Source organism: Paenibacillus sp. MT86 (assembly GCF_058792535.1).
The window spans coordinates 1,810,001-2,040,686 of record NZ_CM179499.1 but is presented as its reverse complement, the minus strand read 5'-3'; the positions used below and the strand labels follow the sequence as shown (position 1 = coordinate 2,040,686).

The window sequence follows — 230,686 nt, the reverse complement described above, 5'->3', positions numbered from 1 at the left end:
GGCATCATGCCGGTTGTCCACTGCCACAGATCCAGCTGGTGCGGAGATTGGTTAATCAGGACGCCTCCGCCTTCTCCCGCCCAAGTCGCGCGCCATCCGCCTGAATCGTAATAACTCTGTGAGCGGTACCAATTCGTGACGATCCAATTCATTCGCCGCACTTCGCCGAGCTCGCCGGCCGCGATGAGCTCTCTAAGCTTTTTATACAGCGGATTGCAGCGCTGATTGTACATGATCGAGAACACTTTGCCGCTGGCTTCGGCCGCGCGGTTCATTTCCCGCACCTGCTTCGTATACACGCCCGCCGGCTTCTCAATCAGGACGTGGAGTCCTTTGTTCAGACACGCGATGGCCACTTGAGGATGGGCATAATGGGGCGTTGCGATAATCACCGCATCGATCTCTCCCGAAGAGATCATAGCGTCCGTGTCACTCCAAATTTTCACGTCCGAAGGGAGCGTAGCCCTCGCTTCTTCCTGCTTGGCCGGGTTGAGGTCGCATATGGCGCTAAGCCGCGCCCCCGCAATCCGCCCCGCGGCAAGCGATTTGGCATGCGAAAAACCCATCCCCAGTCCGATAACCCCTACTCTTACCTGTTCCATATCTATCGCCTCCTTCATAAGTGTCCTATACGCTTTGTTTATGGTCTGCCCACATGTTCATCTGCTCGGCAAAACGAAGCAGCAACTCCCTGGATTCAAACGTCCCGCTAAAATCCTCGATTCCGTAGTAACCTTCATAGCCGACCGACTGCAAATCCTGTATGACCTGCTTCCATGGGACGGCCCCTTGGTCAAGCGAGACCCATTCTCCGGACCAGGATGCCGAGCTTCCATCCTTCGAAGGCGTTTTTCGATATCCCCCGTTCTTCACATGGACATGAGCCAGGTAGGGACCGAGAAGCTCCAAGCCCATCCGGTAGTTCTCGTAACCTTCATGGACCATGTTGCCCGGATCATACAGCACGCCGATATGCTGCGGATTGAAGTGGGATACGAGCCGGTGCGTCAGTCCGGCGCTCGGAGTGATCGTAAGATGATGGGTTTCCACCACGGCTTTAACCCCGTAAGCGGCAGCGAGATCCTGCACCTCATGGAGGTAACGGACCGCCTGGTCGTACAGCTCGTTGTAATTGCGCGTTCGGTCATATCCCGGAATCCCAACGCGAATGAAAGAGGCTCCGACCAGCTTGGCCGCTTGCATGACCTTCTCCGTCGCTTCCACGTCGCCGCAGGTCAGATAAGGAACGACCGCAAGACTGCGCCGGCCATGCTTGTCGGCTGCTTGCTTAAATCTGAGCCAATCTTCCTGCGTGCCGTTTGGATCGATGGAGCAGCGGTTATGCCGCCAGAAGGAAGGCTTCTCTCCGGCAGCCTCTTCCGGAATCTCCTTGAAGCGCCACTCGATCCCTTCGATACCGGCATCCGCCGCCGCTTGGGCCAATTCCTCCGGCAGTAAATCAGGGGTGGCGACCGTAAATACGGACAGTTTCATAATCATTCATCCTCTCTCGACCAAATTTATTAGCTTATGCATCATTTGACCAACGTTGAACTCATATGATGTCATTCAGTGCGTTCCGGATGGTTAAAAGCCTCCCGAAAGATAGCGCTCTCATATCTGATGATCCTATCTATCCCCCATCGTAGCACAGTACCGAAAGCAAACCCATATCCCTTCCCATGAACCTTAACCACAGTCAAATAAAGCCGAAAAGAAATGTCTTTGAATATAATGCAGCTCCCGTTGATACAAGCACAGTGTCCATCGACGTGTTTCCCTTGAGAAAGACCGCGATGAGCCGTCGCATCCATAGCGATTTTTGAAGAGGCCCGGACTCGAAGTTTAGGCACTCTTATATAACCAAAAAAGGCACCTCCTCCGTCCTGAATAGACGAAGAAGCGTGCCTTCTCATAGGGTATTCGTTTATTTTACGGCAACGTAGAACAGCCTGGATGCATCCTGACCCGCTTCCGTCCACTCAAAATCGGCATAGCATTTCACGTCCCGGAATCCGGCCTTAATCAGCTCAACCTTCATCCATTCCGGGTCGTATCCCCGCTGGACATGCGTTTCTTCAAAGCGGCGGTAGATCGTTCGGTCTTGGTCATCCCGTGCAAAAATGGAGAGATGGTGTTCAATCTCCATCCTGCGTTCGTCCAGGTCGCATGTCCATATATAGGACACTTCCCGTTCATCCAGAACAAATGGCTGCTCTTCGTCGTATCGCAGCAGCGTATTGGGGTGATGCACGTCAAACAGGAACGTGCCGCCTTCCTTGAGACCGTTGTAGGTCCTTGCAAAAGCGGAGCGGATGTCCTTCTCCTCCAGCAGGTAGTTCACACAATCACAAAATGAAATGACGGAATCCACCTGCTCGGGCAGCTCCCAGGAACGCATGTCCTGCTGCACCCAGCGGACGCTCCCTTCCCGGAACAAGCGATGTCCCTGAGGCGTGCCCTCCAGCTTGCGCCTGGCAACCGACAGCATATCCGCTGACAGGTCAATCCCCGTTACTTCAAAACCGGAGTTGACGAGCGGTATGGTGATGCTGCCTGTCCCGCATCCGAGCTCGACGACGCTTTTTGGCATTCCGTGCTTCTCCCAGGCGGTTCTCGCAAAGCGGATCCAGTCCGGGTACGGCATGTCTTCCATGAGTTGATCATATACGTAAGCAAACTTGCGGTAAGACAACATGATGACACCACTTTCTTAGAAGCTTCCCCTGCGTTGCCGGGTTATTCGTTTGAACCGGAGTTCTCCTCTTTTTTGACCATATAAGTCCAGCTATCCTTCTGCGTAACCAGGCCTTCCTTCATCAGCTTGCCAAGGGCGCGTTTAAAGGCGGATTTGCTGATGCCGAAACGCTGCTTGATGATGTCGGGCGGCGTTTCATCCGAATACGGCATCGCATGGCCGGGACGCTCCTTCAGAAAAGCCAGCAGCCGGTCTGCATCATCGGTCCGTCCGATCTCTTTTTGCGGAACCATGGACAGGTTGACCCTGCCATCCTCCCGGATATGGCTGACCCGAACCTTTACCTCTTCGCCAAGACGCAGCATCCGCGTCCGTTCCGAGGAATGGATCATGCCGATCGCGCCGAAGCCGACCACGCCGCCGTCGATGATGACAAACGTGCCCATCTGGAGCGGTTTATACACCAGGGCAGTAAACCATTGGCCTTTCCACGAATCCGGCGCATGGAACGCAAGCGGAGCTAGCTCTTGTTCCCCGGCGAGTTTCGCTCGCAGCCGGCCTTGCTTATCATGCTCCATGATCACAAACACGTGGTCTCCCACTTGCGGGTGAAGCTCCCGCATCTCCGGCAATTCCCGGATCGGAAGCAACAGCTGCCTGCCAAGTCCCATCTCAAGGAAACAGCCGAGGCGCGGATGGACGTCAGCCACTTCAAGCTTCGCCGTTTCGCCCAGCGTTAGGTACGGCTTCTTCATCGTTGCGGCCAGGCGGTCTTCCGTATCGAAGAATATAAAGACCTCTATCGTATCCCCCGGCTCGATTTTACCCGTAAGCTCCGAATAGTGAAGAAGCACATCCCGATCTCCGCCATCCAGAAAATAACCGTAAGGGGACACTTCCCTGGATACAACGAGTTTCGTTAATGTGCCGGCAATCAGACTCATACGTTCTCCACCACTTTGGCATCCGACCACAGACGCTCGATGTTGTAGTATTCCCGCTCATCGCGGTGAAAAATATGAACGATCACGTCGCCAAGGTCCATCAGCACCCAACGGGCAGCATCCATTCCTTCCAGTCCGCGCAATGCCACGCCCTCGTCGTGAGCCCGTTTGCGGACCTCGGTTGCGATCGCTTGAACCTGGGTATCCGAGTTACCGTGGCAAATGACAAAATAGTCGGCGATCAGGGAAATCCCTCTGAGATCCAGGACCACGATATCCATCGCTTTTTTATCTTCAGCGGCAGCTACTGCCACATTTAACAATTCATTCGGTTTCAACGTCATGAATTCGCCTCCAATTGCTTAATTAGATCGTTGCGGGCTAGCACCGTCAACGGAAAAATGATTTGTCTGCGCGAGAGCAGATATCCAATCGTCGAATCAAAACCGGCTGCAAGCGCCTCTTCAAGGCTATGGTTGGCCAGTTCGCGAATATTATTCACGCCGGGGAAATCCCGCCCCGGTTCCATATAATCCGCCAGGCAGACCACCTTGTCAAGGAGCGTCATGCCGATGCGCCCCGACGTATGGTACCGAATGGCGTCAAGCACTTCGCCATCCGTTACGCCATATTCGTGTTCCGCTACGAATGCCCCGACTTCAGCATGCCAAAGCTGTTTGTCATAATGGAGCAGCTCGTAGGAGAGCTTATGCTCCACCATCATCTGATGAAGCTTCTGCACGGGCCAGTATTTGGCCACATCATGCAGGATGGCGGCCAAGTCCGCCTTAACCGGGTCGGCTCCGAACCTGCCGGCAAGGATGACCGCGGTTTCCATGACGCCTTTGGTATGCTCCCAGCGCTTGGCCGGCATTTGGGAGGATACGGCTTCTATGAGCTCATCACGGCTGTAGTCCATAAATACCGCTCCTAACAATATAATCGTATACTCGGTCCGGCACCATATAACGGATGGACGAACCTGATGCCGCCCGGCTCCGAATGATGGTGGAGGAGATTTCGATCAGCGGCATCTCGGCCGTGACAACCGCCTTTTGCAGAAAATCAGGCAGATCATCCACCGATAGTTCGGTTCCGGGACGGTTAAGCCCGATAAAAGTCAGCATTTCCGCCAGTTCGCCGATCCGGTTCCACTTGGGAAGATACGCAACCATATCCGCACCGATAATGAAGTAGAAGTCATGCTCGGGGTACGCATCGCGCAGCTCTCTGACCGTATCTACCGTGTAGGAGACGCCGCCGCGTTTCACTTCCCAATCCAACGTGCGAAAAGACGGATGACCGGCTATGGCTTCAGCGGTCATCTCCAGCCTCATCAGGCCCGTTACGCCGGCATCTTCCTTATGCGGCGGGATGTGGCTTGGCATAAACCACACCTCTTCCAGATCGTAAGCGTCCCGCGCGCATTCGGCTGCGAGCATATGCCCGATATGAATGGGATCGAAGGTTCCTCCCATTATCCCCACCTTCATCCGGGTTCACCTCCCCTAATTAGAGAGTTATTAATATCCGCTAAGCTGGAGCCGTCCGGCCCCCCTACGGCAGTTCGATGGTTTTGTGGTCTTTCGATTCTTTATAAAGCACGATCGTCTTGCCGATCACCTGCACCAGCTCGGCTCCGGCTCCTTCAGCAAGCTCCTGGGCGATTTCGCGCGGGTCTTCAAGACAGTTGTTGAGCACGGATACCTTCATGAGTTCCCGCTTCTCGATCGCCTCGGAAATGTGACGGATCAGATGCTCGTTGCTGCCTCCCTTGCCTACCTGGAACAGCGGATCCAGATGATGGGCGAGCGAGCGTAAATGTCTTTTTTGCTTTCCTGTTAACATGCTTGGTCATTACTCCTTAAACATTCAATTATTAAAACCTGGCGCTTGTCGAAAGCTATATTGTAGCTTTTGCATAAGCATTAATCAATAAACAAAGATATTAAGACTCGGATTGGAAGCTGGTCAGAACGGCTTCCTTCATGGCCTGCACGGGTGCCGTCAGACCCGTCCAATATTCGAATGCATAGGCACCTTGATTAATGAACATTCCAAGCCCGCCGTGTATGGTGCATCGCCGAAGCTCCCCTTGCCGCAGCAGCTCGGTCTTCAACGGATTGTAGATCAAATCGCTGACAACGGTCCCTTCACGTATGGACTCCGACGGAATGGGAAGCTCCGAAACCCGGGGAAACATGCCCACCGAGGTCGTGTTAATGATTACATCGGCATCCGACAACGCCTCTCCGGCCTGTTCCTCTCCGTACCCTCTCAAGTCCGCAAGCGAGCTCCACTCCTCGGCAAGCGCTAATGCTTTGGCGGACGTCCGATTTACAATGGATATCTTCTCGGGCCCTTCGCCGATGAGGGCATAGATGATGCCTCTTGCGGCACCGCCCGCACCAATGACAACGATGCGCTTTCCCTTCAGGTCGGGACAGGCTTCATCCTTTAATGAACGAACATATCCGATGCCGTCCGTATTGTAACCCGTCAATTTGCCGTTGTCATTGACGATGGTGTTCACGGCACCGATGCGCTGCGCCCCTTCATCGACGACGTCCAAATACTTCATGACTTCCACCTTGTGCGGGATCGTTACGTTCACCCCTCGAAATCCCAGTGCTTTGACGGCCTGGATGGCGTCGCCCAGGCCCTGCGGACGAATATGAAGGGGGACGTACGCTCCTGACAAACCTAGGGCGTTAATCGCCGCATCATGCATGGCCGGCGATTTCGAGTGGCCGATCGGATCCCCCATTACGCCAAGGAGCAAATAATCACGCTCGTTCATTGGATTCACTTTCATTTCTCCTCTGCCTCTCCCATGATAGCCGGACGGTTACCATTGGGATATATCACTTATATCAGGGATGGACGCGACAAGACTTTGATACCTTTAGGTACATGAACCGCTACAAGCGCTCCCTGCTCACCGTTGATCTTGATCCAGCCGAGTCCCGAGATAAACACGTCTTGGCGCGCACCCTTAGGAATACGAATTTCGTGTCTCGTCCATTCCGGAAGCTCTTCAAGCCGTTCCTTGGTCGGCGGGGACAGCAGCTCCCCGGCATGCTCCGCAAATAGCGAATCCGCCCGTTCCAGCTTGGTCCGATGAATGCCGAGCCGGCCGCTGATGAAGCAAGTAAAGGATTGATGCTCCCCTTGCAGAAAATCAAAGCGGCCGAAACCTCCGAAGAAGAGGGTCTGCCCTTCGTTCAGCTGATATACCATCGGCTTCAGCGGATTCTCCGGCATGACCGTCCCCAGATCCTCACGGCTCACGAGCTCGCTGTAGCGCCATGGGTACACAATGCCGGGCGTATCAATAATATACCGGCCGTCATCCAGCGGAATATTGACCATATCGAGCGTCGTTCCGGGATAACGGGAAACGGTCAGCTCCTGGTCCAGATCGCTGTAGTCGCGGATCAGGCGATTGATCAAGCTGGATTTCCCCACGTTCGTGGCGCCGACTACATAGACATCCCGGTCGCCCCTGTAATGCGCAACCGTCTCCAGCAGCCGCTCAAAGCCTTGGTTCTTCTTCGCGCTGCAGAGCACGATGTCTTCCGTTCTCAGACCATGCTCCTTGCACTGCTTCTGCACCCAATTCAGAACCTTGTTCCAATTGGTCACCTTCGGCAGAAGATCGGTTTTGTTAACCGCCAGAATCACCGGATTGTTGCCGACAAACCGCTGCAGCCCTGAAATCAGGCTTCCTTCAAAATCGAAAAGATCCACGATGTGAATGACCAGCGCATTCTTGCCGCCGATCTGTCCAAGCAGCCGTAAAAATTCATCCTGGTCTACGGCGACCGAAGAAGCCTCGTTGTAATTCTTGATACGGAAACAGCGCTGGCAAATCACCGGATCGCGGTCCCAAGCCTTCTCCGGCAAATAGCCCGGCTTGTCCTGTGCAGCGCTCTGAAGCTGTATGCCGCAGCCGCTGCACTTCTTGATGTCATCTCCGCCTGTAGGCAACGTCATGATTTCGGTTCCTCCTCCATCCATAATCCTTTTTTGCGCAAACGGGTCAAGGCGATGCGTTCCACCCGACGATTGACGAGGCGGGTAAACCATCCTTCATCGTTGATGGCGATGGGCATAACCAGAACCGTATACAAGCCGAGCCGATTCCCGCCGTATACGTCGGTCAGCATCTGGTCGCCGACAACAACCGTTTTCTCCGGAGTGAGCTCCATCATGTTCATTGCTTTGCGAAACGGAGTATTGCTTGGCTTGCGGGCTTCATGCACATACTGGATGTCCAGCGGCGTCGCGAATTTAGATACGCGCTCGAGCTGATTATTCGATACGATGATGAGCTGGAAACCGATCTCCTTCACTCTTTTGAACCAAACGACCAATTCCGGCGTGGCAAGCGGCGCCTTGGCCCCAACAAGGGTATTGTCCAAATCGGTAATGATTCCACGATACCCCTGCTCATATAATTCCTCCAGGTTAATATCAAAAACCGTGTTGACACGGAGCTTTGGGATTAACATTTCAAACAAATTCGTCACCTCAATTTCATACGAAAAACTATACCATATTCCGGTTCCTTAGTAAAAATAATCACGGCCGGCGCCTTCCTTCTTTCCGGATTGCAATCTTTACCAGCAAAAGACCACCCGGCAGCCGTCGAAGCGGACCGGGCGGTCTTGAAATGACCGATATCAGAACGTATTCATATCAAGCTATCCTGATATCGCAAGAACAACCACTTGTGACGCGGTCTGTCTTCTTGGATTACGTTGATAGACGTTTGTCCGGCACAATGCGGACCTTCTTGATGGACTTCTTCAGCTTCTCGGCATCCTGTTGGACCGAGCGCCACTGCTCTTCCTTCACTTCCGCAGGGCTGTAACGGGCAGCCTCGAACTGCTGCAGCAGCGGTCTCAGCTCTGCTTCCAGTTCAGGATGCGCAAATGCCCAGCGGCGAACCGATTCACGGAGCGTTTCATGTTCTTGCCTTACCAACCCCTTGCGCTGCACGGAACGGATCCAGCGTTCCGTCTCGGCAATCACCTTATCCGCTGCCGTCAGCGGCTTGCCTGCCCGAATCCGTGCCCCGGCGAAGCGCAGGCTGATGCGCATTCTCCACATGATATACAGAATCCACAGCACGATGACAACCACCGCTGCCGTTACTATGACTTTAACCCATCCGGATGATGGATTATCAGAAGTCGGGGCAGGAGCTGCCTCGTCCTCGGCCTTCTCTTCCTCTTCGACTTCCTCCTCGATGACGGGCTCAGCCTCGGTGTCTGCCGTCAGAATCGGCATGCTGAATCCCGGAGTCGCTTCGATCGGAACCCAGCCGTACTCGCCGAAGTATACTTCAACCCAGGAATGGGCGTCAGCGTTCGTAACGGTATAGTTATCAGGCTCGATCGAGGTTTGACCGTCGACCGGAACGTATTCCGTAGCCGTCATCCTGCCGGGGGCGTAGCCCTTGACCCAGCGTGCAGGGATATCCAGCGACCGAGTCATCATCACCATGGACGTGGAGAAGTAATCGCAATACCCTTCCATGATTTCGAACAAAAAGGCATCTACGAAATCGTCGCTCTTTTTGAGCGAAAGGTCGGGGGTGTTGGTATAGGTATAGTTGCTCGTTAAATATTGTTGCAAAAGCATAACCTTCTCATACGGCGTGTCTCCGTCCGCCGTAATTTCTTCGGCCAGATCCGATACGCGGTCCGGGAAATTTCTCGGCATCTGGACGTAGGCTTCGTCGAACGAGCCGGAATACAGCTCATCATAAGTTCTGGCGCTCAGCTCATCGATCGGGATGACGGGAACTTCCGACGTTAAGGTATAACTCTTCGGATAGTCCGCATCGCGAACGTCGTCCAAATGCATCTCCGCGCCTTCGGTCACCCAGCTGAGCCGGTCCGGATCGATGTCCTCATCCAGGCTTTCCAGCTGACGAACGCTGTAGGCCCCGAACAAGACCGGATACACCGTGTCGCTCAGCATCGTTACCGATTGTTCCAGCTTTTTGGTAGGTACGGATGTGCCGGCTTCTCCCGGCAAGGAGTCGCCGATGTCGACTCCCGTCCCGGATCGACGGCTGCTGGCTCCGTCAGCCCAGCCCGTGCCCGAGTACACGGCTCTGGTTTCGCCGCGCCAATAGCTGCGTTCTTCCGAGGTGATCGACATCACCGGCGAATAATCAAAATTAAAACCGCCGCCAAGATCGTTATCCTCTCTTCCGTAACCGGACATGCTTTCGGACGCCGACTCGATAAGGGTTCCGGTCCCCGATGTGCCGACGCCGGATAACGGTACCCCGTTCCACTCTCTCCATGCCGTATAAGGATCGGTCAGTGTCGGCTTCACGTGGGGCATGTTCACGCCGGCCACGATAATCAATGAGAAAATGACCAGAATATTGGCGATAATCTTAAACGGATACTTCGACAGATTGACCCATCCTTGAGGAAAGCGTCTGCGGAACCGGTTGAAGTGGCTGGATACGAGCCAGCCCATTCCGGCCCCGACGACCCAAGCAATCTCGTCCCACAGCACGATTTTCGTGAAGGAATCCAAAATGGCAAAACTAATGACGTGGATCCCGACTACAAGAAGGACGCGTCCCTTGGTTTTGGCCCAGCGGGCAAGAAAGAGGAACATGGCCCAAGCAGCGATAGCAAACCATAAATAAGGAAAGAGATACAGGAGTTCTTCGGTCAGGAAACTTTCCGCTCCGAAGACAGGAACCGGATTGCCGGAGGTTTTCAGCAAACTGTATACGCAATACAGGATCAATAGAAACTGGAGAAACACTCGGTAACCCTGCTTGATCGGCAGCAGCGCTTCGGTAACCGCCGTAATCGTTAGAGCCGCGATAACGATGGCGGTCGTTTCCGACAGCCATATCGTTTCCGTGAAGGATACCCACTGCATCCCCATGATCCAGATCCACAGCATCGTTAACGTGCTGAAGAAGGTCGTCGATAGTTTGTCCAGCCATAACTTCATCATGCACCACCTCCAAGCGCAGCCGGAAGCTCATCGAGGGAAGCAACCGAATAACTTGAGATCCCCCGGGATTGCAGGAGCGAAATCGATTCATCGCGTTTTGTTGTTTCTTTGGAAGGAGCGATTTGCAAGAAGCACGGGTTCATCCCTCTGGTCTCCACCCAGCGCATGATCTCAGAAGCCTCTTTGCCGCTCATCGGGCTGATCAGCAGGAACAAGGCTCCTTTGGGAAAATGGCGGTAGGATTTCTCAAGGGACGCAATCAGCTTGCTCTTCCGGTTATAATCCACGTCAACCAAATGCTGAATCATGCGCATCCGTTCCCCGGCGTGATCGGCAGGAGCGAACATTTGGGTTTCCTGGGCAGCCGTGAACAGCCCCGTCCCCGCATGCTCCTTGGCCCCGTATTCGATCAGCGAAGCGGCTGCCGATACGGCAAGCTCGAATTGCTGGGCATTGTCGTATCCGTCGGCGGCGCAATCCAGAACGATCATCGTTCTGGGGAAGGACTCATGCTCAAATTCCTTCGATTTCCACGAGCCGGTCTTCGCCGTTGCATTCCAGTGAATCCGGGAGATCCGGTCTCCATATACATAATCGCGGACGCCGTTAATTTGCGTGGTTTCCCGTCTTGAAGCCGACACCGTGGTTTGCGTCCCGCCCAATCTGGAGTTCCGTATGTTCCGCTGCCACTTTGGAATATAAATGGTTCTCGGCAGAACGCGGAAATCCGTTTGAACCTCGATGCGTCCCTTATGCTCCATCAATCCGAAGATATCTTCGCTTATGCATTCCGTCTTGGAAAAAACATATCGCCCGCGTTCGAGCGGAGGAGTCTGGAATACAAGCTTGCCTGCCCCCCGGAGGTTCGGAATGACGCTGTCTTCAAAGGACCAGGAGTCTCCGTTATGTCTCTGCAGCACTTCGCGCACGATCATATAGGGCATCGGCAGCAGCCCCGGGACATGGACCTCGAGCTTAACGCGCACCTGCTCGCCGGCATGAAGCTGTTCTCCACTGCGCTCCGTTCCCCCAAGGACGACCCGGTGCGCTTTGACGCGATTGACCCCGCCAAAACCCGCGCCGATCAGATAGACCGTCAGAAGGCTGACCATGGAGAAGAGCATGAGCGAGGTTTTCCCTCCCTGGAATAAAACATACAAAAGACATAGGCACCATACCGCCAATACCGCTGCCAGTCTGGACGGCTGCATGCCATTCAAAAATAACGAAACCGCGCGGCGCATGCCTATCTCCCCATCTGAACAGGCACTTTAACCTGACGGAGTATAAACTCAAGCACCGACTCCGGACTCGCATTGTCGAGCCTGGCTTCCGGACGCAGCATGATCCGGTGCGAAAGTACGTAGGGAGCAAGCGTCTTCACGTCATCTGGCAGAACGTAATCCCGCTCTTGCAGAAAGGCATAGGCTTTAACCGCATTCATGAAGGACAGGGTGGCCCGTGGACTTGCGCCCAGCATAACGGAAGGGTGCTCACGGGTCGAACGGGTGATATTCAGCAGGTAATCGGCAACGGGCTCGCCGATGAATACCTCGCGAATCTCGCGCTGAATGGATGAAATCTTATCCATATGCGTCACAGGCTGAAGCTTGTCCGACAGCTGCCCGTCGCGCGAACGGTACATCAGCTGCTTCTCCGTGGCGGCATCAGGGTAACCCAGGCTCAGCTTCAGCATGAACCGGTCCAGCTGCGCTTCCGGAAGCATATAGGTGCCTTCAAAATCAATCGGGTTCTGGGTCGCGCACAGCATGAAAGGATGCGGGAGTTCGTGGGTAGCCCCGTCCACCGTTACGCTGCGCTCCTCCATCACTTCCAGCAGGGCCGACTGCGTTTTGGTTGTGGCCCGGTTGATTTCGTCCGCCAGCAAAATATTGGTCATGACCGGACCTGGTCGGAAGTAAAACATCTCGTCTCGAGGGTGGAAAACGGAAACGCCTGTTATATCACTCGGGAGGATATCCGGGTTGCATTGAATGCGGCGGTAATCCCCCTGCATGGATTTCGCTAGTGCTTTGATCAGTTGGGTCTTTCCCGTGCCGGGCACATCTTCGATCAGTACATGTCCGCCAGCGAGCAGCGCCGTAAGGAGCAATTGGATCTCAAATTCTTTGCCTAGCAGGCACGACTCCAGATTGGTTCGTACCGAGGTAATGATTTTCATGGATTCTTGGCTTACGGGCATGTATGACTAACCTCCTGTAAGGGAATAAATACTTAATTTAGTACTATTGTACATGATCGAAGTCCCGGAGTACATTCGTAGAGATATTTTGGTTGTTCTCCTTCTTACAGGCCCTTTAGGCAGAAAAAAAAGACCCCGGCATAAAGCCGAGATCTTTTGCTTCTGGATGTTCAAGGGTGTTATCCCTTCGGACGAACGAACAGCGCTGCCAGGAAGGAGAAAATGATCGCCGAGGATATCCCCGCGCTGGTTACTTCGAATATCCCCGTCACGACCCCGATCCAGCCGTCCCTCCCCAGCTCCGTCAACGCGCCGTGCACAAGCGAGTTGCCAAAACTCGTGATCGGCACGGAGGCTCCCGCTCCCGCGAATTTCACCAGCGGCTCGTACAATCCGAAGCCGTCCGCGATGGCCCCTGCAACCACCAGCGTACTCATCGTATGCGCCGGCGTCAGTTTAATAACGTCCATCATAATTTGCCCAATGACGCAAATCAATCCGCCAATAATAAACGCCCATAAAAACTGCATCTTGTTATCCTCCCATCTCTAAGGCTACGGCGTGAGCGATACACGGAATGCTCTCACCCTGCTGGTAAGAAAGGGGCGACAGCAAGGCACCGGTAGCAACGACCAGCACCTTTTTCAATTCGCCTTTGCGCATCCGTTTCAAAATATGGCCGTAGGTGACAACCGCCGAGCAGCCGCAGCCGCTGCCCCCTGCGTTGACGTATTTCTGTTTTTCCATGTCGTAGATCATTAAGCCGCAATCGGCAAATACCGTGCCGTCCATGATGACATCGTTCTGCTGCAGGAGGTCCTTGGCAATGGGAAGCCCAACCGAAGCAAGATCGCCCGTCACGATCAGATCATAATCCTTCGCCTGCCGGCCCGTGTCCTTAAAGTGCTTCGTGATCGTGTCGGCCGCCGCCGGAGCCATCGCCGCCCCCATGTTGAACGGATCTTTGATGCCCAGATCGACCACCTTGCCGATGGTGGCATACGTCACGGCAGGTCCGTCTCCCTTGTCCGAAACGACGGAGCAGCCTGCTCCCGTGATCGTATATTGCGCATAAGGCGGTTTCTGTGATCCGTATTCCGTCGGATACCGGAACTGCTTCTCGACGGTACAGTTATGGCTGGCCGTACCAGCCATGACATACTGGGCTCCGCCCGAATCGACAAGCATGGAGGCGACCGCAAGGCTCTCCATCGATGTGGAGCAAGCACCGAACACGCCGATATACGGCACGCCCATCTGTCTGGCGGCAAACGAACTGCTGATGATCTGGTTCATCAAGTCCCCGCCCACGAAAAACTGCAGCTGGTCTTCCTTGATGCCTGCCTTTTCGACGGCTTTTCTCGACGCGTCCTCCAGCAGCTTCCGTTCCGCCTTTTCCCATGTTTTTTCGTTGATCTCAATATTGTCGTAGACAAAGTCGAAATCGTTGGCCAGCGGACCTTCCCCTTCTTCAGGGCCAACGATCGTCCCCGTGCTGATAATGACGGGTTTGTTCTCGAACTGCCATGTTTGACCGATCACCTTCATAATCGCGTTACCTCCCCTCGATGCCGAAAATAGCGTAAATGATACCGATAATGAACGCAGCCACGGTACCAAATACGATCACGGAGCCCGCCAGCTTGAACATGCTGGCTCCGACCCCGAGAACCAATCCCTCTGCACGATGTTCAAGCGCAGCGGAACACATGGAGTTCGCAAACCCCGTGACCGGCACGGCGCTGCCCGCTCCGGCCCATTGCGCGATTTTGTCATATACGCCGAAGCTCGTCAGAATGACGGAGAGGATGATCAATACGGCGACCGTGGGATTGCTCGCTTCGGTGGTGCTCATATCGAATACGGACATAAAAAAACGCTGAATGCATTGGCCGATCAGACAGATGAGGCCTCCCACCAAAAAAGCGCGCAAGCAATTTTTAAGCACGGCGCGGGGAGGCTCATGCTTTTTGGCAATCGTCTGATATTCCGCCGAGCTCATCGTGGTGATATCAGACTTAGGCTTTTGGTTGGAGCCTGACATTTCAATACACCTCCGCAATTGGTTAAGTATGGAATCCTTTTGAACAAACGCTGAAAAGCCGCTATGGATATCACTCACATATCATTATGCTTTGAATGATCTCCCTTTATGTTTGGAAAATCATCCTTCTCGCCGACGCATCATGGCTTGTCCGGCCATAGTGACGCCAACGCGAAAATCAGCTTCCAGGAGCATCCTGAAAGCTGATTTTCAAACTCGCTGACTTGATTCGTTTGGAGCCGGCCGTTATATAAGAATGTATTTCAATAAAATGACGAGTAGGATGAACAAGACCATAATGAGCAGAAGTTCTCGGACTTCGGCATGATAGTCGTATCCATCAATCCCATGGCGGTTCATATTCTGCCCCTTCCCGCTGACAACAAACATCCACATGTTTTTCTATATCGTATTCCCGTCCAGGATAGGGGGTGCTTGTTCCACTTACATTTATATAACGCAGCCTGACGAAGCCGGCTTTGTAGACTTTTCGGATGTATAGGGGCATACTAGAAAAGGAAAAACTCTTACATACCTTTTCTAAAGGAGCGATTTCGTCATGAATGAATCAACACTGGAATTATTCCGTACATTAACGGAATTCCCTGCTGCACCGGGCTTTGAGAGGGAACTCCGTTCTTGGGTGAAGGATGCCCTCTCTCCATATACAGATGAGTTCGTGCAGGATCGGCTGGGCAGTTTGTTCGCGGTCCTTCGCGGCAACGATGAAGGTCCGAAAGTCATGGTGGCCGGACACATGGATGAAGTCGGCTTCATGGTAACCGGCATAACCGAAGCGGGCATGGTTCGTTTCCAGCCGCTCGGCGGCTGGTGGAGCCAAGCCGTGCTTGCCCAGCGCCTGCAGATCATCACGGACAACGGCCCGGTCGTCGGGGTTGTCGGCTCCATTCCTACGCATCTGCTGGATGAAGCGCAGCGCAGCAAACCGGTCGACATCAAAACGATGTATATCGATATCGGCGCCGACAACAAGGCCGAAGCGGAGTCGTTCGGTATTCGTCCAGGCCTGCAAGTCGTTCCGATCTGCGAATTCACGCCGCTGGCCAATCCGAAAAAAATCATGGCCAAGGCATGGGATAACCGCTACGGCGTAGGCCTTGCCATCGAGCTGGTCCAGGCGCTCCATGGCGAGAAGCTGCCCAACACGGTATACGCCGGTGCGACCGTGCAGGAAGAGCTGGGCCTTCGCGGAGCCCGCACTTCGGCAAACCTGATTCAGCCGGATATTTTCTTCGGTCTGGACGCCAGCGCAGCGAACGACATGATGGGCGACAAGAGCCAGTTCGGCCAATTGGGTCAAGGCGCGCTGCTTCGCATCTTCGATCCGACGATGCTGACCCATCGCGGCATGGTCGAGTACGTTCAGGATACGGCGGAGACAAACAAAATCAAATACCAATACTTTGTGTCGCCGGGCGGCACGGACGCTGGCCAAGTGCATTTAAGCGGCATCGGCGTTCCGTCCACCATCATCGGCATTTGCTCCCGGTATATCCACACCTCTTCGTCCATCATCCACACGGACGACTACGAGGCAGCCAAAGAGCTTCTGATCAAGCTCGTCAAGGGCTTGGACCGCACGACGCTCCAGACGATCCTGGACCGCGCGTAAGCCAAACGAAAATGGAAAAGGGTATCCTGCAGGTCTTGAACAGACTGCGGGATACCCTTTTTTTCTTTCTGCCTTTACGAAGATAACGTCTCCTTATGCCTGGCGAAGCGAAACGATATGAGCATCGTGATATAAACGATGGCAACCAGCGCCGTATTCAGCACAAATATCATCCGAAATCCGATAAGCCCCCCTGCCGCCTGACCCGGAAGCGCCAGCATGGCGCCTCCCGCCGCCGTGCCAAACATCATCCCCAGATTTCGCGACAGCGCCAAAATGCTGCTGATCAGTCCGAGGTCCGTTTTGGACGTCCTGCCCATCACCAGGGAATTGTTCGGCGGCGTGATCAAGCCCATGGAACCGCCGAGCAGGACGATAAGCAGAATCAGGAAGAAGATCGGATACGCAGGCGATACAAAGCCCAGCACGATTAGCGCCGCCGTCATGGCCAGCAAGCCGGCAGACAATAACGGGAATGTCCCCAGCTTGTCCGACAAGCTTCCGCTTAAGGGGGAGAATATGATCAACGACAACGGGTACCCCATCATGATCAGCCCTGCCGTCGCAGGTTCGATGCCCAGCTCGCTGAGCAAAAACACCGGCAGCACAAGCTGCGCGGAGAAAGCGGCCATATAGGTGATGATGGTAATGAGGATTCCGACGCTAACGCCTGCATCCCGAAACAGATCCAGCTTCATAAATGGAAGATGGCCCTTCCCTTTTCGCTCCCAGCGGGAAGACAGGCACCACCCGATGAATGCGGCGGCTCCTGCCCCGAACATCATGAACAGCAGCGTAACCTGCCAGGAACCCCATCCCCACTGAGCCCCCAAATTCACGGCCGTGACCAGTCCGGTCAAGGATATCGCAAAAAAGGCAGCCCCCGGCACGTCCAGCCGGCTCACGCCTTGATCCGGCTCGTCCTTCGGAATGAAACGCTGCGCGAATATCCATGCAACCAGCGAGATCGCCGTAAGCAGCCAAAAATTGCTCCGCCACGAAAACCATTGAATCAAGATTCCGCCAAGGCTCGGACCGATCATGGAGCCCGCAGCCACGAACGTGCTGATTAATCCCAGCGCTTTACCGCGCTGTTCCTTCGGAAACACGGAGATGATGAGCGCCATATTCGTGGCTTGATACATGGCCGCTCCGATGCCTTGAAGAATCCGGGAAGATATCAGACCGTTTAAGGAAGGAGACAATGCGCAGCATAGCGCACCGGCCATAAACACGAAATAGCCGATATTGTGGATCTTCCGCCTGCCCAGCATGTCCCCCAGCTTACCCATGACCGGGAGCAGGATGGAGATGACGAGCAAATATGCGGTCACGATCCACTGTGCCGCGGGGATACCGGAATCGAATGTTCTTGCGATATCTACAAGCGCGATGTTGAACATGCCGGCCGACAGATTGGACAGAAATGCCCCTAAACATATGGTGTATTGAACGATCATCCTTGATGTGCTGTTCATGCAGGACTCACCCGCTTTATTCATGAATTTCGGTGCCGCTCAGAGAAAAAGCCCCCCATGCGGAGAGCTCCACTCTGCTTGAACCTGCGTACCGTGCAAGCTAACCGATGGCCGGATGCGCCGCGGATTTCGGCCGCACTGGCTCCTCGGCTTTTTTATCCATCCAAATATCGATAAGCCGCGCCACCTCACTAACTTTCCCGAAATAACCCTCGATATTCTCGAGCGTCATGTCATGGGCCGTTTGCGAATACGACGCGCAGGCATCCGACGCAAGCACGATATGATAATCCAGCATGAAGCCGTCCCGGGCCGTCGATTCCACGCACACATTGGTGCTGACCCCCGTCATGATCAAGGTCTCGATCTTCAGCGTCTTTAATACCGAATCCAGCCTAGTATTCACAAATGCGCTGTACCGGTGTTTATTGACAATGATATCGTCCGCCTCGGGCGTGATCTCGTAAAATTCCGCTCCCCAGCTTCCCCTTCGGCACACATGAGCCGAGCGTCCGGAGGACCTGGTCGTCCAGGCCTCGGAATCCGTCGCTCTTTCATGCAGCGTTTGGATGAAGATAATCGGCACATTCAGCTCCCTGGCGGAATGAAGCAGCTTATGCAGCTGCGGCATCATCTCCGCCACCCCGCTAACATCGCAGCCCGCTCTAGGCAATGCCCCCTCCGGATGGCAATAATCGTTTTGCACATCCACCACGATCACCGCCGCTTTGCTTCCCAGCATCAGTTGATTCAAAGATTTCATCGTGACACTCTCCCATTCAGGCCCGTATATTTGAAATTTCACTTCTTGGATTGGTTCACAAACTGCATATCCACCAGGGCATCATAGGTATAATCCCCTTTAAAAATTCCGGTCTCTATCATGACATCCATATCATGCTTCAACGCTTCTTCCGAAATCATCCCGTCCAAGCTCCACAGATTGTCCGCATAGGCACGGTCCAGCGCAGCTTGTATCGCATCCTCGGATAATGTAGGGAATTCGGCTTTCAGATTCTTCTTGGCCAGTTCCTTATCCGACTGGACGACTTCAAGCGCTTCGATGATGGCATCGGTAAAGCTTTGAACGGCTTCCGGATCCTTCTCGATGGTAGACTTCTTCACACTGAGCACCGAATACGAGAAATCCCCGAGATCATGAAACTTGTAAAACGGCTCCTCCCACACGTTCTTCGAAATTCCGTCGCTGATTTGCGGTTCGGCTCCATTGGCGATATCGGCTGCGCCCTGTTGAACCATCGTCACCACCGTGGAGCCGTCGGCCGGCTCCAGCAGCTGCACATCCTTCTCCGGATCGAGCCCCAGCTGAATCAGCAGATAGCGGGTTAAGAGATTCGGTGTCCCTCCATGGCGGCCGGCGTTAATCTTTTTTCCTTGCAAAAATGCCTTCAGGTCCTCGGGGGAATCGCTCGCAGGCGCGGTGCCCTTCTTAGCCATTAAATACACGTTCGCCCGATTGACGACATTGACGACCGAGATGATCGGGTCGGAATTGTTGTTGTTGGCCAAGGCATTGGACTCCGTCCCGCCGATAACGCCCCAGGCATCACCGCTGACCACGGCGGTTACGTGCGCTCCCCCTGCCGCTTGGATAACCTCGACGTCCAGCCCTCTTTTCTCGAAGTAGCCTTCGCGCTGTGCGACGTACAGGGGAAGATAGCCCGTGGAGTGGAGCGGCTCGGCGATCACGATTTTCTTGAGCTTCCCGTCGCCGGAAGCGGAGACGGTGCTGCCGTCGCTTTTCTCGTTGCCGCAGGCGCCAAGCAGGGCGGTGACCATGACCAGTGCGAACAGCAGTGAACGTTTCCTCGTTTTTTTGTTCATATGAATTCCCCTTTTTAATAGAAATAGTTCGTTTTTGGTGGATGTGTCCAGTGCTATTGCTTGGTCAAGCCCTTGGATAACCACTTCTCCAGTACGACCACGCCCCAGTACATCACCATGGACAGCAACGACAGGACGACGACGCCCACCCACACGAGGTTGATATCCAGTATCGTTCCTGCATACATAATCATCCGGCCGACGCCCTGGCTTGAGGCAATGAACTCGCCCACGATGGCACCTGCCAGCGCAAGGGCAATATTGATCCGTAAACTGCTGATGATCCAGGGCATGGACCACGGTACAACGACCTTGGTAAAGACCTGATGCCGCTTGGCGCCCAGGGAGTACATCAGCTTTTCCATATCCGGGTCCACGCTCTTCACGCCGCTGTATGCCGACAGGGCCGACACGACAACCGTCATGGAGAAAGCCAGAGCCACCTTCGAGAAGAATCCGATTCCGAGCAGAATGACGAGTACGGGCGCTAAGGCGAGTTTTGGCATCGCATTCAGTATGATTAGGTACGGCTCGCTGATCCCTGCATACGATTTCGACCACCAGAATGATAGCCCGAGCAGTGCACCGAGGAAGGTGCCGAACACAAACCCGAGTATGGTTGAGCCGGACGTGTACGTAATATCCCTTAACAGGGTCCCCTCGGTGATTTGGGTCCAGGTTGTGCGAAGGATCGCGCTGGGGCTGCTCCAATAATAGGAGTCCAGCAGGCCGATTCGAGTGAACACTTCCCATACCAGAAAAACAAGCACGGCTACAGCGGCCCTTCCCCAAACGATCCGCCGGCTCCTGCGGCGCTCCAGTCCCTCTTCATCCAATATGTACGGCACGACCTCCGGCCGCTTGGACGAACCCGCGGCAGACTCCGCGGGTGTCACGGCATGTACGATAAAAGCCTCTTTGCGTGCAGTTTCCATCAGGCTCCCTCTCCTTTCGTTCTTCTCGCTTTACGATATTTGCTCTTCCTCATGCCCAGCCGACAGCAGGTCCATGAGATGATGCTTCAGCTCCATGAATGCCGGCGACGTCATGTCTTCCGTTTTGCGTGGACGCTCCATCGTCACGGTGATTTTGGACTTGATCCGCCCGGGCCTGGACGAGAATACGTAGATGTCATCCGACAGGTAAATCGCTTCATCGATGTCGTGGGTGACAAACAGCACCGTTTTGCCAAAGTCCTCCCAGATCTGCAGCAGCCAGTTCTGCATGGTCAACCGGGTCTGTGCATCAAGCGCACCGAACGGCTCGTCCAGCAAAATGATGTCCCTGTCGTAGAGCAGCGTCCGCAGCAGCGCGGCACGCTGTTTCATCCCCCCAGAGAGTTCCTTCGGATAATGCTTGTCAAAGCCCTTCAGACCGTATTTTTCCATCAAGGGCAGCGCCCTCTCCACGGCTTCCTTGTAGGGAACGCCCCGAACCTCCATGCCCAGAATGATGTTATCGAGAATGGTGCGCCATGGCAGAAGCATGTCCTTTTGCAGCATATAACCCACATAACCGGTCGTACCGACGATATCCTTTCCGTCGGCCATCACTTTGCCCGTGGAAGGAGGCATCAGGCCGGCGATAATGTTGAACAGGGTGGATTTGCCGCAACCGCTGGGACCGATTATGCTGACAAAACGCCCCTCCTCGATCGCCAGACTCGTCTCCCGCATGGCCGGAATCTCTTCCCCGTTTCTGCGAAACCATTTGCTGACGCCCGAAATTTCGATTTTGTGAGTCATGGCCCTTCCTCCTCTTCTTTGTTTTTCATGTTTTTTCAGTAACAACACACATTTATTTTCAAAAGCGGATGTAACAAAAAATCGCCAGTCCAGCCCCAAGCCGCACACCAACGTGTACCTTGGTACCAAACTGACGATCGGCCCGCTCTCTACCCGAGTTCCGGCATGTCGTTCAGATATGTTTCTATCTCCTTCTCCAAGAATACGATGGTACCGGAAAACTCGGTCTCTGCATCATAGTCTTTAAGAATGGAGATGATTTTAAACGGAAACTTCTCTTCCAGGCTGGTTTTAATCTCCTGCTTGAACACCTGGAATAAAAGGTGGTCCAACTGCCGGGTAGAGAGGGGGTAATTCTCATCCAGCAGTTTTAGGACGGGGACTCTACTATTCCTCGACACAATGATGATTTTGTTGCCAACGAAATCGACTTTTTGCTGCTTTACACCCACGTTAAATATTTTCTTATTTATCGCGTTGTAAACCCTCAAAAGATCCTGTTTGAGTTCGCCTGCTGTCATCATGGTTCAACATCCCTTTGTGTAAATTATTATTACATTGACCGGGGTAGGTATAGGGTGTTTATCGAGTTCGTTGTGTCCTTGGGTTTAATTATAGGCAAACACAGAGGATTGTCAATACATTAACGTCAAAAAAGTTAACAACATTTAGTTTTACGTTAATTTATATGACATATATATAACAAAGCGACTTGCGATATACCGTTCATGCGTGATCTCTTTTCACATTTTTACACATCCTTAGAACGGGACAAAGCCCTATTTTCCCGTTCCGTTCATTTGTCTATCTCCGATTAAATACCCGTTCCAGGAACAAAACGCCTTCCCGCTTCTGATACTCACTGACTTCATGGCCGGAGAACGGATAATCCCTGATTTCTTTTGCCGCCTCGATCCGGTTGTAAGCCGCATAGATGGTCTCGGGCATGCAAACCGTATCCTTCCATCCGACGGACACCATGATCGGCGCCTGGATTCGCGGTGCGAGATTCAGCATGTCAAAATGCGCGAGATGCGCCAAAATCTGATCCAGCTGCTCCGGGTACCGCTTTATGTATTGGGCGATTTCGTTCAACGAGCTGACCGAATACAAAATGCCGTAATCCATCCTGCACATGTTGGGAATGTCGGCTACGATGGCCGCAACCTTGGGGTTCAGCGCCCCTGCCAGCATCGACAGGCCGCCGCCCTGGCTCCCGCCCACCACGGCGATTTTTGCAGGGTCCACTCCCGGCTGCCGTGATGCCGCATCCACGGCTCTCACGGCATCCATGGCAATGGCCATGTAATAGGAGCGATGGATATCCGTAATCCCCTGCGACACCCAGCCTTTAACCACGCCGCTGTCCAGCGGCAGCAAATTCCCCGTCTCCCCGCCCTGACCCCTGACGTCGACGGCAAACACCGTATACCCCAGCATCAGCCAATGAGCATACCGTTCAGGAAATCCGCGGTCTCCGGTATAACCCGGGAAGGTTACGATACACGGCCTGGCCTCTGCTTTCGATGAATGATTAGCCGGCGCTATATGCCAAGCGTTGATAGGAGTATCATCATATCCATGATAGGTTACCCGAGATACCTCCATATGGGGATAAGGCGTAGCTTCCGGTCTACTAACCATGCGAAGCGGTCTGTCCCCATGCGACTTCAGCACTCCCTCCCAAAAAACATTCAAAACCTGCTCGTCGATCGTTGGTTCCGGACGCAAGTTGCCAAGCTCTTTCTTACGCTGCTCGATGGTATTCATTCTGTGTTAACTCCTTTTCGCGTGTTAAGTGAAAGTTCATATGACATGGTTATTTCGGCATAACGTCCTTTATCCCCTTCGAAACGATTGGAATTCATGCCGGTTTATTACAAAATCCTCTCAAAATAACGATGGTGGCCGCGGCCACCATCGTTATCTTTCTTCAAAAAATTAAAAAGCGATCATAGATTTATAGAGTTGAACATATCATAATAGAAACTATGAAATGCCAAACGGGTTGATATAAACAAGCACCCGCCTCTAGCAATACGACATCATATAGCGAATGGAGACGATGAATATGCTGCAAGGTTTAACAAGCGCAGGGCTCGGAAAACTTGAAAGCGATTTACAGTTTATCGAGCTTGCGGCCAAATATGAATTCCAAAGCGTCGATATCGATGCCAAAGGTCTTGTGGACCGGCTTGGCGCGGAAGCGGCTGCCGAAATGCTGCAATCCCGCCAACTGGAAATCGGGGCGATCGGTCTCCCGGTGGAATGGAGAGGGTCGAACGAGCAGTTCCTAAGCGGACTCGAGAAGCTGCCGGCCGCCGCGGCCGCCGCCAAGGCGCTTGGCAGCACCCGCTGCTGTACATACATTCTTCCTTCCACGGACGCGCCTGCAGCCCATTTCATGGCGCTGGCCACTTCCAGGCTGCGGGCCTGCGCCAGCATTCTGGGAGCATACGGAATCCGATTGGGCCTGGAGTTCGTCGGTCCGCACCATCTGCGCACCCAATGGAAGAACCCGTTCATATGGACGGTACAAGAGACGTTGGACTGGATCGATGCCATCGGGGAGCCGAATGTCGGGCTGCTGTATGATGCCTATCACTGGTACACCAACGAGATGACAACCGACGATATCCGGCAGCTGCGCGCAGACCAGATTGTTCATGTCCACATCAACGATGCCAAGGACATTCCAATTCGGGACGTACTCGATAATGACCGCCTTTACCCGGGTGAGGGCGTGATTGATTTGCCAGGCTTCCTTCAGGCGCTGAACGATATCGGCTATAAGGGCCCGGTAACGCAAGAAATATTGACGCCTTCCACACCGGCGGGTACTCCAGAGGAACTGGCTGCCAAATCGCGCCAAGCCTTCAACAACGTATTCGGCGCTGCAGGTCTGTAATATTTTGTTTGCACAGTCGGTGCCGCGCACATATTGGAATGATTCCTCTAATACAGGGCACACTGAAAGGGTACGTTAAGTACCTTTTCGGGAGGTCTTTAGCATGAACGGATTTGAGAAGGAAAAACGAGCGGAGTCCACGGATTTGTCTACCGTTGAGTCCCAACGGAACGATCTGGTGGCAGAGGAATTTCCCGAGGGACCCTACGGTTCCGATCTTCGCAGCGATTCCCTCGGCAAGAGCACGCCTTGGCGCAAGGATCAGCGGCCTCCGAATCGGTTCGATTATGAGGATCGCCGGCTGCATATGGGCATCGAGCGGGAGTATCCCGGCGAAGACGAGAGCATGCAAGCAGATCCGGGACAAGAGGAACCTGAGTAGGAGTTTATAACCAACCGTCGTTATTTGGACAAGACGGTTGGTTTTTGTCGTAACAGGGCTTGTATTCACCCGACACCGAATGCATAATGGCCTATAAAAATACATAAAATGGCATGTAAAAAACGCGCATCTAACACACGATCCCCAGGAAGAAACACCGTTGGCTGCAGTGTTAAAAGACATGAGGGAGCGGGGGAGTATACCATGCCCATTAAGAAAGAGAAGGAATTCGTGATTTATGTCGTTTCGTTATCCAACGTCAAGCGCTACATGTCCATCGAATTTATCGGCGGTTCTTGCGGTTACATCATCGCTCAAAGAGCGCTTCAATCCGATCTGCTCGGCATGATCGGCAGCATCATCGCCCCGATGGCGATCCGCCGCGTGCTGCAATGGCAGCAGCTCAAATCCGGGCGTCATGCGCGCCTGGATCTGCGCTCACTCTTCGAGCCGAGCGCGCCGAACCCTACATAACACCGTGCATCATGATGGTTTTGACTGAGCACGCCTAGTTTCCGAAACCTCTTGCCGAGCATCGTTTTTTCTAACCCGAAACAACTAAGATAAAGCCACTTCCATCATATGGAAGTGGCTTTATCTTTCTTTATATAGACAATCCTCTTCGATCCTTTTGATGTGAGAACAGCCGCTTCTTATCGTTTCTGCTTATAAAACTCATGATACAGCTTCATCAGCGCCCGCTTCTCAATGCGCGACACGTAGCTGCGCGAAATTCCCAGTTCCTTGGCGATTTCCCGCTGCGTCCGTTCTTCTCCCCCGGCTTCCAATCCAAACCGTCCTATGACAACTTCCTTCTCCCGGTCGTCCAATATGTCCAGATTTCGATAAATTTTGCTCTTTTCGATTTTCAGCTGCACTGCATCCACAATGTCATCCGCTTCCGTCCCGAGGATATCGATAAGAGTAATCTCATTCCCCTCTTTGTCCGTTCCGATCGGATCATGCAGAGATACGTCCTTGCGCGTTTTCTTAAGCGAACGCAAGTGCATCAATATTTCGTTTTCTATACAACGGGCAGCAAACGTCGCCAGCTTCGTCCCCTTGTTGGGCCGAAAGCTTTCAATGGCTTTGATCAGACCGATGGTGCCGATGGATATGAGATCTTCCAGATCCTCGCCGGTGTTATCGAACTTCTTGAGGTTGTGAACACGAACCGATGTCATCCTCATGCTGAATAAATTGTTGGCGTTTTAACTCATCTAGTGCTCCGACTGCAGTAATCTGTACTTCGTTCCCGTCGTAGCGAATAATAACTTCATCAACCAGGGTCTCCAGGATATGTCGCTTCTCCTCAAGGGTAAGCTCGTCGCCGGCGCTCTCGATAAAGTTTCGGACAGCCTTGGAGACCTCGGCAATCCGATTGGCCGATATTTCCTTCTCCGCTTGTTCTGACAACTGCTTTTCGTACCCGGCAAGCTCTTGCTCCAACGACTTTAGTCCGGCATTAATCTTTTGCATTTCGGTAAGCATCTCCTGCTCATCAATGACCTCCCGCTTGAACATGATTTTGATTTTTTCCTTTTCCTTCTCCTTCTGCTCCAGCTGACGTTTGATGTGGTCCGCGGCGGATTGAAGTTCCAGGTTAATCTCATTCGATTTGCTTTGCAGCCGCTCCATATAATCATCGGGATTAGACAATGTCTCCAAAATGAGCTGCCAGACGTAATGATCCAACATATCGGCGCGCAACGTTTGAGTTGGGCACTTCTCAACTCCTTCACCATACTTCTTTGGGAAGAGGTTTGGACATCTGTAGCAGGTGTAACGGATCTTTTCTCCCGTTTCTTTATTTACCCGGCCTGTATAAGTAGTTGCTTGCCACATTCTGCCGCAATGTCCACACCGGATCATGGATTTTAACAAATACTCATACTTTACATTTCCTGACCGTTTCATGTTTTTCTCTTTCTGCACCTGGGCTAATTCAAACAGTTGCGGGTCAATGATACTTGGCACGGTAACCTCGATCCAGTCCTTTTCCTCGCGAAAGGCATATGTTTTTTTCGGTGTGCCGTTCTTGGTTTTCTCCCCGCGAATCTTCCGGGTTTCTCTACGATTGTAATAGAACTTGCCGATGTACACCTCAGAAGTAAGAACCCTTCTAATGGAACTGGCGCTCCAGTTCCTGCTTTCCCCTCGTTTGGGTACCGCCCCCAACGCATAGAGTCGATCCCCGATTTCACGAAGCGTATAGTTCTCATGAACATACCAGTGGTATATCTTCTGGACAAATTCGGCTTCCTGCGCATTGATAATCAAGGTATTTTCATGAAGATCATATCCATAGGGAGCCACACGCATGGGCATGATCTTCTTATCTTTTTCCACCGCTTTGAGTCTTCCGCGTACCGTCCGCTTCTTGATTAAAGACAACTCGTATTGTGCTATGGAACTCATCAGGTTGAAAAAAAGCTGCCCTTCCGGCGTATTCCGGTATTCCGTGTCCACGAACACCAGCTCGATATTGCTCCGCTCCAGCTCACGGCAAAGGATTAATTTATCCGTCAAGTCCCTGGTCAACCGGTCGGGGTGGGTAACAATCAAGCGACGGACCAGCCCTTGCGCAACATCTTGTCTGAATTCATTCATGGCGGGCCGATCGATATCTTCACCTGTGAATCCTTCTTCGCGATAAACTTTGATCATGGATTCGGGAATTCCCAAGTCTTTCGCTTTCCGCATGCAAATCTCAATTTGTGCATCAAGGCTTGTGCCCTCTGATGCTTGCATGCCTGTAGAAACCCTTGGATATATGGCCGTATACATGGAGGTTCGCTCTTCTCCTTTCTTATCACTATCACTTTCCAGTATGGACAAAGAGAGAAACAAAAAAACCGGCTTATTCAGTCGGTTTCAAGATCAAACGCTTTAGGATGTAATCGATAACGGCATTTTTGGCCTCTGCAGCGGATAAGGTGTTTGAGACTTGAACTGAATCACTACATAAAGTATGAGGCACATATACGATTTTGATTGTCGGCATTCGCTCCATACTTTTCACCTCAATACACCTTATTCCGTCTGCGGTTTGTCCTATCACAAGCGCATGGTGTTTTGGATATACTTGAACTCTGCTTTGCTTCCATGATCCGGACAATAGCAGAATCATCTTCAGCACCTATGAATGTCCAGTACCGGTACCCAGGCACAACGGATTGGGTAATGAAGCCAGACCATTTGAAGGACGTCGACTTTAGCCCGGACATGAGTTGGTCCAAACTCAATAAGTCAGCTTGATAAAGATCAACGACGATCACATCCGCTCGTGATTCCAAACGGATATAACATTCTTGATCCGTGCTTCCCTGGATGGCATATCCATTCACATTTCTATTTCGGCATTCAGCCATTCTCAATAACGGGATTATGTCTTTCATATGAGTTAAAGCTATCCCACTAAAATCATAATTTTTGAAGTTCCATCGCTCTACAACAGACCCATCCTTATAAACCCAATCAAAAGGTACGCGGTGGATGATGCCAAATTGGGCTAGCAGCTCATTGGTAAATCTTCTTCTATATTTCACTGGATGATATAGGTCAGAAATCGTTGAAGAAGAATCCGAAAAATCCCCCAGCAAGAGTGTTCTTAGCTCCACTGTCCTTAAAGCAAAAGCCTGAATCAATGCTCTTCGACGATTAGGCAAGGAGAGCTTCCGCAGCAGAATTCCGAAAGTTAGTGTGTCAGTAGCTGCTAGTTGCTTAACCTCATACCAGTCTTGATCATGCCTGCTGATATAAGTGATTTCATCTATTTCATCCTTGATGAATTGGAAAGCCAGTTGAAGAAGATCTACCTTCAACCTAAGCTTTACCCTCCATCAGCTTAATCCCGTATCAAGGCATCCATCATCATCTCTCCATATATGGAGCAGATTCTTGTTTCTTTCGACCGAAATCCTCGCACAACCCGAAAATCCAACGTGTTTTTGCTCCAAATGTGGAGCAACCGGGACAGAAGTTAAAGCAAATGATACCTTTACATCAATGATGAGGGTCACCTGACCCCACCTCCTTTCTAAGCAAAAACTGCGGTCTGAACGGTCGAACTAACAGAATCTGAGGGAGAGATGTAGATGGATAACGATCAGGATATTAGAGATATGGATATATTCCGATCAGATCATTGGGAAGCAAAATGCGAAAACTATCTCGTCGAATGCTTCTTATGCGAAATCTACTTCGCTAGAATGTTTAGAAACCTCCCCAACTGGCAATCATGATATTAGAAGTCTAAGTTGGGAGAAGGTGCTGTCGTTCTTGAATAACTTGTATGCATTCCGATGGCCTGAAGAGGATACGTCAATAAGTTCTCTAGGCTCGCATGGCTTGAATGAATGGCTTTTTAAAACCCAAATCCAAGGTCGAATTTTTACACCTGTAGTACTCGATTTCCTGGAAAAGAAAAAGTCACTCAAATCAACCAGCTATTTTTCTTTGATTCAATACGCACTAGAGCTCATTAATTTTTTCAAAACCCGCACTGGGCTTGATGCTCGATCCATTCAAGACAAGGTATTGACCAATAAAGATGACCTTATTAATTTCACGGAACAATCATACCCGGACTTTATTCAACGAGACATGATTCTTGCGATATCTAGAAAATTATTCTCGTATGAATTCGATCTAAAGAAACCTTGTGAGAGTCAGTCTCCAGAAGAAGCAACTCAAGTTATCCATCACCCTGCGATAAATGCGCACATCATCTATTTAATCCGATCAGGGGTGAAAGTTAAATCTGTTGCCAAGTACAAGTTCAGTTACACCATGTTTATGAATTGGCTCCATACCAATTACATCCAATTCCAGAGTAACTCGATCAACGACCTTCCTTTATCGATGGTTACGGAAGAGCTACTCATCGAATTCAGGCAGTACTTATTACGGCTGGCATCGAAAGGTGTCTATAGCAAACACACGGTTAGTGACTGTTTCTACGATATCCGATACTTATTGTCTAACCTTTTCAAGTTAGGCTGGCTCTCTAAAGACATTACTTTGGATGTCTCCGGAATCCCGTATGAGAAGTACCTTTATCGCGATTTACCGACCGATGCTGAACTTCAAAACTTTTACCAAACGATCCTACGTCATTCAGACCAGCCAATACTGGAGCTCGCAGCATTTGGGTTGATGCTCTTACTTGGGTTGCGGATACATGAGGTAGCAAGTATTTGTTATGAGGACCTCAATATAGAGAATAAAACCATCTCTGTCTTCGGCAAAAACGAGAAATCGGTCTTGCTCCCGTTACCTGAACCATTACAAAAGTATTTTCAATCTCTGATGGCAAGCCGTTCTCGTAATGACTATGTGTTCGGCGACAATATCCAAGCAATTATTCGCGAATTACGGGCACGCTACAGGCTCTATTCCTTTGTCGCTGGTTGGAATTATCCGGGAGGTCCCCATTTACTCCGGCATGCTTTCATAAGCAGGCTGTCGGAACGTTCGGATTGCCCGCCACAGTTACTGATGTATCTAGCAAGACATGACCGGCCAGAAAATACTGCACGATATGTTCATCGAAGTCCACATCAATTAACAGATGCCGTGAATAAAATCAACTACTGATAGGAGTTGTTCACATGCCAAAAGTAATCCGAGATACTAAGTACTCTGAACTCAAGGAACAATTAAACCAGATGTTAAGTCATTATGGTCCAGAGAAAATGCGACAAGTTATGGAAACCTTGCCTGTCCAGACACAGACAAAACCTAATATGCCCCCGGCAGTGCGGAACGTTTCATTTCTCGAAGCCGTTGATGCTTTCTATCAAAGCAGCAAGTTTTCTGGACTTAGCCGGACCACGCAAACAACGTATCGGTCAGAGATGAAACTTTTCCAGCAACATGTGAAGGAAAAGTTTGGCGACGATCCGCAGTTTGAAAAGGTATCAAACGGCGAATTCTTGTCCGACTATATTAAGCTTAATGAGGATCCTAATACAAAAGCCAAGAAGTCTTCCTTTCTTCGAACCTTCATAAAGACCACATACAAAATATTCTTTGGTCATCAGGATCTCGGGGACTTGAAGACTATACTACGCGTTCGATGGTCAAACGATGACGCACCAAAAGCCTTTACTAAAGTGCAGATCGCGGAAATCTTGCAGATCGCTCAATCTCGTAACCACGATAGCCTTTACACTGCAATTATCTGGACTTTCCTTGGGAGTGGAATTCGCATAAACGAGCTCTGCCATCTAAGAATCGGTGATATCACTCCTGATACTCAAACAATCAAGGTAACACCCAAAGGGGCTGAGAATACCAAGAAAGTCCGAAAAATCAACGAGCTCGCCTTAATGATGCTCACAGATTTTATAGAGAAAAAATACAGTCGCGCTCGCGAGGTGATGCCAGATTCCGATTATCAAAGGCTCTATATCTTTTCAAGCACTGCCGGGGATAAACCCATCACATCTAGAGCCATTCAGCAATTTATAAAACGTATTATTCGCGAGTCTCAGTCGATAAAGGAGGAAGACAAAGATCGTTTAGGTCCTCACTCTTTTCGTCATTCTTTTGCCGTTCAAGGCCTTGAAGCAGGGATCGATATATACACCCTCTCGAAGCTTTTAGGACACGAATCGATCGACAGCACAATGAAATACTTGCGGCTATTCGATGATCAGCTTCGAGACGCCATTAACAAGCACCCATTTGCTCAAGAAGTCATGAAGCAAATTAAGGAAAGGCTGGAGAAAAAATGAGCCACTTATTATTGGACTCTCCCTACTATGCCAATTGGAAGAAACATACCCATCTTAAAGAATCGGCAAAATACACTTATAGCCGTCAATTCCTCAAATTTGAGCACTACCTTAGTCAGGATTACGATGGAGAACTGGATTTCGATAAATTTTACTACGACACGGAATCCGAGACCTATCGTCCTATTGATGCTAATTGCATCGATGGTTATATTGAGTTCTTGAAGCAAAGATATCAGGCCTCAAAGAATACCATTTTCAATAACATAGTTTATCTGAAGCACTTTTTCACATTACTCCATGGCCTTGGTATGGTTAAGCAAAACCCCATGAAAAATTTCCCAAACCCTTATTACGAAAGACGAATTATTGATCGTTCTCTTTCGCTCGAAGAGTGTCAGAAATTATTTCAAGTGGCTATTAAAGCCGACCCATTTGTCCGGAAGTACTTCACCCTATTTTTGCTAATGACTACGACCGCTCTTCGAAACAGGGAGATCATACAGTTAACGCTTGAACAGATTGATTTTGAGCGCAGGGTTATTATAGTGAATAAAGGACAGAAAACCATATCCGAAGTCGTTTACATGCCCGATTCCCTCGTTGAAGAGTTGGAACGTTATTTGAATCATCCTTCTATACAAGAATGGCTGAAATCCGGCCATCCAGAGGTTTTCTTCGAGAATAATCGTCCCTTAACCAAGGAAGCGTTAAACCGGATCATTAAGGCGTTTTGTCGGGAAGCCGGAATACTAAAGAAAGTCACAGCCCATAGTTTCCGGCATACAACGGCATACTTGATGCAAAAAAGTGGAATTGACATCATCGCCATTAAGCGCCAACTACGCCATAAGCAGCTGTCGACAACTTTGCGATATGTTCCTCCAGTTGACGCTGCCAAGCTGTTGAACGACGCGTGCTCAACTCTAATTGAATAACAACAAAAAGAACCCGAAGAAAGCAAAGAAAACATGCTTTCATTCGGGTTCATTTATTTGAACAATTATAGTACACAAAGACAGACTAGTCCTGTGGTGTAATTAATCTCCATAAAGGGAATTGGATACCGTTAAGCTCACGGCTCGTGGATAGGTATCAATCAGCTGTCCCGCGAGGACATGATTTGGGCCAGAGGATGGCAGCTCATTAGGCTTCCGTTGGGAACAGAAGCGATAGAAGGACTGATTACATTATAATTCGATTACAGACTGATTTCAATATTCTTAGGTTTCTGTAGTCAACAATTTGTCAGTGAATGTATGTTCCGCTCTTTTTCTGTGCTATCTAACTCAGCATCCCGACTATCAAACGGACCGCGGCGGTCGACTACGATGGCGAGCTCAGTTTTCCTCAGCGAAGCCGGCTCGATCCCACACGCAACCAACCTCCTCCTCCTGAGTTTGTCAATCGTGCCATCGAAGCCGACCCCAATCGATTTTCACTTTCCCTGCCCGAGGTGACCATCGTATCCAATATCAGCCTGATAAAATATGAACGAATAGATTCTGCTGGGTGGCAGCATATCTTGCTTGGTTACATTACCTTAAAACAACTCCAGCTGTTTCCCCTCTCCTCCGATCCTGTCCATCGATTCCGGCGCATGGTCACGGAAGTACGCTTGTTGAACCTGCTGCTGGGGATCGACGATTTGCTTGCCTCCTCCGCCAGCCGCTGCACGCAAGCGACAACTATAAACAACTGGAAAATAGTCCTGAAGGAACTTGCCCTCCACATGCGCAGTTAAAGCGATCATCTGGAAGCCCAGTTGCTCTGCGATATAGAATACAGGGCTGAGTACATGGTCACTCGATGCCTTGCCAAACGGGTTGTCTAGAATAACCGCACGATGACGCTTCATGTGACTATGAATGTGCTGGCGCTTCTCTGCCACATAATTCAGAATTCCAAGGAACAAGGTCATGTTCTTGCTCCACTTCTCTCCGCCTGACCAGCGATTGGATTCCTCCCAGGAATAAGTAGCCCCTGTTACTTGTTGATCGTTATTCACTTTACGGCAGCTGATGCGAATCGCCGCGCCCTGCTGGAATACCTTCAGCAGCAGCTGTTTGGTATCCAGCCACTTCTCAAGATCCTTACGGATGGCCCCCGGCTGCTCGGTTCCATCCACATCCCGGTACTTGGCGTGCTCCAGCTGCGAGATGATCCATTCGATATGATTGCGAATTCGCTCCTTGCCCTCCTGCTCGTCCCAATCCGGAACATGAAATACATAAATTTCCTTATTGCCGCTTTCGGTGCGAACCCGGGTCCTCTTGGGTAACTCACGAAGCTCTTGCGCAATCTGCCTTAGATGGGCTTGTATGTGCGTGATAAACTGCTGAAGCTTCTGATCCTCTGTCTGCATCCGCAGCTCGGCGATCTGATTGGCCTTCAGAATGCTTGCCCCCATCATCGCTTCGAACTCCTGCAACTCGGCATAATCATCCTTTGCTTCCACGCCTCGCTCGGCCATCTCCCGCAGCTTTACATCCTGAACCTGCCGCTGACAAAATTCCCGGAATCGCTGGCGGCTGGCGGTAACTTTGTCCCGCTCCTTCCCGATGCTTTCCCGCTGCTGTTCCAAGCGCCTGATCACATCCTGACTGCCGGCCTCCAGACGATAGACGATCTCCCGCATAGACTCCGCATCCGAATCTGACAACTCCAGATAAGGATCATCCAACTTATGCACCCGGACATAGCTGTTCCACAGCTGTAAGACCCGGCGCGTCTCGTTCAATCTTCGTTCCACTACATGAAGAAGCTGTTCCATTTCTCTACGGGCTTCATCCTGTTGCCTTCGTTCCTTTGCTTGCCTCTCGCGCACGCCGCTGAGCGGCTCCAAAAACAGAACTGGCTGCTCATTATCAAATTCCTTCGCATACTGCTCCTGTTGTATGCGAATCTTAACCTCCTGCTCACTCAAATCGCGTTTCTTCCGATCCCATAACTCGCGGACCTGCTGAACCTTCTTCTCCAGTGTACGAAGCTCTGTCAAAGCAGTCTTTAGCTTTGACTCGACATGCAGCGGAAGCTCCAGTTCCGTATCCAGGCCATCATGTGCAGCAGCCAGACGTTCCATCTGCCGAGAAGCCTCCGCCTGTCTGTCCCGTTGATATCCGAGTGCCTGCTCCAGCTCTGACCGCTCCTTCATGATGCGGTGCCGCTGCAGATTAAGGCCCTTGCGTTCTTCTCGCAGCAGTACAGACGATTCCTCCGTGAGAAACGGCAAACAATCCTGAACCTCTTGATACAGCTCATCCGCACGAAGCAGTTGCAGTTTTCCGTGAAAATCAGAACGTAAATCCTCTTGCAGCTTCTGCTGCTGTTCAAGTATCTCCAAACGCTGATTGCATCTGTTCAGAGATCGTTCGGCTTTGTTAAGAGCCTCCCGAACGAACTGCAGATCCTCCATGATCCTCGCCAGCTTCCCGGAAAGCTGCATGTAGAACTGCCCTTGCTCCAACTGATACTCCACATGCTGCTGGCGTTGAGCAAGCAATTGTTGGTCCTCCCCCAGCTTATCCTTCTTGTAATCCAGTTGCTGAAGATCCTGCTCGATATCCGTAAGCTTCTGCTCCAGACTCCTAAGTAACTCCAGGCGATCGGCATAGGTCTGTTCTTGCTCATGAACGATTGTCAAAGGATAGTCACGGAAGAATCCTTCCGCAAGCTTCTGTACATCCCGCCAAGCCTCAAGTTCTCTTTCCTTCTCCCGTCTGTTCTCCTCGGCAGCCTTCGCCTCCCGGACGATTTCCTGCTTCCATTCCTTGAACCGGTCTACATGGTGGAGGATTTTCCAATGAGCCGGCTCCACCCAAGCTCCCTCTCCCTCCACAAACGATCCGCCCATCGGACTGCCATTGACCAATGCCTTCGCTTCCTGCGTCGACAGGATGCGGATCGGAAACTGCAATTGATCCGATGTCTCGGCAAGCTTGCGCACAAGAAGCGGCTTCTCCTGCGAAGTCGTCACAAGCGTCACAGCCCATAACAGCTTGTCATCGGATGAATCCGGGACAGCTGAAGCATATCGTATCCCCGTCTCTAGAAGCGAGAATTGATTGCTCCATAGCTCGGCTAATCTAGCGACTTGGGGATCTGCGAAAAACTGCTCCTGCCCTTCGTAATCATCCACGTAGCGGAATGCAAGCCGTTCCTTGTGCAGCAGTTGCTGCTTCTGCTTCATTCTCAGCCCTAACCCGTCCGCCAACTTCTCACGAATCGAATCCATCTTGTCATGTACAGAAGCCATCCGCTCCCAGGAGGGATGCAAATTCGCCAAAGCCATCTTTACCTTTCGATGCTCCTGTTCGTAACGATCCCGCCAGGCTTGCAGCTCAGTCAGCTCCTGTTTGATTCTGAGTTGATCTGCGGACACCGCTTTTCCTTCTTGTTGCAGCTCACCTTTGTTACGATCCAGTTCCTTCAACGCCTTCGTTTGCTCCAACCGCTGCTGCTCAAGTTGCTGCTGTTCAGAGAGCCACACCGGTATCTGCTCCTCTACGGTTTGCGAGGACAGCTGGGACAAGATTCTTCGCGCAATCCCGCTATGCTGCTCTTCTGTCATCTGAATCTGCGTGTCCAAGTCTCGAATCCGAAGCAGCTGCACTTCTCGCTCCTTAACCGCGGCATCCCGCTCGCGAATACGATCCTGTTTCTGCTCCGCCAACGTATCGAGTCCTCTCTGCACCTCCTGCATAAGCTCTAACAACCGCTGTTCTTCCCGGTCAAAATAAGCTTTGAGTTTACGCCCGCTTAGCTCCCACGCCTGTTGCAGCTCCTCCTCATCCTGCGACTGGGTCCATTTAGCCAGCTCCTGCTGCAGGTAGGATATCCGCTTCTCAGCTTCTCGAAGCTTCTCCCGTTGCTCCGCATATTCCAGAGAGTGATAATAACGTGCCGCGGCAAATACTTGTTCCTCAAACTGCTCTTTTTCAACTCCAACTTCATGCAGCTCCGTCTCTAATGCCCCTTCTTTCAATCTCTCACTGGCGATTACAAGAGATGTCTCTCTTTTACGCCAATCCCTGAATTCTCGCTCCCATTCCTCCAAACGTACTTGAAGCCGGACCTGCTCCGCCTGCTGCTCCAGCTCGACATTCATCGCCACATCGAGATATAGCTTCGCTTCCTTCCGCAGTGCTTCATACTTAAGCCGCTCCCGATGCAGGATCTCGTAGCCGGCCACATACTTGTGCAACTCCGCAAGGATACGCCGATTCTCCTCGATTTTTTCCTTCAGCTCCTTATACTGCTTGAAGCCCTCCCGCTGTACCTGGAACAGATCTGCGAAGGTGCCCTGCTTAAAACCTTCCATCGATTCTTCTATCGTCGGTATAAGCAGCCTGTCTACCAATTGGGATAAAGTTTTACATTCATCGAAAAACGCCTCAACCCCACCCTCGTTGGAATTGACCTTTACAATCGCCTCCCATTCCGACTGGATGATATGGAAATGTTCTTCGATATATTTCTGAAATCCCGTAATGGTATCAAAGGTTTTGGCCAACAGCGGATACTTCGACTGCATCGATTGATAATACTCCTGAATCTCGCCCTTCTCCGTTACCCTCTGCTTCCCGCCACCCATCTCTTTTGTAAAAGGGAGATTTCCCAGCCGATGCTCGTCATTTTCGGAATACTCGTAAACATAACGCAGCGAGTCCAGCCCGGTCGCACTCATAAACAAACTCACGCAGGTAACGGCATATCTGCGCCGGGGTTTATCAGCCAATATCCACTCGATTGCCACATGGGCCGGGCCATTCTCAAGCGAGAGCGTATCCTTCATCTTCCGTCCAGCTACATCATTGTGAGGCAGCACGGCCTGAATCGCGGTTTGAATGAATACCGTCTTCCCGCCCCCATTCTCCAGAACAATCGCTCCGTTATGCCCGTCAAAATAAAAAGTAGAATCATTGTAGCGCTTGGCTCCACCCTCATAGACCACATTTGTAAATCGGATTTTTGAAATGACTGGCATTGGACTTAAGCCTCCTCCTTCCGTTTCGGCTCGAGGCCATATAGAAATTCCAGGATGCCGCGATTATATTCCCGCTCCATGAAATAACGCTGCACGATCATTTTCGTTTTTTCCGTCAAATCCAACTCATCGGGTCCAACCTGCTTGACAAGCTCCTGATCGAGCATGAATCTCCGGACCGTATCAAGAAAGCTTACCCGGCTGATGGTAGCACCGCTCTGACGCTTGGCCGTCTCCTTCACATCATCCATTGCATCCCACTTCTCAATAATATCTGTCCAATGATAGGAGTACTCTTGACTAAGCGCCTTCAATTCTTCTGCGGAATGCTCCTTCAGACCGTTGATCCGCTGCTGAACCAAATTCATCCAGTCTTCCATCTGAAGAAAATTCCGCGTCGCTTCCGCAGTCTGATAACTATCGTAAAATGCACCGATTAACACAATAATGGCCACATACATCAAGTACAAATCTGCATTCACCGCATTGCCGCGCAGATACATCCGCTTCAGTGATTCGTTCGTAATATGAAAAGGAGACAGCCTGACCAACGGAATCAGTATCAAGCGGTCACCCGCTCCCATCACGACACAGTCCACTTCAGAGGCAAATTGATCCAAAAGCCCGCGGACATGGTCATCCGCCTCCACCTGCAGCAGACTTTCCTTATCGGCAACCCCGCTTCTGGCCAACTGCGCATAGATGCGGAAAGCCTTCATGACCTCATCACCGGAGTAATTCATCCTGATCCCCTCCCAACCGTATGATAAGCTCTTGAATGGAATAACGCTCATTAACCCTAAGAATGCCCTCCGACTCCTGAACGATCAGCGTTCTCCCCTGGAGTGGAGACCGGATTGCTTCATAGAGACTTTGGTCCGATTCCCCGGCTTCCTCTTTATCCATAATCGGACGAATTGGGCTGCGTTGATGCAAAATCATCCAGCAATCGTAGAAATCTCGTTCCGTCTTGAGTTCAGCAGCTTCATCCTGATCCAAATACGCTATCAATTCACTCAACCGGACTTCATCACGATTGAGCTTCTCATAACAACGAAGAAGAGCTTCCACCACTTGGACAAAACGCTCCTTACGCTTCCGCATGTAAGAAGAATCCCCCTCTTCCTCATCCAGAGCAAGAAGACTTTCCTCCATAACAGACCCATCATCATGGCCCGAAAGCTGTTGTTTGGCAAATACCGTAAGAGGCGACCATGTCCTGACCTGTTCCAGCTGCAGGAGCGGGGCTACAACTCCCTTCATCGCCTCAATGGGCAAAGGAGCGCCGAATAGGAATGATGCAATATCCTGCTCAAAGTTAAACGCATTCATCCCCGTGTAATAGAGCGACTCCTTGGCTGCCCGAAGAGCGCTGCTCTCCAGTTCGATACTTTGCTGCAACAGCCGTGTATGCTCGTTGTGGACTTTTTCTAATTCGATACTGATACGTACGATGAGCTCATAAGGCCGCCTGCTTTTCATAAGCTCCCGCTCGGCGTAAATCCGATCCTTCGTTTCCTTCACAAAATCTCTGAGCTCGTTAAATTCTTCGTTTTCCCGTTTTAGCCTGAGGTAAATATCCTCTAACAGAGAACGGTACCGAGCAAATGTTTCTTCAGAGACAATGCTTCGCTTAATTTCATGCTCCAAGGCGACAATGCGCTCCTGCAGCGTTTCCACATCGATCATCATCTCATCAATTTGGCGTAATGCTCCCTGGAATTCCCCTTTTTCCAGCTGCTTGCGCAGCAACAGCTGATGGATCGACAGCTGAAACTCCAAGTAAAACTCCTTCGTTGCAAATACTAGCTCCAAACCATCCTCGTCCAGTGCGTAATACTGGGTGTTGGTTGCCGCATCATACGAATCGGTGCGCAGAATAGACGTATAGTGAATCCCTTCCTGCCCCGTTCCCACATGGAAAAAAGGAAACTCTCGCTTTCGTCCGGAGGAGGGACGAAACACTTGGATAATCCTTCGGCCGATATCTTCCAGCTCTTCCTGATCAAGATCATACTTGTCTTCCAGCACAGCGGCCAGAAAACCGACCAAATCCTTTACACTAGTCTTCCTGCTGCGCATCAGCTTTTTCTCAAAGAAAAACAGCAGCGTCAACAGCCCCAGCTCCATCATCGCTACTTGTTTCCCACTGCGGTCCGTTTTCCTTTGCCGGCTCAGCTCAAATAGCGGATCGAACAGTGCAAGCTTACCCATTCGCTCCTGGAAGCCGGACAGGATGTCATTCCATTCGATTGGCATCCCTTTTGACTCCATATGGCTTCCCTCCCAACTCGAATCAATTCCTCACTTTTCAACGTTTCTTGCGGGATATAGCATCCATCGCCCAGCATGGTGATGATCTGATTGGATTCCTCTTTGTTAAAGCACCTTGTAAAAGCCCGTAAAGCCTCTTCGTTTAATCGGTGATTGTGCTTCCCTCTAGCTGGAGGCTTTTCCAGGCATGCCTGGTAAAAGGGCAGCGCCAGCTCTACCCCAAATTTCACATGAAGGTCGTACCAGATCAGAATTCCTTCCAGATCGAGATCTCCAAAATAATAAAGTTTATGTTCCGCAGCTTGAACCGGGTACTGTAAAGGGAGCATCCCCAAATTCCCTACAATTTTGCGGCCATAGCCCAAAATCAATGTGGAGAAGGCCATCCCCGGAAGCTCCGGCACGAGTCCCTGGAATGTCGACTTGTTCTCCACGATGAGATGCAAGTGGTTCTTGCTGGCGAATCCGATGGAAGGATTGACCGCCAGCATCAAGGGATCGCTAACCGGTACAATCCGAAGCCGTTCCCAGATGCCCAGACGCTCCAGCAGGGCTTGTCCTCCGTGATCCGTGATCCACTTTTCATCTTGAACAAGCTCGTAGCTGCGCTCGGGAGCCGGCGCTTGCCGTTCCGGTAACGCTCCCCGCTTCAAGTATGCATCAATTTTCTCAATATAAGGAAGATCCGCGCTCCATATATCCGGGCTGAGACTATAATAAACATCCAGACTCATGTCTGGATGCAGCTTCGTACTCCATTGATGCAGCTCACGAGCATGCTCGCTTTGCAGCTGCCGCTTGTGTATGCGATAGTGATAGGCCAACGAAAGCAGCTTTCCGTTCCGGCCGTGTGACTTGACCGCTCCAAGACTTCCCTCATGTTCAAGTTCCAATACGATCTCGGCGAATGTTTCGTAGTCAATCTGCTCGCCTTGAAACGCTCGCTCCAGGTCTGAGAGGCCAATCGTTACTTTGGGAAATGTGGATAAGAAATCAATCAATCGTTGTTTATACTTCTTCATCTGCCAGCCACCGTTCCACACATGTCAAATTTCTTCAAGCATAGCCTTTATCATTCGTTGTTTCAACATCGTCTCCTTTAAGCTGCTCCTGCCGTTTGTATGGCCATAGCACCCTACCCGGATTTATTTCAGCTAATTTGTTCTCCAGCTCTTGATCAGTCCCGCCCGGCTTTAAGCAATAAGCTCCCATCCGATACCGCTTCCGATATGCATATCCGAATAGGTGCGAATTTTCCTCCCCAGGTGCCGGTGTGATGATATATACCTCTTCCACAACCCTACTGCCGTCCGCTTTACTCACGATCCCATCCCGATATTTATGCATCTCGCCGAGTGCCATCGGTAGGTTATAGTCAAGCCGGTATTTGGGGTCAAAAATATATAGCTTCCCCTCTGACTCGAGCACAATATCCGGCTTCATCCCATGCGTGTACGTGACAAAATCCTGGGTTGCGCTTGTAAACCACCGCTGGTACGCAAGTGTCGCTCCGCCCACAAGTTTAACTCGACTCTCTTTCTTCTCAGACAAATTCAATACCAGACCGTCCTGCTCCAGGGAAAACAGCTCGGAAGGATCCAGCAATGCTTCCTTTTCCCGGAGAATCTTAACCATCCGCATGAAAACCCAAATTTCATAAAGATGATACGTATCCTTCAGCGGAATCGAGTTTTTGAAGCCGATCGAATACTCCCTAAACTGATAAAGCTGATGAAACCAAGAAAACCAATTGCGATAGATCGGATGCTTGCGAAAAGCTTGGGAAACCACAATCGGACCGACATGCGGCTGTATTTGATGCAAAAAGGAAGACCGAAGCCAATAGTGGATACGGTCAAGATAATGCTCTGCTTTCAATCGTATGGCATCAACAGCTGCGGTTTGATATTCACGCAGAAGACGCTGTAATTCATGCAACTGTCGAAGCAGGACTTGATTCTCATATACGTTAAAGGTATCTTCCCGTACACCGGACCAAATGAGCTCCGGAACAGGAATCTCCGGACTCATGCCATAGCCTGAATGACGTTCCGACCAAGCGAGCAGAGCCGGCGTTACATGCTTCACATTTTCTCTGCGAATCCATTGATCCGTTGTTCTTAGCCTGCGAAGTGGTTCCGCTTGAATTTCTTTGAACGTTCGCTGCAAACGATAAAATGTCCGATCGATATAATCCCACTGGGCCATGGATATTTCCCGCACAAAACCGCTGTTATCAAACTTCGATTGTACACCACAATGCTGAAAACAAGCCGCGGCTTCTGTAAGAATATCCGAAATCATCTGCCCAAAATCGTCTTCGGTTAACTTCCGCTTATCCGAATACAAAAAGGTTTCTACGGTTACACGCTTTACCTGCTCGATGGTGAATTCCAGCATGCCAGACTGGAAAGGCGCCGCCCACTCGCCTTCCCAGCCGTAATCCGTAGAGACCATGGGCAATGGCATACCATTCAATAGGAATCGGAATGGAGCATGGCATGTCGTTCTCCATCGATACGTTTTGGCTTCTTCGAAACGCATTTTCCCGATGGGAGTCCATATCCCCGTATCCGGGCATAAAAACTCAAGACTATCTCCAGAACTGGGCTGCACCATATCGATCCAGTTCTCCCTTCATACGCAGCAGGTGATGAAGCGACTCCGAACCGTCACCGAACACTGCGCTAGTCCAATCTATTAAATCGCTTAGCAGGGAATCAATCCGTTCATCCCCGCGTATCTTAGGCAGCACCTTCTCAGCGATCACCCGATCTACTGCATCCTTCTGTTCCATCCGGATATCCGGATCAAGCTCCACATTGGCGTAAAGTTTACGGAGCATCTCATTCATCGTTCTATACCCGAAATGAAGGTCATAGCGTCTTAATTTACGATGGAGCTCCTGCAGCAGCTCCCATTCCTCCTGCAAGGCAGTCTTATACTTGGACTCTGCCTGAACCCAGAACTGATCCAGATCGACATCCGACAAGGTCATGACGAAGGCTCTATCCAACACTTTATCCGAGATGCTGTGTGTCGTCTCATCCACGTTGATCGTGCCTATCACATAGAGGTTGTGAGGGATTTGCAGCTCCTGCGGAACATCTGTAATATGGCTTTCCGTATGCAGACGAATCGGCTGTCTCGATTCAATGGCACTTAAGTAGTCACTCAAATAATATTCGACGCGGGCCAGATTCATCTCGTCCAGCACAATGAACATCGGTTTTCCTTCCTGGATGGCTTGAAGCACGGAGTTCAGGAATGGCGTCCTAACATATCTTTTTTCCAGAGCGCTGTAATAACCGAATAAAGACGTAGAATCGGTCCAATCCGGCCGAACCGGAATGACTTTCAAATACGGATTCATCGCGTCGTACGTTTTGCCGTATACCGCGTTTGCATAGAGTAAGCAAAGTCTTGTTTTCCCCGTACCGGATATCCCGTTCAGGATAACAAAATGTTTGTCTTCCAGGCTCGTCAGGTTCAAATGGAAATCCCGAATAATGGCGTCCGGGTAGGTGAAGGGACTCTCGCGTACATTGGACAAGATGGCGCTCAGGTTAAAATCGTGCTGAAATACCTCTTCATTCGGATCATCATTACTATTTTCAAGTCCAAAGTCTGGTTCAGGTAGAGATTCAATATTATCTTTCGGAAAATTAACTCTTCCACTACAATCTGCCAATAATGCTCCTGCGATAAACAATCGCTTCTTCACGTCAGCAATTGGCTCGACGAAATTTATGGAGTCATTGTCCCACGTTCCAACATAAAACGAAGATCCACTGACTTGAAACCCATGCTGAGTTAACACTTCCATTGCTTTTGACTGAAGTGCTTTGTTCATATCAGCTGAGTTCACTTTGCCGCGGGAATAAAAGCTTTTTGAAATCGACCACTCTACTTTTCCAGAACCATGTAAAGCTCGAAGATTCGAATAAATTTGACCTCGACCATCAATTTTTACGCCAATAACTTCGTTTGGTTCTCTTAAAAAGCTATACAAAGCAATTTTGGCTAGCAACTGTCCTTTATCAAATATACTGTACATTTGACGACGGTCATTTGCCTTAACTTCCTGTAACTCATCAAACTTAACCGTATAGTTTTTGCCATAAAGCGTAATCGAGAAATCATCCTGATGCTTATTAAATAACTCCAATATTTGCAGTGATAACGCATGACTGGATGCTTCCTTGCGTACAAAAACACGGATTGGCTCTAGTTTGATCCAAGTATTCCAAACTAAATCAACAAGTTCTTCTCTACCAGGAATTTGATCAAAATCTATAAATGCACCAAAGTATAACCATGGTTTTCTCTTCTCGTCGACACACTTGTGAAGGTAGGGAAGCAATTCAAATTTTGAAAGAAAAGGGGTGTCTTTATCGCTGACTTGAATCAGTACGTCGTCTGATATAGACTCTATGACCTCCGTTAATTCTTTGGTATTTCCCTGCGTCCTGATGGCCTCCCAGAATGGATAAAAGTTACTGGAGAGAACAATTTTCATCCTCTTTTCTATCCCGTTTATTTCCAGAGACAATACCCCATATTCAGTTTGAAAATATTTTTTGTCCATGAATTCAACAAATGCTTTTTTGCCAATATCAGAATTCTGTTTGCTTGCCGCATATTTCGGATTCCGGGCATCATGCATCGTTGTACGAAGCGTAGCTTCGTATGTGTGCACATGGTAATCGAGCAATTCCGGGGCGGCATTCGCATATTTGTTTTTGAACTCGTCCATAAGTTGACGAAGCACGGGTTGGACTTCATCCAGCACACGTTGACAACGCAGCGATGTTTCGGGAATATTCAAGGCTTCTTCAATTTGGGTAATGTTCATGGTTGCCTCCAGGTCTTTCTGCTTTTTTATTGCGAGCAGTTATTTCCAGTAAGTCCGGATGATTAATCTTGATCTCATGAAGCTCATTTAATTTTTCAAGGAAGAACTTTTGAATTTCGTTGATGTGATCCTCATGATGAAGAAAATCGACTAAACTACGATCGCAAGAAATCCCTTGCCATTCTGCGTCAGTGTTTAGATCGAAAGTTTCCCAGCCCGAATGTGAAGCAATAAAGTTTTGCATGGCTGCCACAACTTTAGGAACGTCTGAGCAGCGTCGTGGACAGAATTCGTAAACAACGGAAACAATGGGGTAATCGTCATCTGTTAAATAAAAACCTACAGCCACCTCTGTGGCTCGCCCCTCCTGCTCGCTAGCTTTAACGTACCGTCTCATATACTTCAACTGGGTATGACGGTTATTTTGCTGAAGCGCCTTTCCGAAATATTTTGCCATTATTCCGTCTACTACCCCATCCATGCACTCGTCCATCATGCGTTGTAGCCGATTCATGTTTTGAATAGCATATACGTCAACTGGTGTGAACTGCCGATTATCTTCCAATCCGATCTCCCCCATATAATCCAAAACTTTGGACGCATAGCTATTCTTCGAATCCAACTGCTTAATCCACTTGAAAATGTGAAACCACCGCAACTGCCTGAAAACTATGTTTTTGTGATTCGCTAATACGAGCGATGCATCCTTTTCATCAGAATATTGGGTTAAATTTTGTTCCTTGACTAGTGAGTACGCTGAGGTGATCCGCGTATCTAGAGAGCTGATCCGTTCCTTCCTGAGAGCCTAGCTTGCTTTCGATGAACAATACATATGGTTTCTGTCCTTCATAAAATCGTATCACCATATCCGGGCGGCAATCCATCTGATGATGAGGTAAAGCCGGAAACGTCACCTGAGTTTGAATGGATGAATGCTTCACTTCCTGCACCGGTATTTCTAATACATTCTCGAGAAAATCACTCATCATCTCCTGATCACAGAGAAGTTCGGCGAACACTTCAGTTAAGAAGTCCTCGTGAGGATGACTATTACTGTTATTCAACACCCGAAATAGTCGGGAAAATACGCTCTTCATCATACGCTCCTTCTATAAAATTCCACGATCCATGTTTCTCTTGAAATGCAGATACACTTCGGACGGATACATATTGAGCAACTGCTTTAGAGCAGTACTGAAACCAATCAGAATCATGGGACCCTCGCTGTTCGATTGGAATTCGATACCACGCATCTGCAGATATGCTGCCATTGTAGAAAAATCCTCACTGTTGATCAGTTCAACAGAGTAAGCTTTCGTATGGATTGTGTCCATCAGATCCGATGCACCAAGACGCTTGAATTGGAGTTCACGATCCTTGATCGACTCCTGGTCCCCGTAGGCCGTTTCGAACGCGAGATCTATGAATTCACGATTCCTTCTCAGCTTCTTCCATTCTGCGTTTAACAATGTCGGACCAAATACTTCTTCGACTGCGTCTTGAAGGTCGTCTAACAATGCAAAACGAGAAGCGTAACCTAGGCTATCGATTATCCCTCTATAATACACTCCTGACTCTCCCGTCCGCGTTTAAACCTTTTCCAAGCCTCCTCCCCGTGTACCTTCAAATCCCTCTGGTTGAACGTATATTATGCAGCTTATCTGCGCAAGACACCTGCCGAATCGGTAATGAAGCATGTTTAAGTTCATCGAGCGTATGCTGCTTTCTCTCTTCCCAAGACGCCCCCTTGTCCGGTTCCGAGCAGCCTTTGACAATTTCAAACACAACCGGCCCGAACCTCTCAAGCAAGTCTCCTTCCGTCGTATCGGTATCTTCAAGTGTGTCGTGTAAAATCCCAGCAGCGACGACCTCCTATGCACACCCTGCCTTCTGCAAAATCATTCCTACAGCATAAGGATGACTGATATACGGGATTTCGGTGCCTTTACGCTTCTGACCCTTGTGGGCCAAAGCGGCATACTCGATCGCTTGGTCGACAAGGGATGGCAACTGTGCTCCATTTTCCTTTACATGATCTCTGATAGCATCGATTAACTTTTTTATGAATGCTTTGTCCTTAGGGGCCAGATCCCATTCTCCGGAATGACGCCACATTCTATGCAACGCAAACAAACAGCCCGTAACTCTGAAAGATTGAGTAACCATCGAATGTGAGAGCAAATTCTGCCCATCTTTGCCATACTTCCTTGGTCCGAGTTGAAGGGATATTCCATAATCTTAAGTTTGCATTACGATACGCCATCAGCTCCTTGTCGCTAACACCGAATAGTGGTCCGCGCAATACACTCAGCATCGCTACTTGATCGAACGGATCGGCCAGGTAGAGGACCAATTGTCCCAGCGTATGAAGTTCGGGATATAGAGCGGAGCTTCCGACGGTTTCCGCGGCAACGCCCCTTTTCTCCAGCTCTTCCGCGTATAGATGCAAATAATGTCTCGTTCTTGTCAATATAAGAAAATCGCTGGGCTGCGCCTCTCTGAGCACCCAAGATGAACCGTTGCGCTCCTGAACCTGCAAATTTCCGTCGCGGCAAGCCCACGCGATGTATGCGGCAATACGCTGTGCGTCAACCGCCGCTACTTCCTCCTTGCCTCCGGAAATTTTCGGGTAAGTGAGTGCATAAACCCCGTGATCCGCGCGCTTATTCCCCTTGGGATTCGGTATATTCGTTTCCATCCCGACATACGCCGCTTGAACATCGGTCTCCCGAACGGGAAGCTTGCCGACAAATTGCCCGTTCACAAAAGCGCCGATCGCATCGACGGACCGGAAATTGCTGGTCAAGTGAAGCACATCTCCACATGCTTGAATCCGCGATTTCACCTCGTTATAGATGGAAATATCCGCGCGACGGAAACGATAGATGGACTGTTTCGGGTCGCCCACGACGAACAAGGAGCCAGGCTTTGGCGTAAGCTTCCGCCAATTCCGTTCATTCGGATCATCGCCGGCTCCCGTTAAGAGAAACATCATTTCCGCTTGGACCGGGTCGGTGTCCTGAAATTCGTCGACCATAAGCCGTTGGTAGCGCCCGGCGAAAAACGCGCGAACCTCCGGGTAATCACGCAGAAGACGGCAGGCATACATCAGCAGATCCTGAAAGTTCAGCTTCCCTGCCTGCAATCGCCGTTCTCTGCAATACTCCAATGCAGGCAAGACAAATTGAATGACCTTCGGATACAGATATTCCCGCCACGATTGAAGAAAGGGGAACAGGACCGTAATCTGCCAATCGTGAAATCGTTCGGATATGGCTTTGGCTTGCTTCTTATCCGTCCATTTGTACTGCTTCACATCCAGCTTGAAGTCAAACATCTTCGCAAGTGTTAGCATCAGCATATCGTCCTGCTCATCCGACAACCGCAACATACGATTAGCAGCACGCAGTTTTGCCTGAAGATCATCCCACCCTTTTTCCGGTTCAACTGTCGGTAGAAACCTGTTGGCTTCTTCGATCATAGGAAGCAGGGAGAGCCGGATGAGGTTGAAATCAGGACGATGAACCGGTTCGCAAGGGATTTGGAGATCCGTAAAAAGGGATACCCGATCATAGACATTCTTCAGGATGCTGACGTCGATTCCCACCTCGGCAAAGGAGGCAAGTGCTTCACTATCTTCCTCCTGCAGCTGAATCAGATATTCATCCCAGCATTGATCGTGGAACGCGCGATTCATTTCATCATCCATTTCTTCGAAAGAAGGGTCCAATCCGGCCTCAATCGGTCGCTCGCGAAGCATGGAGGAACAGAACGCATGGATCGTTCCAATGAAGATTTGGTCCAGATTGGCCAAAGCTTCTTCCATTCGTTCTCTAGTTTCGCCTTCAACATCAGCCGTTTTCTGCTCCAAAGCAATGCGGAAACGCTCCTTCATCTCATCCGCCGCTTTATTCGTAAAGGTGATCGCCGCAATATGCTCCATCTTCGCCGTTCCGGACTCGATGAGTGCCAGCAATCTGCCGACCAAGCTGGTTGTCTTTCCCGAGCCTGCACCGGCTTCTACCAGAAAGGTCGTGTTCAGCTCCTCCAATATCCTCTTTCTAGCTTGTTGATCGGATGGTTCATTCAATGTTCTCCACCTCCAGCAGCGTGTGCAACAGCTCCGAATTTGCTTCATCCTTTCGCTTATGGGCCATCATCTCTGCGTGCTCTCCGCATACAGCCGCATAGTCGCAATATCGGCAGACCGCAGGATTTGAAGCGGGAATAAACAATCCCTGTTCCATCGACGAAAGGATTCCTCGGATCACCGCGGTGACTCGATTCCGTTCAGTTTGCGAACGTGCAATCACTTGCCCGTGCCCCCGTTCGCTTGGAAAGACGTAAGACGCTTCAAGCACTTTTGCATCAGAATCCACACCCGTTTGCCGAATCCAAAGCTCCGTCCCCATTGCGTAAAGCGCATGTTGCAGCTGCGTGCCGCCTGCGAACATGCCATTTTCCTTGTAAGGCCGAGGACTGCCGGTCTTATAGTCGATAATTCGATATTGATGCGGCGCAACTTGATCGATCCGGTCGACGATTCCGCGCAGCGTAATCGCCATGTCCTCGCCAAGCTCAAGGTGCAACGGCTGGCCGTCCACGATGAGCTCTTGTTCGAAAAACCGGGGAGCCGTCTTAGCCTGCAATTCCATGCGATAGAACACGTCCACATCCCGGAGCATCGCTTGCCGTTCCCTCTCAAACACATGAGGGCTCGGTGCCGGAATCCGCTCGGCATACAAGAGAATCGTCTCCTCCGTAATACGAAGCAAACGGGCATAATCGTGTGTAATAGGCATGACTTTACTTGCGTTGACTTCCGTCATATAACGACGATAAACCTCGTGCAGCAGCGAGCCTCTTTCATTCGGCTTCAGCCAGGAGGTACGGTCAAAAGTCACCTGATCTTTCACGCGAATCCTGAGCACATATTGGAAAAAGTACCGCATCGGACATTCCGCGTACTTCTCCAATTGACTTGCGCTAAGCGTCCGTTCGTCCCGGTCTTTCCAATAATCAGTCCATTCATCCCCCGCTATATATCCGTCATGCTCCGTCACTTGCGAGCTGCCGCGTGCCTCGAGTGCAAGTCTGCCTTGACGAAGCGACGGATAGACCGATTCGATGAAGGATTGCCGGTCCCTCATAAGGTTTACATTCGCATGGATTTGTCGGAAGACATAATGAGAGCCGTCCAATGGCAGTCCATTTAGCTCAGTAGAGGATGGCTGTTCTACATCCAAATACCCGACAGGTTCGCCTAAGCTTCGGTGCAGCATCTCATAGTCCGCATTCGTTTCTCCGGATACTTTTCGGAATACCTGTAGAAGTTGAAAAGCCGGGCTTGCTGTCGCTCCTTCTGCCAAGTCATACGACGAGAAGCTAAATGTGATATTGCCGCTTATCATCCCAAACCGACCATCACGAAGGCGTTGCCGATCTCTTTGTCTCTGCACGGCTGTTTGAAGCCCGGCACCGATCCGTCTGCACTCTTCATCGAGAAGCATGGGATTTTGCCTGATATTCCCGGACCACGACTGTTCATCCATCCCGAGAAGAAACGTATGTTTTCTCCCGCTGATCCCCCCGTTCGACAAACTCGATATGTACAGGAATCCGGGCTTGGGTAACCGTTGCACCCCGACTCGAAGTTCCTGCAGCATGTCTCGGGCATACAAGAACATTTGCTGAAACGGCATCGAGTCCGGAACAGGACATTCCTGCAGTTCTTTAGCGATACCTTTCATTTCTTGCAGGACGATCGCATCCTCTTCCGTTCCGCATACACCAAATCGATCCAAGATATTAACGAGCCATCCCCAGATTCCCTTAGGAGAGGAGAGCGCCGCTTCGTCAGGAAACAATTCTCCTAGGAGGTTTGTCAGATGCTTCTTGATCTCGTCATCCCGCTGTTGTTGTTCCGTCCGCTCCCGTTCTTCGGGTTTTTCATCTGAATCCCCTTGGGACCGAACATGCCCTGCCACCAGCAACTTGATATACCGTTCTTTCCCCCAGCCGATTCCACTTTTCTCCAGAGCTCGAATACAATCCGCATTCGTTATTCCTTGCTCACGTTCGGATAACGTAATCAATTGCTGCTGCAGCATCGATACGAGCGGCCGCACCTGATAACCGGACTCCAGCCAGTTCAGCAGGAAATGGGCGGCTCTTCCCATTCCGGATGTAATCGCAGGCAGCCCGTCTGCGAAGGAACAAGCAAGACCCAGAGAAGCACACATGGTCGAAATGGCCAGCGTATATTCTTCATCCGGGACGATCATCTCCACTTCATCCAATGGCATCCGGCCCTGAATAATTCGTCTCAATGCTTCGCGAACCTCCGCCATCCTTCCGGTCGCATGATAGAACTGAACCTCTCCGAACAGCAATGTGGATTGGACGTCAGTGAAGGAAGAATCCGCTACAATCCTTGTCATCCGTTCGTTTGACAACCGCTCCATCATCCGGGCGGAAACCGGTGGAAGCGGCATAGGGTCTGGCAGAAAAAGCTCCATGTTTTCCGGCAATTGGGTTGATATATACGACAAAAGGCCGGGGAAATCGGTCCAGCGCCGCTGATTCAGAAAGCGCTCATACGCTGACAGCACCTTTTTGACATAGATGCCTTTTTGCTGGCTCATAAAGTGGTCGTCTCGAAGCTCCCCCGCTCTCACTCCGGCACGGCGAAGATCCATAATGGCTTGGTGAACATGCATCACAATACCAGGCTTTACTTGATCCATGGAGATGTAGGAACCCGGCTCGGAAGCCATTTGTTCCATGACATGATGGATAATCCAAAAGGACCGCTGTTCCCCGATGAAAGTCAGCCCTTGTTGATACAGGGAGAACTCAACCTCGCTTCTAACAAAGGATTGAACCGTATGGACCTCCGTGTTCATTACCGGTCCTAATTCCCGACATATTCGTATCAACCAAGACTGTCCTTCCATGTAGGAAGGAGCGATCACAATCTTGCGGCGAAAAGGCTCTTTACGGATTGCATCATATAAACGTTCTAGAAATGTGCCTTCTACTTTCACAAGGGACACCTTCCTTTCGGTTAAACGCACATTTGCACTTACTGCCCATACAACTGTCCCCAACGCTGCAGCTGTTCCTTAAACTTTTCCCGCACAGATGCAGGTTCTAGGATCTCCGCCGAAGGTCCGTACTGAACCACCCAGTTCATAAATTCGCGCTCGTGGTTGACGGTTACTTCGAATAATAAGCTGCCGTCTGGCAGATCGGTCATCTTCGGTCTCACGAACAATTCTTCTTCCTTTACATAGCGGGCGACATCCGGATGGAATTTAATCTTGAAGGTGATTAAAGAATCCCCGCGTTCAATAGACCAGGTGTGCTTCATGTACTGCGCGATGCTGAAATCGCCCTTGTCAAAATGATTTCCTGTCAGCTCTACATGCCGGAAACGGCTCATGCGAAATGTACGAATCTCCCGCTTGGCACGACAATAACCGATCAAATAAAACCGCTGATCCCTTGGAACCAGGTAGTACGGATCAATTTCGCGCTCCGTCAATTCATTCCGGCTCTGGGTATGGTAAACAGCCCTGATCGTCTTGCAGGCGATAATCGCTTCCATGATGGGCAGCAAAAAGTTGGCATTGTTCTCCCGATAAGCCGGGGTGCCCATTTGGATCATGTCCGCGACATTTTCCAATGTATCGTACCGCTTCCTAGTTTCTTTCACATGAGTAGCCATCACCTTGTCGTAGGCGGATTCAAAGCCTGGAGGCAGTTTGCTGGTGTCCAACACGGAAGGCAGGACAGAAACTACCAACGCTTCCTGCTCCGTGAAATTCAGCGGATAGATGGCGAAATTACCGACAAAACGGTACCCTTTCCCATACCCCTCGTTCGTGATCGGTGCGATTAAATCCAATATCCTCAAGTCTCTGTAAATCGTTCGATCCGTTGTCTCGCATTTATCTGCCAGCTCTTTGGCTGAAATCCCCGGATTAGTCTGAATGGCAAGAAGCATTTTAAAGAGTCGTATTACTTTATCCGTCATGCAATATCTCCCATCTTGGCATATGTAATGTAAATTCTTATTATATTTGGGATTCTACGTTTTACCTAGTCCTTCCTGCCTAGACAAGGAGAAAACACAACGTCCTCTGTCGTTTTGATGATGTACATTTCCTCTATGCCCGGTGTAAGTTCAACAATGGCTGTATCCTTCACGACAAATCGCACCATACCGCAAACATGTTGTTCAAATCGATCATAAATCCGGCCGGCACTCCGGCATCCTTTCGGTACGGTATGCGGACTGTTGGCGACATAACCGATTTTGCCCAATGGGATCATATCCACCTTTATTGCTTCATGGTCATGCGGATTATCCGGGTCTTTGATCAAGTGAACAACCTGACCCGGCTTTAGTAAATCAGCTCCGTAATAGTGCTGCGTGCCCGTAACGGCGACATAGATCTTTTGGTCCACTGTACTCACTCCCGTATGTCTTTCCTCCATTATGACGAATCAAAGAGACAAGAGATTGTCAGCGAATGTACGTTCTGCCAATTAAAAAAGCACCGCGAAATCTCATCTTGAGATCGCGGTGCTGCATTCATTTCAGAAAATGAGCAAACTTATCCGGGGCACTCCGAATGTCTTGAGCCAGCTTCTCGTATTCCGCGGATAATTTTACAGAACGAACTCTTTTGGCGTCTTGATCGCGCGGCTCAATGAATCCTTCTTCTCTCCAATGGCTCACTTTTTCCCTTATTGAACGATCCGACAAGCGCAGCAGGTCCCTCATTTCACTTGTCGTCAAGGTGTCTTGTTTGAAGGTTAGTTGAGCGAACACCATTCTTTGCTGGGGATCCAACTTGCGAATCAGATCCGGTTCGATTTTGGTCAATTGGGCGGATTTCTCGGTAACAATGGCAGCAGCTTCTTGAAAAACCTCCGCCAATCCATCAATAAAGAATTCCAGCCAAGGCGTCAAATCAGCATCATTCCGCCCAAAATAATAATTATGATGGAGACCCAACTGGAGTCGACGATAATACTCAGCTAAGTTGCGGTCGTAGAAATTCTCTAATACGAATAAACCCTTCAGTCCATGACCACCGCGACGCAAAAGATAGGTAGTAATCATCCGGGCTGTTCGGCCATTCCCGTCCAAATACGGATGAATCGTTAGAAACTGCCACATGAATATCCCGGCCTTGATCGGAACCGGAACCGAATAGGTTTCCGGCGAGTTCACCCAGGCAACCAAATCCTCCATTAATACCGGAACATCTTGCCATTCCGGCGGCAAATAAAAACCGGAAGCATTGCGGCTGCCAACTTGATTTTGTTCTTCGCGATACTCGCTAACTCGCGGTCTTCGTCCGTGCGATATTCGGATAATGGCATGCAGCTTTTTAATCAATTCCTCTGTAACCGGGAGCTGCCTTTTTTCGGCTTCATCCAGGTATTCCAAAGCTTTCATTAAGTTATAAACTTCCTGCTCTTCATTGTCATTGCTGGTTTGGTACAAGACTTTTCGCTTTGTCGCCTCATCAAGTGTGTTTCCTTCAATTTTCGTAGAAAGAATGACCGTCTTTTCCATCGATTCTTTCTTAAGCAAGTCCAGAATAGATGCGGGCAATGGAAGCAAATCCACCACAACACTGGCGCGTTGTATATCCATTAGTCTGCGGGCAATGGAGTCCGTTATTGAATATTTGGGTGTAAACATAACATCACCATCCTCAATAACATTATACCATTGCCGCTATTTTGCCGCAAAGTATTTTTAATTCATTGCATTTTCTACGTATATTTCAATTTCTAAGTGTCATCTTATACAACGCTTTATTCTCCAGCCCTCGGATGGGCTGTGTCCACAACTCCTTGTCAGAAGTGGCACTTAGTGCATCCTCTGCCATCTGCAGCTTAGCATCCAGTGCGTCGATATGATGTAGCGCTACTGCTTCCGCCGTTTGCGGCTGTACCGGGCTTCCCCATTCCCCGAGGTTATGGTGTGAGAGAATAAGGTGCTGCAATCCGATCACCTGTTGCGAATCGAGTGGAAGCTCCAGCCGCAAAGCCGCTTCAGTGATCCAACTAGCCGCCATGGCAATATGACCGATCAACTTACCCTGGGTGCTGTAATCTGTCACGACCCCAAGCTGAGCGATCATTTCCTCTGGCTTTGCGATATCATGCAGGATAATTCCCGCTTTGATCATGTCCGCATTTAGAAATGGCCTCTGCTTGCAAAGGAACTCTCCAATCTCCAGCATACGAACGACATGATAGGACAAGCCTGCGAAGTATGCATGATGGTGCATTTTGGCCGCCGGATAATGAGCTAGTTTCTCTCTCACCTTATCGACGCAAAAGCTTACAATATCGCGAATCACCGGATCCGAAATACTCTCAATGACTCTGTCTATGACTTCTAATAATTCCGTAGATCCAATTGGAGCCGCTCGAATAAAATCGGTTAGAGACACACCGTCTTCTTCCCTTATATTGCGAATCCTGATGATCTTAAGCTGCGGTTTTTCCCGATATAACTGAACGATTCCTTGAACCTTGACCAGCGTCATCGGAGAAAAGTTGTCTCTTTCCGTTTCTTTCACATCCCAATACTTGGCAGGCAACTGTCCACTGGAATCACACAGCACCAAATCAAAGTAGTCCTTTGCCGGCGATGTGTTGGTTTGCTTCAGTTCCAGCTCCTTCAATAAATAGAAGCCGACAAATTCATCATTTGTACTCAGGTCTTTAATCAACGTCATGCTTTAACCCCCATCTACAACTCCAAAAACTCTGCCTCTGCCTCAGAAAACCCATATTCCTTGAATTGCAAATATTTCTTTAACGTCCCCGTCATTTTCAGAGGATAAGGCTGTGCCGTAGTCGATTCAAAGGTAATGCATACCTCACGCAAGCGATGCACCGTCCAAGCTAGACGCTCTCGGTCTTGCCTATCCATCGGACCTAATGGCATATATTCGACAACTCGAGGTTGTTGAAAAGCCGTTCCCAAGTTATCATACTTGGTCATGGCCTTGGCAATGTTCATCTGGGTCTTAGGTTTGTTCCCCACACCATAATACAATCCAGACTCGTGATCCGAATAAACGCCAATAGAGAATGACATGGGGATAAAACCGTAGGCTGGAACATCATCGTTGGAATTAACACGAATAACAGTCATTCCGCGTTCGTTTTGAATCCATCCAGGTAATTCTGGGTCCTTCCCACGGACAATTTTGTTGTTTCGAATCCCATCCAGTCCTTTATATCGAAGCTCCGCTTCAACTAAAACGATCGGCTCCTTGCCATTCATTCGTTCCATTCTTAACTGCTCTCCGAACCAGCGTGCTATTTCTTTCTTTTGTGCATCCGGGGCTTTGGGAAGCGGATCAAATTGATCTGTTTGTAACACAGCTTCCGACAAAGGCACCCATTCCTCAAGGCCTCGGCTCTTTACCATTAGTACACCGTTTTCGAATTTCGTCAAAATCGCATAGGTTCCTTTATCACCCGAAACCAGATCATAGGCTATGATGGGACGTTGTTCATTGACATCCAGATATGCCTTGTAATCGATAACTCCCGCATCCCCCAATAAATCCAAGATACAGTTGAAGACTTTGTGAATATAGTTTGACTCTGGTTTATCCTTCTTTCGTTTAGACTTCTTGGCCCCGCTTTCGGGATAGACAAATTGAGTCATCCTCCCCGTTAATTGAAACCCTTTACGAACCGCTTGCTTGGGGTCGGTTCCTTCGCCAAGCTTTTTCCATTCATCTTTAGGTAATATTTCAATCAAGGAGCATGTGATGGACTGACTCCCTTTAACATGTTCGATACTTCGGTCGATTTTGTTAATTCGATGTTCATCCGCCATGTCCTTAAGTGCTCTGCGATCCAAGCCATCCACATAGTCTCTCCTGTCACGCTTGACCACAACAATACGGTTCCGAGAGGAGGAGTTTAACCTAAAGACATCACCATCGACTTGTTCAGCTAGCAAATTCCCTTTATATTTCTTAGCTTTCAGTGCTTCAATGACACATTGGTATAGAGAGTCCGATCCCCACACTTCAAGTACAAAATCTTTATCATGCCCGCAGTAAACGGGTGGGATTAGGTCTTTCCCTCGCCTCCTTGTCCCTTCTCGCTTCGGTTTCGGCACAAATGGCAGCGGCGTAAGCGGTCTCCAGTCGGATATGTTTCTCTGTACCATCTCATAGAATCCCATTTTTTCCTGGATACTGATACCCGCTTCAATATAAGGGGACTGGTTAAAGACTCTATTATTATGAACGATCCATATCTTAGGAGAGTTTCCTGAGTGATACTTAACTGGATTTGTTAAGATATCCTCAGTCGATAACGGATTGCCCCATAAAATATCACTGAACAATTCGTCTAGCCCTTCGGACCAACGGGTATAAGGCTCAGTTCCACCTTCTCTGCGAAAAGATAAACTCGCATACGAACGTAATCCCATTCCCTGATCTTTTATCAGAGGATTGTCCATGGAAACTAATAACGTGCTATTGATACCGCCCTTCAAATATTTGGTCTCCTGAGAGTTTGTAATAAACCGCCTTATTCCAGCCGAAACCATCAATAATAGTCGTTCCGGCTCACCGGCCCTATATTGTAACCGAAATCGGACGACATAAGAAAAAGTACCAGATCTAGTGGTTATGGGCTCAGACATGCACTCTGCCTTTTGCGTGGCATATACCTGCGAGAACATAAGCTCAACAGGCTCATCCCGGTTATCAAGCAGTAGTTGTTTCGGACTCAAGCAAAATTGATGTGCAACTAGAGCAGGAAGCAATTCATATTTCAACCTTGAATCACGATGCAAAATGGAATCTACCGCCTCGCTTCGCCAGTCCATTGTACTCGTATCCAAATCATCCGGTGCAGCTACGCCTTGCCTCGTTGCTATTTGGTTCATCCATCCCTTAGCCAGTAATAGGGTCATTCCAACCGGGACTGGCTGCGTTGCAATGAGCCACGGACGGTTTTCATCCAGATAAAATTGGTTATTGACCGAGACAATCTGTGGAAATATACTTTGCAGTTTTTTACCTAATGGCTTAATCGCAAAGGGCAGCTTAACTCCATTATAAAATCGACGAATAAATTCTCTCCAAACCGTTGGTATATCCAGTAGATAGATCTGCTTATTATTCCAAGCATTTTGGTCGCTCTCGAAAGCATACAGCTGCAGCAATTTACCAGTCCGACTCATGGGCCTCATTCCTTTCCATCATGACTTTCATACTGTCTATAAATGGTCCATATAAACTGCGAAATGCTGGATTTGATTCATGATCCACCATGATCTTCAGCCAGTAATCCAACATCGATTCCCCAACCTCCGTGCGCATGGGCTGAGCTGGAAATTTACCATCACAGTAGAACACTCTCGCCGGTGTGCCTTTGCGAAGAAGCCTTCCAATCGTTTGCCAGACTGGGATAAACGTATACCAGGCTATGGTCTTTCTCTCCGCAGGATTTAATACGGACCAATAGTCTGGTTTACGGTACATCCGGTGGAGCAAGCTATTACTTTCGCTGCGAATGAGGTCCAGTGCCTGCCTATAAAGCTTGCCTTCAAAATCGGCACGTTCAATGAAGTCAGGCAGTTTGGCATGCAAAAGTTGGATGAGATAGGTCATGTCCTGCGGTATCGGATATGGCCGTATCATAAAAAACACAGATCCGAATAATGAACCTTTCGTATCATCCAGAATGTTATAACCGCGACTTATCGCAAGTAACGGGGCGATCAGCACATCAGCGTTTTCGTTAGCAAACCGCTCTAATTCTGCTCTTGAAAACTCGGCTTCATGAAAAGGATCCGGGTCCCTCGTTAACTGGCGGTATCTATTTTTCCAAGAAGAATGTGATGCAAATACGGCTCCGACATCAGCAACGTCCTCATAAGAGTTGACAATCAACAGCACTTTACGATTTGCACCCGAGTAACGCCACTCCAGCAATTCTTGTTCAATCTTGGACATTAACTTGGCGGTTAGCGCACGTAGATTTCGTTCTCTCCTATCCTCAATCTCACCGGATATTTGGATAGGGGTTTCCTTCCCGTGCTCATAGCTCGGATAATATTCCTGGTGAATGACTGGAACACCCAGATTGGATTCCAACAGCCATCCAGGCAACGATGCAATATGATAATGGGCTGATCCTGGAGCCAGACTTGTACCTGAAAGCAGAACAACCGCAGGACCTTCATATCCATCTATTCCAGCGTAGATCGATTGCCAGTCTTCAAGGAGAAGTCGACCGACACCTGAATACTGAACGGCTTTGAATGTACCTGTGTCATTCCCAGGTTTTACTTCATACAGATACCCGGTCATACGTCCTGTCATCGCATCTTTCATAATTGCTGAAAACTCACGTTGAATCGTGTAAAGTCCCTCGAATTCAGATAATTTTCCTAATTTGGCTTGAACTAGCGGATAAAGATCCATGAACACTTGTATATCATGATCGATAAGTGCCAGACATAAATATAATTCCAACGAATGAACCGGGAATTTCAATCTTCCAACAGGGTTTGTCTCACCGCCCAACTTATGGAGAATGGTAGTTAGAGCTTGTTCCCGCTCCTTCTTCGTTCGAGCTTGCAGCATTTTCGTTACATCTGCATAGATAGGGTGGTCCAGCGGATGATCCGCATAGTTGCGTAATTCCTGTTCAATTCTCTCCCGATTCTGTTCGTCCTTGGCGAAAGCGCCACTGATGCGATAAGCTTCGGTAGAGATCCGTAATAGCTTCCGGTACAAAAACTGAGCGAATTCAGGCGATAAATTCAATGTACGATATACACCGCGGCGGATGGTGCTTTCAAGGCGATTCAGAACATCCATCCAGTCTTGTACAACCTCGTCATGTGCATACTTACCATAATAACCTATCGTTTTTCGAAATGATTCTAACAGGGTCTTCTCAAAGAGATGCTGAGAGTTACCAAACAATGCAATCTCGGAGACGAAGGAATCGTCGAATTGCTTCTGAACCGCATCGGCTTCATCAACGAAAATGATGTCTAACAAGTCATACATCGCTTCATAGACTGTTCTCTCATAAGGGTCCAGCATAACAGGTAGTTTTGTTTTCAATATGCTTGCTGAGGTTGTAACCCATACTTCCGCATGGATCAGGGCTGCGAAATCGCGATAGATTCCGCAACTGGCTGCATAGGGGCATACGCACTTTTTCTCCTGCTGTATTAACTGACGACATGGATAATCTGTCGTATTTTCATGGTCATTGGCAAGGGCATGGATGATGCAAAAATCGGATACATGTCGGAGTTCCAGATAAGAATCCTGCCCCCAATCCGTTACATCCCGAATCTGATGGCGACGGGCGGATATATAGTCCTTCTGATGTTTACGGCGGCCCGATTTTCCAATTACAGGAACAGCGTTAATACCTAATAAACGAAGTTCCTTAACCCGATTTAGTACTTGGGGAACACTACTCTCAATAAATCCGATACGAGCCCCCTCTCGGACTAATCGATCCGTCTCCAACACCATAAATGTGGATTTTCCCGATCCCAGTCCCCCCACGATATGCTGTAAGCCCTTATACTCAAACTGTCGAATACTGGGGTTTGTCAGTGATTTTAGTTTAAGTCCAATTCCGGCCCGTTCCTTCCATTCCAAGGCTGCCGAAGCTTCTCGCATCCCCTCTGTCTGATAGGTATGCTCGTCTCCAAGATGAAGTGTAAATCTCCCCTTCGGTCTATATCTCGGAAATGTTGACGTACTAACCAACGGCGGTGGAATTTCTCCGCCGTAAAGAATGGACTCTTGTTCCTGATTATATTTGTTGTAGTGGAACTTGCCCGCTGTAGCAAAGCGTATGTCCTTTGACTGATGCGCAACAGGCTGTTCTAATAATTGCTCGTACCATTTCCCGCGATCGGCGAACAAGGCAGGGGTCCGTAGTCTCCAATGACTACCGTCGTTTTCATATAATCTAAATTCAACCGAAACTTCTTCATATCGTTCGAATAAGTTGTCCCATGTCATCCTTGAGCGCAAAGCACTATATAAAACTCTTAAACGGTGTGCAATCTCCTTCCGAGCAGGCTTGGGAAGAATAGGTGAGTCGTAACCTGATAAAATCGTATAACCTTCGCTGATATCCATAGAAGAATCAACCATCAAACATCCTGTAACGAACAATTCCACATTATAAATGGTTTCAATGTTTTGCCGCGGCAATCCAGATGGCAAGAGACGCGGAAGGAACTGCTCAAAATAGGTCCAATACGATACTCTCATCTCTCCGTTGCCTCCCCAGCCAGATGCTTCTGCACATCCCGCTCATTTATGACTTTCAGATGACTCGCATGAGTCATAAGTGCTTGTTTAACAAGCTTCGAGTAACCGGGGTATATTTTCGTTCGGTATTGCGGAATGACAATATATACATGTGGGTCTCGATATTTCTCTAGTTGGTGGGGTTGCATTTTATTGAAGAAGTTAGCCAGGTGTAGGGGGTGCTTAAAATCCTTCATATCCAGATAGACGATATGCGTATCCAATTCGACGGCTAAATCAAACCGGTCTACTTGCGGAAAGAGTTCAACTTTGTAACCTTTCTTCGTTAGCCAATCTTTAGCTGTAAGTTCAGCCAACCCTGGCAACATCGTGTACCGATAAATTCCATAACGCAATCGATGCATGGGCTCATGGATTTCCCATTTCTTAAGCTCTCCGCGACTGGCCAGTTTCCCACAAAGATCTTCTGCCCCGCATTGCCAGTGATCGTTACGAAATTCCAGCGTCCATCCGCATCGTGGACATTTGCGATATCGTTCTACATCGTCCGAAATTTCTTCATAACAGCGACTAAGCTTTTTCATCAGTTCTGTATCCTTAAGCTCCAGCCCAAACTCCATTAAACGGTAAGCAGATACAACCGGATTGGTAATAAGAAACTCTCGAAGTTTTCGGTACTTCTCCTCTAGCATCGGCATTGTCCCTCGGCAGTAGCGCAATATCTCTACTATTTCTTGTGTCTGAGCTTCTTCAGGCGAATCGTACATGATTTTAAATTCACGTGCGTCTGGTGACAAGCCCAGATCCGGGATCAAGAGCGGCGCTTCCTCCGGATAGATACCGGCTACTACAATTCCCCATTCTTCTGCCGGTTTTTGCAACAATTGAATAAGTGAATGCAAATCAATTGGAGCTTTTTTTCCCTCCAACATCAGGAGTCGAACAAACTGCATATGTCCTTGACGCAATAGAGCCGGCGGCTCGCTGAAGTCTTCTCCCCACTGTGACAAACCTGCGATTAAGTTTAACAAACAATCCCTCACATCATTCTTATCAATTTGCATTTCAACACCACCGGTAATGGATTAAGAATCACCTAGTATATTTTTATTTGAGTATTTTGCAGTAATCTAAGCCCTTGCTACGCAAGGATTTTCAGGCATAAAAAAGGGACTTTACCCCAACTTGCAGAAGTTTTCAAGAGACCAATCCAGAAAACTCAAGAAGGGGTAAAGTCTCTTGTATATTCTCCAAGAAAGTCTGTTTTCCTTTGAGGAACTGCTAAAAATCGAGTCAAAAGATCGTTTGCCGATCTTTTTCAGTGTGCTGGACCTCCGTCCTTACGCGAAAGAACTGAGAAGTCGTTCACCCCGAGGAGCCGACGGGCATTGCAGAGAAGGCATTTTGCGCGCCCTTCTTGCTGCTCCTCTAGAACGTATCCAGACATTTACTGGTTTACATCATCGACTGAGTACCGATCTTAGGTTTCGCTATCAATGCGGACTTCCACTCGACCGCGAGGCTCCATCCATCGCTACATTAAGCAGAGTCTTTGCCGAGCTGACGAAGAAAGAGCTGGCCAAACAGTTGTTCGAAGACTTGGTCAATCGCTGCAAGCAAGACGGCATCATCGACGGAAATCATGTTGCGATCGACAGTGCCTCGATTCACGCTTACGAAAAGAAGCAGCCTAAGCGAAAAAGCGAGCAAACGGGCAATGCGAACTGGGGAGCGAAGTTCGACTCCTTCGGTAATAAAGTGACTTGGTTCGGCTATAAGCTCCACTTGGCGGTGGATACGAAAAGCGAACTTCCACTTGCGCTCGAAGTCACGCCAGCGCATGTGAATGATGGAGAAATGGCGCCGAGCCTGATTGAGAAGGTTGCTGTCGATAAACGCACGAGATTCTTCATGCTTGATGCGGGCTATGACCAAATGAAAGTGTACGAAGCGGCTCGAAAGGTGAACGCTCAAGCCATTATTCCTCTCAATCCTCGGGGAGAAAAAGAACCGCCCGCTGGCATGACGACAAACGGAACACCCTGCTGTACGATGGGGTTCGCGATGACTTACTGGGGCGCCGACGGCGATTACTTGAAGTTTCGTTGTCCGCATGCCACAGGCAAAGTAGATTGCCCGTTAGGCATGGCCACTTGCTCAGCGTCCAACTATGGCATGGTCGTCAAAGTCGATACGAAGGACGATCTAAGGCGATATAGTAATCCGCATCGCGATACCAAGCGCTGGAAAGAGCTTTACAATGAACGAACCAGCGTGGAACGGTGCAATTCTCGAATGAAAACGTATTTGTCCGCGGATAGCCTGCATGTCTGGGGCGTTCAAAAAGTCACTACGCAGCAGTATTTGAACGCCATCGTCCTACTCGTATCTGCGCTCTCAACTGCTTCGAGAAGAAAGCAAGCCGCCGCTTAAAAAGTTCAAACTTCAAAAATTCTGGAGGTCTGTCCTTTTTCAGAAAACGCGTGATTTAGAGACGAGACAATGTCTGTTCTTCCTATGATTTATCCAAATTCGGAATTATGCAAAATGCTCATTTTATAGTTAAGTCATGACAACACTTTGTCAGCGAATATATGTTCTGCACAAAAAAACGACCAGATCTAATCCGGTCGCGTAGAATTCCTTATTCACATTGGGAGAAATGTAAAATTCAAGATTTAATCATCTTCGGTTAGTAGTAATTCCCTTTTACAAACATCACACTGGACCTTGATAACCAATCCTAGACTTGTTGGTATAAATATGTACGCAAACTTTGCTCCCGTTACATCTTTGGGTTCACATTTATCCCAATTATTAATTTTGTTTTCCATAGATTTGCTAATTTCAAACTTCATATGATTCTCCATAATCAATGTAACTGATCCTTGATCTTATGCACCCATTTTGGAAGAGATTCGGCCTGATATTTTAAAATACTATGTTCATCTTGCATAACGATTTTACCGGAAACTTCGCTATTATCAATCACAATCAAATGATCAATGAGATGGATATGAGTTAGCTGTTCGCCTTGGCTTCCCGTATCAGTCGTATCGCATTACCGCCGGCCGGATACTTTGCGGCGATCCGGATGGTCAGAATCAATGCTCCGAGCTAAAGCGTCGGGATCTATATTGACACTGATACCAAGCCTGTCCACTATCAAATTGCGAATGGTGCTTTTGCCGCTGCCGTTATTGCCGGCGAATACAACCATCACTGTGGAGTACTCATTCATGATGAACCCCAGGATTGTCGATTGGCTCGATCACACCGTTTGCATATTCTTTGACAATCTGGCCTTTTTCCGTTTGATAGACAATATAAGTTCCGTTCGCTTTTGCATCCAGTTTCGCGCGATCGCCCGTAAGTTTGATCAGTTTTTGCAAATCTTGAATACGATCCATCATAGATCACCATCCAACCCGACTTAATCTTGCCATTATTATAACATACTCGTTTCAGATCAAAATTACAGGCCTCGCATACCAGTTTGTCCACCCACTCACAAAAATCAAGCTATGCTCAAACCGCGTTACTTCTTATTCCCATAAAGTTCAAAAACGAATCTTCCCCAGCTCCTCCCGGAAAGCCGGTCTTCGCGGAAATTTGGTTAACAATTCTTGTGTGACGGTGAACGCTTCTTTCCGTCCGCCAACCTGTTGAAGCATTCGAATGATCCGGCAAACATCGGCGTAATCTCGCCTGTCTCTGGATTGATCCGCCCGGAATTCGATATATGCCACGAAAAGCGCCTTCACCTCCTCCGGGTAATGCGGAAGCAATTGCTCATAGAACGATTCAATTCGGTAAGGTGCCTTGCGGACATGTTCCAAAAGCCGTGCGTACATCTCCTCTTCCACCAGAATTTGGGTATACGTATGCTCTCCCCTCGGGCTCTGCTCTAATTGATCTAACATATCTTGCAAATACAAAGTCCATTCTCCCTCATCGGAAAATGTATCCTTCACAGAGCGATAATACGCATACTCTCCGTTCACAATCAGCTCCATCCCGAGTCTCCGCTGCTGTTCGACTTGTCCTGTGCGATGGTATGCCTCATACCGATATTTCTTCCAGCGATAGACGAGCCCCGGCAGCCCCTGATCTTGGGCTTCCCCGGCCTCCGCCAATCGGATCGCTTCCTCGGCATCGCCTTGCTCAAGCGCCGCTCGAATCGCAATCTCCCGAATTTCCGGGAAATGCAGATGTTTATACAAATAAGCTTTCGCCTGTTCTTCACCTGAACGTTCCAAAATTTGACCATATCGGAGCACAGTTACCCGCTCGTCTGTGTACTCCCGCGACCAATTGCTTCCGGACGTATGACCCAGGAGCGAATCCGCCGCATCATCCCATTGATGTTGCATCTGTTCCGACTCGATCAGCGCGCCCGCCGCCTCGAGGAGCGCGAGCTGCCAATCCGACCACCCGTCGTAATAAGGCTGGTGTGTCTCCTCCAACAACCGGCGGAAAATCTTCAAGCGTTCTTCCGCCGGAATATGATGGTGATCCTGAACCAGCTTGAAGATCGATTCCAGACAGCTTTCGATCACGATCCCGACTCCACCGTCCGAATCGTCGGCGGACTGCAATAATTCAATCATCTCTTCGATGATGCAAAACAGAATCGCCAGCCCGTGCAACCATTCCTCTTCATCGAAGGCGGAGAGAGCCTTTTCAGCGACGATCTCCGCACCTTCCACCTCGCGGCTTACGTTCCGCCAAGACACAAAACCATGATCATCCGAATATGTGTCAATGTAGGATCGAATCAACCGTCGGCAGGCGTCCAACTCCTGATCCGCGCCCCTTTTCGACAAGTGGAGTCTGATGCGCTCTTCCGCGGTATATGAATCCGATGCAATCGAGAGCAGCAATTCGATTAATTTCTCCTTGCACTCTGCTTCCAACAGTTGCCGGAGAGACGGTTCCGGTGAAGATACCCCGTCTGCTTCTCTATTCTTAAGCTCGAGGAATACAGCGACTTGATGCTTGCATACCGGTCCAAAATCGTACGGACAATCGCATTCCGATTCCATTATGTTGTTCTCGTTGTCTAGCCTTACATAAACCTCATAATCCTCGTACCCGCGCACAACCGCAGTGTACTTTTCATCGGCAATGGACTTCAAGGAAATTACCCGTCCTTCGAACGCGTATTCCTTCCCTCTGTGTACAACTGCAGGATCTATGTATCTGGAAAAATCGGATAAATTCAAGAGGACCACCCCCTTTGGATGCTTCTTTCCATTTTGGAATTCCAATAGTCGATGAACACCTGATAAGATCGCACCGTGGTAAAGAAGGGAATATGTTGGTCTGCCGCAGCGTCGACATATTCATCTTTTAGAAATGGTGACAGCGACACAGGTCGTATATCGGTTGCCATTTGGAAAATAATCCTGCTCATTTGTTGCTTTTATGCTTAAGGATGTATGTTTTAGCCAAGTGGTTTAGATGGCCAACAGCAATTGAATTGGGATAACTCGGGTCATGCTTCTTCTGCATGGCACGTTCAAATTCATCCATCATCTTTGCAAAATCGCATACATTCTGCTCAAGACCAAATAAGCGTTTCATGTCTCGATAGTGTCGAAAAAAGACTGCGTTAGCTTGATCATTGGGATAACCAAATTGTTGAAGTTCCGAAATGACCGCTTGAGCATACAGCTTAATCATCGTCTGTCTTGAAGAACGTTTCACCGGTATCCCTTGCCCAAACATTTCTTTATTACTCGAGAATCAACTTCACTTCAATGGATTCCAACCAATCCGAAACACGTTTGCGATTCTGCTCTTCAACAAACTGGTAATACCGCTCTAACTGCTCGCTGTCGGAAGATAACGCATCCTTGAATCTTCGGAATATTCTCTTGCCGCCGCTCAATATGTGCATCAAAGTGGACTGCAGCTTTTTATCTTCAACCGTTTCCGCAAAATCAACCATGTCGGTAAATCCTTCATCCGATTCCCGCTCTGGTATCCGAAAGTAAATTTCATTAAAGCCTTCTTCAATGACCTCGCTTAATTCTTCGTCCTCTTCATCCCGGTCAAACGTTCGTAACGTGACAACATCTCCAGTTTCGATATTCAGGAAGGACTCTATTCCTTCTAAGTACATGTCGTATGCATCCACAATCTCCTGAAACTGCTGCCTGGTCAATTTCAATTCTTTCATAGGTTCTCCCTCAGCTACTATCGCTTTGATCAACTCGCCGCGTTGTTCCGCCTCATATTCCTCCCACGTGATTCCATACGGGAAGCCGCCATCCGTATATCCGGCGATAAAATAGAAATTCTCGTCTTGTTCCAACAGCCCCGTGAATTCCGCTTTCTGACCGGTCCGCTTATTTTTCTTCCTGCCGCGCATTAAGTTCCCCACCTAAATCCATCTTATTTGAGCGTGCAGATTAGCCAAATGGTCATGAAAACCCCAGCCGATCCCTTCTGTTTTCGAAACCACGGCTTCGAGGCGCTCCTCGAATTCGTCGAACAACTCGGTTGTTTCATCTTCATTTACTTGATCAATGATATCGGCATACATGGACGCCATACTGTAGTAAAATCGTTCATCGATATCCCCGTAGCTTAGGGTGAAATCGACTCCATTCTCGACGTAGACCAGCTTCAATTCCAGGGCGTACCTGGCATTTCCAGTCAATCTCTCGAATTCCGAAATCGCATGTTTCGCTTCCTGGAGTCTCAGCTTGCCAAATCCCCGCTCAGGGAAAAACTCTTGCTCCACCTTCTTGCGATATTCTTGAAAGATAGATTCTACCGCTTCATCGCCTAGAATTCTTACAGCAAGAAATTTCTCCATATCTTTGCTGGCTCCATAACAAGCCTTGACCAAATCGATAAGCTGGTCGCTATTTAACTGCTTCAGATGTTTATTCAATACCGACTTGGTCAATTTTACAGGCTTGTTCCCTGCCGACCGCTTAACCAGTGATTTGGGGGTCAGCTTGTCCTTCTGCCGCCCAAGCTCCTGATTCACTTCTTCGCAGGAGAAATATTCAGGATCATAACCTTCACGAACCCAGCCCATAAAATGCTCCCGCTCCGGATGATTGGGAGTAAGCAAGACCTCCATCAGATGCTGATGGCCCCAAACGCCTCCTACATCTTCCTGAGGACAGCTGCGTGCTCCATCCAGACACAATGGAGTTGGATCGGATGTCGTTGAGTCGATTTTGATCAACGTAACCGTGTGCTGCCAATCGTCGCCAAAATCATAGACATACGTAAAATCAGTACGTTCTTCTTGAAGATGCTTCTTAACGGTTTCCCTCCGTGCGTTTATGACCTCTCGGCCTCCCATATCCGCGAATGTCGAATCTGGCAGCCCGATCACTTGTCCATTGACATGAAATTCGTATAAATGGCGATTTTCCCATCCCATGACTACTTGAACAATCTTGTGAAGCTGATGAAACGTCACGTCCGGATGAAATTGAAACTCCCGCCAAAGCTTCGGTGCGATCTCATTCAGTTCGATTCTGCATCTATAAACCATGATCGTCTGTTCTCCTTTTGAGTATTTCGAGTATATAAACATACCTGTCCGATTTATATTCCTATCCGCTCTGTTCAATCAGGAATTTGTTGTTTTGTTGCATTCAAGCAGTGTTACACCAGTATAGCATACACCGCACTGAACCCAGAAGAAGCAGAAAGCCGGCCCTGACAGACCGGCTGGTTTAAGCTCCATTCTTCTTTGCTATATACGGATAGTGCCTCAACATACACAACGGAACATATTTCTTCAACTGCATAATTCGGCGTATATTGGATATTATAAATTTCGTAAAAATAAATATGGAGGTGCTTTTCCGTATGTCGTTGATTCCATACGAACCCTTTCGCCATCTTGAAAGCATGAGAAAAGAATTAGACCGTTTCTTTTCCAATGAATTCCCTTCGTTGAGAACGGGATTTGGCCAAAACCTCGGTACACTAAACATTGATGTTCACGAAACCGAAAAAGATGTTGTTGCAACATGCGATATTCCCGGTTTGGAAAAGAAGGAAGATGTAGATATCCACGTGGATAGTAACATCCTTACCATTAGCGGTTCGATAAACAGAGTTCATGAGGTCAAAGAAGAACAGATGCACAGACAGGAACGTTTTTACGGCCGCTTCCAACGTTCTGTTCCATTGCCAAGTCCTGTTCAAACGGAAGGAGTTAAAGCAACCTATAAAAACGGTGTTTTGGAAATTCATATGCCCAAAACGCAAGATGACAACAAGAAAAAAATTGACATCCAATTCCATTAAACGTGAATCGTTTACTTGCGGTTATGAAGGAGTTCGGCAGAAACTATTGGGATGAAATTGCTGAGGAGCAGCCCGATTTTGTTGACTTGCTGATTCTTAGCTGCCATTTGCCTGTGCAAGAGAAACAACTTGTTTTTACATCGCTAACAAACGACATTAAGAAAACGTATGAGTTCATAAAATGATTGCTCGAGCATGGAATGACACGATCATTCCATGCTCTTTTTCCACCTTCACTCCTACATTTCAGTTCTGGCTTCGCTTCAGCATCGGCTTGAACGAATGGTTGCTCCTCCGTATCTCATCATATTATGGGGAAGCCCATATGGCTCGTCCACCCTCACCTCACAAACCGCCCGCTGCACACAAACCTCGCAGGTTCCTGACATCGGTTCGTGTTCACAACGTATTGACGATGTGCGCGACCAGCCGAAGATTATGCTCAATCAGTTTATTCCGCGACTGAGGATCGCCTTCGGCCATTCGCTGCAGATGTTTAGCTTCCTCCTCCTCGGTCAGAGGCTGGGGAAACGCGTTGTTTTTCACATACGAAACGAGCAGGGTCAACTCTTTAATGAACAAAGCAATTGCGGTAAACAATCCAGGCACTTTAGGACACCTCCTGCGAAGTTACAATGCAACCGGCCCTTATCGCGCTCGGTTTCTCGGTCTTCTCATTGTATGTAGGCAGCGGCCCAGAAGTGCCTGTACGGGGGAAACTGATGCGCAAAAACGTTAAATGCGCTATCGCTTTCCCGTAAATTCCAAACGCCATTCGCTCTCTTGGGCCAATGGAGTTTCTGCGGATCTAATGGATCCTGCTGCCAAACATATACGATCCGAAACATCGAAAATCCAGAGGTACGCCCCATATCAATATAACATGATATAAATCAAATAATCAGCAGAATCCACATCTTGAAAACAAAGAGATCTCACTTCAAACCAAAGTAAACGCTCCAAAGAACCACCGTTAACTCGCGCAGAACAACAAAATAATATAACAGCATAAAATTTATTAAATATAATATATTGACATTAAATTGGTATGTAATTATATTGAATGTAAGCGTTTTATATATAGGCATGACAGCAACGATCGACACCCGGAACTATGGAAGGGAGAAGAGCTAATGTTTACGTTGGACTATTTTGCTGTTTTGCACGATTTGCACCGCACGATATCCGAAGGCACCCCGGATGATCCAAAACTTGGGCATATGTTCAGGAGCATGCTGGACAACACGCTGGGATCGACCATCCGAAGACAGCCAGACGGCACCACCTTTGTCATTACCGGCGATATTCCGGCCATGTGGCTGAGGGATTCGGCGGCGCAAATCCGGCCGTTCCTCGTTCCGGCAGGCCAAGACCCCAGACTGGCCGATCTGATCGAAGGGCTCGTACGGAGGCAGTCGGCATTCATCCTGCTGGATCCTTACGCCAACGCGTTTAACGATTCGCCTTCCGGTCAAGGCCATCAGAACGATCGCACCGCCATGAACCCCTGGCTTTGGGAGCGCAAATATGAGGTCGATTCATTGTGTTACCCCCTCCAACTTGCTTACCTGTTGTGGAAAGAAACCGGCAGAACCTCTCACCTCGATCACACATTCCATTCAGCTGCCAAGGCGATTCTGGCCCTTTGGCGAACCGAACAGCATCATGAATCGAAATCGCCGTATTATTTCGAACGCTTTGATTGTCCTCCAAGCGACACGCTGCCCCGCGGCGGCAAAGGCACGGAAGTGGCTTATACGGGAATGACCTGGTCCGGCTTCCGTCCGAGCGACGACGCCTGCGCCTATGGATACCTGATTCCGTCGAATATGTTCGCCGTCGTCGTGCTCGGTTATCTGGCGGAAATTTGCCGAGACGTCCTTCGCGATCCCCAGATGGCGGCGGAAGCGGCGAAACTGGCGGATGAAATCCGGCATGGCATCGAGATGTACGGCGTACTCGACCATCCCGAATACGGCAGAATTTACGCCTATGAGACGGACGGAATGGGAAACCACCTGCTTATGGATGACGCCAACGTCCCCAGCCTGCTGTCCATCCCCTATTTGGGTTATGCAAGCGCCGATGACCCGGTCTATCAAAATACCCGCCGGTTCGTGCTGAGCCAGGCCAATCCGTATTATTACCAAGGCACTGCCGCCTCCGGCATCGGGAGCCCCCATACGCCGACTCGTTATATATGGCCGATCGGGCTGGCCATTCAGGGCTTGACGACCACCGATCAAGAGGAGAAGCTTCGGCTGCTTCGGTTAATGGCGGATACCGATGCTGGCACCGGCATGATGCATGAGGGATTTCTGGTCGACGACCCTGCCCGTTATACCCGCCCATGGTTTTCTTGGGCAAATATGATGTTCTGCGAGCTGATCATGGACTATAACGGCATTCGGGTCAAAGCGAATGAACGCCTAGGAGGTCATCGGGATCATCATGGGAACCAATAGAAAGCTACGCGGCTGGGTCATCGGCTATCTGTTCATTTTGCCGTCCATTATCGGCTTTAGTGTTTTTGTCGGATATCCCCTGCTTTCGTCCATGTATTATGCCTTGACGGAATGGAGCGGGTACGACACCCCCCGTTTTATCGGCTTCGAGAACTTTAGATACCTGTTCACGGAGGATCCGGCTTTCTGGCCATCGATCCGCGCGACGTTTTATTTCGTGATCCTGAGTGTTCCGTTATCACTGATCCTAGGTTTGTCGTTGGCGATGATGCTGAACAAAAACCTGACCGGCATCAAATGGTTCCGTACCATCTTTTATCTTCCGGTGGTCGTTCCCTCCATCGCTACGCTCACGTTGTGGCAGTTCATATATGAGCCGCAATACGGGCTGGCGAATTCGCTGCTAAGGGAGTTCGGGCTGCCGCCGGGCACATGGCTGACGAGCGAAACGACAGCGCTTCCATCCATCGTGTTGATCGGTTTATGGCAGGTCGGTTCCAGCGTCATCATCTTTCTGAGCGGGCTGCAGTCGGTTCCGCAGGACATGTATGAAGCCGCCGAAGTCGACGGCGCCTCCAGATGGCGAATGTCGATCAACATTACGCTTCCGATGATCACGCCCATCCTGTTTCTGCAGCTTATACTCGGCATCATCGGCGCATTCCAGGCGTTTAACCAGGTTCAGGTGCTGACCGGAGGCGGGCCGAATTTTTCCACTTCCCTGCTGAATTACAAGATCTATACCGATGCCTTCAACGGAAGAATGTTTGGATATGCCATCGCGGAGGTATGGGTTCTGTTCGTTATCATCATGATTTTTACCGTTATTTCATACCGGTACTCCAACCGGTTCGTTTATTACGAAAGCGACAAATAAGGGGGTAAGAAGCGATGCAAGCGGAAGTACGGCCGGAACTAAGAGGAAACCTGAATCCAGCGGACATTCGCGTGAAGCGGCGAGCAAGGTTCAATTGGATTGACGCCTTTCGATTTATGGTCTTGGCCATCGGCGCCATAGCGATGCTGTTCCCTCTCTTCTGGATGGTCACCATTGCGCTGAAGAGCAACAATGACGTGTTCAAAATTCCGCCCGAATGGTTTCCGCGGGAATTTCATTGGTCCAATTTCGTGACCGGAACGAAGGAAATCAACTTTTGGCAAACATTCGGAAACTCCCTGTTCATTGCCATCACCTGCACGATCGGGCAGATTATCAGCTCGGTGCTGGTCGGGTACGGGCTCGCACGGCTGAAGTTCCCGGGGCGGAAGCTGTGGTTCTCGCTATTTATAGGAAGCCTCATGCTTCCCGGATTCGTAGGCATGATTCCCATGTTTAATCTGTACACCAGCATCGGATGGTACGATTCGTGGCTGCCTATCATCGTGCCCGCTTTTTTTGGAAACGCCACGTTCTCGTTCCTGTTCGTCCAGTATTTAAGAACGATATCCGTTTCGTTTGACGAGGCGGCCAAAATCGACGGGGCTTCGGACCTGTATGTGCTGCTTAAGGTATTGGTGCCCATGTCGATGCCGGTGATCATGACCATGGTGATCTTTGCGTTCCAAGGCGCATGGAATCAATATTTGGAACCCCTGCTCTATATTATCGACCCGAGCAAATGGACGCTGTCTCTGGCAATGGCTACCTATACGGGCACCTATGCGACAGCCTGGAATTTGTTCATGGCCGCGGATCTGATTTATATCCTGCCGATGCTGCTGCTCTTTTTCTTTGGCCAGAAATTTTTTATGCAGGGGCTCGGCTCCATGAATTCCGCAGGCTTGAAGTAAGTCGTCCTCACGGATGGGAGGTGATGCAGACCGGGTTGGCTGAAGCGAAAACAAGGTGATGTTCAGTTCATTAAATTTACCTTTGGGGAGGTCTTTCAATGAGACAGGGTGCAAAAGGGTGGGCCAGCGCTATCATCGCTTTATTGTTCTTCTCAAGTCTGCTGGCCGCTTGCGGCGGGAACGGCGGCGGAGGCTCCGGTTCGGCGGACTCCGGGAACGCGCCGTCCGGACAAGATAACGCGGGATCCGGCAAACCCGTCGAAGTCACGATGATTACTTGGGAGTCGGCGGCCATGAACGAAAAAATCATGGCATCCATGAAAAAATTCGAAGAGGAAAACCCCGACATCAAAGTAAAACTCATCCCTACGCCATTGGATAATTACGGCGTCAAGATCAACGGGATGATCACGGCCAAGAAAGCGCCGGACATCTTCATGACCGGCAACGACATGCTGCTCGATAATGCCGGCAAGGGACTACTCTACGACTGGACGGAGCTTGCCACCCAGGACAAAGCGTTCATGGAGGGCTTTTACGAAGGCGTGGTGGACAGCTGGTACTATGATGGCAAGCTCGTTGGCTTACCGGGTCTCTTGAACACGTACGGCATTTTTTACAATAAAAAGTCCTTCCAGGAGGCAGGCCTTCCGGAACCGAAAATCGGCTGGACCTATGACGAATTCTTTGCGGCGATGGAGAAGCTTTCGAGCAATCAAGGCGGCGTGCAGCAATTCGGTTATTATGCCCCCCTTGATCCCTTCCACGTCTCACTCTATTCGGTTTCCGCGGGCGGTGCTCCCTTCGCCGACGCCATCATCAACCCGACGAAGGTGGAAATCAGCGACCAATTCCGGGAAGGCGTCGAAAAGTACAAGTCCGCGATTGCAAACGGCTACATGAATCCCCCTACCTTTGATTTAACGAATGCCATGAGCTCGTTCAAACAAGGCAAAGTTCCGATGACCCTGCAAGGACAGTGGGTAGCGGACGATCTGATCCGCACGGCTCCCAAGGAATTGGAATGGGGCTACGCGCCGATGCCGGTGGTGAACAGCCAGACCGAGATTTACGACGCCGTAGGCTGGTCCAGCCCGGCAACGCTCAAAAATCCCGAGGCGGTATGGAAAGTGCTCAAGTACCTGGATTCCAAAATGTATGAAGAGGTCCTCCCATCGACCCCGGTCGCTCCTGCAGCCTACCAGGCTTCTTCCGCAGCTTATTACGATGCGCTGAAAGCGGCGGGCCATCCCGAAGTAGGCGAAGGCCTCGATCATATTCTGAAATCCCCGAATACGCAGCCGGTTCGTTTCCTGTCGACGTGGGCGGGCAAAGCGTACCCGTTCATCGAAGCATCATGGAAAAACATACTGATGGGCAAAGCCCCGATCACCGAACTGGATGTGATGGCTGAAAAAATCAATAACGTGATCACTACCGGCAAATAACCGGAAGCATCAAGCGCTCATGAAGCCGATCGCGAATCTGCCCGGATCGGCTTCCAATTGAAAATGAAGGAGGAATATTCATGTCACGAAGATCAGGCAAATGGTTCAGGTTTTTGACGGTGCCTTTGACCCTCGCATTCTTGCTTGGCTCCATGCCGGGGATCGGCTCTTCCAAAGCCTATGCCTATACCGCATCGGACGGGGATACGGCGATGAACGCTTATAACGAGACATTCTGGGATCCGAACGCCAAGATGTTCTGGAAGGACACCAAACGCGACAAGCATCAGGACTTCTGGGTGGAGGCCGAGCTGTGGGAATTGGTCATGGATGCGTATCAGCACACCTCCGATCCTGCTTTGAAGGCTGAGCTCAGAACACAGATCGACGATGTTTATGACGGCACCGTAGCCAAGTACGGCGAAGATTGGACGAATAATCCGTTCAATGACGATATCATGTGGTGGGCGATGGGCAGCGCCAGAGCCTATCAAATCACCGGGAACCCAAGATACTTGGAGGCAGCGAGGCATCATTTCGATTTCGTGTACGACACGCAGTGGGACGAAGAATTCGCGAGCGGCGGCATTTGGTGGCTGAACAGCGACCATAACACCAAGAACGCGTGCATCAATTTCCCGGCCGCACAAGCGGCATTGTATCTTTACGATATTACGAAGGATGAGCATTATCTAAACGCGGCAACCCAAATATTCAGATGGGGCAAAACGATGCTGACGGACGGAAACGGAAAAGTATTCGACCGGATCGAGCTCGAACGCGGCGCGGTTCCGGACGCCACTCACTACAACCAGGGTACATACATCGGAGCGGCCGTCGGATTGTATAAAGCGACCGGGAATGCGGTTTACCTCGACGACGCGGTCAAAGCCGCGAAGTTTACCAAGAGCCGTCTGGTGGATGCAAACGGCATGTTGAACTATGAAGGTCCCAACGGGGATCTGAAGGGCGGCAAAACGATCCTGATGCGCAATTTGGCCCACCTGCAAAAAACACTGGATGAGACCGGGCAGCACCCGGAGTTCAGCGCTGAATTCGACGAATGGCTTGCCTTCAATACCGAAATGGCCTGGAGCCACCGCAATCCGAATCAGATCGTGGATGGAAACTGGGCAGGACAGCTGCTGTCCGGAACCTATGAGTCCTGGTCCTCGGCTGCTGCCGTTCAAGCTCTGAACGTCATCAAGCCGATGGAAGCCGACCTTCATTATGGCGTTAAGAATCCCTTCGATAAAATCGAGGCGGAACGCTATAATATCGGTTCCGGATTCGTGCTCGAGGGTGCGTTTGAAGGTTCGCTCCAACTGGGCGGAATTCAGCACGGCTCTTATGCCGCATATAAAAATGTGGATTTCGGATCAGAAGGGGCGATCGGCTTCATCGCAAGGGCGTCCAGCGGAACGGGCGGAGGCCATATCGAAATCCGGCTCGACTCCAAAGACGGCCCTAAGGTCGGGACCTTGAACGTTGAGGGAACGGGCGGCTGGAATAATTATATCGATGCCGTCACCCTCCTTAAGGACGACCAGGGATCGCCAAGCTCCATTACCGGCGTCCATGATGTGTATCTTGTCTTCACCAAAACGAATGACGATTATTTGTTCAATTTGAACTGGATTAAATTCACGACGACCGATCCCACCGAAACCGATGCCTATGCCAAGCTTAAAGCGGGAAATTACGACAGCAGCGAAGGTCTCAGCAAACATGCCGAGCTTGGGTACTTAGACGGTATTCATCACAATGCTTATGCGGCTTATGAAGGAATCGACTTTGGATCGGGCGCGGCAGGCGTGACCGTCCATGTGGCGAGCGGCAATCAGGGCGGCACGATCGAAGTCAGGTTGGACGGCCTGGATGGACCTACCGCAGGCGTAATCCCAATTCCGGCGCTTGGAAGCTGGGATCGTTGGGTCGATATTATGGCGAATATCGATGACACCATGGCCGTAGGGGTGCACGATGTTTACCTGGTTTTCAAGGGAGCGAACGGCAGCGATTATCCCCTTAATCTGGAGTGGTTCACCTTTACCACCATGAAAGGAAAAGCCAGGGATGCTTACGGCAAGCTGGAGGCCGAAAACTATACGAACGGAGTAGGCTTCGGCAATGAAACCGGGGGCGGGGAAACCTACCTGGCCGGCATGTTCGGACCGAATAATCCTTATGCCATGTACAATTATATCGATTTCGGCAGCGAAAGCCCAACCCAGTTCCATGTCAATGCGGCCAGCGACACTAGCGGCGGGACAATTGAAGTCCGATTGGATAGCCTTAACGGGCCTGTTATTGCTATCGGAACCGTCTCTGGAACCGGGGGCTGGCAAAATTTCAAGGTTTTCTCGGCGGACGTAACGACTCCCGTAACGGGAAAACACATTGTATTCATGTCTTTTAAAGGCGGAGACTGGTTATACAACTTCGATAAATTCACCTTTGGCGATCCGGCCGTATTCACGGAGCCTGCCCCTCCTACCATACCCGAAGAAGACGACGTTGCTCCGGGCGAAGTAGAGAACGTGCAGGTGAAGCGCGGAGAGGGCAGTATGACGCTGTATTGGGACGGTCCTTACGATATCGATGCTCAAAAAGTGCAAATTACGCTGCGGAGCGATGGGCAGCAGGTCGGAGACGTCATCGAGGTCAATCGCGGAATTCAAACAGCGGTGGTACAAGGAATCGAAGCGGGCAAGGATTATTCGCTTTTCATCCGGTCCAAGGATCTATCCGGCAATGTTTCGCAGGGGATCACCCTCGAGGTAACCGACTCGCCTGCCTTCTCTCTGACTGTGAATGGCAAGAGCTTGCAAGACGGCGATTCCATGGAGGATTTTACGCCCCTCCGTTTTAATATCCTGGACTCTTCCATTCGTTTTGCCGAAATCACCATCGACGGAAAGGCTTACACCCTCGATCCGATGACCATGGATCCTATCGACATTGATTTGGCCGGCAACTTGGGCGATAAAACCGCCACGATTACGACCGAGGACCGCTCAGGAAACAAGCTTCGGAAAAACCTCCGGTTCCGGGTCATCACCAGCGTGAATTCCATGAAACAATTAGTCGAGCGATTCACGGATTCAGGCGATGTACGCGGTGCACTCATTCCCCAGCTGAGCAATGCCCTTAACCAGGTCCAGCATCATCTGGATAAGGGAAGACGCGATCAGGCCGTGAAACATATGCAGAATTTCACCAAGCACCTGAATAAAGAGGCTATGGGACGCAATATCAACGATCAAGCCAAAGCAGTATTGAATACGGATGCCAACTTTCTGATCCATGATTGGCAGGATGACTTGGAGTAAACCGGAGGCGCTTTAGCCCCCCTTGGATGACATGTAAAAAAGATGACTCCCGGTCACTCGGGAGTCATCTTTTTCAAATTTAATCTCCTGTGCGTGCGCCACTCTTCCAAGTTCAGACCTTAATCAATGCGAGATCGGGCTCTATTTCTGTGCTGATCAGCGGCCAGCAGGGAAAATCTTCAATTCTCCGGGCTGCTTAACCGTTCGAACAACCAATCGTACGAATGACGGCCGCTAATTTCGTGCGCTCCAGGAAACAGGTCGGCTTGAAGCCTATCCTCCGCGCCGGCACGCCGATAGGTTTCCCTGAGCTGTTCAACCGCCGAGTTAAAACCCGCAGCCGGAAATATCCGATCATCGGCTCCCGACTCCAGATACAAGGATCTCGGAGCGATCAGCCCTATCCATTCCGGCAGCTCGGCATGGTTCAGGATACCCGGAATGTAATTGCATATACAGTGCTGCATCGCCATAATGCTGTCCTTGAAGGTGTTGGGATAACCGGCAAGCACCGCAGCCCGGATCCGTTCATCCAGCGCCGCGCACAGGAACGAGATCAGGCCGCCTCCCGAAAAACCCATGATGCCGATTCCGCCAGGCTGGACTTCGGGGCGCTCGGCCAGATAGTCCACTGCCCTTAGCGTCTCGGCTACGCGGAGACCGGCGAGCGTCTTGCCATGCATCAGCAGCTGGGCGGCCAGCCGGTGGCAGGAGTTCGCGGCTTCCGGGTTCCGTGCAAGATCGGCGGCTAGGCGACGCTCTCCGAAACCGGCCACATCCGGAGCGATCACCACCATGCCCCGCCGCGCCAACTGAACCGCGAAATGCCGATGGATGCCTGGCGGATCCGAATCGTTGGATCCGTCCTGCCTCAGCCCTACGATCTCCCGGCTTCCATAGCCATGGCCATGAACGGCGACGGCTGCGGGCATCGGCTTCCGCTGATCTTCCGGGATTAGGATATACGCGGCAAAGGATACGCCCGGTACGGCTGATAATTCTATCCTTTCGCGAATATAACCGTCGCATGATACCTGTTCGAGCAGGACAGGCTTGTGATTTTCGTTGGTTTCGAACTCGCCGATCAATCGCCGAAGCGCTTGCTTCAAATACCGATTGCGCTCTTCGGCGCTCATGGCAGCCTGACTGTCTTTCGTTTTTTTCTCAGCCTCGTTATACATGGATTCCAGAAAAGCATCTGCACGCCACATCCGAAAACTCACCCCCTTCGATAAAGTCACTATTGTAGACCAGGTGCTCCCTTGGATCATCGCATATCCCTGCACCTAAACCTCAAGCCATCAAGGCCCCATATTCACCAGGACGGCTTCGGGCCCGGTCGGACTCCGGCTCCCCCCTTTGGGTTCCATGCTGACCACGATCCGCTTCGCGTTCTCCGCGCCGAACCCGTAATAATAACTCTTTCCCTGCGGACCCTGAACCAGCATAAAGCCGGCGCTCGACAGCCGCTCCTCATCCTGCAGCCATACCTGATAGTCTGTTTCCTGCAAGGAATGCAGGCCGTTCACAACGATCAGCATTTCTCCAGAGCCGCGTTTGAGCCATACCGATCCGCTGCCGTAAAACGGCTCTACGGGCTGTATGACGTACCGCTCGGTATCGTCGCTCTGCATATCGGCAATCCGCTGGCTCACGGTATGTTCGAAGGCCGCCTGGGTCTGGACGTCGTTCCCTTTCAAGGAGAATAAACCGGCTATCAACAGGATGAGCAGCGCTCCGGATATCGCCTGCAAGGCAGCATGCTTCCTGATTCGGACCTTGCTTCGGAAGGACCGGATATAAGCCTCTCGCATGAGCCTGTGGCGCAGCCGATCGGGAGGCATGGGTCCATCATTCGGAGCTTGATCCTGCACGGCCCCCCGTATGGCCGGCTCCGTACCTGCCGGCTGAGTCGATCCGAGCTGTTCGCCGTCTATCTCACGGCTTCGAAACAGCTCCTGCCCGAAGACATCGGATTCATGGAATGGCATTGAGAGATTTTCTGCTCCCATAAGGCCGGCCCATTCCGCCGCCGTGCCGGAGCACGCCTCGCATTCCTTGAGATGGAGCTCCAGATTCCTGCTCTCCGCGTACGGCAAACGCTTCATGACGTAATCGACAAGCTTCTCCTCGGGATAGGCCGTGCAGCCGATGTCACCTTGGACAAGGTGTTCAAGGTTATGCTTTGAAAGTTTCATGCTGTGCGCTTCCCCCTTCCTTCCCGTTCATCGCATCCAGCCGCCGCCTGACATTGAGGATGCCGTACCGGATTAAGGATTTGACGGTGCCGACCGGCCGGTTTAACAATTCCGCCATTTCCCGGTGGGACCGCTGCTCGACGTAGCTTCCGTAAACCGCCATCCGCTGAAGGGGCGGAATGCCTTGCAGCGCCTCCTTTACCTGCTCCAGCTCCACCCGTCGCAAGGCGGCCAGCTCAACCGACTCCTGCTCTTCGCTCCATACCGTCTCCGGCAGCGCCTCCCCGTTCCATTCGGCCGCAGCGATGCGCTGCCGCTTGCGCAGGCGATCCATCGCCCTGCACCTTGTTCTCACCGCCAGCCAAGCCTCGACGCTTCCGCGGGCGGGATCGTACTGATCCGCCTTATGCAGCACCTCCATGAAGATATCCTGGCATACATCCTCCGCCTCGGCCGGGTCCTTCGTCATCTGTAAAGCCAACCGGTACACTAGACGGGCATAGGCATCATAGAAGCGTCTGAATGCTGCGGCGGAGCCCTCGGCAATCTCCTCCAACCATAACGCGGAATGATCGTTCATCCCCATAACTCCCCCCTAACCTGTTCTCCTCTCCAATAATTAAGGATGGCTCGCCTGCATACGGCCATTTTCGATTCAATATTTTAGCAAACCGTCCTTGGCTTTTGAATAAACCGGGACGCTTTTCAGGTTCCTTTAATGAATTTTTTAGGTAATTTTAATCTTTCCGATAAATCCAATCCCGGTCGTTCCAACGTACTCTTTGTGACAAAAAAATTTAGGAGGGGTAGTGTCATGAAATCATGTAAACAACGAGCCAAGCAGCTGAGCCTGATGCTCTTGTTCATCCTGGGTGCTTGCTTGTACGGCGGGGGGAACACCGTATTAGCGGCCGGAGAAATCACGTTATACACGCCATATACGTCGATTTCCGTTCCTCCTGGAGAAGTCATCAATTACCCGCTAGAGGTCAAAAACAATACGAATAGCGTCATTACGGTTCCACTGCAAATCAACAGCCTCCCGAGCGGCTGGAGCACCAAGCTAAACGGTGGAGGCTGGCAGCTGAAGGAGGTATCGGTGAAGCCCGGCGAATCCGAATCGGTGACCCTGGAGGTAACCGTGCCGCTTAAGGTAGATAAAGGCTCCTACCGGTTTCAATTAACCGCGGGCTCGATGGCCAGTCTGCAGTTAACCGTGGATATCACGGAAAAAGGAACCTATCAAACCGAGCTCACAACCGATCAGGCCAATCTGGAGGGCCACGCCGATTCCACGTTCACCTACACGGTGAATCTGCAAAACCGAACGGCCAATAAGCAAAACTATGCCCTGAGCGCCGATGCCCAGGCGGGTTGGGACGTTACGTTCACGTCAGGCGGCAAGCAGGTATCCTCCGTCGAAATCGAAGCAGGCGCAAGCCAATCCATTACCGTCGATGTCAAGCCGCCTGCGGAGGTGACGGAAGGCTCCTTCTCCATTCCGATCCGCGCCTCCAATTCATCGACGTCCTCCGAGCTTGCGCTGGAAGCCGTCATTACAGGGTCTTACGGGCTGGAGCTTACAACGCCAAGCGGCTTGCTCAGCACGAATGTCAATGCGGGCGGAAGCAAAACCATAGAGCTGCTGGTGAAGAATACGGGCACCGCACCACTCTCGGACATTAATCTCAGCGCCGATACGCCGGTGGACTGGGAGGTCAGCTTTAATCCGAAAACGATCGAGAATCTGCCTGCAGGCAAATCCACAACGGTAGAAGCCAAGCTGACTTCAAGCGACAAAGCCATCGCCGGCGATTATGTTACGAGCCTGAAAGCCGCTGCGGCCGAAGCAAGCTCCGACGCCCAATTCCGCGTAGCCGTCAAAGGTTCCATGCTATGGGGCTGGATCGGCGTGCTTGTCATATTAGCCATTCTGGGAGGCATCTATGTCCTCATTCGCAAATACGGAAGGAGATGACCCTGATGGATACGGTCATTGACATTCAGGAACTGACGAAGAGTTACCACGACACGAGAGCGGTGGACCGTTTATCCCTTCAAATCAGGCGGGGCGAGATCTTCGGCCTGCTCGGTCCGAACGGTGCGGGCAAATCCACCACGATCCTGATGCTGCTGGGGCTGAGCGAACCGGATTCGGGATCGATAAGCGTGCTTGGCATCAATCCGACAAGAGAGCCGATTCCGGTGAAGCGGCGGGTCGGGTACCTTCCGGATGACGTCGGCTTTTACGAAGACCGTACCGGCATGGAAAACCTGATGCTAACCGCGCGGTTGAATCGAATTCCGGATAACCAAGCCCGCGAAAGGGCATTGGAGCTGCTGGAGCAGGTAGGTCTCACGCATGCTGCCCACAAGAAGACGGGGGCTTATTCCCGCGGGATGCGGCAGCGGCTCGGACTTGCCGACGTCTTAATGAAATCCCCCGAAATCATCATTCTTGACGAACCGACCCTGGGCATCGATCCGACAGGTATGGAAGAGCTGCTGCGGTTGATTCGGAAGCTCAGCCGCGAGCAAGGATTGACCGTGCTGTTATCGTCCCATCAGCTCCACCAGGTTCAGCAGATTTGCGACCGCGTCGGCTTGTTCGTTCGGGGACGGCTCCTCGCCGAAGGCGATGTCGGGAGTCTGTCCCGAACTCTGTTTGCGGATGATCCCATTATGATCACGGCGGAGCTGGATGAGCTTGTGCCCGAACTGCGGGATGCCATCGGCAGCATCCCAGGGGTTCACCAGATCGAAGTTCCGCCTGCCGAGAGCGGTCCGGCTGAATCAAACGACACGCTGACCAGAGACCTGCCAATTAAAGTTCTGATTCGGGCCGATAGGGATTGCAGCCCGGAGATTGCCCGAACGGTCGTAAACGCAGGCGTTCGGCTGTTCTCGCTGAATCGCCAGCAGCACGGCCTGGACGAAATCTACCACCGTTATTTTGCAGGAGGTGAGGAGCATGGCAGAACGAACGACGCCAAGCATACCGGCTAAGCTGACCGGCATGGGCCGCCGGCTGCAAGCCTTATTCGAAAGCAGGAAAAAGGGATCTGCCAAGCCCGCCCGGGCCCCCGGAGAAACGGCAGCCGAAAAATCCGCCCAACCCTCCATGCCCTCGGCATTCGGCGTGCTTGTCCGCAAAGAAATAGCGGACCATATCCGCAGCTGGCGCTTCATCCTGCTGCTAGGCATCATTGCCCTAACCTGCGTAGCCTCGCTGTATACCGCCATGAACAGCATCCGGGAAGCCCTCGGATCGGAGAACGGGGTCCATGATTTTGTCATTCTGAAGCTGTTCACCATCTCGGACGGCACCCTTCCGACCTTCATCGGGTTTGTCGGTTTCCTGGGTCCTTTGCTCGGAATCGGCATGGGTTTTGATGCCATCAACAGTGAACGGAACAAAGGCACGCTCAGCCGAATCATGGCCCAGCCGATTCATCGCGACGATCTGCTCAATGCAAAATTCGCTGCTTCCCTGATCGTCATCAGCATCATGTTTATCACGCTCGGGCTGTTGACCATGGCACTGGGCACCCTGATTATCGGCATTCCGCCTACCTTTGAGGAATTTTTACGGATCATCAGTTTTCTGGTCGTGACGATCTGTTACGTCGGCTTCTGGCTGAATCTGTCCATTACGTTCTCCGTAAGGTTCCGACAGCCGGCCACCTCCGCCTTGTCGAGCATCGCCGTCTGGCTGTTCTTCAGCTTCTTCTTTGACATGATCCTGCAGCTGCTGTCGCGGGGACTGGCTCCCAGTACTGCCTCGGCGACGGTCCAAGATGTCATGACCTATCAGAATCTGATGCTGTGGCTAGGCCGGCTGTCGCCGTATACCCTGTTCAATGAAGCGACGACCACCCTGCTGATGCCATCCATCCGCAATCTCGGTCCGCTCACGCAGGAGCAGGTGTATGGAGCCATTGCCAGTCCGCTGCCGTTCGGCCAAAGCCTGCTGCTCGTCTGGCCGCAAATTATCGGGCTGGCCGCAGCCACGCTGATCTGCTTTGCCATCTCCTACGTCCTGTTCCTCCGCCAGGAGATTCGAGGCCGGTCCTGATCTTCAGGCTATACGAACAAGCTCATCTGAAGGATTCTTCAGATGAGCTTGTTTTTTTATCGAGCGTTCAAGCGTTCTCAAGTTATATGATTTGTTCTACCTTCCTTGCACGACGGCTTGCGACAGGAACCCAATCTTCTGCAGCCAACCCTCGCACAGGCGCGTCCATTGCGAAACACTGGCATCTTCTTCCGCAAGGCCAAGGCCATGCCGGCCTTCCGGGAAAACATGCAGTTCGAACGGAATTTGCTGCTTGCTCAGCGATCCGGCATACATCAGGCTGTTCTCGACCGGGACCGCGCCGTCATCCGCGGTATGCCACAGAAAGGAAGGCGGGGTATCCGGTTTTACCGCCCATTCGAGGGACATCGCATTCCTTAAGTCTTCCGCCGGATTCTCCCCCAACAAATTGATCATGGAGCCCTCATGGTAGTAGTCCTTAAATGAAATGACCGGGTAACAGAGAATGGATGCGTTCGGACGGGAGCCCTGCCTCTCAACGCGATCTTCGGCCTCCGGATTTCCTTCATCGAAATAGGTGCTTGCACTGGCCGCGAGATGTCCGCCGGCAGAGAATCCGAGAATTCCGATGCGTTCCGGATCGATGTTCCATTCCTTGGCATGATGCCTTACGAGCCGAATCGCCCGCTGGGCATCATACAGCGGATAAGGATGCCGGTACGGGGCAACCCGATAATGAACGACGAATGCCGATAAGCCGATCGAATTCAGCCACAGGGCAACCGGATCGCCCTCATGATCTGCCCGCCGTCCATATCCGCCGCCCGGCAGAACGATCACGGCTCCGTGTGGTGTTTCTTTTTGTAGAAGATAAGGTGTCATATAAGGCGTGAACGACTCTTCCACCGACGCATATCCTGGTGTATCCTGTTCCCAAAGCTTCATTCTATCCATTCCTTTCCGACTTCATATGTTGTCGTTGTCCTTCGAATCGATTTCTTTCAGCCGCAACTCTCTTCGGGTCCAAGCAAATCAAGCCTCAACGGTGTAAACGCATCCAAAAGAGCGGATGGCTCGAGTGCTTTCACGCCATGCTCCGCTCCGCCGGGAATGACGATGGTGTCTCCCTGACGCACAAGGGTCGTCTCGCCGTTGATATAGAATTCAATGGCTCCCTTCAGGCAATAACTCATCTGCTCATGGGGATGACTGTGGAGTGCCCCTTCCGCTCCTGCTTCAAAGTGAACCTCCATCATCATCAGACCGGTCCCAGGTTTAAATATCTTCCTCGTCACACCGGGCTCCGCTTGCTCCCAAACCCCGATCTCCGCCATCCTCTTTCTCCTCTCCTGTGCCAAGCGCCTTATTTTCGCGCCATCGATTCTTCCGTAAACGAGCTTTCTACTTCTTCGGCGAAGGGCATGGATTTTCCTATGGCCATCACCAAAAAAATCGAAATGTCCGCACGAAGATGGATCTTTCTTAATGAGAAGGTCCTTGCCTTCAAACCCGCAACTATGTATCTGCAGCTGCCCGAAGATTGGAGAATGCGGAATCGGCGGCATCCAGCTTTCGCCCCTGCAGCCCGCCCAGCTCCCGCAGCGAATAGCGGATCAGAATCGCCTGGGTTCCCGCATTCATATCCCCCTCTACCTCTCCATTGCCCAGCGGAACCGCCTCCGGCATGTCGGGATAATACTCTCCCGGCTTTACCTGGGCCACATTCGGCGCCGGCGGGGAATGATCGATTTCCCGTGAAAATCCGCCGTCCGCGCGTTTGAGACGCGCCATATTCTGCAAGGTGATTTCCGCGATGATCCGAACATCCTGCTCCGGGATGCGCAGCTTCATCGATGTGAGGAGACTGATCGGGTTCCGGACATAACACATATCAACAGCCTTCTCGCTTTGCAGCGCACGCATCAACGAATGGTATATTTCCGATATCCGCGGCAAGGGAGCTTGAAACCGATTATAGAACGTCAGCAGCTTGAAGGTTCCCGATATTCGGACATAAGGCGTGCCTTCGCCCCACAGCCCCGTCGCCGGATCTTGTATGCTCGCAAAATACGACAGCGCCTTACGCAAAAACGGCTCCCTCTCTTCCTGCGGCATTTGGGATAAATAAGGGGCTGAATTACACAGACGATCGCAGCCGCGCCAGCTGTTCACCAGACTGATCGAGCGCAGCCACTCCGCATATTCCTCGGGAGAGCGGCAGTATGCCGGAGCCATATGCCGATTGCCCGGCAGCGGGTGCAAGGGGGCTGCACCCAACTTGCGGAGTGCTCCCACGCTGTACCCAAGCGCTCGTCCCACCATCACATCGTCTGTTCTCATATTGGGATCGGCATCATAAAAATAACCCGTCGCGGGGTCTTGTTTGGACTGAAAAAACCGCACGAGCCCCGCCTTGATGCCATCGGACAGTCTTTGCAGAAGCCCGCATCGCTCGATAATGCCCAATGCCTGCGCGGTCGACTCGATGTCCGGAACGAACGCCTCGGAATCCCGTGAACTGCGGGCATAATAGAAACCGCCGGAAGCCGCGTCGTATTGCCCCTCGAGCCATTCGAAGAAGCCTTCAAACAGCCTGTCGCCGCCTGCCAGAATATCCTCTAATCCCTGTGCCATTTCTACCCCTTCTTTCAGCTGCTTATGACGTTATATGAAAAGTTCCGGAAAATCACCCTGCCTTTGCCGATGGCATCCAATCCGACGCGGAGACTCTGAAATCCGCCAAACGTGTTATGATGGAACCCTGAAACATCCGCGACCTTGTCGTACCGGATCCACTGCGTCCCCTCGAAGCTGTAATAGAACGAAACGATATGCGCATCGTTAACCAACCGCAGAAATGCCCTGCGAGTATGGTTCGGCATCGTGCCGTATCCCTTGAATGACCGGAAATGCCGGACTCCGCGCTCGTTGACTCCCATGCCGAGATATGCCGCATCGTTGTAATAGAGCAGCAGTCGGCCCTCCGCCGGACCCTCCACGATAATCTCGACCTCTGCTGAGTAACGCTTATGGCCCGCCATGTAGAGCAGCGGAGAAGCTTTGGCTTCCTCGGGTGCTGCTTCGGCTGCCAACTGATGATTCCCCGGACGGAACCGGGTGGAAGGCTCCACGCCTTCGCACTGCCAATGAAGGCCCAGTTCAGATCCGGCAAAGGTATCCCTGAATGAAACGCTTTGATTCACCGCATCGATTTCTTCTTCGTCGTGCGACCCAACATGCCGGGCAAGCCTCTCATGGCCTTCCGCAGCATGAAACCACCCGTCCGAGGTCCATTCGATCGGTTCGAGCAACGTCTGCCGACCGAGCGAATGGAATCCGCCCGCATATGCATGGTAGACCATCCACCACTGGCCGTCAGGACTGTCGATCAGCGAGGCATGTCCCTTGGACCACCAGGGCTCCTCCTTGGATTCCGTATGAACGACCGGGTTATAAGGCGAATGCTCCCACGGCCCCCATGGCGTTCGGGATCTTGACGATACAGCCATATGGCTTGTAGGCGGTCCTGCCGTCCCCCCGACAGCTACCGTCAAATAATAATATCCGTCGCGAACGGTCATCTTCGGCCCTTCCAGGCTGTATGCCTCTACGACCCACACCTCCGGATACCGCCAGCCGTTATACACATGCCTCACTTCGCCCGAGACCGCGAGCCCGTCTGCCGTAAGCTCTACAAAATCACCGCCCGACATATGCAAATAACGCTTTCCGTCCGGTCCTGCCGTATGCCCCGGATCAATTCCCTTGATCCCCAGATTGATCGGCTTGCTCCACGGTCCCGCCGGACTGAATGCCGTAACGACCCAATTCGTCCGCCCTGCCGGATAATAGATGTAATACCTCCCGTTATGCGCGACGAAATCCGGCGCCCACACATCTCCCTCGTAATGGGGCAGTGCGGCCCCGACCCGGCTCCAATTCAGCAAATCACGCGAATGCCAGATGACGAGCCCGGGCGTCAGCTTGTAGGATGAATGCGTCATGTAATAATCCTCGCCGACCCGGATGATCGACGGGTCCGCATAATTGCCGGCCATGATCGGTGCATGCCGTTTCTTTTCCAACACGCTCCTTCGCTCCTCTCTATCCCTTGATGGATCCTAGCAGCGCGCCCTTCGCAAAATGCTTCTGCAGGAACGGATATACGCACAGTATCGGCAGCGTGGCAATGACGATGACCGCCATTTTCACCGTCTGCTCCGGCGGCCGGACGAATTCGTCCATGCCGGAGGTATCGGCCGTCAAGCCGCTGGCAAGAATGACGATCTGCCGCAGGATGACCTGCACTGGCCACTTGGCCGCGTCATTCAGGTACAGAATCGCCGACATATACGTATTCCAGTAAGTAACCGCATAAAAGAGCGATATGGTTGCAATGGCTGGCATCGACAGCGGAATCACGATTCGGAACAGGATGCCCCAATCGCCGGCTCCGTCGATTTTTGCGGATTCCTCCAGACCTTCGGGCAGGTTCTGAAAAAAGTTTCGCATGATGATGAGGTTGAAGGCATTGATCGCCGTCGGGACAATCAAGGCCGCATACGTATCGATGAGCCCCATCTCCTTTACCACGAGAAAGGTCGGTATCATCCCCCCGCTGAACAGCATCGTGAACAAGACCATGAACATGATGAAATTTCGGCCATCCAGATCCCTGCGCGACAGCCCGTAGGCCATCAGGCAGGTTAACAGCATGCTGAACAAAGTGCCCAGGAAGGTGACGCCAACGGAAACGCCAAGCGAACGAAAAACCGTATTGGTCGAAAACACGTATTTGTAAGCGTCAAGGGACCATACGGTCGGAAACAGGACAAACTGCTTCTGCGCCAGCTCCGTCACCGTCGTGAACGATCCGGCGATGACGTGAAGGAAAGGCAGAATGGTAACGAGGCCGATGATCGACAGCAGCGTGTAGTTCACGATATCGAAGATTCGGCTCGATATCGTTTTATCTTGTACCATAGCGGTCCACCTTTCTCATAATTAATAGATGCCTTCTTCTCCGGCCTTTTTGGCCAGCCAATTGGCCAGCATCACCAGAATGAGACCGATCAGCGATTTAAAGAACCCGACCGCCGTGCTGAAGCTGAACTGTCCTTGCTTCAGACCCGCGGTGTACACATACGTATCGAAAATCTCCGCAACATCCCGGTTCATCGAGTTTAAGAGGAGATAGATATGTTCGAACCCAAGTTCCAGCACGTCGCCGATTTTCAAAATCAATAAAACGACGATCACGCTTCGAATCGAAGGGAGCGTGATATGCCACATTTGCCGAAAGCGGCTGGCTCCGTCAATTCGGGACGCTTCGTATAAACCCGGATCAATCGCGGCCATGGCGGCCAAATAAATGATGGTCCCCCAGCCGGCCTCACGCCAGATGATCTGCAGGACATACATCGGCCTGAACCACTCGCTGCTCATCAGGAAATTGATTTTTTCGAATCCGGCCATAACCAGCAGCTCATTGATAATGCCGCGATCCATCGAGAGCATGACAAACGAAATGGATACGATGATGACCCACGACATGAAATGGGGAATGTACACCAGCGTCTGGATAAAACGTTTAAACGCTTCGCGCCGGACCTCGTTGAGCATTAAGGCAAGAATGATCGGCACGGGGAAATAAAATGCCAGGTTCAAGAAAAACAGCAGCAGCGTGTTGCCTAATATCGTGAAGAACATCGGCTCGGTAAACAGCCGCTCAAAGTGCTTGAGCCCCACCCAGGGGCTGCCCGTTACGCCCAGATAAGCCTGATAATCCTGGAAGGCTATGATCAATCCCGACATCGGGATGTATTTAAAGATCAGGAAGTATAAAAATCCCGGAAGTATCATGAGATAGATCGCCCGGTTTTTAACGATTCTTCTCATTCGACCGGACTCCGGTATTGTGGGGGCGTCCTTGCGCATCCCGGTCTTCACTGCGGTTTCGCTCATGATCTCAGACTTCCTTTCTGCCCCGAAGCCTGCCGGAGACTGCAGCATTGCAGTCTCCGGCCGTTCGGGATGCTGGCATGTTCGTTATTTGGAAGATTCGTAGGAAACGTTGAACTCATCGATGATTTGCTGACCGCCGCTCTTTAGCCAGTTGTCCACGACGGCTTGGAATCCGGCCTCGTCCAGATCTCCGAGCATGAACCGATACGTGCCGTCCTTGATCATCTCCTGCAGCTGCACGCCCTTTTCGTTAAACGTCTTGGAGTCCAGGGAAGCTGAAGGATCCTCTATGAGATAATCATTGTTCTCCACGATCATTTCCTCCGCCTTCGCTTTAACAGGAAGCATATGCTTCGGCTCATAGAATCCTTCGATCGTTAGCGGCCCGCCCACCTGCATCGCTTGATAAGGCTTCACTTCACGATCGGTTAGCTTGGTGTCCTCCGAAGGAACGACCTTGCCTTCCTCCAGCTGGTGGTGCTGTCCTTCCACTCCCCAATAGATCAGGTTGCCGAGTTCAGGGCTCATCAGCTGATCCATGAAGGCAAGCACTCCTTTCAGTTCTTCCTCCGATTTGATGGCTGTTTTCGGAAAGAGTATCACCGAGCCGTAGCCGGGAACCGACCAGATTCCGAAGCCGTTCGGTCCCCCCTCGATTTTATTCTGAACATCGAGCTCCGCATCCGGATTCACTTCGACGACCTTGGGATGCAGGCTGGATACGTCCCCCATCGCTCCGATATAAACGCCCGATTTGCCGGTAATGAACAAATTTTGCTGATCGGTTTTGCTGGTAACCGGGAAATCCTGATTGATCAACCCTTCCTGATGAAGTTTCTTGAAGAATTTCATCGTCTCCATATATTCGGGGAACATGAACTCGGGAGCCAGCTTGCCGTCCTTCTCGCCCCAGTTATTCGGTGTCCCGAGCCATGAGCTTATCGTTTTGAATGCCCCATAGATCAGATCGTTCCGGTCCGTCAACGGAATCGTGTCGTCTTGGCCGTTGCCGTCAGGATCCTTTTCCTTGAACTGCTTCAGCATATTATAGAACTCGTCAATATTGGTCGGAGCGCTGAGCCCAAGCTTGTCGGCCCAATCCTTGCGATAAATGATGCCTTGGCGCGACAAAGGCACTTCACGGTATAACGCATAGATTTTGCCGTCCACCGCCGTGTTTTTTAACACATCGGGTTTCAGCTTGCTGAGGTTCGGGTATTGATCCAGCAGCGGCCCGATTTCCCAGAATTGCCCGTTGCGGATCGCGTCCCGCATATTGACTAGCGAAGCGGCATTCTTCAGATACGTCACCTGCGGCAGCGTTCCGGTTGCGAAGGATGCATTGACCTTTTCGTCGTAAGTGCCGTCCGGCACCCACTGAATGTCAAGCTTGGTGCCCGTTTTCTCTTCCAGCAGCTTCTCAATCATGTCGGAAGGAACTTCAGGGGTGTGAAGGTTGGCCATGATCGAGATGGCAACCGGTTCGCTTGGTTTCTCGCCTTGCGCCTGACCTCCATTTGTGCTGCTGCCGGTTGCTGCAGGGGCGGAGCCGCCGCCACAGCCCGCCAACACGGATAAAGCGGTTACAATTGCCAGGATGGTACTGGCTTTTTTCTTCTTCATCATCTGACCTCCGTTATAATTGGGTTAAGGACTGACAAGAAACAGCTTAGATGACGGAAGCTCGGTGCGTATATAATCCTTCGATTGGATATGGGGAGTTCGGCCGCACCCGGCATAGGGAGCCGGGGGAATCAAATCTAATGATTACATAGGCAATGGGATCGCCGATGATGGCGCGACAACAAAAAAACCGCCGGGGAAATCAATCCCCTAGCGGTATTTCTCATGCAGATACGGTCCCACCGTGCTTCGATACGAAGCATCATATTCCTCGATAATCTGGCTCCCCCCTTCTTCAAGCCAACGGTCGATCTCCGCCTCGAACCCCTTCTCATCGATCATTCCCAGCATGAATTGATAGGTGGCGTCCCGCATGCGTTCATTCAATCGGACGCCGATCTCGTTATACAGCGGAGATTCGAGCGGTGCGGTAGGATCATAGATGAGGAAGCTTTCATTATCATAAATCAGCCGCTCGGCTTTATCCTTGACCTTATTCGTGTTAACCGGCTCCAGCATGCCCGGGATGGTGCTGAAGCTTCCGGCCATCAAAGCCTGGTAAGGCTTCACGTCCTTCTCCCTCAGCTCAAAAGCATCCACCGCCACCGCTTTGCCATCCTGTACGGTATAGTGGGTGCCCTCGATTCCCCAATACATCAGGTTCGCAAGCTCTGGACTCATTAGCGTATCGTAGAAGGAGAGCACATTCTTCAATTCCTCTTCCGTGGCGATCGCGGACTTCGGAAACAAGATGACCGTTCCGTATCCCTGCGATGCCCATATCCCGAACCCTTCCGGCCCGCGAACCCGATTCTGAACATCGAGTACGGCCTCAGGGTCATTCGCCAGCAGCCTTGACTGCAGAGACAGGACGTCCCCCATCGCGCCGATATAGACCCCGGCTTTCCCCGTAATGAACAGCTCCTGCTGGTCCGTCTTGCTGGTAATCGGAAAATCTTCATTCACCAGTCCTTCGCTATGCAGCTTCTTAAAGAATTTCATCGTTTCCATATACTGCGGAAAGACGAATTCCGGCTGCAACGAATCGTTGTACCATCCCCAACGATTCGGCGTTCCGTAGTAGGAGCTGATCGTCTTGAAAGCCCCGTAAATCAAGTCGTTGCGGTCCGTTAAGCCGATGGTATCATCGATGCCGTTGTTGTCCGGATCGTTATATGTAAACCCTTTCAGCATTTCGTACAAATCGTCGAGCGTTTCCGGCGCCGGAAGCCCCAGCCGATCCGCCCAATCCTTTCGGTAAATGATGCCCGATCGGGCCAAGGCACGCTCCTGATACAGGCTGTACAGCTTCCCGTCAATAGCGGTATTCCTTAAAACCTCGGGCTTCAATCGCTTTAAATTCGGATAGCCGTCAAGGTACGGGCCGATTTCCCAGAACAGCCCGCTTCGTATTTCATCCCTGAAGTAGGACAAGGATGCGGCATTCTTGAGATAGAGGACTTGCGGCAAGGTCCCTGTCGCAAGCGCTGCAAACACTTTTTCATCATAACTGCCGTCCGGCACCCACTGGATGTCCAGCTGAACGCCCGTTTTTTCCTCGATCTCTTTCTCGATCCGATCGGATGGAATCTCGGTGGTGTGCAGGTTGGCCATCATCGAAATGCGGGTACTGCGTTCAAAAGACGCATTTCCGCCATCCGCCCCCGATGAGCGGGCCATGGTGATGCAAGCAGCCGATACCAACAGGATAGCGAGCGTAAGCATAACATAGTTTGACAGACGGGTCATCAATCCGTTCTACCTCCGTTCCCCCATGTTTCTTGCGGATCCCAGGTGACTGAGACGATCATATCATATGTACATCTTTTTTCATGACAAACCAGGATGATCAAATCCAGTGATTATTCATTTTGAAATGATTATTGAATGTAACGGGGGTTGCCCATACAATGATTATACACTTTGTTAAACAGGAAGGTGTACCTATTGCATCCAAAAAGTAGCTTTTATTCTAAAATGGTCCTGTTCGGCTGCTTCATCAGCATCATTCCTCTTGTGGCCCTCGGCTTCTTCTCGTTCATGAAATCATCCACCTCCGTGCAAAACCATGTCAACAGCAGCAACATCCAGATCATGAATCAAACGAACAGCAATCTTGAACAGGTGCTGAGGACCGTAGACTATACACTGAATTACGTCATCAATTCCAACATGCTGCAAAGCGCCTTATATCGTCCCCTGTCCTATTATGACTTCCAGCTGTATAACAAGCTGAGAGAAGAGATGAGTCTGCTGCAGTCTCCCGAAACCAAAGTAACGGACGTCATTCTTGCAAATGCGACAAGCAACTGGCTGATCAATAACCGGGGCATGTACGAATTTAATGAATACGCTTCCAAAGAGACGCTCCTGAAGCTTCTCGAGCTGCAAGGAAACTCCAATTGGATGATGCTGGAGACCGAATCCCTCGGCTCCAGCGATACGCTCAGTTATGCCTGCCCCTATACGATCGCCCTTGTGAAGAAAATGCCGCTCTCCTCCTCCAGCGCCCGGGGCGTTGCCCTTGCCACCATTCCCAGCTGCAGTCTTGCCGCCATGATGGACAGCCCTTCCGAATCCCGGGAGGTCATGGTGCTGGACCACAATTACCGGATCGTTGTGCATCCGGAGCAAGGGAAACTGGGACTATATCTGACCGATACCGGGTATGCGGAGGCGGAGCTGGACCATTTTGACAGCAAATCGGGGCAGTTCGAGACGAAGATCGACAACAGGCAAGTGTCGGTTACGTACGTGCGTTCCGATTTTAACGGCTGGCTGTATGCCTCCTTCACCGAAATGTCCGCCATCACGAAGGAGTCCCGTTCCATCGGCTGGTTCACGCTGTATATCTGCCTGCTGATGATCGGTTTCAGCGTCCTGATTGTATGGCTTGGAACGCGGAAGATGTATACGCCGATCCGTCACATTTTCGAAAATATCGTGGAGCGTCTCCCGGAAATCCAAGCGAACAAAAAGAACGAGCTGCAAGTCATCGACGAACATATCCGGGATATGTTCAATTCGAATACCAAGCTCCGCAGCGAGCTTCGGCAGACGAGCCAGCAGGTGCGCACCTTTTTCCTCCATAAACTGTTCCTGGGCAAAATCAATCCGCCCGAAGCGATGGAACAAATCGAGATGTTCGGCTTCAAGGAGCAAGTATCCGCATGGGAACAGCTGGCGGTCTTCACCCTCCAGATCGACATGCTGGACGAAACCCGCTATGAACGCAAAGACCGGGATTTGCTGCTGTTTGCCGTCAACAATATCATCGAGGAGATGATCCCCTCCTCCCACCGGCTCCCCTCCGTCATTATCGACCTTACGCAGGTTACGCTCATCGGACGAGGCGGCATCACGCCTGAGGCATTCAACGATTATGTGTATACCCTATCGGAGGAGATCCAGAAGACGACGCGAAGTTTCCTGGACCTGGAGGTCAGCATCGGCATCAGCCTGCCTTACGACAACCTGTCCAAAACGTCGCGCGCCTACCAGGAAGGGCTTGAAGCCCTGAAACACCGCATCAAGCTGGGAACCGGCGTCATCGTCCCTTATTTCAGCCTGAACTCCGGCAAGCATACCCGGGTCTACTTCTACCCGATGCAGGTGGAGAACGAGCTGATCGATGCCATCAAGCTGGCTGACGAGGAACGGGCCGTGGAGCTTCTGAGGCAGTGGCTGGACGAGGTGTTTCGCAAGGACCGGACGCCGCATGAGTATCAAATCTCGCTCATCCGGCTGTTGAATGACCTGATGATCGTGATGCAGGAGAACGGGATCATGCTGGAGCAGCTCGACATCCGGGACAGCTCCCTCGTGGAGGAGCTTCTTCGGCTCTACACCAATCCCGATATCGAGAGCTGGTTTAAATCCCGGATCATCCGGCCGATGGTAAGTGTTTTCCGGGATCGCCAGGACTCTCAATACCAGAATCTCTCCGAGCAGATGATCGAGATGATCCGCAAGGAATTCGACCGCAACATTACGCTTGAGGAATGTGCTTCGCGCCTCCATTACAACAATTTTTATCTAAGCAGCGTATTCAAGAAAGAAACCAACATGTCCTTCAGCGAATACCTGTCCCAATACCGCTTCAAGATGTCCAAGAAATGGCTTGTCGAAACCGATATGCCCATTAAGGATATTGCGGAGAAGCTGAGTTACAACAATTCGCAGAATTTTATCCGGTCCTTCCGCAAGCTGGAGGGGATGACGCCCGGGCAATATCGCAGCAAATACAAAACCTGATCATAAGCCTTGTAAAACCGCATCAGATTACCAAAAAAGGTCACCTGTGTCCCGTACTTTTCCTAAGGATGAGCATCTACAATTAGAATAGTCACTTTTTGTGCTGATTGTTGATCATTTACGAAACCATCCCAAAAGGAGAATCTGTGCCATGATACGAGAAATGCAGGCCGATATCGTCATTCTCGGCGGCGGGACGGGAGGAACAGCCGCTGCGCTTGCCGCCGCCAAATCAGGAAAAACCGTCATCATGACCGAGGAAACGACTTGGATCGGGGGACAGCTGACCAGCCAGGCGGTTCCGCCCGACGAGCATCCGTGGATTGAATCCTTTGGCTGCACGCGCAGCTACCGGCTGTTCCGCGAAGGCGTCCGCCAGTACTATCGCGATTATTTTCCCATGACGCCCGAGGCCAGATCCAACGTGCAGTTGAATCCCGGCAGCGGCATCGTCAGCCGGCTGTGCCATGAGCCCCGCACGGCGCTCGCCGTTCTGCACCAAATGCTGGCCCCGTACATTCACAGCGGGCGGCTGACGATCCTGTATCAATATGCGGCGGAGTCTGCCGACGTTTCAGGGGATCGCGTGGACAGCGTAACCGTGCGTCATCTTGAAACCAAGGATCAACTCGTCCTCCGCGCCCCGTTCTTCGTGGATGCCACCGAGCTCGGGGATCTGCTTCCGCTGGCAGGCATCGAATATGTCACCGGTGCGGAGTCCAAATCCCAGACAGGAGAGCCGCACGCCGTCGACGGCGATCCGCTGCCGCAGGACATGCAGGGCTTTACGTATTGTTTTGCCGTCGACTATCTGGAGGGTGAAGACCATACGATTGAGAAGCCCGCGCTTTATGATTTTTGGCGGGAGTATAAACCCGATTTCTGGCCGGATAAGCTGTTAAGCCTGACCGCCGTCAAGCCGTCGACGAATGAGCCGATCGAGTATGAGATTTTCCCCGGACACGGCAAGTTCCCGCTTTATCAATACCGTCAAATCCTGGACCCGAAGCATTTTGCCGAAGGTACGTTCGACAGTTCGGTGTCGCTTGTGAACTGGCCGCAGAACGACTACTGGCTGGGTTCCATTATCGATGTGCCGAAGGAAGAGGCCGACCATCATATTGATCAAGCCAAACAGCTCAGCTTGTCCCTGCTGTACTGGCTTCAAACCGAGGTGCCCCGGGCCGATGGCGGACAGGGTTATCCCGGACTGCGTCTGCGTCCCGATGTGGTTGGAACGGAAGACGGCATGGCCATGTACCCTTACATCCGTGAGTCCAGAAGAATTCAGGCCGAGTTCACGGTCCTGGAACAGCATGTGGCAACCGAATCGCGCCCTGACGGCGTTGCCGAAACGTTCCACGATTCCGTCGGTATCGGCTGTTACCGGATCGATTTGCACCCGAGCACGGGTGAGCGTCCTTACATTGATATCTCTTCCCTGCCATTCCAAATTCCGCTGGGCAGCTTAATACCGAAGCGGATGAAGAATGTGCTGGCAGCCAGCAAAAACATCGGGGTCACCCACATTACAAACGGCTGCTACCGGCTGCATCCTGTAGAATGGAACATCGGCGAGGCCGCCGGATACTGCATCAGCCATTGCCTGGATCATGACATTCTGCCGACGGATGTTCGGAACGACGAAGAAAGACTGGCCAGCTTCCAGCAAAAGCTCGTAAGCGAAGGCATCGAGCTGGCATGGCCGGCACTCCGGCCCGTCTGATCCGCCGCCGCTATAGAACCGCTGCAAAAACCAGCTCAAGGACAACGCCCTGAGCTGGTTTTGGTGTTTTTCCATTTTATAACTCATCCGCCGTTACGTATTGAATCTGATCGGGGAAATGGCGATCCATGCTGCACACCGACAGCTTGTACCCTTCTTCCAGCGCATATTGCTTAAAATAGTAGGTTCCACCGTTCTCGCCAACCACGGGTGCCCACTCCCATTCACAGCCTTGCCGCTCCATTACAAAAGAATCCAACGGCAAATGCAGGCCTTTGCCCTCGGCCTTGATGTAGCTTTCTTTTAACGTCCATAAATCAAAGAAGCGGAAAAGCCGTTCGGATGGAGGGCAGTTTAGCAGCGCGTTAAACTCGGTTTTATGGAAATAACGTTTGGCGATATCCATATCGATGCTCTCCATTTTCTCGACGTCGATCCCGACCGGCTCATAACCGACGGCGCACACGACCCAATGCCCGGAATGGGAGACGTTAAAATGCAGGTTATCATGATCCTTCAAGAATGGTTTGCCGTAAGGATTTCTGATGATTTCCATATTCGTAAGTTCCCGTCCCAGCTTATCCCGAAGCATGCGATGGGCCAAGGCATCGCCAAGCACCGAACGCTGGTAATCGCTCGCCCTTCTGAACTTGGACACATACTCCTGGCGATCAGGGGACAGCGTCTGGAATAAGGCCCGAAACGTTTCGTCGCGGATATGATCCGAATTCCGGATCGCGTAGACCTCCACAGCGCTAGGCTGATTCTCATTAAAAGTGCCCATAACTCCGCCCTTTCTCTAAACATAGTCCCGTGTTCACTTCGATATGTACGTTCCGTTCCCCTGCTTCTTTCCGCCATCCTGCTGCCTTTTCCTCCTATACGGGGGAAGGAATGATCATTGACAACGGAAAGACCACCTTACCATAATGGATAAAAAGAACGTTTAAATGAAGGTGGGGGTTCGATTGGACACGCAATCGGTTTTGGATCAAGCGGTGGACTTATTTACGGAGGAGCTTGGCAGCCATTTGGTCGGCGTTTACTTGCATGGTTCCTTGGCTATGGGCTGTTTCAACCCGGAAGCAAGCGACGTGGACCTGCTGGTCGTGGCAGCAAGGCAGCCGTCCCGGGATCAATTGAGGCGGCTTGCCAACAAACTCATAGCCCTCCACGATGGAATGGCCAATCAGCAGGGATTGGAACTGAGCCTGGTCCTGGAGTCCAGTCTCCGGGAGCTCGTTTATCCGCCACCATTCGAATTCCACTACTCCGCCTTCCATCGCGAGAGGTATCTGGCCGATGACGATTACCTATGCGGCGGATTCCAAGACGCGGACCTGGCCGCCCATTATACCGTGATCTATCATCGGGGCATTGCACTGTACGGCAAACCCGTTCGCGAGGTCTTCCCGCCCGTGGACCGATCCTATTACGTTCAAGCTGTCCTCGAGGATGTAGAGAGTGCGGTACAGGATATTACCGCCTCTCCTGTGTATTACACGCTGAACCTTTGCCGGGTGCTGTACTATCTGAGGGAAGGCGTGGTGTCCTCCAAAAAAGAAGGAGGCGAATGGGGGCTTCGCGCACTTCCCTCGCAGTATCATCCGATGATCGAGCATGCCCTGCATCAATATACCGGCGGAGCCGGGAAACCCGCGGAATCCGCACCGGATGGACTCGTCGCGTTTGCCGGCGGCATGCTGGAGCGAATCCGAAAGGCATTATGATTGACAAAGATGCTCATCATGATTTAAATCCAAAAGGTGCTTAATACAATAACCAACAGAATAAACAATACCAGAACAATGCCTACCGAAGTTCCGTATCCGCCGCCGTAGCAGCATTTATCGTAGCTCATCGATATAAACCTCCTTGTGTGATGGTATGGTACAGTTTATGTAAACGGATGCCCTTAGACAGGGCATTTCGGCAATGATGATCAGAATGTGCATGAGTCTAATTTCCATGGCATGCCATGCCAAGCCTCCTGCATGCACGAAGCAGGGTTCGGTACATCCGCCTCCTATTTATTGGAACTTTGAATAGATTCCTGCGTAATATTTACTTTAAGAAGCTGATCTCATTCTGAAGCGAGGTGCTTAATATGAAAAAATTCAGGTTTGGAAGATCCCGTATAGAAAACTGGGCAAACATCGTTACCCTCATATCTGATACCGTGTTATATATCCCGCGACTGATGATGAAGCTATTCAACTGATGGCTGGGTCGATAGCCGCCGCGATGCACTAATATTTTAATTTAGAAGGGCTATTCCTTTCTCACGATCAAACAGGGGGTAATCGGATGAAGATGATACTCAAACTGTATTCGGAATATTTAATTATCCCGCGTCCTTTTCGTTTATTGGTTCTGTGGGGTTGGATCATATTATTTATGGCTGTTGGAATTAGATTGAATTGGTTCTTCTAGGAGAGTTTCTCTTATGGATAAATTAACGATCATAATGGTTAAGTTTCTGACCGTTGTTATTTTCATCCTTCTATTTATCGGGGTTTTCTTGCTCGGGAGATTCGTCGGTAACGCAACTCCTTGGTACGTAACAACCTCCTTACTGATACTGTTGATTGTTAGATGGGTTTACTTAAGAATAAAGAATAAAAAATAATCACTATTATACGGATCGATAATAATCTATCCGTATTTAATAGATCGTTACTTATATGCAACGCCCTGGTACATAACAAAGACCCGTTCGATAGAATCGAACGGGTCTTTGGCTTTAACGGTTAATAAATTCAGCCATTTGCAGCATTCTGGTTAATACGACCGCTCCTTCAGCACGGGTAGAATGTGCCTTTGGAACGAACTTGTCAGAAGAACGTCCCTCCATCAGACCTGAATGGACGATGGCCGACACGGCCTCTTCGGACCAGGATGCGATGCGGTCACGATCCTTGAACCCTTCCAATATGGAGCCGGAGTCTCCTGTCTCCAGATCCTTGCCGGCAAGCTTCAGCGCCCGGAGCAGTAAGACACTCATCTGCTCACGGGTAATCTCCTCGTCCGGACGGAATGTGCCATTGCTGAAGCCTTCGATCAGCCCATTCTCCACAGCCGTAGCGACAGCGGACGCAAACCAATCGTTTGCCTTCACGTCCTGGAAGCCCGTGTCGGCTCCCTGATCCTTCAACCCGAGCGCACGGACGAGCATGGCCGTGAACTGCGCTCTCGTGATCGGCTCGTTCGGACCAAAACGCGTATCGCTCAGTCCTTCAATCAATTTTTTCGAGGCCAGCAGCGATACGTCCTCGCGGGCCCAATGACTGCTTAAATCCTCAAATGTCTTCGCATGGGAGACAACGGAATAAACCCCGCTCTCCCTCCATTTGAACTCCGCTTGGGAGGTACCGTTCGATGTGCGAATGAGCGCCGGTACGAAGACCAGCTTGCCGGATGCCGGATCCATCCGCAGCACCGTCGTTTGGGATGGACTGGCGACACGGGATAGAACCTTCGTAAACTTAGCGTACGGTCCTTTCAGTGCCGGGACTGTCGATAACTTGTCACCCTGCTTCCATGCCAAGGTTATGGCAAGCGATGCATCCAGCATGGAGGCTCCCTCCTCCAGTGCTGCCTTCATCCGGTCCTCTTCTGTTTTCGAAGCAAACCCGACGCGGATCTGCAAGCTTTCCGCCGTCCCTCGCTGCTGCATAGCTTCCGTCAGCGACTGAAGCGGTATTTCCAATCGGCCTTGGGAGGATTCCAACACGATGGAGCCCCCCGGCAGGTCTTTCACGGCAGCGCTTAGTCCTTGAACCGGCAAGTGAAGAACGAAGGAATCCGAAGCGTCGGTCACCGAATACGTAAGCAAGCGTGAAGCCGCCGGCAGCTTGCTAAGCCGTGCCACATCATCGAGCAAAGACTTCTCGTTTGCATCCGCTATGATGACCGTCCTGCCGTCCGGTGCCGTCTCTTTTTTGATGTTCAAGCGCTCGGGTTCGGTCGGTTTTGGAGGTGGCGGTGTCGTTCCTCCACCCGGTGAACCGGATCCTCCGCCCGGAGTTCCCGGATCGGATCCGCCGTCTCCCGTAGAAGTCCGGATGACCTCAAACGTCTTACTGTTTGTTTTGAAGTTGTCAACGAATACGTCCACGGTGATCGAATTGGCGCCCGTTTGCAGCGGCACGTTCGCTGTAAATTCACCTTTCGCCGACAGGGTCGCATCGGCACCGTTCACCTTCACGGCCGCTTGGCCGGGTCCGAGAACTTCGACCAGCCCTGTCAACGCAAGCTGGCTAGCGCGCGTTTCCTTGCCTTCGTCGTCCATCAGCCCACTTAATACGGCCGAACGAACCTGGTTGCCCGTATTGTAAGCATTGGCCACGAGCTGGCGGAGCGTTCTTGTGCCTGACGGATCCAGAGCGGAAATAACAAAACCTCCCGCAGGTATGACGCTGTTGTTCTCTTCCGGGGCTCCCCAGCTCCAGTTGATCGCTTGGTTCCGGTTGACTACGCGCGTCACGTGACCCGTGTTATCCACAACCACTTCAACCCCGAAGCGGTTCGTGCCCGTGGAGTATCCGAAGGCTTCAGTCATCACGTTAACGTTGCCCTCGATCCGGTTGATGTTATAGAAATTGCCTTCAAGGAACGAATCAGGGCTTCCCGGCAAGCTCATGCCGAGCTGGTAGTCCTTCACCCACTCCTTATCTTGGAGAGCGGCAGCCGCGATCGGCCAGTTGACCTGGGATGCGTCAAACAGCATCAGGCCGTTCGTAGACTTCAGCCCCGCCTGGAATACTTCGCGCTGGACGGCCGGCGCCTGCACGTTGTTCATGGCAATGCCTGCATACAGCGGAATTTCCCCGTTCGTTACGATATTGCCAAGCGTAATGTATTTCTGGATTTCCTGACTGGTCGTTTGATAAGCCCCGATCATCAGAAAATCCAAATACTCGATGTATCCGGTTTGGTAATATTCCTCCGTATACACCGACTCGTCCGGCATGCCGAGTGCGGGATTGAACCGGAAGTTTTTGCTGCCCCAGTTGACGCCGTTTAGATAATACGTTTCATACCAGGATCCTACATAAGAGGATACCTCGATCTTTCTGCCTTCTGAGACTTCATAGGAATCCACCAGCGCCTTCACTTCACCGAAGAAGCTCTGAATCGTGCCCGAGCGGAATTCCCACCAGTCCTGAATCAGCGGGCCGTATACCCTTACATTGTTGTCATAGGAGAAGATATCGTTTGGCCAATCGACAAGCTGCTTGCCCCGGGCCTGCAAAAACTGCTCGAACTTCACGCGGGTTTCGTCGCTGAAATCGGCCCCTTCGTTGTCATACCGGCTTCGGTCATGGACAACCCCGTCCACGTCGTAGTTCTTGATGATTTCCTCAAACGTTCTGAGCTGATAATCCCGAACCTCGTCATTGGACGGGTTGACGAAGGCTACCAGGCCCTGCTTTTTGCTTTCGCGCAGACGCTTGATCTCGCCGTTGTTTTCAGGGAAATACACGCGTTCTTCCCAATCGAGATGGTCGTTCAGAACCGCATACTCGTTATGGGCGATCGATCCTTCGGCAAACACGTTGATCGCCGCATGAATCTCTAATCCCAGGGCATGACCATGGTCAATGAACTCCTGCAGCAGGTCCAGATCCGGACTTGCCCCCGCCTTTTCGGGTGCCTTGATCTCGCTGACGTAAGGTCTGCCCGTCAAATCGTTCTTTTTGTACGAAACATAGCCTTCAACGCCCTTCACGTCAAACGCGACCGACGTCACGCCCGTTTCCTTGGCTTTTTGCAGAAATGCCAAAACATCCTCGCTGGTTTTGAACTTTCTCGCATTGGATGCCTGGTCCACCCAGAGAATGACTTCTTTTTCCGAAGAAAAACCAGGTCTGGCAAACACGGCCAAATGACGCACATCCTGCTCGATGTCATTCTTCATCACTTTGACTTCGATATAGTTGGTGCCGTTCGTTAACGTATAATTGTGAGTGAAGGTGCCATCCGCTTCAAACGGAATTTCGTTCCCGTTCACCAGGAGCTTGATCGCCGCAACATCGTCCATGTTGTCGATGCGCCCCGTGATGGCGGTGCTGCCTTCCGTTACGGTATACATCGTCTGGTTATCCAGCGTGAGACGTGCAATGAGGCCGTTGCCGCTCATGATGTCGCGTACCTGAACCACTTCCCCGTTCTTGCGCAGCTTGATCATGTCGCCGACCTTAAAGTTCTCGGCCAAATACCGCTTGATGTTGTTGCCTGCATAGCTGTTGTCCTGTGCCATCAGCACATAACCGCCTTCGGGTATTTCAAGATCGGTCGGTCCGGTCCACACCGGAGGCTTGCCGTTGATCGAAGGATTGACCACTCGCAATACGCGGTTGTTGGCATCCACCTGCACGGCCACATTGGTCTGGGGAATCGTGATGGAGCTGCCGTAATCTCTCGTAAATACCACCACGATGTTCGGCACGCCCGTGACATCCTTATCGACGTAATCCAGCTTCTTGCGCGGACCTTCGATGTCGATCGTAATATCCTTCGGTGCCGCCTCGACTTCAATATAATCCTGGTTCTCGATCGGTTCGTACACGATGTTCAGCGTTTGGGAGGCCAATTCGCCGTCTCCCTTAAACAGCTTTACCTCAGCCGCGTTCGGGCCCGGTTCCAAATACACATTCGTGCGGAACACGCCATCCGCCGTAAGCGCCGTTTCATCGCCATTGACGGTTACGCTTAAATCCAGGTCCGCGGCATAGTTCGCCACAAAACCCGCAATCTCAATGACCGGGATATCCACCGTCGCATCGTTTGGCGTAAGCAGATGCAGCTCCGGCGGCAGCGGATCCGGCCCAGGCCCCGGCTGATCCGGCAGGAAATCGGATGCTTTCACTTCGACGCCCGCGCGCATCAGCTTCACCGAATCTCCCGTTTGGTTTTGATTAAAGAGAGGCTTTTGAAAAGCGGATTGCTCCCACGGAAGCGTGCCGCCTGCCACGACGACATAACCGCCGGCCGGAATCGGCAGCAGCGTGCCCGGATCCCAGGCAGTCGGAGGATCGGCGTCCGGTCCGAGAATGTCCAGGACTTGACCGCCGGCATCCACCGAAACCGCGACATGAAGCGTAGGCACCCATACCTCATTGGTATACACGGAGCCCGTAACCGAAGCGCCGCTCGTGTACAGCGCCAAGTAGTCATTCTTACTCTCCAGCGCGTCGCCTGCCACGTTGATATCCGTGAATTCCAGACTGTTTCCGCCTTGGGAGACCAGCGTAACCGGTTCGGGAACCGCGCTTTGAGCCGGGGCAATTTCGTTATCCGCGAACGCGGAAGAACCAATCGGCACGATGAGCGATACGATCAGCGATAAACTGAGGAGCAGCGCGATCCGCCTGCGAAATAAACGATACATCAAGGAATACCACCCTTCTTTTATTCAGAATGAACGATCACGTGAATATAAATTCAACAGTCACCCCCTTTACTAATTTTGAAAAAGCAGCTGCTTGCGCAGACTGCTTTTTCGTTTAGGTCATTTACTTCGTGGATTGAAACCATTCATTGGCTGCGGTCACCATATCAGCTCCACCTTCGGCTCTCCATTGAGCCAGGAATTGATCGTAAGCATCAATCGGCTTCGCTCCGGAAATGAATTGCAGCACATTGTCATCGAGCATGGTCGTCAATTTCAGCAGGTTTTTGGATACGGCTTCAATCGGCGGTGCCGTTGACATCGGATCCACAACGATGATGCCTTCGGCATTCTTCTGGAAGGCTTCGAAATGCGCTTGCAGAATCGGATCTTTACGTACGCGTGCCTGCCAGTAGATCGGGTATTTCTCTTCGTCTACCCCTGTCAGGAAGCTGCTTGCATTACTCAATTCATCATTGAAAATCGGCAGAATCGGATAGTATTTTTCGTCTTTCACTTCATAGTGGACGCCTTCTTTACCCAGTGCGATGCCTTTGAAGGTCTCCGGCTCCATCTTCGCGTTCAGGAACTCCATGGCGGCTTCCTTGTTCTTCGAGGATTTCAGGATGGCTACATACCAAGTGGTGTTCGCTTTCGCTCCGACCACGGCTTTGCCGTCCTTGCCTTTCAGATAAGGAATGATGGACGTTTTGGCATCCGGGAAGTTTTTCTCCAGTGCGGCAATCGTCGTGCCTGCGTTCCACCATGCCAGCTTATACATCGCCGCATTGCCGCCCGAGAATTTCTCGATGGACTTTTGCGCGGTATTGATCGGCGTTTCGGTGTCCAGCAGACCCTCTTTGTACAGTTTGTTCATAAAGGTGATGTATTCTTTCATTTCCGGCTGCTCGGCACGATGCACCAGCTTGCCGTCAACCTCTTTCCAATCGGTCAAAATGCCGAATGTCGTTGCGATGTCGCCATACAGGGAGTCCTTGCTCATGGTGAGCGGAATGACTTTTTTCTTCTCTTTGATCGTTTTGAGCACATTGTACAGCTCATCGGCGGTCGTAGGCGTGGCCAGCCCTAACTCATCCATCCAATCCTGTCTGACCACAAGCTCCTCCCCGATGCTTACGCCGGCTCCGGTTTCAGGAATGCCGAAAATCTTGCCGTCGATCGTTGCACTGCCGAAGGATTCCTGTTTAATGGACTGCTTAATATAGTTGCCGTGGGATTCCAACAGCTCATCGATCGGCTCGAGCGCACCCGCTGAGGCCAGATTGTAGAACTGGGCCGCATTCAATTTCACCAGATCATAGTTATCTTTGCTGGACACGAGCAGGTTCAGCTTCTCGTCCGCGTTCTCGGCCGGCAGCAGCTCGTATTCCACGTTGAACCCGGTTCTTTCTTGGATGTACTTGGCCACGTATTCGGTCTTCGGATCAAACAATCCATATTGCATGATCATGCGCAGCCCTGGTTTTTCAGCCGTTGTATCTTTGTTCCCGTCGTCTTTCGGGGTGCTTGCCGGTGTGTCCGATGGCTGAGCCGCCGGCGTGTTCGTCGTGCCGCCTCCCCCGCCGCCGCAGCCGGACAGCGCCAGCGTGAATCCGAGAATCCCGGCTAGTACCGCGGATTTTTTAATCTTGATCATGGATAACCCTCCTTGTGATTGAGAAATTCAATGAATTCTGCCAGCTGAGCAATACGAAGCGCATCACCACCTTTAAGATCCCCCCACAAAGTGGGGCCTTGCTCCGAAGTCCATTCAGGTTCTTTGCGGGGACCCCGGAAATTATAACTTCTATAATGTTAAGAAAAACGTCTATCGACGTACTCTCAAAGAAGACAGACCGCGTTTAGCGGTGGTTTTTCTTGCGATACCAGGCTGCAGATCCTCCAAAGTTTATACTTTCTGATATCTTCAGAAAATCTGATGACCCTAACCTTTAACCGAACCCACCAGCACGCCTTTGACAAAATACTTTTGCAGGAACGGATACACCAGCAAAATCGGGATCGTTGCCAGCAGGATCGACGAAGCTTGTATGGACTGCGGCGTTGCGTTGATCGCGGCGTCGACATTGTCCTTCAGGAAATCCCCGCTGGACGAAACCAGCAGTTCCTTCAGGTACAGCTGCATCGGTTTGATCGCCGGATCGGTAATGTAGATCATCGCTGCAAAATAGTCGTTCCAGAAAGCAACCGCAAAGAACAATCCGATCGTTGCCATGACGGGGAGCGAGAGCGGCACGATGACCGAAACCAAAATGCGGATGTTCCCCGCGCCGTCCAGCTTGGCGGATTCCTCCAGCTCATCCGGAAGACCCTCGAAATAGTTTTTGATGATCAGCATGTTGTACACGTTCACCATCGCCGGCAGGAATAACACCGGGAAGGAGTTCACCAGATTCAAATTCTGCATGAGCAGGTAAGTCGGAATCAGTCCGCCGCTGAAGAGCATCGTGAATACGAAGATCAACAGAAGGCCTTTCCGTCCGCGCAGCCGGTATTTGGACAACGGATAAGCCGTCAGCGTGGTCAAAAACAAGCTGCAAGCCGTTCCGATGATCGTCAGTAAGATGGACACCTTGAGCGAATTCAAGAACATGGAATCCTGCAGCACGTACTTGTACGTTTCGAATTGAACCCCGACCGGGAGAAGCCCAACCTGACCCGATATGACGGCTCCCTCGCTGCTCAGGGATTTCGCGATCAGGTTCATGAAAGGCAGCAGGGTCGTTAAACCCATCACGATGAAGAACGTATAATTAAATACCGAGAAGCATTTTTCCGAGAACGACGTTTTGATGACACCTCGGGTGGTGTTTGTTCCTTCCAAAGCTTTTTTGTGATCCATTTGTGCCACCCTTTCTTTACCAGATCCCGCGCTGTAAGTATTTTCTGCTCATGGCATTGCCGAGAATGACCAACGTGAACGATATCACCGCTTCGAACAAGCCGACCGCGGTCGAGAAGCTGTAGTCCTGGTTCCCTAAGCCTTGCCTGTAAACATAGGTGCCAATGACATCCGACACCTGGTACACCACCGGGTTGTACATGACCAGAATCTGCTCGGTCCCCGCTTCCAGCACATTCCCCAGCCGCAGGATAAACATCAGGACAATGATTGGAGCAATCCCCGGCAGCGTGATATGCCACAACTGCTTCCAGCGTCCGGCGCCGTCAATCTTCGCCGCTTCATACAGCATCGGATCGATCATTGTAAACGCTGCCAAATATACGATGGTGCTCCAGCCCGTTTCCTTCCAGCCCGCCGACGTGATCAGCACGCTCCGGAACACGCTGTTATCCAGGAAGAACGCAATCTGCTCCATGCCCAGAGACACCAGCAATTTGTTGACGATTCCTCCATTCGTCGAGAGCAAATCGATAAACAATCCGCCAACGATGACCCAGGACAGGAAATGCGGAAGATAGATGACGGTTTGCACCGTGCGTTTAAATACCATATGCCTCAGCTCATTGAGCATCAGTGCGATAATGATAGGGAGCGGAAACAAGATCACGATTTTCAGGAAGCTGATGATGACCGTATTTTTGAATACCTGAGCAAAATCCGGCGACGTGAACAGCTTCTCGAAATGCTTCCATCCTACCCACGGGCTGTCGGCAAATCCGGTGAAGATGTTGAAATCCTTAAATGCGATCGTGATCCCGTACATCGGCGTGTACTTGAACAGTAAAATGAACAAAATGCCCGGCACGAGCAGCAGATAAAGATCCCACTCTTTCCATATATCGGACCCTAAACGGCCCCAATACCCTCGTTTTGGCTTCATCTCTCTATGCGGTGCGGGCGATGGTTCTAGCGTGGGTTTCATCGACTCGTCTCCCCCTTTCTATTGATTCAATCTCCTTGGTTACTACAAATTGTAATTCCCTGCGCAGGGACTGAGTAGGCGAGGATCATTACTATTTATGGTAATATGATGTTGTGTTGGGGCACGGACGTCAGTAATTATGCCATGGGGCTGCGGTGGGTGTTTCATGGGATGTTAACTTGTGACGATCGGCGAACCGTTGCCAACGAAAATTCATAACTGGAGTTCAAGCATTTGCTATTTGAACCCCTACGAGCCTTTAAACCCACATCAAAAAAAGAGGATTGTTCATCACTCCGCATGCGGATTGTTCTTCCGATCCCTGTTACCCCCGGATTTCTTCCGAATGGATAGATAATGTTGAAATCCGGTGATAAAGGGGACCGCTGCCGCTTCTCCAGAACAATTCCGCCTGCTCCGTTGAAGCCGTTTCAATCATGGCGTTGGCATTCGAAATACGGCAATGCCGTGCTTCGTCGCCAAGCGAGGCCTCCTCTGCTCTGCGCCGAGCTTGGCCTCCCTAGCCTCAACCATTCTGCGCGGGTGATTACTTCCGCCCTGCCGATGGTTGGGGCTGGGGGTAAACGCAAACGAGCCGTTCGGGATGTATGCCCCGAACGGCTCGTTTGCTTGGTTTATGTAACTGCGCACGCTCTGCTGCGCTGCGTTTTGCCCCCTCCCCCATCCTAATAGGGGGAGGATGGGAGGACCCTCGCGGACCAGCGGAGAGGGCGAATCGATTCCGGAAAAGCGTTAGCGCTCGCCCGAAAGTTTTCCAACGGAAAACTCGCATCGAAAGCATTGACTGGAGCCGAATTTCTTCCTCTGCAACATTCATTCAGGAAATTTGGCGACAACAGCGATTGGAGGAACGATACGACCGCGCAGCGGGCTTCCACTTCCCTCCCTTCACCCAAACTCAAGGGGGAAGACGTTCTTGCGATAGACCTCACGTGAACCAGCGGAGCGGACGAATCGATTCCGGAAAAGCGGAGCGGTCGCCTTTGGAGCCGAATTTCTTCCTCTGTCATCATCATTCCAGGAAATTTGGCGACAACAGCGATTGGAGGAACGATACGACCGCGCAGCGGGCTTCCACATCTCTCCCTTCCCCGACCAATTGGGAGAGGATATGGAGGGGGTTGCCCCACATGAACCAGCGGAGTGGACGAATCGATTCCGAAAAGCGAAGCGGGCGCCCGAAAGTTTTCCAACGGAAAACTCGCATCGAAAGCATTGACTGGAGCCGAATTTCTTCCTCTGCAACATTCATTCCAGGAAATTTGGCGACAACAGCGTTTGGAGGAACGATACGGCCGCGCAGCGGGCTTCCACTTCCCTCCCTTCACCCAAACTCAAGGGGGAAGACGTTCTTGCGATAGACCTCACGTGAACCAGCGGAGCGGACGAATCGATTCCGGAAAAGCGGAGCGGTCGCCTTTGGAGCCGAATTTCTTCCTCTGTCATCATCATTCCAGGAAATTTGGCGACAACAGCGATTGGAGGAACGATACTGCCGCGCAGCGGGCTTCCACTTCCCTCCCTTCACCCAAACTCAAGGGGGAAGACGTTCTTGCGATAGACCTTACATGAACCAGCGGAGTGGACCAATCGATTCCGAAAAGCGAAGCGGGCGCCTTTGGAGCCGAATTTCTTCCGCTGTCTTCATCATTCCAGGAAATTCGGCGACAACAGCGATTGGAGGAACGATACGGCCGCGCAGCGGGCTTTCAGATGTGTGCAGCAGTGCCGTACGGCCTCTCCCATATCCTTATCCCTTGAACTCCCCCGGGTTCACGCCCCAATACTTCCGAAACACCTTGGTGAAATAACTGACATCGCGGTACCCGACCAGCCGGGCTGCGTCGTATACCTTGAGACCGTCCTGCAGCAGCGACTTGGCCCGCTCCATTTTGCGTTCCAGCACATATGCGGAGAAGACGACCCCCATTTCCTGCTTGAACAGCCGGCTGAGGTAGGAAGAATTCACGTAAAGCCGGTCCGCTACCGTGTGCAGCGTAATTTCCTGGTCCATCTCCTCCTCGAGCAGGTTCAGAATGTCCTTTACCACCTGATTGCTTGTCGTTTTCCGCTGTTCGCCCATAAACGTGATGATATGCTTCACCGTTCGCTCCAGGAGCGACCAGGTTTGCATTTTGGTGCTCAGCAGCTTGACGTTGTGGAAATATTCGATATCGTCGCCGACGACTCTTTTAACCGTCCAGCCCTGCTTCTGGATCATGCGGGTAAAGAAGCTGTTCATGTAAAGCACCGCCTCCTGGAATTCGTCCGAGGATTCGGACCTCGAGAAGGCTTCCTCCCATAATCCCTTCAGCGCCTCCAGCGCCTTCGTTTCATCCGCCGTTTCCAGCGCGATCTCCAGCGTCTTCTCCAGGTTCTGCTGCACGATCACGCCCTGAATATCCCGCTGAAGCTGCTCCCGGTAAGGAATCGCGAGGTCGTGTCCATACACGACGCGCTCCTGAAGCGCCCGGCAAGCCTGCGCATACAAGAGGCTCATCTCCTCGATCGTCCCGATGGATGCACAAATGCCGGCGCTGGCCGTTATCTTCAGCACCTCCCTCGTTTGGGAGAGGAGCTTGGATACGTCCGCATTCAGCCGCAGCATGGCTTCCTTGGCATCCTGGCTTTCCTCCAGGATCAGGACCATCAGGAGCATATTGCCTGAATCCGACGTGATCCAGAGCGATGGATGGGACAGCAGCTCCTTGGCCAGGCACTGCATCGTAAACTGCAGCAGCTCGACATCCCCCCGCTGAAAGCGGGTCTCGCTCTCCGGCAAGGGGTCCAGATCCACCACGGCGACGGCGAAACGGTCGTTCTCCTTCAATGAAATATATAATTCCCTGCCCTTGGTAAGGACGTCCTGTTTCGTATATTTGCCGCTGACCCATTGGATAAAAAAGAGATTTTGCAAATGCGGCAGATTGTCCTTCCATTTCTGCTCCAAAGCCGCCTTGCGCTGCCACTGCTCCAAGTCCTCCCGCAGCTGCTGCCTCGCTTCAAGCACCGCTTCGAGAATGTCTTCCTCGCCGGCGGGCTTCAATAAATATTTGGACACCCCGTATTCCAGCGCCAGCTGCGCAAATTCGAAGTTGTCATGTCCGCTCAGGATGATCATTTTCGTCAATCGGCTGATGTCCTGCCGGCTTCGCAGCTCGCCGAGGAGCGTCAGCCCGTCCATTTCAGGCATCTGCACATCGATCAGCATAATATCGGGTTTTTTTCGGCCAACCAGCTCAAGGGCCTCGATGCCGTTGGACGCCATGCCTACAACTTCAATCCCATGCTTGTCCCATGGGATATTGTAAGCCAGTGCGTTGCGCAGCCGGGGTTCATCTTCCACGATCATGAGATTCATTCGGTTTGTTCCCCTTTCGAGCATCTCTATATAAGTGTCTGCTTCAGGTTAAATTCCTTGCAGCGATCCAGCGGGATGGAAATCGTGACGGTGGTGCCTTCCCCTGCCACGCTGTGTACCGTCAGATCCGCTTCTCTGCCATAATACAGCTTCATTCGGCCAAGCACGTTCCGAAGACCGAACAGATCCTTCACATGCTCTTCATCCTGGGAAGACGCGGGCACGCTGCGCGAACCCATCATCTCCAGCTCATGCTGGATGTAGCGCAGCCGTTCTTCGCTGATCCCGGGCCCGTTATCCTGTACGCTGATAACCATCGTATGCCCTTTTTCAATCCGGCTGGAGATGACCAGGTTCCCTCCGGAGGATTTGCCCTCCATGCCGTGAATGATGGCATTTTCCACCAAAGGCTGAAGCAGGAGCTTGAGAATCGGAACCCCCTTGCTCTCTTCCGAAATTTGATAATCCACGGTGAAATTGTCCATGAAACGAAGCTGCTGGATTCGTAGATAGTAGTGCAGGTGGGTAATGCTCTCCTCAATCGTAAACACCTGCCTGCCCTTGTTCAGGCTCAACCGGAAAAACTTCGACAGGTTCATCACCATCTCGCTGATCTCATCCGCATCGTAGTTTTTGGCCGTCCAATAAATCGAATCGAGGGTGTTATACAGAAAATGCGGATTGATCTGGGATTGCAGGAACTTCAGCTCCGTTGTCGTCAATCGCAGCTGCTGCTCGTAATGATCCTCGATCAGATGCTTCTGCACGACGGCCATTTTGTTAAACGACTGGATGAGAAAACCGAATTCGTCCTTCCGCTTGGTGTCGACATGAATGTTCAGCTCTCCGCTGCTGAGCCGCTTCATCCCGCGCGACAATTTCAAAACAGGCGAGGCAATCCCGCTGTACACCACCCATGAAATGATAATGGCCAGCAGGATGCTCAGCCCGATGATCGCAACCGTGAACAGGCGCAGCTGATCGGTCTCTTCGTACAGCTCGCTTTTCGGCTGAACCAACGCGAGGCGCCATGCGGAGTAATCCGAGTCAATCGCTACGGTCATATCCTTGTCGGAAATGTTATCCTCGTACATTCTGCCGGTCTCCACCACCACTTCTCCCTTTTCGTTCAATAGGGCGATACGGCTATTTTCAGAGGGTAGCAGCGTCTTGATGATATTTAACAGCTTGCTCTTGTTAAAGGACACCACAAGGAGATTCGACTGCCGCTCGCTGTTGTACAGGTCCATGGCCCGAATTAAGGAGACGCTGTCCGTATTCGTCATCTTGCCAAACGTAATGCCCTCCGCCACTGGGGATTCCGACATGACGTAGGAAATCCCCGTCCCGTTCCTCCGGGCAGCTTCGACCAGCCATTCTTGCTGCGTCTCGCCCGTCAGCTCTTTGACGCCGTAATTGGTAGAGATAATCCTATTGGACGCCTGATGATACACCGAAATTTGGGATACGAACCGGTTCACCGAAACGGAATTCAATAATTGTTCCAATATATCGGAGAAATCCACGATCGATTGAGGGGAGAAGTTCGTGCTGTTTTTGTTCAGCAGCTCATTCATTCCAGGGTCGCTTGCAATCAGGGTCGATATCTCCTCCACGTTTTGCAGCGCCAGATCAAAATGGTTCATCGCCGACGAAAGCGCCATCTCTGTCCGCTCGACCGCCTGTTCGTAGAGAATATCCCGGGACCGTTCAACTGCGAAGAGGCTGATAATGACCAACGGCAGCAGGATCAGCAGAAAATAACCGGTCAAACGGGCTTGAATGTTCTGCGAAAACCGATCCCGGATCCAGCGAAACAAGTCGATCACTCGGTCCCCCGCGCTCTTGGCTGCCAGCATTATTGTTTGGAGTACCATTCATTCACTTCCTTCGTGATTTCATCTCCCCCTTCTTCCTTCCAGGTCTTCACATAGTCGTCGAATGCGTCCAGCGGCTCAAGCCCCATGATGATTTTCGTGAACACATCCTCCAGATTTTTAAGCTTCGTGTTGTATTTCGTCATCCCGGGGGTAGGAACTCCGTAGAATGCATTCGGAATAATATGCTGATTGATCAGCTGCAGATTGTTGTACAGATTGAAGTCCCCGAGCGAATCAAGCCGTTCCTTGAACAGCAATTGATCCGGCACGTCGACAAGGGACTGGTAAATGCCGCGGTATAAATGCTTGTCGTGCAGCGCGAAGTCCGTAACGATCGCCCCGTCCTCCCAGCGCCAGATTTCGTTCTCGAAGCCGAGTTTAAGCGTCTTGTAGTCGCTGGCAACGAAGTCCAGAAACCGGATCACTTCGGCAGCCTTCTCCGATTCGGCCGGTATGACGTTATAACCTCGTATGATGTCCTTCCCTTCAACGCCTTTAAATCCGTCCGGTCCCGTCGGATACGGAAGCGGCATCCATTCGGCCTCGGGGTCCTTGCTCATATTGGCCGCAATCGGTCCGCGCGTATCGTACCAAGCCGCGGAGAACAGGCCGACCGTGCCGTTTTCTATTTTTTCGAACAGATTGTTTTGCAGGTTTAAAGGAAATTCCCGATCGAGCAGATTCTCCTGATACAGCTTGTTAAAAAAGGCGAGGGCTTCCTTCGTTTCCGGCAGAATGCTTCCGTTCACCAGCTGCCCGTCCCGTTCAAACCACGTATTTCGCTGCGTGCCGAAAGCGCCGAAAAACGGCGAGGACCTTCCCAGGCTCGAGGTCAAGGTTAAACCGATCGTATCCTGGACGCCATTGCCGTCAGGATCATCCAGGGTGAAGGCACGAATGACTTCGTAATATTCCTCCAGCGTTTCGGGCGGCTGTAAGCCGAGCCGATCGAGCCAGTCCTTCCGGACATACATCAATTCGGCTCCAGTCACCTCATTCAAGCTCGGAACCGCATAGATTTTACCGCCGTATCGGACCCGATCCCAGACCTCCGGCGGAATTTTTTCTTTCAGGTGGGGGCCGTACTCGTCGATTAATTCATCCAGCGGCATAAATGCCTTCTGCTTGACGTAATTGTCGAACCACACCGGCTCGTACGTATGGAGCATATCCGGCAAATTGCCTGAGGACATAATGACGTCGAGCTTCTCGTTGTATACCTCGGGCGGAGGAAGATTGACTCCGATCTCGAGCCCCGTACGCTCTTCGATGTAATTCAGGTACGGATTGTCATTCTCGTCCATTCCTGCAGGGAACGTCATCCCCAGACTGGAAATGACGATGTTGATGGATGCGCCCTTGGGGAGGTTCTCCGGCGGATTCTCCTCCTCCGAAGACCCCGGGCCGTTGCACCCGGCAGCAAAGAGCATCAAAATTACGCATACGGGAAGCAATAGAACGTTACCTTTAAGCAGCCTTGACACCCCTCGATCCCCATGTTGACTAAATTCATCATTACAGGCCTTGTTCTTCGGCATATGTCCTCACTCCCTCCAGCTAGTAAGCTAATATTACTATATAACGATGATGTCGTGAGTAAGATCACCTTAATAATCATTCTCCTAATCAAGCGCTGCTTCCTTCACCCCGGACAAAAAGAAAAAGCCGACCCTGGTCATTCCCGAACCAGGGTACGGCTATTCATGAAGCAAACAGCTTCTATTTCGGCTCCTCTTGGTCGCCGCCATCCTCCAGCAGCGGAACCTCTTTGCGCTGCTCTTCCGTTTGAACTTGAATCACTTCGAACGTACGGCCGCAGTGGGCGCAAAATTTGGCATTCACGGCTGAACTGTTCCCGCACCCCCGGCATATTTTTTCATCCGTAAGGTTGGCAATCTGGAGCAGATTTTGCTCGATTTCGAAATTCAATTGATGAATCTTGGCCACGTAGCTTTGGATGCTCTCCTGATCAGGCGGCCACTTCCCTGCTTCGGTTGAAGCGAATACAACCTTGCCGATTTCCAGGAGCTGTTCGTCGATATCGCTTTTTTTGCCGTTGTTCTGCAGCTTTAAGCGATTGATCTCCACCAGCGTTTTCGCTTTGTTTCCGGCGTCCGATACACCGGCTTTAAATTTATCAAAAAAACTCAAAGCAAACTCTTCCCCTCTCTGTTCGCAAAATGGAACCCGTGTTTATTTTATTCCTTAAACGATATTCTCAGAATTTTATCATGCTCGGTATAGTTCACGCCAGCGCCCAGCCCCCGTGCGAACACCTGAATGGGAACATACGTCACGCCGTCCATCACTTTGGGAGCGACCGCAACGGTTTCCGATTTGCCATTATAGAAAACGGTTTTGCTTCCGATCGTGAGCGTGATTTTATGATTGCCTCTCTGCACGCCGATGCTGGCCGCATCGCGATTCCAGTTGACCTTAGCCCCCATGCCCTCGGCAATTTCCCTCAGCGGCACCAGATTGATGTTGTTATACACCAATGGCTCGCTATCAAATTTTACCACGCTGCCGTTGACGTAAACTTTAAGGCCGGACTTAGCATAAGCAGGAGCCGCGGGCTTCGGCGCTGCAGGCTTAGCCGTGCTCTTTTGCGATGATTTCGACTTAGGCGCGGATGGGGACGACTTGCTTCCGGAAGAGCTCCCGCCGCCGTTATGATAATGATACTCGCCATATGACAGACCCCAGCGTTCGCAATTGGTTCGGCAGGTATGCCCTCCGTTGGCATCCGTTCGTCCCGGATGCGCAGATACGATAGAGCCGGATACAAGCAATAAAGCAAGGGTGCAGCCTATCCATTTTTTCTTCATGCCTAAATAACCCCCTGGTATAATATTCCTCTACTATTCTAGCATATTCTTATATAGCTGATTGATATATAGGGTTACATTATATAGAAGGTGAATTGTTATGAATTGTTACCAGGCCGACGTTCCTGCATTGTTTCACTTTCATCTCCCGCGTTTATTCGTTACATATAAAAGATCCTTTTGTGCCACAATATTGCCAGAAAGGAATGAGAGCCCAATGAGCAAACAGAAACCTGAATTTGACGATCAATTTCCCGGCGTGGACCCGATTCCCGAGCCCGACCGGCCGGATCAGGCCGCAACCGATAAACTCGACGATCTTGTCCTCGGCGTTTTGGAAGACAAGGATCAAGCGAAAGCCGATATCGGGCCCGATACGGAAAACTATGATAAGCTTCGCAAAAAATAGAAGAAGCATCGCTTCTATATAATGTAAAAAATTGAATCGATCTGTAAAAGTGTTCGAAAATAATTTATCGTTCTCATTTTGAGAACGATTATTTTTATGTTATGATTAACATAGAAGCTTGGGACGAAGGGGGGAGTAACCGTGAACTGTTTCTTAAAAACGGCAAGAATTGCATGGATGCTGGTGCTTGTTCTGGTTACGGCATTTGCCCTATACATTCCCGTCCAGGAGTATTACAGCAACGAAACCCAAGATGAGCGGTATGTTTACAAGCATGACCATCATCTGAAAGCGGCTGTTCTGAAACACTCTCAAATTCTCTCCAAACTTAAGGCAGCCGGCAATACCATAGCGCTGTTCTTATTGATGTCGGCCATTGTGATGCAGCAGGCTCCCAAAACACGTCTGCCCTATCGGCCGATTATTCCGCTTCGACTCCGGCTTTTAGTATTATTCCCCATTAAATACACATCGAAGTTCGTATAGTCCTCCACACTTTTTCGCATTCCAACTGACTGCGGTTTCTTAAATTTTCCAATTTTTCTTTTCCCATGCAACAACATAAACAGCCTGTGCGGATTGACCTGTGCATTAGGGTTTATTAAAGACTGTGCAATTTCATCGTGAATGGATTGTTTTATTTGGCTGCGTGTATTTTTGATATCCGTGTGATCGGTGTGCAAAACAACTAAAAAGTGTATTTTCTTAGGAGGACTCTAATCTATGCATGTTCGCGAAACAGATTTGCCTGGAATCGGTAAGAAATTCGTAATTGATACCCGCGGTGGCGATAAACTGGTCATCATCATTCATGACGACGGCCGCCGTGAAATGTATCATTATGAATACGACGATCCGGACGAAAGCATCTCCATGATTTCCCTGGACGATGACGAGGCCCGTCAAATTGCGGCCATCGTCGGCGGTCTCACGTATAAACCGAAGGCGCTCGAAACGATCGACATGGCGCTGGATGAATTGATCATCGAGTGGTACCGCATCGAGCCCCACTATTACGGGGCAGGTAAATCGATTGGCGATCTGGGCGTACGCCAAGCCTCAGGCGCAACCATCATTGCAAGAGTTGACAAAAACAGCAAACAAATCAATCCCGGGCCTGACGTTATCATTACACCGGATTCGACGCTCGTCGTCGTAGGTGAACGTCAACAACAGCGGCTATTTAAACAAATCTTGATGAACGGACGTGGTTGATGAATGGATCATTTGGTTTTAGAAGTAGGATTGGCGATTGCCTTGATCGCCCTGGCGGGGTTGCTATCAGCTAAACTCCGGTTTTCCGTCGTCCCTTTCTATATTCTGGTGGGGATGGCGGTTGGGCCTCATGCTTTTCATTTTGGATCTTTCGATTTTCGTTTTATAGAAAGTGCTCCGCTCATCGACTTTATGGGGCGGATCGGCGTACTCTTCCTTCTGTTCTATCTCGGACTCGAGTTCTCGGTCGGACGATTGATCAAATCGGGCAAGTCCATCGTTGTAGGTGGCAGCATCTACATTGCCATTAACTTTACGCTTGGACTGATGATCGGGATCTTTGCCGGATTTCCCTTGGCGGAGACGCTCATTGTCGCAGGCATAACGACCATCTCCTCGAGCGCTATCGTAGCCAAGGTGCTGGTCGACTTGAGAAGAACGGCGAATCCGGAGACCGAGATGATCCTCGGGATCATCATGTTTGAGGACGTATTCCTCGCTGTATATATCTCGATTCTTTCCGGGCTCGTATTGAGCGGCTCCTCGTCGCTGGGCGGCGTCCTGATATCTGCCGTGATCGCTCTTGGATTTATGCTGCTAGTCATTATTATCGGGCGTAAAGCCGTACCGCTTCTGAATAAAGCATTGAATATACGGTCTAACGAATTGTTTGCCTTGGTCGTATTCGGCGCGTTGTTCCTGCTCGCAGGATTCGCTGAAACGATTCATGTTGCCGAGGCCATCGGCGCGCTGCTCGTCGGGCTTGTTCTGGCCGAGACCGAGCATCGTGAACGCATTGAGCATTTGATATTACCATTCCGCGATTTCTTTGGAGCCATATTCTTCTTTAGCTTCGGTTTAACGATAGTACCGTCCGAGCTTGGCGGAGCTGTGTGGTTATCGCTGATCGCCGTGATCATCACGCTTCTTGGCAACTTCATTGCAGGCATGCTTGCCGGCCGCAGCGCCGGATTGTCTTCGAAAGCATCCTCCAATATCGGTCTGACGATTGTATCCCGCGGGGAGTTTTCCATCATTCTCGCCAATATGGGGAAAGCCGGCGGGCTTGCAACCTTCATTCAACCGTTCGCGGCCCTGTATGTACTGATACTCGCCATACTCGGACCGCTGCTGACCAAGGAGTCCAAGCACGTCTATAACTTCTTGAACAAAATATTTAAATTTAAAGATCATAAGGAGAAGAAACCGGTTAAACCGAAGCTAAAGGATGAAAGTGCCAGCGGATAAAGGAGGGTACATTGCCTATGGTTCAAGCCCCGGTTCGGACAACGAACGGTGCACAAGAGGCCGCAAGCAAGGCAAGTACACGAAGAAGACTGAGCATGGCTGCCATCGGAGGCCTGATCGCAGCGTTCGGTTTGGATTTATTTCTTGTTCCTAGCGGAATCATCGCGGGCGGCGTAACGGGAATCTCTGCGCTCGCTTCGCATCTGACGGGACTTCATACGGGCATGTTTTTGTTTGCATTAAATCTGCCCTTGCTTCTGTTGGCTTATCGCCGGTCGAACCGGGAAAAAGCCGTCATCGCAACCGTCGGGCTGCTTACGTTTTCCGTATGCTCGATCCTGTTCTTTCCGATCCCCGCTCTCATCGACAGCAAGATCGGGAGCGCAGGCATCGGCGGCATTTTCCTCGGTCTCGGCATCGGCATCGGCCTTCGTTACGGCGTCGTCCTGGATACGCTCCAGATGCCGAAGATCCCCCAGCAGCTATCGCAGCTGCTGACCCGGCTGAAGCTGCCCTACGTCCATATCATGATCAATCTGTTGGTACTGACTTTGGCGGGGCTCCTCCTCGGCTGGGAACGGGCGATGTATTCCGCCATCGCGTGCCTGATGGCACTGGAGACGGGGCGCGTTACGACTTCAAGCCTTCCTCTTAAACGGGAGGTACGGATTCTAAGCATCAGCGAAGCGGAAATCCGGCACACCATGAAAGCCATCATGGGATATGATCCCCTATCGGCACATGCCAAGGGTGAAGGCGCGAACCACGGTGACGCCGCTCATTCGCAGCAGCTGGTCTACCGGGTTCACATTCTGGAAATGCCCAGGTTCAAATCCATCGTGTTTAGCCTGGATCCGAATGCCGAAATCACCATCATCCAAAAATAAAACGGCTGTTCCACGTAAACAGGCCGGTTAAGGGTTTCCCCTAACCGGCCTGTTTTTTTAGATATCAGAAAGTATAAACTCCGAAGCTTAGGCCTTCCTGATATCGCAAGAAAAACATCCCCTAACCGCGGTCTGTCTTCTGAGAAAGTACGTCGATGACGTTTTTCTTATGAAATCCCGACTACTTGCGAAACTGCTGGATCAGAAACAGAATCAACGAACCCACCACGCTGATGACGAGGCAGGTTACGATCGGAAAATAAATTTTGACATTGGGCTTATCCACGACGATGTCGCCCGGCAGCCGGCCGACGAATCGGCCGATGACGGGCCACAACAGCCCGATCACGATCAGAGCGCCGCCAATCCATAGTAGAGCCTTTGTTACAGGATGCACGATATGTCACCTCATTCATCAGAATACGCAGGTTTCCTTGTATCATAATGGATTTGAGGTGCCGACAGCAAGGGCAGGACCGGTCATACCGACAGAACGATCAGCCTTTCACCGCCCCCGCCGTCATCCCGTCAATGAAATATTTCTGGAAGGCCATGAACAAGATGAAAATCGGGATGATCGAGAAAAAGGAGCCGACAATCAATAAATCATAGTTGTTCCCGTAAGGAGTCAACAGCGTCTTCAACCCGATCGGAAGCGTGTACTTGCGATCATCGCTGAGCACCATGAACGGCCATAGGAAATTGTTCCAGCTGTTCATGCCGTTCAGAATCGCCATGGCTGCAAAGGACGGCTTCATCACGGGCAGGATCAACCGAACATAGATCCCGTATTCGCTGGCCCCGTCGACCCGACCTGCCGCAATCATTTCTTTTGGAACCCCTCTTAAATACTGCCTGAAGAAGAAAATCGTGGCCGCGCTTGCGATCCCCGGCAGCACAATCGCCGAGTACGTATTCATGAGGCCCAGATTGTACGTCAGGGAGTATAACGGAAGAAGAAGAATTTCAAAAGGAACCATCATAATCAAAAGCACGCAGATAAACAAGAAGTTCTTGCCGATGAAATCATAGGCTGCAAACCCATAGGCAACGGTTGCGCTGACCAGCAGGGTTAATGTAACCTGCACCACCGTGAGGAGCAAGGAGTTAAAAAACCACATGAAGTAGGAGTGATCGCCCGTAAACAGGTAGGCGAAATTGTCCAGGCTCATCACCGACAGATCAAATTTCAAATTCAGGCCATACCGGATCAAATCCTCGCCGGGTTTGAAGGAAGCGATGGTGACGGCATAAAAAGGCACCAGGATCAGAAAGCACAGTATGGAGAACAAGATCAAGAGGATTATTTTGACCAGCGCTTCTCTTCTCATCCTCAATCCTCCTTCTTGAACATGCCGGAGAGCTTCAGCTGCGTCAGGTTAATGATCATGGTGATTGCCAGCAGCACGATCCCTACAGCGGCGGCATAACCCAAATTGTTCTTCTCGATGCCTTGACGGTACAGGTAACCGACGATCGTGAGGCCGATATTCTTCGGAGAGTTGTTGCCGTTCCAGAGCATCATGCTTTCGATAAACATGGCAAGCCCCGCATAAATGCTGATCGTTAACACATAAATCGTGGTCGGCTTCAACAAAGGCATCGTGATTTTGGTAAACTTCTGGAAGGCCGAGGCACCGTCGATGGATGCCGCCTCGTAATATTCACCCGGAATGTTCTTGAGTCCCGATAAAAAATATAGCATATTGACCCCCGTCCACCGCCAAGTGGCGAGAGCCACCAGCGCGATAAAGCCGGTGACCTGTCCCTTCAGAAACTTCACCGGATCGATCCCGAACCACCCCAGGATGCTGTTGATCAGGGATCCTTCCATCTCGCCGAACATGAGCCGGAAGATGGTGCCTGCCACAACGACCGACGTCAGTGCAGGGAAGAAAAAAGACGACTTGAAGAACTCCCTTCCCCACATGAACTTGTTGTTGATCAGCACCGCGAACAGCATCGGAAACGGAATCAGGATTAGGAGCGTCAACACCATGTAAATCGCGCTGTTCGTGACTGCCTTCAAAAAGACGCCGTCCCCCATCAGCTTCCCGTAATTAGCCAAGCCGACCCAATCCGCTTCCTGCCCCAGCTGCGTTTTCTGAAAGCTCATGCTGAATGAGCTGCCGAGCGGAAACACCCAGAATACGAGGAATACCAGAATAAACGGCAGGACAAACACGTAAGGAGCAACCTTTTGAGAGTACAGAAATTTTTTAATCATGATTCGACTCCTTTGAATGAGAGCCGCTCACCGACGATCCATGAGCAGCTCTTCGTTTTTGTACCGTATAAGCGAACGTTATTTCAATTCCTGTTCGATTTGCTTCTGGGCGTCATTCAGGGCTTCGGTAATGTCCTTGCCGTCCTCAAAAATCTCGTTGAAGGTGGTTGTGCACAGGACGTTGTTGATGGTGGGCGATGCGGAGGTCGATTTGATTAAACGGATTTCATCCCGGATCTCATTCAGGACATCGAACGGGTTATTGACGAAATATTTCACGAACTGATTCTCGGCATTGTGCGTAACATCCTTCATATCCCAGACGTCCATATTGACCGGATCGAATCCAAGCGTGTTCCAAATTTCTTTATTGGCATCCAGGGACAGTTTGGCGAAGGCCAGAAAATCTTTTGCCAGCTGCACGTCTTTTGCCGTCTTGGTCACGACCGTGCCGGTTCCGCCGCCGCCAACCGACCGGGGCATTCCTTCTTCGATGACCGGAATCGGCGCGATGGCTATTTTTCCCGACAAATCGGACATGTAATTGGTATATCTGGACATTTGCCATAACGGCATGAAAGCCGTGGCATAATTTCCTGCATTAAACTCGCCGTAGGCCTCTTCGGTGTCAGGCTGACCGCCGGCGATGGTCGCGATGACATTGCTGTCCTGCAGATCCTTGAGCAGCGTCATGGCCTTCACCATCGGCTCCGAATTCACGATCGGATTGCCGGAATCGTCCGTCAGATCCGCGCCTTGCTGAGCGAGCAGCATGGAAGCTTGCCAAGCCGCGCTTGTATCGGCCGTCCCCATATACTTGCCGGTTTTTTCATACACCTGGATACCGGCCTGCTTGAAATCCTCCCAAGTCACGATATCCTGATAATTGACCCCGGCCTCCTCCAAAATCTCGGTATTATAGAAAGCGACGGAAGCTCCGACATGGGTCGGGATGCCGTAATTCACATCCTCCTTGCTGTAAAGGTCGATACGGGATTTCACGATGGTATCCCGGTATGGATCAATGACGTCGTTGAGCGGTTCAAGCTGCGGCGTGCCGGCAAGGAAATCCGGAAATTTCCCAAGCTCGATATCCGCAATGTCGGGGGCACCCGTCCCCGATTGAACCGCGATGGATAATTTGTTATGCATGTCGTCATAAGGCATGACCGTTACGTTCAGCTTGATCTGGCGATCGGGGTTCTCCGTGTTCCATTTGCCCAGCATTTTCTCGAAGTGCTGGCCGTGCAGCTCAACAAACGTCCAATACGACAGCTCCGTAGCGCTTTCTCCCGCCCCCCCGTCCAGGACCGAGGTTTCGCCGCCGGCATTGTTCGATTTGCCGCATCCCCACAGGAAGAGCGCCATACATAACACCATGAATACAATCATCCATCTTTTCATCATCTTACTGGACCTCCCTTAATTTTCGTTCATACAAACCTACACTTCGAACATCGGTACTTCTGCTATTCCTCAGAAATAAAGCGCTTTCATATTGTGTGTAATTTGATATGAGTGTTTGGGAGACGGGGCAGCCCACATCGAGGACCGCCCCCTTGCTGTTATTAGGCTTTTTTCAAGCGGATGACGTTCCATGATGCCTTGGCAAGCCTTGCGTTAACCATACCGTTATCGAGTTTCGCGCCCCCCTGATGATGAGGCTTTACTTTTTCCTCGGATGCGGTGTTCACCGCTTTCAGATCCTCATGCTCCAGCACGATATGTTCCAGCAGCCGGTAACCTTCAAAACTGCGAACATCGCACTCGAGCTCCAAGGCTTCCTCCAGATGGCGGTTCACGGCAAAAATCGTAATTTCTTCATCCTCTTCGTTATGAACGACCGCGCTGTCCAGATAAGGAACGTCGGTAAAGTCCTTGGAATCGTATTTCGGCGAGTCGACGATCGGCAGCAGGGATACGCCCCGGCCAAATTTGGAAGCATGAAGATACGGATAAAAGATCGTCTGTTTCCAAGAACGTCCCCCGTTCTCGGTCATGATCGGAGCGATCACGTTCACGAGCTGTGCCAGGCAAGCCATCTTGACCCGGTCCGCATGGCGCAGGAACGTGATCAGCATGCTGCCCACAAGAATCGCATCCTCGAAGTTGTACACATCCTCCAGCTGAGGGGGGGCGATGCTCCATGGATCAATCTGCCTGTCGGCGTCATTGGAATGATACCAGACATTCCACTCATCGAAGCTCAGATACATCGTCTTTTTGCTGCGTTTCTTGGCCTTGATATAATCGCAGGTGGATTTCACTGTATGAATAAAGTGATCCATATCGAGCGTAAGCGCCAGGTAATTGGCCGTATCGTTATTACGGTTGCCGTAATATTGATGCAGGGATATGTAATCGGCCGCCTCATACGTATGATCCAGCGTTACGGCTTCCCATTCAGGGAATGTCGGCATGCCCGTGCTCGAGCTTCCGCAGGAAACCAGCTCGATGGTCGGGTCGACGAGCCGCATGGCTTTTGCCGTCTCGAGCGCGAGCCGGCCGTACTCTTCGGACGTTTTGTGTCCGATCTGCCAAGGTCCGTCCATCTCGTTGCCGAGGCACCAGGTCTTGATCTTGTGCGGCTGTTCATAACCATGGCGGCGGCGTAGATCGCTCCAATACGTGCCTCCCGGATGGTTGGTGTATTCCAGCAAGTTTCTGGCGGCATCGATCCCCCGCGTCCCCAGGTTCACGGCCATCATGACATCCGAGCCCACTTCCTTGGCCCAGGATATAAACTCATTCGTGCCGACATCGTTCGGCTCCAGCGTTCTCCAAGCCAGCTCCAGCCGTTTTGGCCGTTCGGCAACAGGCCCCACGCCATCTTCCCAGTTATACCCCGAAACGAAATTCCCGCCGGGATACCTGATAATCGGGACGTCCAGCTCCTTGATCAATTCCTTTACGTCATTCCGAAAACCGTCCGCATCCGCGGTTTCATGGCCTGGCTCGTAAATCCCGCCATATACTGCGCGGCCTAGGTGTTCAATGAATGAACCATAAATGCGGTTATCAACTTGCGCGATCCGAAACGACTTATCCACGATCATTCGTGCTTTCATGTTCTCAGCTGCCAAGTTCTTCACCTTCCGTTTGATATAATTGTAAAACAATTCAAATAAAATTAAATGAATTCGTTTTCAGATCTAAAATATCATATGGTGGGGTCTCTGTAAATATACAAATATAAAATGATTTATATAAATAAAAAATAAACTTTCATGATGATAAAAACCAGCGCAATTTCTGTCGAGAATAGCCGAAATCACTTGTTTTTCGCAATCCTAATTTAATATAATCCTCAAATAAAAGCGTTTTCCGCATCGATTTTATTGTTTCACGCACAAGTTTTCTGAAGATTTTGAACGCATCTTTATTTCACGCTCATATTGATTTATAATTATTTGAAATAAACGTTTGCAAACATCCCATCCTTATAAATCCCTTAATCGGAAGAAGGTTTGAAATAAGATGATCTACATTAAAGATTTAATGAGCGGACTGGATATCTTCAAAGCGCTCAGCTCCGAGATCCGCATTCAAATTTTGGAGCTGCTGGCCAAGAATCAAAGCCTGAACCTGAATGATCTCGCAAACAGGCTGAACCTCAGCAATGGCGCCATTACCATGCATATCAAGAAGCTGGAGGAAAGCGGCTTGATCGAAATCCATACCACGGGCGGGAAGCATGGCATCCAGAAGATCTGCTATCTGAATAAAGACACCTTGATGGTCGATTTGCGAAGCAAGGATATTAATAATCTGTACGAGGTGGAAATTCGGGTCGGCCATTACAGCGACTACCAAGCCATCCCGACCTGCGGACTTGCGACCAAGGACAGCATCATCGGAGATTTCGACGATCCGCGCTATTTCGCCGATCCGGAGCGCATCAATTCGGAGATTATTTGGCTGACCGAAGGTTTCCTGGAATATCGGATCCCGAATTATTTGAAATCCAACCAATCGTTCCGCGAGATCCAATTCTCCTTGGAGCTGGGGTCTGAAGCACCGGGACATTGCGATAATTACCCGTCGGATATTTTCTTTTACGTCAATGGGATCGAAATCGGCAGCTGGACAAGTCCGGGGGATTTCGGGGACAAACGCGGTACCTTCAACCCTGAATGGTGGCCTCCCCACTTGAACCAATACGGCATGCTGAAGCTCATCCGAATTAATAAAGAAGGCAGCTTTATCGACGGGTGCCGCATTTCGGATGTCGGTTTGGACCAAATACAGCTCGATTACAAGAGCGAGCTTACCTTCAGGATTGCCGTTAACGAGCAGTCGGTGAATAAACGCGGCTTAACCATTTACGGCAAGCATTTCGGCAACTACAGTCAAGATCTGTTGGCCCGCGTGCTGTATGATGTGAAGGAAGGATAAGGGAACGACGCAAAAAAGGCCTCTCTATGATCATTCGATCATGAAGAGGCCTTTTTTAGCAAAACGGAATACCTTCTATAACCTTATCAGCAAGCCCATTCTTTAAGGCGGCGGACGGACATGGCCCGCTCTCTGCTTTGCTATCTGTATGAAGTCACAGGTTGTCCTGCCCCGTCAGCCTCGTTCAGTGCCCTCAGGATGGTATGACGGTCGCGCAGCTTATGCGCCTCCCGCAGGCTCTCCCCGAACAGCTCCTCATCAATGCCAAGCTCCTCCAGGCTGGAAGGACCTCCCGCTTGCCGCAGCAGCCCGGCGATCTCCTCCTTCGAAGGAACCTTCCGAAGCCACTCCCGAACCTGCTCTCTATACGTCTCCCAAAGCTTGGGCTCGGCATAAGGATACACTCGTTGATCAGCCGCAGCATGGTAAAGGCTCGATATCTCGCTGCAGGCTACCCCTACCTTGGCGCCATGAAGCAGCGCCCGGTTGCCGCGGCGCAAGTACTCCATCTCCCAGTAATGCGACAAATGATGCTCTGCCCCTGAGGCAGGATGGGACTGCCCGAACAGCAGCATCGCGATCCCGGATTCAATCAAAGCCGTCATCAGAATGCGGATGCCTTCCTCCGTGCGCTGGCCGATGGCCTCCACGTGCTGGATGCAAGATTCCAGTGCCCGCTCCGTGATTTCTGCCACTTGGCCATCATAGGGCTCGCCGGCCGTGGTCGAGGAGAATCTCCAATCCAGCAGCGACGTATATTTGCCGAGCATATCGCCAAACCCCGCCGCTATAAGCGGCTGCGGGGCTTTCGCAAGGATATCCGGGTCGGCGAATATGGCGATGGGAGCCGTTGCAGCATAGGTCTGCTTGATCCCCCGAACCACGATCGGCGCGCCGGCCGAAGTAAAGCCGTCTACCGAAGGTGCCGTAGGTACAGAGACGAACGGCTTCCCGCACCGATGAGCGACAAAGCGGGTAATGTCATGAAGGGTACCGGATCCGGCAGCGATGAGGCATCCTGTCCGCTCTGGCTCCACCTCGATAAAAAGCTGCATCAGTGAGCGTTCATCCGCCACCACGTCGCCTAACTCATCAGGCTCGATCAAGCACAGCCGGGGTTCCAGACCTTCCGCTTCCAGCCGCTCCATCAGCGTTTGACCCGCAGCTTCATACGTATTCGCATCGGCCACCACGATCGGTGAATTGAGGCCCTGCCGTTTAAGGTACGCGGGCACAGCTGAAATAGCGCCGGGCTCCAGCTCCATCGTTTCAAGTCCGCGGAACGCCGGCCGGACTTCCCTCATTCGGCTCATTAAACCTTTTGCTTCGTTCAAATAATCCGTCATGCAGCTCCTCCCCTTTCATCCCATCCCATGTTGACGATCCAAGCATCTGGTCTATATTTGTCTCGAAGGACGTCCCGCCCTCTATATGCAGGGCGGGACGATCCTCTTCTGGTCTTGCGCTGCTCCGCCAGCCTATTCTGCCGTCTGCTTAATCCGCTTCAGCCTTTTCATGACGTCGTTTTCCCCGCGGCCGAAATAATCATGCAGCTTGCTGTATTCCTGATACAGCTGCTCATACACTTCCACATGCTCCGGTATCGGCTTGAAGGTCTCTTCCTTCACCCGTGCCATCTTTTCGGCCGCATCGATAATGGAATCATATCCGCCTTTCGCCTGACCCGCCGCCACTGCGGCGAACATCGCGGCACCAAGCGCCGGCGTCTGTTTGGAATCAGCCACATAGATTTCGCGATTGGTAACGTCCGCATAAATCTGCATCAGGAGACGATTCTTTTGCGGCAGTCCGCCGCATGCATAGAGAGCATCCACAGCCACGCCGTTCTCATGAAAGGCGTCCACGATTTTGCGCGTGCCGAAAGCCGTCGCCTCCAGCAGGGCGCGATAGATTTCCTGCGGCTTCGTCAACAGCGTCATCCCTAACATCAACCCGGTCAGATCCGTATCCACCAGCACCGAGCGGTTGCCGTTCCACCAATCCAGCGCTAGCAGACCACTCTGGCCCGGTTTGTATGCAGCCGCTTCCCGTTCCAGCCATTGATGCACGCCGATTCCTTCCTCGGTCGCAGCCTCCTTAACGTACGCGGGAAGCGCTTCCTCAACGTACCATTCAAAAATATCGCCCACCGCCGATTGCCCGGCTTCATAACCGTATAATCCCGGAATGATGCCGTCTTCGACGACGCCGCACATCCCTTCGACCTGCTTCTCTTCCGTGCCGAGCAGCATATGGCAGATCGAGGTCCCCATGGCCATGACCAGCTTGCCCGGTGTTACGACGCCGACCGCCGGTACCGCGGCATGCGCGTCAACGTTGCCGACGGCCACGGCTATGCCAGGCGTTAAGCCCATCATTTCCGCCATCTTCTCGGTCAAGCCGCCGGCGCTGCTCCCAAGGGGACGGACCTCTCCGCGCAGCTTCGTATCGGCCAGATCCTCCAATCTGGGATCCAGCGCTTTAAAGTAATCCTTGCTTGGATATCCGTCTTGCTTATGCCATATCGCCTTGTAACCAGCCGTACAGCTGTTGCGGACAATATGGCCGGTCATTTGGGAGATGACCCAATCCGTGGCCTCCAGGAACCGATCCGCGCGTTCATAGATGGCCGGCGCCTCGTCAAGAATCTGCCAGACTTTGGCTATCATCCATTCGGATGAGATCTTCCCGCCATAACGGGGCAAGAATGCTTCTCCGCGCTCAGCGGCGATCGCGTTGATCTTGTCTGCTTCCGGCTGGGCCGCGTGATGCTTCCACAGCTTAACCCAGCTGTGCGGCTGATCGGCCAGCTCCGGATGGAAGCAGAGCGGCTCGCCAAGCTCGTCAACCGGCAGCATGGTGCAAGCCGTAAAATCGATGCCGATGCCGATCACATCCGCCGGATCAATGCCGGATTGTTGGATGACGGCAGGCACCGATACCTGCAGAACCTCCAGATAATCCCCCGGATGCTGAAGCGCCCAGTCATGCTCCAGCCGCTTTCCGGAACCCGGCAGAAACTCATCAATAACATGGTGCCGATAAGGCGTTACATGATCCGCCACTTCCTGCCCGTTCGCCAGATTAACCAATACCGCACGTCCGGACTGCGTTCCGTAATCGACACCAATGGTGTATTTATTCCCCATCTCATTTCCTCCTACCGATGAAATCATGAATGATGAATATATGCGTTACTTTTGACCGTAATAAGCATTAACTCCATGCTTCCGCAAAAAATGGCGATCCAGCAGCGTCTGATCCATCGGTTCGGTTTCGGGATTGATCTGCTGCATCCGGGCTGCAATCTTGGCGCACTCCTCCAGCACCACCGCATTATGCACGGCATTATGGGCATCCTTGCCCCACACGAACGGCGCATGGGAATGCACAAGCACCCCGGGCACCATGTTCGGATCCAGATCCGCGAATCGTTCAACGATGACATTGCCCGTCTCCAGCTCGTAGGCCCCTTCGATTTCTTCCCGGGTCATGGGCCGCGTAACCGGAATCTCCCCGTAAAAATAGTCGGCATGCGTCGTTCCGTAAGCAGGCAGCGCCCGACCCGCCTGAGCCCAGCTCGTTCCCCATGGCGAGTGGGTGTGCACAATCCCGCCGATCTCCTTAAAGTTCTGATACAGCACCAGATGAGTCGGGGTGTCGGAGGAAGGGCGCAAATCCCCTTCAACGACATTCCCCTTCAAATCCAGCACGACCATGTCGTCCGCTTTTAAATCCTCGTACGGCACGCCGCTCGGCTTAATGACAAACAGTCCGCGTTCACGGTCGATGCCGCTGACGTTTCCCCATGTAAAGGTAACGAGCCCGTACTTCGGAAGCTCCAGATTCGCCTCAAGCACCTGCTGCTTCAAATCCTCCAACATGAACAACCGCTCCTCTCCAGCCTTGAAAATATAGTTGTACGTACAAGTCGGCAAGCAAGGGTCCGAAATATCGGACCTTAAACTCCCTATTCTCTATCGTTTGTCCACCGATTCTCTCTCCACAAGCTCCGGTTGATAAACCGTATCCTCAAATACGGTATGATGCTCGATCATGCTGATCAACTGCCTGGCCGCCATGATCCCCATCTCCGTCTTCGGGTGGGTCATCGTCGTCAGCTTCACGCCGGAAGCAACGGCTAGGGTGGAATCATCGAAACCGACCATGGACACGTCCTGCGGAATGTGCAGCCCGCATTCCCCTGCCGCCTCCGCCAAAGACACGGCCAGCTCGTCGTTATAACATACGAATCCCGTCGGCCGCTGCCCGATCGGCTGCTTCAGCAATTGGACGGCCTGTTCATAAGGGAAACGGCCCTTCTGTTCCGTTGTATACGTAACCACCCGCTCCGGCAAAACGGGAATGCCCGCCTCCCGATGCGCCCGCAAGAAGCCCTTCAGCCGGTTTACGCCCTGAAGGTCGTCCCGCTTGAAGAATCCGGCAATCGCCGAATGGCCGTTCTCGATCAAATGCCGCGTAGCCTTGTAACCGCCAAGCTCATCGTCCAGCTTAAGGCAAGGGCATTCCAGTTCCCGATACTTCTCGTTGATCATCAGAAACGGAATCCCCTTTTCCTGCAGGGACAGGAAATATGTCAGATTCGGATTGCCCTCCGCGCTCTTGGTCGGCTCGATAATCAGCCCGCTCAGCGGCTGGCTGGTCATGAGCTGAAGGCTCTCCATCTCCTTCTCCTTGTTGTTGTCGGTGCTGGAGAGCAGCAGGCGGTATCCCTTGCTGCGCAGCTCCGCCTCCGCTCCCCTGACGATATGCGGGAAAATATAATCCGAGATGTACGTCGTCATGATGCCGATCGTCTTGACCTGCTCGCTTTCCCGCCGCGCCGGATTGCGGGCAAAGGTTCCTTTGCCTTGAATCCGTTCGAGCCAGCCTTCCTTCTCCAGCTCGCCGAAGGTTTGGCGGACCGTCTGGCGGCTTACGCCGAACTGGTCCGCGATTTCATGCTCCGAAGGAACCTGTTTGCCTGCTTGAAGCCGGCCGGATTCAAACCACGAGAGCAGTTCGTTTTTTAATACAATATATTTGGGTATCCGTCTATTATTCATCATTCACCTCTAGCCTCACGCACTCATTATATTAGGATCCCCTGCAATCCTAAGCTATCTCGCTATTGTAACACAGGCCAGGCGAATGCCGACAGAACCAGTTACCGCAGACGGTATGCGGCTTCGCTCCAGCGGAGCTCGTTCTTGATGCGCGGTATCGTTGTATCCTTGTCGATAATGACCGCTTCAATGCCGGCCATCTCCGCCCAATCGCTTAAGTGTTCGGCCGTCATGGCATAAGAGAGAACGGTATGATGCGCGCCGCCGGCCAAAATCCACGCTTCCGCAGATTCGCGAAGGGATGGCTGCGGCTTCCACAGCACGCGGGCTACCGGCAGCTTCGGCATCGGCTGCTCCACCTTGACGCCGTCCACCACATTCACCAGCAGTCTGAAGCGGTGCCCGAGATCAATCAGGGAAGCATTGACGGCAGGGCCGTCTTGACCGTTAAACACGAGTCGTGCCGGATCCCCCTTGCCTCCAATCCCGAGCGGATGAACCTCAAGCGTGGGTTTATCCAGCGCGATGGTCGGGCATACCTCCAGCATGTGCGATCCGAGAATCATATGATTTCCCGGCTCGAAATGATAGGTGTAGTCCTCCATGAAGGAAGTGCTTTTATTGTCTGCAAGCACCTTCAACACGCGTGTCAGGGCCGCTGTTTTCCAATCGCCTTCCCCGCCGAAACCGTAACCGGACTCCATCAAGCGCTGAACGGCGAGCCCCGGGAGCTGTTTCATTCCGTGCAGATCCTCGAAGGTCGTCGTGAATGCGCCGAAGCCGCCTTCCTCGAGGAAACGGCGAAGCGCAATCTCGATCCGGGCTTGGTACGCGATCGAATCGCGCACGGGACCGACGCTAAGCCCTTCCTTGGTAATCGAATACGACTCCGCGTATTCGTTCAGGAGCGCCTTGACCTCTTCATCGCCGACTTCGTTCATGGACTGCGCAAGGTCGCCGATGCCGTAACCGTTCACGGACCAGCCAAGCTTGATTTGCGCCTCCACTTTGTCCCCTTCGGTTACCGCTACCTGACGCATATTGTCGCCGAAGCGGGCTACCTTCAGCCTGCGGCTTTCGGCATAGGCCGCGGCAGTCCGCATCCAGCCGGCGATGCTGCCGCGAACCTCCCCGTCTTCCCAGTGGCCCACGACGACCTTGCGTGCAATGCCCAGACGGGCACCGATATGGCCATACTCGCGGTCGCCGTGAGCGGACTGGTTCAGGTTCATAAAGTCCATATCAATCGTTTCCCAAGGAATGTCCCGGTTGAATTGGGTATGGAAATGAAGAAGCGGCTTCTGCAACTGGGACAGGCCCGCGATCCACATTTTGGCCGGGGAGAACGTGTGCATCCACGTCATGATGCCTGCGCAGGACTCATCGTTGTTAGCCTCAAGAATCAGGTTGTATATTTCATCGGGTGTCGTTACGATCGGCTTGAATACAATGGGGTACGTAAATACAGGATCTTTGTCAAACTCCGTTGCCACGATGCGGGAGTGCTCGGCGACCTGCTCCAGCGTTTCGGGACCATACAAGTGCTGGCTTCCGGTGACAAACCAAAAAGAATGCGGTTTCAAATTCATGATTATAACGCCTCCTGTACGAATGATTACTCACTAACTTGTACATACCTTTACATATAAATGAATGTTAATCAAATGAATGTACGTACAAGTTGAATTACTCACATTCTACCCCCGCATCTCCAAAATAGCAAGATCAAAATAAAAAAAAGAGCTGCCCTATAGGTAACAACGAACCCATAGAGACAACCTCTATCATTCAAATCTCATTGACGGTCTACCTTCAAATGCGAACCAGCTTTCATGAAAACTCTTTAGACCGTCAAATAATGCTCGAACTGCTCTATATCGATGGCATCCTGCACCCCTTCGGCTACGATCGTACCTTTATCCATGACATAGATATAATCGGCCACGCTTCGGACGAATTCGATGCTCTGCTCCACCAGAATGACCGACGTTTCTCCTTTGGCTTTGATCCCGCGGATGACGTCTTGAATTTCCTCCACGATGGAAGGCTGGATGCCTTCGGTCGGCTCGTCGAGCAGCAGCACCTTGGGCCGGGAGGCAAGCGCCCTCGCGAAAGCAAGCTGCTGCTGCTGTCCTCCGCTTAGATCACCGCCTTGGCGGTGATACATTTGCGGCAGTACCGGAAACAAGGCTAACACATCCTCCGGGAATGCCTTCGTACGAGGCACGCATGGCTCAAGGCCGAGCAGGAGATTCTCTTTTACAGTGAGTTGAGGGAAAATCTCGCGCCCTTGCGGGACATACCCGATCCCGCCTCTTGCTCTCTTTACGGAATCCCAGCCGGTAACCTCCTGCTCGCCAAGGCTCATCCGCCCCTGCCGGATTTTCAATTGCCCGGTTATCGTTCGCATCAGCGTGGTTTTCCCGACTCCGTTACGCCCAACCAGGCATACAATCTTTGCGGGGTCCACGACCATGGACACGCCGCGCAGGACGGCACTCTCCCCATAACCCGATTCAATGCCCTGCAGCTTGAGCATTCGCCTCCCTCCTTTTTCCAAGATAAACCTCGGCCACCAGCGGATCGCGCTGAATCTCCTGCATGGACCCTTCCTTCAGCAGTTTCCCTTCATGCATGACGGTAACCTTGGCGGCAAAAGAACGTACAAACTCCATATCGTGCTCGACCACAACGACAGAGCATTCCTTAGCGATGCCTTGAAGGAGCTCGCCGGTCTTCATCGTTTCCTCGTCCGTCATTCCCGCTACCGGTTCATCCAGCAGCAGAAGCCGTGGCTTCTGAAGCAGCAGCATGCCGATCTCCAGCCACTGCTTCTCTCCATGCGACAGGGAACCTGCCCGAACATGAAGCCGATCGGGAAGTCCGATCAATTCCAGCACCTTCTTCATCTCGAACGTAGTGCATCGATTTCTCCTGACCTTCAGCGCCCGGAGCACGCTTCGGTCCGAATCGACGGTCAGCTCCAGGTTTTCCTTGACGCTCAGGTTGGGGAATATCGACGGTGCCTGGAATTTCCGGCCCACGCCGAGACCCGCGATTTCATAGTCCCGCTTCCTCGTAATCTCAAGACCGTCGCCGAGCAGCACCCGCCCCGCCCCAGGCTTAGTCTTTCCGCAGATCACATCCAGCATCGTGGTCTTCCCTGCCCCGTTCGGGCCGATCAGAAAATGCAGCTCATGCTGGCGAAGCGCCAGATTCATGCCGTTCACCGCTACAAACCCGCCAAAGGCCACCGTTATATTTTCCGCGGACAGCACGGTGGGCGACATGCCGATGCCCCTGACCTCCCCATGTGCGGCTACCGAAACATCAGCTCTCTTTGCGTACGGCTGCATGGACAGTCCCTCCTCTTTTGGATAATGACGAAGCCGCCTTGCTCCACAACCCGGTCAATCCTTTCGGCATCAAGACCACAACAATGACAAACAAAGCGCCCAATACCAGCAGCCACCCTTCGGGATAAGCTTCGCTGATCCCGGTCTTGGCCGCGTTCAGCAGCACGGCGCCGATTATGGCTCCGATCAGCGTTCCTCTGCCGCCAAGCGCGACCCAGAGCACCATTTCAATAGACGGGACGATGCCCATCATGGACGGCGAAATAATGCCGACCTGAAGGACAAACAGCATGCCTGCTAGCCCGGCCAGCCCCCCCGATACGGCAAACGCAAAGGTTTTGTAGCGGGAAGGATCAAATCCCAGAAACCGTACCCGGTTCTCCCCATCCCTCGACGCTTCCAGCACCTGGCCCACGCGGCTGTTCACAATTCTTCTGCATAGAATATAGGCCCCTGCCAAAGCGGCCAGCGTAATAAAATACAATCCTATTTTCGTGGAGGGCGCGTTCAGGTTAAATCCCAAAATGGAGCTGTAGCCCGTAAGCCCGTTCGTGCCCCCCGTCCACTCCTGCTTGCCGACAAACAGCGTAACCACGATCATGACCAGGGCCTGCGTCAGAATCGTAAAATACACGCCGACGATCCGGTTGCGGAACGTAAAGAATCCGAGTATCAACGCCAGCAGGGCCGGCAGCAGCATCCCGAGTATCAAGGCCGCCGGGAACCATCGGAAAGGCTCCCAGAACCAGGGCAGGGACGCCACACCGCTCCATCCCATAAAATCAGGCAGGGCCGAGCCGCTGGCGTCCAGCTTCAGATACATGGCCATGGCATAAGCGCCCAGCCCGAAGAACACGCCATGTCCAAGACTCAGAATGCCGCCGTATCCCCAGATCAGGTCAAGCCCGACCGCAAGGATCGCCAAAGCCAAAAATTTCGTTAGCAATCCGAGGCGAAAAGGGGTCGTGAACAAGGGGGCCAAACACATCAGGAGCAGCACCGCGCTCCATAGAATCCGTTTCGATCGGCCGCCGGGGTTTCCTGTCAACCATTTCAGCACCATGCATTCCCCTCCTCTCTAATCCAAACTGCGCGTTCGCAGCGCGACGAGCCCGCTAGGCTTCCACTGCAGGAAAGCCACGATGCAGGCGAACACCAGCACTTTACCGATGGAAGCCGAAGTATAGGTCTCAAACAGCGTGTTGAACACGCCGATGCCCAGCGCTCCGGCAACCGTGCCAACCAGCTTTCCGACGCCCCCCAGCACCACCACCATGAAAGCATCGACGATATAGTAGGTTCCGATCGATGGTCCGATCGGGCCGAGCAGCGTCAATGCGCAGCCGGCAATACCGGCGATGCCGGAGCCGATCGCAAACGTCAGTCCGTCCACGCGCCGGGTCGAAATGCCGAGACAACCGGCCATGCTTCGGTTCTGCATCACCGCCCGCATTCTACGGCCTTGAACCGTTCTGTAAATATAGAGATACATCGCCGTCAGCACGATGGCCACGAGCAATACAATGAACAGCCTCTTGTAAGGAAGGATGATGCTTGAGGTGATCGCAAGCCCGCCGTTCAGCCAGGAAGGGCTGGTTACGGCCACGTTCGGTGCGCCGAAGATGAACCTTGCGATTTGCTGCAGCATCATTCCGACGCCCCATGTGGCGAGCAGACTATCCAGCGGCCTGCCGTACAGATGGCGGATGAGCACCATTTCAAGCAGCCAGCCGACCGCGGCGGCAACCATGAAGGATACTAACAATGCGGCGATGAAATAGGTATCGAACCAGGATTTCGGCATATAGGCGGAGAACAAGCCTTGGGTAACGTACGTGGAATAAGCGCCGATCATGATCAGCTCGCCATGGGCCATATTAATGACATTCATTAAGCCGAACGTTACCGCCAAGCCGAGCGCGATCAATAATAATATCGAGCTGACGCTCAGTCCGTTAAACACCTGCAGGATCGTCATATCCATCCGGGGTGACCCTCCTTTCAAGAAAGGCCCGCAGGCCTTTCATGCATGAGATGAAGTTTTATTCGCCGCTCAAACCTTTTGCCCAATCGTATGTTTTCAGATAGGGGTCCGGTTTGACGGGTTCGCCCGAGTTCCAGAGCTCCTTGAATTGTCCGTCAGCCTGCACTTCGCCGATGCGCACCGTTTTATGAATATGCTGATTGTCGCCATCGATGGTCACTTTGCCTTCGGGGGCGGCGAACTCAATGCCTTTGGCCGCTTCCTTCACCTTATCCACGTCCGTGGTTCCCGCCTTCTCTACCGCAGCCTTCCACAAATACACCGCGGTATAACCTGCCTCGATCGGGTCGGCCGTGACCCGGTCAGCGCCGTATTTCGCTTTGTATTTATCAACAAAAGCTTTGTTTTCAGGAGTATCCGTGGACTGATAGTAGTTCCAGGCTGCCAGATGGCCCTCCAGGATATCGGCGCCGATGCCGCGGATTTCCTCCTCCGCTACGCTTACGGACAGCGTGGTCATATCCTTGGAGGTAATGCCCGCATCCTTCAGCTGCTTGAAGAAGGCCACATTACTATCGCCGTTCAGCGTGTTATAGACGATATCGGGTTTCGCATCTTTGATCTTGGCTATAATCGTGCTGAAATCGGTGTGGCCCAGCGGCGTGTATTCCTCTCCCGCCAGCTCGCCGCCTTCGGCCGTCAGCTGGGCCTTAATGATCTTGTTGGCCGTTCTTGGGAACACATAATCGGAGCCGAGCAGAAACATTTTTTTGCCGCGGTTCTCGAACAGCCAGGACACCGAAGGCACGATTTGCTGATTGGTTGTTGCGCCCGTATAGAAAATGTTAGGTGAGGATTCCAGCCCTTCATATTGAACCGGATAAAACAAAAGACCGTGGTTTTGTTCGAAAACAGGGAGCATGGCTTTCCGGCTGGCGGAGGTCCAGCCTCCGAACACGGCGGCAACCTTATCCTGCTGCAGCAATTTGCCCGCCTTCTCCGCGAAGGTCGGCCAATCCGAGGCGCCGTCCTCGATCACGGGTTCGATTGGCTTGCCGAGCACGCCGCCCGCCGCATTGATCTCTTCGATCGCAAGCATCTCGGCATCCTTAACGGACACCTCGCTGATCGCCATCGTTCCGCTAAGCGAGTGAAGAATGCCGACCTTGATCGAATCGCCTGCAGCTTCTACCGGCGGGCTCCCGTTACCCGCTCCGGCGGTTGGAGCGGTTTCCTTTTCCGTCACGCAGCCTGACATTAAAATGGCGCATAATACAAACGAGGCCCATCCTTTAACGATTACGCTTTGTTTTTTCATTGGCTCCCCACTCCCTTTTTCCGTTTCCGAACATTCCGTCTATAACCTCTCTACTCTGTTCGTTATTCCACATTATAGTTGCCTTATATTTCATGTGTCAATAATTCTTACATAATTTTATTCCATTTTTTCAATTTTAGTAAAATTGTCGTGTGAATCCCTTATTTTGTGTTATATAAAATAACATTTAGTTTGTGATTATATAATGATAGAATGAATTTTCTTTATCGTGTGTTATTTTTATTGACGTAAAGTAAAAAACAGCCCTTGATTTCTCAAGAGACTGCCGTCGTTCATTATTCATCTGGTCATGTTCCTGTTCGAAATCGTAATCGGCACCCGGTCCGGATAATCCGTAATGATACCGTCAACGTTAATTTGAAGCACATAAGGTATTTGCAGCATATCCCGAATGGTCCACACCATCGTTTTCATCCCCGATTGATGGATCTTTTGGACCAGACCCTTGGAGACGAGCCTCATCGATATACTCACGTAGTCCGCGTACGCCTTCATATTATCCAGCCGCTGCCTGGATAAGTCGCCCGCACTGGTGATAACTACGCCAAGCGGGATATCGGGCATCAGCTGGCGGAACCGAACCAGCGAGTCCGTATCGGCAGACTGTACGATAATCAGGTCCTTGTACATTTGTCCTTCAGTCTGGGCGGCATATCTTCTCAGATCGCCAGCAACCTTTTGCTCGATGCCCGGGTACCGGGAGGGCGATTTCAATTCGATCAGCAATCCGATCCGGCCACCGAAGTGCTCAAGCACCTCCGCCAATGTCGGAATGATTTCTCCTTTGAACGACGAATCGTACCAAGAACCCGCATCCAGCCGCCTCAGCTCCTCCAAGGTTAGGCCGCCCACTTCGCCTTGCCCGTCGGTGGTTCGCTCAACCGTGGAATCATGGATCACCACGACCTCTCCATCCTTGCTCAGCTGAACATCCAGCTCCAGCATATCCGCTCCCATGTCAAACGCTTTGACAAACGAAGCCATCGTATTCTCAGGCGCATAACCCGACGCCCCCCGATGGGCGATATTGACCCAGGACTCGTCGCGTTCATCCCCGGACCTGATCCAGGCCTCTCGTTCCCTGGCATGATGAAATGGATAATGAGGCACGTCGGCTGCCGTTTGGGAACCGGTTACTGCCAGCAGAGCAGCAAAGATAACCATCATTCTTTTCATAGGGCTTCCCATCTCCTAGTCCTGCTTTGTTCGCTTTATGACTTCCTAAGTCCGCTCATCCTTTGTCATATCTTCTCAAGCTAATTCTTCCCTTTCCTCCCCCTTTTCAGTCGGTAAAAATGGAGGAAAACGGCTTTTCAAGACTCAACAATTCGTTCATTTTGAATTTTGGCTATTGTAATATGAACGTAAATGGAGTAATTTGTACTTATATGAACATTATGAATGGATTATAAAATGACTCTTAAGGAGATGACATGCAATGGAAAGACGTTATGCCTCACATCCGAATGAAGTGAAACAATTTGACACGGAACGGCTTCGCAAGGAATTCCATATTCCCGTCCTGTTTACGCCCGACAAGCTGGAGCTGGTCCTGACGCATGAAGACCGTTTGATTATCGGGGGTGCCGCACCCGTACGGGAGCAGGTCAAGCTGGATACCGACCTTAAAGAGCTGGGCGTTTCTTCTTTCCTTGAGCGCCGTGAGCTTGGCATCATCAATATCGGCGGACACGGTACCGTCCTGGTTGACGGGACGGAGCATGAGCTGAACAACAAAGAATGCCTGTACGTTGGCATGGGGACCGAAGAGGTCATTTTCCAAAGCACCGATCCGGCCAATCCTGCCAAATTCTATTTGAATTCGGCCCCGGCCCACCAATCGTTCCCGACGGCCAAAGCCACCCTTGAAGAAGCCGATTCCAGCGCTTTGGGCGACATCAAAAATTCCAATGATCGCGTGATCTATCGCTTCATTCATCAAAAAGGCATTCAGAGTGCCCAGCTTGTCATGGGCATGACCCTGCTGAAGGAAGGGAACATGTGGAACACGATGCCTGCCCATACGCATCCAAGACGCATGGAGGCGTATCTGTATTTTGACTTGCCGGAGGATGCGGTCGCCATCCATCTGATGGGTGAACCGAGCGAAACGCGCCACATCGTCATGCGCAACGAACAGGCCGTGATTTCGCCGAGCTGGTCGATCCACAGCGGAGTAGGCACAAGCAACTATACCTTTATCTGGGGCATGGCCGGGGACAACAAACGTTATGATGATATGGACCCCGTGTCCATGAAGGATTTAAAATAGAGGGGAATATCCATTAACCCACGGAAGAGTTGAGAACCATATGAACCCGTTACGACGTTATGAAAAAATAATGGAGTACCTTCTAACCCATAAAGAAGTGACCGTCGCCGATTTGAGCCAGCAGCTTCAGGTAACCGGAAAAACCATACGCGAGGATTTGACCAAGCTCGAGGAGCAGGGTCTGATCGTCCGCGTGCACGGCGGAGCCGTGCTGGCGCACAGCGACCAATTCGGCATCCTGCCCTCAAAAGAACCGCTGGCCAAGCACCCGGATGAGAAGACCGAAATCGCGCAGAAGGCACTGAAGCATATCAACACGAACGACATCATTGCCCTTGACGGCGGCAGCACCACGCTGGAGATCGCCCGCAGGCTGGAGGATATGCCGTTAACGGTCATTACGAACGATGTCTATATCATCAGCGAGCTGGCGACCAAGAATCATATCCGGCTGGTCGTTCCGGGTGGCTACCGGGTGCGGAACATGCTCGCAGGCCCGGAAGGCGTAGCGTACGTAACGCAGCTGAACATTCAAAAAGCCTTCGTATCTGCCACGGGCGTCCATCTTGACCATGGGTTGTCCATCTATACCGGGGATTTGATTCCGTTCAAACGGGCCTTAATCGAAACCTCGGCGGAGGTTTATGCCGTCGTCGATCATCATAAATTCGGTCAGACGGCCTTGCGGACTTTTTCATCCTTGCAGGAGATCAGCGGCATCATGACCGATGCGGGACTGTCTCCCGAGACGGTAAAGCAATACGAGGGAGCCGGCGTTACCCTGCTGTAACCGCCCGCATGAGACTCTTACCTCTATAACGAACGGCCTAGTTTCGTACTGCATCCATTTAGCGAACATATGAGAGGGGATTAACGGAGCATGAACAGGTTTGATTTATCAGGCAAAACGGCGATCGTCACCGGCTCGGCCCGCGGACTGGGGCAAGGCATCGCCATAGCGCTGGCCGAGGCCGGCGCGGATATCGTTGCCGTGTCCATGAATACAAGCGCCGAAACGATTGAAGCCATCAAGGGATTCGGCAGAAAAGCCTCCGAGATTCGGGTCGATTTAAGCGACCAAAGCAAACTTCAGCAGACCTTTGATCAAGCGCTGGAGCTGACCGGGCATGTGGACATTCTGGTAAACAATGCCGGCATTATCCGCCGGACCCCGGCTAAGGATCACGGCGTGCAGGATTGGCTTGACGTGATCGACTTGAATTTGAACACCGTCTTTTTGCTGTCCCAACTGGCCGGGAGACATATGATCGAACGCGGCAGCGGCAAGATCATTAACATTTGCTCCATGCTGTCCTACCAAGGCGGAATCAATGTGCCCGGTTACACGGCGAGCAAGCATGGCGTTGCCGGCTTAACCAAGGCTTTGGCCAACGAATGGGCAGCCAGCGGCATCCAGGTGAACGGCATTGCTCCCGGTTACATCGAAACCGATAACACGGCAGCCATCCGTCAGGACGAGGATCGCCGCACGTCCATTACGGACCGCATTCCGGCCGGACGCTGGGGCAAGCCCGAGGATATCGGAGGCCCTGCCGTGTTCCTCGCTTCCGCCGCTTCGGATTACATGAACGGGCATGTGTTATGCGTGGACGGCGGATGGATGGCCCGTTAACCAAGAAACGGCGTTATCTTTAAGCCTTGCCGTAGTGAGCTCCAACCGATTCTAGCGATAAGAGGCCTTGCGCTTTCTGCTGCTGCCGCAGCCGGAGGAGGCAAGGCCTCTTTTGGTTCGTTTACTCTTACGTTGAATTAGTACACGTTATTATGGCCGGGCACTGACATTTCGCGAATATACGAACCATCCTTTGGGACATGCTAACTTTACGAAATGGGCCTCGAGGGACCGTGAATAAAGAAAGGATGGTTTTTGGAGTCATGCGCGGAACAAAATCGATACGTTATGTCAGTCTTGCCTGCTTGCTTTCTCTTTTCGGTTCCATTGTGCTTAGCGGCTGTACGGTGAACAGCAACGACCGGGTCCCGTCCCCGAACATGGGCGTTAATCCATACCGGGTGAACACCGGCTTCCTGCTTCGGAATGCCGTGGAACGCGGAACCCTGCGAATCGCCACGGAACGGGATTACCCCCCTTTCAGTTACCATGGTACAGGCGGAATACTTACGGGATTCGATGTGGAAATCGCTGAAGAGGTTGCCCGTCATATGGAGCTAAAGGCCGAATTCGTTGAGACCGGGTGGGAGAATCTGCTGCCTGGGCTGACGGAAGGCAAATACGACGCCGTCTTCAACCAGATCGAAGACCGGCCGGACCGGCGGGCGCTCTATGATTTTTCCGTCGCTTATTTATCCTCTACCCCCGTCCTCCTGGTTCATTCCTCGGGCGAAGCTCAGATCCGTACCTTTTCGGATATCAAGGGCAAGCGCGTAGGCCTGAACCCAACCGGAATCTATAAGGATATGGCCAAGCGGTACGGAGCGGAAGCGGTCCCGATTAAATATATATCCGACGCCGCTAACAAGCTCGCAAATGGAGACCTGGATGCCGTCATTTCGGACCAGCTATCCGTCACCAACCTAAAGCAGCAGTTCCCGGATATACCGGTCGTTGCCGCCGAATCCGCCGATCAAGTATCCGAGATTTCCGCAGCCTTCGTCAAAGGGAATCCGGATCTCGTGGCGGCCGTGGATAATGCCCTGGCTACCATGCAGCAGGACGGAACGTATTTGACCATATGGAACAAATACTTCGGGGACGCTCCGATCAGTTACAAAGGCATTCATGACCGCAAGGTTAAATAAAGCCATTCCTGCCTTGCGCCAAAAAAGGCGCTTGCCCTGCTGGATACCAGCAAAGCAAGCGCCTTTTTATCATGCTTATTATGATTCTTCGGTTGTGGCCTCTTCCGCATTCGCTTCCTCAGCGTCCGCTTCACTCTCGGTCTCCGCCGCCTCCACCGCGCGAGGCACGATGACCGTGGCGAGAATTTCCTCTTCCGAGGCGTGTAATGTGATACCCTCCGGCACCTTAAGATCAGCTACCGTGAGCTTGTCCCCAATCTCCAGGGCGGATACGTCCGCTTCCAGGGTAGTAGGCAGATCGCCCGGCAAACCCTCCACTTCGATTTCCGTGACCTGGGTTTGCAGGATGCCCCCGGACTTCGTTCCGGCAGCAGTGCCCTGATAATCCACCGGGATGCTGACACGCACCGGCTTGTTCATGGAGATGCGCAGGAAGTCCACATGGGATACGTTGCCGCGTCTCTTCTGAATATCCTTAATCAACACAGGCACTTTGCCAGAGCCCGGAATATCTAGCTGAAACACCTCGGAACGCCCGGTGTGGAACAGCTTCGCCGTATCCTTGAAATCAACAGCTACGGGGATGCTTTCCTCGCCCGCACCGTATACAACACCGGGAAGTCCGCCGCTTTCGCGAAGCTCTCGGCGAGATGCCCGGGTAAATTCATCACGCACATTGGCTTTCAGTTGAACTGTGTTTCCTTTTGACATGAGTGACATCCTCCTTTATCGAAAACAAAGTCTATCTCATTATTACCCTATTTACCTGCTAACTAATCATGGAATTTCGATGTTTTAAATGACAATGCAGCGGGTAATAAAGAGTACCCCTTTTGAAAATATGTAAATAGGAGCCCTTTCCATGGAAAGGGCTCCTTGTTATTTCATCCTATTCTAACTGGCGATATCCCGCTGCTCTTTAGAGTCGCTGTCTTCGCTTTGTCCGCTTCGCAGCGTTATCCGAACCTCTGCTTCATCCGGCGGAATATCGATAAACCAATCGTTCTCGCCTTCCCGGTCCTCCCATTCATTCAGCCTGACGATACAGCCGATCCGATCGGTTCCGGAAGCCGCGTAGAAGACCGCCCGTGCCCTGCCGCTGTCCGTGCGGGAGAATGGAATGCTGCCATCCTGCACGCCCGTTCCCCATACCCATACGTTCCATCCCTCGTATGCTTGGTCGCGTCTTTCATATTCGATCTCAACGGCCGTCAGCCCCTGTTTCATATGGGCCAGATCCTCATAAAACACCATCAGCGACAGACCTGGAATGACTGCCTTCCCTTGATCCAGCGTCTGGATCGTATCTATCCCCGCCTGACGATCATTCACCACGATGTTCCAGCGGTAAGGGGTAGGCGGCAGATCCACCGGCATTTCATGTTCATTGCCGTTAACGATGACGACGATTTGTCCCCAGCTGCCTTGTTCGGCTGGCTTCGTAAGGCGGAAAGCAATAATCCGATCGCTGCTTCGCAGCACTTCCATATGGCCTTCGATCTCTTCTCTTGATGCCATCCGGAACGCCGGATGGGCTTTTCGCAGGGCGATAAGACCTCTGTAATAATCGAACACCGGTTTGAAGCGTCGCTTATTGGACCAGCGAATGGCATTGATGGCGTCCCCGCTGCGGTAGCTGTTATGATCGCCGTATTTCGTCCGTAGCAGCTCATCGCCCGCATGCAGCAACGGAATCCCCTGGGAGAGCAGCACGATGCCGTTAGCCAGCAAGCTCCGGCGCACGGCCGCAGCCGACATCACATCTTCATCAGGTATGCCGGCATAGGGTGTGGACGCAGCGGTTGCCTGCCATACATCTCCTTCGTTAACCAGCTTCCCATCCGTCAAACGGAGAAGCCCTGCCTGCTCTTCCATGCCTTGCGCCACTAAAATTTTGTCCCACAGATTCAAATTGTCGTGCACGGTGACATAATTCACCGTTTCCTCCGGGTGGAGCGCAAAATCATGGATCGAGCCCATCATTCCTTCAACGACGGCCCCTTCGTACCATGGCTCGCCCGTAGCAAACCCTCGGCCGCGCCCGTCATTGTCCCCCTTGATGGCATGCCGGAAATGATCATTAAATACGGCGAAGCCTTGGCCCTTCTGGCTTCCCTTGACGGTTTGCTCCGTTAACGGGCTCATTCCTCCCGTCCATGGCTCACCATAGAACAAAAGAGAACGGTCGACCTCTCGGAGCAGCTCGCTTACGATCTCTTTCATCGTCGTTGTATCGATCAGAGCCATCAGATCGAACCGAAATCCGTCGATATGATATTCCTGGGCCCAGTATTTTAACGAATCCTTGATGTATTTGCGCACCATCGGCTTCTCCGTGGCCAGCTCGTTCCCTACGCCCGAACCGTTCGATAGATTCCCGTATCCGTCCTTGCGATAGAAGTACCCCGGCGCCAATCGTTCGAACGGGCCGTCGTCCACCGTATACGTATGGTTATAAACCACATCCATGACGACGCGGATTCCCCTTGCATGAAGGGCCATAACCATCTCCTTCAGCTCCCGGATGCGCACGATCGGATCCATGGGATCTGTTGCATACGAACCTTCAGGCACATTGTAATTCTGCGGATCGTAGCCCCAATTATACTCGCGGCTTAAACGCCCGCTTGCATATCCGTCCAGCTCATTGACCGTCCGGAAATCAAATACCGGCAGCAGATGCACATGGGTCACGCCCAATTCCTCAAGATGATCCAGACCAAGGGCGTTTCCTTCGGAGTCTCGCAGACCGCCCTCCGTAAATGCCTTGTATTTTCCTCTATATTTCATTCCCGAATCCGTGTGGATCGAGAAATCGCGTACATGCAGCTCATAGAGCACCGAATCCGTAGGCTTTAGCAGGTTCGGTCTAACATCCTGCTCCCACCCCGGCGGATTGCTCTTCGCCAGGTCGACCACTGCGCCGCGGCAGCCATTCGCGGACACAGCGGTTGCATAAGGGTCAACGGCATAACAGACGCTCCCCTGTGCAGACTCGATTCGGTACATATAATAAGTTCCATGGAGATCACGGTTTACCTGAGCCGACCATACGCCTTCCTCATTCCGGACCATCGCATACAGCGTACCGCCCTCGTGATCCGTCACAAGACCCTGCTCGTTATACTCTCCCGGACCCTCATATAAAGCCAGCTTTACATTAACCGCATCCGGAGCCCATACCTGAAAGGCCGTTCCCTCTCTTCGGTAGGTCGCTCCCAGCTTAACGCTTGTGCAGCTCTTGATCATGTCCATACTCATCGTCACCGTCACTTATAGTAGATTTACTTCCTAGTATGGGCGCCTGAATCATAAGACAGACCTCTAGCACATGAATTTAGAACGCTTTCATATATCATGGTATGCCAAAAGCCCTGAATTGGTTTGGGTTCCAAGCCAATTCACTATATATTTAGGCTATTATACTAGCAAATATGCCCGGTGTCTTTCTTTTGACAAAAAAACATCTGTCCGCTATGGACAGATGTTGTCAATGTGATGCTATCGTGGAAAAAGATTGGTAGAGTCCCCAGAAACAAACGTAATACGACTGCAGGGATCGATCAAGTTGTACGTTGTCTTCCTTCTTACTCGGCTGCAGCCTCAATGGATTCCACCAGAGCCACTACTTCCTCTGCGGTACCCATTTCAAGCGCTTTGGCTGCAAGTGCCTGCATATCGCTGCGGGACAGCTTCCCGATCTGGCTGCGAGCCGGCAGAATGGAGGTCGCGCTCATGCTGAACTCATCCAGCCCCAGACCGAGCAGAATCGGAATAGCAGTCGCGTCGCCGGCCATTTCGCCGCACATGCCTACCCAGCGGCCTTCGCGATGGGCGGCATCGATGACCATTTTAACCAGTCGCAGAATCGCCGGATTGTATGGCTGGTACAGATACGCCACCCGTTCATTCATGCGGTCGGCGGCCATCGTGTATTGAATCAGGTCATTGGTTCCGATGCTGAAGAAATCCACCTCTTTGGCAAATTGATCGGCAAGCACGGCGGTAGATGGAATCTCCACCATGATGCCCAGCTGGATTTCTTCGGAAACCGAAATGCCTTCGCTTATAAGCTTAGCCTTTTCTTCCTCCAGAAGCGCTTTGGCTTCGCGGAACTCGCCCAGTGTCGCTATCATGGGAAACATGATACGCAGGTTGCCGTGGACGCTTGCACGCAGCAGCGCCCGAAGCTGTGTTCTGAAAATATCCTGGCGGTCCAGGCACAATCTGACGGCACGGAATCCGAGGAACGGATTCATTTCCTTGGGAAGATCCAGATACGGCAGCTCCTTATCCCCGCCGATATCAAGCGTGCGAACAACAACCGGCTTGCCTTCCATTTTCTCCAGAACCGATTTGTAAGCGACATACTGGATCTCTTCGGAAGGAAGTTTGTCTCTGCCCATGTACAGGAATTCCGTACGGTACAATCCTACGGCTTCTCCGCCGTTCTCCAGCACGCCGGCCACATCATTCGGCGTCCCGATGTTGGCAGCCAGCTCCACATGGATTCCGTCCTTGGAAACCGTCGGTTCGGAGCGCAGCTTCTTCCACTCCTCCACCTGCTTGGCATAGGCGTCTTGCTTCGCACGGTATTGTTCTACGATGGCTTCCGTAGGATTAACGATGACATCCCCTTCCAATCCGTCAACGATGATCATATCCCCGTTTTTGACCGCAGAGAGCACGTTCTTCGTCCCGACGACAGCCGGAATTTCAAGGGAACGGGCCATGATGGCGGAGTGCGAGGTACGTCCGCCGATATTCGTCGTGAAGCCCTTAACGTAGTTCCGGTTCAACTGCGCCGTATCCGACGGAGTCAAATCCTCTGCAACCACGATCACTTCTTCGCTGATCTCCGAAGGGCTGACATAATTCAAGCCGAGCAGATGCTTCAGGATGCGTTTGGTGACGTCGCGCATATCCGCTGCTCGCTCCTGTAAGTAGGCGCTCTTCATGTTCTCGAACATTTGAATGAACTGGGTTGCCGTTTCGTTCAGCGCATATTCCGCGTTAACCGATTCAGAAGCGATTTTCGCCTTGACCGGTTCAATCAATTCGGGATCATTCAGGATGAGAAGGTGAGATTCGAAAATCTCAGCCTTCTTCTCCCCGAGTTCCTGAAGCGTGCGGGCTTTGATCGCTTCCAGCTCAGCCTGTGACTGGGCCAGCGCCGCATCCAGCTTCGCGAGCTCCGCATCCGTGTCCGTCACTTGCTTCTCCGTGACGGAATAATCGGGATGCTCCAGCGTAAAAGCACGTGCTATCGCAATACCTGCGGAAGCCGCAATACCTTTCAAATTATTCATGAAGCTCGCCTAGCCCTTCGTTCACCATCACTTCTTGCAATGCTGTCAGCGCCTCGCTTTCATTGCCGCCTTCCGTGATCAGTGTCAATGTGTCGCCTTGCTCCAATCCGAGGGACAGAACGCCGAGAATCGACTTCAGCGTTACTTTTTTGCCGTTAGCTTCGGCAAAAGAGTTGGTATCCTGGAATTTGTTAGCCGTATTCACCAATGCGGTTGCCGGGCGTGCGTGAATTCCATCTTCGTCAATAATTCTGAATGTTTGTTGCATGTTCATCATCCTACTTTCGTATATTTTAATTTTTAGAATCCTGGAAACCATCGCGAGGTTAAGGTTTCAATAGGGTAATGATCCCTTCCTCGCCGCTTTTCACTTCACCGGTCTTGTTCAGCTTCACGGAAGCTCCCTCCGGCAGATTCGAGAAGATAATAGGAGAAATGATCGATTTGGCATTCTCCTTCACATAATCCAGATCCACTTGCATGATCGGTTGACCGGTGGAGACCAGGTCCCCCTCTTGCACCAGGACTTCAAATCCTTGCCCTTTCAGCTTAACGGTATTGACGCCGATATGGACAAGCACTTCCTTGCCGCCATCCGACATAATGCCGACGGCATGCTTGCTGGGGAACACATTGAACACGGTGCCGTTAACGGGAGACACAATCGTTCCGTTATGAGGCACGATCGCAAATCCGTCCCCTGTCATCCGTTCGGCAAACACGGGGTCAGGCACATGGGAAATATCCATAAGCTCTCCATCGGCCGGGGATACGATTTCCTCCTTAACGAGCGTTTCCCCGTTCCGTCCGGCCTGCTGTTCCTCTTGAGCCGTCGGCATCGTCTCCAAGGCCTCTGCTTGAGGCGCAGTGGTCGGCGTGATTCCCGACATGATGTCTTGAATCTGCGATTTGATCGTATCGGAACGGGTTCCGAATATCGCCTGGATATTATTCCCCACCTCCAGCACGCCTGACGCACCCAGCTGCTTCAGCCTTGCCTTATCGACATGGCCCTTGTCTTTTACCTCTACGCGAAGACGAGTGATGCATGCATCCAGATGCGCGATGTTAGGCTGGCCGCCCAGTGCAGTCAGGATATTAGACGGCAGATCATTTTTACTGCCAGCGACCGCTGCTCCAGAGCCTGATTCCGGCTCTGTCGTCGAAGCTTCCTCGCGCCCCGGCGTCCTCAGATTGAATTTCCGAATGACAAACCGGAAGCCGAAGTAATAGATTACAGCCATAATAGCACCCACGATGAGAACATTCCACCATGGCGTCCGGTTCGGAATGACACCGAAGATCATGTAGTCGATCAGGCCGCCGGAGAAGGTCATGCCGATTTTGGTGCCCAAAATATGCATGGTCATGAAGGACAGGCCGGCAAACAGCGCATGCACGGCGAACAGGATCGGTGCGACGAACAGGAACGAGAACTCAAGCGGTTCCGTGATCCCGGTCAAGAAGGAAGTCAGCGCCGCAGACCCCATGATGCCGGCCACGAACTTTTTGTTCTCCGGTCTTGCCTCATGATAGATGGCAAGCGCTGCCGCAGGGAGACCGAACATCATGAACGGATACTTACCCGTCATGAATGTGCCTGCCGTAAACTCGACGCCGTCCCGAAGCTGGGCCATGAATATGTTCTGGTCCCCTCGAACCAATTGTCCTGCCTGGTTCAGGTATTCCCCGAATTCAAACCAGAACGGGGAATAGAAAATGTGGTGCAGTCCGAACGGAATCAATCCGCGTTCCACGACGCCGAACACAAAAGCGGACAGCGTCAGGTTTTGTTCCAGCATGAAATGCGACGCCGTGTTAAGCGCCGACTGGATCGGCGGCCATATAAACACCATCAACAGACCAAGCAAAACGGACGTTGCGGCCGTCATAATCGGAACAAAACGTTTTCCTGCAAAAAAGCCCAGATAGGACGGAAGCTCGATTTTGAAAAACCGTCGGTACATGCTGGCTGCCAATATACCGACGATGATTCCGCCGAATACCCCGGTAGCCAACGTCGGAATGCCAAGCACGCTGGCATATTCGTAATTCGTGCCGACCATGGCCGGCGTCACGCCGATCACGCTGCCCATGGTGACGTTCATGACAAGGTAACCGATGATCGCGGCCAGTCCCGCAACGCCCTCGCCTCCGGCCAAACCGACCGCAACCCCCACTGCAAACAGCAAGGATAGGTTCGTGAATACGATTTGTCCCGCATTCATCATGACCGTGGCAGCCGCTTGAACCCAGGCCGCATCCAGCCAAGGTGCGTATTGCAGGAAATCGGGGTTGACCAGCATATTTCCAAGACCGAGCAATAGTCCGGCCGCCGGCAATATGGCCACTGGCAGCATCAGAGCTTTACCGACCCTTTGCAGTACGCCAAAAAGCCGCTTAAACATGAAAATTCTCACCCTCTGTCTCTAGTTGTTATCACAAGCTGTAGGTAGATCATCATAAAGCCATCAAATCAAAAAAGGCATGAGCAACCACAGGTAAATGGATGACTAATCTCATGGATTAGATTACCCAAAAATGGGTAATAACAACCAAATTCCTGCAATACTCATGCCTGATCGAATCAGTTACACGTTGGATTTGAAGTTTTATGGTTCATAACTGTTCGTATTGTAACACCGTTCATTTATCGTTGCAACCACATGGTAAGGGACTTAATAAAATCTTCACATTTGCCCGCCCTGCTCTTTACGCTGGACCAACCGTTCCAGATGTATGGTCAAATAACCGGCCTCAGCGGGATAGACGGGTTTCTTCAGCCGCTGCTCCATCATTTTGGTCAGCTTCCATGCCAGGGAATAGGTCTCGGGATATTCACGCTTCAAAAGGCCGTCAAGCGAACTCGTCTCGTTCACCGCTTCTCCCCGCCGAACCCGTTCCAAGGCAAACCGGAGGTGCGTCAGCAATCGGGAATAATCCAGCGTATCCTTCGGGATGGCGTACTCCAGCTGCTGCTCGACGGTATGTACCAAGTCCGCGATCAGCTCCGAATGCTTGCGGACCTCGGAGATATGCTGGTTCGTAAGGGCACCGTGAAAATGAAGGGCAATGAATCCGATTTCTTCTTGGCCCAAGTCAACCCCGAGCTTCTCCCGAATGGTACGGACGGCATATTCGGCCATCTCGTACTCTTCAGGGTACATCTCTTTGGTTTCGTATAAAAAAGGATTGTGGATATAAAGACCTTGGGCATGGCGTTTAATGGCAAATGCGATATGATCCGTCAAGGCAATGTGGATATGCTCATTCAGAGGAGCGTCGCTGGACTTGGCGGCATTCAGAATAATATCATTCATTGCCTCAATCAGCTTCTCATCGATGTGAGGCACCAGCTGCTTATACTGCTCCTGCTCCTCCGGTTTGGTCAAAATGAACATCTTCTCGGCAGCGGCGGCAGGGATACGGTCTTTATTCTTCCGGTTAAAGCCGATGCCCTTGCCGATAACAACAACCTCGCCATGTTGAGGATGCTTCGCTATGATTACATTATTGTTCAACACTTTAGCCACTTGTAAGCTGCTCACGTTCGCACCTCTTTTTGATTCATACGCGTATACTCGGATATCTTATCAGAAATATAAGAGCGCGGCAAAATCATTTGTGGTTGCCAAAGTCTTCAAGGTGCCGTACCGCTGCCTGCCACCATGTATTCCGGCCCCTGCTTGCGGCTTGATCTACTCTTCCTTAGCGGCACTTGTCTCTACAGGGACCGGTACAAGTTCCTGCTCGATGGACACCGGCTTTTGAGCCGTGGCGGATTTTTTCGTTGTTAATCCCTTAATGAGATCCTCCACGTCAATCCCGGACACACTCTTCAGCATCTCAGGCGCCGTGGACATCAGCTCGGTTACATAATTGCTCACGCGAGCCGCTCCTTCGCCTTTTCCCGTATCGACAACCGTCAGCTTGTCGATGGACGAGATCGGCTGAGCAATCTTGCCGGCAAGCTCAGGCAGCATTTTCACGATGATATCGAGCACAGCAGCCTCGCCGAACTTCTGGAACGCTTCCGCCAGCTTCTCTTTGGCATCGGCTTCGGCAATACCGCGCAGGCGGATGACTTCGGCTTCGGCCGTACCTTTCGCGCGCTCGGCATCCGCAACCGCCATACCGTCTAGGCGCTTCTGCTCGGCAGACGCTTTGGCCTGCGTTTCGATGGAGTATTGCACAGCATCCGCTTCGCGCATCTTCCGGGCCTTATCCGCTTCGGCAGCCTGCTCAACGGCATAGCGATCCGCTTCGGCTTTTTTCTTCACGTCCGCGTCATACTGCTTCTCGCGAACCATGATTTCTTTCTCCTGCAGGTCGATTTCGCGTTCCTTGCGAACGAGCTCAACCTTCATCTGCTCCTCAACCACCGTTTGTCTGGCTCGGGCTTCCTGAATATGATAAGCTTGGTCCGCTTCGGCCTTCGCCGTATCCTGCTCCTTCTTAAAGGACGCGACCTTCAGCTCCCGTTCCTTCTCGGCTTCCGCGATATTGGTATCGCGTACGACCTCGGCCTTCTGTCCTTCTTCTTCGGCGCGCGCCTTCTGAATCCGCGCATCCCGCATCGCTTCGGCTTCGGCAATCTCCGCATCCCGCTTGACCGTAGCGATCCGCGGTTTACCAAGCGCTTCCAGATATCCGTGTTTATCGCGAACGTCCTTAATGGTAAAGGAAACGATCTGCAGACCCATCTTCTTCAGGTCTCTTGCTGCGACCCCCTGAACTTCCTGCGCGAACTTGTCGCGGTTACGATATACTTCCTCTACTGTCATGGAACCGAGAATGGCACGAAGATGGCCTTCCAGCACCTCCTGGGCTTCACCCTTCAGCGCTTCAATGGGCTTGCCCATGAATTGCTCGGCTGCGGTCGCCACATCTTCGATCGAGCTTCCCACTTTAATGATGGCCACCCCGTCCGCCATAACCGGCACGCCTTGCTCCGTGTACACTTCAGGCGTCATGACATCCAGTTTATGAGATAAGAGCGATACGAATTCGGAGCGCTGAAACACGGGGAGTATAAAAGCGCCGCCGCCGCGAACGATTTTGATTTTGCGGCCGGATTCGTCCTCCGACAAATTTTTGCTTCCCAAAAAAGAACCGGTGACAATCATCGCTTCATCCGGGCTCACCGTTTTGTAGCGGGCCCAGAACGCAAGTCCTAACACGACAATGACGCCTACAACAATCGACGGAATTACTAAGTACTCTGGCATTGAATCAATCCTCTCCTTTTCGTTCTTCCAGTTCGGACACCCTCAGGACGCCATCAACAATGTCGACAACCACCACGCGGACACCTGCCGGAAGCGTTTGACGATCAAAGCTTGAGGCAATGTGCATCGTGTTGCCTGCCCCGACCTTGACCATCACTTCCCCGAATCCTTCAGCAGGTAGCGGCACCGTGACAACGCCGATCCTGCCCGCAAGCTCCTTGATGGAAAAGCCCGTCGAGTTCTCGCTGTTCTCCATCGGTTTCACGTACCCGAAGTAGACGAGAATCGAAATGACGATGGCCGCCAAGACAGATAGCGTTACATGGGCACCTGCCGCCAATTCCGTGTATTTCGTCAGCATGATTCCGGTCCCGCCGAATACGGTGATTCCCCCGGCGATCACAACCGGATTGAAAAAATCCACTGACAAAAAGTCCAACAATCCGTCAAGCGCCGAGCTAAGTATGTCGCCTAGCACCACGGTTACGATGGCGAAGATCACGCCCCCGATCAGACAGCCCCAATATAACGCTTCCATGTTGATTGCCCCCTCTGGAATTCCTTACTGTGTATAACAAGTAATACGGCAAAATGTTTGCTAAAGTTTCAATTATTTGCCTCAAACGTATGAAAATCTCTTCATATCTATATTCGACGCCCCAGCAAAAAAGCCTGCACGGCTTGAACCGGCAGGCTTTAAAACCATTTTTATTCCTTGTCAGCTAACGACAGGACAACCCCTATAACGACATCCGATAGATTTCAACGACGTCCTCGCGCTGCAGCTTGCGGAAGTTGCCAAAAGGACCGAAGCGCATCGCTTTATCGGCCATGGACCCGATCTCGCGGTCGTCGATATCGTAATCTCCCAGCGTGCTCGGCGCACCGATGGAAGTCCAGAAGCGGCGGAGCGCCTCGATTCCTTCCAGTCCGGCCGCTTCATCGCTTTTCCCGGCAGCATCAACACCGAATACATTCACGGCAAGCGACTTGAAGCGCTGAGGATCCGCGTTCAGATTATATTTCATCCAGTTCGGGAACAGGATTGCCAGGCCGCCGCCGTGCGGAATGTCGTATACGGCAGACACCGCGTGCTCGATGTTATGGGTTCCCCAGTCGCCGGCCATTCCCATGTTGATCATGCCGTTCAGCGCCATCGTACCGCAGTACATGATCGTCTCGCGGTGCTCATAGTTCTCCAGGTCCTCAACCAGCTTCGGCGCCGTATCGATAACGGTTCGAAGAATCGTTTCGCAGAAACCGTCCTGCACCGGCGTATTGGTATCCTGATGGAAGTAGTGCTCCAGTACGTGGGACATGATATCCACGATGCCGTACACCGTTTGATCCCGGGGAAGGGAGAAGGTATGCACAGGGTCCAGGATCGAAAAGGCGGGATAAGCATGCGGGCTGCCCCAGCCCATCTTCTCTTGGGTCACTTCATTGGTGATGACGGAGCCGCCGTTCATCTCCGATCCCGTTGCGGCCATCGTAAGCACCGTTCCAAGCGGCAGACCCGCTTGCGGTACGGCTTTGCGCTCTACGAAATCCCACATATCTCCGTCATACTTGGCCCCTACGGCAATCGCTTTGGAGCAGTCGAGGACGCTTCCGCCGCCAACGGCCAAAATAAGGTCGATGTGATGCTCCCGGCACAACTCCACTCCTTTATGTACCGTTGACAGGCGCGGGTTCGGTTCCACCCCGGCAAGCTCCGTCACCACCGCATTCGCTTCTTTCAGCAAGGCGATGACCTGATCGTAAAGGCCGCTGCGCTTGATGCTGCCGCCGCCGTACACCAGCAAAACGTTCCGGCCGTATTTGGCCACTTCACCGCTTAAAGCACTCAGCTTGCCCTTGCCAAAAATCAACTGAGTCGGATTATGAAAAACAAAAGGTCTCATGTCACATTACCTCCATCGCATCTGGTTTGCATCTAATTCATTCATGCGTGCTTTTTCATTCTATACCATTCCCATTAAGCAAAACAAACAGCCGTCCTTCTTTCGGAAGATCGGCTGTTTGAATGATGATCCTAGTTATCGTTAGCTTCAACACATCATATTTCCATCCAAGAATATTTATCTGCTGTCAGGGACGTACCCCATATGGCTCAGGAATCGCTGAAATGCCTGCTGCCCTTCCGCCGTCTGTTTGTATACCCCGGCATGCTCCAAAATCGTCGTGAATTTGCTGCCGACCTCCCGGCGTACCAGCTGGGTGGCCCCGGCTTTATCGGATGCGGCTATGCCCCGGCCCCGCAGCTCCTCGATCCAGTCGCCGTGGACGGCGAGCGGATGGTCAGCGGCCTGGCTGTCCGCATACAGTGCCTCGTTCCCCGCCAGAATCTCGGCGATCTGATCCAGCTCTTCCTTGAGCCTGCCCGGCAGGATCGCCAGCCCCATCACTTCGATCAAGCCGATGTTTTCCTTCTTGATGTGGAACATCTCCCGATGAGGATGAAAGATCCCTTCCGGATGCTGCTCGTTGGTGCGATTGTTCCGCAGAACCAGATCCATCTCATAGATGCCCTCGTCATTACGGCGGGCAATCGGAGTCACCGTATTATGGCGGACCCGTTCGCCGTCCGCTTCGCTGAAGGCCTCGATGTCTGCCGAAGGGTCGCTGTAGGTTTTCCAGCCCTCGTAAATGCCGTTCGCGCATTCAAGCAGCGAATCCCGATCGCTTGAGGATAGGCGGATCACCGACATCGGCCATTTCACGATGGCAACGGATACCCCCGGATAATCCCCGTGCGTAAACCCGGCCACCTTCGGCGCTTTCTGGATCGGGAAGGTATGCCGCCCCCCCTGGAAATGATCATGTGTGAGAATGGAGCCCCCGACAATCGGAAGATCCGCGTTCGATCCGAGAAAATAATGCGGATAAGCATCAACAAAACTCAAGAGGCGGGCAAGCGTCTCCTTGGTCAGCTTCATCGGCACGTGATCGTGGTGGAACACGATGCAGTGCTCGTTATAGTAAACATACGGCGAGTATTGGAAGAACCATGGTTCACCGTTCAACTCCAGCGGGATAATCCGCAGGTTTTGCCGTGCCGGGTGATTGACCCTGCCTGCATAACCCACGTTCTCCCGGCAGAGCTGGCATTTCGGATAAATCGGCGGAGGCAGCAGTTTGGCCATGGCGATTTCCTTCGGACTTTTCTCCGGCTTGGATAGATTGATGGTAATCTCAATATCGCCGTACGCGCTGGCATGCCGCCAGTATTCGTTTTTGGCTACGCGATCCATCCGAATGTAGTTGGAGTCGATGCACAGGCTGTAAAATTGCCGGGTAGCCTCGATGATCCCCTGCTCCTGCTCTACCGCCCGGAACCGAGCGGTTACTTCCGAAGGTCTTGCCATGAGGCGGCCCATGATTTTGGCGTCCAGCAAATCCCGGTACGTATCGGTATTCTCCGGGATCATGCCATGCGCCGCACCGTAATCGATCAGGATGTCGAGCATAGCCTGGGGCCCATCCGGCATCGGGTCGTTCACTTCGTCGCCGTACGGCTCGCTGAACCCGAAATCCTCCAGCAGCAGGTTGCGGCTGTAATCCGCATCCGCTGCCTGGATCAGGCCTTTATGAAGCGCGAAGCGCACCAGCATTTCAATGGCATGCAGAACCTGCTTGGATTCGGGAGTACTTGATGTTGCAGCATTCATGTTCATCGTCCCCCTTGGATTAATTGTCGCCGTAACCGTCCGGACGACTGCTGTGCCACTTCCATGCGCTCTCGATAATTTCCTCCAGCGTCGTTCTGGACGGCGTCCATCCGAGAACCGTGCGCGCTTTGTCCGAAGACGCCACCAATACCGCAGGGTCACCCGCACGGCGGGCTTCCATGACAACCGGAATGTCGGCACCCGTCACCCGCTTCGATGTCTCGATCACTTCCTTGACCGAGAACCCGAGTCCGTTGCCGAGATTGAACACATTGCTGGACTCGCCGCGACGAAGGTATTCAACCGCGCGCAGATGCGCATTCGCCAGATCGCTGACGTGAATGTAATCGCGGACGCACGTGCCATCGGGAGTTGCGTAATCGTCGCCAAACACCGAGATGCTGGCGCGCTGCTTCAAAGCGGTTTGCAGAACGAGCGGAATCAAGTGGCTCTCCGGCCGGTGATCCTCGCCGATCTTGCCGCTGGCATGCGAGCCGGCCGCGTTGAAATAACGAAGGGAGACATACTTCACCCCGAGCACGGTATCGAACCAGGACATCATCCGTTCCATCATCAGCTTGGTTTCCCCGTACACGTTCGTCGGCTGGGTCCGGTCCGTTTCCTCGATCGGCACCTTCTCGGGCTCACCGTAGGTCGCGGCCGTTGAAGAGAAGACGATCTTTCGAACGCCAGCCTCATTCATGGCTTCCAGCAGGCACAGCGTGCCGTACACGTTGTTATCGTAATATTTCACCGGATCCTTCATGCTCTCGCCGACCAGAGAATTCGCGGCAAAATGGATAACGGCATCAATATCGTTGTCCGAGAACAGCTGCTTCAGCAGCGCCTTGTCGCGCAGATCGCCGACATACAGCTTTCCGCCCAGCAGCGCTTCGCGATGACCCGTCTCCAGGCTGTCGATGACTACAACGTCTTCCCCTTGCTCCAGCAGCTCCGCCACGGTATGTGAACCGATATAACCTGCTCCGCCGGTCACTAAAATAGCCATATTATTCGCCCTCCTTTACTTCATGCACGCCTTGACCTACGCCGCATACGTAGAAATCCGCCTTCAGTCCCGTTCTGGCCTCATATTGCTGTCCCACTTCCGTGATGAAACGTTCCACCGCGTCCTCGTGCACGAGGGATACCGTGCAGCCGCCAAAGCCGGCTCCCGTCATTCTGGAACCGAGCGTACCCGGAATCCGCTGGGCTTCTTCCACCAGAGCATCCAACTCGTCGCCCGTGACTTCGTACAGATAACGCAAAGAGTCATGGGACTGATTCATGTACTGTCCGAAAACTTCCAGATTCCCCTCTTTCAGAGCCTTCACGGAATCAAGCACGCGCTGGTTCTCCTCGACGACATGCTGGGCGCGTCTTCTGACGGTCTCATCCTGGATGCTGTCCCGCAAGGTCGCGAATTGATCCGGATTCAGCTGGGCGAGATACGATAACGCCGGGAGCTCCTTTTGCAAAATTTCCAAAGCGCGGTCGCATTCGCTGCGGCGTTCATTATATTTGGAATCGACGAGTCCGCGCCGTTTGTTGGTATTCGAAATCACGATTTTGTATGCTCCGGTCCGGAAAGGCACCAGCTCATACTCCAGCGTATCGCACATTAACAGAATGGCATGATCCTGCTTGCCGTTGGCTACGGCGAATTGATCCATGATGCCGGAGTTGACGCCGACGAACAGGTTTTCCACCCGCTGCGAAAGCTTTGCGATCTCCACCGTATCCGTCTCCTTGCCCTCCATCTTCAAGAAGGCGTAAGCCGTGACCACTTCGATGGACGCTGAGGACGAGAGGCCTGCCCCGTTCGGGATATCCCCGTGGTACAGCAGGTCATAGCCGCTGCTGAGCCCGCAGCCGATTTTATTCAGCTCGGTAATGACGCCGACCGGGTAATCCGTCCATTGATCGATTTTGCAGCCATAATCCTCGTCCAGACTGATCGTTAATTCATAGGGGATATTGGTGGATGAAAAGCTCACCTTGTTATCGTCACGCGGCCGGATGATCAAGGTTGTGCCAAACTCCAGGGCTGCCGGAAGCACATAGCCCCCGTTGTAATCCAGATGCTCCCCGATCAGGTTCACGCGCCCCGGCGCATTAAATATGCGAACCTTATGCTGGCTCTCACCGTGCTTGTCCATAAATCTTTCCATAAGCTGTTGCGTCGTCACTGCCTATCACTCCATCCTGTACATATGGTAGTTTTACTGTCTTCAGTATAATGGAAATCTCGTTTACCGATAATGAAATCTTGTGTGATACATATGGATTTATGTGACTTATGGAGGTACAATAAATTCATGATCACGAAATCCCTATAGTTCCTCTTTTTCCCAAACTCATTGTAAAGGAAAATGAATGATGAAACCAACCTATTCTGTTGCTTCCAACCCAGCACAGCAAGGCGGCGGCTGGCTCCACGTGCGATTCGCCGGCGAGAGCCAGACCCTTCCGGAGCATGCGTTGGGGCCCAAAATATTCGATCATTACCTCTTGCACATCATCGAATCGGGCCATGGCGTATTTCGGACCGAAACCGACAGATACCAGCTCGGGCCCGGCGATTGCTTCCTGATTCATCCCGGCCAGATTGTCAGCTATGTATCCGATGCGAGCCAGCCGTGGCGTTACCGCTGGGTCGCCTTTGACGGAGAACACGCCGATGATGAGATATCCCGTTTGGGGCTCACGCCCGAAAAGCCTGTCCTCCACCTTGTGGAGAACAACCCCATTCCCGGCTATGTATCCCTCATCCAGGGCCATTTTCAATCAAGGGAAGAAAGCTCTCACATGGCCGCCATCGGTTACCTGCATTTAATCTGGGCCGAGATCATGAATCAGAGCGACCGGCCGTCCCGATTGACGCTGTCAGAACCCCAGGTTCAGCGCACGGTGAAGCAGATGATCAGTTACATGGCTTCCCAATACGCCCATCCCGTCTCGATCGAACAGATGTGTACGAGCCTAGGCTACAACCGCGCATACCTGTCACGGATCTTCAAGCAGGAAACGGGCATGACTCCGATCACGTATCTGCTTAAATTAAGAATCGACCAATCCAAACGGCTGCTGCGCGAACGTCCCGATTTGTCCATTGAGCAGGTTTCCGCATCGGTCGGACTGACAGATCCGCTCTATTTCTCGCGCCAATTCAAGCGGCTCGTCGGCAGATCCCCGTCGCGGTACCGCAAGGACATCATCTCTTCATCCGCGCTTACTTAAAGAGTGCGCCCAAGCCATCCCTTAGCAAAAAAAAGGAGCGCCCTTCAGGTCGGTTATCATCCTAAAGGCGCTCCTTGTCATGTATCTATTTCAATGCCACCGTGTTTTCGCCAGCATCTATCCTTCCGAAGAAGATGCATTCTCCGTTTTGAGAATCGCTTCGATCCGATCCAGCTCTTCCTTCGAGAACTCCAGATTGTTCAAGGCAGCCACGTTGTCTTCAATCTGGCTTACTTTGCTAGCTCCGATCAGGGCAGACGTCACCCGGCCGCCGCGCAGAACCCAGGCGAGCGCGAATTGAGCCAGACTCTGGTTCCGGGCTTGGGCGATTTGGTTCAAGGCTCTGATCTTGCGCAGCACCTCAGGCGTGATATTGCTTTCGTTCAGGAACACGGATGCGCTTGCGGCACGGGAATCGACAGGCACGCCGTTTAAATATTTGTTCGTCAAGAGCCCTTGGGCAAGCGGCGTGAATGCGATGCTTCCGATCCCGTTCTCTTCCAGGACGTCAAGCAATCCGTTCTCCACCCAACGGTCCAGCATGGAGTAACTCGGTTGATGGATGAGCAGCGGGGTACCCAGGTTTTTCAGGATCGATATCGCTTCCCGGGTCTTCTCCGGCGAATAGTTGGAGACTCCGACATACAGCGCCTTGCCGGAACGAACGAGATGATCCAGCGCTGTCATGGTTTCCTCGAGCGGCGTTTCCGGATCCATCCGATGATGATAGAAAATATCCACATAGTCCAGGCCCATTCGCTTCAAGCTCTGGTCGAGGCTTGATACCAGATATTTACGCGATCCGAAATCGCCGTAAGGACCGGGCCACATATAATAGCCGGCTTTGGACGAAACGACGATTTCGTCACGATATGCCTTAAGGTCTCTGGAAAGCACTTTACCGAAAGTCTCCTCGGCAGAGCCTGCAGGAGGTCCGTAATTGTTCGCCAGATCGAAGTGGGTGATGCCCAGATCGAAGGAGCGCGTAATCATGTTCCGCCCGTTCTCGTACGTGTCGACGCCACCGAAATTATGCCATAATCCAAGGGAGATCGCGGGAAGTTTAAGCCCGGACCGCCCCACGCGGTTATACTTCATTCCTTCATAGCGGTCTTCGCTAGCCACATAGGTCACTTGCAATCCCTGCCTCTCTAAGTGAATAGGTCCATTGCTAAATTCCATCTTATCGCGTTTGGTCTTCCTTTGACAAGAAAACGATTACAGGGATAGGTACGGCAATACGCCGCCTTTTGTCCCCTCACGTGCTGATCAGTTTATCCACCTGCGTCATGACTTGACCGATCCGATCCGCAATCAGGAGGCCTGCCCGATGATCGTATGGGGTTGGATCTGCATTCAGCAAAGCTACCTTGCTTCCATGAAAATAGGAGATCAAACTAGCGGCGGGGTGTACCGTCAGGGAAGTCCCCCCAATAATCAACAAGTCGGCCGTCGATATTTCCTGGATCGAGCGCATGATGACGTTCTGGTCCAATTCCTCTTCATACAGCACGACGTCCGGCCGAACCAGCCCCCCGCAATCCTTGCAGCGCGGGACGATTTCCTTAATGTCCAGAATCTCCTGAAGGCTGTAGAATCGGGAGCAATCCATGCAATAATTGCGGTGCACGGAACCGTGAAGCTCCAGCACCTCGGAACATCCCGCCGACTGATGCAGGCCATCGATATTCTGCGTGATGACCGCCTTTAGCTTCCCGTCATGCTCGAGTCTCGACAATAGGCGGTGACAGCCGTTCGGCTGCGCAAGCGGGTGCAGCATCTTGCTCCGGTAAAAGTCGTAAAACACTTCCGGATGCTGCATAAAAAAAGTATGGCTGAGCATGACCTCCGGCGGATACGGAGACTGGTGCTCGCTCTGGTACAGTCCGGCTGCCGAACGGAAGTCTGGTATTCCGCTCTCGGTGGAGGTACCCGCTCCTCCGAAAAAAACAATGTAGTCGCTCGCTTCGATCCATGTTGCCAACTGCTCGATCTTTTCCCTGTTCTCCACTCTTATACACCTCCGTACAGCCCTTAAAATAACACGTCTACCTGTGCACGTCTAATTCATTATAATCGGATATGACAACATCGGCATCTGTCAGATGCGCCGGCTCCCCTTCATCCGTCATTAAACCTACGGCCAGCGCAGCGCCTGCTTGCTTCGCCATCTGCATATCCGCGTTGCTGTCGCCGATGACGACCGCTTCCTCCGGTTTGATCCCGAGCCGGCGGCAGGCAGCCTCGGTCATTTCGGGGTGCGGCTTGCCATTTCGAACCTGATCTCTTCCCATAATGACCGTAAAGTACGAGCGAAGCCCCATCCATTCCAACTGCTCCACGGCACCTGAGGTTTGATCCGAAGTCACCACTGCCATCTTCACGGAGGCCAAGCTGCATTTTTCCAGAAAATGTTCCAGTCCGGGCATCGGGAATGCCGGCTTTCGCTGACGGACTTCGTACATGGCATTTTTCGTAATCTGATGGACCTGCACAATCGCCTCGTTCCATGGCATCCCGGCTGCGTACAATTGCCAGGCCAGAAGCCCGTTCGTCTCCTCCACGGTGCCCATGGCGAGCGGACCCCGCAGATCATACCCCGATACGCGTCCGCCGGCATCGTGCTTGGTCCCAAGCACCTTCTCTTTCGGCAGCGTAAAGCCGGATCCCATCAGCTCCAGCCGTTCCTCCATGAACTCGAGCACATAATCGGCCCATCCTCCCCACAGCGCCATGAAATGAAGCAGCGTACCGTCTTTATCAAACAAGATCCCTTGGCAGGGAACGGTTCGTTCTTTCAGTTGAACAAACGGCAATGGTTCAAAACCTCCCTATCCTATTCTTGATCATACTCTTATTAAACCATGAAATAAACTCTGATTTAAGCGTTATTGGCGCATGGGATCAAGAAATCGCTCCGACTTGAAAATTTACCAATCTTTAGTCGAATGTTTTGATTCATGACAAATGGACCGTGGTAAGTAACATATACGCATAGCAAATACGACGGTAAAGGAGTGATTTGTTCATGGCCACCAGCAGCAATCGAAAGATGACCCGCGAAGAAGCCGGACGTCTTGGCGGCGAAGCCACCGCCAAAAAACACAGCCGCGAATTCTATCAGGAAATCGGCAAAAAAGGCGGCAAAGCGACGTCCAAAAACCATAGCCGCGAGTTTTACCAGGAAATCGGTCAAAAGGGCGGCGAAGCCACCTCGCGGAATCATAATCGCGAATTCTATCAGGAAATTGGCCGCAAAGGCGGCAAGAAATAGCATATCTTTTCAGTAGGAAGCCTGTTCCCGACCAAGGGGGACAGGCTTTTTCTTGGCCTTCACGACAGGCTTCCTTCCATCGCTTCCTATTAATATCATGTAGAAAAACCTACCTTTTTGTGATAGACTCATTTAAAACCTATTCGCTGTTTACAGGTACCCGGCTGCTTTGCCGGAAGACCGCGCTAAAGCGTAACAATTTTAAAATAGATCTGGGGGGAAATCGACATCATGACAACCAAAAAAATGCGTTCAGACATGATCAAGAAAGGCTTTGACCGCGCGCCGCACCGCAGCTTGCTGCGTGCAGCAGGCGTTAAGGAAGAGGATTTCGGCAAACCGTTCATCGCCGTGTGCAACTCTTACATCGATATCGTTCCGGGTCACGTGCATCTTCAGGAATTCGGCAAGATCGTGAAGGATGCGATCCGTGAAGCCGGCGGCGTTCCGTTCGAGTTCAACACCATCGGCGTGGATGACGGAATTGCCATGGGACATATCGGCATGCGCTACTCGCTGCCAAGCCGCGAGATCATTGCGGATTCCCTGGAAACCGTTGTATCCGCCCACTGGTTCGACGGCATGGTGTGTATCCCGAACTGCGACAAAATTACGCCCGGCATGCTGATGGGCGCCCTGCGCGTTAACATCCCGACGGTGTTTGTCAGCGGCGGACCGATGAAGGCCGGCGTGGACAGCAAAGGCCGCAAATTGTCCCTGACTTCCGTATTCGAAGGCGTCGGCGCTCACCAGGTCGGCAAAATCAATGACGATGAGCTCCTGGAATTGGAACAATACGGATGTCCAACCTGCGGATCCTGTTCCGGCATGTTCACCGCCAACTCCATGAACTGCCTCGCCGAAGCGCTGGGTCTGGCTCTGCCGGGCAACGGCACCATTCTTGCCATCGCCGAAGAGCGCAGAGAGTTTGTTAAACAATCGGCCAAACAATTGATGGAACTTGTCAAAATGGACCTGAAGCCGCGTGACATCGTAACCCTGGAAGCTATCGACAATGCGTTTGCGCTCGATATGGCGATGGGCGGCTCCACCAACACGGTGCTTCATACATTGGCGCTTGCCCAAGAAGCCGGCCTTGATTACCCGCTGGAGCGGATCAACGAAGTCGCTGACCGCGTTCCTCACATCTCCAAGCTGGCTCCGGCTTCGGATTACTTCATCGAGGATGTGCATTTGGCAGGCGGAGTAAGCGCGGTTCTGCACGAGCTTCTGAAGAAGCCCGGCGCACTGCACGGGGATTGCATTACCGTAACCGGCAAAACGCTGGCCGAGAACGTAGAGGGCTGCGAAATCCAGGATGAGAACGTCATCCATCCGATCGATTCCCCGTATTCCGAGCGCGGCGGACTCGCGGTACTGTACGGCAATCTGGCTCCTGAAGGATCCATCATCAAAGTCGGTGCCGTCGATCCGTCGGTTGGCGGATACCATAAAGGACCTGCCATCTGCTTTGACTCCCAGGACGAGGCGCTAAGCGGCATTGCCAACGGCAAGGTCAAGGAAGGCCATGTGGTTGTCATTCGATATGAAGGGCCGAAGGGCGGACCGGGCATGCCGGAAATGCTGGCGCCGACCTCGCAGATTGCAGGCATGGGGCTTGGAGCCAAAGTCGGTCTGATCACGGACGGACGCTTCTCCGGCGCTTCCCGCGGCATCAGCATCGGACACATCTCGCCGGAAGCGGCTGAAGGCGGACCTATCGCTTTCGTTGAAGACGGGGATATCATCGAGCTGGACCTGAATAAACGGACGATTCAATTGCTGGACGTTTCCGAAGAGGAAATGGCTGTACGCCGCAGCAAATGGGTTGAGTTCGAACCGAAAGTGAAAACCGGTTACCTTGCCCGCTACTCGAAGCTTGTGACCAACGCCAGCTCTGGCGGCGTATTGAAAATCTAATCCTTAATAAAGCAAAGGGGTTATCCCGCGCAGGCATTTGCAGCAGCCTGCGGGGATAACCCCTTTTTTATAACCAAAACCATCTAAGAGATAATCCATGCATAATAGCGGAAACCATCGATTCGATGAACTACATGCCTTGCGAGACACTGGCAACCGCCAGATCACCCGCATGCTCCTGTTGAACTTCCTGCTGTTCCTCCGATGGAGGCAAAACCTGCGTTTTCTTCTCCGCATAACGTCCGATCAGAACATCCACCGGCATGACGAGCATTTTCGGCTCCATCATCTGGGTGCCCTCCTTCAGGCGGGCCTGCCCTTTCGGGTGAATGACGCTGAGCAGCAGTTTCAGATACAGTCTGGACGAGCTTGCGAACAGCCCCCGAGGCAAATCCATCACATGGAATCCGAATTGCTCGGGGCCACGCGAAATCATGGTTACGGCATACAACCCTTTGATATCCTTAAACTCGGGCCGGTCCAGCACCATGTTCGCCAGAGAAGGCAAATCCTTCTGCACGGCACGAATCATTTTGATGGCAAGCTGCACTTCCGAGCGGGAGCGGCTGCCGATCTCGAACAATTTTTTGTTGTCAAAGTGGAGCTCGAGCACCTGGTCTCCCTTCTCAAGCCGGCTGCCGTCTTCCATCACGACCGTTTTGCCGGTGAAAGCACGCTTTCGGAAATGCAGCATCGGATCCTCCGGATTAACCGTTTCAAGCGCGAACACCGCATGAAATGCTTTTTCCCACAAGAGCCACAACGAGACGATCAACCGCTTGAGAGGAGACAGCTTCTTCGCTTTCGCTTTGCTTTCCTTAGCCATCATGTCGTCGATTCGGATGCTTCTCATTCCCTTCTGCTCTGCGACTTTCAGTACGCGTTCCAAGGCAATCAGCATTTGCTCCGGCGCATCGGGGTTCGCTCCCATCGTCGTACCGCAGTCATGGAGGAGCATAACCTCGCCGCCGTTCAGCTTGGCCAGCATACGCTGAGTCAGCTTGTCAGCGCCGATCTTGCTTCGCCAATCATTAAACATCGAGGACCATAAGATGATGCGGCAGCCGGTATTCTTGGCAAAATCGAATAGATTCACGATTCCCCAAGGCGGTCTGTAATATCTCGAGCGCTCGCCGGTTATGGCGTAGATGATATCGTCCGTGCGTTTGACTTGCTTGCGGACGGTCACGGGTCGCATTAACCAATTGCTCTTGTGAACATAGTTGTGAATCCCGATCAGATGACCCTCGCTATGAATGCGTTTGACGACCTCCGGATGCTTCTCGGCATGGGAACCGACCAGAAAAAAAGTCGCTTTCATATTATACCGCTTCAATAGATCCAGCAGTCTTGGTGTATAGAACGGATCAGGACCATCATCAAAGGTTAAGGCGAAGTCTTCCAAGCCTGTTCCCCTGCGAAATACTCGAAATCCGAATATCCGGGTCAGGATGCCGGGAATGAATGCATAAAAAGATGAAAGGTAAAACAACCATAGCAGTAACGTTTGCATGCTAACTCCCCGCTTTTTATTTCTTTTTCTAATGAAAGACACTATTATTATTTTATCATAGCACTTAAAGAAATAGGCTTTTTTTTCGCAAATCGTGTACAATGATATCTATCAATAAAGTATAAAGGAGCCGATATCCCACTATGCTTCCCTTGTATAAAAAATATTGGAGAACCGCCTTCGATATAGGTTTAATCGTGCTTACGGTTTACTTGATCATGCTCATATTCAGCAAGCTTTACCAGATTGCGGCTCCGGTGTTTTTATCTTTCCTCGTTTTCCTGATAATTGAGCCTTTCTCCAAATTCCTGCACCGCAGGGGGCTTCCGAAGCCCTTCGCCGCCGCGATATCCGTTCTGCTCTTCCTGCTCGTCATCCTTGGCATCCTGTTTGGAGCCGGAGCGCTCATCGTATCGCAATTCATGAACCTGCAGGACAATTTGCCGGCTTACACCCAAACGATCCAGAAACATTTCTCGGAAACCCTGATGTTCCTGCAGACGAAGCTCGACGCGCTGCCGCCGGATCTGACGGACCGCCTGAACGGTTACTTCCAAGACATTACCACCTTTGCCCAGGGCGCTGCCGAGTCGTTCTTCCGTTACATCGTTGGATTCATGGGGTCGTTCTCCTCGTTCATCGCGAATTTCGGGGTTGCGATTATCCTCGCTTTCTTCCTGAGCACGGAAATCGGCAGCTGGCGGAGAATCGCCAAGGACAAGACGCCGAAGACGCTTAAGACGGCTTTCGTTTTCCTGAAGGACAATGTATTCAAGGCAATCGGCTCTTATATTAAAGCCCAGATGAAGCTGGTCAGCATCACCTTTGTCATTGTATACATAGGACTCTTGATATTAGGTACGGGCAATTCCCTGTCCGTCGCGCTTATCTGCGCCGTATTCGATGTATTGCCACTGCTTGGGGTTCCCGTTATTCTTATTCCGTGGATCACCTATTTGTTCATTGTAGGCAACACCGGGCTTGCAATCGGCTTGATCGTTCTGCTTGCCGTTGTGGTCATTTCCAGACAGCTGCTTGAGCCTAAAATTACGGGAAACTCGATCGGCGTATCCTCCGCCTTTCTGATGCTGTCCTTTATGATGATCTCCCTGTCGATATTTGGGGTTGCCGGTTTGATTCTGGCTCCCATCCTGCTGATTCTCATCAAGGAATTGCTTGCGCAGGGATATCTGAAGCAGTGGATCCATCTGCCGAGCGAAGAATTCGATGTGTCCCCTTGGGATATGTCCCGCTCTTACGCGGAGCCGGAGCCCGCTTCAACCGAGGCCAAGAAATCGGAGACCTGACCGAATATTTCGGTTGCCTGATTGCTGCTGTTCGTGCTCCGATTCTCCACCAATACTGCCACCGCATAAAGTGGCTTCTCTACCGGGCCGTACCCGACAAACCACTGGTTGTTTCGGGCGCGGCCCTTTACTTTGACCTGAGCGGTTCCCGATTTGCCTGCAAGGGTCCATTTGCGATGATTCAAAGCGCTTCCTGTTCCCTCTTGAACGACATCCTCCATCCATTCGAGCAGGATCGAAGAGGTTTCCCGGGAAATACCGTTTCCTGCCGGGCGTTCGTACAGCGGATTCGTATCCTGAAGCAACTGGCCGTTCGCGTACCGAATCTGCTTCACAATACGCGGCTTGGTCTTCACCCCGCCATGAAGCAGCGTCACCATCGCATTGGCGGCTTGGAGCGGAGATACGGCAGCGTCTCTTTGGCCTATGCCTGTCTGCACTCTTACGCCTGCATCGGAGGCATCCGCGGAGCCGGAAAAGACCGTCCCCTTCTCTTCATGATCCAACGGTGCAAATGAGCGAAGCCCTAAAAACTGCTGTGATTGCCAGCCTACGCTTTGACCAAAGCCCAGCGCGGATGCCGCTGAGATTATTTGCTGTGGGGTTAATCTTTCCGCAAGCGTGGCAAATACGACGTTGCAGGATTCCGCAAAGCCCTCGCGCAGATCAATCGTTCCATGCCCGCCCTTTTTCCAGCAGGACAATCCGAACTTGCCGTATTCCCCATCGCAATGAAAATGTTCGTTTGGCGAGCTGAGACCATTCTCCAAAATAGCCGCTGCCGTGACAAGCTTGAACACGGAGCCTGGCGTGGCCGCTTTCAATCCGCGATTCTCCCACTGACCGTCTTTCGGATGTATCTGCTCCGGATTGTAAAACGGTTTGGATACCATCGCCAAGATATCGGCATTGCGTGCATCCAGCACGACAACCGCCCCTTCTTTCATGCCCGCTTTTTCCGTGATGGCCTCGATCCCCCGCTGAATGTCGATATCGATCGTTGTGGATACCCGTAACGGATAGTACCGATTGTCCGGCGCCTTCACCATCGGCTTCATATCCTGAATCACTTCATTCGTGCTGTTTACCGGAAAATAGACGACCGTAGGTCCTTCACCCCGGATCAGCGAATCCATCGTCTTCTCCAGGCCGCTGGTTCCCGAAATCTCCGGATAATCCTGAAAGAACAGGCTTTCCTTACGCTGGCCGGATACAAAACCAAGCCACTGCATGCCCGATTGGCGGTTACCGTACCGCTGCTCATAAGGAAGAACCTTGAGTTTGGGGAGCTCAAGCTCGCGAATCTGCTCGATCTGCTCCTTGGACAAGGAACGCGGAATGCGGGAATCCGCTCCATGCCACAGCTGCGGCTCCTTTAGCTTGCCCCAGATTTGCAGCAACTGATTCGTGTCCGTTCCCAGGATGCGGGCCAGCTTGGCAACCTGATGATGGGCGTTCCTCAGTTCCTTCTCGCCGGCCGGAAACAATACGGCTGTCCAGATCAAATTGCCTGTGAGCGGTTTTCCGTTGCGATCCGTAAAATGTCCGCGGCCCGAATCCAGCACGATGCCCCGTTCCCGCTGGATAAGCGATGCCTCCACCATTGTATGCCGGCTTCCGGGGACCCGTTGATGCTTCATCACGAGCTGCACCCAGGCAAGGCGCATCGTCAAAATAGCAATCAGTACCGTCAAAATCAGCCATCCGTATGTAATTCGTTTATTGCGGATTAGCCTCATGGTTCCGTCCTCCAATTGAGTCTTTGTTTCCTCATTATTTCCATATGGAACCTGACTCAATCATGTTCGCTTCACTCTGCACCATCATCCGGTTTCTCCGGCTGCTTCCAGGGCGGATCCCCGTATTTGTGCAGATACCGGTTCGTTTGGAATAAGGTCAACGGTACGATGATGAGCAGCAGTATACCAATCACGACAAGCGGATTTAACAAAATATCGTAGCGAAGATCCATGAATTCCATCAACCTGCCTTCCTTTCTTATTCCGTCCCGGTAATGGTTCCAATGGTTCGGACTCTTGCGTCTGCGTGCACATGGATCTTGCATTGCGAAAAAATGTTTTGACCTCGGTCCCAGTCGTCCTTGTAACGGTTCCAAGTTTCGTACTCCTGCTCTTGGCATTTCTTCCAGAAGCCCAAAAAGTCCGATTTATAATCGTTCTGGGCTTTTTGAATGACATCCATTGCGATTTCCTTGATCCGTTCCTCCGCCTTGCGTTTGATCTCCCCGTTTAGTTCGCGAACGATTTCGCTCTCATCCAGCTCAGCTTCCCCAATATTGCCTCTGACCGAAATTTCAACGTCAAACTCGGGAAGTCCGCGATCGTCCAGATGGACTCGAATGATCCGGTTGAATTCCCTGACTTCATAAACGAGCTGTTTGCCGTGAACGACCAGTTCCAGGGATGCGGTTTTTACCGTTCCCTGCATCATGTTCCGGCCCGTGGTTTCATCGTTGTCCAGGAATCCCATGAACCTGTAGTTCTCGCCGTTAAACACAGCCGCGCCGCTGGTGGATACTCTGTCGTCTTGCGTGATCGATACCCGGGGCAGCGCATAACTCGACTTGGACAACAGGAAATGATGCAGTTCCCCCATATTCGTTGGAGGCGTGATGGATTCGCTTTTGTCCTTATTTTCTTGCGTCGAACGAATGTACTGCACGGGCAAGGTTTCAATCTTTGAATGGATTTCCAGGATTTTGCTTGCCTCTCCCTCAGCGACCATAATATTGGAAGCTCGCCGGTTCTCCGGATCCCGGACAAACAAATCCAGTACATCGCCTATGTGCTCCGTTCCGGCCAGCGCTTCAGAGATAATGATCACTTGATTATGAGCCAGGTAAGGAGAGCGGCTGATCTCATTCGACATCTTCCTCGCGGCTTTGAATACGCTGCTCGCGGTCGAGGACAGATTGATAAAAGGGCTCCCTCCCTCACTCTTTTGGCCGCTGGAGCCTTTCATCTGCGTAGGCACGACAATTTGAAACGTAAGCTTAATTTGTCCTTCCTCTGCCGCGTCAAGAGCCGTGCCGACTACAAATCCGCGCTCCTCGATTTCGATGCGGTCCCAGCAGCCGGCTGTCGGCCATAACAGCATGAGCGCCAGGAACATCCGGAGTTTTCTAGCCATCCCCCTTCACCCCCCGAACTTTAGCGATCAAGAGCAGCAGTGCCGGAAGCACCCATGCGAATCCGACCCCCATATAACTGATCCATTCGGCAAATACGTTGAGTTCTCGGAGCGAGCTCGGCAATAAACCGAGGATGAACAGTACCGGTCCAAGAACAAGGATCATCGTAAATCTTCGATGTTTAGGGAATACGGATTCCAGCGCCAATAAAGCCACGTCAAACGCCATCGCATTCGTGCTGAACAACGTCATCAACCAGATGACAAAAAGAAAAATTCAAACCGTTCGAATATTCCTCCCGGAACTTCAACCTCTTTGGCCAATTCGGCTAACGGATACAGCGTATTGGAAACCACCATCGGTCCAAAAACACCAATGACAAACACAAAAACAACAAAGTATATGCAGATCGGTATCATCAGCCCGCGTAAGATAGAGCCTGGAAGCTTGCTTTTCCTAGCGACATAGATGTTGTAGAACAGCATGATCTCCAGTCCGAGGTAGGAGAATACCGTATCCTTCGAAGAGGCAACGATTCTTCTCCAATCGGTTTTAAACACAGGCAGCAGAAAGTGCATGTTTAAGCTTCCAAGATTCAAGAGGACGATCAGCAGCAAAATCGTGACAACGATGGGAAAGAAAATCAGGTTCAAGCGCACCAAAGCGATGCTTGGACCGGCAACGGCATAGATTAATACCAGCAAGTAAACCAGTCCGATGATTTCCTCCGGCGTGTTATCGAATAAATACAGCCTCGTTATCGTAGAAACGCCGCGCACTTGATAACTGACAAATAACAAAAAGTAGAGACTCATTAACAGCGTCAACACATGGGCTGCTTTTCGGCTCAAAATCATCGAGGCCATTGCATGATAGTTTTTACCGGGAAACCTCGAAGCCAATACGCCGATGGCCCAAGCAAATACAAATGCGATCATGCCGCCCAGAATGATCGGCATCCAGCCATCCGAGAACTGGGTCTTCTTCGCAATCGTATGGGGGAGCGTGAGGATTCCGAGTCCAATCATCATATTGCTGACAGAGTAGACAATCTCTTTTCTGCCGATTGTTTGACTGCTTCGTTGGTTAAGGTTCATTACGAATCACCGCTTTTTTGCCCGATGGATATCCTGGGGCTTCATAAATAAAGGTCTGAGCGTAAGCCAAGTCACCGGCACGCGGATAAACATATCCTTCCAATCGTGCTGAACAGAGGGGGCAATGGGACTCAGATACGGGATTCCGAAACTATGCAGCCTCATCAAGTGGATACAGATCATGATAAAGGTCAGCACGATCCCATACAGTCCCAAAAAGCTTGCAGCAATCATGATCGCAAAGCGCAGCATTCGAAAAGAAATGCCTGCGCTGTAAGACGGAATGGCAAAGGAGGATATTGCTGTCAGTGCCACGATGATGACCATAATCGGGCTCACGATCCCCGCCTGAACCGCAGCCTCCCCGATCACAAGTCCTCCCACAATACCGATCGTTTGACCTATCGGTTTCGGCAGGCGAATTCCCGCTTCGCGCAGCAATTCCAGTGTAACTTCCATCAGTAAGGCTTCGATCACTGCAGGAAAGGGCACCCCTTCCCGTGAAGCAGCAATCGAGAATACGAGCTTAAACGGGATCATGCCGGGATGGAAAGACAGGATGGCAATATACAGCGCGGGAAGAAACAAGGTAATTCCGATGGCCACAAGACGCAGCAAACGTATCAGCGAACCAATGCTCCATCGTTCGTAATAATCCTCCGGGGAATGTAACAGGGAAATGAAAGTAAACGGAAGCAGAAGCACAAAAGGGGTACCGTCCAGCAAAATCGCTACTTTTCCCTGCAGCAGGGCGGAAGTGACTTTATCCGGTCGCTCGGTATTGAGGATCTGGGGAAACGGCGATAAAAAGCTGTCCTCGATCCATTGCTCCACCGTTCCGGATTCAGGGGCATAGTCGAGATCCAGCGACTTCAGCCGGCGGTTGACTTCTTGATCAGCTCCGGATTCGTCAATCCTTTAATATAGACGACCGCAAGCGACTGGTTCGATCGCCTGCCGATGGTATGGGGGTCGATCGTCAGATTGGGCTCGCGAATATGTCTTCGCAGCAGGGAGATGTTGGTGTAGATGCTTTCCGTAAATCCTACTCTCGGGCCGCGCACCAGCGCTTCGGTTTGAGGTTCCTCAATGCTCCGTCCCGGCCATTTGCGGGTTTTGATCAGCAGGACCTCATCCGTACCCTCCAGCATAAGAATCGTATCGCCCGAAAGAATGACCGGAATGACTTCATCCCAGCGTCTCGTTCGGTTGGTGATCTGCAGGGATATCATCCGATTCTCGATTTCATGGAGAACATGCCGCACATCCTTCATGGATGACGCGTTTTGCTCCGGGTTATGCTGAATCGGCTGGATAATCTGCTCCTTAATCAACAACTGATCGGATAATCCTTCCAAGCTGACAATGGCTGAGGTATATGAAACGCCCCCAACCTGAAGCACTTTGGTGGTGAGGTCGCTGGGGTCATTGAGCAACAGACTTAATGTTTCCAGGTTTTCCTTTAGGTGCGTTGACAGGAATTCAGGCGTTTGGCCAGGCTGCTTCGTCTTCATGTGACCTCGACTCCTTCAACCATATTCTCCGTTATGATACCCTCTGAAATCCATTTTTATCCGTAACAGAAAAAAGGCTGCTCCTACCCGCTTAACGGATGGAACAGCCTATGAAACAACTTTCTATAATCTAAAACGAGACAAGGTCTCTTTCAGCTCATTCGATACATTCTCAAGCTGTGTTGACAGATTGACCAGCTGACTGCTGACGCTTTGCTGCTCTGTGGAGAGAGAAGCCACCTCTTCCGAAGTTGCGGAGGACTCTTCGGCTACCGCGCTCACATTGCTCATCGCTTCCGAAAGTACATTTTGAGATTCATTCAACTCATCAATCGAATGCGTGACGGAATCCAAGCGATCGATAAATTCTACCATCTGCTGTTGAACGGATACGAAGATATCGTTCGTTTCCTTAACGGCATCCATCTGACCCTTGAAGAGCGGGTTCGCATCGAGCAGTACCTGCACGGTTTCGTTCATCTCGGCCATGATGCGGTCCGTAATTTGGCTGACCATATCGATGGATTGCCTGGATTGGTCTGCCAACTGGCGGATTTCATCGGCCACGACCATGAAGCCTTTACCGGCTGCTCCGGCACGGGCCGCTTCGATCGTTGCATTCAAGGAGAGGATGTTCGTTTGCTTAGTGATGTTCTGAAGCACATCAAGCACTTTGGCAACCGAAGATGTCGTTTCCTTCAAGCCATCAACCTTATGCATCATCGAGCGGGTCATATCCTCGGTCTGATGGGTCTTATCCAGCAAGTCGCTCAAATGCTTCGTTCCCAGCTCACTGGAGCTTTCTACGTGACGGGCCGATTTGCCCATCTCTTCGTTAGCCGTAACAACGATTTGCATCTGCTTCGAGATGTTGTTGGTCAGATCGCTGCCGCGCTCTGCTTCAACTGCCAGACTGCTGGCTCCGTTCGCAATTTCCTCGGTAGCCACGGCAATTTCTTTGGCCGAAATCGCAGTCTTCTTTGAGGCATCGCTTAATTCTGCAGCCGTTCGAAGCACTTCCTGGGCGGTATTGCTCGTTTGCTGCACGAGTCCGGTAATCTGCTCCATCATATCGTTGAAGCTGGCCGAGAGCTGACCGATTTCGTCCTGGCTCTTATGGTCTGTACGAACATTCAAATTCCCTTTAGCGCCTTCCTTCATCAGCAGGTTCAGCTTGCCTATCGGACGGGCAATCATTCTTACCATCCAAATACCGATCAGAATGGCAAAAATAACGTCGATCGCAGCCACGATCAGCGTGATGACCAGTATGCTGGAGGCATCCTTCGTGAGCTCGCTCGTTTGGACAGAGCCTACGAGCTTCCAATCGTTCGTGCTCAGCGTATTGTAAACCGCCAGTACATTTCTTCCTTCCTCATCCTTCGTTCTTACGTCATCCGTTTTGGTGTCGGCCGGAAACTCTTTCGCAAACGTCCAAGCGGTTTCCGAACCCACGATGGAGGAATCGCTGGAGGAAACAACGATGCCTTCCGGACTGATCAATTGCAGTTGACCGTTCTCGCCAAGGTTAATTCCCTTCAGCTGGGCATCCAGCACCGAGGCGTTCAGTTCAAACATGACGACATACGTAGACGTCAGGTCGTTCATGGAACCCAAGGAGCGGGCAATCGTGAAATACGGAGCACCGCTGTTCTGCATCGTTGGCAGCCACATAATCTTCTTGTCGCCTTCCTTCAGTTCGGCATACCAGCTTTGCTCAAGGACGGTTTTGGAGGATTCCGAGGATTGTCCTGCGGATATGATCTTCTCTCCCTTGGAAGGGATCAAATAAATGGCTCTGATGGCCGAGTCCGACGTAATCTGATTGGATAGTTTATCGCGGATGGTCCGCTCTACCGTAAACGCATCGTACTCGCTTAACTTCTTATCCGTGTACTCGGACAACAATTTCTGCAATTCAATGTCATAGAAGATTTGTCTGCCGGCATTCTCGTACTTATCCAGAATGATGTCGATTTTCTCGGAGGTTTGGATAATCGTCTGCTGATTGCCGTTCGCAGCATTCTTCTCAATCGTGTCCTTTGCCTTGTTGTAAGACAGATACCCCAGGACGATCACAAAAAATACAATGGCTGACAAAAAGATCAGGAACAACCGGATTCCGACGGATTTTGCCGGGTTCATCGGCATCCGGCTTATGGCCGTTCCCATGTTGGAAACGAACGACTTGGCAGTATGTATCCCTGATGATGCCGAAGGCGTTTTCTTTTTCTCTTTGTTTCCCCCGGGCTTCTTGTCCTTTTTCGGTTTCTTATCATGCTGCTCAACTTCTGACATTAGCTGTTCACCTACCACAATCATATTATTAATACGTCGGTCCAATCCCCTGAAACGTATTCGTTACTCTTTATTTCGACAATTGGGGGTGTTTTCCTTTGGGTTTTCGCAAAAAAATAATTCTTAAATCCTAATTTTTTTGTAAACAAAAAGAATCCAAGGTCCATCCACAGACCCGGATTCTCAATTGTGTAGTTCTTAAGAACTATATTTTATTATCCTTTGCGTTTTCGCATCATATCAAAATGACGCACCGGCTGATCCACCTTCATGCGAATAAGCTGAAGGGGATGGCGAGCTGCATCCAGTTCGCTTCCATTCTCATCCTGGATAGGCCCAACCGTCTGCTTAAAGAAGGTCCCTTCCGGCCCGAAAAATTCGATTTGATCCCCCGGCTTAAAGTGGTTCCGCTGCTGGATGACGGCCGTTCCCGAGTGTTCGTCATATTCCATCACCAATCCCGCGAAATCATAAGGCACCGCCTTCTCTTCCGGTTCATAAATATGATCCTCATGGTCCGGCGTATCATAGAAAAATCCAGTATTCAGCGGTCGGTTGGCCGCTTTATTAATTTCCTCGATCCATTCCGGCTTCAATACATAATGGTCAGGGTCGGCCATGTAAGAATCAATCGCCTGTCTATACACATTGACCACGGTCGCAACGTAATGGATCGATTTCATCCGTCCCTCAATCTTGAAGCTGTCGATTCCGACCTCGATCAGATCCGGAATATGCTCCAACATGCAGAGATCCTTCGACCCCATCGTAAACTGATTATCTTCCGGCTGGAACAGCGGGATCTGGGTAACGCCCGGTTTGAACGGGGATGGAGCAGGGGCAGGCTGTTCCATCAGCTGCTGCTCTTCCGACACCCAATGTCCCTGCTCTTCTCGTCCATCCTCGAACAAATCATATTTCCAACGGCAGGATTGGCAGCATCCGCCCCGGTTGGAATCACGGTCCGTAAAATGGTTGGACAATACGCAGCGGCCGGAGAACGAGGAGCACATTGCTCCATGGATAAAGGCTTCGATCTCAATGTCAACATGCTCTTTAATCGCTGCGATTTCCTCCAGGCTTGCCTCCCGTCCCAGTACGACCCGCGGCAATCCTTCGTCCTTCCAGAATTTCACGGCCTGCCAATTGAGCGTGGACTGCTGCGTGCTCAGATGCACTTCAAGTTTAGGCGCAGCGCGCTTGGCAACCTCGATAATCGCCGGATCGGCAGCGATGATCGCTGCAATGCCTGCTTCTTCCAGGCTTCGCAGGTAGGATTCGATGCCTTCGATGTCCTCGTTATGCGCATAAATGTTGGTGGCCACAAACACCTTCGCGCCGTATTTCTTGGCGAATTCCACGCCTTCTTTCATTTCTTCGAAGCTGAAGTTGTCCGCATTCGAACGAAGGCCGTATTTTTGTCCTCCGATATATACCGCATCGGCGCCATAATGCACCGCAAATTTCAGTTTTTCCAAATTACCGGCCGGGGCGAGCAATTCCGGCTTGTCCAGGCGATAGCGTTTGCCTTTGTATTTTGGCTGTGCCATTGCTTCCATGCTGTCCACTCCTTAATAAACTTGTTCCTTGTAGAAAAATCCAAACGACAATTCGCGTTCCGGATCCTGAATCGCGCGGATTCCGTCCATCCACTCTTCCTGAAATGCATAAGCTGAAGCGTCTGCAGCATAGAGATCGATCGCGTTACGATACGTTCGAATTACAACCTCATTGTAATGGCGCGGCTTCAGCAGGGTCTCCACCTTAAAGCTGTCCACGCCTGCTGCCATCAGCAGATGCAGATCCTCCAGAATGCAGATATCCTCCGAACTCATGATATGGGTGCCATTGATATCCTCATAGATCGGATATTTCTCGTCCTGGCGTTCGGCCTCGATGAGAAACAGGCCTCGCTCTTTGCCCAGGCTGCCGTCATTGACCGGTCTGCCCTGCTGCTGCATGTAACTGTTCACCAGGCGCCGCTTGGAGTGATAGATGTTGGTCATGCCGTGGACCTGGACCTGCGCTTCCAGCTGAAGCTGCGGCTTCATGTCCGTGACTTCGTCCATATTCAATTCACGCGCCAGAATAACCCGGGAGGCGCCTTTGCTTCCCCAGTAATTGGCCGTTGAATAGTTGGTGGCGGTCATTTCCGCATTCCAGTGGAGCTTTACCTGCGGAGCCAAGTCTTTTACGGTGGTTAGCACCGAGGGATCGTTGAATTCCACCGCATCCACTCCGATGTCTCCGATCGCTTTAACATAAGCGGGAAGCTCCGAAAGCAAATCATTGGTCATTAAGTTGTTCAAGCTTACGTACACTTTGCTTCCTTGCTCGTGAGCAAGCTGCACGACTTGCGCAATTTCGTCCAGGGTCAAACTGCCGGGCAATCTCATGCCGAAGCGGTCTTCGCCGACAAGCAGCGCATCGGCTCCGGCTTCCAAGTAAGCAGCAGCATCGGCCACGGAGCCGGCTGCCGCCAATAATTCAGGTTTGATACTCATGATGATTTCCTCCCTATTAGAGGTTGTTCAACAAGCCTCTTTCATGCCGTAGTATTGAGGCGTCGCCCGCCTGCCGCAATCGGACTTGCTGAACACGTCATATTATTGTTGTGCCATCTTTTTGCTGGCTTCGATGTTTTTTAAATGCTCTTTGTACGTTTTGGCAAAGAGATGCTCCTGCGTACCGTCCTTCTTCGTCACATAGAACAAATAATCGGATTTCTCCGGGTTCAGGGCTGCCTGAATGGATTCCAGGCTCGGGCTCGAGATAGGCCCCGGCGGAAGTCCCTTTTGACGATAAGTGTTATACGGGCTCTCGACCTCCAGGTCGGCGTAAAGCAGCCGCTCCTTCGGCTTATCTAACAGATATTGAACGGTCGCATCGATTTCAAGCCTCATATCCTCGTCCAGCCGGTTATAAATCACGCCGGCTACCAGGGCGCGCTCCTGGTCCGCAACCACTTCCCGCTCCACCAGCGAAGCGATGGTCATGAGCTCATGGAACGTCACGCCTCGCGCCTCCAGCTGGCTCTCCCAATCCGGAATTTCAGCCAAACGCTTCTCGGTTTCCTTCAGCATGGTCTCTGCGATCCCTTTTGCCGTTAGATCCTTCTTCGGCAGTTCATAGGTCGCCGGGAATAAGTAGCCCTCCAGATGATGCCTCAGATTTGCTTCTGCGGGTATCTCTTCCGCTATGGGCACATTCCAGCCGGATGGCTGATCCACAACCTCCAGGAACTCCTTCTTGTCAATGCCGCTCTCGCGAGCGATGGTTTCCGCCATCTGAAGGATCGTATATCCTTCGGGGATCGTGAAACGGACCATTTCCTCAGGCTTCACTTCGCCGTTGTTCATCTTGGATAACAGCTCCTGGAAGGGAGTGCCCGGCGTTGCTTCATAGGTGCCCGCCATGAGACGGCTGCCTTCGCCGCTAAGCTTCAGATAACCTTTAAGTATGAGAGCATTTTTGATCAGTCCCTTTTCCTCAAGCAGATCGGCGATAGAGGATGTGCTCATGCCGGACTCCACGGTGAATTCGACGGGAGTTTCCGAGCTCTGAACGGGTTGCAAACCATTCCATACGTAGAATACGGCCCCGCCTGCAATGAGGATCAGAACCAATGCTGCTATTGCCAGTTTCTTCAATCTACTCATCCCTTCACACCAAAAGGGGCGGACAGCTCCGCCCCTTCCTGAACTTTCATTTGAAAATTAAGCATGTGCCCTGCAGGAGGGAACTTAGTCCTCGTCTCCCTCGGGAAACGTCAGCTCATCGTAGAGCTCGGACACATTCTCCCATTCCTCGTCGTCATCAATGGTGGCCAGCTCCAATCCGCCATCCGCATTCTTCACGATCCGGAGAACCTCGTACTCCTCATCGGTGCGGTCCGGCTGAACCAGAATGGCATATCCTTGACCATCCACTTCAAATTCGGCGGCAATATCATAAACCTCGAGATGGCCTTTATCGTCCTCAAGCTCAACACTCTCACCGAATGCTTCCTTAAGGGCTTGGGTCCATACGATATTCTCAACCGAAAAATCAGACATCATTCGTCTCTCCCGTCCAGCTCTTCCACGAGCGTATTGAAGGTTTCTTCAACAATGGCCCATTCTTCATCGTCTTCGATCATAAACAGTTTCAGGTCTTCTCCGTCTTCCTCATAACGGAAGGCGTAAACCTCGTCGGTCTCTTCTTCTGCAGACTCCCTTGGTACGACCATCATATATTTGGCATCCGAGCCATCCACTTCGAATTTCATGATGACTTCGAACTCTTCCTCGTTGCCTTCATCGTCGGGAATATAAATAATTTCCGGTTCTTCTTCCATACCAATATGCTCATTAGCCATTGTAATCACCCTCACCTTTACCTTTTAGAATCCAAGTAGTTTTGCAAAATCAAGCTTGCCGCCATTTTATCTACAACCTGTTTTCGCTTCTTTCGGCTGACATCGGCTTCAAGCAATGTCCTTTCAGCGGATACTGTTGATAGCCGTTCATCCCAAAGGTGAACGGGTAAGGATAGGGACTCTCGCAACGTGTTTGCGAATTCCATGCAGATTTCGCCCCGCGGACCAATCGTGCCGTTCATATTCTTAGGCAGGCCGACCACAATCTCGCCGACCTCGTTGTCTTTGACGAGTGCGGCAATTCTGTCCAGCTCGCCTTCGTCGCGGCGGCGTTCGATAACTTCAACCCCTTGGGCCGTCCATCCGAACGCGTCGCTGATGGCAACACCGATTCTGCGGTCCCCGTAATCTAATCCCATGATCTTCTTCATCCCTGTGTGCTCCTAACGGTGACTGGCTAAGTAGAACCGGACCAGTTCTTCAATCAATTCATCTCGCTCTTTTTTCCGGATCAAACTTCTGGCATTATTGTGCCGAGGTATATAAGCGGGATCCCCGGACAAAAGATACCCTACGATTTGGTTAATCGGATTGTACTCCTTCTCTACCAGCGAATCGTATACCGAAAGTAGAATGTCCTGGGCGGAAGCCTCCTTTTCATCACCTTTTACATTGAACTTGACTGTCTTATCCATGGAGTCCATGTGTGACACACCTCGCTTCTTCAAAGAACATGTTTACCATGCTTCGTCGAATAAATATTTACCAGCTTGATCTAGTTATATCATAACATAATCCTAAGTCTCTACGGAAATCCAAAGCGAAATATTTAGAGAGTGTTCCAAAAAATTCGGGATTGTGTACAGCAAATGCCGCTTCCCGCTTACGGTCGCCTGCCGTACACAATCTGGACAAATCATGTTTACACGCCCCGGGCTACGAGGTCCTCCGCATGCTGCAGCGCCTGGGCAAGCTTGGAAGCATCTTTGCCCCCGGCTTGGGCCATATCCGGACGGCCTCCGCCGCCCCCGCCGCATACCGATGCGACTTCCTTAACCAGCTTGCCGGCATGATAGCCCTGCTTCACCAGCTCCTGCGGAACCGCTACGACGAAATTCACCTTGTCGCCTGCTTTGGAGCCGAGCACAAGAATGGTCTCGGGCAGCTTGCCCTTCAATTCGTCAGCGATGCCGCGGAGTCCGTCCATGCTGCCGGCCTGTACTTCGGCTGCCAGCAGCGACGTGTTGCCGACCTGCTTCACTTTGTCGGTCAGCTGGCTGGCTTCAATGGCTCCCAGCTTCCCTTGCAGGGACTCGTTCTCCCGGGCAAGATCCTTCACCTGTTGGTTCAGGCCTTCGATCCGCTTCGGCACGTCCGCAAGATTGCTCTTCAGCAAGCCGGCAGCCTGCTTGAGCAGGTCCATTTGGCCCTCCAGGTGCTCATAAGCGTAACGTCCCGTTACGGCTTCAATGCGGCGAACGCCGGAGCCGATGCCGCTCTCGCCAAGCAGCTTGAAGATTCCGATCTGGGACGTGTTGTCCACATGGCATCCGCCGCACAGCTCGATGCTGTAATCCCCGACCTGAACGACACGGACGATATCGCCGTATTTCTCGCCGAACAAGGCCATGGCGCCCATCGCCTTCGCTTCATCAATGGCCTTGCGCTCGATAACGACCGGAACGCTCTTCCATACCTGTTCATTCACGCGGCGCTCAATATCGGCCAGTTCCTCCTGCGTAATGCTGCCGAAGTGGGAGAAGTCGAAGCGCAGACGCTGCGGTTCGACAAGGGAACCTGCCTGATTGACATGATCGCCAAGCACTTCCTTCAACGCTTTATGCAAAAGGTGAGTCGCTGTATGGTTCTTGACGATGTCATTGCGCATAGCCGAGTCGACCTGCGCCTTGACCGTATCGCCCACTTTGAGCTCGCCGAGCTCGACGGTTACGAAATGTACATGCTGTCCATGCGGAGCCTTGAAGAGGCCTTCCACTCGGGCACGCACGGATCCGCCTTCCAGCATCCCCTGATCGCTGACCTGGCCGCCGCTTTCCGCATAGAACGGGGTAACGTCCAGAATGACCTGACAGGTCTCGCCTTCACTGACGCTGTCCGCAAAGCTGTCACCGGACACAATGGCAAGCACTTTCGCCTCGCTGACGGTGTCATTATATCCAACAAATTCACTTTTAACCGTATAATCGGAAAGAACGCCGCCTTGGACCTTCATGCTTTCCGTTTCATGACGGGCTGCGCGCGCACGGTCACGCTGTTCCTTCATCGCGGCATCAAAGCCCTCGCGGTCCAAGGTCAAACCGTGTTCGGACGCATAATCCTCCGTTAAATCAAACGGGAAGCCGTACGTATCGTACAATTTGAACGCGTCGCTGCCGCTGATGACGGATTTGCCCTGCTTCTTCGCTTCGGCGCTGACGTCAGCCAGGATGTTCAAGCCGTCCGAGAGCGTTTTATGGAACTGTTCTTCTTCCGTCGCAATGACCTTCTCGATAAAGGCGCGCTTCTCAACGACCTCTGGGTAGTATACTCCCATAATATCGCCTACGGTTCCGGTCAAAGTATACATGAACGGTTTGTCCAGTCCGAGCACCTTTCCGTAACGAACCGCGCGGCGGAGCAAACGACGGATGACATAGCCGCGGCCTTCGTTGGAAGGCAGCACGCCATCGCCTACCGCGAATGCAACCGTACGGATGTGGTCTGCAATGACTTTCAAAGCGATATCGTATTCCGTCTTCTCGTTGTATTTTACGCCGGCAAGTTCTGCCGTCTTCTGAATGATCGGCTGGAACAGGTCGGTATCGAAATTGGAAGCCACGTTTTGCAGAATGGAAGCAAATCGCTCCAGACCTGCGCCCGTATCGATGTTCTTGTTCGGAAGCGGTGTATAGCTGCCGTCCTTGTTGTGGTTGAACTGGGAGAACACGAGGTTCCATACTTCAAGCCAGCGTTCGTTCTCGCCGCCGGGGAACATTTCGGATTCGGGTGCCTCCGTGTCGTATCCTTCGCCGCGGTCATAGAAAATCTCGGTGCAAGGTCCGCATGGTCCTTCGCCGATATCCCAGAAGTTATCCTGCAGCTTGATGATGCGCTCCTTCGGGAGACCGATTTTCTCGTTCCACAGTTTATAGGCCTCCTCGTCCTCCGGATACACGGTTACGGACAGCTTCTCCGGATCGAAGCCGATCCACTTTTTGTCCGTCAGGAATTCCCAGGCCCAGGTGATCACTTCTTCTTTAAAATAGTCGCCGATGGAGAAGTTGCCCAGCATTTCGAAGAATGTATGGTGCCGGCGGGTCTTGCCGACATTCTCGATATCGTTGGTACGAATGCATTTCTGCGAGTTGGCAATTCTCGGATTTTCCGGCTTCACGCGCCCGTCGAAGTAAGGCTTGAGCGGAGCCATGCCTGCATTAATCCAGAGCAGGGACGGGTCATTATGCGGTACAAGCGATGCACTCGGCTCAATATTGTGGCCTTTCTCTGCAAAAAACTCTAGCCATTTGGAACGGATCTCACTAGCTTTCATCTCTACACTTCCTTCAGTCATAATATAGGGATACAATCATCTGTATCCGAACACAAAAAACGCCCCTGAATATAATTCAGGGACGAATGTTCTCGCGGTACCACCCTGGTTATCGTCCATTCATCCTCCAGCATGTCTTCCTTGGATAACGAATACGACGATCGCCTCGTAACAGCCTGATAACGGGAGCCGCCCGGTGAATTTGAATCACACTCGAAAATTAGCATTCGGCTAGGGACGCTTCCAGGTTCTCGCAGCCAGCCGGAAATTCTCCGGGCAGGAACCTGTTCTCTGGGCAAGGTGCACAAAGCCTACTCGATTTTGTCATCGATTTTAACGGTTATAGGTTTATCATTTCAAGTATATATAGGGGGAATCCATCTGTCAATGCATGAACATGCCTGGTTATCGGCCGAAGGGGTCAACCGGATTTCTTCCTGACATAATAAGCGAAAACATGCTGCAGCAGCACTTTGATGACGGCAAAGACCGGTACGGCCAGAATCAGACCCACGGTTCCTGCCACCTGTCCGCCGACAAGGAGCGCAAATATGATCAGAAGCGGATGCATATGCAGCTTCTTGCCGACCACTTGCGGCGAAATGACATTGCTCTCCAGCGTCTGGCAGACCATATTGACCACCGCCACCAGCAGCACCATCCTCCAGGAAATCGTGGATGCCATCACAAGCGCAGGAGCCGCCCCGAGAAAGGGGCCTAGATACGGGATGATGTTAAACACCGCCACGATGCTGGCCAGCAGCAGCGCGTACGGCATGCCCACGATCATGTACCCCACGTAAGCGAGAACGCCGATGATCAAGCATACCAGAAATTGTCCGCGGACATAATTCCCGAGGGCCGTGTCGATCTCTTTCAGCAGCGTGACGATCGACTTCCGGCGGCTCCGCGGCAGATAGGATACGGCGGTTCGCTGGAACACCTCAAAATCTTTTAATATGTAGAAGATCAGGAACGGAACAATTAACACATTAAACAGGATGTTGATGGTGTTGCCGATATTGTCCATGAAATCCGAAATTCCACCGGCCAGCCTCGACTCCATCTGCAGGAACCAGCTGTTGACGCCTGTCCTTACTCCCGGGGGCAGCAGCCTGCTGTCCAGATTGGTCATCAGGCTTTGGGCGTTCATCGATAATTCAGGCAAGTGCTCGTTGAGCTCCTCCAGCTGCCGGATCAGCATTGGAATCATATTGATCAGAATGACGGCCAGCGAAGTCAGGAAGACGGCATAAATGAGCAGCACCGCAATGCTTCGCGGAACTTTGCGGTCAGAGAGCGTGCATACAATCGGATTCAACACATACGATATGATCATGGCAACCAAAAATGGCGCCAGGACGGCCTTAAGAAAGCGATAGACATCCAGAAACAGCGGGCGCAGCAGCCAGACAAAATAAAGGGAGATGAGTCCAAGCATCAACCAAACCAACAACCGAAACCATTTGTTCTCGGTCAGCTGTTCCACACAGGCACCCTCCTTTTTTCGAAAGCTACCCTGTAGTATATGTACAAGCTTCCAGAAATAAACTAACATTTCCGCCGGCCAAAATGAAAAAGACTCCTGCTACTCAGCCGCACGGGCCTTAAGCAAGGAGTCGTTGATCTTACGCTATGTACGCGTTCTTCAGGAAGACGCGTGCATCTGAGGAAAATCCGGCTGCATGTCATCGCCGAAGAACAAATCATCCAGCGAGCTGAGCGTGCCGTCCTCTTCTACCTGGTATACGGACATTTTCTCTCCGTTAACCGTCAATTCGATAAAGCAACCCCAGCAATAAAACTGGTGGGAGCCGATTTTTCCGATATCTTTGGAACTACAGTTTGGACATTTCATCCTACCTCACCCTATCCGTTCACAGAATTAATGGCTTTTTCCAGACGCTGTTCGCTCATCGGGGGTACCATGACGGCACTCTCGCCGATAGCCATTTCCGCTGTGCAAGGCAGCCATTTGCGACCTTCGATCAAATCCGAGACAAATCCATCGGATATTTCCAACCCTAGTATTGTATTGCCCTGTTCCTGCTCAAAATAAACATCCGATATACGACCGAGCAGGACACCATCCTCTGTCAGGACCTGCATCTCTTTCAATTTGCGCTTGCCCAAAAGGTACGTAAGCGGTATATCGTTGGCGCCCAATTTGCGGACAGCCTCTTGGCTCCGGATCATGACGGCATCTTCCCCGTAGGCTACGATATCTTCCCATGAGACGCTTTTCACATGAGAGGAAAACAAAGCCTTGCCTTCAAGCTCCAATCCGGTAATCAACCAGTTCTCATCTAGTATAAAATCGTGGATTTTGCCGATTTCCTTACCGTTCTCCACGTCGAATACAGCCAGTCCGATCATTTCTTGAAGTTTCATAACCGTGGACACCTCCTCATCCTTCATGGTTTGAAATTAACCGCGGTTCCCAAAAAACGCTGACCGACGGGCAATTTCCAAGGATGAAATGGACGAACGCATACCCCCTATTCCGTAGAAGGAGAAATCCCTTAACATCTATTTACGTAACCGATTCAGGATGGTTCCAATTTTTTGGGCAGTGTACTCCATTTCTTGAGTAGTATTACCCAAACCGAAACTAAAACGAATCGCGGAGCGCAAAACAGGGTCAGAAAGTTTCATTGCTCGGAGTACATGGGATATTTCCAGGGATCCCGACGTACAAGCCGAGCCGCTTGCCGCCGCAATTCCTTCCATATCGAGGTTCATCAGCATCGTCTCCGTATTGGCACCGGGAAAGCTGATATTCAGGATGTGAGGTAGGTGATGTTCCGGGTTTCCATTGATCACAATAGAATTCTCTCCAATCTCCTGACGAAGCCCGTCAAGGAGGGTCGATCTCAGTTCGCGATAATGCTGGATTCGCGTCTCCATATTCTGCACGGTCCATTCCACTGCCGCCGCAAAACCGGCGATTCCGGCCATATTCTCTGTCCCGGCCCGGCGCTTCTTCTCCTGCAGCCCTCCGAACAGACGGGGAGATACGCTGAGTCCCCTGCGGACGACCAAAGCGCCTACGCCCTGCGGCCCGTTGATTTTGTGGGCGGAGAAGCTCCACATATCCACCGGCAGCTCGCGGCAGTTGATCACCTCCGAGCCCAATGCCTGAACGGCATCGGTATGGAATACGATTCCGCGGCTCCGGCATAACTCGCCGATTTCGGCGATCGGCTGAACGGTGCCTACTTCATTGTTGCCGTACATGATGGTCACCAGCGCCGTGTTGTCCTGAATCGCGCCCGCAATGTCCTCTACAGAAACACGCCCTGTAGGGTCCACCGGGACATAGGTAACCTGGCAGCCCCGCCGTTCCAGCTCATGGCAAGTGTGGAGCACCGCATGGTGCTCCACCGCTGACGTAATCACATGTCTGCCTTCCACGCCCAAGGACTCCAGCAGTCCCAGGACAGCCAGGTTATCGCTCTCGGTCCCGCCTGCGGTAAACACCAGCTCGTCCGAATGGCATCCCAACAAAGACGCTATTCGATCACGCGCCCCGTTCACGATCTTCTTCGCTTCCCGTCCAAAAGCATGGACGCTCGAAGCATTGCCGTATTGGCTCGTCATGACATTCATCATCCGCTCCGCGACCTCCGGATGAACCGGGGTTGATGCGGCATGATCCAAGTATACTGATTTCATCTCCGTCGTCACCCTTAAATGTAAAACATATAGTTGTCTGCAGCAGACTGTTCATGGTAATTGATCAGATAGTCCAGCGTCGTGGAATCCAGCACTTCAGCGATGCTGTCGCGGATCCGGAGCCAGAGGTCACGCTTCGCCGGATCGTCCTCTTCCGTAAAATCGACGGGGGATATCGGCCCTTCCAGAACGCGGATGACGTCCCCTGCCGTGATGGATGCCGGGTCCCGGGAAAGGATATATCCGCCGTATGCACCGCGGATGCTCTTAACCAAGCCCGCATTCCGCAGCGGCGCGATCAGCTGCTCAAGATAATGTTCCGACAGCTGGTTCTTCTCGGCTATGCTCTTCAGCGAAGTCGGCCCTTCGCCGAACTTGGCGGCCAGCTCCATCATAATCGTTAATCCGTATCTTCCTTTTGTTGATATCTTCAAAGGTGACACCTCTTTCGGTAATTTGTATATTATGTCCATCCTGTACATGAGTTGTAGGTGGCGGGCGAGCGATAAATACGTCGTAATCCATGAGTAAAGCAGCTTATCCTGTATTTTTCTCCGTATTCCGATCATTACCCTCAGCTTATCGTAACATATCCTGGACCCCAATGGGTAATATTCCAGCTGGAAACTCGAAAAATGTTCACCCTGAGTGGACAAAATGAAACGTGTGAACCTTGTTCCAATATGTTAAAATACCTCCATGGGCACAATTCAATATGAAAATGGTGATAACGATGTCAAAAGAAAAACATAACACTCGTATCGTTGTCGGCATGTCGGGAGGAGTCGACTCCTCCGTAACAGCGCTCCTGCTCAAACAGCAGGGCTATGAAGTGATCGGCATCTTTATGAAAAACTGGGATGATACCGATGAGCTTGGCTACTGCACAGCCGAAGCGGACGCTGAAGACGTGCGCCGCGTGTGCGAGCAGCTCGACATTCCCTACTATACCGTCAATTTCGAGAAGGAATACTTCGATAAAGTATTTTCCTATTTCCTCGATGAATATAAAGCCGGGAGAACGCCGAACCCCGATGTCATGTGCAACCGCGAGATCAAATTCGGCGAATTTCTGAACAAGGCCATGGACCTGGGAGCCGACTACGTCGCTACCGGCCATTACGCCCGCGTCATCGAGGAGGACGGACAGTACCGGCTGCTGCGGGGTGTGGACAGCAACAAAGACCAAACCTACTTCCTCAATGCGCTGAGCCAAGAGCAGCTTGCCAAGGCGATGTTCCCGATCGGGCATCTGCCGAAACCGGAAGTCCGCCGACTTGCTGAGGAGGCCGGGCTGTATACTGCCAAGAAAAAAGACAGCACCGGCGTTTGCTTCATCGGCGAGCGGAATTTCAAGGAGTTCCTTGGACAATACCTTCCCGCCCAATCCGGCGATATGGTGGACATTGTCACCGGTGAAGTAAAGGGCCGCCATGACGGCTTGATGTACTACACGCTGGGGCAACGCCAAGGCCTCGGGATCGGCGGATCCGGCTCCGGGGAGCCTTGGTTCGTAGCCGACAAAGATTTGACCAACAATATTTTGTACGTAGTTCAAGGCGATCATCCGAGCTTGTATTCGACCGGACTCGTTGCCTCCGGAATAAATTGGATTGCAGGACAAGACGCTATGCCCAAAGACGCCTACACCTGCACCGCCAAATTCCGCTACCGTCAGCCGGACCAGGAAGTAACCATAACTCCGCGCGAAGACGGAACCGTTCATGTCGCGTTTGCGAAGCCGCAAAAAGCGATCACGCCGGGACAAGCCGTCGTCTTCTATCAAGGGGACGAATGCCTTGGCGGGGGAACGATCGAAACGGCGGATAAAGTTCCTTATTAATCCGCTGAATGATACGCGAAGAGCACACACTTGATACGGAATATTCCGTAAAGCGTGTGCTCTTTTTTTGCGTGCTAGCGAAGAATATACTCCACGGCAATTCCCTGCTCCATGCTGGCGGCTACATCGATGAAACGCTGATTCGAGCTGCCCCGGAAAGGAAGCGAGACATCCCTGCGCTCCAACTCGAATTTGCCGTCAACGATGACGTCGCACAGCAGGGCCAATTCGCGCAGCTTCGGCTGCCTCAGCAGCGCTTCGAAGGTGAACCCCGTGTAGGCCCATACGTTTTTTGCGGGACAGAGGGTCCTGAACCTGCGTACGAATGCCGCACATTCTTCCGGGGAGAAGAAGGGATCTCCACCGCATAAGGTCACGCCATCCAGCAAAGGATTGTCCAGGATATCCTGCAGTATCGCCGCTGACATTTCTTCGGTAAAGGGCTCCCCCGTTTCAAAGTCCCAGGAATCCGTATTAAAACATCCGGCGCAGGCATGGCGGCAGCCGCTCACGAATAGAACCGCACGAAGTCCGGGGCCTTCATTGATGCTCTCGGGGATGTATCCGCACACATTCACAAATGCTTCACCCGATCCCGAACCTCGGCCTGCTTGGCCGAATTGAAGCGCTCCGTATAATTGCCCGTTAAATATCCCGTTACCCTCCGCAGCCGCTGGAAGTTTCCATCCGTCTCCAAAGCGCCGCATCCAGGGCACGCACTTCCGATAATGCCTTCGTAGTTGCATGCCGGGCACCGGTCGACGGGATGGTTAACGGAGAAATATCCGATGTTCTGCTGCAGGGCAAACTGCACGATGTCCCGGAAAGCAGCCGTATTCTGCCTTGCGTTGCCGTCCAGCTCCACATACGAAATCGCTCCGGCGTTGCACAGCTCATGGAAAGGAGCTTCGGAACGGATTTTGCGGTAGGCGGCCATCGGATAGTACACGGGTATATGAAAAGAATTCGTGTAATATTCGCGGTCAGTCACACCCTCGATCACCCCGAAGGTCTGCCGGTCGAGCTTCGTGAATTTCCCGGATAACCCTTCTGCCGGCGTGGCAAACAGCGTGATGTTCAGGTTATACCTTTCACCGGCTGCATCGCAAAACCGGCGCATATGCCGGATGATCTCGATCCCCAGCCCTCGGCTGTCCTCATCCTCGCCGTGATGCCGTCCGGTCAACGCCTTCAGGCATTCGGCCAGCCCGATAAATCCAAGCGCCAGGGTGCCGTGCTTGATCAGCTCGCGCACCTTATCCTCCGGCGCCAGCGCCTCGCCGCCTTCCCACACGCCCTCCCGCATCATGAAATCGGACGCTTTGGCCGGTTGGTCGGCCTGCAGCTCGTAACGGTGAATCAAGCCCTCCACCGCAATTCTCATATAATGATCCAGCTGTTGATAGAAACGGTTCAGGTCCGGCACTTCCCGCTTTCCTTGAACGATGCCATGTTCAATCCCGAGCCGGACCAAATTGATCGTATTAAAGGACAGGTTGCCCTTGCCGCTTAGGCGGTTTCGCCCAAAGCGATCCGAAATCGTGCGGGTCCTGCAGCCCATGGTGGCAATAATCGTGTCCGGGTCGCCCGGGTTATAATAGACGAGATTAAACGACGCGTCCACGTTGACGAAATTCGGATAGAGCCTGCGGCTGGAGCACTCGACGGCTTTCAGGAACAGGTCGTAATTCGGCTCGCCTTCCGCCTGGTTGACCCCCTGCTTGCACTGGAAAATATGCTGCGGAAATATCGGCGTCTCTCCCCCGCCGAGCCCCTTCATCGTGGCATCCAGCAGGGCGTGGGACACCAGCCTTCCTTCGGTTGACGTGCACATGCCGTAATTCAACGAAGTGAAAGGAATTTGTCCGCCGGCCCGGCTGCTCATCGTATTCAAATTATGGATCAAGGATTCCGCGGCCTGCTTTGTTTCATTCACCGTTTCATGATAGGCATAATGGTATATTCGCGGATATGTGTCCTTCAGCTGCTCATTGTCTATGTATATTTCGTGATCCTCAAGAGCTCGTTCATACGGCCGATCCGCTCCCAGCCCCGCTTCTCCGAAGTAGGCCAGCCCTTTGCGAAAATGCCGACGAAACGATTTGCCGACATACGGCGCGAGATCCCAATCGATTTTGCTGCCGGACACGCCGCCGAATTGGCTGTTCTGCTGGGATTGAAAGATGATGGCTACCAGCGCCATGGCGGTCATGATGCTCTGCGGCGGCCTGACCGATCCGTTACCGGTATTGAAGCCCTTGGCCAGCAACCGGCCGAACGGGATGAAGATGCAGTTCGTCGTTCCCAGCGCATACTGGTCCAGGTCATGAACGTATACATACCCATCCCTCACCGCTCTCGTGAGCTCTGTCGGCAGGATGAATTTGCTTGCCATCCATTTGGCGTATTCGGAGCCGATCCGGCTCATTTTTCCGCTGAAGGATTCCCCGTTCAGATTCGCGTTCTCCCGCAGCAGGTCCAAATCGGTTACCCCGATCACATCCCTGCTGATCTTATAAAGCTCTCCCCGCCGCATCCGCTCCAGATCGCGGGCCTCCCTGTAATGTTGATAGGCAGCTGCTACTTCGGGATAACCCGTGCTTTGCAAATGCTCCACAACGAAATCTTGAATCTCCTCCACGCTAACCTGGTCCATCCCCGCAGTGGCATGGGCAACCTCATCTCCAATCCGCAAGGAAGCATCCTTGCGGGAAACACCCTCTACCGCCATAAAAGCTTTATCCACCGCCTCCACGATTCGGATCGTCTCAAATTTTACCAGGCATCCGTCTCTCTTCATGACCTTCATGAATAGGAACAACTCCTCTTCTTCATATCGTTAACACACTATATATAGTTTTATTTTATCAATTTACATCCATATATAGTTTAGTGCTGTGATATAGGTCACGATGGTCGGTCTTTAAAATCGAATAGGGCTGCACTTACGCGTAACCCTGAAGGGGATACTGCCCTACAAAAAAAAGGCACCTCGGGCGATCCTTGGATCACCATCGGGTACCTTCTTGTTTGACCGATGACAATTTAACTTTCCACAGGCGGCATCGGGGTTGGCGTCGGCTTGGCATAGCCGGTGCTGTATTTCTCGTCGATCGCGGTCCGGATATCCGTTAAGCTCATACCCTCGCTGCTCATTTTGGCAGATTCCACGGCAATGTCCAAACACACCCCGCAGCGGGTGCCGTGATCGTCCCACACCACCGTGCCGTCCTCCTGAATCTCATCGATAAAACAGTTCAGGTTGCTCTCATGACCGGCACTTTCCCCGCAGCCGCAGTAACAAGGAATGTATTTCAGGACATTACTCACCTGCGCGGACAAAGCATAAATCGTTTGGAGCTCGCTGGTCTGGCTCTTCAAAAAGGTCGGCAGCTCATCGATCGAAGACGTCGCCTCCTGGATATCCCCGTTGGACAGCTGCGTCTGATGTCCGTGCTCATGCGCCGCCTCGGCTGCCTGTCCACCTGCGACCTGCTCCTGGGCGCTTTTTCCCGAACAGCCGCTCAGCATAAGGCCGGCGGACAGCAGCAGGATGACAAACCGTTGTTTCCCTGTTTTCATCATTCATTTCCTCCATTTAATTAAGCTAGCGGCCGTAAATCCCGTTATCGCCATACGACCCTATTCTTCGCGTCGTAATCGCTGGTTGTGGGCGATCTTGGCTTCGTTCCCCTGCTCCGTGGCCTGATAGAACACCCGGCGGGAGAGCTCCTTCGGCAAATACTCCTGCTTCACGTAATGGCCCGGATAAGCGTGCGGGTACTTGTAGCCGACATGTCCCAGCTTAACCGCCCCCGAGTAATGCGCATCGCGCAGATGCAGCGGAACCTCCGCCGATTTCACTTCATCCATGGCGGACATCGCGCGGGATATGGCGGATACAACGCCATCGGATTTCGGGCTCTCCACGGCGAACAGGATCGCCTGGGCGATATTCAGCTTGGCTTCCGGCCAGCCGTTGTTCCGGTAGGCATCCAATGCGCTTACCGCCTGCACCATGGCTTGGGGATTGGCCAGCCCGATATCCTCGCTGCTGGCAGCAATCAGGCGGCGGATGAACACCATCGGGTCCATGCCGAGCTTTTCGACTGCATACAAAAACCAGAACAGCGCTGCATCGCTGGAGCCCCGAATGCTCTTGTGAAAAGCGGACAGCACATCATACTGCGTGGACTCGTCCGCACGCACGGTAGGCCGGCGAATCGATTCCTCCGCCACCTCCAGCGTGATATGGACCGTACCGCTTGCGTCCGGCGGCGTCGTCATCGCGGCCAGCTCCAGCGCATTGAGTGCACGCCGGATATCCCCGTTCGCCATGGCTGCAATGTGCTCCAGCGCTTCCTCATCGGCCTTGAGATCCATGAACCCAAGACCCTTTTCTTGATCGATCAGCGCGCGCCGCATCGCGATCATGGAATGGTCCTTGGTCAGCGGCTGTAGCTGAAACAAAGTGGACCGGCTCATTAGAGCCCCGTTGACATAATGAAAGGGGTTCTCGGTCGTCGCGCCGATAAATATGATCGTGCCGTTCTCCACGGCAGGCAGCAGCGCATCCTGTCTGGAGCTGTTGAAGCGGTGCACCTCATCCAAAAACAGGATCGTTTTGGTACCGTACAGGCTGCGGTTGCTCTGGGCTTGTTCAATGACTTCCCTAACGTCCTTGACCGTGGCTTCCACCGCGTTCAGCCGAACGAAATGCCCCTTCGTTTGCTGGGATATGATATGCGCAAGCGTTGTTTTGCCGCATCCCGGCGGGCCGTACAATAAAATCGATGAGACCTGGTCTGCCTCTATGGCCCGCCGGAGCAGTTTGCCCGGTCCGATAATATGCTCTTGTCCTATATATTCATCCAGCGACGAAGGGCGCATCCGATCGGCCAGCAGCCGGGAGTCCCGGTCCCCTTCACGCCCGATACTGAATAAATCCATGGCTACACTTCCTTGTCTGATATCGATGCAAAAATAAGTCGATTCCATTCAATCCATCACGCTCTATCATATCATATTCGAATTCGCCGTGCCTGCGCTGCGGCAACTTCCTGTCCTACGCTTCATTCGTCCCATGGCTCGGATATTGCATTTTATTTTGATCATATCCAACTTTTATCGAACCGGAAGCGTTTCATATAATAGGGAAGCGTTTGAAAAGCCTGATCTGGGGAGAATGTGATGACGACTCGCAAAAAATCCGTACGCAAATTGTATAACGCGGTGATCCATATGACGTTCAGTATACTGGGGCTCTACCTTCATGCCAGCACCTATCATCTTTTACAAGAAACATTCGGCCCCGGTTACCTCGACGATGAGAGACTGGCGATGAACCTGCTGTATGCCGTTCTTATCCTGCAGTTCCTGCTCGGCTTATACGTCTTCATACGTTCAGCCATCATGCTTTACGAGTACAGGCAGGGAATCCGGAGTGAGGATGACGACGAGGTCTTGTTATGAAGCGTGTCGCTTAACCACTATCCACGAAGGGAGACTATGGAATTGAAACGAAAGCCTATGCGAAAAATGACCCTCTTCATCCTTCTGGCCGTTGCCTGTTCCATCCTTGCTGTCTGGACTTTGATCCGGTTTATCGAAAATCTGGGCTCCTCCTACCAAATGCTTGGTTAACCCCCTAACAAGCCCCTGCACAACAAATAAGTCCCGCAGAGGCTAACACATGCTGCCATGTGAATCCCTGCGGGACTTCCGATTCTCTCTATTGACATTCCGGGAGCCGACAGCCGATTCGCAATCGCACGATTACTCCGCCGGCCAACCGCTCGCCATGATCTCTGAATTCTCTGCCATGATATACGAAGGCAGCGGCTCCCCGTGCAGCAGCCACAGCTCATGCAGTGCACGCGTACAGCCTACATACATCAACTTGGCATCCCAAGCTTTCTCCGCGTAATGCGCCCGGTCCGCATCCGCCACCACAACGGCATCGAACTCAAGCCCTTTGGACAAGTACACGGGGAGCACGGAATATCCGCCCTGATACGTTCCTTTGCTGCCATCGATCAGATTCAACATCGGCCAGGACGGGCTTAACTCCTCATGCAGCTCTTTCGCTTCCCGCAAGGTGCGGGTGAGAATGGCTACCGTCCGGTATTCCTTGGCAATGAGCGCCCCCATGGCCCGCTCCAAATCCTTCCTTCTGGCGTTCGCGGCATCATAAGGAATGAGGCGGACGGCATCGCCGCTACGGAATACGGGCACGGCGAGCAGGTCGCTTGCGACCCCCTTCTCCAGTATCCCATTGGCAAATTCAATGATCTCCATCGTGGAACGGTAACTGCGCGTCAGCGCAAAATAAGCCGTTTCCTCTTCCTTGAACAGGGAGCTCATTTCTTCCCATGCATGCACGCCGCGATACGCATGAATGCCCTGCGACAGATCGCCTAGTATGGTGAAGGAATGTCCTCTTACGAATAGATCCAGCACAGCCACCTGAAACGGAGAGAAATCCTGGGCTTCATCGATGACGATGTGGTCAAACCGCTGTTCTGAAGAAATATCGTTCAGCAAGCAGTGGAAATACAGCAGGGCAGGCAAATCCTCTTCCCGGACCACATTCTTCTTCAGATCTTTGCGCGTGTCTGCTAGCACCTCGGACGGAATAAGAGCGGAGAGCTCTTCAAACCATGATCCGGTCACCTTAGCCGCACCAAACAACTGTTTATATAATGAGATCGGCTCAAATTTCGGCCAGCGATTGGCATAAGCTTTTTCGCGTTGTGCCGCTTTTTTCTTCCGTTCTTTCAGCACGGCCGCCGATGGCGATTTCTTCAGCTCCATCTCGACCCAGCGATGCAATCTGGCGAGCAGCCGTTCCTTTCGTTTCGCCAGCGGATAGGGCTTATATTCCTGGTAGAACCATTCCGCAATCGTCTCCTGCTTCAGGATGGCTCCATCCCATGGAGAGAAATCCCCGTCCGGAAGGGCCTCTGCTTCGACGTACTCCACGCAGCGACGGACGATCTCCATCAGCCTTAATGAGCCTTTATAGCGTCCGCTTACATTGTCGTCGATATCCGGCGTTCCCTGGCCCGGTTCCGTCTCGAACCACTGATGAAGCGTCTGCGCATGATCCTCCGAGGACAGCTGAATATCAAGCAGCTTCGCCGCCCAATCGCCAAAGGTCCGCTGCTGAATATCGCCAACTCCGAGCTCGGGCAGCACATCGGATATGTAATCCAGGAACATGAGGTTTGGCGCGAATATGATCATTTTCTCGGCCGTTACCTGCTCCTTGTACTGGTAGAGCAAATAAGCCAGCCGATGCAGCGCCACCGTCGTTTTTCCGCTTCCCGCCACCCCTTGGATGATGAGGGCGGTGTTCTTGGCCGCCCGGATGATTTTATCCTGCTCCGCTTGGATCGTGGATACGATATCCCGCAGCCGGTTATCCTTGTTCTCTCCGAGACGGTAGACCAAAAACTCATCGGATACGGCAGGTCCGCCGCTTTCCCGATTGTACGTGTCCGATACCCGCTCCAAAATTTGCTTGCGGATCACGACGTTTCGTTTTAAATACACAAGCCCCTCGATGATTCCTTCGGGCGCTTCGAACGAAGCCGGATCGGTACCGCCCGTAAAGGAGTAGAATAAACTCGCGACCGGAGCCCGCCAATCAATCACCATCGGGTGATCACCAGCGTCCGCCTTGTCAAAGCCTATCTTCCCGATGTAGAGCGGTTTCTTCGCCCCCGTTCCGTTCTCTTGGAAATCCAGCCTTCCGAAATAAGGCTCCGGCAAGCTTTTGGCGAGGGCCTGCCGTTTCTCTTCCCGGCCTGCCTCGAGCACCTGCTCCGTAAAATCATGGCCCGTGTATACCGGAATACCGCGCAGCCGTTCAAGCTGACGGTCAATTTCAACGATAACCTCGTTTAGCCTTGACTCTTCTTCTTGATAGGCACTTTGAAAAGATTCTGACACTTTCAGTTACCTCCTAAGAACATATTTTTTCGTATCGAAGTCTGGCTTTAGGGCCGTGACACAAAAAGGAGTTCCATTGTAGCACAACTCGCCGGGATATACTAGCAAAGCGCTGTCACAGGAATTGTATTGTTTGGGTTTGCTGTCCTAAACGCTTGTCCACGGCAGCAAAAAACGCAGCGTCCATTGCTGGACACTGCGTTTGGTTAACCACGCTCAATTTTGCCGAAAGGCTGTTCTTTCTTTCTGCCTTCCTTTTGTCTATCGTTTTCTCGATCCGAGTTTAATGTGTCCTGACACCCCGTTACAACGAGACGCCGCCTTTTTCGAGCAGCTCTTTCACCGTCACGCTGACCATGATCAGTCCCGCCACAGGCGGCACGAATGCATTGCTTGCCGGCGGCTGCTTCGCCTTCCGGATTTCCGGAGCATTCTCGGGCACGATTTTCTCCGTCACGTCCTGGCGGGGTTTCATCGGCTCTTCCAGAGAGAACACGACCTTGACCCCTTTCTTAATGCCGTCCTTGCGCAGCTTGGTGCGCACGATCCGGGCAATCGGATCCATGGAGGTTTTGGAGATGTCGGCCACCTGGAACTTCGTCGGGTCCATTTTGTTGGCCGCGCCCATGCTGGAGATGATCGGAATGCCGCGACGCAGGCACTCCTTGATTAAATGCACTTTATAAATAATCGTATCCGAGGCATCGATCACATAATCCAGCTCGTACTTAAACAGCTCTTCATACGTTTCTTCGGTGTAGAACATGTTCAGGGCGATCGCTTCACATTCCGGATTGATCAGTTTGACCCGATCGACCATCAAATCCGCTTTCTTCTGACCCACCGTCGTCGTTAACGCGTGGATCTGCCGATTGATGTTCGTGATGTCCACCACGTCTTTGTCGATCAGAATGATGCGGCCGACTCCGGTTCGGGCGAGGGCCTCCACCGCAATGGAACCCACGCCGCCGATACCGAGCACCGCCACGGTGCTGTTCTTCATCACTTCAAGGCCTTCGGGACCGATGGCTAATTCCGTTCGGGAAAATTGGTGCAGCATAATTCAAGCAACCTCCTTTATCAAGAACAACAGGCTTATTTTTTCTCGTCGCCCGGCTTCTTGGCGAGTTTGATATGCAGCTGCTCCAGCTGTCCTCCGTCCACCTGGGAAGGAGCGTCCATCAACAGATCCGTTGCGCTTGCCGTTTTCGGGAACGCAATCGTTTCACGCAGATTGGTGCGTCCGGCAAGCAGCATGACCAAACGGTCCAACCCGAAGGCGATTCCGCCGTGCGGAGGCGTGCCGTACTCAAAGGCGTCCATAAGATAGCCGAATTTGTCGTGCGCCACTTCCGGCGACATGCCAAGAGCCGCAAACATTTTCTCTTGGATCTCGCGTTTGTAAATCCGCATGGAACCGCCGCCTACTTCGTATCCATTCAGAACGATGTCGTAAGCCTCGGCGCGTACGGCAAGCGGATCCGTATCCATCAATTCTAGATCCTCGTCTTTTGGACGGGTGAACGGATGATGCTCGGCCACATAGCGCTTCGCCTCTTCGTCATAGCTGAACAGCGGGAAGTCCAGCACCCAAGCAAACTTGTATTCGTTGTCGTTGATCAGGCCAAGCTGGCGTCCGATTTTCAAACGGAGCGCGCCAAGCACGTCGGCAACCACTTTTTTGTTGTCTGCAGAGAACAGCAGCAGGTCTCCGTCTTCGGCTCCCGTGCGTTCTCTTACCGCTTCAATCTCCTGCTCGCTGAAGAATTTCACGATTGGCCCTTTGAATTCGCCCTCTTTCACTTGAATCCAGGCAAGCCCCTTCGCTCCGTAACGGGCTGCATACGGTCCGAGATCGTCAATTTCCTTACGGGTCCAGGTGCCGCAGCCTTTAGCGTTCAAACACTTCACTTCGCCGCCTTTTTCAATGACGGAAGAGAATACTTTGACGCCGCTGCTTGCAACGATGTCGTTCATTTCGATCAGTTCCATGCCGAAGCGGAGATCCGGCTTATCGGAGCCGTATTTGCCCATGGCGTCGGCATAACTGATACGCTGGAACGGCGTCGCCAGCTCAACGCCGATGGTTTCCTTGAACAGCTTCACCATCAGCTGCTCCATCATGTTCAGCAGGTCTTCCCGATCCATGAAGGATGTCTCGATGTCGACCTGGGTAAACTCCGGCTGACGGTCGGCCCGCAAGTCTTCGTCACGGAAGCAGCGCGCAATTTGGTAGTAACGCTCAAGTCCGCTCACCATAAGGAGCTGCTTGTAGATTTGCGGGGATTGCGGAAGCGCAAAGAATTCGCCTGCGTGTACGCGGCTCGGCACGAGATAGTCGCGCGCGCCTTCCGGCGAGCTCTTGGTCAGAATTGGCGTCTCCACATCCACGAAGCCCTCATCATCGAGGAAGTCGCGGAATACTTTCGATGCTTTGGAGCGCAGCATCAGCGTTTTTTGCATCTCCGGACGGCGAAGGTCCAGATAACGATACTTCAGGCGGAGCTGCTCATCCACTTCCACGCCGTCTTCGATAAAGAACGGAGGCGTTTTGGCTGCGTTCAGCACTTCGATGCTGGTTACTTGTACTTCGATTTCGCCTGTCGGCAGGTTCGGGTTGAACGTTTCCGGATCACGCTTTACGACTTTCCCGGATACGGCCACCACGAATTCGCTGCGGACTTTATCGGCAACGGCCAATGCCTCGCCGGAGAAATCCGGGTTAAATACGATTTGCATGATGCCGCTGCGATCGCGCAGATCGATGAACAGCACGCCGCCCAAGTCGCGGCGGGTTTGTACCCATCCGTTCAGTGTTACAGTTTCTCCAATGTTCGCGGTTGTCAGGTGACCGCAATGATGCGTCCTTTTCATCGGTTATCATTCCCCTTTAGTATAATTAAGCCGCTTTACGGCGATTAAACAAATTCCTGTACCAGGCTATCCAGCCTCACGGTTCGCTGCTCGCCGGTCTCCATCGACTTCAATGCGATTTCGCCCCGCACCAGCTCGTCGTCGCCCAGAATGGCGGTATAACGGGCTTGCAGACGATCGGCCGATTTCATCTGGGCTTTCATTTTCCGGCCGAGATAATCGCGTTCCGCGGACACGCCATTGCTGCGGAGTTCGTAGATCAATTTCGCCAATTCCCGCTCGGCGGCTTCACCCAGCGCCACCAGATAGACATCCAAAGGCTTCGAGGCCGACAGATTGACGCCTTGATGCTCCAGAATCAATTGGATACGCTCAAGGCCGATGCCGAACCCGATGCCCGGCTGATCCGGTCCGCCGATCTGGCCGACGAGACCGTTGAAGCGTCCGCCCCCGCCTACCGTATCAATCGCACCGATGCCCTGGGCCTTGAATTCGAAGGCGGTATGCGTGTAATAGTCCAATCCCCGAACCAGTCTTGGATTGATCTCATACTCGATGCCCATGGCGTCCAGGTACCCTTTGACTTTCTCGAAATGCGTGCTGCACTCCTCGTCCAGGCTGTCCAGGATCGAAGGCGCATCACCGAACTTCCCTTGGTCCTTCTTGCAATCCAGCACGCGAAGCGGGTTGCGTTCCATGCGCGACTGGCAGTCCGAGCAAAGGCTGTCTTTCATCGGTTCCAGGAAAGCAAGCAGCGCACTGCGGTAAGCTGCCCTTACCTCGGGCGTTCCCACGGAGTTAATCTCTGCTTTTACCCCGTTCAGTCCAAGTTCCTTGTAGAAGCTGTACCCCAGCGCAATGACCTCGGCATCGATAGCCGGATCCGCGGTGCCGAACACCTCAACGCCGAACTGGTGGAACTGGCGGTATCGGCCCGCCTGCGGCCGCTCATAGCGGAACATGGGCCCCATATAGTACAGCTTCGTGACATCGGGCTCTCCATACAGCTTGTTTTGCACGTAAGCCCGAACGACGCCTGCCGTCCCTTCCGGACGAAGAGTCATGCTGCGATCCCCTTTGTCCTTGAACGTGTACATTTCCTTCTCTACGATATCCGTCGTTTCGCCGACCCCGCGTTCGAACAATTCGGTCTGTTCGAAGATCGGTGTGCGAATTTCGCGGTAGTTGTACCTCCGGCATAGATCCCGTGCCTTTTCCTCGATAAACTGCCATTTCTCGACGGCTCCTGGCAGGATGTCCTGCGTGCCTGTCGGCTTCTCGAATTTCTCGTTTGCCATCTTCATCCCTCCGCGTCCTATGACATACTCACATTTTGAACATGTCCCTTGCTAGATCTGTTTAACTATGGAAAAACTCCTAGGGAGTCATTTCTCAACAAGCCGTGAAACCAAAAAATCTCCCGTCCCGCTGTCCTAAGACAACAGGGACGAGAGATGTTTAATTTATCACCCGTGGTACCACCCACATTCCGGCGGCGACACATCCTAACATGTGTTCAACCATCCGCTTCATCCGTATAACGCCCGGCCGCGCAGTTCGGCTACTGTCTATCCCACCGGTTAACCGGTGCTTGCTTCGCCGTCTGTTCTCGGGGAGGTCATTCGTCCACTCATCAAGCGAATCCTTACAGCCAAGGGATTCTTCTCTGGTCTTGTGGGGATGGAGTACTTGTTCCCGTCATGAAATCCGTTATTCATAAATATAGTATACCCAAAACATTATATTTTTAGATTCTAATGAACCGCCGCACTAAAGTCAAGAAACTTTGTAGAAATTTCCCGAAAAAAGAAAAAGACCTACAAACCACTGTTGTAGGTCCAAAACATATATTATATAAAAAAGGGGGTCATGCTGTTATTATAAACAGGGAATATTAAAGAAAGATTGAACAAACATTACAGTTATATTACAAGCAAGAAAGCGCTTTTATGCCATAGAGTTGAAAAGGGCCGCTCCACCAAAGGAACAGCCCTTTTTTGCGTTTCGGGCGGATAAGCCCTTCTTAGTAACTCATCGCCTGCCGGTCTATTTGCTAATCAGACATTAATCAAATCGCTCCACATAAGCGTTATTCGCCCGCAAATCATGCACGATCTGATCATAGTCCTCGTCCCTTACCTTAACGGACAGGGTATATCTGAGATCGTCATAGTCCCCGTCGGTCACGTCCGCTTCCCGCCATCCGTCGCCGGGCAGATCATCGCTGTCCGTCCGATCCTGGGCGATGTCGCGGCTGGTATCCCTTGCCCCCACAATCACCCCGGGAGCCCCGACTACGCCGCCGGGAGCCCCCATCGTTGTAGCCCCTGCGGTAGCTCCGCCCGTGCCGGCATTGCCCCATGGCACCAGCGGCACGAGGATATTCCCTCCGCTTCGGACCGAATCCTGAAGCTGTCCTACTTCCAGCTGTTCCGTGTTGTACGTCAGCAGCCTCGTCCTTGCGCCTTCAGCGTCGTCTTCCGTCCTGAAATAAGCTTGAATTTGTCTAGACATGTCCATTCCTCCTTTTTTTCAACCCGTGTGTTTGAAAGATCGGTATTACATGGACAACCATACAGCTAATTTAGCGCCTACAGCGCTTTTAACAGCTCGCGCACGAAGGCCGGCTCGTCTTTCGGAGTCCGGGACGTAATGAAATTCCGATCCACGACGACTTCCTCATCCTTAAAGTTGGCGCCGGCGTTTACCATATCATCCTGAAGCGGAGGATAGGAAGTGATCGTGCGTCCCTTCAGCAGGTCGGCGCTTGCCAAAATTTGCGGCCCGTGGCATATCGAGGCAATCGGTTTGCCTGCCTTGTCCGCTGCTGCAACAAACTGCAATATATGGGAATCCAGACGCAAGTTTTCCGGAGAAGAACCGCCTGGAATAACCACCGCATCATAATCGTTTATGTTGACGTCCGCAATGGCTTTATCGGTTGTGTAGGAAGCCTTGCCCTGTTTGCCCTTTACCTCTTGTCCTTGTTTCAATCCAATGATATCAGCCTGATGCCCCGCTTCCTTCACGGCATCGTAAGGAGTTTTCATCTCGGAATCTTCGAATTGGTCGGCTAGTAGAAATGCTACTTTACTCATCTGGCATGTCTCCTTCCTGAAATGTCCTCGATTTGTTATTACCCTGGAATCTCTTTTTTATAACAGCGGAATTCACGAAAAAGGCCCATGAACGGAGCTTGGCTGCAACAGGCATTGTCTGAAGGAAGCTTTGAGTATGGCGATGATCGGCGAACGTCAAAAAGAGCCTGAGATCATCTCAGGCTCCGCTTATAAAAATCCGCATTTATGACACGCGACGCTGTGCTGAATCTACGATCGGGGCAGCTGCTTCCGCATATTTCCCTTGATGCTGATGAGCTGTGCAGATTCTTCCGGCGCCGAAACCATCCGTTCCGTGCTGGCTGCTTCCCTGACGCCTCCGGTCCCGACCGTCGCAGGCAAACTGCTCCATATCGAAAATTTGGGGGATTGACGCATTTCGTACGGCTCCTTTATTTGCGAATAACAACCTTCGATTATTCACTCAGGATGCCCCATCTCTCCGATATGATGCATGCTGCTATCCTTTCCACGCAGGTTAGGATCGGCTGTCGATAATTAGCGTCACCGGTCCCCAGTTGGTCAACGACACGTCCATCATCGCTCCGAACACCCCGGTCTCCACCTGCAATCCCTTCGCCGAAAGCTCGCGGTTAAACGACTCGTACAATGCATTCGCTTCATCCGGTTTTGCGGCAGCCATAAAGTTCGGCCGCTTTCCTTTGCGGGTGTCTCCATAGAGGGTAAATTGGGACACCGACAGAATCGCTCCGCCCACGTCCTGGACGCTGAAATTCATTTTTCCGTCCTCATCCTCAAAAATCCGCAGCCCCGCTACCTTTTCCGCAAGGTATTTGGCATCCTTCTCTTCATCCTCATGCGTCACGCCGACCAGCACCATCAATCCCGCTTCAATCTTGCCGACGATTTCATTATCCACTGTGACTTGCGCATTCTTGCATCGTTGAATGACCACTCTCATCGGTTTAGCTCCTTCATCTTCAAAAAATAAAACGGCCTGTCTCCCTCAGGATAACAGACCGCATTCGTATTATCCTCCGGGATCGTCATGAACCCCGGGACCATTCCCTTAGCGCATCGTGCCGTCACTGCATGATCCGATGAACGGTATACACATCCTTCACCCGCTTGATTCGCTCCACTACGGATTGGAGATGATCCGTATTGCGAATCAGGATGGTCATGTGGATCATGGCCATTTTGTTCTTGTCGGATCGACCCGTGACGGCGGAAATGTTCGTCTTGCTCTCGGAGACGGCCTGAAGGACTTCGTTCAGCAATCCGTTGCGATCGTGTCCCGTCACTTCAATATCGACGCTGTAATTCGCTTCGACGGCCGTTTCCCATTCCACCTCAATCACGCGTGCCGCATCCTCGCCCTCATCCGTTGTCGGCAGATTCGCGCAATCCGAACGATGGACCGATACGCCGCGGCCGCGGGTTACATAGCCTACAATATCGTCGCCGGGTACGGGATTGCAGCATCTTGCGAAACGCACGAGCAGGTTATCAATCCCTTTGACGCGGACGCCGTTGGTCGGGCGGCTGCGCTTCTCGGCCGGCTTGATTTCCTTCATCTCGGAGGTTAATTCAAGCTGGTTGGCTTCCTCCTGCTCCTTGCGCAGCTTCTCGGTCACCTTCGTACAGATCTGCGCGGCAGTGATACCGCCGAAGCCGACCGCCGATAGCATATCCTCGATATCATTAAAAGCGAATTTCTTGGCCGCTTCCATTAATTTATCGTCCGTCGTCCACTCGGACACGTCAAGACCGAGGCGCTTGATTTCGCGCTCCAGCATCTCGCGGCCCTTCTCGACGTTCTCTTCGCGCTTCTCTTTCTTGAACCACTGCTTGATTTTACTTCGGGCATGCGAGGATTGGGCAATCTTCAGCCAGTCCTGGCTTGGACCGTAGGAATGCTTCGACGTCAAAATTTCCACGATATCGCCGGTTTTGAGCTGATGATCCAGCGGAACGATTCTTCCGTTGACCTTGGCACCAATGGTGCGGTTTCCTACTTCGGTATGAATTCGGTAGGCAAAATCGAGGGGAACGGAGCCGGAAGGCAGCTCGATCACCTCGCCTTTTGGCGTAAACACAAATACCAAATCCGAGAAAAAGTCCATTTTCAAAGATTCTACAAATTCCGACGCATCCTTCGTTTCATGCTGCAGCTCCAATATCTCGCGGAAAAACGTCATCTTGTTGTCGAAGCTGCCCCCGTTGCCTGCTGAGCCTTCTTTATACGCCCAGTGTGCCGCGATACCGAACTCCGCCGTTCGATGCATCTCCCAGGTGCGGATCTGAACCTCCGTCGGCTCCCCGTTAGGCCCTACCACCGTCGTGTGGAGGGACTGGTACATATTCGTTTTTGGCATGGCGATATAATCTTTGAAGCGGCCAGGCATCGGCTTCCACAGGGTGTGGATGATGCCGAGCGTGGCATAACAATCCTTGATATTGTCCACAATAATGCGGATTGCAAGGAGATCGTAAATTTCGTTGAACTGCTTGTTCTTCACCGTCATTTTCTTGAACACGCTGTAGATATGCTTGGGTCTGCCCGACAAATCGGCTTGAATGCCCATCTCGTCAAGCTTCTCGCGGATGCAGACGATGACGTTGTCGATGTACTGCTCCCGCTCCGCACGCTTCTTGTGCATCAAATTCGCAATGCGGTAATACTGCTGCGGATTCAAGTAACGAAGCGCAATGTCCTCCATCTCCCACTTGATCGCGGAAATACCGAGACGATGGGCTATCGGACAAAAGATTTCCAAGGTTTCATAGGAAATGCGGCGCTGGCTCTCCTCGGATTGGTACTTAAGAGTACGCATATTATGAAGCCGGTCCGCCAGCTTGATGACGATTACGCGGATATCCCGTGCCATGGCGATAAACATCTTGCGATAATTTTCGTTTTGCTGCTCTTCTTTGGATCGGAATTGGATGCGTTCCAACTTCGTTAAACCATCCACCAGCATTGCGCAGGTATCCCCGAAACGCTCGCGGATCTGCTCGAGCGATACGGTTGTATCCTCAACGACATCGTGAAGCAATGCAGCAATAATGGACAATGTGTCCATCTGCATGTTCACCACGATGTCTGCAACCGCAAGCGGATGAAGAATATAAGGTTCTCCCGATTTCCGCACTTGTCCGTGGTGGGCTTGCTCCGCAAATTCATAAGCTTCCTGGATGCGGAGAAGATCGGGTTCTTTTATATAGGCGCTGGCCTTTTCGAGTAATCGCTCTATGCCCATTTTGGAGTCCTTCTCTTCCCTTTCTATATAAAATGGAACCCGCCCTTGTCAAAACGTGCAGGTTCCCTCGTGATTGTTTTCCTATCATTATGACGCTTGCGGCGTTATACGTCAACATGTGGAGCGTTCGGTCACTTATAGTATGCCCTTTTCCTGCACGGGGACATCAAAACATGACATGAATTGAATATTTTGACGAACTGTAAAAATTATTGTTGAAAAAACGAACGATTGTATTTAATCTATTAAAGATCGTACGCGAACGGTCCTATATTTAAAGTCCTATAGAGGAGTGAAATGGTTTGCAACGTGAAATTCAAGTAGATGAGAAGCTTCCGTTTGGTCCCGGGTTCCTTCTGAGCCTGCAGCATTTGTTCGCCATGTTCGGAAGCACGGTGCTTGTACCGAACATGTTCGGCGTGGATCCCGGCATGATCCTGCTGATGAACGGTATCGGCACGCTGCTCTACATTTTTTTATGTAAAGGAAAGATTCCGGCGTACCTCGGCTCCAGCTTCGCCTTTATCTCACCGGTGCTGATCGTACTGGCAGGCGATCCGGAAGCCAATTACGGCAAAGCCTTGGGCGCCTTTATCGTGACGGGTATTATCTTCTGTATTGTGGCGTTCATTGTCAAATATGCGGGAACCAAATGGATCGACTTCGTCTTCCCGCCTGCGGTTATGGGTGCCATCATTGCGATGATCGGGCTTGAGCTTGTTCCGGTTGCCGCAGGCATGGCTGGATTTTTGCCGGAAGAAGGGCAATCCATCGATCCTAAAATCATTACCATCTCGCTCGTTACCCTCGGAGTTACGGTGTTCGGGTCCGTCCTGTTCCGAGGCTTCGCCAAAATCATTCACATCCTGATCGGGATCGTTGTCGGTTATGCGCTTTCCTTCGCGCTTGGGGTCGTGGACACGGAGAAAATCGCAAACGCGAAGTTCCTGTCGGGTCCGGAGCTGACAACCCCGGTTTTTGATAGCGGGGCGATCTGGAGCATCATACCGGTTGCGATCGTAGTTATCGTGGAGCACATCGGCCACCTGCTGGTCACCAGCAATATCGTGGGCAAAGACCTTTCCAAGGATCCTGGCCTTCACCGCTCCCTGCTCGGCAACGGTATTTCCACCATCTTGTCCGGATTCGTTGGTTCCACGCCGAATACAACGTACGGTGAAAATATCGGGGTCATGGCTTTGACGAAGGTGTATTCCGTGTTTGTCATCGGAGGCGCCGCCATTATTGCCATTATTCTTTCCTTCTCAGGAACATTTTCCGCCGTTGTAGCGAACATTCCAACACCGGTTATGGGCGGCGTGTCTCTCTTGCTGTTCGGGGTTATCGCAGCTTCCGGCCTTCGGATCTTCGTGGAGCAGAAGGTGGATTTCTCCAAAGCAAGCAACATGATCTTGGCTACAATCGTACTGGTAACAGGAATCAGCGGCGTAACCTTGAAGATTGGCACGGTCGAACTGAAGGGTATGGCATTGGCCACCATCGTAGGTGTCCTAATGGCTCTCCTCTTCAAATTCTTCGAAATTACCGGGCTTTCCAATGAAAAGAATGATGAGCCGCTCGTGGAAAAAACGCCGGATTGAACCGACAACTTTATTGCAAACAGAAAAATGCCCTGAGCTGATTGCTCAGGGCATTTTATTATTTCCCGGGAAAATCAGGAAGAATAGTGTCGTTTACTCGTACTGCATCAACGTAAATACATCGATTCCGTCCAGCTTCGAGCGGCCGTTCAAATCCGTCAGCTCGATCATGAAAGCAGCGCCAACAACGTTCCCGCCCAATTGACGGATGAGGTTAACCGAAGTCGCAATCGTACCGCCTGTTGCAAGAAGATCATCCGCAATCAATACATTTTGCCCTTTCTCGATTGCATCGGTATGCATCGCCAAGCGATCTTTACCGTATTCGAGGTCATATCCCACTTCAATCGTTTCGTAAGGCAGCTTGCCGCTTTTGCGAATGGGCGCGAATCCCACGCCAAGCGCGTAAGCCAGCGGAGCACCCACGACAAATCCACGGGCTTCGGGACCAGCTATCACATCAATTTTGAGATCGGAAACCAAGACCTTCAGTTCCTCGATGGCTTTGCGATATACCTCACCATTCTTCAGCAGTGTGGTAATATCCTTGAAGCTGATCCCCGCTTGCGGAAAATCGGGAATGACACGAATATAATCTTTAAAATCCAAAATAATCTCCTCCTGTATAGTTGCGGTTAAGATACGCCTTTTGTACGGGACGTCATCCACTGGGTTAACTGTTCGGTGCCGGCATGCAGCAGATGCTGCTCCATATCCGCCAAGTCGCTTAATTCCCGGAAGTGACGGGATGCGTCGAGCGGTTTTTTCTCCGGCTTCGGTACAAAGGTAATTTGTCCCTGGTCACGCTGAATGAATGCCAATTCTTCAAAGACATCCAGTACTTTGACCAGCATGCGCGATGACAACGAAGTCTGCTTCTGTAGACGTGCTACGACCTCTTTTTCCGGCATGGGAGCGGACGTCAGTCCAGCGAGTGATACGTACAGCTTCTTAAACTGTTCCCGGTCCGGAATTTGCAGCCGTTCGCGCAGGTTCCGGGTCGGATGTAACATAAATATATTGGGAACGGAATGGAAGGCTGACATGAATGCAGCGAGCTGCTCAGCCGTCTCCGGTACATCCAGTACGAACAAAACGGAAATGTCTTCTTGACTGCCGCTCGCGGCGATTTCATTATCCGGCACGATGCCAGCATTCCTATCATATACCCAAAGGCACATATCATACAATTGACTTTTTATTTCCGGATGTGAATCTTTTGCGTACACCACCGCGGAACGGACAGCCGGGCACCGCAGATGCGGCTCCAGTTCAGCTCTCCACCTCTGGATCTCCCGGATCGGTTCTTTGATCCCGCGGTAATCAAACACCTGCTGATAAGGGGCGCAGATATCCTGAATCATGAGCTGCACTTTACGGCTCCCGTTCCATTCATTGACGGAAAGCTCGCCAAGCACATCCACAACCGAACCCACCGGCAGAATATCGGCAAGATGGCCCCAGCCGAATGAGATCGCATCGATAACCTCCCGCTTTTGCTGCAAACGAAGCTTCAGATGTTTCCCTTCTTTGCCGATCTTGCGGACGTCCTTGATGACAACGTCCCGAAAAACGATCTTCGGTACGGCATTCGCCATGCCGAACGGGCCTAACTGTTCCATCTGTTCCAGAATGGGTACGGATACCTCCGACAAACTGGCTTCCAGGTCCGCTTCGCAAACGGCAATCAGATGCTCTGCTTCGAGCGCATCCTCCGCATATCGATGAAGTCCCTGTTCGAATGCCGCCAAGCGGTCTCGATGGAGGCTCATGCCGGCTGCGGAAGGATGGCCGCCAAAGTGGTCCATGACGTCTTTGCAAGAAAGCAAAGCCGCATAGATATCGAATCCCGGAATCGAACGGGCAGAGCCTTTACAGTTTCCCGTTTCGGGATCAATCCCGAGAATTACAACGGGGCGGTAAAAGCGCTCCAGGATTTTGGAAGCCACGATGCCGACCACGCCGACATTCCAGCCCTCGCCCGCCAGTACGATTACAGGCGGGATCTCCTGCCCTCTCCAGCGGTCTTGAACCATCCCCAGCGCTTCCTGGACGATGTTTTCGACCACTTGCTGCCGATCCTTGTTCAGCCCGTCCAGCTCCCAAGCAAGGCGCTCTGCCTCTTCCCTGTGCTCCGTTGTAAGCAGCGTAACGGCACGGCCTGCATGGTCCAAGCGGCCGCTGGCGTTAATCCGTGGTGCCATGGAGAAGGCCACGTTAACGGCCGTCACCTGCTCTACATGAATTCCCGATACCTCAAGCAAGCTGCGGATGCCTTCATACCGCGTTTTTCGCATCGATTCGATACCGTGCTTCACAAGCACCCGATTCTCCCCCGTGAGCGGCATCAAGTCAGCGATCGTTCCGATCGAAACGATCTGGAGCCATTCCTCCGGCGGGTCACCCACGAGAGCCTGTGCCAATTTGTAAGCCACGCCTACGCCGGCCAGCCCCTTAAAGGGATACGGGCATGTCGGGATCTTCGGATTAATCAATGCATATGCCTCAGGCAGCACCTCAGGCGGTTCATGATGGTCGGTGACGATGACGTCGATGCCAAGGCTGTTGGCATACGCGATTTGCTCGACCGCACTAATCCCGGTATCTACGGTAATCACCAGACTGACCCCTTGCTGATGGGCCCAATCCAGCGCATGATTATGTAAGCCATAACCTTCATTGGATCGGTGAGGGATATAAATATCATAAGATGCTCCCAAATAACGCATCAGATGAATCATCAATGATGTGCTGGAAACCCCGTCCGCGTCATAATCGCCGTAGATCAGAATATGCTCCCGATCCTCCAGCGCTTTGCGGATGCGCGGCACGGCCTCCCGCATTCCCTGCATGAGATAAGGGTCGTGCGTCAGCTCAAACGTTCCATATAAAAATTCCCGGCCATCCTCGGCTGATTGTATCCCCCGGGACGCCATGAGTGAAGCCACGATGGGTGGCAGCGACAAATCATGGGCCAGCCGTTCGGTGATCGTTGACGCTGCCTCTCGTATTCTCCATTCATATTTGGAATACAGCACAGGGATTCACCTTCCTTTTCCTGCCTATTTCCTGCTGTCTTAAAAGCTCCGCCCTTATTGCGGCAGTGTCGGCATATCGTTGTCCATCAAGTCATAGTTCGATTTATACGGGTACCCGGGTTCATAAGGCACAACGTGAACCTTGGCATCCGTAACCTGAATAAATCGATGGGTCAACAGCTTCCGGATTCGCTCGGCAATTTCCTGAGCTTCCAATACGGACGTTCTCGGATTCACGGTGATTTTCACTTCGATGTTCACGTGGCGAATCTGTCCGTATTCTTGAACCTTCAGCTCCTCGATCGTGATCACGCCGTGAACCCGCTGAATCGTATCCATGAACTCGGCTTCGTGTTCATGGCGTTTCTCCTCCGCAAGCGTGCCGTAAACGGAATGAACGATGAGTATATATCCTTTCCGGACCACGAGACAAGCCACGATAAGAGCCGCTATGGAATCCATGTAGAATAGAGGCGACCATTCAAAATAGGAGCCTGCCATGGATAGCGACACGCCGATCAATACCGTTAGCGATGAATATAAGGCAAACCGATGATCAGCCGACAGCATTTCGTACCGGGGATCATGCAGTCTTTTCATCTGCCAGCTTTGATATTGGAATACCGCTTCGTTCACCGCCATCGATATGAAAATTGCAAGGAGCGCCGATGTGGCCGGCGGCTCGAGGTTATCCGATGCCATGGTCTGGATCGCGGATACCGCAATTTGAATGCCGCCCATGATCAATAACACGGCAAATAAGATCGATATGACGGGCTCCGTCGTACTCGAAACGTTCCGTTTGTCCCGCATCGGACTTTTCGTGCCGAATATGCCAAGGCTTGGCAACCGGTCCACCAATAAAGTTACGGCATTCGCCGCAGAATGCAGGGCATCTCCGATGAGAGCCTTGCTGCCGGATAAGTAGCCGGCTATCCCTTTGCACAAGGCTAATGCCAAATCCGTTACAATGCCTGTCCATAGGACAGTCTCCGTATGATTCAAGCGTTCATTGCTCACTTGAGGCCCCCCTCAATGTCACTGTCGATCCTGTACTCGTCATGCTGCCTGCTGCTAACTTTAGAAAGCCGCGTCGCCTGCGACGCGGCTTTCACTTGTATAGGATCTTCTGATATCTGGACTGCAAACGCCCTTCAGCGGTTTAATTAAATTTCGATTTTATCTTTGCTTGGCTTCGGCGAATTCGGCTTATTGCTCACGTTGCGGCCTTTAAGAAGGAGCCACAACGGACTTGCGATAAAGATCGAAGAGTACGCGCCGAATGCCAAACCGATACAAATGGCCAGCGAGAACATCTGGATCGACTCGCCGCCCAAGAGGAGCATGAAGAATGCAGCGATGAATACGGACAAGGCCGTATAGATCGAGCGCCCGATCGTCTGCGACAAACTTTTGTTAACCAGATCCTTGAGATCCGAGACCCTCTTAATCTTCGCAAACCGCAGGTTTTCCCGGATCCGGTCAAAGATAACGATGGTATCGTTGATCGAATAACCAATGATGGTCAGGACGGCGATGATGAATGTCAGGTCCACCTCTAATCCAAGGATGGAGAAGATACTGATGACAACGAAGGCATCATGCAGGAGCGCTACGATCGCTGCAATCGCAAATCGCCATTCAAAGCGGATGCTGACATAAATGATAATCCCGATACAGGAAATCAATACGGCATAAATTGCGTTTCGTCCCAGCTCTTTGGCCATCTCGGGATCAACCGTATTAATTTCGAAGGTTGCCTTCTCGTCCAGCTTCTCGATGCCGGAACGAAGCTTCTGATCCTGATCCTCGGTCAGCACCTCGCTGAATCGGATGTTGACGCGGTCATTACCCGGAGTAACGCTCGCATCCTCCCCGATTCCGGCATCCTCTAATACGGTATTGATTTGCTCCGTAGTCAACGGTTTGGAGAGTGAAATGTCCACGTTCGAGCCGGATTGGAAATCAACTCCGTAGTTAAGACCGCGAGTCAGGAGAAAAACTAAGCCCAAAATCGTAATTACAATGGATAGTACGTAGAAAATTCTGCTTTTGCCTACGAAATCGAAGTTCTTAAAGCTCACGAATGTCACGCTCCTTTACGCCATAATGGCTCGGTTTGCGGGCCCAACCGATATTCACAAGCAGATTGAGCAGGAAACGGGAGAAATAAACGTTCGTGGCAATACTAACGATGATCTCCAAAATCAATACAAGGGCAAAACCTTTTACCGCACCGGTACCGAATCCGAACATGACAGCGGCAACGAGAATCGTCGTCAAGTTGGAGTCCATAATGGCGCGCAGGGAGGATTTACCGCCTGATTTCACTGCAGATGGCACGCTTTTGCCTGTCTTGATCTCTTCCCGAATGCGTTCATAGGTGATAATGTTGGCATCCACCGCCATACCAATACCTAATATAAATGCCGCAATGCCTGGAAGCGTCAACGTAAAGTCAGCCCATACGAAAATAAGGATCAGCAGCCATGTGTGCAAAATAAGTGCGAAACTTGCCAGCAAGCCCGGTACGCGATATCGGATAATCATGAACAGCAAAATCGCGACGGAAGCGATCAGACCGGCTTCTAAAGTTTTTGTAAGAGATTGCATGCCAAGCGTAGCCCCTACGCTCTGCGAATATTTCTCGACCAGCTTCAGCGGCAGGGCGCCGAGATTGATCGTATCCCGGATCTGCTTCGCTTCATCCAGCGAGTAGTTCCCTGTAATTTGCGCGGTACCGTCCGTTAATACGGCTCGTACCGTTGGAGCTGACAGCAATTGGTCGTCCATGAAGATAGCCAGCTCTTGACCGAGAAGACGTTCTGTAATTTCAGCAAACTTCCCTTTGTCCTTCACTTTAATATCTATCATAGGCTGATTAAGCTGGTCATAGGCTACCGATGCGCCGTTCTCGACGAAATCGTCGCCGCGGAGCTCTATTTTACAGAACTCCTCGCCTTCTTTACAGCCGTCATTGCTTCGGAATGTGAGGTTCGCAGGTTCTTTCATTGTTTTTCGAACTTCGGCCTCATCCGTTACGCCCGCCACCTTCAAGCGAATCCGGTTCGCCCCTTCCGGCGTAACCTCAGGCTCCGATGTTCCCATCGCATCCGCACGCTTTTGCAAGCTCTTTGCGGTTTCCTGCAGCGCTTCTTTGGTAACCTGCTGCCCTTCCATCAACGGTTCTGCTTCATAAAGGATTTCGAATCCACCCTTTAGATCCAAACCTAGACGGACGTCTTTCAGCAAGCCTGGAGTTGTAACGGCCATTAAAATAGTGATCACGAGCACGGTTCCGACGAAACTGATAATTCTCTTCATGCCGTCCCTTGTTCCCCCTTTTTACTCAATATTCCTATTATAGCGATGTCATAAAACCCAGTCAATTTATCAAAATTTGTCGGGCTTATGGATGAACCCCTATATCCGCAAGGCAAAAGGGACCTCTTCGATTAATCGAAAGAAGATCCCTTATATGCTGATATTGTCATATAGTTCATCAAGGCTGTTGCTTTCAAGGACAGAATGTCGTTGACCAATTGGTGGAGGGACGGAACGCCTTCCTTTTCGTACTTGCTGCTGACACAGTTCCAAATATCGTCGCTCGTCACATACTCGTACCCAATCAAATGCATTTCCTCAACCTTGCTCAAGCATACCATCTCAATGGTGCTCATCAATTCTTCCTCGCTCATTTGCTCGAGTTCCATGCATATGGCCTCCTCACTGACTCCCTGTTGTCCCTAAGTTACATTCGACATGACATATGGCTTTCCTTCTATTCCTACCATGTCCAGAAAAAAAAGTAAAGTCATCAGATGGGACAGGTAGGGCATATCCATAAGAATAGCCATGTCGTGTCAACGTATTCAGCCTTAACCAGGGAGTGGGATGGACAGTGAACAAGCAATCGTTTATTAAAGGAACGCTGATTTTACTTGCAGCCGGCATATTAAACCGCCTACTCGGTTTTATCCCCCGGATCGCCCTTCCCCGGATCATCGGACCTGAGGGTGTCGGAATTTACCAATTGGGGTACCCCTTCTTTATCGTGCTCGTGACCATCATCACGGGCGGTATTCCGCTAGCTATTGCCAAAATGGTCGCCGAAGCGGAAGGTGCCGGGAAGCCTGATGCTTCCAAGCAAATTCTGCATGTCAGCCTGATGCTGACGATTACGGCAGGTGCCCTCTTCACGGGACTCAGCCTGCTGCTTGCTCCTTGGGTAACCGGCGTGCTTTTGCCGGACGAGCGTGTATATCAAACCTTCATCAGCATGACGCCCATGATGATCATCATTGCCGTTTCGTCGGTCTACCGGGGATATTTCCAGGGCAAACAAAATATGATCCCCTCTGCAAGCTCCTCCGTTATCGAGACGATAGTCCGAATTATTTGCATGTTGTGGTTTGCGCATCTCCTGATGCCCAAAGGCATCGCTTACGGGGCAGCCGGGGCCATGCTTGGAACAGCCGTGGGCGAGCTGATTGGCATGATTGCGCTGCTGCTGCAATATTCCGGCGAGGGCCGAAGAACGAACAAACTTTTACCTAAGCCACAAGAAGCCGTATCTGAAAAAAAAGCGCCGGAAGACTCTTCTTCGAATAAAGGCATCCTGAAGCGGTTATTCGGCATTGCATTGCCTGTAACGGGCGGAAAGATGGTAGGGTCCTTCTCCTACCTGCTGGAAACGATACTGACCAATCGCAGCCTCGCCATGGCAGGTATCGCGACATCCGTGGCCACCGCCCAATACGGCGCTCTGCAAGGCATGATTATCCCGCTCCTGCTATTGCCCGGTGCGTTGACCGTTTCCCTGGCCATCTCCCTGGTGCCTTCCCTATCGGAGGCAGCGGCCCGCAACGACCGGCCTACCATCCATAAGCGAATGAATCAATCCCTTCGGCTGGCTCTTGTCTCGGGAGCTCCGTTTGCCATCATTATGTTTGTCCTGGCTGAGCCGCTGTGCCTGCTGCTCTACGACAACGCCGAGATTAGCGATATGCTCAAAATCATGGCGCCCTTTGCCTTATTTCTGTATGTGCAGTCCCCGCTTCAAGCTGCCTTGCAAGCATTGGACCGCCCGGGACGGGCATTGTTGAATACCTTATTCGGTGCGATCATCAAGATGAGCCTTATCGTATATTTGGCATCCAACCCCGCCTTCGGCATCATAGGGGCCGTCATTGCCATCATCGTTAACAGCATCGCGGTTACATTGCTTCACGGTTTTAGTCTCTCCAGGCTGATCGGCTTTCGCTTCCGCCTGCTCGACTATGTCAAAATCGCTGCCGTCATGATCATTATGGGTGCCTGCGTTCTTTACGGGTATAGACATCTTCCGTTCTCAACGACCCCCTGGCTGCAGTTTTGGACCTCGATCGTGGTTGGCATCCTGGTCTATTTCATCATGATTTTCACGACCAAGCTGGTAACGCCCCGGGATCTGGAACGCGTCCCTGTCGTCGGTACCTGGTTCAACAAGTTTAGCCGCCGCTAGTCCCTGTCTTTGCGGTCGATGTAAATACGTCCTTTATGGTCGATGGAGCATAGGAAGATATCCTTAAAATCCTTGGCTCCGTGGTTTTGAATCTCGTTTTTCAGCCAGAACCTTGTTTTTTCAATCAGTTCAAGGTTTTCGTCCTGCACCTTTCCATCCAATATAAGCGGAATGGGCAGTCCTTCGTACGTAATTTTATCGTATGGAATATCAACAACGGTAGGGTTTCCTGTTTCGGATTTGGCCTTGGATAAAGCACCTGAAGAATGAGTGGAGCTTGAGGCGTTGGAAGAACTTGATGAACTATTCGAGCGGTTCGAACCGTTATCCGCATCTTTTGGAATAACGGTGAGCTGGCCGGAAGTTTCGAGAATCGCAAATTCCACGTCTGCCAAACTGTCGATGTCCTTTCCCCTTAATTGCTGCATCAGATCATCCAGATTGTAGCGAAGCTTTGACATCTCTTTGCGGTGAAGCTTGCCTCGGGATACCAGTATGCTGGGTTTTCCGTCCGCAAACAGCCGTATGCTTCGATTTTTCAGGCCGATGTAGGCAAGTCCTACCTGAATGGCAACCAACACGGCGATAGGAGCTAGTCCGTCCCAAATCGGTTTATGGACATCTTCGAGGACAAAAACGGCGATCTCTGCGATCATGACGGATATGACCAAATCGAAGATAGACAGCTTTCCGATTTCCCGTTTGCCCATGATTCTCATGGTAACAAAGATAACCACATACATCAGAACGGTCCGCAGAATCAGAATAGTCATATGAGACATAAACAATCCCTCCCTAGCTTGTCGAACATTCTCATGTACAGCTATTCTGGCCTGCCGCAGCTCTTCCCATTCGATTACAATTGATTAATTAATGGTAATCCTGCAAAACCCGATGCAAAATGTTCAGTTTGTACTATATGTACAGGCTTGGCCATACAATGGAATTATCAAGATTTGTTAAGGGGGATGATTCATGGAACCGATCCGGCGAGTATTCACTTTCAGGATCACCAATCCGATTCTTTCAGGACTCTTGTATTCTTATTTCTGGATGTTTCTTGGCGCATTGGCGCTATCCCTGCTGCTGTGGGGCAGCGGACTGGCCGAGGATGATTTATCGTTCTACACGTTTCTGGTACATGCCGTCGCGGCCTTTATTGGGGGCTGTGTGAGCGGCAAACGCGCAGGTAACAAAGGCTGGTATTATGGCTGCCTGACCGGGCTGGTATATGGGATTACGCTGCTCGTCATCGGCTTTCTAGCCTTGGATAGTTCTTTGTCACTCGGAGATTTGACGCTGATTGCCACGGTTTTTGCTGCCGGCGCCATCGGGGGAATGTTCGGGGTTAACTTAAAAAAATAAAACCATGCAACGACTTCGGTGCACTTCACGCCCAGTGATAAAAAAACATAGGCCGATTCCTAAAAGGGAGTCGGCCTTTGTTTATAGCGATGACTTTCCATATGTAGGTGAAACGAGATTATGCATCCGTATTCACGCTATGGCTTACCGAGTTGCGGTCGAACGTCAACTTCGTTACGTCGTTCACTTTCAAAACCACGATGTCGTCGGTAATCTCCACGATCGTCCCGTGAAGGCCTCCGATCGTTACCACTTTATCGCCTTTGGACAAGGCGCTAAGCATTGCGTTTCTTGTTTTCTGTTTCTTCTGCTGTGGACGGATAAGCAGAAAATAAAAGATGACGAACATCAGAACGAAAGGCAAAATCAACCCCAAAATGCCTCCGCCCTGACCTTGCGCTGCTGCGAGTTCAACTGAACCAAACATTTCTTTCCCCCCTTTCACAAACTTATCATGATGGCCATGATCTTGCTTTAGAACCCTTTTTCATTATCGTGTAGGCCGTACTTATCAAAAAACTCATCGCGGAAATCAAGCAGACGGTCTTCCATAATACTCTGACGCACGCTCCGCATCAAATTGATCAGGAAATGCAGATTATGATACGTCGTCAATCGCAGTCCGAACGTTTCGTCGCTCTTGATCAGATGGCGCAGATAAGCACGCGAGTAGTTACGGCAGGTATAGCAGTCGCATTCCGGATCCAGCGGTCCGTAATCCCTGGCATATTGAGCATTTCGAACGACAAGACGGCCTTGACTTGTCATCGTTGTCCCGTTGCGGGCGATCCGCGTCGGAAGCACGCAATCGAACATATCCACACCACGAATCGAGCCCTCAATCAACGCATCCGGTGATCCGACTCCCATCAAATAGCGAGGCTTATTGTTCGGCAGCAGGGGCACCGTGTAATCCAGCACTTCATACATAAGCTGCTTCGATTCTCCCACACTAAGTCCACCAATAGCATAACCCGGGAAATCCATGGAAGTCAAATCACGGGCGCTCTGACGGCGAAGATCCTCATGCATGCCTCCCTGCACGATGCCGAACAGGGCTTGGTCCTCCGGTCTGGCATGACTCTTCAGGCAGCGTTCAGCCCAGCGGGAAGTCCGCTCGGTGGATTGTTTGACGTACTCATACTCCGCAGGAAAAGGCGGGCATTCATCAAAGGCCATCATAATATCAGATCCCAGCGCGTTTTGGATCTCCATTGCGACCTCTGGAGAGATGAACAGTTTATCTCCGTTCAAATGCGAACGGAAATGTACACCCTCTTCCGATATTTTTCTCATTTCCGCCAGGCTGAATACCTGGAAACCGCCGCTATCGGTCAATATCGGCCGGTCCCAGTTCATGAATTTGTGCAGTCCGCCTGCTTCCTTCACAATATCATGTCCCGGTCGCAGGAAGAGGTGATAGGTGTTGCTCAAAATAATGTGGGCATCCATCGCTTTAAGCTCTTCCGGGCTCATCGTTTTTACGGTTGCCAACGTTCCGACAGGCATGAATGTCGGCGTATCGATTACGCCGTGGGGGGTGTGCACTCTGCCGAGCCTGGCGCCCGATTGTTTGCACGTTTTAATATGTTCATAAGTAACAGCTGCTGCCATTGTAATAACCAACCTCCGAAATTAATAGATAAACATCGCGTCGCCAAAGCTGAAGAAACGGTATTCTTTGTCAACGGCTTCCTTGTACGCATGCATGATGTGTTCGCGTCCGGCCAGCGCGCTGACCAGCATGACCAGCGTGGATTTCGGCAGATGAAAATTTGTAATCAGCGCATCCACCACGGTAAAAGAGTATCCCGGATAAATAAAAATGCTTGTCCAGCCGCTGCTCTCGCGCAGAGGCTCGCCCTTTAACTGTGAGCCTACCGTCTCCAGCGTTCTGCAGGAGGTCGTTCCTACGGCGATAACCCGGCCGCCGCGCCGTTTCGTTTCATTCAGCAGGTCTGCCGTTTCCTGGGATAGGGAATAGTACTCTTCATGCATGACATGGTCCTCGACCTGATCCACGGACATCGGGCGGAATGTTCCCAGTCCCACATGTAAAGTGATGAAGGCGATGTCCACTCCCTTGGCCCGGATTTGTTCCAGGAGAGCCTCCGTGAAATGAAGGCCTGCCGTCGGCGCGGCTGCGGATCCTTCATGCTTCGCGTATACGGTCTGATAGCGATCGCGATCATCCAGCTTTTCCTTAATATAAGGCGGGAGCGGCATTTGGCCCAGTTCATCCAGGATTTCTTGGAAAATCCCCTTATACGAGAAGGACAAGGTGCGAGCACCCATTTCTCCTTCCTCCTCGATGACCGCCTTTAGTTTCCCCTCGCCAAAGGAAATCACGTTTCCCTTTTTCAGCTTCTTGCCGGGTTTTACGAGTGCTTCCCAACGGTCTTCTCCCATATTCTTCAGCAGAAGGACCTCGGCTTTCGCGCCGGTATCCTCCTTTTCGCCGAATAATCGGGCCGGGATTACCTTCGTATCGTTTAATACGAGCGTATCGCCCGGATTCAGGCTGTCTATGATATCCGCAAACGTCTGGTGGCTTATCTGTCCGCTCTCTTTGTTCAGCGTGAGAAGCCTGGAAGAACTTCGATCCAGCAGCGGCGTCTGCGCAATTAAGTGTTCGGGTAATTCAAAATCATACAAATCCACATTCATGTCGGTCAGTCCTTCGTTATAGTCGTGTTGCGGTAATAGTGTTGGAGTATCTGCTTATAATCATACCCTTCGTCAGCCATTCCTTTGGCACCCCATTGCGACATGCCCAGTCCGTGGCCGAAGCCTTTACCGGTAAATTTAAAGCCCGGAGAGCTTTCGATTACGCGTGCTGTCCCCGTTCCATTCATCACGACGGTGCCGGAGCCTTTGACGTTTCCGTTTCCGCTTCCGGAAATGACGGATACCGTTTGACCGCTCGAAACCGTTGATACCGCACCATTCGCGCTCAATACAGTATAACTTCCGGTCGATTCAATATCAAACAATGTGCTTGGCAGACCGTTAAAAGCCGAGCGGAACATATCCGGATATTTTACGTCCAGCACTTGACCGTTGGCTTTCACCGTGAGGGCCCGTCCGGACGGGCCTCGCTCCGTTACATCCAGCGTAGTAATGGAGGCCGGCAGGCTATTGGCGGTTTTTCCTTTTAAAGTGGCCAGCAATTGATCCGAAGTATAAGGGCCCCGAACCCATTCGAAGCTGTTGGATTCCGCGACTTTGTCCAGGACGACGGCCGTTTCTCCCGGATTCATCTTGCTTACGGGCTCAACGTTCGATTGGATCAGCGGCAGCGGGCGCACGTTGGTATCCTTCGCGGTAACAGTCATATAAGGAAGACCTGCCGATGTTGCATTGCCGGTTTCCTTTACATTGTCCTCACGCACGTAACCCGTAACGCCACTCGGAAGAAGCACATGATACCAAGCTTTAAGCGCGGCCTGGGATGAGGAGTCGCCAGGGCTTTCCACCGCGGCAAACAGATCGTTACGATTGCCCCAGACCTCGGTGGAGTCCGCCGTCATCCCGCCGCTGTTGGAAGAAAACACGGTTTCCACGATTTTGCCGTCTTTCATGACGACTTCGCCATCGGTTGCATCCACTGCCTGAATAATGCTTGGATACTCATAAGCCGTCCCATAATAGGCCTGGCTCAGCGTGGTGTCCACGACATGCGCTACTTCGAATTTATTACCTTGGAAGAGTGCATAGCTGCGCGCTGCCACGGCCTGTGCCTTCAGAGCCTCGGTTCCCCAAGAAGAAGGCACCTCCGCCCCCACGACGGAATATAGGTACTGCTGGAACGGCAATTCGTTGACGAGGTATAATTGACCGTTCTTTTGCCCGATCTCCAAAGCGCCCCGATATGAGCGATCGGATCGCTCCTTCACATTCGTTCCCGCTCCTGACTTCCCATCAACCCGCAGAACGGATTGATTACCTGACAGCATGTAATGTGTCACCTCTTGGGGAGCCGCCAGATTCAGGCTTACGTCACTTCTTATGATAAGACCCGGCGTATTGGCGTTCTGTTCAACCAGGCTGCCGGATACCTTGGCAGCTTCTTTCTTGACGGCAGCGAGATCGGCGGTGTTTGCCGCTTCGCCTACCCATACCTCATAAGCCGAAGTTTCCCCCGACGGCACCATGACATTGAATGCATCCAGACCGGCATCGGCGTACGCCTTACGCACCGTCTCCGCCTCAGTCTCCGATCCGTACGATCCGGCAGACAGATGCAGCGCGCCTTTAACGGCTGGCGTTTGCCCATTCAGATATGCAGCCGCTGTCTTCGCTGTCCGAGCAGCCGCATCCGCGGCCGCTTTTTCTGTACCGTACATGCCGGCGTACAGCTTGTACACCTTGCCATCCGCAAACAGCATCGGTTTGTCACTTGTCGCCTGCAGCTTTTTCGCTGCTTCCGAAGCGGCTTTCCAATCCGTTGTCTCAAGCACCTTAACGCGGTATGTATCCACGCTCATCCGGACCTGCTGGTTCGCAGGGATGCTCATCAGGGTCTGATGAATACCGGAGGCAAGCAGCGATGCGGTCAGAGCCTCGGCGGATTTCAGCGTCACGGCATTGGTTGTCGATTTATACTGGCTTCCCAGATCCAGGAACATCGCAACCCGAATCGTATCTAACGAAGGGGCGGCTGCTTGCACGGCGGGCGCGCTCCATAAGCTTCCGGCAACAGCCAGCGACAAGAGTCCTTTGGTGGTCCAACCGAATAATGATTTCGTCCAGTTCCTATCCATGTATGTCTTTCCTCCTGTAACTAATTGGATATGGTATATGCATAAATGTCATGATTCCTTCAGTTAGCGGCGATCCTCCGGAAAGGGAATGCCTAAATGCTGATAAGCTGTAGGCGTTACGACGCGTCCCCGAGGCGTACGCTGCAAATAACCGATCTGTAGAAGATACGGTTCATAAACATCCTCTATGGTTTGGCTTTCTTCCCCGATGGTTGCGGCAATGGTATCCAGTCCCACAGGTCCCCCGCGGAAGCTCTTGATCATGGCGTTCAGCATTTTGTGATCGATAAAATCCAGGCCCATCGGATCGATTTGGAGCATCTTCAGCGCTTCCTGCGCGATGCTTGGCGTGATCATGCCGTCGCCCCGAACCTGCGCATAATCGCGTACCCGCTTCAAGAGGCGGTTCGCAATGCGCGGTGTCCCCCGAGATCTTAGGGCAATCTCTTCTGCAGCCTCTCCCAATATCTCGATCCCCAAAAGATCAGCATTGCGGGACACAATGTAGCTCAGCTCATCTACCGTATAGAATTCCAAACGGCTTACCACACCAAAACGGTCCCTCAGCGGCGCTGAGAGCAGGCCAGCCCGGGTTGTGGCGCCAATTAGGGTGAACGGCGGAAGATCCAGGCGAACGGAGCGTGCGCTTGGCCCTTTCCCGATCATAATATCCAGCGCAAAATCCTCCATGGCCGGATACATCACTTCCTCCACCGTCCGGTGCAGCCGGTGGATCTCGTCAATAAACAGGACGTCTCCTTCCTGCAGATTGGTCAAAAGCGCCGCCAGATCGCCAGGCCGTTCGATGGCCGGGCCGGACGTCGTCCGCAGATTAACGCCAAGCTCATTGGCGATAATATTGGCCAGCGTCGTTTTGCCAAGTCCCGGAGGACCGTACAGCAGCACGTGGTCAAGCGCCTCGTTGCGCATTTTTGCAGCCTCGATATATACCTTCAAATTTTCCTTTACTTGATTCTGTCCTATATATTCAGCCAAATAACGCGGACGCAGACTAAGTTCGACAGCCTGTTCGTCCATCATCAGATTGGCGGAAATAATTCGATCATCCATCTATATAACTCCTCTCTTGCAGCGATTCTCTATCTATCCAGCGAATAGCTGCTGCAGTGCCCGTTTCATGAGCACATCGACGGATTCGCCGCTTGCGCCGGAATCCTTGATCTTCAGCCAGACTTTATCCAGCTCGCTATCCGTATAACCGAGCGCCTTCAGGCCCTCGCGAGCCTCGGACCATGCCGAGCCGCCATCATCCGATTCCGGCTCCTGGATGGCAAAAAGACCGGTCATCATGCTCGCATTCCCGAAGCCCTCAAGCTTATCCTTAAGATCCAAAATCATGCGCTGCGCTGTTTTCTTGCCGATTCCCGGAAGTTTGATCAAGAAGGATATATTCTCTTGATAGATCGCGGAAACCACATGATCCGGAGATCCTCCGCCGAGTATGCCGAGCGCCACGCGCGGGCCGATTCCCGAGACCTCGATCAGCTTTCGGAACAGCTTCTGCTCCTCCCGCGTCGGAAACCCAAACAGCAGAATGGCATCCTCACGAACGTGATGATGGGTGAAGACCGTCACGGTTCCTTCCGTTTTGGCAAAAGCATACGGATTCGGACAAAACACCCGGTATCCTACGCCTTGAACATCCAGCACAATATATTCACTCTCTAAGTGGACAACTTGTCCCCGTAAAAAATCGATCATTTTCGCAATACCTCATTTAATTTGGAATTAAGTGTGTAGGAATGGGCGTGGCAGATTGCCACGGCCAGAGCATCCGCCACATCGTCGGGCTTTGGGATGCTCTGAAGCTTCAGGAACATCCTGACCATTTCCTGTACCTGCTTCTTCTCCGCCTTGCCATAGCCGACGATGGCCTGCTTAACCTGCATAGGCGTATATTCTGCAATCGGGAGTCCGCGCTGGACCGCCGCCAGTATGAGAACTCCTCTCGCCTGGGATACGGACATCGCGGTGGTCACGTTGCGGTTAAAAAACAATTTCTCGAACGCAACGGCCTCCGGCTCATATTTATCGATAAGCTGCAGCATGCCTTCATACACGTGATGCAGCCTTTCTTCATCCGGTGTATGGGCTTCCGTCTGGATGCAGCCATACTGGACCGGCGTGACTTTGCTTCCAACCTTATCGACAAACCCGAAGCCCACAATCGCAATCCCCGGGTCGATTCCTAAAATGCGCAAACCAATCTCTCCTCTGATGAAGCGAACATATGTATCGTTCTCCCATTATAACAAAAGTTCGGCCTCAATTGAGGAAAAACTTTGATCCGTAATCCACAGTTCTATATCTTCACTGACGGCACCGCCGATGGAACGGCTAAACACCAAAAAACCGCCCGGAAAAATTCCGGGCAGCTGCGGCTTTGGTGATGAAGCGACAAGCATAGACGTTTCAAGGGCTAGGACTCATGACATTTTCGGCCATATCCCGTGCAAAGTCGCTAAAGGTTGACAGTACACTGTTGTACTCTTCCATATCTTGAATTCGAATACCTTCTTCAAGCTGCTGAATCACGTCTTTAGGCAAAGAGGATTCCATCGAGCCGACATCCAGTTGGAAGAAGGTGCGCATGACCTTCTCTTCTTCCGGCGGGCCGTCAAACAACGTTAAGTTCCCGTTGGCATCGATGCTCATATAGGCTTGCCGCTTGCAGGCGGGCGAAAGGTCGGATACGGTTTGCTCGAGCCAAACATTGCCTTTATTATCCAATCGTCCCTGCCATAAAGGATTTTTATTCATCAGTTCATAAATGCCGTCCGCCGTAAGCTTTCCCATATCCTGCTCTTCAATGCCGCAGACATACGTGATGCGGACATGAACATGCTTCTTTCCCTTCGAGGTATTCAGCTTCTGCATGAATTCCCTCTGATCCTGCCTGCGTTCCTCCTGCTTATCATCCTCGATTTGCAGGTATTGCATCGTTTCCACAGCCAGCGGCGTTTCATCGAAAGTAGCGGTGAGCAGCCTCTTCATCTGATCGGTTATATTCTGGCCGGACCATACCATGACACCTACGAGCACTACGATCGAACAAGACCAAATCGCGCGTCTCCAACGTCTCCAACGTTTTCTGAACAGTTTCTTGAAGAAATGAAAAACACTCAAGGTTATCCCCTTCTATTCAATGTTTTTCATATTGTGACCGGGATGCTGTCAAAATATTCAGTTCCGCTCTTGCCGTTGGCATCATTTCTATCCATAACAAAGAAAGATCGCCTTCAGATATACTGAAAGCGATCTTTCGGTTTGAATCGGGATGACACGATTTGAACATGCGACCCCCTGGTCCCAAACCAGGTGCTCTACCAAGCTGAGCTACATCCCGTTAATTAATGCCGGTGAAGGGACTCGAACCCCCACGGTTTCCCTCACGATTTTGAGTCGCGCGCGTCTGCCAATTCCGCCACACCGGCACAAAGAAATTTCATAAGTTAAGCATCTGATTGTAAAAATGGCACGCCCTGAGAGATTCGAACTCCCGACCTTTTGATTCGTAGTCAAACGCTCTATCCAGCTGAGCTAAGGGCGCAAAATGGAGCGGACGACGGGAATCGAACCCGCGACCCTCGCCTTGGCAAGGCGATGCTCTACCGCTGAGCCACGTCCGCAAATATGATATGTATTCCGTTTCCAGCTCTCTTGGTAAAGATGGTGAGCCATGAAGGACTCGAACCTTCGACACCCTGATTAAAAGTCAGGTGCTCTACCAACTGAGCTAATGGCTCTTATTACTAAGAGTTAAAGAATGGCGGAACTGACGGGATACTCTCTCTTCGTTCGAGACTGCGAAGTCTATGCTAACGAAGCTAAGCTCCGACGAACCCAATATGGATTCTCATCCCTGAAGCTAATAAGAATGGCGGAACTGACGGGATTCGAACCCGCGATCTCCTGCGTGACAGGCAGGCATGTTAGGCCTCTACACCACAGTTCCAAGAGGCATTATCGCCATTGCGATATAAATTGGTTGCGGGGGCAGGATTTGAACCTACGACCTTCGGGTTATGAGCCCGACGAGCTACCGAACTGCTCCACCCCGCGTCATTAAAAGGGTTGCTAATATGGGGTCCCCGAAAAGTAATCGGAATTACCTGCGAAGCGTGAGCTTCACTTTATGGGGATGAATTATGGTGGAGGCTGAGGGGATCGAACCCCCGACCCTCTGCTTGTAAGGCAGATGCTCTCCCAGCTGAGCTAAGCCTCCATCTGGATTGTTACATGCATTAAAGAAAGTGGTGACCCGTAGGGGATACTCTCACTTCGTTCGACTGCGAAGTCTATGCTTACGAAGTTATCCTCCGACGAACCGACGGGATTCTCATCCCCTGATGCATTAAAGAAAGTGGTGACCCGTAGGGGATTCGAACCCCTGTTACCTCCGTGAAAGGGAGGTGTCTTAACCCCTTGACCAACGGGCCGTATATAAAGTCCTTGCTGGCGGAGAGAGAGGGATTCGAACCCTCGAGACGCTTTTGGCGCCTACACGATTTCCAATCGTGCTCCTTCGGCCAACTCGGACACCTCTCCGTATGGCTCCCCGAACAGGACTCGAACCTGTGACAACTCGATTAACAGTCGAGTGCTCTACCAACTGAGCTATCAGGGAATATGTACCGCTTGGCGACGTCCTACTCTCCCGGGACCCTTCGGTCCAAGTACCATCGGCGCTGGAAGGCTTAACGGTCGTGTTCGGTATGGGAACGCGTGGAACCCTTCCGCCATCGCCACCAAACGTATATTCAGGATACGGCATCGCCAAATGCCGTGACCATCCTCCTTGCAAGCATAGCTTGTACACTTACAATTCAGTTTTGATCACCTGAAAACTAGATACGAAACGATATTTGCAGCACATTAGAATCCGTAGCATTCACCCGATGTGGTATCGGGGTCCCCAGAAAGTATTCGGCGTTGCTTCACTTTTTGGGGTGATTTTGGATAAGCCCTCGACCGATTAGTATTGGTCAGCTCCATGCATTGCTGCACTTCCACCTCCAACCTATCTACCTCGTCGTCTTCAAGGGGTCTTACATACTGGGAAATCTCATCTTGAGGGGGGCTTCACGCTTAGATGCTTTCAGCGCTTATCCCGTCCGTACGTAGCTACCCAGCCATGCTCCTGGCGGAACAACTGGTGCACCAGCGGTACGTCCATCCCGGTCCTCTCGTACTAAGGACAGCTCCTCTCAAATTTCCTACGCCCACGACAGATAGGGACCGAACTGTCTCACGACGTTCTGAACCCAGCTCGCGTACCGCTTTAATGGGCGAACAGCCCAACCCTTGGGACCTACTTCAGCCCCAGGATGCGATGAGCCGACATCGAGGTGCCAAACCTCCCCGTCGATGTGGACTCTTGGGGGAGATAAGCCTGTTATCCCCAGGGTAGCTTTTATCCGTTGAGCGATGGCCCTTCCATGCGGTACCACCGGATCACTAAGCCCGACTTTCGTCCCTGCTCGACTTGTAGGTCTCGCAGTCAAGCTCCCTTATGCCTTTGCACTCTTCGAATGATTTCCAACCATTCTGAGGGAACCTTGGGGCGCCTCCGTTACTCTTTAGGAG

General features: G+C 51.8%; 192 protein-coding genes, 11 tRNA genes, 2 rRNA genes and 3 pseudogenes (2 of these 208 cut by a window edge). 40 read left to right on the top strand and 168 right to left on the bottom strand.

All coding sequences use genetic code 11. The features are described from left to right. From AC3RCL_RS08785 to spoVAC, 17 genes are all read right to left on the bottom strand, one after another. Positions 1–602 carry the 5' portion of a Gfo/Idh/MocA family protein gene (locus AC3RCL_RS08785; protein WP_492535209.1) on the bottom strand. The gene continues 568 nt to the left of window position 1, outside the view, so 602 of the gene's 1,170 nt are visible here — the first part of the coding sequence; its start codon is at positions 600–602; its stop codon lies beyond the left edge, outside the window. A 25-nt stretch (positions 603–627) separates the two neighbouring features. Continuing rightward, positions 628–1,494 carry a sugar phosphate isomerase/epimerase family protein gene (locus tag AC3RCL_RS08780; RefSeq protein WP_492535208.1) on the bottom strand — a complete coding sequence of 289 codons (867 nt, stop codon included), beginning with the start codon at positions 1,492–1,494 and terminating at the stop codon, positions 628–630. Positions 1,495–1,927: 433 nt separating this feature from the next. Then, a complete protein-coding gene (locus AC3RCL_RS08775) occupies positions 1,928–2,698 on the bottom strand; it encodes a class I SAM-dependent DNA methyltransferase (protein ID WP_009589238.1) in 771 nt (256 codons plus the stop codon). A gap of 41 nt (positions 2,699–2,739) precedes the next feature. Beyond that, positions 2,740–3,642, bottom strand: a complete 903-nt coding sequence (locus AC3RCL_RS08770) for a CvfB family protein (RefSeq protein WP_404564655.1) — start codon at positions 3,640–3,642, stop codon at positions 2,740–2,742. Continuing rightward, complete coding sequence (gene rsfS, locus AC3RCL_RS08765; protein WP_009592160.1) at positions 3,639–3,986, bottom strand: ribosome silencing factor; 348 nt, start codon at positions 3,984–3,986, stop codon at positions 3,639–3,641. The genes AC3RCL_RS08770 and rsfS overlap by 4 nt, the downstream gene beginning before the upstream one ends. Then, positions 3,983–4,561 (bottom strand): bis(5'-nucleosyl)-tetraphosphatase (symmetrical) YqeK, encoded by a 579-nt coding sequence (gene yqeK, locus AC3RCL_RS08760; protein WP_492535207.1) that lies wholly within the window; start codon positions 4,559–4,561, stop codon positions 3,983–3,985. Before yqeK ends, rsfS begins: the two co-directional genes overlap by 4 nt. Further along, positions 4,545–5,135 carry a nicotinate-nucleotide adenylyltransferase gene (nadD, locus tag AC3RCL_RS08755; RefSeq protein ID WP_090911900.1) on the bottom strand — a complete coding sequence of 197 codons (591 nt, stop codon included), beginning with the start codon at positions 5,133–5,135 and terminating at the stop codon, positions 4,545–4,547. Before nadD ends, yqeK begins: the two co-directional genes overlap by 17 nt. 64 nt (positions 5,136–5,199) lie before the next feature. Further along, complete coding sequence (yhbY, locus tag AC3RCL_RS08750; RefSeq protein ID WP_009592173.1) at positions 5,200–5,490, bottom strand: ribosome assembly RNA-binding protein YhbY; 291 nt, start codon at positions 5,488–5,490, stop codon at positions 5,200–5,202. Between the two features lie 100 nt (positions 5,491–5,590). Further along, on the bottom strand, positions 5,591–6,457 hold the full coding sequence (locus AC3RCL_RS08745; protein WP_192569250.1) for a shikimate dehydrogenase: 867 nt from the start codon (positions 6,455–6,457) through the stop codon (positions 5,591–5,593). Positions 6,458–6,510: 53 nt separating this feature from the next. Next, entirely contained in the window at positions 6,511–7,638 is a 1,128-nt protein-coding gene (gene yqeH, locus AC3RCL_RS08740; protein WP_119849350.1) for a ribosome biogenesis GTPase YqeH, read from the bottom strand. Continuing rightward, positions 7,635–8,165, bottom strand: a complete 531-nt coding sequence (locus AC3RCL_RS08735) for a YqeG family HAD IIIA-type phosphatase (protein WP_015734156.1) — start codon at positions 8,163–8,165, stop codon at positions 7,635–7,637. The genes yqeH and AC3RCL_RS08735 overlap by 4 nt, the downstream gene beginning before the upstream one ends. Positions 8,166–8,400: 235 nt before the next feature. Further along, positions 8,401–10,641 (bottom strand): transglutaminase TgpA family protein, encoded by a 2,241-nt coding sequence (locus tag AC3RCL_RS08730; RefSeq protein WP_492535206.1) that lies wholly within the window; start codon positions 10,639–10,641, stop codon positions 8,401–8,403. Further along, on the bottom strand, positions 10,638–11,885 hold the full coding sequence (locus tag AC3RCL_RS08725; protein WP_492535205.1) for a DUF58 domain-containing protein: 1,248 nt from the start codon (positions 11,883–11,885) through the stop codon (positions 10,638–10,640). Before AC3RCL_RS08725 ends, AC3RCL_RS08730 begins: the two co-directional genes overlap by 4 nt. 2 nt (positions 11,886–11,887) lie before the next feature. Then, positions 11,888–12,844, bottom strand: coding sequence for an AAA family ATPase (locus AC3RCL_RS08720; protein ID WP_009592163.1), 957 nt, complete (start codon positions 12,842–12,844; stop codon positions 11,888–11,890). A 179-nt stretch (positions 12,845–13,023) separates the two neighbouring features. Beyond that, a complete protein-coding gene (gene spoVAE / locus AC3RCL_RS08715) occupies positions 13,024–13,374 on the bottom strand; it encodes a stage V sporulation protein AE (RefSeq protein WP_015734153.1) in 351 nt (116 codons plus the stop codon). Between the two features lie 4 nt (positions 13,375–13,378). Beyond that, positions 13,379–14,392, bottom strand: a complete 1,014-nt coding sequence (gene spoVAD, locus AC3RCL_RS08710; RefSeq protein ID WP_096773012.1) for a stage V sporulation protein AD — start codon at positions 14,390–14,392, stop codon at positions 13,379–13,381. A gap of 7 nt (positions 14,393–14,399) precedes the next feature. After that, complete coding sequence (spoVAC, locus tag AC3RCL_RS08705) at positions 14,400–14,888, bottom strand: stage V sporulation protein AC (RefSeq protein WP_015734151.1); 489 nt, start codon at positions 14,886–14,888, stop codon at positions 14,400–14,402. Between the two features lie 559 nt (positions 14,889–15,447). Here spoVAC and AC3RCL_RS08700 point away from each other — a divergent pair. Continuing rightward, positions 15,448–16,521, top strand: a complete 1,074-nt coding sequence (locus AC3RCL_RS08700; RefSeq protein WP_009592187.1) for a M42 family metallopeptidase — start codon at positions 15,448–15,450, stop codon at positions 16,519–16,521. A gap of 74 nt (positions 16,522–16,595) precedes the next feature. Here the strand turns inward: AC3RCL_RS08700 and AC3RCL_RS08695 are convergent, their stop codons facing one another. From AC3RCL_RS08695 to AC3RCL_RS08665, 7 genes are all read right to left on the bottom strand, one after another. Continuing rightward, positions 16,596–17,999 carry an MFS transporter gene (locus AC3RCL_RS08695; RefSeq protein ID WP_192569253.1) on the bottom strand — a complete coding sequence of 468 codons (1,404 nt, stop codon included), beginning with the start codon at positions 17,997–17,999 and terminating at the stop codon, positions 16,596–16,598. Between the two features lie 100 nt (positions 18,000–18,099). Next, positions 18,100–18,762 carry a cysteine hydrolase family protein gene (locus tag AC3RCL_RS08690; protein ID WP_492535204.1) on the bottom strand — a complete coding sequence of 221 codons (663 nt, stop codon included), beginning with the start codon at positions 18,760–18,762 and terminating at the stop codon, positions 18,100–18,102. A 38-nt stretch (positions 18,763–18,800) separates the two neighbouring features. Next, positions 18,801–19,844: an ABC transporter substrate-binding protein gene (locus tag AC3RCL_RS08685; protein ID WP_192569255.1), complete on the bottom strand. Its 1,044-nt coding sequence runs from the start codon at positions 19,842–19,844 to the stop codon at positions 18,801–18,803. A gap of 53 nt (positions 19,845–19,897) precedes the next feature. Next, a complete protein-coding gene (locus AC3RCL_RS08680; RefSeq protein ID WP_090911916.1) occupies positions 19,898–20,779 on the bottom strand; it encodes an ABC transporter permease in 882 nt (293 codons plus the stop codon). A 30-nt stretch (positions 20,780–20,809) separates the two neighbouring features. Continuing rightward, complete coding sequence (locus tag AC3RCL_RS08675; RefSeq protein WP_009592193.1) at positions 20,810–21,589, bottom strand: ABC transporter ATP-binding protein; 780 nt, start codon at positions 21,587–21,589, stop codon at positions 20,810–20,812. 149 nt (positions 21,590–21,738) lie between these two features. Then, complete coding sequence (locus AC3RCL_RS08670; protein WP_009592183.1) at positions 21,739–22,113, bottom strand: Na-translocating system protein MpsC family protein; 375 nt, start codon at positions 22,111–22,113, stop codon at positions 21,739–21,741. A 280-nt stretch (positions 22,114–22,393) separates the two neighbouring features. Next, the gene (locus AC3RCL_RS08665; protein WP_096773009.1) at positions 22,394–23,359 is read right to left on the bottom strand and encodes an acetylxylan esterase; all 966 of its coding nucleotides are present in this window, start codon (positions 23,357–23,359) and stop codon (positions 22,394–22,396) included. 301 nt (positions 23,360–23,660) lie between these two features. On the opposite strand from AC3RCL_RS08665, the gene AC3RCL_RS08660 reads away from it, so the two are divergent. From AC3RCL_RS08660 to AC3RCL_RS08650, 3 genes are all read left to right on the top strand, one after another. Next, positions 23,661–24,497 carry a sugar phosphate isomerase/epimerase family protein gene (locus AC3RCL_RS08660; protein WP_375121061.1) on the top strand — a complete coding sequence of 279 codons (837 nt, stop codon included), beginning with the start codon at positions 23,661–23,663 and terminating at the stop codon, positions 24,495–24,497. 103 nt (positions 24,498–24,600) lie between these two features. Beyond that, positions 24,601–24,879 carry a hypothetical protein gene (locus tag AC3RCL_RS08655; RefSeq protein WP_213577375.1) on the top strand — a complete coding sequence of 93 codons (279 nt, stop codon included), beginning with the start codon at positions 24,601–24,603 and terminating at the stop codon, positions 24,877–24,879. Between the two features lie 204 nt (positions 24,880–25,083). Next, complete coding sequence (locus tag AC3RCL_RS08650) at positions 25,084–25,353, top strand: hypothetical protein (RefSeq protein ID WP_492535203.1); 270 nt, start codon at positions 25,084–25,086, stop codon at positions 25,351–25,353. Positions 25,354–25,532: 179 nt separating this feature from the next. On the opposite strand, the gene sigK is transcribed toward AC3RCL_RS08650, so the two are convergent. The 3 genes from sigK to AC3RCL_RS08635 all read right to left on the bottom strand — a co-directional run bounded on the left by sigK (position 25,533) and on the right by AC3RCL_RS08635 (position 28,703). Beyond that, the gene (sigK, locus tag AC3RCL_RS08645; protein WP_492535202.1) at positions 25,533–26,069 is read right to left on the bottom strand and encodes an RNA polymerase sporulation sigma factor SigK; all 537 of its coding nucleotides are present in this window, start codon (positions 26,067–26,069) and stop codon (positions 25,533–25,535) included. Then, positions 26,023–27,630, bottom strand: coding sequence for a recombinase family protein (locus tag AC3RCL_RS08640; protein ID WP_492535201.1), 1,608 nt, complete (start codon positions 27,628–27,630; stop codon positions 26,023–26,025). The genes sigK and AC3RCL_RS08640 overlap by 47 nt, the downstream gene beginning before the upstream one ends. Positions 27,631–27,902: 272 nt before the next feature. Next, positions 27,903–28,703 carry a hypothetical protein gene (locus tag AC3RCL_RS08635; RefSeq protein WP_492535200.1) on the bottom strand — a complete coding sequence of 267 codons (801 nt, stop codon included), beginning with the start codon at positions 28,701–28,703 and terminating at the stop codon, positions 27,903–27,905. Between the two features lie 457 nt (positions 28,704–29,160). Between AC3RCL_RS08635 and AC3RCL_RS08630 the strand changes: the two genes are divergently transcribed. Genes AC3RCL_RS08630 through AC3RCL_RS08620 form a run of 3 tightly spaced genes read left to right on the top strand, consistent with a single transcriptional unit; the run spans position 29,161 to position 32,557 of the window. Beyond that, positions 29,161–30,477 (top strand): tyrosine-type recombinase/integrase, encoded by a 1,317-nt coding sequence (locus tag AC3RCL_RS08630; protein WP_492535199.1) that lies wholly within the window; start codon positions 29,161–29,163, stop codon positions 30,475–30,477. A gap of 14 nt (positions 30,478–30,491) precedes the next feature. Beyond that, the gene (locus tag AC3RCL_RS08625) at positions 30,492–31,619 is read left to right on the top strand and encodes a tyrosine-type recombinase/integrase (RefSeq protein ID WP_492535198.1); all 1,128 of its coding nucleotides are present in this window, start codon (positions 30,492–30,494) and stop codon (positions 31,617–31,619) included. Then, positions 31,616–32,557 carry a tyrosine-type recombinase/integrase gene (locus AC3RCL_RS08620; RefSeq protein ID WP_379270127.1) on the top strand — a complete coding sequence of 314 codons (942 nt, stop codon included), beginning with the start codon at positions 31,616–31,618 and terminating at the stop codon, positions 32,555–32,557. Before AC3RCL_RS08625 ends, AC3RCL_RS08620 begins: the two co-directional genes overlap by 4 nt. Positions 32,558–33,162: 605 nt before the next feature. Here AC3RCL_RS08620 and AC3RCL_RS08615 read toward each other — a convergent pair. From AC3RCL_RS08615 to AC3RCL_RS08525, 19 genes are all read right to left on the bottom strand, one after another. After that, positions 33,163–37,605, bottom strand: coding sequence for a coiled-coil domain-containing protein (locus tag AC3RCL_RS08615; RefSeq protein ID WP_492535197.1), 4,443 nt, complete (start codon positions 37,603–37,605; stop codon positions 33,163–33,165). A gap of 5 nt (positions 37,606–37,610) precedes the next feature. Next, positions 37,611–38,348: a DUF6063 family protein gene (locus AC3RCL_RS08610; protein ID WP_492535196.1), complete on the bottom strand. Its 738-nt coding sequence runs from the start codon at positions 38,346–38,348 to the stop codon at positions 37,611–37,613. Further along, the gene (locus AC3RCL_RS08605; protein ID WP_492535195.1) at positions 38,332–39,879 is read right to left on the bottom strand and encodes a replicative DNA helicase; all 1,548 of its coding nucleotides are present in this window, start codon (positions 39,877–39,879) and stop codon (positions 38,332–38,334) included. Before AC3RCL_RS08605 ends, AC3RCL_RS08610 begins: the two co-directional genes overlap by 17 nt. Continuing rightward, positions 39,780–40,901, bottom strand: coding sequence for a Wadjet anti-phage system protein JetD domain-containing protein (locus tag AC3RCL_RS08600; RefSeq protein ID WP_492535194.1), 1,122 nt, complete (start codon positions 40,899–40,901; stop codon positions 39,780–39,782). Before AC3RCL_RS08600 ends, AC3RCL_RS08605 begins: the two co-directional genes overlap by 100 nt. Positions 40,902–40,935: 34 nt before the next feature. Beyond that, positions 40,936–42,498, bottom strand: a complete 1,563-nt coding sequence (locus tag AC3RCL_RS08595; RefSeq protein WP_492535193.1) for a DUF2357 domain-containing protein — start codon at positions 42,496–42,498, stop codon at positions 40,936–40,938. Next, positions 42,473–44,734 (bottom strand): McrB family protein, encoded by a 2,262-nt coding sequence (locus AC3RCL_RS08590; protein ID WP_492535192.1) that lies wholly within the window; start codon positions 44,732–44,734, stop codon positions 42,473–42,475. The genes AC3RCL_RS08595 and AC3RCL_RS08590 overlap by 26 nt, the downstream gene beginning before the upstream one ends. After that, positions 44,715–45,299 (bottom strand): hypothetical protein, encoded by a 585-nt coding sequence (locus tag AC3RCL_RS08585; RefSeq protein WP_492535191.1) that lies wholly within the window; start codon positions 45,297–45,299, stop codon positions 44,715–44,717. Before AC3RCL_RS08585 ends, AC3RCL_RS08590 begins: the two co-directional genes overlap by 20 nt. A gap of 148 nt (positions 45,300–45,447) precedes the next feature. Then, positions 45,448–45,834: a PD-(D/E)XK nuclease family protein gene (locus tag AC3RCL_RS08580; RefSeq protein WP_492535190.1), complete on the bottom strand. Its 387-nt coding sequence runs from the start codon at positions 45,832–45,834 to the stop codon at positions 45,448–45,450. Between the two features lie 9 nt (positions 45,835–45,843). Next, on the bottom strand, positions 45,844–46,302 hold the full coding sequence (locus tag AC3RCL_RS08575; protein WP_492535189.1) for a hypothetical protein: 459 nt from the start codon (positions 46,300–46,302) through the stop codon (positions 45,844–45,846). Between the two features lie 55 nt (positions 46,303–46,357). Continuing rightward, entirely contained in the window at positions 46,358–46,588 is a 231-nt protein-coding gene (locus AC3RCL_RS08570) for an HD domain-containing protein (protein WP_492536304.1), read from the bottom strand. Positions 46,589–46,850: 262 nt separating this feature from the next. Then, complete coding sequence (locus AC3RCL_RS08565; protein WP_492535188.1) at positions 46,851–48,824, bottom strand: UvrD-helicase domain-containing protein; 1,974 nt, start codon at positions 48,822–48,824, stop codon at positions 46,851–46,853. Next, positions 48,817–51,780 carry a PD-(D/E)XK nuclease family protein gene (locus AC3RCL_RS08560; protein WP_492535187.1) on the bottom strand — a complete coding sequence of 988 codons (2,964 nt, stop codon included), beginning with the start codon at positions 51,778–51,780 and terminating at the stop codon, positions 48,817–48,819. The genes AC3RCL_RS08565 and AC3RCL_RS08560 overlap by 8 nt, the downstream gene beginning before the upstream one ends. A gap of 38 nt (positions 51,781–51,818) precedes the next feature. Beyond that, a complete protein-coding gene (locus tag AC3RCL_RS08555) occupies positions 51,819–52,772 on the bottom strand; it encodes a helix-turn-helix transcriptional regulator (RefSeq protein WP_492535186.1) in 954 nt (317 codons plus the stop codon). A 65-nt stretch (positions 52,773–52,837) separates the two neighbouring features. Further along, positions 52,838–53,206, bottom strand: coding sequence for an HIRAN domain-containing protein (locus tag AC3RCL_RS08550; RefSeq protein WP_492535185.1), 369 nt, complete (start codon positions 53,204–53,206; stop codon positions 52,838–52,840). Positions 53,207–53,333: 127 nt separating this feature from the next. Then, the gene (locus AC3RCL_RS08545; protein ID WP_492535184.1) at positions 53,334–54,455 is read right to left on the bottom strand and encodes a Fic family protein; all 1,122 of its coding nucleotides are present in this window, start codon (positions 54,453–54,455) and stop codon (positions 53,334–53,336) included. Between the two features lie 85 nt (positions 54,456–54,540). Further along, positions 54,541–55,503: a 3'-5' exoribonuclease YhaM family protein gene (locus AC3RCL_RS08540; protein WP_492535183.1), complete on the bottom strand. Its 963-nt coding sequence runs from the start codon at positions 55,501–55,503 to the stop codon at positions 54,541–54,543. Between the two features lie 14 nt (positions 55,504–55,517). Further along, entirely contained in the window at positions 55,518–57,986 is a 2,469-nt protein-coding gene (locus AC3RCL_RS08535) for a pPIWI_RE module domain-containing protein (protein ID WP_492535182.1), read from the bottom strand. Beyond that, complete coding sequence (locus tag AC3RCL_RS08530; RefSeq protein ID WP_492535181.1) at positions 57,970–61,059, bottom strand: pPIWI_RE_Z domain-containing protein; 3,090 nt, start codon at positions 61,057–61,059, stop codon at positions 57,970–57,972. The genes AC3RCL_RS08535 and AC3RCL_RS08530 overlap by 17 nt, the downstream gene beginning before the upstream one ends. Next, on the bottom strand, positions 61,056–62,123 hold the full coding sequence (locus AC3RCL_RS08525) for a restriction endonuclease-related protein (protein WP_492535180.1): 1,068 nt from the start codon (positions 62,121–62,123) through the stop codon (positions 61,056–61,058). Before AC3RCL_RS08525 ends, AC3RCL_RS08530 begins: the two co-directional genes overlap by 4 nt. 175 nt (positions 62,124–62,298) lie before the next feature. Here AC3RCL_RS08525 and AC3RCL_RS08520 point away from each other — a divergent pair, with 175 nt between their 5' ends. Further along, complete coding sequence (locus tag AC3RCL_RS08520) at positions 62,299–63,492, top strand: transposase (RefSeq protein ID WP_028407136.1); 1,194 nt, start codon at positions 62,299–62,301, stop codon at positions 63,490–63,492. A gap of 628 nt (positions 63,493–64,120) precedes the next feature. On the opposite strand, the gene AC3RCL_RS08515 is transcribed toward AC3RCL_RS08520, so the two are convergent. The 6 genes from AC3RCL_RS08515 to AC3RCL_RS08490 all read right to left on the bottom strand — a co-directional run bounded on the left by AC3RCL_RS08515 (position 64,121) and on the right by AC3RCL_RS08490 (position 68,581). After that, a complete protein-coding gene (locus AC3RCL_RS08515; protein ID WP_492535179.1) occupies positions 64,121–64,282 on the bottom strand; it encodes a hypothetical protein in 162 nt (53 codons plus the stop codon). Positions 64,283–64,292: 10 nt separating this feature from the next. Next, positions 64,293–64,472 carry a hypothetical protein gene (locus AC3RCL_RS08510; RefSeq protein ID WP_015253841.1) on the bottom strand — a complete coding sequence of 60 codons (180 nt, stop codon included), beginning with the start codon at positions 64,470–64,472 and terminating at the stop codon, positions 64,293–64,295. Between the two features lie 147 nt (positions 64,473–64,619). Next, entirely contained in the window at positions 64,620–66,293 is a 1,674-nt protein-coding gene (locus AC3RCL_RS08505) for an SWIM zinc finger family protein (RefSeq protein WP_492536303.1), read from the bottom strand. 178 nt (positions 66,294–66,471) lie between these two features. Beyond that, entirely contained in the window at positions 66,472–66,789 is a 318-nt protein-coding gene (locus tag AC3RCL_RS08500; RefSeq protein ID WP_492535178.1) for a hypothetical protein, read from the bottom strand. Between the two features lie 7 nt (positions 66,790–66,796). Further along, entirely contained in the window at positions 66,797–67,435 is a 639-nt protein-coding gene (locus tag AC3RCL_RS08495) for a UPF0158 family protein (RefSeq protein ID WP_492535177.1), read from the bottom strand. A 12-nt stretch (positions 67,436–67,447) separates the two neighbouring features. Beyond that, entirely contained in the window at positions 67,448–68,581 is a 1,134-nt protein-coding gene (locus AC3RCL_RS08490) for a DUF6155 family protein (RefSeq protein ID WP_492535176.1), read from the bottom strand. A 320-nt stretch (positions 68,582–68,901) separates the two neighbouring features. Here AC3RCL_RS08490 and AC3RCL_RS08485 point away from each other — a divergent pair, with 320 nt between their 5' ends. Continuing rightward, the gene (locus AC3RCL_RS08485) at positions 68,902–69,345 is read left to right on the top strand and encodes an Hsp20/alpha crystallin family protein (RefSeq protein ID WP_492535175.1); all 444 of its coding nucleotides are present in this window, start codon (positions 68,902–68,904) and stop codon (positions 69,343–69,345) included. A gap of 411 nt (positions 69,346–69,756) precedes the next feature. Here the strand turns inward: AC3RCL_RS08485 and AC3RCL_RS08480 are convergent. Beyond that, positions 69,757–69,954: pseudogene (locus AC3RCL_RS08480) on the bottom strand (RNA polymerase subunit sigma-70); the annotation flags it as partial. A gap of 524 nt (positions 69,955–70,478) precedes the next feature. Here AC3RCL_RS08480 and AC3RCL_RS08475 point away from each other — a divergent pair. The 5 genes from AC3RCL_RS08475 to AC3RCL_RS08455 all read left to right on the top strand — a co-directional run bounded on the left by AC3RCL_RS08475 (position 70,479) and on the right by AC3RCL_RS08455 (position 78,381). Beyond that, the gene (locus tag AC3RCL_RS08475) at positions 70,479–71,810 is read left to right on the top strand and encodes a glycoside hydrolase family 125 protein (protein WP_375121063.1); all 1,332 of its coding nucleotides are present in this window, start codon (positions 70,479–70,481) and stop codon (positions 71,808–71,810) included. Further along, on the top strand, positions 71,797–72,687 hold the full coding sequence (locus tag AC3RCL_RS08470) for a carbohydrate ABC transporter permease (protein WP_492535174.1): 891 nt from the start codon (positions 71,797–71,799) through the stop codon (positions 72,685–72,687). Before AC3RCL_RS08475 ends, AC3RCL_RS08470 begins: the two co-directional genes overlap by 14 nt. 14 nt (positions 72,688–72,701) lie before the next feature. After that, the gene (locus tag AC3RCL_RS08465) at positions 72,702–73,601 is read left to right on the top strand and encodes a carbohydrate ABC transporter permease (protein WP_192569260.1); all 900 of its coding nucleotides are present in this window, start codon (positions 72,702–72,704) and stop codon (positions 73,599–73,601) included. Between the two features lie 98 nt (positions 73,602–73,699). Beyond that, positions 73,700–75,049 carry an ABC transporter substrate-binding protein gene (locus AC3RCL_RS08460; RefSeq protein WP_096773002.1) on the top strand — a complete coding sequence of 450 codons (1,350 nt, stop codon included), beginning with the start codon at positions 73,700–73,702 and terminating at the stop codon, positions 75,047–75,049. 80 nt (positions 75,050–75,129) lie between these two features. After that, positions 75,130–78,381, top strand: a complete 3,252-nt coding sequence (locus tag AC3RCL_RS08455) for a carbohydrate-binding protein (protein ID WP_492535173.1) — start codon at positions 75,130–75,132, stop codon at positions 78,379–78,381. 179 nt (positions 78,382–78,560) lie between these two features. Here AC3RCL_RS08455 and AC3RCL_RS08450 read toward each other — a convergent pair whose 3' ends face one another. From AC3RCL_RS08450 to AC3RCL_RS08440, 3 genes are all read right to left on the bottom strand, one after another. Further along, positions 78,561–79,592 (bottom strand): dienelactone hydrolase family protein, encoded by a 1,032-nt coding sequence (locus AC3RCL_RS08450; RefSeq protein WP_492535172.1) that lies wholly within the window; start codon positions 79,590–79,592, stop codon positions 78,561–78,563. A 90-nt stretch (positions 79,593–79,682) separates the two neighbouring features. Then, positions 79,683–80,579 (bottom strand): anti-sigma factor, encoded by an 897-nt coding sequence (locus tag AC3RCL_RS08445; RefSeq protein ID WP_492535171.1) that lies wholly within the window; start codon positions 80,577–80,579, stop codon positions 79,683–79,685. Then, a complete protein-coding gene (locus AC3RCL_RS08440) occupies positions 80,560–81,159 on the bottom strand; it encodes a sigma-70 family RNA polymerase sigma factor (protein WP_015734135.1) in 600 nt (199 codons plus the stop codon). Before AC3RCL_RS08440 ends, AC3RCL_RS08445 begins: the two co-directional genes overlap by 20 nt. Before the next feature lie 234 nt (positions 81,160–81,393). On the opposite strand from AC3RCL_RS08440, the gene AC3RCL_RS08435 reads away from it, so the two are divergent. From AC3RCL_RS08435 to AC3RCL_RS08425, 3 genes are read left to right on the top strand one after another with little or no spacing between them, the layout of a single operon-like run. Next, the gene (locus AC3RCL_RS08435) at positions 81,394–82,557 is read left to right on the top strand and encodes an NEW3 domain-containing protein (RefSeq protein ID WP_096772998.1); all 1,164 of its coding nucleotides are present in this window, start codon (positions 81,394–81,396) and stop codon (positions 82,555–82,557) included. Between the two features lie 5 nt (positions 82,558–82,562). Beyond that, positions 82,563–83,585, top strand: coding sequence for an ABC transporter ATP-binding protein (locus tag AC3RCL_RS08430; RefSeq protein ID WP_015734133.1), 1,023 nt, complete (start codon positions 82,563–82,565; stop codon positions 83,583–83,585). Continuing rightward, complete coding sequence (locus AC3RCL_RS08425; protein ID WP_228468769.1) at positions 83,551–84,654, top strand: ABC transporter permease; 1,104 nt, start codon at positions 83,551–83,553, stop codon at positions 84,652–84,654. Before AC3RCL_RS08430 ends, AC3RCL_RS08425 begins: the two co-directional genes overlap by 35 nt. Positions 84,655–84,750: 96 nt before the next feature. Here AC3RCL_RS08425 and AC3RCL_RS08420 read toward each other — a convergent pair whose 3' ends face one another. From AC3RCL_RS08420 to AC3RCL_RS08385, 8 genes are all read right to left on the bottom strand, one after another. Continuing rightward, entirely contained in the window at positions 84,751–85,560 is an 810-nt protein-coding gene (locus AC3RCL_RS08420) for an alpha/beta hydrolase (RefSeq protein WP_452519805.1), read from the bottom strand. 56 nt (positions 85,561–85,616) lie between these two features. After that, positions 85,617–85,949 (bottom strand): cupin domain-containing protein, encoded by a 333-nt coding sequence (locus AC3RCL_RS08415; RefSeq protein WP_213577359.1) that lies wholly within the window; start codon positions 85,947–85,949, stop codon positions 85,617–85,619. Between the two features lie 181 nt (positions 85,950–86,130). Next, complete coding sequence (locus AC3RCL_RS08410; protein ID WP_213577357.1) at positions 86,131–87,249, bottom strand: hypothetical protein; 1,119 nt, start codon at positions 87,247–87,249, stop codon at positions 86,131–86,133. Positions 87,250–87,263: 14 nt separating this feature from the next. Then, positions 87,264–88,673 carry a family 43 glycosylhydrolase gene (locus AC3RCL_RS08405; protein ID WP_492536302.1) on the bottom strand — a complete coding sequence of 470 codons (1,410 nt, stop codon included), beginning with the start codon at positions 88,671–88,673 and terminating at the stop codon, positions 87,264–87,266. A gap of 46 nt (positions 88,674–88,719) precedes the next feature. Continuing rightward, positions 88,720–89,598, bottom strand: coding sequence for a carbohydrate ABC transporter permease (locus AC3RCL_RS08400; protein ID WP_009592190.1), 879 nt, complete (start codon positions 89,596–89,598; stop codon positions 88,720–88,722). Positions 89,599–89,619: 21 nt separating this feature from the next. Continuing rightward, positions 89,620–90,513: an ABC transporter permease gene (locus AC3RCL_RS08395; protein ID WP_375121119.1), complete on the bottom strand. Its 894-nt coding sequence runs from the start codon at positions 90,511–90,513 to the stop codon at positions 89,620–89,622. A 150-nt stretch (positions 90,514–90,663) separates the two neighbouring features. Further along, the gene (locus AC3RCL_RS08390; protein ID WP_036672196.1) at positions 90,664–92,202 is read right to left on the bottom strand and encodes an extracellular solute-binding protein; all 1,539 of its coding nucleotides are present in this window, start codon (positions 92,200–92,202) and stop codon (positions 90,664–90,666) included. A gap of 210 nt (positions 92,203–92,412) precedes the next feature. Beyond that, entirely contained in the window at positions 92,413–93,951 is a 1,539-nt protein-coding gene (locus AC3RCL_RS08385; RefSeq protein ID WP_492535170.1) for an extracellular solute-binding protein, read from the bottom strand. A 198-nt stretch (positions 93,952–94,149) separates the two neighbouring features. Between AC3RCL_RS08385 and AC3RCL_RS08380 the strand changes: the two genes are divergently transcribed. Together AC3RCL_RS08380 and AC3RCL_RS08375 are read left to right on the top strand one after the other, a co-directional pair. Further along, positions 94,150–96,456, top strand: coding sequence for a helix-turn-helix domain-containing protein (locus tag AC3RCL_RS08380; RefSeq protein ID WP_492535169.1), 2,307 nt, complete (start codon positions 94,150–94,152; stop codon positions 96,454–96,456). A gap of 151 nt (positions 96,457–96,607) precedes the next feature. Then, positions 96,608–98,182: an FAD-dependent oxidoreductase gene (locus AC3RCL_RS08375; RefSeq protein WP_492535168.1), complete on the top strand. Its 1,575-nt coding sequence runs from the start codon at positions 96,608–96,610 to the stop codon at positions 98,180–98,182. Positions 98,183–98,258: 76 nt separating this feature from the next. On the opposite strand, the gene AC3RCL_RS08370 is transcribed toward AC3RCL_RS08375, so the two are convergent. Beyond that, positions 98,259–98,966, bottom strand: a complete 708-nt coding sequence (locus tag AC3RCL_RS08370; RefSeq protein ID WP_492535167.1) for a 4'-phosphopantetheinyl transferase family protein — start codon at positions 98,964–98,966, stop codon at positions 98,259–98,261. A gap of 184 nt (positions 98,967–99,150) precedes the next feature. On the opposite strand from AC3RCL_RS08370, the gene AC3RCL_RS08365 reads away from it, so the two are divergent. Next, positions 99,151–99,912: an aminoglycoside adenylyltransferase domain-containing protein gene (locus AC3RCL_RS08365; protein WP_492535166.1), complete on the top strand. Its 762-nt coding sequence runs from the start codon at positions 99,151–99,153 to the stop codon at positions 99,910–99,912. 23 nt (positions 99,913–99,935) lie between these two features. On the opposite strand, the gene AC3RCL_RS08360 is transcribed toward AC3RCL_RS08365, so the two are convergent. The 10 genes from AC3RCL_RS08360 to AC3RCL_RS08315 form a co-directional block, all read right to left on the bottom strand. After that, positions 99,936–100,043, bottom strand: coding sequence for a hypothetical protein (locus tag AC3RCL_RS08360; RefSeq protein WP_015734120.1), 108 nt, complete (start codon positions 100,041–100,043; stop codon positions 99,936–99,938). 882 nt (positions 100,044–100,925) lie between these two features. Continuing rightward, the gene (locus tag AC3RCL_RS08355; protein ID WP_492535165.1) at positions 100,926–105,575 is read right to left on the bottom strand and encodes an S-layer homology domain-containing protein; all 4,650 of its coding nucleotides are present in this window, start codon (positions 105,573–105,575) and stop codon (positions 100,926–100,928) included. 124 nt (positions 105,576–105,699) lie between these two features. Further along, a complete protein-coding gene (locus AC3RCL_RS08350) occupies positions 105,700–107,232 on the bottom strand; it encodes an extracellular solute-binding protein (RefSeq protein WP_096772987.1) in 1,533 nt (510 codons plus the stop codon). A 288-nt stretch (positions 107,233–107,520) separates the two neighbouring features. Then, positions 107,521–108,438: a carbohydrate ABC transporter permease gene (locus AC3RCL_RS08345; protein WP_492535163.1), complete on the bottom strand. Its 918-nt coding sequence runs from the start codon at positions 108,436–108,438 to the stop codon at positions 107,521–107,523. A gap of 16 nt (positions 108,439–108,454) precedes the next feature. Then, positions 108,455–109,423 carry an ABC transporter permease gene (locus AC3RCL_RS08340; protein ID WP_050802821.1) on the bottom strand — a complete coding sequence of 323 codons (969 nt, stop codon included), beginning with the start codon at positions 109,421–109,423 and terminating at the stop codon, positions 108,455–108,457. A gap of 1,771 nt (positions 109,424–111,194) precedes the next feature. After that, positions 111,195–112,805, bottom strand: coding sequence for a response regulator transcription factor (locus AC3RCL_RS08335; protein WP_213577345.1), 1,611 nt, complete (start codon positions 112,803–112,805; stop codon positions 111,195–111,197). A 26-nt stretch (positions 112,806–112,831) separates the two neighbouring features. Next, on the bottom strand, positions 112,832–114,682 hold the full coding sequence (locus AC3RCL_RS08330; RefSeq protein WP_492535160.1) for a sensor histidine kinase: 1,851 nt from the start codon (positions 114,680–114,682) through the stop codon (positions 112,832–112,834). Next, entirely contained in the window at positions 114,664–116,223 is a 1,560-nt protein-coding gene (locus AC3RCL_RS08325) for an extracellular solute-binding protein (RefSeq protein WP_492535158.1), read from the bottom strand. The genes AC3RCL_RS08330 and AC3RCL_RS08325 overlap by 19 nt, the downstream gene beginning before the upstream one ends. Before the next feature lie 181 nt (positions 116,224–116,404). Next, entirely contained in the window at positions 116,405–116,836 is a 432-nt protein-coding gene (locus AC3RCL_RS08320) for a zinc ribbon domain-containing protein (protein ID WP_452519784.1), read from the bottom strand. Between the two features lie 47 nt (positions 116,837–116,883). After that, on the bottom strand, positions 116,884–117,513 hold the full coding sequence (locus tag AC3RCL_RS08315; protein WP_452519782.1) for a stalk domain-containing protein: 630 nt from the start codon (positions 117,511–117,513) through the stop codon (positions 116,884–116,886). A gap of 217 nt (positions 117,514–117,730) precedes the next feature. On the opposite strand from AC3RCL_RS08315, the gene AC3RCL_RS08310 reads away from it, so the two are divergent. The 5 genes from AC3RCL_RS08310 (at position 117,731) to AC3RCL_RS08290 (ending at position 121,272) form a co-directional block, all read left to right on the top strand. After that, positions 117,731–117,922: a hypothetical protein gene (locus AC3RCL_RS08310; protein WP_492535156.1), complete on the top strand. Its 192-nt coding sequence runs from the start codon at positions 117,731–117,733 to the stop codon at positions 117,920–117,922. A 141-nt stretch (positions 117,923–118,063) separates the two neighbouring features. Beyond that, complete coding sequence (locus AC3RCL_RS08305; protein WP_015734106.1) at positions 118,064–118,408, top strand: hypothetical protein; 345 nt, start codon at positions 118,064–118,066, stop codon at positions 118,406–118,408. 237 nt (positions 118,409–118,645) lie between these two features. Beyond that, on the top strand, positions 118,646–119,137 hold the full coding sequence (locus AC3RCL_RS08300) for a cation:proton antiporter regulatory subunit (protein WP_009591954.1): 492 nt from the start codon (positions 118,646–118,648) through the stop codon (positions 119,135–119,137). A 3-nt stretch (positions 119,138–119,140) separates the two neighbouring features. Further along, complete coding sequence (locus AC3RCL_RS08295; protein WP_096772978.1) at positions 119,141–120,385, top strand: cation:proton antiporter; 1,245 nt, start codon at positions 119,141–119,143, stop codon at positions 120,383–120,385. 17 nt (positions 120,386–120,402) lie between these two features. Next, positions 120,403–121,272, top strand: a complete 870-nt coding sequence (locus AC3RCL_RS08290; RefSeq protein WP_096772977.1) for a YitT family protein — start codon at positions 120,403–120,405, stop codon at positions 121,270–121,272. Between the two features lie 181 nt (positions 121,273–121,453). On the opposite strand, the gene AC3RCL_RS08285 is transcribed toward AC3RCL_RS08290, so the two are convergent. From AC3RCL_RS08285 to arfA, 5 genes are all read right to left on the bottom strand, one after another. Beyond that, positions 121,454–121,669, bottom strand: a complete 216-nt coding sequence (locus AC3RCL_RS08285) for a DUF2905 domain-containing protein (RefSeq protein WP_009591958.1) — start codon at positions 121,667–121,669, stop codon at positions 121,454–121,456. Positions 121,670–121,769: 100 nt separating this feature from the next. Beyond that, positions 121,770–122,603 (bottom strand): carbohydrate ABC transporter permease, encoded by an 834-nt coding sequence (locus AC3RCL_RS08280; protein ID WP_492535155.1) that lies wholly within the window; start codon positions 122,601–122,603, stop codon positions 121,770–121,772. A 2-nt stretch (positions 122,604–122,605) separates the two neighbouring features. Further along, positions 122,606–123,499: a carbohydrate ABC transporter permease gene (locus tag AC3RCL_RS08275; protein WP_036666213.1), complete on the bottom strand. Its 894-nt coding sequence runs from the start codon at positions 123,497–123,499 to the stop codon at positions 122,606–122,608. 78 nt (positions 123,500–123,577) lie between these two features. Further along, positions 123,578–124,906 (bottom strand): ABC transporter substrate-binding protein, encoded by a 1,329-nt coding sequence (locus tag AC3RCL_RS08270; protein WP_492535153.1) that lies wholly within the window; start codon positions 124,904–124,906, stop codon positions 123,578–123,580. A 161-nt stretch (positions 124,907–125,067) separates the two neighbouring features. After that, a complete protein-coding gene (gene arfA / locus AC3RCL_RS08265; RefSeq protein WP_492536299.1) occupies positions 125,068–126,567 on the bottom strand; it encodes an arabinosylfuranosidase ArfA in 1,500 nt (499 codons plus the stop codon). 409 nt (positions 126,568–126,976) lie between these two features. Between arfA and AC3RCL_RS08260 the strand changes: the two genes are divergently transcribed. After that, positions 126,977–127,894, top strand: coding sequence for an ArsR/SmtB family transcription factor (locus AC3RCL_RS08260; RefSeq protein WP_009590874.1), 918 nt, complete (start codon positions 126,977–126,979; stop codon positions 127,892–127,894). 140 nt (positions 127,895–128,034) lie between these two features. Here AC3RCL_RS08260 and AC3RCL_RS08255 read toward each other — a convergent pair whose 3' ends face one another. The 11 genes from AC3RCL_RS08255 to AC3RCL_RS08205 form a co-directional block, all read right to left on the bottom strand. After that, a complete protein-coding gene (locus tag AC3RCL_RS08255; RefSeq protein WP_492535152.1) occupies positions 128,035–129,240 on the bottom strand; it encodes a sn-glycerol-1-phosphate dehydrogenase in 1,206 nt (401 codons plus the stop codon). Positions 129,241–129,372: 132 nt separating this feature from the next. Next, on the bottom strand, positions 129,373–131,043 hold the full coding sequence (locus tag AC3RCL_RS08250; RefSeq protein ID WP_096772974.1) for a ribulokinase: 1,671 nt from the start codon (positions 131,041–131,043) through the stop codon (positions 129,373–129,375). Positions 131,044–131,088: 45 nt separating this feature from the next. Next, positions 131,089–131,778, bottom strand: a complete 690-nt coding sequence (araD, locus tag AC3RCL_RS08245) for an L-ribulose-5-phosphate 4-epimerase (RefSeq protein ID WP_096772973.1) — start codon at positions 131,776–131,778, stop codon at positions 131,089–131,091. Between the two features lie 93 nt (positions 131,779–131,871). Next, positions 131,872–132,960 carry a GntR family transcriptional regulator gene (locus AC3RCL_RS08240; protein WP_492536297.1) on the bottom strand — a complete coding sequence of 363 codons (1,089 nt, stop codon included), beginning with the start codon at positions 132,958–132,960 and terminating at the stop codon, positions 131,872–131,874. A 101-nt stretch (positions 132,961–133,061) separates the two neighbouring features. Further along, complete coding sequence (araA, locus tag AC3RCL_RS08235) at positions 133,062–134,549, bottom strand: L-arabinose isomerase (RefSeq protein WP_492535150.1); 1,488 nt, start codon at positions 134,547–134,549, stop codon at positions 133,062–133,064. Positions 134,550–134,803: 254 nt separating this feature from the next. After that, on the bottom strand, positions 134,804–135,499 hold the full coding sequence (gene urtE, locus AC3RCL_RS08230; RefSeq protein ID WP_213577337.1) for an urea ABC transporter ATP-binding subunit UrtE: 696 nt from the start codon (positions 135,497–135,499) through the stop codon (positions 134,804–134,806). After that, positions 135,477–136,316, bottom strand: coding sequence for an urea ABC transporter ATP-binding protein UrtD (gene urtD / locus AC3RCL_RS08225; RefSeq protein ID WP_096772969.1), 840 nt, complete (start codon positions 136,314–136,316; stop codon positions 135,477–135,479). Before urtD ends, urtE begins: the two co-directional genes overlap by 23 nt. Beyond that, positions 136,291–137,379: an urea ABC transporter permease subunit UrtC gene (urtC, locus tag AC3RCL_RS08220; RefSeq protein ID WP_492535149.1), complete on the bottom strand. Its 1,089-nt coding sequence runs from the start codon at positions 137,377–137,379 to the stop codon at positions 136,291–136,293. Before urtC ends, urtD begins: the two co-directional genes overlap by 26 nt. Before the next feature lie 15 nt (positions 137,380–137,394). Beyond that, a complete protein-coding gene (urtB, locus tag AC3RCL_RS08215) occupies positions 137,395–138,300 on the bottom strand; it encodes an urea ABC transporter permease subunit UrtB (protein WP_492535148.1) in 906 nt (301 codons plus the stop codon). Positions 138,301–138,358: 58 nt separating this feature from the next. Beyond that, the gene (gene urtA / locus AC3RCL_RS08210) at positions 138,359–139,618 is read right to left on the bottom strand and encodes an urea ABC transporter substrate-binding protein (protein ID WP_492535147.1); all 1,260 of its coding nucleotides are present in this window, start codon (positions 139,616–139,618) and stop codon (positions 138,359–138,361) included. Positions 139,619–139,918: 300 nt separating this feature from the next. Next, the gene (locus tag AC3RCL_RS08205; protein ID WP_492535146.1) at positions 139,919–140,815 is read right to left on the bottom strand and encodes a glycerophosphodiester phosphodiesterase; all 897 of its coding nucleotides are present in this window, start codon (positions 140,813–140,815) and stop codon (positions 139,919–139,921) included. Positions 140,816–141,077: 262 nt separating this feature from the next. On the opposite strand from AC3RCL_RS08205, the gene kduI reads away from it, so the two are divergent. The 4 genes from kduI to AC3RCL_RS08185 all read left to right on the top strand — a co-directional run bounded on the left by kduI (position 141,078) and on the right by AC3RCL_RS08185 (position 144,692). Further along, a complete protein-coding gene (gene kduI, locus AC3RCL_RS08200; RefSeq protein WP_009591835.1) occupies positions 141,078–141,911 on the top strand; it encodes a 5-dehydro-4-deoxy-D-glucuronate isomerase in 834 nt (277 codons plus the stop codon). A 40-nt stretch (positions 141,912–141,951) separates the two neighbouring features. Further along, positions 141,952–142,701: a DeoR/GlpR family DNA-binding transcription regulator gene (locus AC3RCL_RS08195; RefSeq protein ID WP_492535144.1), complete on the top strand. Its 750-nt coding sequence runs from the start codon at positions 141,952–141,954 to the stop codon at positions 142,699–142,701. Positions 142,702–142,791: 90 nt separating this feature from the next. Then, positions 142,792–143,544 carry a 2-dehydro-3-deoxy-D-gluconate 5-dehydrogenase KduD gene (gene kduD, locus AC3RCL_RS08190; protein WP_009591832.1) on the top strand — a complete coding sequence of 251 codons (753 nt, stop codon included), beginning with the start codon at positions 142,792–142,794 and terminating at the stop codon, positions 143,542–143,544. 263 nt (positions 143,545–143,807) lie between these two features. Further along, on the top strand, positions 143,808–144,692 hold the full coding sequence (locus AC3RCL_RS08185; protein ID WP_492535142.1) for a transporter substrate-binding domain-containing protein: 885 nt from the start codon (positions 143,808–143,810) through the stop codon (positions 144,690–144,692). 78 nt (positions 144,693–144,770) lie between these two features. Here the strand turns inward: AC3RCL_RS08185 and AC3RCL_RS08180 are convergent, their stop codons facing one another. The 12 genes from AC3RCL_RS08180 to AC3RCL_RS08125 all read right to left on the bottom strand — a co-directional run bounded on the left by AC3RCL_RS08180 (position 144,771) and on the right by AC3RCL_RS08125 (position 161,089). Then, positions 144,771–145,403 carry a 50S ribosomal protein L25 gene (locus AC3RCL_RS08180; protein ID WP_015734086.1) on the bottom strand — a complete coding sequence of 211 codons (633 nt, stop codon included), beginning with the start codon at positions 145,401–145,403 and terminating at the stop codon, positions 144,771–144,773. 183 nt (positions 145,404–145,586) lie between these two features. Continuing rightward, positions 145,587–147,947 (bottom strand): type I pullulanase, encoded by a 2,361-nt coding sequence (gene pulA / locus AC3RCL_RS08175; protein ID WP_492536295.1) that lies wholly within the window; start codon positions 147,945–147,947, stop codon positions 145,587–145,589. 332 nt (positions 147,948–148,279) lie between these two features. Continuing rightward, the gene (gene ptsP / locus AC3RCL_RS08170) at positions 148,280–150,001 is read right to left on the bottom strand and encodes a phosphoenolpyruvate--protein phosphotransferase (RefSeq protein WP_096772963.1); all 1,722 of its coding nucleotides are present in this window, start codon (positions 149,999–150,001) and stop codon (positions 148,280–148,282) included. Then, complete coding sequence (locus AC3RCL_RS08165; RefSeq protein ID WP_009591829.1) at positions 149,994–150,269, bottom strand: HPr family phosphocarrier protein; 276 nt, start codon at positions 150,267–150,269, stop codon at positions 149,994–149,996. Before AC3RCL_RS08165 ends, ptsP begins: the two co-directional genes overlap by 8 nt. 58 nt (positions 150,270–150,327) lie before the next feature. After that, positions 150,328–152,409: a glucose-specific PTS transporter subunit IIBC gene (ptsG, locus tag AC3RCL_RS08160; protein WP_492535140.1), complete on the bottom strand. Its 2,082-nt coding sequence runs from the start codon at positions 152,407–152,409 to the stop codon at positions 150,328–150,330. 282 nt (positions 152,410–152,691) lie between these two features. Next, positions 152,692–153,549: a glucose PTS transporter transcription antiterminator GlcT gene (glcT, locus tag AC3RCL_RS08155; protein WP_096772961.1), complete on the bottom strand. Its 858-nt coding sequence runs from the start codon at positions 153,547–153,549 to the stop codon at positions 152,692–152,694. A gap of 150 nt (positions 153,550–153,699) precedes the next feature. Then, on the bottom strand, positions 153,700–155,229 hold the full coding sequence (gene floT, locus AC3RCL_RS08150) for a flotillin lipid rafts scaffold protein FloT (RefSeq protein ID WP_009591831.1): 1,530 nt from the start codon (positions 155,227–155,229) through the stop codon (positions 153,700–153,702). Positions 155,230–155,233: 4 nt separating this feature from the next. Beyond that, on the bottom strand, positions 155,234–155,767 hold the full coding sequence (locus tag AC3RCL_RS08145) for an NfeD family membrane protein (protein ID WP_015734081.1): 534 nt from the start codon (positions 155,765–155,767) through the stop codon (positions 155,234–155,236). Between the two features lie 202 nt (positions 155,768–155,969). Beyond that, positions 155,970–157,133 (bottom strand): iron-containing alcohol dehydrogenase, encoded by a 1,164-nt coding sequence (locus tag AC3RCL_RS08140; protein WP_096772960.1) that lies wholly within the window; start codon positions 157,131–157,133, stop codon positions 155,970–155,972. A 177-nt stretch (positions 157,134–157,310) separates the two neighbouring features. Next, positions 157,311–158,900 carry a UDP-glucose--hexose-1-phosphate uridylyltransferase gene (locus tag AC3RCL_RS08135; protein WP_213577324.1) on the bottom strand — a complete coding sequence of 530 codons (1,590 nt, stop codon included), beginning with the start codon at positions 158,898–158,900 and terminating at the stop codon, positions 157,311–157,313. A 19-nt stretch (positions 158,901–158,919) separates the two neighbouring features. Continuing rightward, a complete protein-coding gene (gene galE, locus AC3RCL_RS08130) occupies positions 158,920–159,909 on the bottom strand; it encodes a UDP-glucose 4-epimerase GalE (RefSeq protein ID WP_015734078.1) in 990 nt (329 codons plus the stop codon). A gap of 1 nt (position 159,910) precedes the next feature. Next, entirely contained in the window at positions 159,911–161,089 is a 1,179-nt protein-coding gene (locus AC3RCL_RS08125; protein WP_492535139.1) for a galactokinase, read from the bottom strand. Between the two features lie 187 nt (positions 161,090–161,276). Between AC3RCL_RS08125 and AC3RCL_RS08120 the strand changes: the two genes are divergently transcribed. Beyond that, positions 161,277–162,140, top strand: coding sequence for an AraC family transcriptional regulator (locus AC3RCL_RS08120; protein ID WP_492535138.1), 864 nt, complete (start codon positions 161,277–161,279; stop codon positions 162,138–162,140). A gap of 117 nt (positions 162,141–162,257) precedes the next feature. Here AC3RCL_RS08120 and mgrA read toward each other — a convergent pair whose 3' ends face one another. The 3 genes from mgrA to AC3RCL_RS08105 form a co-directional block, all read right to left on the bottom strand. Continuing rightward, positions 162,258–163,274 (bottom strand): L-glyceraldehyde 3-phosphate reductase, encoded by a 1,017-nt coding sequence (mgrA, locus tag AC3RCL_RS08115; protein ID WP_492536293.1) that lies wholly within the window; start codon positions 163,272–163,274, stop codon positions 162,258–162,260. Between the two features lie 124 nt (positions 163,275–163,398). After that, positions 163,399–164,151 (bottom strand): NAD-dependent protein deacylase, encoded by a 753-nt coding sequence (locus AC3RCL_RS08110; RefSeq protein WP_096772956.1) that lies wholly within the window; start codon positions 164,149–164,151, stop codon positions 163,399–163,401. 37 nt (positions 164,152–164,188) lie between these two features. Beyond that, the gene (locus AC3RCL_RS08105) at positions 164,189–164,956 is read right to left on the bottom strand and encodes an HAD family hydrolase (RefSeq protein ID WP_492535137.1); all 768 of its coding nucleotides are present in this window, start codon (positions 164,954–164,956) and stop codon (positions 164,189–164,191) included. A gap of 212 nt (positions 164,957–165,168) precedes the next feature. On the opposite strand from AC3RCL_RS08105, the pseudogene AC3RCL_RS08100 reads away from it, so the two are divergent. Together AC3RCL_RS08100 and ilvD are read left to right on the top strand one after the other, a co-directional pair. Next, positions 165,169–165,408: pseudogene (locus AC3RCL_RS08100) on the top strand (KGG domain-containing protein); the annotation flags it as partial. A 237-nt stretch (positions 165,409–165,645) separates the two neighbouring features. Further along, a complete protein-coding gene (gene ilvD, locus AC3RCL_RS08095; protein WP_015734072.1) occupies positions 165,646–167,334 on the top strand; it encodes a dihydroxy-acid dehydratase in 1,689 nt (562 codons plus the stop codon). A gap of 130 nt (positions 167,335–167,464) precedes the next feature. Here ilvD and AC3RCL_RS08090 read toward each other — a convergent pair whose 3' ends face one another. Further along, positions 167,465–168,847, bottom strand: coding sequence for a polysaccharide deacetylase family protein (locus AC3RCL_RS08090; protein ID WP_251493489.1), 1,383 nt, complete (start codon positions 168,845–168,847; stop codon positions 167,465–167,467). A 143-nt stretch (positions 168,848–168,990) separates the two neighbouring features. Between AC3RCL_RS08090 and AC3RCL_RS08085 the strand changes: the two genes are divergently transcribed. Then, positions 168,991–170,154, top strand: coding sequence for an AI-2E family transporter (locus AC3RCL_RS08085; RefSeq protein ID WP_015734070.1), 1,164 nt, complete (start codon positions 168,991–168,993; stop codon positions 170,152–170,154). On the opposite strand, the gene AC3RCL_RS08080 is transcribed toward AC3RCL_RS08085, so the two are convergent. The 20 genes and pseudogenes from AC3RCL_RS08080 to cymR all read right to left on the bottom strand — a co-directional run bounded on the left by AC3RCL_RS08080 (position 170,103) and on the right by cymR (position 190,230). Continuing rightward, positions 170,103–171,893 carry a peptidoglycan D,D-transpeptidase FtsI family protein gene (locus AC3RCL_RS08080; protein ID WP_492535135.1) on the bottom strand — a complete coding sequence of 597 codons (1,791 nt, stop codon included), beginning with the start codon at positions 171,891–171,893 and terminating at the stop codon, positions 170,103–170,105. The genes AC3RCL_RS08085 and AC3RCL_RS08080 overlap by 52 nt on opposite strands. Positions 171,894–171,964: 71 nt before the next feature. Further along, the gene (locus AC3RCL_RS08075) at positions 171,965–172,135 is read right to left on the bottom strand and encodes a hypothetical protein (RefSeq protein ID WP_176502364.1); all 171 of its coding nucleotides are present in this window, start codon (positions 172,133–172,135) and stop codon (positions 171,965–171,967) included. 17 nt (positions 172,136–172,152) lie between these two features. Continuing rightward, complete coding sequence (locus AC3RCL_RS08070) at positions 172,153–173,304, bottom strand: Ger(x)C family spore germination protein (protein ID WP_492535134.1); 1,152 nt, start codon at positions 173,302–173,304, stop codon at positions 172,153–172,155. After that, positions 173,297–173,551, bottom strand: a complete 255-nt coding sequence (locus AC3RCL_RS08065; protein ID WP_492535132.1) for a hypothetical protein — start codon at positions 173,549–173,551, stop codon at positions 173,297–173,299. Before AC3RCL_RS08065 ends, AC3RCL_RS08070 begins: the two co-directional genes overlap by 8 nt. A 5-nt stretch (positions 173,552–173,556) precedes the next feature. Then, on the bottom strand, positions 173,557–174,402 hold the full coding sequence (locus AC3RCL_RS08060; protein ID WP_492535131.1) for a GerAB/ArcD/ProY family transporter: 846 nt from the start codon (positions 174,400–174,402) through the stop codon (positions 173,557–173,559). Positions 174,403–174,408: 6 nt separating this feature from the next. Further along, a pseudogene (locus AC3RCL_RS08055) lies at positions 174,409–175,916 on the bottom strand (spore germination protein). A gap of 123 nt (positions 175,917–176,039) precedes the next feature. Continuing rightward, positions 176,040–178,214: a methyl-accepting chemotaxis protein gene (locus AC3RCL_RS08050; RefSeq protein ID WP_009592774.1), complete on the bottom strand. Its 2,175-nt coding sequence runs from the start codon at positions 178,212–178,214 to the stop codon at positions 176,040–176,042. A gap of 215 nt (positions 178,215–178,429) precedes the next feature. Further along, positions 178,430–179,773, bottom strand: coding sequence for a peptidase U32 family protein (locus AC3RCL_RS08045; protein WP_015734064.1), 1,344 nt, complete (start codon positions 179,771–179,773; stop codon positions 178,430–178,432). A gap of 12 nt (positions 179,774–179,785) precedes the next feature. Then, positions 179,786–180,718 (bottom strand): peptidase U32 family protein, encoded by a 933-nt coding sequence (locus tag AC3RCL_RS08040; RefSeq protein WP_492535130.1) that lies wholly within the window; start codon positions 180,716–180,718, stop codon positions 179,786–179,788. 102 nt (positions 180,719–180,820) lie between these two features. After that, complete coding sequence (gene mltG / locus AC3RCL_RS08035; RefSeq protein WP_492536291.1) at positions 180,821–181,864, bottom strand: endolytic transglycosylase MltG; 1,044 nt, start codon at positions 181,862–181,864, stop codon at positions 180,821–180,823. Positions 181,865–181,957: 93 nt separating this feature from the next. Further along, positions 181,958–182,269: a DUF1292 domain-containing protein gene (locus tag AC3RCL_RS08030; protein ID WP_175320776.1), complete on the bottom strand. Its 312-nt coding sequence runs from the start codon at positions 182,267–182,269 to the stop codon at positions 181,958–181,960. Beyond that, positions 182,269–182,571: a DUF1292 domain-containing protein gene (locus tag AC3RCL_RS08025; RefSeq protein ID WP_015734061.1), complete on the bottom strand. Its 303-nt coding sequence runs from the start codon at positions 182,569–182,571 to the stop codon at positions 182,269–182,271. Before AC3RCL_RS08025 ends, AC3RCL_RS08030 begins: the two co-directional genes overlap by 1 nt. Before the next feature lie 17 nt (positions 182,572–182,588). After that, on the bottom strand, positions 182,589–183,002 hold the full coding sequence (gene ruvX / locus AC3RCL_RS08020; protein ID WP_015734060.1) for a Holliday junction resolvase RuvX: 414 nt from the start codon (positions 183,000–183,002) through the stop codon (positions 182,589–182,591). A 12-nt stretch (positions 183,003–183,014) separates the two neighbouring features. Next, positions 183,015–183,275, bottom strand: a complete 261-nt coding sequence (locus AC3RCL_RS08015) for an IreB family regulatory phosphoprotein (protein ID WP_006208869.1) — start codon at positions 183,273–183,275, stop codon at positions 183,015–183,017. A 218-nt stretch (positions 183,276–183,493) separates the two neighbouring features. Continuing rightward, a complete protein-coding gene (alaS, locus tag AC3RCL_RS08010; protein ID WP_492535128.1) occupies positions 183,494–186,121 on the bottom strand; it encodes an alanine--tRNA ligase in 2,628 nt (875 codons plus the stop codon). A 421-nt stretch (positions 186,122–186,542) separates the two neighbouring features. Then, positions 186,543–187,610 carry an AI-2E family transporter gene (locus AC3RCL_RS08005; protein ID WP_009592785.1) on the bottom strand — a complete coding sequence of 356 codons (1,068 nt, stop codon included), beginning with the start codon at positions 187,608–187,610 and terminating at the stop codon, positions 186,543–186,545. 159 nt (positions 187,611–187,769) lie between these two features. After that, positions 187,770–187,979, bottom strand: coding sequence for a YrzR-like zinc ribbon domain (locus AC3RCL_RS08000; protein WP_015734058.1), 210 nt, complete (start codon positions 187,977–187,979; stop codon positions 187,770–187,772). Positions 187,980–187,990: 11 nt separating this feature from the next. Next, positions 187,991–188,512, bottom strand: coding sequence for a PRC-barrel domain-containing protein (locus tag AC3RCL_RS07995; RefSeq protein ID WP_009592754.1), 522 nt, complete (start codon positions 188,510–188,512; stop codon positions 187,991–187,993). A gap of 138 nt (positions 188,513–188,650) precedes the next feature. Further along, on the bottom strand, positions 188,651–189,796 hold the full coding sequence (locus tag AC3RCL_RS07990; RefSeq protein WP_492535125.1) for a cysteine desulfurase family protein: 1,146 nt from the start codon (positions 189,794–189,796) through the stop codon (positions 188,651–188,653). Positions 189,797–189,810: 14 nt separating this feature from the next. Then, the gene (gene cymR, locus AC3RCL_RS07985) at positions 189,811–190,230 is read right to left on the bottom strand and encodes a cysteine metabolism transcriptional regulator CymR (RefSeq protein ID WP_015734056.1); all 420 of its coding nucleotides are present in this window, start codon (positions 190,228–190,230) and stop codon (positions 189,811–189,813) included. Positions 190,231–190,529: 299 nt separating this feature from the next. On the opposite strand from cymR, the gene mnmA reads away from it, so the two are divergent. Beyond that, positions 190,530–191,639, top strand: a complete 1,110-nt coding sequence (gene mnmA, locus AC3RCL_RS07980) for a tRNA 2-thiouridine(34) synthase MnmA (RefSeq protein ID WP_186326400.1) — start codon at positions 190,530–190,532, stop codon at positions 191,637–191,639. 74 nt (positions 191,640–191,713) lie between these two features. Here the strand turns inward: mnmA and nrdG are convergent, their stop codons facing one another. The 4 genes from nrdG to AC3RCL_RS07960 form a co-directional block, all read right to left on the bottom strand. Beyond that, positions 191,714–192,217, bottom strand: a complete 504-nt coding sequence (nrdG, locus tag AC3RCL_RS07975) for an anaerobic ribonucleoside-triphosphate reductase activating protein (RefSeq protein WP_492535123.1) — start codon at positions 192,215–192,217, stop codon at positions 191,714–191,716. Then, a complete protein-coding gene (locus AC3RCL_RS07970) occupies positions 192,214–194,448 on the bottom strand; it encodes an anaerobic ribonucleoside triphosphate reductase (protein ID WP_492535122.1) in 2,235 nt (744 codons plus the stop codon). The genes nrdG and AC3RCL_RS07970 overlap by 4 nt, the downstream gene beginning before the upstream one ends. Before the next feature lie 236 nt (positions 194,449–194,684). Beyond that, complete coding sequence (locus tag AC3RCL_RS07965; protein ID WP_492535121.1) at positions 194,685–195,224, bottom strand: PCYCGC domain-containing protein; 540 nt, start codon at positions 195,222–195,224, stop codon at positions 194,685–194,687. 57 nt (positions 195,225–195,281) lie between these two features. Next, the gene (locus AC3RCL_RS07960) at positions 195,282–196,589 is read right to left on the bottom strand and encodes a replication-associated recombination protein A (RefSeq protein ID WP_492535120.1); all 1,308 of its coding nucleotides are present in this window, start codon (positions 196,587–196,589) and stop codon (positions 195,282–195,284) included. A 240-nt stretch (positions 196,590–196,829) separates the two neighbouring features. Here AC3RCL_RS07960 and AC3RCL_RS07955 point away from each other — a divergent pair, with 240 nt between their 5' ends. Further along, complete coding sequence (locus AC3RCL_RS07955; protein WP_096772940.1) at positions 196,830–197,111, top strand: hypothetical protein; 282 nt, start codon at positions 196,830–196,832, stop codon at positions 197,109–197,111. 42 nt (positions 197,112–197,153) lie between these two features. Beyond that, on the top strand, positions 197,154–197,282 hold the full coding sequence (locus AC3RCL_RS07950) for a hypothetical protein (protein WP_492535118.1): 129 nt from the start codon (positions 197,154–197,156) through the stop codon (positions 197,280–197,282). Positions 197,283–197,414: 132 nt separating this feature from the next. Here AC3RCL_RS07950 and AC3RCL_RS07945 read toward each other — a convergent pair whose 3' ends face one another. The 9 genes from AC3RCL_RS07945 to AC3RCL_RS07905 form a co-directional block, all read right to left on the bottom strand. Continuing rightward, complete coding sequence (locus AC3RCL_RS07945) at positions 197,415–199,592, bottom strand: HelD family protein (RefSeq protein ID WP_492535117.1); 2,178 nt, start codon at positions 199,590–199,592, stop codon at positions 197,415–197,417. Between the two features lie 304 nt (positions 199,593–199,896). Next, a complete protein-coding gene (locus AC3RCL_RS07940; protein ID WP_009592791.1) occupies positions 199,897–200,652 on the bottom strand; it encodes a tRNA threonylcarbamoyladenosine dehydratase in 756 nt (251 codons plus the stop codon). 35 nt (positions 200,653–200,687) lie between these two features. Then, positions 200,688–202,466, bottom strand: a complete 1,779-nt coding sequence (gene aspS, locus AC3RCL_RS07935) for an aspartate--tRNA ligase (RefSeq protein WP_009592809.1) — start codon at positions 202,464–202,466, stop codon at positions 200,688–200,690. A 44-nt stretch (positions 202,467–202,510) separates the two neighbouring features. After that, positions 202,511–203,764, bottom strand: a complete 1,254-nt coding sequence (gene hisS, locus AC3RCL_RS07930; protein ID WP_192569309.1) for a histidine--tRNA ligase — start codon at positions 203,762–203,764, stop codon at positions 202,511–202,513. A gap of 766 nt (positions 203,765–204,530) precedes the next feature. Beyond that, entirely contained in the window at positions 204,531–204,980 is a 450-nt protein-coding gene (locus AC3RCL_RS07925; protein ID WP_492535115.1) for a hypothetical protein, read from the bottom strand. 77 nt (positions 204,981–205,057) lie between these two features. Next, entirely contained in the window at positions 205,058–205,564 is a 507-nt protein-coding gene (locus AC3RCL_RS07920; RefSeq protein WP_009592768.1) for a type 1 glutamine amidotransferase domain-containing protein, read from the bottom strand. Positions 205,565–205,795: 231 nt separating this feature from the next. After that, complete coding sequence (locus tag AC3RCL_RS07915) at positions 205,796–205,963, bottom strand: hypothetical protein (protein WP_009592793.1); 168 nt, start codon at positions 205,961–205,963, stop codon at positions 205,796–205,798. 100 nt (positions 205,964–206,063) lie between these two features. Continuing rightward, positions 206,064–206,507 (bottom strand): D-aminoacyl-tRNA deacylase, encoded by a 444-nt coding sequence (gene dtd / locus AC3RCL_RS07910; RefSeq protein ID WP_192569311.1) that lies wholly within the window; start codon positions 206,505–206,507, stop codon positions 206,064–206,066. A gap of 124 nt (positions 206,508–206,631) precedes the next feature. Continuing rightward, the gene (locus tag AC3RCL_RS07905) at positions 206,632–208,809 is read right to left on the bottom strand and encodes a RelA/SpoT family protein (protein ID WP_009592739.1); all 2,178 of its coding nucleotides are present in this window, start codon (positions 208,807–208,809) and stop codon (positions 206,632–206,634) included. Between the two features lie 302 nt (positions 208,810–209,111). Here AC3RCL_RS07905 and uraA point away from each other — a divergent pair, with 302 nt between their 5' ends. Then, the gene (uraA, locus tag AC3RCL_RS07900) at positions 209,112–210,410 is read left to right on the top strand and encodes a uracil permease (RefSeq protein ID WP_096772933.1); all 1,299 of its coding nucleotides are present in this window, start codon (positions 209,112–209,114) and stop codon (positions 210,408–210,410) included. 93 nt (positions 210,411–210,503) lie between these two features. Here the strand turns inward: uraA and AC3RCL_RS07895 are convergent, their stop codons facing one another. The 6 genes from AC3RCL_RS07895 to AC3RCL_RS07870 form a co-directional block, all read right to left on the bottom strand. Beyond that, positions 210,504–211,019 carry an adenine phosphoribosyltransferase gene (locus AC3RCL_RS07895; RefSeq protein WP_090912109.1) on the bottom strand — a complete coding sequence of 172 codons (516 nt, stop codon included), beginning with the start codon at positions 211,017–211,019 and terminating at the stop codon, positions 210,504–210,506. A gap of 26 nt (positions 211,020–211,045) precedes the next feature. Beyond that, on the bottom strand, positions 211,046–213,448 hold the full coding sequence (gene recJ, locus AC3RCL_RS07890) for a single-stranded-DNA-specific exonuclease RecJ (RefSeq protein WP_251493454.1): 2,403 nt from the start codon (positions 213,446–213,448) through the stop codon (positions 211,046–211,048). A 54-nt stretch (positions 213,449–213,502) separates the two neighbouring features. Then, the gene (locus AC3RCL_RS07885; protein WP_015734042.1) at positions 213,503–214,468 is read right to left on the bottom strand and encodes a cation diffusion facilitator family transporter; all 966 of its coding nucleotides are present in this window, start codon (positions 214,466–214,468) and stop codon (positions 213,503–213,505) included. Between the two features lie 146 nt (positions 214,469–214,614). Further along, complete coding sequence (gene secF, locus AC3RCL_RS07880) at positions 214,615–215,532, bottom strand: protein translocase subunit SecF (RefSeq protein ID WP_049788676.1); 918 nt, start codon at positions 215,530–215,532, stop codon at positions 214,615–214,617. Next, positions 215,522–216,772 carry a protein translocase subunit SecD gene (gene secD / locus AC3RCL_RS07875; RefSeq protein WP_009592810.1) on the bottom strand — a complete coding sequence of 417 codons (1,251 nt, stop codon included), beginning with the start codon at positions 216,770–216,772 and terminating at the stop codon, positions 215,522–215,524. Before secD ends, secF begins: the two co-directional genes overlap by 11 nt. A 131-nt stretch (positions 216,773–216,903) precedes the next feature. Continuing rightward, a complete protein-coding gene (locus AC3RCL_RS07870; protein WP_096772930.1) occupies positions 216,904–217,161 on the bottom strand; it encodes a post-transcriptional regulator in 258 nt (85 codons plus the stop codon). A 188-nt stretch (positions 217,162–217,349) separates the two neighbouring features. On the opposite strand from AC3RCL_RS07870, the gene spoVB reads away from it, so the two are divergent. Then, positions 217,350–218,951, top strand: a complete 1,602-nt coding sequence (gene spoVB, locus AC3RCL_RS07865) for a stage V sporulation protein B (RefSeq protein ID WP_492535110.1) — start codon at positions 217,350–217,352, stop codon at positions 218,949–218,951. On the opposite strand, the gene AC3RCL_RS07860 is transcribed toward spoVB, so the two are convergent. Then, positions 218,948–219,733 (bottom strand): YetF domain-containing protein, encoded by a 786-nt coding sequence (locus tag AC3RCL_RS07860; RefSeq protein ID WP_015734039.1) that lies wholly within the window; start codon positions 219,731–219,733, stop codon positions 218,948–218,950. The genes spoVB and AC3RCL_RS07860 overlap by 4 nt on opposite strands. Positions 219,734–219,926: 193 nt before the next feature. Between AC3RCL_RS07860 and AC3RCL_RS07855 the strand changes: the two genes are divergently transcribed. Then, on the top strand, positions 219,927–220,316 hold the full coding sequence (locus AC3RCL_RS07855; RefSeq protein ID WP_015734038.1) for a TIGR04086 family membrane protein: 390 nt from the start codon (positions 219,927–219,929) through the stop codon (positions 220,314–220,316). 118 nt (positions 220,317–220,434) lie between these two features. Here AC3RCL_RS07855 and yajC read toward each other — a convergent pair whose 3' ends face one another. The 21 genes from yajC to AC3RCL_RS07750 all read right to left on the bottom strand — a co-directional run. Beyond that, a complete protein-coding gene (yajC, locus tag AC3RCL_RS07850; protein WP_096772926.1) occupies positions 220,435–220,743 on the bottom strand; it encodes a preprotein translocase subunit YajC in 309 nt (102 codons plus the stop codon). 47 nt (positions 220,744–220,790) lie between these two features. Further along, the gene (gene tgt / locus AC3RCL_RS07845) at positions 220,791–221,930 is read right to left on the bottom strand and encodes a tRNA guanosine(34) transglycosylase Tgt (protein WP_096772925.1); all 1,140 of its coding nucleotides are present in this window, start codon (positions 221,928–221,930) and stop codon (positions 220,791–220,793) included. A gap of 21 nt (positions 221,931–221,951) precedes the next feature. Then, positions 221,952–222,983, bottom strand: a complete 1,032-nt coding sequence (gene queA, locus AC3RCL_RS07840; protein ID WP_096772924.1) for a tRNA preQ1(34) S-adenosylmethionine ribosyltransferase-isomerase QueA — start codon at positions 222,981–222,983, stop codon at positions 221,952–221,954. A gap of 5 nt (positions 222,984–222,988) precedes the next feature. Further along, positions 222,989–225,079: a SpoIID/LytB domain-containing protein gene (locus AC3RCL_RS07835; protein WP_375121110.1), complete on the bottom strand. Its 2,091-nt coding sequence runs from the start codon at positions 225,077–225,079 to the stop codon at positions 222,989–222,991. A 63-nt stretch (positions 225,080–225,142) separates the two neighbouring features. Next, positions 225,143–226,150 carry a Holliday junction branch migration DNA helicase RuvB gene (gene ruvB, locus AC3RCL_RS07830; RefSeq protein ID WP_009592741.1) on the bottom strand — a complete coding sequence of 336 codons (1,008 nt, stop codon included), beginning with the start codon at positions 226,148–226,150 and terminating at the stop codon, positions 225,143–225,145. 33 nt (positions 226,151–226,183) lie between these two features. Continuing rightward, positions 226,184–226,801 (bottom strand): Holliday junction branch migration protein RuvA, encoded by a 618-nt coding sequence (gene ruvA, locus AC3RCL_RS07825; protein WP_009592777.1) that lies wholly within the window; start codon positions 226,799–226,801, stop codon positions 226,184–226,186. Continuing rightward, positions 226,798–227,301 (bottom strand): crossover junction endodeoxyribonuclease RuvC, encoded by a 504-nt coding sequence (ruvC, locus tag AC3RCL_RS07820; protein WP_009592782.1) that lies wholly within the window; start codon positions 227,299–227,301, stop codon positions 226,798–226,800. The genes ruvA and ruvC overlap by 4 nt, the downstream gene beginning before the upstream one ends. A 211-nt stretch (positions 227,302–227,512) precedes the next feature. After that, positions 227,513–228,226 carry a BofC C-terminal domain-containing protein gene (locus AC3RCL_RS07815; RefSeq protein WP_492535105.1) on the bottom strand — a complete coding sequence of 238 codons (714 nt, stop codon included), beginning with the start codon at positions 228,224–228,226 and terminating at the stop codon, positions 227,513–227,515. A gap of 146 nt (positions 228,227–228,372) precedes the next feature. Continuing rightward, positions 228,373–228,446: transfer RNA gene (locus tag AC3RCL_RS07810), tRNA-Pro, on the bottom strand. 8 nt (positions 228,447–228,454) lie between these two features. Continuing rightward, positions 228,455–228,534 (bottom strand) — tRNA-Leu (locus tag AC3RCL_RS07805). Positions 228,535–228,573: 39 nt separating this feature from the next. Then, a tRNA-Arg gene (locus tag AC3RCL_RS07800) sits at positions 228,574–228,650 on the bottom strand. A gap of 4 nt (positions 228,651–228,654) precedes the next feature. After that, positions 228,655–228,729 (bottom strand) — tRNA-Gly (locus AC3RCL_RS07795). Between the two features lie 41 nt (positions 228,730–228,770). Then, positions 228,771–228,846 (bottom strand) — tRNA-Lys (locus AC3RCL_RS07790). 132 nt (positions 228,847–228,978) lie between these two features. Continuing rightward, positions 228,979–229,055 (bottom strand) — tRNA-Asp (locus AC3RCL_RS07785). Positions 229,056–229,085: 30 nt separating this feature from the next. Then, positions 229,086–229,162 (bottom strand) — tRNA-Met (locus AC3RCL_RS07780). 87 nt (positions 229,163–229,249) lie between these two features. Next, positions 229,250–229,325, bottom strand: a tRNA-Val gene (locus AC3RCL_RS07775). A gap of 139 nt (positions 229,326–229,464) precedes the next feature. Beyond that, positions 229,465–229,539, bottom strand: a tRNA-Glu gene (locus AC3RCL_RS07770). Between the two features lie 17 nt (positions 229,540–229,556). After that, positions 229,557–229,648: transfer RNA gene (locus AC3RCL_RS07765), tRNA-Ser, on the bottom strand. Positions 229,649–229,651: 3 nt separating this feature from the next. After that, positions 229,652–229,727: transfer RNA gene (locus tag AC3RCL_RS07760), tRNA-Asn, on the bottom strand. A 9-nt stretch (positions 229,728–229,736) separates the two neighbouring features. After that, a 5S ribosomal RNA gene (gene rrf, locus AC3RCL_RS07755) occupies positions 229,737–229,853 on the bottom strand. Positions 229,854–230,055: 202 nt separating this feature from the next. Continuing rightward, positions 230,056–230,686: ribosomal RNA gene (locus tag AC3RCL_RS07750) — 23S ribosomal RNA — on the bottom strand (it continues 2,415 nt past the right edge of the window).

Excerpts from the sequence above, each read along its gene's own strand:
- AC3RCL_RS08780 (WP_492535208.1), bottom strand. The coding sequence starts at position 1,494 with ATGAAACTGTCCGTATTTACGGTCGCCACCCCTGATTTACTGCCGGAG.
- AC3RCL_RS08775 (WP_009589238.1), bottom strand. The coding sequence starts at position 2,698 with ATGTTGTCTTACCGCAAGTTTGCTTACGTATATGATCAACTCATGGAA.
- AC3RCL_RS08770 (WP_404564655.1), bottom strand. The coding sequence starts at position 3,642 with ATGAGTCTGATTGCCGGCACATTAACGAAACTCGTTGTATCCAGGGAA.
- rsfS (WP_009592160.1), bottom strand. The coding sequence starts at position 3,986 with ATGACGTTGAAACCGAATGAATTGTTAAATGTGGCAGTAGCTGCCGCT.
- yqeK (WP_492535207.1), bottom strand. The coding sequence starts at position 4,561 with ATGGACTACAGCCGTGATGAGCTCATAGAAGCCGTATCCTCCCAAATG.
- nadD (WP_090911900.1), bottom strand. The coding sequence starts at position 5,135 with ATGAAGGTGGGGATAATGGGAGGAACCTTCGATCCCATTCATATCGGG.
- yhbY (WP_009592173.1), bottom strand. The coding sequence starts at position 5,490 with ATGTTAACAGGAAAGCAAAAAAGACATTTACGCTCGCTCGCCCATCAT.
- AC3RCL_RS08745 (WP_192569250.1), bottom strand. The coding sequence starts at position 6,457 with ATGAAAGTGAATCCAATGAACGAGCGTGATTATTTGCTCCTTGGCGTA.
- yqeH (WP_119849350.1), bottom strand. The coding sequence starts at position 7,638 with ATGACGTTGCCTACAGGCGGAGATGACATCAAGAAGTGCAGCGGCTGC.
- AC3RCL_RS08730 (WP_492535206.1), bottom strand. The coding sequence starts at position 10,641 with ATGATGAAGTTATGGCTGGACAAACTATCGACGACCTTCTTCAGCACG.
- AC3RCL_RS08725 (WP_492535205.1), bottom strand. The coding sequence starts at position 11,885 with ATGCGCCGCGCGGTTTCGTTATTTTTGAATGGCATGCAGCCGTCCAGA.
- AC3RCL_RS08720 (WP_009592163.1), bottom strand. The coding sequence starts at position 12,844 with ATGCCCGTAAGCCAAGAATCCATGAAAATCATTACCTCGGTACGAACC.
- spoVAE (WP_015734153.1), bottom strand. The coding sequence starts at position 13,374 with ATGCAGTTTTTATGGGCGTTTATTATTGGCGGATTGATTTGCGTCATT.
- spoVAD (WP_096773012.1), bottom strand. The coding sequence starts at position 14,392 with ATGAAGGTGATCGGTCAAACATGGCAGTTCGAGAACAAACCCGTCATT.
- spoVAC (WP_015734151.1), bottom strand. The coding sequence starts at position 14,888 with ATGTCAGGCTCCAACCAAAAGCCTAAGTCTGATATCACCACGATGAGC.
- AC3RCL_RS08700 (WP_009592187.1), top strand. The coding sequence starts at position 15,448 with ATGAATGAATCAACACTGGAATTATTCCGTACATTAACGGAATTCCCT.
- AC3RCL_RS08695 (WP_192569253.1), bottom strand. The coding sequence starts at position 17,999 with ATGAACAGCACATCAAGGATGATCGTTCAATACACCATATGTTTAGGG.
- AC3RCL_RS08690 (WP_492535204.1), bottom strand. The coding sequence starts at position 18,762 with ATGAAATCTTTGAATCAACTGATGCTGGGAAGCAAAGCGGCGGTGATC.
- AC3RCL_RS08685 (WP_192569255.1), bottom strand. The coding sequence starts at position 19,844 with ATGAACAAAAAAACGAGGAAACGTTCACTGCTGTTCGCACTGGTCATG.
- AC3RCL_RS08680 (WP_090911916.1), bottom strand. The coding sequence starts at position 20,779 with ATGGAAACTGCACGCAAAGAGGCTTTTATCGTACATGCCGTGACACCC.
- AC3RCL_RS08675 (WP_009592193.1), bottom strand. The coding sequence starts at position 21,589 with ATGACTCACAAAATCGAAATTTCGGGCGTCAGCAAATGGTTTCGCAGA.
- AC3RCL_RS08670 (WP_009592183.1), bottom strand. The coding sequence starts at position 22,113 with ATGATGACAGCAGGCGAACTCAAACAGGATCTTTTGAGGGTTTACAAC.
- AC3RCL_RS08665 (WP_096773009.1), bottom strand. The coding sequence starts at position 23,359 with ATGAATACCATCGAGCAGCGTAAGAAAGAGCTTGGCAACTTGCGTCCG.
- AC3RCL_RS08660 (WP_375121061.1), top strand. The coding sequence starts at position 23,661 with ATGCTGCAAGGTTTAACAAGCGCAGGGCTCGGAAAACTTGAAAGCGAT.
- AC3RCL_RS08655 (WP_213577375.1), top strand. The coding sequence starts at position 24,601 with ATGAACGGATTTGAGAAGGAAAAACGAGCGGAGTCCACGGATTTGTCT.
- AC3RCL_RS08650 (WP_492535203.1), top strand. The coding sequence starts at position 25,084 with ATGCCCATTAAGAAAGAGAAGGAATTCGTGATTTATGTCGTTTCGTTA.
- sigK (WP_492535202.1), bottom strand. The coding sequence starts at position 26,069 with ATGAGGATGACATCGGTTCGTGTTCACAACCTCAAGAAGTTCGATAAC.
- AC3RCL_RS08640 (WP_492535201.1), bottom strand. The coding sequence starts at position 27,630 with ATGCAAGCATCAGAGGGCACAAGCCTTGATGCACAAATTGAGATTTGC.
- AC3RCL_RS08625 (WP_492535198.1), top strand. The coding sequence starts at position 30,492 with ATGCCAAAAGTAATCCGAGATACTAAGTACTCTGAACTCAAGGAACAA.
- AC3RCL_RS08620 (WP_379270127.1), top strand. The coding sequence starts at position 31,616 with ATGAGCCACTTATTATTGGACTCTCCCTACTATGCCAATTGGAAGAAA.
- AC3RCL_RS08615 (WP_492535197.1), bottom strand. The coding sequence starts at position 37,605 with ATGCCAGTCATTTCAAAAATCCGATTTACAAATGTGGTCTATGAGGGT.
- AC3RCL_RS08610 (WP_492535196.1), bottom strand. The coding sequence starts at position 38,348 with ATGAATTACTCCGGTGATGAGGTCATGAAGGCTTTCCGCATCTATGCG.
- AC3RCL_RS08605 (WP_492535195.1), bottom strand. The coding sequence starts at position 39,879 with ATGGAGTCAAAAGGGATGCCAATCGAATGGAATGACATCCTGTCCGGC.
- AC3RCL_RS08600 (WP_492535194.1), bottom strand. The coding sequence starts at position 40,901 with ATGAAGAAGTATAAACAACGATTGATTGATTTCTTATCCACATTTCCC.
- AC3RCL_RS08595 (WP_492535193.1), bottom strand. The coding sequence starts at position 42,498 with ATGGTGCAGCCCAGTTCTGGAGATAGTCTTGAGTTTTTATGCCCGGAT.
- AC3RCL_RS08590 (WP_492535192.1), bottom strand. The coding sequence starts at position 44,734 with ATGAACATTACCCAAATTGAAGAAGCCTTGAATATTCCCGAAACATCG.
- AC3RCL_RS08580 (WP_492535190.1), bottom strand. The coding sequence starts at position 45,834 with ATGATGAAGAGCGTATTTTCCCGACTATTTCGGGTGTTGAATAACAGT.
- AC3RCL_RS08555 (WP_492535186.1), bottom strand. The coding sequence starts at position 52,772 with ATGACGGATAAAGTAATACGACTCTTTAAAATGCTTCTTGCCATTCAG.
- AC3RCL_RS08545 (WP_492535184.1), bottom strand. The coding sequence starts at position 54,455 with ATGTTTACACCCAAATATTCAATAACGGACTCCATTGCCCGCAGACTA.
- AC3RCL_RS08540 (WP_492535183.1), bottom strand. The coding sequence starts at position 55,503 with ATGACGTTGATTAAAGACCTGAGTACAAATGATGAATTTGTCGGCTTC.
- AC3RCL_RS08535 (WP_492535182.1), bottom strand. The coding sequence starts at position 57,986 with ATGAGTCGGACTGGTAAATTGCTGCAGCTGTATGCTTTCGAGAGCGAC.
- AC3RCL_RS08530 (WP_492535181.1), bottom strand. The coding sequence starts at position 61,059 with ATGAGAGTATCGTATTGGACCTATTTTGAGCAGTTCCTTCCGCGTCTC.
- AC3RCL_RS08525 (WP_492535180.1), bottom strand. The coding sequence starts at position 62,123 with ATGCAAATTGATAAGAATGATGTGAGGGATTGTTTGTTAAACTTAATC.
- AC3RCL_RS08510 (WP_015253841.1), bottom strand. The coding sequence starts at position 64,472 with ATGATGGATCGTATTCAAGATTTGCAAAAACTGATCAAACTTACGGGC.
- AC3RCL_RS08500 (WP_492535178.1), bottom strand. The coding sequence starts at position 66,789 with ATGTTTGGGCAAGGGATACCGGTGAAACGTTCTTCAAGACAGACGATG.
- AC3RCL_RS08495 (WP_492535177.1), bottom strand. The coding sequence starts at position 67,435 with ATGCGCGGCAGGAAGAAAAATAAGCGGACCGGTCAGAAAGCGGAATTC.
- AC3RCL_RS08490 (WP_492535176.1), bottom strand. The coding sequence starts at position 68,581 with ATGGTTTATAGATGCAGAATCGAACTGAATGAGATCGCACCGAAGCTT.
- AC3RCL_RS08485 (WP_492535175.1), top strand. The coding sequence starts at position 68,902 with ATGTCGTTGATTCCATACGAACCCTTTCGCCATCTTGAAAGCATGAGA.
- AC3RCL_RS08475 (WP_375121063.1), top strand. The coding sequence starts at position 70,479 with ATGTTTACGTTGGACTATTTTGCTGTTTTGCACGATTTGCACCGCACG.
- AC3RCL_RS08470 (WP_492535174.1), top strand. The coding sequence starts at position 71,797 with ATGGGAACCAATAGAAAGCTACGCGGCTGGGTCATCGGCTATCTGTTC.
- AC3RCL_RS08465 (WP_192569260.1), top strand. The coding sequence starts at position 72,702 with ATGCAAGCGGAAGTACGGCCGGAACTAAGAGGAAACCTGAATCCAGCG.
- AC3RCL_RS08460 (WP_096773002.1), top strand. The coding sequence starts at position 73,700 with ATGAGACAGGGTGCAAAAGGGTGGGCCAGCGCTATCATCGCTTTATTG.
- AC3RCL_RS08455 (WP_492535173.1), top strand. The coding sequence starts at position 75,130 with ATGTCACGAAGATCAGGCAAATGGTTCAGGTTTTTGACGGTGCCTTTG.
- AC3RCL_RS08450 (WP_492535172.1), bottom strand. The coding sequence starts at position 79,592 with ATGTGGCGTGCAGATGCTTTTCTGGAATCCATGTATAACGAGGCTGAG.
- AC3RCL_RS08445 (WP_492535171.1), bottom strand. The coding sequence starts at position 80,579 with ATGAAACTTTCAAAGCATAACCTTGAACACCTTGTCCAAGGTGACATC.
- AC3RCL_RS08440 (WP_015734135.1), bottom strand. The coding sequence starts at position 81,159 with ATGAACGATCATTCCGCGTTATGGTTGGAGGAGATTGCCGAGGGCTCC.
- AC3RCL_RS08435 (WP_096772998.1), top strand. The coding sequence starts at position 81,394 with ATGAAATCATGTAAACAACGAGCCAAGCAGCTGAGCCTGATGCTCTTG.
- AC3RCL_RS08430 (WP_015734133.1), top strand. The coding sequence starts at position 82,563 with ATGGATACGGTCATTGACATTCAGGAACTGACGAAGAGTTACCACGAC.
- AC3RCL_RS08425 (WP_228468769.1), top strand. The coding sequence starts at position 83,551 with ATGGCAGAACGAACGACGCCAAGCATACCGGCTAAGCTGACCGGCATG.
- AC3RCL_RS08420 (WP_452519805.1), bottom strand. The coding sequence starts at position 85,560 with ATGAAGCTTTGGGAACAGGATACACCAGGATATGCGTCGGTGGAAGAG.
- AC3RCL_RS08415 (WP_213577359.1), bottom strand. The coding sequence starts at position 85,949 with ATGGCGGAGATCGGGGTTTGGGAGCAAGCGGAGCCCGGTGTGACGAGG.
- AC3RCL_RS08410 (WP_213577357.1), bottom strand. The coding sequence starts at position 87,249 with ATGGCACAGGGATTAGAGGATATTCTGGCAGGCGGCGACAGGCTGTTT.
- AC3RCL_RS08405 (WP_492536302.1), bottom strand. The coding sequence starts at position 88,673 with ATGGCCGGCAATTATGCGGACCCGTCGATCATCCGGGTCGGCGAGGAT.
- AC3RCL_RS08400 (WP_009592190.1), bottom strand. The coding sequence starts at position 89,598 with ATGGTACAAGATAAAACGATATCGAGCCGAATCTTCGATATCGTGAAC.
- AC3RCL_RS08395 (WP_375121119.1), bottom strand. The coding sequence starts at position 90,513 with ATGAGAAGAATCGTTAAAAACCGGGCGATCTATCTCATGATACTTCCG.
- AC3RCL_RS08390 (WP_036672196.1), bottom strand. The coding sequence starts at position 92,202 with ATGAAGAAGAAAAAAGCCAGTACCATCCTGGCAATTGTAACCGCTTTA.
- AC3RCL_RS08385 (WP_492535170.1), bottom strand. The coding sequence starts at position 93,951 with ATGACCCGTCTGTCAAACTATGTTATGCTTACGCTCGCTATCCTGTTG.
- AC3RCL_RS08375 (WP_492535168.1), top strand. The coding sequence starts at position 96,608 with ATGATACGAGAAATGCAGGCCGATATCGTCATTCTCGGCGGCGGGACG.
- AC3RCL_RS08370 (WP_492535167.1), bottom strand. The coding sequence starts at position 98,966 with ATGGGCACTTTTAATGAGAATCAGCCTAGCGCTGTGGAGGTCTACGCG.
- AC3RCL_RS08360 (WP_015734120.1), bottom strand. The coding sequence starts at position 100,043 with ATGAGCTACGATAAATGCTGCTACGGCGGCGGATACGGAACTTCGGTA.
- AC3RCL_RS08355 (WP_492535165.1), bottom strand. The coding sequence starts at position 105,575 with ATGTATCGTTTATTTCGCAGGCGGATCGCGCTGCTCCTCAGTTTATCG.
- AC3RCL_RS08350 (WP_096772987.1), bottom strand. The coding sequence starts at position 107,232 with ATGATCAAGATTAAAAAATCCGCGGTACTAGCCGGGATTCTCGGATTC.
- AC3RCL_RS08345 (WP_492535163.1), bottom strand. The coding sequence starts at position 108,438 with ATGGATCACAAAAAAGCTTTGGAAGGAACAAACACCACCCGAGGTGTC.
- AC3RCL_RS08340 (WP_050802821.1), bottom strand. The coding sequence starts at position 109,423 with ATGAAACCCACGCTAGAACCATCGCCCGCACCGCATAGAGAGATGAAG.
- AC3RCL_RS08335 (WP_213577345.1), bottom strand. The coding sequence starts at position 112,805 with ATGAATCTCATGATCGTGGAAGATGAACCCCGGCTGCGCAACGCACTG.
- AC3RCL_RS08330 (WP_492535160.1), bottom strand. The coding sequence starts at position 114,682 with ATGGTACTCCAAACAATAATGCTGGCAGCCAAGAGCGCGGGGGACCGA.
- AC3RCL_RS08325 (WP_492535158.1), bottom strand. The coding sequence starts at position 116,223 with ATGCCGAAGAACAAGGCCTGTAATGATGAATTTAGTCAACATGGGGAT.
- AC3RCL_RS08315 (WP_452519782.1), bottom strand. The coding sequence starts at position 117,513 with ATGAAGAAAAAATGGATAGGCTGCACCCTTGCTTTATTGCTTGTATCC.
- AC3RCL_RS08310 (WP_492535156.1), top strand. The coding sequence starts at position 117,731 with ATGAGCAAACAGAAACCTGAATTTGACGATCAATTTCCCGGCGTGGAC.
- AC3RCL_RS08300 (WP_009591954.1), top strand. The coding sequence starts at position 118,646 with ATGCATGTTCGCGAAACAGATTTGCCTGGAATCGGTAAGAAATTCGTA.
- AC3RCL_RS08295 (WP_096772978.1), top strand. The coding sequence starts at position 119,141 with ATGGATCATTTGGTTTTAGAAGTAGGATTGGCGATTGCCTTGATCGCC.
- AC3RCL_RS08290 (WP_096772977.1), top strand. The coding sequence starts at position 120,403 with ATGGTTCAAGCCCCGGTTCGGACAACGAACGGTGCACAAGAGGCCGCA.
- AC3RCL_RS08280 (WP_492535155.1), bottom strand. The coding sequence starts at position 122,603 with ATGAGAAGAGAAGCGCTGGTCAAAATAATCCTCTTGATCTTGTTCTCC.
- AC3RCL_RS08275 (WP_036666213.1), bottom strand. The coding sequence starts at position 123,499 with ATGATTAAAAAATTTCTGTACTCTCAAAAGGTTGCTCCTTACGTGTTT.
- AC3RCL_RS08270 (WP_492535153.1), bottom strand. The coding sequence starts at position 124,906 with ATGATGAAAAGATGGATGATTGTATTCATGGTGTTATGTATGGCGCTC.
- arfA (WP_492536299.1), bottom strand. The coding sequence starts at position 126,567 with ATGAAAGCACGAATGATCGTGGATAAGTCGTTTCGGATCGCGCAAGTT.
- AC3RCL_RS08260 (WP_009590874.1), top strand. The coding sequence starts at position 126,977 with ATGATCTACATTAAAGATTTAATGAGCGGACTGGATATCTTCAAAGCG.
- AC3RCL_RS08255 (WP_492535152.1), bottom strand. The coding sequence starts at position 129,240 with ATGACGGATTATTTGAACGAAGCAAAAGGTTTAATGAGCCGAATGAGG.
- AC3RCL_RS08250 (WP_096772974.1), bottom strand. The coding sequence starts at position 131,043 with ATGGGGAATAAATACACCATTGGTGTCGATTACGGAACGCAGTCCGGA.
- araD (WP_096772973.1), bottom strand. The coding sequence starts at position 131,778 with ATGTTGGAGGATTTGAAGCAGCAGGTGCTTGAGGCGAATCTGGAGCTT.
- AC3RCL_RS08240 (WP_492536297.1), bottom strand. The coding sequence starts at position 132,960 with ATGAATAATAGACGGATACCCAAATATATTGTATTAAAAAACGAACTG.
- araA (WP_492535150.1), bottom strand. The coding sequence starts at position 134,549 with ATGAATTTGAAACCGCATTCTTTTTGGTTTGTCACCGGAAGCCAGCAC.
- urtE (WP_213577337.1), bottom strand. The coding sequence starts at position 135,499 with ATGCTCAAGCTGCAGGGCATTGAATCGGGTTATGGGGAGAGTGCCGTC.
- urtD (WP_096772969.1), bottom strand. The coding sequence starts at position 136,316 with ATGCAGCCGTACGCAAAGAGAGCTGATGTTTCGGTAGCCGCACATGGG.
- urtC (WP_492535149.1), bottom strand. The coding sequence starts at position 137,379 with ATGGTGCTGAAATGGTTGACAGGAAACCCCGGCGGCCGATCGAAACGG.
- urtB (WP_492535148.1), bottom strand. The coding sequence starts at position 138,300 with ATGGATATGACGATCCTGCAGGTGTTTAACGGACTGAGCGTCAGCTCG.
- urtA (WP_492535147.1), bottom strand. The coding sequence starts at position 139,618 with ATGAAAAAACAAAGCGTAATCGTTAAAGGATGGGCCTCGTTTGTATTA.
- AC3RCL_RS08205 (WP_492535146.1), bottom strand. The coding sequence starts at position 140,815 with ATGAAAAGAATGATGGTTATCTTTGCTGCTCTGCTGGCAGTAACCGGT.
- kduI (WP_009591835.1), top strand. The coding sequence starts at position 141,078 with ATGGAAAGACGTTATGCCTCACATCCGAATGAAGTGAAACAATTTGAC.
- AC3RCL_RS08195 (WP_492535144.1), top strand. The coding sequence starts at position 141,952 with ATGAACCCGTTACGACGTTATGAAAAAATAATGGAGTACCTTCTAACC.
- kduD (WP_009591832.1), top strand. The coding sequence starts at position 142,792 with ATGAACAGGTTTGATTTATCAGGCAAAACGGCGATCGTCACCGGCTCG.
- AC3RCL_RS08185 (WP_492535142.1), top strand. The coding sequence starts at position 143,808 with ATGCGCGGAACAAAATCGATACGTTATGTCAGTCTTGCCTGCTTGCTT.
- AC3RCL_RS08180 (WP_015734086.1), bottom strand. The coding sequence starts at position 145,403 with ATGTCAAAAGGAAACACAGTTCAACTGAAAGCCAATGTGCGTGATGAA.
- pulA (WP_492536295.1), bottom strand. The coding sequence starts at position 147,947 with ATGGACATGATCAAGAGCTGCACAAGCGTTAAGCTGGGAGCGACCTAC.
- ptsP (WP_096772963.1), bottom strand. The coding sequence starts at position 150,001 with ATGAATAATTTGAAAGGTATTGCGGCTTCCGCAGGTATTGCGATAGCA.
- AC3RCL_RS08165 (WP_009591829.1), bottom strand. The coding sequence starts at position 150,269 with ATGCAACAAACATTCAGAATTATTGACGAAGATGGAATTCACGCACGC.
- ptsG (WP_492535140.1), bottom strand. The coding sequence starts at position 152,409 with ATGTTTAAGCGGCTTTTTGGCGTACTGCAAAGGGTCGGTAAAGCTCTG.
- floT (WP_009591831.1), bottom strand. The coding sequence starts at position 155,229 with ATGCCAGAGTACTTAGTAATTCCGTCGATTGTTGTAGGCGTCATTGTC.
- AC3RCL_RS08145 (WP_015734081.1), bottom strand. The coding sequence starts at position 155,767 with ATGGAAGCGTTATATTGGGGCTGTCTGATCGGGGGCGTGATCTTCGCC.
- AC3RCL_RS08140 (WP_096772960.1), bottom strand. The coding sequence starts at position 157,133 with ATGAGACCTTTTGTTTTTCATAATCCGACTCAGTTGATTTTTGGCAAG.
- AC3RCL_RS08135 (WP_213577324.1), bottom strand. The coding sequence starts at position 158,900 with ATGAATGCTGCAACATCAAGTACTCCCGAATCCAAGCAGGTTCTGCAT.
- galE (WP_015734078.1), bottom strand. The coding sequence starts at position 159,909 with ATGGCTATTTTAGTGACCGGCGGAGCAGGTTATATCGGTTCACATACC.
- AC3RCL_RS08120 (WP_492535138.1), top strand. The coding sequence starts at position 161,277 with ATGATGAAACCAACCTATTCTGTTGCTTCCAACCCAGCACAGCAAGGC.
- ilvD (WP_015734072.1), top strand. The coding sequence starts at position 165,646 with ATGACAACCAAAAAAATGCGTTCAGACATGATCAAGAAAGGCTTTGAC.
- AC3RCL_RS08090 (WP_251493489.1), bottom strand. The coding sequence starts at position 168,847 with ATGCAAACGTTACTGCTATGGTTGTTTTACCTTTCATCTTTTTATGCA.
- AC3RCL_RS08085 (WP_015734070.1), top strand. The coding sequence starts at position 168,991 with ATGCTTCCCTTGTATAAAAAATATTGGAGAACCGCCTTCGATATAGGT.
- AC3RCL_RS08080 (WP_492535135.1), bottom strand. The coding sequence starts at position 171,893 with ATGAGGCTAATCCGCAATAAACGAATTACATACGGATGGCTGATTTTG.
- AC3RCL_RS08075 (WP_176502364.1), bottom strand. The coding sequence starts at position 172,135 with ATGGAATTCATGGATCTTCGCTACGATATTTTGTTAAATCCGCTTGTC.
- AC3RCL_RS08070 (WP_492535134.1), bottom strand. The coding sequence starts at position 173,304 with ATGGCTAGAAAACTCCGGATGTTCCTGGCGCTCATGCTGTTATGGCCG.
- AC3RCL_RS08060 (WP_492535131.1), bottom strand. The coding sequence starts at position 174,402 with ATGAACCTTAACCAACGAAGCAGTCAAACAATCGGCAGAAAAGAGATT.
- AC3RCL_RS08050 (WP_009592774.1), bottom strand. The coding sequence starts at position 178,214 with ATGTCAGAAGTTGAGCAGCATGATAAGAAACCGAAAAAGGACAAGAAG.
- AC3RCL_RS08045 (WP_015734064.1), bottom strand. The coding sequence starts at position 179,773 with ATGGAAGCAATGGCACAGCCAAAATACAAAGGCAAACGCTATCGCCTG.
- AC3RCL_RS08040 (WP_492535130.1), bottom strand. The coding sequence starts at position 180,718 with ATGAGTATCAAACCTGAATTATTGGCGGCAGCCGGCTCCGTGGCCGAT.
- AC3RCL_RS08030 (WP_175320776.1), bottom strand. The coding sequence starts at position 182,269 with ATGTCTGATTTTTCGGTTGAGAATATCGTATGGACCCAAGCCCTTAAG.
- AC3RCL_RS08025 (WP_015734061.1), bottom strand. The coding sequence starts at position 182,571 with ATGGCTAATGAGCATATTGGTATGGAAGAAGAACCGGAAATTATTTAT.
- ruvX (WP_015734060.1), bottom strand. The coding sequence starts at position 183,002 with ATGAAGAAGATCATGGGATTAGATTACGGGGACCGCAGAATCGGTGTT.
- AC3RCL_RS08015 (WP_006208869.1), bottom strand. The coding sequence starts at position 183,275 with ATGGACTCCATGGATAAGACAGTCAAGTTCAATGTAAAAGGTGATGAA.
- alaS (WP_492535128.1), bottom strand. The coding sequence starts at position 186,121 with ATGAAAGCTAGTGAGATCCGTTCCAAATGGCTAGAGTTTTTTGCAGAG.
- AC3RCL_RS08000 (WP_015734058.1), bottom strand. The coding sequence starts at position 187,979 with ATGAAATGTCCAAACTGTAGTTCCAAAGATATCGGAAAAATCGGCTCC.
- AC3RCL_RS07995 (WP_009592754.1), bottom strand. The coding sequence starts at position 188,512 with ATGAAACTTCAAGAAATGATCGGACTGGCTGTATTCGACGTGGAGAAC.
- AC3RCL_RS07990 (WP_492535125.1), bottom strand. The coding sequence starts at position 189,796 with ATGAAATCAGTATACTTGGATCATGCCGCATCAACCCCGGTTCATCCG.
- mnmA (WP_186326400.1), top strand. The coding sequence starts at position 190,530 with ATGTCAAAAGAAAAACATAACACTCGTATCGTTGTCGGCATGTCGGGA.
- AC3RCL_RS07970 (WP_492535122.1), bottom strand. The coding sequence starts at position 194,448 with ATGAAGGTCATGAAGAGAGACGGATGCCTGGTAAAATTTGAGACGATC.
- AC3RCL_RS07965 (WP_492535121.1), bottom strand. The coding sequence starts at position 195,224 with ATGATGAAAACAGGGAAACAACGGTTTGTCATCCTGCTGCTGTCCGCC.
- AC3RCL_RS07960 (WP_492535120.1), bottom strand. The coding sequence starts at position 196,589 with ATGGATTTATTCAGTATCGGGCGTGAAGGGGACCGGGACTCCCGGCTG.
- AC3RCL_RS07955 (WP_096772940.1), top strand. The coding sequence starts at position 196,830 with ATGACGACTCGCAAAAAATCCGTACGCAAATTGTATAACGCGGTGATC.
- AC3RCL_RS07940 (WP_009592791.1), bottom strand. The coding sequence starts at position 200,652 with ATGCTGCACCAATTTTCCCGAACGGAATTAGCCATCGGTCCCGAAGGC.
- aspS (WP_009592809.1), bottom strand. The coding sequence starts at position 202,466 with ATGAAAAGGACGCATCATTGCGGTCACCTGACAACCGCGAACATTGGA.
- hisS (WP_192569309.1), bottom strand. The coding sequence starts at position 203,764 with ATGGCAAACGAGAAATTCGAGAAGCCGACAGGCACGCAGGACATCCTG.
- AC3RCL_RS07925 (WP_492535115.1), bottom strand. The coding sequence starts at position 204,980 with ATGTCTAGACAAATTCAAGCTTATTTCAGGACGGAAGACGACGCTGAA.
- AC3RCL_RS07920 (WP_009592768.1), bottom strand. The coding sequence starts at position 205,564 with ATGAGTAAAGTAGCATTTCTACTAGCCGACCAATTCGAAGATTCCGAG.
- AC3RCL_RS07915 (WP_009592793.1), bottom strand. The coding sequence starts at position 205,963 with ATGCGTCAATCCCCCAAATTTTCGATATGGAGCAGTTTGCCTGCGACG.
- dtd (WP_192569311.1), bottom strand. The coding sequence starts at position 206,507 with ATGAGAGTGGTCATTCAACGATGCAAGAATGCGCAAGTCACAGTGGAT.
- AC3RCL_RS07905 (WP_009592739.1), bottom strand. The coding sequence starts at position 208,809 with ATGGGCATAGAGCGATTACTCGAAAAGGCCAGCGCCTATATAAAAGAA.
- secD (WP_009592810.1), bottom strand. The coding sequence starts at position 216,772 with ATGAAGAGAATTATCAGTTTCGTCGGAACCGTGCTCGTGATCACTATT.
- AC3RCL_RS07870 (WP_096772930.1), bottom strand. The coding sequence starts at position 217,161 with ATGGAACTCGAGCAAATGAGCGAGGAAGAATTGATGAGCACCATTGAG.
- AC3RCL_RS07860 (WP_015734039.1), bottom strand. The coding sequence starts at position 219,733 with ATGTCTCATATGACTATTCTGATTCTGCGGACCGTTCTGATGTATGTG.
- AC3RCL_RS07855 (WP_015734038.1), top strand. The coding sequence starts at position 219,927 with ATGGAACCGATCCGGCGAGTATTCACTTTCAGGATCACCAATCCGATT.
- yajC (WP_096772926.1), bottom strand. The coding sequence starts at position 220,743 with ATGTTTGGTTCAGTTGAACTCGCAGCAGCGCAAGGTCAGGGCGGAGGC.
- tgt (WP_096772925.1), bottom strand. The coding sequence starts at position 221,930 with ATGGCAGCAGCTGTTACTTATGAACATATTAAAACGTGCAAACAATCG.
- queA (WP_096772924.1), bottom strand. The coding sequence starts at position 222,983 with ATGAATGTGGATTTGTATGATTTTGAATTACCCGAACACTTAATTGCG.
- AC3RCL_RS07835 (WP_375121110.1), bottom strand. The coding sequence starts at position 225,079 with ATGGATAGGAACTGGACGAAATCATTATTCGGTTGGACCACCAAAGGA.
- ruvB (WP_009592741.1), bottom strand. The coding sequence starts at position 226,150 with ATGGATGATCGAATTATTTCCGCCAATCTGATGATGGACGAACAGGCT.
- ruvA (WP_009592777.1), bottom strand. The coding sequence starts at position 226,801 with ATGATCGATTTTTTACGGGGACAAGTTGTCCACTTAGAGAGTGAATAT.